The organism is Afifella sp. H1R (assembly GCF_021462425.1).
GTDB lineage: Bacteria > Pseudomonadota > Alphaproteobacteria > Rhizobiales > Afifellaceae > Afifella > Afifella aestuarii.
The window spans coordinates 337,462-504,503 of sequence record NZ_JAKEDY010000003.1; the positions used below are offsets into that span (position 1 = coordinate 337,462).

Annotated in this window: 157 protein-coding genes and 1 tRNA gene (1 of these 158 running past the window's edge); 86 read left to right on the forward strand and 72 right to left on the reverse strand. The window is 63.9% G+C overall.

Going from position 1 to position 167,042, the window contains the following annotated elements; translation table 11 throughout:
- From tkt to L0F51_RS18720, 14 genes are all read left to right on the forward strand, one after another.
- Window positions 1-1,305, forward strand: partial view of a transketolase gene (gene tkt, locus L0F51_RS18655; protein ID WP_255701528.1) — the 3' portion only. It extends 738 nt beyond the left edge of the window; 1,305 of the gene's 2,043 nt are visible here — the last part of the coding sequence; the start codon falls outside the window, past its left edge; its stop codon occupies window positions 1,303-1,305.
- Complete coding sequence (gene fba, locus L0F51_RS18660) at window positions 1,305-2,387, forward strand: class II fructose-bisphosphate aldolase (RefSeq protein ID WP_128292747.1); 1,083 nt, start codon at window positions 1,305-1,307, stop codon at window positions 2,385-2,387. The genes tkt and fba overlap by 1 nt, the downstream gene beginning before the upstream one ends.
- Before the next feature lie 35 nt (window positions 2,388-2,422).
- Window positions 2,423-3,880 (forward strand): form I ribulose bisphosphate carboxylase large subunit, encoded by a 1,458-nt coding sequence (locus L0F51_RS18665; RefSeq protein ID WP_128292749.1) that lies wholly within the window; start codon window positions 2,423-2,425, stop codon window positions 3,878-3,880.
- Window positions 3,881-3,913: 33 nt separating this feature from the next.
- Window positions 3,914-4,330, forward strand: coding sequence for a ribulose bisphosphate carboxylase small subunit (locus L0F51_RS18670; RefSeq protein ID WP_128292752.1), 417 nt, complete (start codon window positions 3,914-3,916; stop codon window positions 4,328-4,330).
- Between the two features lie 73 nt (window positions 4,331-4,403).
- The gene (gene cbbX, locus L0F51_RS18675) at window positions 4,404-5,363 is read left to right on the forward strand and encodes a CbbX protein (protein ID WP_234630664.1); all 960 of its coding nucleotides are present in this window, start codon (window positions 4,404-4,406) and stop codon (window positions 5,361-5,363) included.
- Between the two features lie 35 nt (window positions 5,364-5,398).
- Complete coding sequence (gene rpe / locus L0F51_RS18680; protein ID WP_234630665.1) at window positions 5,399-6,082, forward strand: ribulose-phosphate 3-epimerase; 684 nt, start codon at window positions 5,399-5,401, stop codon at window positions 6,080-6,082.
- Window positions 6,083-6,102: 20 nt separating this feature from the next.
- Complete coding sequence (locus L0F51_RS18685; RefSeq protein WP_234630666.1) at window positions 6,103-6,654, forward strand: thioredoxin family protein; 552 nt, start codon at window positions 6,103-6,105, stop codon at window positions 6,652-6,654.
- Window positions 6,654-7,337, forward strand: coding sequence for a phosphoglycolate phosphatase (gene gph, locus L0F51_RS18690; RefSeq protein ID WP_234630667.1), 684 nt, complete (start codon window positions 6,654-6,656; stop codon window positions 7,335-7,337). The genes L0F51_RS18685 and gph (L0F51_RS18690) overlap by 1 nt, the downstream gene beginning before the upstream one ends.
- Before the next feature lie 170 nt (window positions 7,338-7,507).
- Complete coding sequence (locus L0F51_RS18695; RefSeq protein ID WP_128292764.1) at window positions 7,508-7,819, forward strand: antibiotic biosynthesis monooxygenase; 312 nt, start codon at window positions 7,508-7,510, stop codon at window positions 7,817-7,819.
- Between the two features lie 73 nt (window positions 7,820-7,892).
- Window positions 7,893-8,630, forward strand: coding sequence for an amino acid racemase (locus tag L0F51_RS18700; protein ID WP_234630668.1), 738 nt, complete (start codon window positions 7,893-7,895; stop codon window positions 8,628-8,630).
- A gap of 129 nt (window positions 8,631-8,759) precedes the next feature.
- Window positions 8,760-10,085, forward strand: coding sequence for an isochorismate synthase MenF (locus L0F51_RS18705; RefSeq protein ID WP_234630669.1), 1,326 nt, complete (start codon window positions 8,760-8,762; stop codon window positions 10,083-10,085).
- A complete protein-coding gene (gene menD, locus L0F51_RS18710; protein WP_234630670.1) occupies window positions 10,082-11,776 on the forward strand; it encodes a 2-succinyl-5-enolpyruvyl-6-hydroxy-3-cyclohexene-1-carboxylic-acid synthase in 1,695 nt (564 codons plus the stop codon). The genes L0F51_RS18705 and menD overlap by 4 nt, the downstream gene beginning before the upstream one ends.
- Window positions 11,773-12,609 (forward strand): 1,4-dihydroxy-2-naphthoyl-CoA synthase, encoded by an 837-nt coding sequence (gene menB, locus L0F51_RS18715; protein ID WP_234630671.1) that lies wholly within the window; start codon window positions 11,773-11,775, stop codon window positions 12,607-12,609. Before menD ends, menB begins: the two co-directional genes overlap by 4 nt.
- 45 nt (window positions 12,610-12,654) lie before the next feature.
- Complete coding sequence (locus tag L0F51_RS18720) at window positions 12,655-13,746, forward strand: mandelate racemase/muconate lactonizing enzyme family protein (protein ID WP_234630672.1); 1,092 nt, start codon at window positions 12,655-12,657, stop codon at window positions 13,744-13,746.
- On the opposite strand, the gene L0F51_RS18725 is transcribed toward L0F51_RS18720, so the two are convergent.
- The gene (locus tag L0F51_RS18725; RefSeq protein ID WP_234630673.1) at window positions 13,675-15,051 is read right to left on the reverse strand and encodes a class I adenylate-forming enzyme family protein; all 1,377 of its coding nucleotides are present in this window, start codon (window positions 15,049-15,051) and stop codon (window positions 13,675-13,677) included. The genes L0F51_RS18720 and L0F51_RS18725 overlap by 72 nt on opposite strands.
- Window positions 15,052-15,257: 206 nt before the next feature.
- Between L0F51_RS18725 and L0F51_RS18730 the strand changes: the two genes are divergently transcribed.
- Complete coding sequence (locus tag L0F51_RS18730) at window positions 15,258-17,402, forward strand: hypothetical protein (RefSeq protein WP_234630674.1); 2,145 nt, start codon at window positions 15,258-15,260, stop codon at window positions 17,400-17,402.
- A gap of 102 nt (window positions 17,403-17,504) precedes the next feature.
- On the opposite strand, the gene L0F51_RS18735 is transcribed toward L0F51_RS18730, so the two are convergent.
- The 4 genes from L0F51_RS18735 to L0F51_RS18750 form a co-directional block, all read right to left on the reverse strand.
- Window positions 17,505-18,392 (reverse strand): ABC transporter permease, encoded by an 888-nt coding sequence (locus L0F51_RS18735; protein ID WP_234630675.1) that lies wholly within the window; start codon window positions 18,390-18,392, stop codon window positions 17,505-17,507.
- Window positions 18,393-18,408: 16 nt separating this feature from the next.
- Window positions 18,409-19,359 (reverse strand): ABC transporter permease, encoded by a 951-nt coding sequence (locus L0F51_RS18740; protein WP_234630676.1) that lies wholly within the window; start codon window positions 19,357-19,359, stop codon window positions 18,409-18,411.
- Window positions 19,360-19,430: 71 nt separating this feature from the next.
- Entirely contained in the window at window positions 19,431-21,089 is a 1,659-nt protein-coding gene (locus L0F51_RS18745; protein WP_234630677.1) for a peptide ABC transporter substrate-binding protein, read from the reverse strand.
- Between the two features lie 44 nt (window positions 21,090-21,133).
- Window positions 21,134-22,693: an ABC transporter ATP-binding protein gene (locus L0F51_RS18750; RefSeq protein ID WP_234630826.1), complete on the reverse strand. Its 1,560-nt coding sequence runs from the start codon at window positions 22,691-22,693 to the stop codon at window positions 21,134-21,136.
- A 377-nt stretch (window positions 22,694-23,070) separates the two neighbouring features.
- Between L0F51_RS18750 and L0F51_RS18755 the strand changes: the two genes are divergently transcribed.
- The 5 genes from L0F51_RS18755 to dusA all read left to right on the forward strand — a co-directional run bounded on the left by L0F51_RS18755 (window position 23,071) and on the right by dusA (window position 29,052).
- Window positions 23,071-23,676: a helix-turn-helix domain-containing protein gene (locus L0F51_RS18755; protein WP_234630678.1), complete on the forward strand. Its 606-nt coding sequence runs from the start codon at window positions 23,071-23,073 to the stop codon at window positions 23,674-23,676.
- A 23-nt stretch (window positions 23,677-23,699) separates the two neighbouring features.
- The gene (locus L0F51_RS18760; protein ID WP_234630679.1) at window positions 23,700-25,004 is read left to right on the forward strand and encodes an FAD-binding oxidoreductase; all 1,305 of its coding nucleotides are present in this window, start codon (window positions 23,700-23,702) and stop codon (window positions 25,002-25,004) included.
- 284 nt (window positions 25,005-25,288) lie between these two features.
- Entirely contained in the window at window positions 25,289-26,140 is an 852-nt protein-coding gene (locus L0F51_RS18765) for a GNAT family N-acetyltransferase (protein WP_234630680.1), read from the forward strand.
- Window positions 26,141-26,264: 124 nt separating this feature from the next.
- Window positions 26,265-27,728, forward strand: coding sequence for an aldehyde dehydrogenase (locus L0F51_RS18770; protein WP_234630681.1), 1,464 nt, complete (start codon window positions 26,265-26,267; stop codon window positions 27,726-27,728).
- 361 nt (window positions 27,729-28,089) lie between these two features.
- On the forward strand, window positions 28,090-29,052 hold the full coding sequence (gene dusA / locus L0F51_RS18775; protein WP_234630827.1) for a tRNA dihydrouridine(20/20a) synthase DusA: 963 nt from the start codon (window positions 28,090-28,092) through the stop codon (window positions 29,050-29,052).
- Between the two features lie 42 nt (window positions 29,053-29,094).
- On the opposite strand, the gene L0F51_RS18780 is transcribed toward dusA, so the two are convergent.
- Window positions 29,095-29,745 (reverse strand): TIGR02281 family clan AA aspartic protease, encoded by a 651-nt coding sequence (locus tag L0F51_RS18780; protein ID WP_128292819.1) that lies wholly within the window; start codon window positions 29,743-29,745, stop codon window positions 29,095-29,097.
- An 18-nt stretch (window positions 29,746-29,763) separates the two neighbouring features.
- Window positions 29,764-30,549 (reverse strand): adenosylcobinamide-GDP ribazoletransferase, encoded by a 786-nt coding sequence (gene cobS, locus L0F51_RS18785; protein WP_234630682.1) that lies wholly within the window; start codon window positions 30,547-30,549, stop codon window positions 29,764-29,766.
- Between the two features lie 167 nt (window positions 30,550-30,716).
- On the opposite strand from cobS, the gene cobT reads away from it, so the two are divergent.
- The gene (gene cobT, locus L0F51_RS18790) at window positions 30,717-31,763 is read left to right on the forward strand and encodes a nicotinate-nucleotide--dimethylbenzimidazole phosphoribosyltransferase (RefSeq protein ID WP_370642460.1); all 1,047 of its coding nucleotides are present in this window, start codon (window positions 30,717-30,719) and stop codon (window positions 31,761-31,763) included.
- Window positions 31,764-31,833: 70 nt separating this feature from the next.
- Here the strand turns inward: cobT and L0F51_RS18795 are convergent, their stop codons facing one another.
- Window positions 31,834-33,393, reverse strand: a complete 1,560-nt coding sequence (locus L0F51_RS18795; RefSeq protein ID WP_234630684.1) for a HAMP domain-containing sensor histidine kinase — start codon at window positions 33,391-33,393, stop codon at window positions 31,834-31,836.
- Between the two features lie 123 nt (window positions 33,394-33,516).
- Between L0F51_RS18795 and L0F51_RS18800 the strand changes: the two genes are divergently transcribed.
- From L0F51_RS18800 to L0F51_RS18810, 3 genes are all read left to right on the forward strand, one after another.
- A complete protein-coding gene (locus tag L0F51_RS18800) occupies window positions 33,517-34,125 on the forward strand; it encodes a glutathione S-transferase (RefSeq protein WP_234630685.1) in 609 nt (202 codons plus the stop codon).
- A gap of 4 nt (window positions 34,126-34,129) precedes the next feature.
- Entirely contained in the window at window positions 34,130-34,798 is a 669-nt protein-coding gene (locus tag L0F51_RS18805) for a uracil-DNA glycosylase family protein (RefSeq protein ID WP_234630686.1), read from the forward strand.
- 64 nt (window positions 34,799-34,862) lie between these two features.
- Window positions 34,863-35,351 carry an Lrp/AsnC family transcriptional regulator gene (locus tag L0F51_RS18810; protein ID WP_092809729.1) on the forward strand — a complete coding sequence of 163 codons (489 nt, stop codon included), beginning with the start codon at window positions 34,863-34,865 and terminating at the stop codon, window positions 35,349-35,351.
- On the opposite strand, the gene L0F51_RS18815 is transcribed toward L0F51_RS18810, so the two are convergent.
- The 3 genes from L0F51_RS18815 to L0F51_RS18825 all read right to left on the reverse strand — a co-directional run bounded on the left by L0F51_RS18815 (window position 35,314) and on the right by L0F51_RS18825 (window position 39,001).
- On the reverse strand, window positions 35,314-37,347 hold the full coding sequence (locus L0F51_RS18815) for a radical SAM protein (RefSeq protein WP_234630687.1): 2,034 nt from the start codon (window positions 37,345-37,347) through the stop codon (window positions 35,314-35,316). The two genes, L0F51_RS18810 and L0F51_RS18815, sit on opposite strands and share 38 nt — an antisense overlap.
- A gap of 81 nt (window positions 37,348-37,428) precedes the next feature.
- Window positions 37,429-37,797, reverse strand: coding sequence for a hypothetical protein (locus L0F51_RS18820; RefSeq protein WP_139163681.1), 369 nt, complete (start codon window positions 37,795-37,797; stop codon window positions 37,429-37,431).
- A gap of 301 nt (window positions 37,798-38,098) precedes the next feature.
- A complete protein-coding gene (locus L0F51_RS18825; protein WP_370642461.1) occupies window positions 38,099-39,001 on the reverse strand; it encodes an NAD(P)-dependent oxidoreductase in 903 nt (300 codons plus the stop codon).
- Window positions 39,002-39,150: 149 nt separating this feature from the next.
- On the opposite strand from L0F51_RS18825, the gene ade reads away from it, so the two are divergent.
- A complete protein-coding gene (gene ade / locus L0F51_RS18830) occupies window positions 39,151-40,947 on the forward strand; it encodes an adenine deaminase (protein ID WP_234630689.1) in 1,797 nt (598 codons plus the stop codon).
- 12 nt (window positions 40,948-40,959) lie between these two features.
- Here the strand turns inward: ade and L0F51_RS18835 are convergent, their stop codons facing one another.
- The 5 genes from L0F51_RS18835 to mobA all read right to left on the reverse strand — a co-directional run bounded on the left by L0F51_RS18835 (window position 40,960) and on the right by mobA (window position 44,814).
- Window positions 40,960-41,859 carry an ABC transporter permease gene (locus L0F51_RS18835; protein ID WP_234630690.1) on the reverse strand — a complete coding sequence of 300 codons (900 nt, stop codon included), beginning with the start codon at window positions 41,857-41,859 and terminating at the stop codon, window positions 40,960-40,962.
- Window positions 41,860-41,861: 2 nt separating this feature from the next.
- Complete coding sequence (locus L0F51_RS18840) at window positions 41,862-42,572, reverse strand: ABC transporter permease (RefSeq protein ID WP_370642462.1); 711 nt, start codon at window positions 42,570-42,572, stop codon at window positions 41,862-41,864.
- A 68-nt stretch (window positions 42,573-42,640) separates the two neighbouring features.
- Complete coding sequence (locus tag L0F51_RS18845; RefSeq protein ID WP_234630692.1) at window positions 42,641-43,414, reverse strand: ABC transporter substrate-binding protein; 774 nt, start codon at window positions 43,412-43,414, stop codon at window positions 42,641-42,643.
- 195 nt (window positions 43,415-43,609) lie between these two features.
- Window positions 43,610-44,125, reverse strand: a complete 516-nt coding sequence (gene mobB / locus L0F51_RS18850; RefSeq protein ID WP_234630693.1) for a molybdopterin-guanine dinucleotide biosynthesis protein B — start codon at window positions 44,123-44,125, stop codon at window positions 43,610-43,612.
- 11 nt (window positions 44,126-44,136) lie between these two features.
- The gene (gene mobA / locus L0F51_RS18855; protein WP_234630694.1) at window positions 44,137-44,814 is read right to left on the reverse strand and encodes a molybdenum cofactor guanylyltransferase MobA; all 678 of its coding nucleotides are present in this window, start codon (window positions 44,812-44,814) and stop codon (window positions 44,137-44,139) included.
- A 282-nt stretch (window positions 44,815-45,096) separates the two neighbouring features.
- Here mobA and apbC point away from each other — a divergent pair, with 282 nt between their 5' ends.
- Window positions 45,097-46,305 carry an iron-sulfur cluster carrier protein ApbC gene (gene apbC / locus L0F51_RS18860; protein WP_234630695.1) on the forward strand — a complete coding sequence of 403 codons (1,209 nt, stop codon included), beginning with the start codon at window positions 45,097-45,099 and terminating at the stop codon, window positions 46,303-46,305.
- Window positions 46,306-46,309: 4 nt separating this feature from the next.
- Here the strand turns inward: apbC and L0F51_RS18865 are convergent, their stop codons facing one another.
- The 3 genes from L0F51_RS18865 to moaA form a co-directional block, all read right to left on the reverse strand.
- Window positions 46,310-47,467 (reverse strand): multidrug effflux MFS transporter, encoded by a 1,158-nt coding sequence (locus tag L0F51_RS18865; RefSeq protein ID WP_234630696.1) that lies wholly within the window; start codon window positions 47,465-47,467, stop codon window positions 46,310-46,312.
- Between the two features lie 134 nt (window positions 47,468-47,601).
- Window positions 47,602-48,522: a DMT family transporter gene (locus L0F51_RS18870; RefSeq protein WP_234630697.1), complete on the reverse strand. Its 921-nt coding sequence runs from the start codon at window positions 48,520-48,522 to the stop codon at window positions 47,602-47,604.
- Window positions 48,523-48,591: 69 nt separating this feature from the next.
- Window positions 48,592-49,653 (reverse strand): GTP 3',8-cyclase MoaA, encoded by a 1,062-nt coding sequence (gene moaA, locus L0F51_RS18875; RefSeq protein ID WP_370642453.1) that lies wholly within the window; start codon window positions 49,651-49,653, stop codon window positions 48,592-48,594.
- Window positions 49,654-49,809: 156 nt separating this feature from the next.
- On the opposite strand from moaA, the gene L0F51_RS18880 reads away from it, so the two are divergent.
- A complete protein-coding gene (locus tag L0F51_RS18880) occupies window positions 49,810-50,166 on the forward strand; it encodes a gamma-butyrobetaine hydroxylase-like domain-containing protein (RefSeq protein ID WP_128292861.1) in 357 nt (118 codons plus the stop codon).
- A gap of 129 nt (window positions 50,167-50,295) precedes the next feature.
- On the opposite strand, the gene L0F51_RS18885 is transcribed toward L0F51_RS18880, so the two are convergent.
- A complete protein-coding gene (locus L0F51_RS18885; protein ID WP_128292863.1) occupies window positions 50,296-50,898 on the reverse strand; it encodes a L,D-transpeptidase in 603 nt (200 codons plus the stop codon).
- Window positions 50,899-51,144: 246 nt separating this feature from the next.
- On the opposite strand from L0F51_RS18885, the gene purU reads away from it, so the two are divergent.
- Window positions 51,145-52,002, forward strand: a complete 858-nt coding sequence (gene purU, locus L0F51_RS18890; protein WP_234630699.1) for a formyltetrahydrofolate deformylase — start codon at window positions 51,145-51,147, stop codon at window positions 52,000-52,002.
- Here the strand turns inward: purU and L0F51_RS18895 are convergent.
- From L0F51_RS18895 to gph (L0F51_RS18905), 3 genes are all read right to left on the reverse strand, one after another.
- Entirely contained in the window at window positions 51,999-52,619 is a 621-nt protein-coding gene (locus tag L0F51_RS18895; protein ID WP_234630700.1) for a hypothetical protein, read from the reverse strand. The two genes, purU and L0F51_RS18895, sit on opposite strands and share 4 nt — an antisense overlap.
- A gap of 156 nt (window positions 52,620-52,775) precedes the next feature.
- A tRNA-Val gene (locus L0F51_RS18900) sits at window positions 52,776-52,850 on the reverse strand.
- A 52-nt stretch (window positions 52,851-52,902) separates the two neighbouring features.
- Complete coding sequence (gene gph / locus L0F51_RS18905; RefSeq protein WP_234630701.1) at window positions 52,903-53,595, reverse strand: phosphoglycolate phosphatase; 693 nt, start codon at window positions 53,593-53,595, stop codon at window positions 52,903-52,905.
- A 243-nt stretch (window positions 53,596-53,838) separates the two neighbouring features.
- On the opposite strand from gph (L0F51_RS18905), the gene rpiA reads away from it, so the two are divergent.
- The 4 genes from rpiA (at window position 53,839) to L0F51_RS18925 (ending at window position 57,425) form a co-directional block, all read left to right on the forward strand.
- Entirely contained in the window at window positions 53,839-54,531 is a 693-nt protein-coding gene (rpiA, locus tag L0F51_RS18910; protein ID WP_234630702.1) for a ribose-5-phosphate isomerase RpiA, read from the forward strand.
- Window positions 54,532-54,604: 73 nt separating this feature from the next.
- Window positions 54,605-55,168, forward strand: a complete 564-nt coding sequence (locus tag L0F51_RS18915) for a DUF2059 domain-containing protein (RefSeq protein WP_234630703.1) — start codon at window positions 54,605-54,607, stop codon at window positions 55,166-55,168.
- 96 nt (window positions 55,169-55,264) lie between these two features.
- Complete coding sequence (gene gor, locus L0F51_RS18920) at window positions 55,265-56,668, forward strand: glutathione-disulfide reductase (RefSeq protein ID WP_234630704.1); 1,404 nt, start codon at window positions 55,265-55,267, stop codon at window positions 56,666-56,668.
- 163 nt (window positions 56,669-56,831) lie between these two features.
- Window positions 56,832-57,425 (forward strand): tyrosine-protein phosphatase, encoded by a 594-nt coding sequence (locus L0F51_RS18925; protein ID WP_234630705.1) that lies wholly within the window; start codon window positions 56,832-56,834, stop codon window positions 57,423-57,425.
- Between the two features lie 65 nt (window positions 57,426-57,490).
- Here the strand turns inward: L0F51_RS18925 and L0F51_RS18930 are convergent, their stop codons facing one another.
- The 4 genes from L0F51_RS18930 to L0F51_RS18945 form a co-directional block, all read right to left on the reverse strand.
- Window positions 57,491-58,120, reverse strand: coding sequence for a LysE family translocator (locus tag L0F51_RS18930; RefSeq protein ID WP_234630706.1), 630 nt, complete (start codon window positions 58,118-58,120; stop codon window positions 57,491-57,493).
- A 151-nt stretch (window positions 58,121-58,271) separates the two neighbouring features.
- Entirely contained in the window at window positions 58,272-59,486 is a 1,215-nt protein-coding gene (locus L0F51_RS18935) for an MFS transporter (protein WP_234630707.1), read from the reverse strand.
- 108 nt (window positions 59,487-59,594) lie between these two features.
- Window positions 59,595-59,927 (reverse strand): type II toxin-antitoxin system HicB family antitoxin, encoded by a 333-nt coding sequence (locus L0F51_RS18940; protein ID WP_234630708.1) that lies wholly within the window; start codon window positions 59,925-59,927, stop codon window positions 59,595-59,597.
- A complete protein-coding gene (locus tag L0F51_RS18945; protein WP_234630709.1) occupies window positions 59,924-60,184 on the reverse strand; it encodes a type II toxin-antitoxin system HicA family toxin in 261 nt (86 codons plus the stop codon). Before L0F51_RS18945 ends, L0F51_RS18940 begins: the two co-directional genes overlap by 4 nt.
- 200 nt (window positions 60,185-60,384) lie before the next feature.
- On the opposite strand from L0F51_RS18945, the gene L0F51_RS18950 reads away from it, so the two are divergent.
- A complete protein-coding gene (locus L0F51_RS18950) occupies window positions 60,385-60,969 on the forward strand; it encodes a gamma-glutamylcyclotransferase family protein (protein ID WP_234630710.1) in 585 nt (194 codons plus the stop codon).
- 104 nt (window positions 60,970-61,073) lie between these two features.
- Entirely contained in the window at window positions 61,074-61,421 is a 348-nt protein-coding gene (locus L0F51_RS18955; RefSeq protein ID WP_234630711.1) for a DUF4440 domain-containing protein, read from the forward strand.
- A gap of 141 nt (window positions 61,422-61,562) precedes the next feature.
- On the opposite strand, the gene L0F51_RS18960 is transcribed toward L0F51_RS18955, so the two are convergent.
- Window positions 61,563-62,759 carry a carboxylate-amine ligase gene (locus L0F51_RS18960; RefSeq protein ID WP_234630712.1) on the reverse strand — a complete coding sequence of 399 codons (1,197 nt, stop codon included), beginning with the start codon at window positions 62,757-62,759 and terminating at the stop codon, window positions 61,563-61,565.
- 192 nt (window positions 62,760-62,951) lie between these two features.
- Between L0F51_RS18960 and L0F51_RS18965 the strand changes: the two genes are divergently transcribed.
- The 4 genes from L0F51_RS18965 to L0F51_RS18980 all read left to right on the forward strand — a co-directional run bounded on the left by L0F51_RS18965 (window position 62,952) and on the right by L0F51_RS18980 (window position 66,993).
- Window positions 62,952-64,334 (forward strand): class II 3-deoxy-7-phosphoheptulonate synthase, encoded by a 1,383-nt coding sequence (locus L0F51_RS18965; RefSeq protein ID WP_234630713.1) that lies wholly within the window; start codon window positions 62,952-62,954, stop codon window positions 64,332-64,334.
- Window positions 64,335-64,727, forward strand: a complete 393-nt coding sequence (locus L0F51_RS18970; RefSeq protein ID WP_234630714.1) for a GFA family protein — start codon at window positions 64,335-64,337, stop codon at window positions 64,725-64,727. It abuts the gene before it with no gap.
- A 34-nt stretch (window positions 64,728-64,761) separates the two neighbouring features.
- Window positions 64,762-65,199 carry a diacylglycerol kinase gene (locus L0F51_RS18975; protein WP_234630715.1) on the forward strand — a complete coding sequence of 146 codons (438 nt, stop codon included), beginning with the start codon at window positions 64,762-64,764 and terminating at the stop codon, window positions 65,197-65,199.
- Between the two features lie 129 nt (window positions 65,200-65,328).
- The gene (locus L0F51_RS18980) at window positions 65,329-66,993 is read left to right on the forward strand and encodes an NAD+ synthase (RefSeq protein ID WP_234630716.1); all 1,665 of its coding nucleotides are present in this window, start codon (window positions 65,329-65,331) and stop codon (window positions 66,991-66,993) included.
- A gap of 14 nt (window positions 66,994-67,007) precedes the next feature.
- Here L0F51_RS18980 and L0F51_RS18985 read toward each other — a convergent pair whose 3' ends face one another.
- Window positions 67,008-67,457 (reverse strand): hypothetical protein, encoded by a 450-nt coding sequence (locus L0F51_RS18985; protein ID WP_234630717.1) that lies wholly within the window; start codon window positions 67,455-67,457, stop codon window positions 67,008-67,010.
- Between the two features lie 271 nt (window positions 67,458-67,728).
- Between L0F51_RS18985 and L0F51_RS18990 the strand changes: the two genes are divergently transcribed.
- Both L0F51_RS18990 and L0F51_RS18995 read left to right on the forward strand, forming a co-directional pair.
- The gene (locus L0F51_RS18990) at window positions 67,729-67,908 is read left to right on the forward strand and encodes a hypothetical protein (protein ID WP_128292923.1); all 180 of its coding nucleotides are present in this window, start codon (window positions 67,729-67,731) and stop codon (window positions 67,906-67,908) included.
- 78 nt (window positions 67,909-67,986) lie between these two features.
- Window positions 67,987-69,378 (forward strand): glutamate--tRNA ligase, encoded by a 1,392-nt coding sequence (locus tag L0F51_RS18995; protein ID WP_234630718.1) that lies wholly within the window; start codon window positions 67,987-67,989, stop codon window positions 69,376-69,378.
- On the opposite strand, the gene L0F51_RS19000 is transcribed toward L0F51_RS18995, so the two are convergent.
- Entirely contained in the window at window positions 69,278-70,507 is a 1,230-nt protein-coding gene (locus L0F51_RS19000; protein WP_234630719.1) for a DUF2865 domain-containing protein, read from the reverse strand. The two genes, L0F51_RS18995 and L0F51_RS19000, sit on opposite strands and share 101 nt — an antisense overlap.
- Before the next feature lie 301 nt (window positions 70,508-70,808).
- Between L0F51_RS19000 and L0F51_RS19005 the strand changes: the two genes are divergently transcribed.
- A complete protein-coding gene (locus tag L0F51_RS19005) occupies window positions 70,809-71,837 on the forward strand; it encodes a fumarylacetoacetate hydrolase family protein (RefSeq protein ID WP_234630720.1) in 1,029 nt (342 codons plus the stop codon).
- Window positions 71,834-72,187 (forward strand): hypothetical protein, encoded by a 354-nt coding sequence (locus tag L0F51_RS19010; RefSeq protein ID WP_234630721.1) that lies wholly within the window; start codon window positions 71,834-71,836, stop codon window positions 72,185-72,187. The genes L0F51_RS19005 and L0F51_RS19010 overlap by 4 nt, the downstream gene beginning before the upstream one ends.
- Window positions 72,188-72,238: 51 nt before the next feature.
- Here L0F51_RS19010 and cimA read toward each other — a convergent pair whose 3' ends face one another.
- The 4 genes from cimA to cysS are packed head-to-tail and all read right to left on the reverse strand — an operon-like array spanning window position 72,239 to window position 76,812.
- Complete coding sequence (gene cimA, locus L0F51_RS19015; RefSeq protein WP_234630722.1) at window positions 72,239-73,849, reverse strand: citramalate synthase; 1,611 nt, start codon at window positions 73,847-73,849, stop codon at window positions 72,239-72,241.
- Window positions 73,846-74,334: a GFA family protein gene (locus tag L0F51_RS19020; RefSeq protein WP_234630723.1), complete on the reverse strand. Its 489-nt coding sequence runs from the start codon at window positions 74,332-74,334 to the stop codon at window positions 73,846-73,848. Before L0F51_RS19020 ends, cimA begins: the two co-directional genes overlap by 4 nt.
- 31 nt (window positions 74,335-74,365) lie before the next feature.
- The gene (gene pip / locus L0F51_RS19025) at window positions 74,366-75,334 is read right to left on the reverse strand and encodes a prolyl aminopeptidase (protein WP_234630724.1); all 969 of its coding nucleotides are present in this window, start codon (window positions 75,332-75,334) and stop codon (window positions 74,366-74,368) included.
- Complete coding sequence (cysS, locus tag L0F51_RS19030) at window positions 75,331-76,812, reverse strand: cysteine--tRNA ligase (protein ID WP_234630725.1); 1,482 nt, start codon at window positions 76,810-76,812, stop codon at window positions 75,331-75,333. Before cysS ends, pip begins: the two co-directional genes overlap by 4 nt.
- Window positions 76,813-77,058: 246 nt before the next feature.
- Between cysS and L0F51_RS19035 the strand changes: the two genes are divergently transcribed.
- Window positions 77,059-77,742, forward strand: a complete 684-nt coding sequence (locus L0F51_RS19035; RefSeq protein WP_234630726.1) for a ceramidase domain-containing protein — start codon at window positions 77,059-77,061, stop codon at window positions 77,740-77,742.
- 71 nt (window positions 77,743-77,813) lie between these two features.
- Window positions 77,814-77,951 carry a hypothetical protein gene (locus L0F51_RS19040; protein WP_234630727.1) on the forward strand — a complete coding sequence of 46 codons (138 nt, stop codon included), beginning with the start codon at window positions 77,814-77,816 and terminating at the stop codon, window positions 77,949-77,951.
- Window positions 77,952-78,020: 69 nt separating this feature from the next.
- On the opposite strand, the gene L0F51_RS19045 is transcribed toward L0F51_RS19040, so the two are convergent.
- A complete protein-coding gene (locus L0F51_RS19045) occupies window positions 78,021-78,533 on the reverse strand; it encodes a CreA family protein (protein ID WP_234630728.1) in 513 nt (170 codons plus the stop codon).
- A 137-nt stretch (window positions 78,534-78,670) separates the two neighbouring features.
- On the reverse strand, window positions 78,671-79,282 hold the full coding sequence (locus L0F51_RS19050; protein WP_234630729.1) for a TIGR00730 family Rossman fold protein: 612 nt from the start codon (window positions 79,280-79,282) through the stop codon (window positions 78,671-78,673).
- A gap of 255 nt (window positions 79,283-79,537) precedes the next feature.
- Here L0F51_RS19050 and L0F51_RS19055 point away from each other — a divergent pair, with 255 nt between their 5' ends.
- The 4 genes from L0F51_RS19055 to pssA all read left to right on the forward strand — a co-directional run bounded on the left by L0F51_RS19055 (window position 79,538) and on the right by pssA (window position 84,669).
- Window positions 79,538-80,908 (forward strand): LysM peptidoglycan-binding domain-containing protein, encoded by a 1,371-nt coding sequence (locus L0F51_RS19055; RefSeq protein ID WP_234630730.1) that lies wholly within the window; start codon window positions 79,538-79,540, stop codon window positions 80,906-80,908.
- A 159-nt stretch (window positions 80,909-81,067) separates the two neighbouring features.
- Window positions 81,068-82,981, forward strand: coding sequence for an ABC transporter ATP-binding protein/permease (locus L0F51_RS19060; RefSeq protein ID WP_234630731.1), 1,914 nt, complete (start codon window positions 81,068-81,070; stop codon window positions 82,979-82,981).
- 93 nt (window positions 82,982-83,074) lie between these two features.
- Window positions 83,075-83,800 (forward strand): phosphatidylserine decarboxylase, encoded by a 726-nt coding sequence (locus L0F51_RS19065; RefSeq protein WP_234630732.1) that lies wholly within the window; start codon window positions 83,075-83,077, stop codon window positions 83,798-83,800.
- 80 nt (window positions 83,801-83,880) lie between these two features.
- On the forward strand, window positions 83,881-84,669 hold the full coding sequence (pssA, locus tag L0F51_RS19070; protein ID WP_234630733.1) for a CDP-diacylglycerol--serine O-phosphatidyltransferase: 789 nt from the start codon (window positions 83,881-83,883) through the stop codon (window positions 84,667-84,669).
- Between the two features lie 135 nt (window positions 84,670-84,804).
- On the opposite strand, the gene L0F51_RS19075 is transcribed toward pssA, so the two are convergent.
- The 3 genes from L0F51_RS19075 to L0F51_RS19085 are packed head-to-tail and all read right to left on the reverse strand — an operon-like array spanning window position 84,805 to window position 90,027.
- Entirely contained in the window at window positions 84,805-88,302 is a 3,498-nt protein-coding gene (locus L0F51_RS19075) for an efflux RND transporter permease subunit (RefSeq protein ID WP_234630734.1), read from the reverse strand.
- A complete protein-coding gene (locus L0F51_RS19080; protein WP_234630735.1) occupies window positions 88,299-89,438 on the reverse strand; it encodes an efflux RND transporter periplasmic adaptor subunit in 1,140 nt (379 codons plus the stop codon). The genes L0F51_RS19075 and L0F51_RS19080 overlap by 4 nt, the downstream gene beginning before the upstream one ends.
- A gap of 4 nt (window positions 89,439-89,442) precedes the next feature.
- Window positions 89,443-90,027, reverse strand: a complete 585-nt coding sequence (locus L0F51_RS19085) for a PadR family transcriptional regulator (RefSeq protein ID WP_234630736.1) — start codon at window positions 90,025-90,027, stop codon at window positions 89,443-89,445.
- Window positions 90,028-90,556: 529 nt separating this feature from the next.
- Here L0F51_RS19085 and L0F51_RS19090 point away from each other — a divergent pair.
- The 3 genes from L0F51_RS19090 (at window position 90,557) to L0F51_RS19100 (ending at window position 93,501) form a co-directional block, all read left to right on the forward strand.
- Window positions 90,557-91,585, forward strand: a complete 1,029-nt coding sequence (locus L0F51_RS19090) for a TRAP transporter substrate-binding protein (RefSeq protein ID WP_234630737.1) — start codon at window positions 90,557-90,559, stop codon at window positions 91,583-91,585.
- A 285-nt stretch (window positions 91,586-91,870) separates the two neighbouring features.
- On the forward strand, window positions 91,871-92,269 hold the full coding sequence (locus L0F51_RS19095) for a response regulator (protein WP_234630738.1): 399 nt from the start codon (window positions 91,871-91,873) through the stop codon (window positions 92,267-92,269).
- A 197-nt stretch (window positions 92,270-92,466) separates the two neighbouring features.
- The gene (locus L0F51_RS19100; RefSeq protein WP_234630739.1) at window positions 92,467-93,501 is read left to right on the forward strand and encodes an aldose epimerase family protein; all 1,035 of its coding nucleotides are present in this window, start codon (window positions 92,467-92,469) and stop codon (window positions 93,499-93,501) included.
- A 7-nt stretch (window positions 93,502-93,508) separates the two neighbouring features.
- Here the strand turns inward: L0F51_RS19100 and L0F51_RS19105 are convergent, their stop codons facing one another.
- Window positions 93,509-94,756 (reverse strand): FAD-binding oxidoreductase, encoded by a 1,248-nt coding sequence (locus L0F51_RS19105; protein WP_234630740.1) that lies wholly within the window; start codon window positions 94,754-94,756, stop codon window positions 93,509-93,511.
- A gap of 143 nt (window positions 94,757-94,899) precedes the next feature.
- On the opposite strand from L0F51_RS19105, the gene L0F51_RS19110 reads away from it, so the two are divergent.
- The gene (locus L0F51_RS19110) at window positions 94,900-95,214 is read left to right on the forward strand and encodes a polyhydroxyalkanoic acid system family protein (protein WP_092809856.1); all 315 of its coding nucleotides are present in this window, start codon (window positions 94,900-94,902) and stop codon (window positions 95,212-95,214) included.
- A gap of 50 nt (window positions 95,215-95,264) precedes the next feature.
- On the opposite strand, the gene L0F51_RS19115 is transcribed toward L0F51_RS19110, so the two are convergent.
- Window positions 95,265-96,158 carry a LysR family transcriptional regulator gene (locus L0F51_RS19115; protein ID WP_234630741.1) on the reverse strand — a complete coding sequence of 298 codons (894 nt, stop codon included), beginning with the start codon at window positions 96,156-96,158 and terminating at the stop codon, window positions 95,265-95,267.
- Between the two features lie 106 nt (window positions 96,159-96,264).
- Between L0F51_RS19115 and L0F51_RS19120 the strand changes: the two genes are divergently transcribed.
- The 5 genes from L0F51_RS19120 (at window position 96,265) to L0F51_RS19140 (ending at window position 100,040) form a co-directional block, all read left to right on the forward strand.
- On the forward strand, window positions 96,265-97,005 hold the full coding sequence (locus L0F51_RS19120; protein ID WP_234630742.1) for an SDR family oxidoreductase: 741 nt from the start codon (window positions 96,265-96,267) through the stop codon (window positions 97,003-97,005).
- A 71-nt stretch (window positions 97,006-97,076) separates the two neighbouring features.
- On the forward strand, window positions 97,077-97,292 hold the full coding sequence (locus L0F51_RS19125) for a 4-oxalocrotonate tautomerase family protein (RefSeq protein ID WP_234630743.1): 216 nt from the start codon (window positions 97,077-97,079) through the stop codon (window positions 97,290-97,292).
- A 138-nt stretch (window positions 97,293-97,430) separates the two neighbouring features.
- Window positions 97,431-98,435, forward strand: a complete 1,005-nt coding sequence (locus L0F51_RS19130; RefSeq protein ID WP_234630744.1) for a 2-hydroxyacid dehydrogenase — start codon at window positions 97,431-97,433, stop codon at window positions 98,433-98,435.
- A gap of 222 nt (window positions 98,436-98,657) precedes the next feature.
- Window positions 98,658-99,263 carry a DUF2087 domain-containing protein gene (locus tag L0F51_RS19135; protein ID WP_234630745.1) on the forward strand — a complete coding sequence of 202 codons (606 nt, stop codon included), beginning with the start codon at window positions 98,658-98,660 and terminating at the stop codon, window positions 99,261-99,263.
- A 105-nt stretch (window positions 99,264-99,368) separates the two neighbouring features.
- Window positions 99,369-100,040 carry an SDR family oxidoreductase gene (locus tag L0F51_RS19140; protein WP_234630746.1) on the forward strand — a complete coding sequence of 224 codons (672 nt, stop codon included), beginning with the start codon at window positions 99,369-99,371 and terminating at the stop codon, window positions 100,038-100,040.
- A 20-nt stretch (window positions 100,041-100,060) separates the two neighbouring features.
- Here L0F51_RS19140 and L0F51_RS19145 read toward each other — a convergent pair whose 3' ends face one another.
- Both L0F51_RS19145 and L0F51_RS19150 read right to left on the reverse strand, forming a co-directional pair.
- On the reverse strand, window positions 100,061-101,206 hold the full coding sequence (locus L0F51_RS19145; RefSeq protein ID WP_234630747.1) for an MFS transporter: 1,146 nt from the start codon (window positions 101,204-101,206) through the stop codon (window positions 100,061-100,063).
- A 117-nt stretch (window positions 101,207-101,323) separates the two neighbouring features.
- Window positions 101,324-101,644 (reverse strand): ArsR/SmtB family transcription factor, encoded by a 321-nt coding sequence (locus L0F51_RS19150; protein WP_370642454.1) that lies wholly within the window; start codon window positions 101,642-101,644, stop codon window positions 101,324-101,326.
- 173 nt (window positions 101,645-101,817) lie between these two features.
- Here L0F51_RS19150 and L0F51_RS19155 point away from each other — a divergent pair, with 173 nt between their 5' ends.
- The 11 genes from L0F51_RS19155 to L0F51_RS19205 all read left to right on the forward strand — a co-directional run bounded on the left by L0F51_RS19155 (window position 101,818) and on the right by L0F51_RS19205 (window position 114,762).
- Window positions 101,818-103,110, forward strand: coding sequence for an NAD(P)/FAD-dependent oxidoreductase (locus L0F51_RS19155; RefSeq protein WP_234630748.1), 1,293 nt, complete (start codon window positions 101,818-101,820; stop codon window positions 103,108-103,110).
- Between the two features lie 29 nt (window positions 103,111-103,139).
- Entirely contained in the window at window positions 103,140-103,343 is a 204-nt protein-coding gene (locus L0F51_RS19160) for a DUF2892 domain-containing protein (protein ID WP_234630749.1), read from the forward strand.
- Between the two features lie 64 nt (window positions 103,344-103,407).
- The gene (locus L0F51_RS19165) at window positions 103,408-104,487 is read left to right on the forward strand and encodes an efflux RND transporter periplasmic adaptor subunit (RefSeq protein ID WP_234630750.1); all 1,080 of its coding nucleotides are present in this window, start codon (window positions 103,408-103,410) and stop codon (window positions 104,485-104,487) included.
- Window positions 104,484-107,720, forward strand: a complete 3,237-nt coding sequence (locus tag L0F51_RS19170; RefSeq protein ID WP_234630751.1) for an efflux RND transporter permease subunit — start codon at window positions 104,484-104,486, stop codon at window positions 107,718-107,720. The genes L0F51_RS19165 and L0F51_RS19170 overlap by 4 nt, the downstream gene beginning before the upstream one ends.
- Window positions 107,721-108,000: 280 nt before the next feature.
- Window positions 108,001-108,489, forward strand: coding sequence for a hypothetical protein (locus tag L0F51_RS19175; RefSeq protein WP_234630752.1), 489 nt, complete (start codon window positions 108,001-108,003; stop codon window positions 108,487-108,489).
- Window positions 108,490-108,494: 5 nt separating this feature from the next.
- Entirely contained in the window at window positions 108,495-109,529 is a 1,035-nt protein-coding gene (locus L0F51_RS19180) for a MotA/TolQ/ExbB proton channel family protein (RefSeq protein WP_234630753.1), read from the forward strand.
- Entirely contained in the window at window positions 109,519-109,914 is a 396-nt protein-coding gene (locus L0F51_RS19185) for a biopolymer transporter ExbD (RefSeq protein ID WP_234630754.1), read from the forward strand. The genes L0F51_RS19180 and L0F51_RS19185 overlap by 11 nt, the downstream gene beginning before the upstream one ends.
- 11 nt (window positions 109,915-109,925) lie before the next feature.
- Entirely contained in the window at window positions 109,926-110,327 is a 402-nt protein-coding gene (locus L0F51_RS19190; RefSeq protein WP_234630755.1) for a biopolymer transporter ExbD, read from the forward strand.
- The gene (locus L0F51_RS20235) at window positions 110,324-111,352 is read left to right on the forward strand and encodes an energy transducer TonB (RefSeq protein WP_234630756.1); all 1,029 of its coding nucleotides are present in this window, start codon (window positions 110,324-110,326) and stop codon (window positions 111,350-111,352) included. Before L0F51_RS19190 ends, L0F51_RS20235 begins: the two co-directional genes overlap by 4 nt.
- Window positions 111,353-111,578: 226 nt before the next feature.
- The gene (gene deoC, locus L0F51_RS19200; protein ID WP_234630830.1) at window positions 111,579-112,505 is read left to right on the forward strand and encodes a deoxyribose-phosphate aldolase; all 927 of its coding nucleotides are present in this window, start codon (window positions 111,579-111,581) and stop codon (window positions 112,503-112,505) included.
- Between the two features lie 10 nt (window positions 112,506-112,515).
- The gene (locus tag L0F51_RS19205) at window positions 112,516-114,762 is read left to right on the forward strand and encodes an aldehyde dehydrogenase family protein (protein WP_234630757.1); all 2,247 of its coding nucleotides are present in this window, start codon (window positions 112,516-112,518) and stop codon (window positions 114,760-114,762) included.
- A 100-nt stretch (window positions 114,763-114,862) separates the two neighbouring features.
- Here L0F51_RS19205 and L0F51_RS19210 read toward each other — a convergent pair whose 3' ends face one another.
- The 3 genes from L0F51_RS19210 to L0F51_RS19220 form a co-directional block, all read right to left on the reverse strand.
- A complete protein-coding gene (locus L0F51_RS19210; protein WP_234630758.1) occupies window positions 114,863-115,939 on the reverse strand; it encodes a putative zinc-binding metallopeptidase in 1,077 nt (358 codons plus the stop codon).
- 151 nt (window positions 115,940-116,090) lie between these two features.
- Entirely contained in the window at window positions 116,091-117,635 is a 1,545-nt protein-coding gene (locus L0F51_RS19215; protein WP_234630759.1) for a GH3 auxin-responsive promoter family protein, read from the reverse strand.
- A gap of 181 nt (window positions 117,636-117,816) precedes the next feature.
- Window positions 117,817-118,197: a PRC-barrel domain-containing protein gene (locus L0F51_RS19220; RefSeq protein ID WP_234630760.1), complete on the reverse strand. Its 381-nt coding sequence runs from the start codon at window positions 118,195-118,197 to the stop codon at window positions 117,817-117,819.
- A gap of 279 nt (window positions 118,198-118,476) precedes the next feature.
- Between L0F51_RS19220 and L0F51_RS19225 the strand changes: the two genes are divergently transcribed.
- On the forward strand, window positions 118,477-119,649 hold the full coding sequence (locus L0F51_RS19225; protein WP_234630761.1) for an aminotransferase: 1,173 nt from the start codon (window positions 118,477-118,479) through the stop codon (window positions 119,647-119,649).
- A gap of 1 nt (window position 119,650) precedes the next feature.
- Here L0F51_RS19225 and folP read toward each other — a convergent pair whose 3' ends face one another.
- Window positions 119,651-120,550 carry a dihydropteroate synthase gene (gene folP / locus L0F51_RS19230; protein ID WP_234630762.1) on the reverse strand — a complete coding sequence of 300 codons (900 nt, stop codon included), beginning with the start codon at window positions 120,548-120,550 and terminating at the stop codon, window positions 119,651-119,653.
- A 114-nt stretch (window positions 120,551-120,664) separates the two neighbouring features.
- Window positions 120,665-121,753 carry a DUF2793 domain-containing protein gene (locus L0F51_RS19235; protein WP_234630763.1) on the reverse strand — a complete coding sequence of 363 codons (1,089 nt, stop codon included), beginning with the start codon at window positions 121,751-121,753 and terminating at the stop codon, window positions 120,665-120,667.
- 118 nt (window positions 121,754-121,871) lie between these two features.
- Here L0F51_RS19235 and L0F51_RS19240 point away from each other — a divergent pair, with 118 nt between their 5' ends.
- On the forward strand, window positions 121,872-122,732 hold the full coding sequence (locus L0F51_RS19240; protein WP_234630764.1) for a DUF1989 domain-containing protein: 861 nt from the start codon (window positions 121,872-121,874) through the stop codon (window positions 122,730-122,732).
- A 12-nt stretch (window positions 122,733-122,744) separates the two neighbouring features.
- Here the strand turns inward: L0F51_RS19240 and L0F51_RS19245 are convergent, their stop codons facing one another.
- Window positions 122,745-123,641, reverse strand: coding sequence for a LysR substrate-binding domain-containing protein (locus tag L0F51_RS19245; protein WP_234630765.1), 897 nt, complete (start codon window positions 123,639-123,641; stop codon window positions 122,745-122,747).
- A gap of 142 nt (window positions 123,642-123,783) precedes the next feature.
- On the opposite strand from L0F51_RS19245, the gene L0F51_RS19250 reads away from it, so the two are divergent.
- The 11 genes from L0F51_RS19250 (at window position 123,784) to L0F51_RS19300 (ending at window position 133,893) form a co-directional block, all read left to right on the forward strand.
- Window positions 123,784-124,458, forward strand: a complete 675-nt coding sequence (locus L0F51_RS19250; RefSeq protein WP_234630766.1) for an RraA family protein — start codon at window positions 123,784-123,786, stop codon at window positions 124,456-124,458.
- Window positions 124,459-124,484: 26 nt separating this feature from the next.
- Window positions 124,485-125,441 carry a tripartite tricarboxylate transporter substrate binding protein gene (locus L0F51_RS19255; protein WP_164879665.1) on the forward strand — a complete coding sequence of 319 codons (957 nt, stop codon included), beginning with the start codon at window positions 124,485-124,487 and terminating at the stop codon, window positions 125,439-125,441.
- 22 nt (window positions 125,442-125,463) lie between these two features.
- Window positions 125,464-125,925 carry a tripartite tricarboxylate transporter TctB family protein gene (locus tag L0F51_RS19260; protein WP_234630767.1) on the forward strand — a complete coding sequence of 154 codons (462 nt, stop codon included), beginning with the start codon at window positions 125,464-125,466 and terminating at the stop codon, window positions 125,923-125,925.
- 26 nt (window positions 125,926-125,951) lie between these two features.
- Window positions 125,952-127,448 carry a tripartite tricarboxylate transporter permease gene (locus tag L0F51_RS19265; protein WP_234630768.1) on the forward strand — a complete coding sequence of 499 codons (1,497 nt, stop codon included), beginning with the start codon at window positions 125,952-125,954 and terminating at the stop codon, window positions 127,446-127,448.
- A 43-nt stretch (window positions 127,449-127,491) separates the two neighbouring features.
- Window positions 127,492-128,694: a pyridoxal phosphate-dependent aminotransferase gene (locus tag L0F51_RS19270; RefSeq protein WP_234630769.1), complete on the forward strand. Its 1,203-nt coding sequence runs from the start codon at window positions 127,492-127,494 to the stop codon at window positions 128,692-128,694.
- A 447-nt stretch (window positions 128,695-129,141) separates the two neighbouring features.
- Window positions 129,142-129,873, forward strand: a complete 732-nt coding sequence (locus L0F51_RS19275; protein WP_234630770.1) for a M15 family metallopeptidase — start codon at window positions 129,142-129,144, stop codon at window positions 129,871-129,873.
- A gap of 224 nt (window positions 129,874-130,097) precedes the next feature.
- Entirely contained in the window at window positions 130,098-130,919 is an 822-nt protein-coding gene (locus tag L0F51_RS19280) for a transporter substrate-binding domain-containing protein (protein ID WP_234630771.1), read from the forward strand.
- 141 nt (window positions 130,920-131,060) lie between these two features.
- A complete protein-coding gene (locus tag L0F51_RS19285; RefSeq protein ID WP_234630772.1) occupies window positions 131,061-131,726 on the forward strand; it encodes an amino acid ABC transporter permease in 666 nt (221 codons plus the stop codon).
- Entirely contained in the window at window positions 131,726-132,385 is a 660-nt protein-coding gene (locus L0F51_RS19290) for an amino acid ABC transporter permease (protein WP_234630773.1), read from the forward strand. The genes L0F51_RS19285 and L0F51_RS19290 overlap by 1 nt, the downstream gene beginning before the upstream one ends.
- A 10-nt stretch (window positions 132,386-132,395) precedes the next feature.
- Window positions 132,396-133,214, forward strand: coding sequence for an amino acid ABC transporter ATP-binding protein (locus L0F51_RS19295; protein WP_234630774.1), 819 nt, complete (start codon window positions 132,396-132,398; stop codon window positions 133,212-133,214).
- Window positions 133,215-133,302: 88 nt separating this feature from the next.
- Window positions 133,303-133,893, forward strand: a complete 591-nt coding sequence (locus tag L0F51_RS19300) for a hypothetical protein (RefSeq protein WP_234630775.1) — start codon at window positions 133,303-133,305, stop codon at window positions 133,891-133,893.
- Window positions 133,894-133,906: 13 nt separating this feature from the next.
- On the opposite strand, the gene L0F51_RS19305 is transcribed toward L0F51_RS19300, so the two are convergent.
- From L0F51_RS19305 to L0F51_RS19335, 7 genes are read right to left on the reverse strand one after another with little or no spacing between them, the layout of a single operon-like run.
- The gene (locus L0F51_RS19305) at window positions 133,907-134,974 is read right to left on the reverse strand and encodes a low specificity L-threonine aldolase (protein ID WP_234630776.1); all 1,068 of its coding nucleotides are present in this window, start codon (window positions 134,972-134,974) and stop codon (window positions 133,907-133,909) included.
- Window positions 134,971-136,188: an aminotransferase class V-fold PLP-dependent enzyme gene (locus tag L0F51_RS19310; protein WP_234630777.1), complete on the reverse strand. Its 1,218-nt coding sequence runs from the start codon at window positions 136,186-136,188 to the stop codon at window positions 134,971-134,973. Before L0F51_RS19310 ends, L0F51_RS19305 begins: the two co-directional genes overlap by 4 nt.
- 7 nt (window positions 136,189-136,195) lie before the next feature.
- Window positions 136,196-136,948, reverse strand: a complete 753-nt coding sequence (locus L0F51_RS19315) for an amino acid ABC transporter ATP-binding protein (RefSeq protein WP_128293037.1) — start codon at window positions 136,946-136,948, stop codon at window positions 136,196-136,198.
- A 2-nt stretch (window positions 136,949-136,950) separates the two neighbouring features.
- Window positions 136,951-138,075, reverse strand: a complete 1,125-nt coding sequence (locus tag L0F51_RS19320; protein ID WP_234630778.1) for an amino acid ABC transporter permease — start codon at window positions 138,073-138,075, stop codon at window positions 136,951-136,953.
- Between the two features lies 1 nt (window position 138,076).
- Window positions 138,077-139,261, reverse strand: coding sequence for an amino acid ABC transporter permease (locus tag L0F51_RS19325; protein WP_234630779.1), 1,185 nt, complete (start codon window positions 139,259-139,261; stop codon window positions 138,077-138,079).
- 43 nt (window positions 139,262-139,304) lie between these two features.
- On the reverse strand, window positions 139,305-140,333 hold the full coding sequence (locus L0F51_RS19330; RefSeq protein WP_370642456.1) for an amino acid ABC transporter substrate-binding protein: 1,029 nt from the start codon (window positions 140,331-140,333) through the stop codon (window positions 139,305-139,307).
- The gene (locus L0F51_RS19335; protein WP_234630780.1) at window positions 140,330-141,028 is read right to left on the reverse strand and encodes a GntR family transcriptional regulator; all 699 of its coding nucleotides are present in this window, start codon (window positions 141,026-141,028) and stop codon (window positions 140,330-140,332) included. The genes L0F51_RS19330 and L0F51_RS19335 overlap by 4 nt, the downstream gene beginning before the upstream one ends.
- A gap of 361 nt (window positions 141,029-141,389) precedes the next feature.
- Here L0F51_RS19335 and ilvD point away from each other — a divergent pair, with 361 nt between their 5' ends.
- Complete coding sequence (gene ilvD, locus L0F51_RS19340; RefSeq protein WP_234630781.1) at window positions 141,390-143,225, forward strand: dihydroxy-acid dehydratase; 1,836 nt, start codon at window positions 141,390-141,392, stop codon at window positions 143,223-143,225.
- A 75-nt stretch (window positions 143,226-143,300) separates the two neighbouring features.
- On the opposite strand, the gene L0F51_RS19345 is transcribed toward ilvD, so the two are convergent.
- From L0F51_RS19345 to L0F51_RS19360, 4 genes are read right to left on the reverse strand one after another with little or no spacing between them, the layout of a single operon-like run.
- Complete coding sequence (locus L0F51_RS19345; protein ID WP_234630782.1) at window positions 143,301-144,170, reverse strand: metal ABC transporter permease; 870 nt, start codon at window positions 144,168-144,170, stop codon at window positions 143,301-143,303.
- Window positions 144,167-145,075: a metal ABC transporter permease gene (locus tag L0F51_RS19350; RefSeq protein WP_234630783.1), complete on the reverse strand. Its 909-nt coding sequence runs from the start codon at window positions 145,073-145,075 to the stop codon at window positions 144,167-144,169. Before L0F51_RS19350 ends, L0F51_RS19345 begins: the two co-directional genes overlap by 4 nt.
- Entirely contained in the window at window positions 145,072-145,977 is a 906-nt protein-coding gene (locus tag L0F51_RS19355) for a manganese/iron ABC transporter ATP-binding protein (RefSeq protein WP_370642463.1), read from the reverse strand. Before L0F51_RS19355 ends, L0F51_RS19350 begins: the two co-directional genes overlap by 4 nt.
- Window positions 145,977-146,891 carry a metal ABC transporter substrate-binding protein gene (locus tag L0F51_RS19360; protein WP_234630784.1) on the reverse strand — a complete coding sequence of 305 codons (915 nt, stop codon included), beginning with the start codon at window positions 146,889-146,891 and terminating at the stop codon, window positions 145,977-145,979. Before L0F51_RS19360 ends, L0F51_RS19355 begins: the two co-directional genes overlap by 1 nt.
- Before the next feature lie 226 nt (window positions 146,892-147,117).
- On the opposite strand from L0F51_RS19360, the gene L0F51_RS19365 reads away from it, so the two are divergent.
- The gene (locus tag L0F51_RS19365; protein ID WP_234630785.1) at window positions 147,118-147,552 is read left to right on the forward strand and encodes a Fur family transcriptional regulator; all 435 of its coding nucleotides are present in this window, start codon (window positions 147,118-147,120) and stop codon (window positions 147,550-147,552) included.
- Between the two features lie 3 nt (window positions 147,553-147,555).
- Here the strand turns inward: L0F51_RS19365 and hutH are convergent, their stop codons facing one another.
- The 5 genes from hutH to L0F51_RS19390 form a co-directional block, all read right to left on the reverse strand.
- Entirely contained in the window at window positions 147,556-149,043 is a 1,488-nt protein-coding gene (hutH, locus tag L0F51_RS19370; RefSeq protein WP_234630786.1) for a histidine ammonia-lyase, read from the reverse strand.
- A gap of 17 nt (window positions 149,044-149,060) precedes the next feature.
- Window positions 149,061-149,840 (reverse strand): ABC transporter ATP-binding protein, encoded by a 780-nt coding sequence (locus L0F51_RS19375; protein ID WP_234630787.1) that lies wholly within the window; start codon window positions 149,838-149,840, stop codon window positions 149,061-149,063.
- On the reverse strand, window positions 149,833-150,573 hold the full coding sequence (locus tag L0F51_RS19380; protein ID WP_234630788.1) for an ABC transporter permease: 741 nt from the start codon (window positions 150,571-150,573) through the stop codon (window positions 149,833-149,835). Before L0F51_RS19380 ends, L0F51_RS19375 begins: the two co-directional genes overlap by 8 nt.
- Before the next feature lie 4 nt (window positions 150,574-150,577).
- Entirely contained in the window at window positions 150,578-151,300 is a 723-nt protein-coding gene (locus L0F51_RS19385; RefSeq protein WP_234630789.1) for an ABC transporter permease, read from the reverse strand.
- A 195-nt stretch (window positions 151,301-151,495) separates the two neighbouring features.
- Window positions 151,496-152,338: a transporter substrate-binding domain-containing protein gene (locus L0F51_RS19390; RefSeq protein ID WP_234630790.1), complete on the reverse strand. Its 843-nt coding sequence runs from the start codon at window positions 152,336-152,338 to the stop codon at window positions 151,496-151,498.
- A 285-nt stretch (window positions 152,339-152,623) separates the two neighbouring features.
- On the opposite strand from L0F51_RS19390, the gene hutC reads away from it, so the two are divergent.
- Together hutC and L0F51_RS19400 are read left to right on the forward strand one after the other, a co-directional pair.
- On the forward strand, window positions 152,624-153,367 hold the full coding sequence (hutC, locus tag L0F51_RS19395; protein ID WP_234630791.1) for a histidine utilization repressor: 744 nt from the start codon (window positions 152,624-152,626) through the stop codon (window positions 153,365-153,367).
- An 86-nt stretch (window positions 153,368-153,453) separates the two neighbouring features.
- Window positions 153,454-154,782: an FAD-binding oxidoreductase gene (locus L0F51_RS19400; RefSeq protein ID WP_234630792.1), complete on the forward strand. Its 1,329-nt coding sequence runs from the start codon at window positions 153,454-153,456 to the stop codon at window positions 154,780-154,782.
- 141 nt (window positions 154,783-154,923) lie between these two features.
- Here L0F51_RS19400 and L0F51_RS19405 read toward each other — a convergent pair whose 3' ends face one another.
- The gene (locus tag L0F51_RS19405; RefSeq protein ID WP_234630793.1) at window positions 154,924-156,546 is read right to left on the reverse strand and encodes an FAD-binding protein; all 1,623 of its coding nucleotides are present in this window, start codon (window positions 156,544-156,546) and stop codon (window positions 154,924-154,926) included.
- Between the two features lie 250 nt (window positions 156,547-156,796).
- On the opposite strand from L0F51_RS19405, the gene L0F51_RS19410 reads away from it, so the two are divergent.
- On the forward strand, window positions 156,797-157,273 hold the full coding sequence (locus tag L0F51_RS19410; RefSeq protein ID WP_234630794.1) for a cytochrome c3 family protein: 477 nt from the start codon (window positions 156,797-156,799) through the stop codon (window positions 157,271-157,273).
- A gap of 65 nt (window positions 157,274-157,338) precedes the next feature.
- Here L0F51_RS19410 and L0F51_RS19415 read toward each other — a convergent pair whose 3' ends face one another.
- From L0F51_RS19415 to L0F51_RS19440, 6 genes are all read right to left on the reverse strand, one after another.
- Window positions 157,339-160,365 (reverse strand): hybrid sensor histidine kinase/response regulator, encoded by a 3,027-nt coding sequence (locus L0F51_RS19415; protein WP_234630795.1) that lies wholly within the window; start codon window positions 160,363-160,365, stop codon window positions 157,339-157,341.
- Window positions 160,359-161,309, reverse strand: coding sequence for a response regulator (locus tag L0F51_RS19420; RefSeq protein WP_234630796.1), 951 nt, complete (start codon window positions 161,307-161,309; stop codon window positions 160,359-160,361). The genes L0F51_RS19415 and L0F51_RS19420 overlap by 7 nt, the downstream gene beginning before the upstream one ends.
- Before the next feature lies 1 nt (window position 161,310).
- Window positions 161,311-162,666, reverse strand: coding sequence for an HlyD family type I secretion periplasmic adaptor subunit (locus L0F51_RS19425; protein WP_234630797.1), 1,356 nt, complete (start codon window positions 162,664-162,666; stop codon window positions 161,311-161,313).
- Entirely contained in the window at window positions 162,663-164,801 is a 2,139-nt protein-coding gene (locus L0F51_RS19430) for a peptidase domain-containing ABC transporter (protein WP_234630798.1), read from the reverse strand. The genes L0F51_RS19425 and L0F51_RS19430 overlap by 4 nt, the downstream gene beginning before the upstream one ends.
- A gap of 152 nt (window positions 164,802-164,953) precedes the next feature.
- Window positions 164,954-166,582, reverse strand: coding sequence for an ABC transporter transmembrane domain-containing protein (locus tag L0F51_RS19435; protein WP_234630799.1), 1,629 nt, complete (start codon window positions 166,580-166,582; stop codon window positions 164,954-164,956).
- Between the two features lie 72 nt (window positions 166,583-166,654).
- Window positions 166,655-167,042 (reverse strand): hypothetical protein (locus tag L0F51_RS19440; RefSeq protein ID WP_234630800.1); only part of this gene is annotated, 388 nt, incomplete at its 5' end.

The window sequence follows — 167,042 nt, forward strand, 5'->3', positions numbered from 1 at the left end:
ACCGATCGTCCGTCGCTGATCGCCTGCCGCACGATCATCGGCTGGGGCGCCCCCAACAAGCAGGGCACCCATGGCGTTCACGGTTCGCCGCTCGGAGCCGAAGAGGTTGCGGCGGTTCGCGAGGCGCTGGGCTGGACGCACGAGCCTTTCGTCATTCCCGACGAGGTTCTGAAGGATTGGCGCGAGACCGGAAAGCGCGGAACCGCGCTGCATGACGATTGGAAGAAGCGCCTGGCGGAGGCTCCGAAAGAGCGGCGCAAGGCGTTCCATGCCGCGCTCGAGCTCGACTTCACGGGCAACGAGTTGCGCGACGCGATCGAGACGATCAAGGAGCGCTTCTCTTCCGAGAAGCCGAAGCTCGCCACGCGGCAATCTTCTCAGAAGGTGCTGGAGGAACTGGTGCCGCTGTTGCCGTCGCTGATCGGCGGTTCGGCCGATCTCACCGGCTCCAACGGCACGCGCGTCGCGGCCCAGCAGCCGGTCACGCCCGACGATTTCAGCGGCAATTACATGCATTACGGCGTGCGCGAGCACGGCATGGCGGCCGCGATGAACGGCATGTCGCTGCATGGCGGTGTCATTCCCTTCGGCGGGACCTTCCTGGTTTTCGCCGATTATTCGCGCCCGGCGATCCGTCTCGCGGCGCTGATGGGCGTGCGCGTCATCCACGTGATGACCCACGATTCCATCGGCCTCGGCGAGGATGGCCCGACGCACCAGCCGGTCGAGCATCTGGAATCTCTGCGCGCCATGCCGAACCTCAACGTCTTCCGTCCGGCCGATGCCGTGGAAGCGGCGGAAGCCTGGCAGTGCGCCATCGAAAACGCCTCGGGTCCTTCGGTTTTGTGCCTGACGCGTCAGGGCCTGCCGACGCTGCGCACCGAGCACGTCTCGGAGAACCTTTCGGCGAAGGGCGCCTACGTGCTCCGTGAACCGGAGGGCGACCGCGACGTGACCCTGATCGCCACCGGCTCGGAAGTGACGATCGCGGTCGAAGCGGCGGAGAAGCTTGCGGCCGACGGCATCGCCGCGGCCGTCGTCTCAGCGCCCTGCTTCGATATCTTCAAGACCCAGGACCGGGCCTATCAGACCAAGGTTCTGGGCACGGCGCCGCGGATCGGCGTCGAAGCTGCGGTGCGCGATGGCTGGGACCGCTGGCTCGGCCCGGACGGTATCTTCATCGGCATGCAGGGCTTTGGCGCGAGCGGCCCCTATCAAGAGCTCTACGAGCATTTCGGCATCACCCCGGACGCCATCGTCGATGCGGCCCGGACCTTCATCAACCTTGGCAAGGAAAGCGAATAATGGCCCGCATCACGCTGCGTCAGCTTTTGGATCACGCTGCCGAGAACGGCTACGGCGTTCCCGCATTCAACATCAACAACATGGAACAGGCTCTGGCGATCCTGGAGGCGGCTTCGTCCGTCGACGCGCCGGTCATCATCCAGGCGAGCCGCGGTGCCCGCGCCTATGCCAACGACATCATGCTCGCGAAGATGATGGAAGCCCTGGTCGAGATCTATCCGAACATCCCGATCTGCATCCATCAGGACCACGGCAACAACGAGGGCACCTGCCTCACGGCCATCCAGCACGGCTTTACCTCCGTGATGATGGACGGCTCGCTCGAGGCCGATGCCAAGACGCCGGCCTCCTATGAGTACAATGTCGCCATCACGAGCCGCGTGGCGCAGATGGCGCATTGGGTCGGTGCCTCGGTGGAAGGCGAACTCGGCGTGCTCGGATCGCTCGAAACGGGCGAAGGCGAGGCCGAGGACGGTCATGGCGCGGAAGGCAAGCTCTCCCAGGAGCAGCTTCTGACCAATCCCGATCAGGCGGTGGAATTCGTCAAGGCAACGAAGGTGGATGCGCTGGCGATCGCCATGGGCACGAGCCACGGCGCCTACAAATTCACCCGCAAGCCGGATGGCGAGATTCTGGCGATGCATGTGATCGAGGAGATCAATCGCCGCCTGCCGAACACGCATCTCGTCATGCACGGCTCGTCGTCCGTGCCGCAGGAACTGCAGGACATCATCAACGCCTATGGCGGGGCGATGCCGCAGACCTATGGCGTGCCGGTGGAAGAGATCGAGCGCGGCATCCGCCACGGCGTCCGCAAGGTGAACATCGACACGGACTGCCGCATGGCGATGACCGGGCAGTACCGCAAGATCGCGCAGGAAAACCCGGCGGAATTCGATCCGCGCAAATTCAACAAGCCGGCAATGGAGGCCATGCGCGAGCTCTGCCGCGATCGTTTCGAACGGTTCGGCACCGCCGGAAACGCCTCCAAGATCAAGGTCATCCCGCTCGAGGAGATGGCCAAGCGCTACCAGAGCGGCGCGCTTGATCCGAAGACCGACATGGCCCTGGCTGCCGAGTAATCGGCCAGCTTCAACGAGAGAAAGCGAGGAGTGGGATGGATACGGAAGCCAAGACCGTCACCGGCAAGGACCGCTACAAGTCCGGCGTCATGGAATACAAGAAGATGGGCTATTGGGAGCCCGATTACGAGCCGAAGGACACCGACATCATCTGTGTCTTCCGGGTGATCCCGCAGGACGGTGTCGATCCGATCGAAGCTTCTGCAGCGGTTGCCGGTGAGAGCTCGACTGCGACCTGGACCGTGGTGTGGACCGACCGTCTGACGGCGGCGGAGAAGTACCGCGCCAAATGCTATCGCGTCGATCCGGTGCCGGGCGCCGAAGGCCAGTATTTTGCCTATATCGCCTATGATCTCGACCTCTTCGAGGGTGGCTCGATCGCCAACCTGACGGCCTCGATCATCGGCAACGTCTTCGGCTTCAAGCCCTTGAAGGGCCTGCGTCTGGAAGACATGCGGCTGCCGGTCGCCTATGTGAAGACCTTCCAGGGTCCGGCGACGGGTATCGTCGTGGAGCGTGAACGTCTCGACAAGTTCGGCCGTCCGCTGCTCGGTGCCACCGTGAAGCCGAAGCTCGGCCTCTCCGGCCGCAATTACGGCCGCGTTGTCTACGAGGCGCTGAAAGGCGGTCTCGATTTCACCAAGGACGACGAGAACATCAACTCGCAGCCCTTCATGCATTGGCGTGAGCGCTTCCTCTATTGCATGGAAGCGGTCAACAAGGCGCAGGCGGCGACCGGCGAAGTGAAGGGGACGTACCTCAACATCACCGCCGCCACCATGGAAGACATGTACGAGCGTGCCGAGTTCGCCAAGGATCTCGGCTCCTGCATCGTCATGATCGACCTCGTCATCGGCTATACGGCGATCCAGTCCATGGCCAAATGGGCGCGCAAGAACGACATGATCTTGCACCTGCATCGTGCCGGCCATTCGACCTATACGCGCCAGAAGACGCACGGCGTCTCCTTCCGCGTCATCGCCAAGTGGATGCGCCTTGCCGGCGTCGACCACATCCATGCCGGCACGGTCGTCGGCAAGCTCGAGGGCGATCCGGCGACGACGAAGGGCTATTACGACATCTGCCGCGAGGAGTTTAATCCGCAGGCGCTGCAGAACGGCATCTTCTTCGACCAGGATTGGGCCTCTCTCAACAAGCTGATGCCGGTTGCCTCCGGCGGCATTCATGCCGGCCAGATGCACCAGCTTCTCGACCTTCTCGGCGAGGATTGCGTGATGCAGTTCGGCGGCGGCACGATTGGCCATCCGATGGGTATCGCAGCCGGCGCGACGGCGAACCGCGTGGCGCTCGAAGCCATGGTGCTCGCCCGTAACGAAGGCCGTGACATCGTCAACGAAGGTCCGGAAATCCTGCAGACTGCGGCCAAGACCTGCCAGCCGCTGCAGCAGGCGCTCGAGACCTGGAAGGATGTCACCTTCAACTACGCCTCCACCGACACGCCGGACTTCGTGCCGACGGCGACCGCCGCCTAAAGCCCGAACCGAGACTATTTGGAGAACGCATCCATGCGCATTACCCAGGGCACCTTTTCGTTTCTGCCCGATTTGACCGACGAGCAGATCACCAAGCAGGTGCAGTACTGCATCGACAACGGCTGGGCGGTGAACATCGAGTTCACCGACGACCCGCATCCCCGCAACACCTATTGGGACATGTGGGGGCACCCGATGTTCGACATCGAGGATGCTGCGGCCGTGATGATGGAGCTCAATGACTGCCGCAAGGTCTACGGCGACCGTTACATCCGCCTGTCGGGCTTCGACGCTTCGCACGGTTGGGAATCGGTGAAGATCTCTTTCATCGTCAACCGGCCTGCCGAAGAGCCGGGCTTCCGCCTGGAGCGGCAGGAAGATGCAGGCCGTATGACGCGCTACACGACGAAGGCCTACGCGTCCGACAAGCCGGAAGGCGCACGCTACTAAGCGATCGTATGTTGAGAAATCGGCGTCGCGCCTTGGGCGCGGCGCCAACAGCGGTTTGAGAGCGGATGCTGCGATGAACGATCAGGTGAAACCCGAGAATGCCAATCCCGCTGAGGCGGAGACCGCCGCGCCGGTCACCTCGGTGGATCTGCAGCGCGAATTCGAGGAATCGGGCGTCGGCGACGTTCTGCGTGAGCTCGATGAGACCCTCGTGGGCCTCGCGCCCGTCAAAAAGCGCATTCGCGAAACGGCGGCTCTCCTCCTGGTGGAGCGCGCCCGCAAGCAACTCGGCCTCGCTTATGAGGCCCCGACGCTGCATATGAGCTTCACGGGCAATCCCGGCACCGGCAAGACGACGGTCGCGCTCAAAATGGCGAGCCTCCTTCACCGGCTCGGCTATATCCGCAAGGGCCATCTCGTCTCCGTCACGCGCGACGATCTCGTCGGCCAGTACATCGGCCACACCGCGCCGAAGACGAAGGAAGTGCTGAAAAAGGCGATGGGCGGCGTCCTCTTCATCGACGAAGCCTATTACCTCTACCGCCCCGAGAACGAGCGCGACTACGGTCAGGAATCGATCGAAATCCTCCTCCAGGTGATGGAGAACCAGCGCGAGGATCTGGTCGTCATTCTGGCCGGCTACGCCGACAAGATGGACAAGTTCTTCGAGAGCAATCCGGGCTTCCGCTCGCGCATCGCCCATCACATCGATTTTCCGGATTACAACAACGAGGAGCTCCTCAGGATCGCCGAGATGATGCTGAAGGAGCAAAACTACGAATTGTCGCCGGAGGCGCGCGAAACGCTCATCCGCTACATCGACCGGCGCCGCCAGCAGCCGCATTTCGCCAATGCCCGCTCGGTTCGAAACGCGCTCGACCGCGCTCGCCTGCGCCAGGCGAACCGTCTCTTCGAGGCCGCCAATGGCCCGGTGACGGCGGAAGACCTGAAGCTGATTTCACCCGAAGACATCAATGTCAGCCGGGTGTTTTCCATTCCAACCGATGCCGAACGCGCCGAAGAAAGGGCGTGAGCGAGACAACCCCGCACGGGACAGGGAGAGCCGCCATGAACGACATCCTGATCGCGCCGTCGATCCTTTCCGCCGATTTTGCCAGGCTCGGCGGGGAAGTGGCCGCCGTCGACCGCGCTGGTGCCGACTGGATCCATCTCGACGTGATGGACGGGCATTTCGTGCCCAACATCACCTTCGGCCCGCCGATCATCAAGGCGCTGCGCGGCTCGTCGCAGAAAGTCTTCGACTGCCATTTGATGATCGCGCCCGCCGATCCCTTCCTGCAGGCTTTTGCCGATGCAGGCTGCGATTACATCACCGTGCATCAGGAGGCGGGACCGCATCTCGACCGCTCGCTGCAGGCGATCCGCGGGCTCGGCAAGAAGGCCGGCGTTTCGCTCAATCCCTCGACGCCGGAAACGACGCTCGAATACGTCCTCGACCGGCTCGACCTCATTCTTCTGATGAGCGTCAATCCGGGCTTCGGCGGTCAGGCCTTCATCCCGGCGATCATCGAGAAGACGCGCCGCGTCAAAGAGATGATCGGCGACCGCGACATCCGTATCGAGATCGACGGCGGCGTGTCGCCGGAGACCGCGCCTGCGCTCGCCGCAGCCGGTGCCGATGTGCTTGTTGCGGGCTCCGCGGTCTTTAAAGGCGGCAGCGAAGAAACATATCGTCAGAATATCGCTGCCATCCGTACGGCAGCGGAAGGGGCGCTGAAGGCGGCCGCCTGAGACGAGACAAGGAGAGCTTCATGGCTGCAACCGCCGCGATCTGCGATTTCGGCTGGAAGGCGAAGGATTTCACCCTCAAGGGGACCGACGGCAAGACCCATTCGCTCGCCGATTGCGCGGGCGAGAACGGTACGCTCGTCGCCTTCATCTGCAATCACTGCCCCTATGTGAAGGCCGTGATCGACCGTTTCGTGCGCGACGCCAGGGAGCTTGAGGCCTATGGCATCAGGACGGTCGCCATCTGCTCCAACGATGCCGAGGCCTATCCCGACGATTCCTTCGAGAACATGCAGGGATTCGCCGAAGAGCACGGCTTTTTCTTTCCCTATCTGCATGACGAAGATCAGTCGGTGGCGCGCGCCTGGGAGGCCGTCTGCACGCCGGATTTTTTCGGCTTCAATAAGGACCTGGAGCTGCAGTTTCGCGGTCGGCTCGACGCGTCCCGGAAAGAGGCCGCGCCGGATGCGCCGCGCGAGCTTTTCGAGGCGATGAAAAAGGTGGCTCAGACCGGCGAAGGGCCGAGGGAACAGATCCCCTCGATGGGCTGCTCGATCAAATGGAAGGCCGCCTGATGGCCTCGTCCTGGCCGAAGGCCATCATCTTCGATCTCGACGGCACGCTCGTCGATTCCGTTCCCGATCTGACCGATGCCTTGAACGATCTCCTCGTCGAAGAGGGGCTTCCCGCCGTCAACGAGGACAATGTCCGCAAGATGGTGGGCGACGGCGTCGAAAAGCTCGTCGAGCGTGGGTTTGAGGCGCGTGGGCGGACGCTCGACAAAATCGAGCTCGAGAGCCTGGTCGCGCGTTTCCTGGCGCTTTACGAGCCGCGGGCGACCGAGAAGACGGTGCTTTTCCCGACCGCCGTGGAAACATTGGCGGGTCTTGAGGAAAGCGGCATCGCACTCGCCGTCGTCACCAACAAGCCCGGCGAGGCGACGCGTCTCATCCTGGAAGGTCTCGGCGTTGCCGAACGTTTCGGCGCCGTCATCGGCGGCGACAGCGGCCTGCCGAAGAAGCCGGAGCCGGCGGTTCTCCTGGCGGCGCTGCAGCAGCTTGGGATCAGCGCCGACGACGCGCTGATGGTCGGCGACAGTCCCGCCGATGTGGGGGCTGCGCGGGCCGCGGGCCTGCCGGTCCTCGTCATGAGCTACGGATACACCAAGCTGCCTCCGGAAGAACTCGGGGCCGATCAGGTCATCGATTCCCTCTCCGAGATCGTCGAAGCCATTCGCATGATGCGCACGGCTGCCTGAGCAAGGTATCTCGGCAAGGCTCGCCGACGGAGAGAGAATGGGGACGAAAACCGCCTTGTGATCGGCGCCGCCCCTGGCGCCACAACGGCTTTCCGCTATAAGATGAAAATAGTTCTCATCTTTTCGGTCGAGCCCGATCGGCCGGACCAATCCCATAGGAGCAGCGACAAATGTACATCGCCATGAACCGCTTCAAGGTGAAGCCGGAAGCGGCCGAGGATTTTGCCGAAGTCTGGCGCAGCCGCGATTCGCAGCTATCGAAGGTGCCGGGTTTCGTCGAGTTCCATCTCCTCAAGGGGCCACAGCGCGACGATCACGTGCTTTACGCCTCGCACACGGTCTGGCGCTCTTACGAGGATTTCGAGAATTGGACGAAGTCTGAGCATTTCCGCAATGCCCATGCGGGCGCCGGCGAACGCAAACCCCTCTACATCGAACATCCGCAGTTCGAAGGTTTCGAGGTCCTCGAAGACGTTCGCTGATTGCCGCATCGGGTGGGCGAGCCGCTCGGCCTCTGCTATGGCCTGACGCGACAGGCAAGACGGGGGACGCAGCGTGACGACACGACCGCTCGCTCAAAAGACGATCGGTGTTCTGGGCGGTTCCAGCAACATCGCCACCGGCCATTACTATCGCTTTCTCAACGAGATCGTGAATGCGCGTCTCGGCGGTTGGGACATCGCCGAGACGGTGATCGTCGGCATGAATTTCGGCAACATCGAAGCCTTTCTGCATGCCGACGATTGGGCCTCGCTGGAGGCCTATATGGCGAAGAAGGTGGATGCGCTGATCGCCGCGGGCGCTGACGTCATCGTCGGCGTCTCCAACACTTTGCATAAGCCGATGGAGGCGATCCTCGCCTCCCGCGACATCGATTACATCCACATCGTCGATCCGACGGGCGAGGCGATCCGCAAGGCCGGGCTGAAGCGCGTCGCCCTTTTCGGCACCAGGCCGATCATGGAGATGGATTACGCCCGCCGTCGCTACGAGGAAAAATTCGGGCTGGAGATCGTCGTCCCGAACGCAGACGAGCGCGCCGAGATCGATCGCATCATCTTCGACGAACTCGTCAAGGACGTGATCCACCCGCAATCGAAGGCCCGTTATCTGGAGATTGCCGAAAGGCTCGCGCGCGACGAGGGGGCACAGGGGCTGATCCTCGGCTGCACGGAGATCTTTCTTTTGATCGATCAGAAGGATCGCCCGGACTTTCCGATGTTCAATACGACGCGGCTGCATTGCGAGGCGGCCGTGGACTATGCGCTCACAAACGCGCTAGAGGCGGTGTGAACGGGAGAGGCTGAACAAGGGGGACGGCTGCAGGTCGATCGGCCGGGTCGGCAAGGTTCCGGCAAGGCGGTGCGTCTTTCTTGGCCTCTTCAGCACAAGAGCCCGACAGCGCCTGCGCAATCATCTCTCATGAACGCTAATCTCAACGGCATATCCGGTTTCCTGGAACGGGCGATCGCGGCCTCCGGCGAGACGCTGGCGACGCTTGCGCCGGGCGAACTTGTCAGCCTTGCGATCGCCTTGCCGGAAAGCGCCGAGGCGCGCTGTCAGGGGCTTTCGGGCGATTGTCGCTGGGTGTCTCCGCCGACGGGCCGGGCCTTCTATGCCGCCGGAAAAGCCGTCGAGGGCTCGCGTGACGAACTCGACCGCCTGTTGTCGGAAGAAGGTGTGTGGCGCCGCATCGGCGATGCCTCCGCATTGCCACTCGCTTTCTTCACGCTGCCGCCAGCGACGGCCACGCAGGACCTGTCCTTCTTTGTGCCGCGCGTTCTCTTCCGCCGTGAGGGAACGGCCTGGAACGTGGTCTTGTCCGCTGCCCATGACGGACGCGCGTTGCAGGAGATCGCCAGCGACTGGCTCGCGCTCGCGGCCGCCATCCTTTCTCAGGCCGAGCCGGTCGGCGAGGCCCGTATCGAACGCTCGCAGGCCTCGCCGGACGAGGCGACCTGGAAGACACGTGTCGCCGAAACGAGTGCTGCGATCCGCGACGGCCGCTTCGACAAGGCGGTTCTTGCCCGCCGTCTGGCGCTGAGGCTTGCCGAACCGGTCGATCCCAATCGGCTGGTCGACCGCCTCGCGGCCGCGAATGCGGGATCGAACGTCTTCTCGCTGCCGCATGGAGGCGGCCATGTCGTTGCCGCAAGCCCGGAACGCCTGGCCGTGAAGAAGGGCCGGGACATCTTGAGCGACGGGCTCGCCGGCACGGCCCGCCATGCCGGAGAGGCACCGGCCGATGATGCCGCCGAAGCGGCGCTTTTTGCTTCCGCCAAGGAGCGCAGCGAGCACGCCATCGTCGTCGATGCGATTGCAGCCGACCTTGAGGATTTCTGTGAGACGCTCGAGCGGCCGGCCGCTCCGGGCTTCATGCAACTGTCGCGCGTCACGCATCTTTGGACGCCCTTGTCGGGGCGGCTGAAGCCGGGCATCAGCCTTCTCGACGTCGCAGAACGGCTTCATCCGACCCCGGCGGTTTCGGGATTTCCTCGCGAAACCGCCCTTGCCTGGCTGAAGGAGCTGGGCGAGGAGCGCGACGGGCTTTATTCAGGCGTTGCCGGCTGGGTCGACGCGGATGGAGACGGGGAGGCGGCCGTCGTTTTGCGCACGGCTTTCTTCGCCGGGCGCGAGGCGAGCCTGTGGGCCGGTGCCGGCATCATGGCGCAGTCGGACCCGGCGGCGGAATGGATGGAGACGGAAATGAAGCTTGCCACCATGTTGGACCTCTTCGCAGACAAATGAACGGACCCGCCGAACAGACGTTTCACTGGGCTGCGGCCCTTGCATCCGGACTTGCTGCGGCCGGCGTGCGCCGGCTTGTCGCCTCTCCGGGCTCACGCTCGACGCCCCTGACGCTTGCCGCCCTGCGCCATCCCGAAATCGGCGTGCGCATGGTGGTCGATGAACGCTCGGCCGCCTTCTTCGCGCTCGGTCTCGCCAAGGCCTCCGGTGAACCGGTGGCGCTTGCGGCGACATCCGGTTCGGCGATCGCCAATTGGCTGCCGGCCGTCGTCGAGGCCGATATGGCCCGCGTGCCGCTCATCCTTCTCTCCTCCGATCGCCCGCCGGAACTGCAGGATTGCGGTGCCAATCAGACGATGGAGCAGGCTGGGCTCTTCAGCACGCATGTGCGCAAGTTTTTCCAGCTGCCGCCGGCTGAGGCCGAGACCGGCTGGCTCGCCAATTTCGTTGCGCGGATGGTGGCGGCGAGCCGTGGCCCGCTCCCGGGGCCTGTCCACATCAATGTGCCGTTGCGCGAACCGCTGGTCCCGTCAGCCTCGATCGGCCTGGAGGAAACGGCCGGAGCACCGATCCCGCTGACGCTTCCAGCGCATTTGCAGCCGACGGACGAAACCCTCAAGCGCATCTCCGGTATCATCGGCAAGGGGCGCGGCGCCATCGTCTGCGGGAGCGAAGCCTTGGGTGGTGCCGCGCGCCGCGCGATCCTCGACCTGGCGCGGCGGCTCGACGCGCCGGTTTTCGCCGACGTTCTTTCCGGTCTGCGCTTCGGTACGCAGGAACCGGAAATCCTCGCGCATCCCGATCAGGTGGCCCGCTCTGCGCCGGTGCCCGATTGGATCCTGCGTTTCGGCGGCACGCCCGTCTCCAAAGCCGTTTCCACCTGGATGGAGAAAGCGCACACGAAACCCCAGATCGTCGTCTCCGAGACGCCGCGGCTTGCAGATCCTGCAGGAACGGCGAGCCACGTCGTCACCGCTGATGTGGCGCTCGTCTGCGCGGGGCTCGACGCGCCCGCCGGACCGCCGGAATGGCGTGCCGACATCGTCGCCCTCGACAGCGAGGCCATGCGGGCGGCGGATGCCGTTTGCGACGGCGACCGCGTCTTCGAAGGTGCGCTGATGCGCCGGCTCGTGCGTGCTGTGCCGCCGTCGACCGCGATCTTCCTCGGCAATTCGCTCGCCGTGCGGGCCGCGGACTGGCTCGCCGGCCGCAGCTCCACGAAACTGCGGGTCTACGGCAATCGCGGCGTCAGCGGCATCGACGGCAATCTCTCGACCGCTTTCGGCATTTCCGCAATCTCCGAGAACTGCGTCGCGGTCGTCGGCGATCTCGCCTTCCTGCACGATCTCGGTGCGCTCGCGCTCGGACGCGACCTGCCACTTGCGATCCTGCTTCTCGACAATGGTGGCGGCGGTATCTTCGACCATCTTGCGCAGGCGGATCTGCCGGAATTCGAGACCGGCTGGCTGACGCCGCAATCGCTCGATCATGTGGCGGCCGCGCGCGCTTTCGGCCTTGCCGCTCAGGATGTCGATGGCCTCGACGAGGCGATGGCGGCCGTCAATGCGGCGCTCGACCGGCCCGGAACGACGGTGATCCGCGCCACCATCGTGCGCGAGAAGAGCCTCGCCCGTTTCAAGACTTTCTTCGCCGCCGCTGCGGCGCCCGTGACCCAAGGACAAACGCGATGAGTGACGCAAAGATCGCCTGGCAGAAGGTGCCGGGGCAGGATTTCACCGACATCCTTTTCGACAAGGCCGACGGGATCGCCAAGATCACCATCAACCGTCCGCATGTGCGCAACGCCTTTCGGCCGGAGACGCTGGAAGAGATCATGACGGCGCTGCATCTTGCGCGTCTCGATCAGGAAGTTGGCGTCATCATCCTGTGCGGCGCCGGGCCGGACGCCTTCTGCGCCGGCGGCGACCAGAAAATCCGCGGCGACGATGGCGGCTACAAGGATCAGGCGGGCGTCCACCATCTGAACGCTCTCGACCTGCAGCGCATGATCCGCACCTTGCCGAAGCCCGTGGTTGCCATGGTGGCGGGCTACGCGATCGGCGGCGGCAATGTTCTGCAGCTCGTCTGCGACCTGACGATCGCCGCCGACAATGCCCGCTTCGGCCAGACCGGCCCGCGCGTCGGCTCCTTCGATGCGGGTCTCGGCGCCGGGTTGATGGCACGCACGGTGGGGCTGAAGAAGGCCAAGGAGATCTGGTTCCTGTGCCGCCAATACGATGCGCAACAGGCCCTCGACATGGGCATGGTCAACACCGTCGTGCCGCTCGACCGGCTGGAGGAGGAGACCGTCTCCTGGTGTCGTGAGATGCTGCGCCTGTCGCCGACCGCGCTTCGTGTCCTGAAGGCCGGCTTCAACGCCGACACCGACGGGCTGTCGGGCGTGCAGGAGCTTGCCGGCAATGCGACCGCGCTCTTCTATATGACCGATGAAGGCCAGGAGGGACGCAACGCCTTCAACGAAAAGCGCGCCCCGGACTTTTCGCGCTTTCCGCCGCGCCCCTGAGGCGGCCGGATCGCCGCGCTTGAACCTCCCGCCGGACGTGTCCGAATGCGCATCGAGGAAGCCAGGTCCCGCGCCTATGCGCTGAGGCTCGCCCGGCCCTGGGTTGCGGCAAGCGCCACGATGACGACGCGGTATGGCCGCCTCGTCATGCTCGCCTCGGATCGCCTCGTCGGCTTTGGCGATTGTGCGCCGCTGCCGAGTTCGGGCGAGAGGGGCCATGCCGAGACCTTTCGCGCGCTCGACGAGGTTCTGCGGACGCTTCCGGGCGAGGATATCGACCCGCTCGCGGGTGATCTCGTCGCGCGCATCGCTCAGCCGCAGGTGCGCTGGGCCGTCGAGACCGCCTGTCTCGATCTCTGCGCAAAGACGCGCGGCCTGCCGTTGCACCGGCTTCTGCGCGAGACTTTGGCGGCTGACGTGCCCGTGAACGCCGCTCTCGGCCGCCTCGACGAAGGCTGCGCCGGCCGCGCGGTGAGAGCCGCCGAGGCGGGTTTTGCCGTCGCCAAGATCAAGCTCGGTGTCGATCCCGTAGAGTGTGAACTTACCGCCTTGAAAGAGGTGGTCGAGGCGAGCGGGAAGGCTCTGTCCTTCCGCTTCGACGCCAACCGTGCCTGGGAGAAGGCCGATGCGCGCCGGGTCCTGAATGCGCTCGCGGCGATGGACGGCCTGCGCGTCGATGGTGTCGAGGAGCCGCTTGCAGGGCCGACGCCGGAGGCGCTCGCATCCCTGCAGACGGAGCTGCCGTTTCCGCTTGCCGCCGATGAATCCGTGCCAGTGCTGGGGGTGGATGCGCTGCTTGAGGCGCGTGCCGTTCGCCGTCTCGTCGTCAAGCCGGCACGGATCGGCGGTATGGCCGCAACGCTTGATCTCGCGCGCCGCGCGCAACGGGCTGGTGTGGAGCTCGTTCTGACCTCCGTCGTCGATTCCGCCATCGGTGTCATGGCGGCAGCCCATCTCGCCGCCGCTCTGCCGGCGGGGCAGCGTCTCGCGCATGGTCTCGGCACGCTCGCCTGGCTTGCCGAAGACGTCGCTGCGCCGCCGCCGATCGAGAAGGGTGTGATCCGGCTACCGGAGCGTCCGGGGCTCGGCCTTACCCCGTTTGACGACCTGCCCGGCGGCGATCCGTTTCAGGGCTGAGCGGTCGGGCTTGCCGCTCGCAAGCAGCGGCAGCGCCTCGACCCGCACGGCTGCGCGCGGGCGCAGCGCCCCGTCGATATGATCGCGGCACCAGGCAAGCAGCGCCGCTTCGTCGCCCGGGCCGGCATAGATCACGGTGACGATCTCGCCCCAGACCGGGTCCGGCCGTCCGGTGACGGCCACGGTCTCAATCCCCGGAGTTTTGGCAAGCAGCACTTCCACGCTTTGTGGCATGACCTTCTTGCCTCCGGTGACGATGACGTCGTCGGCGCGCCCAAGGATGGTGATTGCACCCGTTTCGTCGATCTCGGCCAGATCGGCCGTGGTGAACCAGCCGTCCGAAAGCCCGTCGCCCGGAGTCAGCGTCGGATTGGCATAGCCCGCCATGACATTCGGCCCGCGCAGCTTGAGTTTTCCCGATGAATCGAGCGCGACCTCGGTTTCGCCCAGCGGTTTCCCGACGAAGCCGGCCCGCCAGGGACGCGGCAAAGCGGGGAGGGTGGCGAGCTGCGAGGCCGTCTCGCTCATCCCGTAGGTCGGCTGGATCGGCCAGCCGCGGGAGGCGGCCCGTTCGGCAAGCTCCGGCGACAGTGCCGCCCCGCCGATCAGCACATGCCGCAGGCTTGTCGGTGCATTCTCTTCGTCGGCATCGAGAAGACGCGCGAGCATCGCCGGCACCAGAGACAGATGCGTGACCGGCCTTTCGCGCAAAGCACCAAGGATGGCAGCCGCCTCGAATTTTTCCGCAATCAGCGCCTCCGCGTCGGCGAGTGCGGTGCGCACCAGGATGGAAAACCCGCCGATATGGAAAAGCGGCAGGCAGGCGAGCCAGAGGTCGCCCTTCTGAAGCGGCGCCATGGTCGCGCCGGCGCGCGCGGCGGCCTCCAGATTGGCGCCCGACAGCATCACGGCCTTCGGCCGGCCCGTGCTGCCGGAGGTGGCGACGAGAAGCGCGATGCCGGAAGGTGCTACCCATCGGCGGGAGGGTGAGGGCGCCGCGATCTGGGAAGCGGCCGGAAAGGCATCTGTCGAAAGACATGCCGTGCCTTCGATCGGCTGTTCCCCGACGACAAGCCCGGCCCCCGATTGGGCGATGAGATCGGCGACGACCGCCTGCGGCAGCGCCGGATCGATCGGAAAGAGCGGCGCCGGCAGATGCGGCGCGGCGAAGGCAAGCCGCGCCAGGATCTCAGCCGAGGCGGTCAGCGCCACGATCGGCCGCCCCGGCTCGGCGGCTGCCTCTCTCAAGAGACGGGCATCGCCCGGCGTAAAGGCCGAAAGCTCTGAGGCGAGAAAGAAGGACATGGCAGCCTTATGACAGCAATCGCGGCGCCAGAAGAAGAGGGATCGCCGGCGCGCATGGACGCAGCGATGCGGTTCCGGCTGAAGCCGCCTCTTTCGCTCGGTCGCGGATACACAGGCAGCTCATCTTTCCGTCTTTCTTTCGTCATCTGCCCCCGCCTAAGATCAAACCGCATCGATGACGTCAGTGGGGCATGAGGATGGGGCTGGTGTGGGAGACGGGAAATGAAACTTCGGTTTCTGCTGCGCTGACATCTTCGGCAGGAGACCTGTCCAAGGGCGCCGTCGATGTCCTGGGCGACGTCGTTCTGCTCAATCGTGCGATCTACGGAGGAGCCGACGCGCTTCCCGATGAATATCTCGCCGATTACAGCGCCAACCGAGATCCCGATGACGTCGGCTTGCGGTCGGACCTCAATGTTTATGACCGCTACGATCTTTATCTGGCGCAGTTCGGCTTCAAGACGCTGTCCTCCTCAGAACTCGGCTTCGATGCGGGTGACATCGGTGCCAGCGAAACGAGCGACGGCTACGACCAGAACTACACCTATGCCGGTGACCTCTATCGCAACAATTACCGCGTGGATGAGGACGGGGATGAAAGCGTCTTCACGCAGGCAGGGGCCGTTGCGCTCGCGGCGATCAAGGAAAACGATGCCGGCAACACGCTCTATCTGACATTCCGCGGCACCGATGCGGACGGCATCTTCGCCGATGGAGAGGCCGGTACCGGCATCGGTCAGGCGCGCTACTACGAGCAGCTGCGGGCGTTCATCGACCAGGCGCTGGAATATGTCGAGGATCCGGCCAACGACGTCACCAAAGTCGTGGTCTCGGGTCACAGCCTCGGCGGCACCGTGGCGGACCTCTTCACCATCTATGACGGGGCGCGCTTTGCCGCCGTCGATGGTGTGGAGCTTGAAGTCGTGGCGCTCGCCTCCGCAGGCGTCGATCCGGTCGCGCTCACCTTGATGGGTGATTACGACACGTCGATCGTCGATATCGACGGGGTTTCGGTCTCGTTCAATACGCCGGACTGGTATTCGCAGCTCGACCATTCGGAAGACATCGTGCGCAATCCGGGCGCCTATGATGCGGGTGAGCATCTGCTTCAGGATCCGACCCAGGCGCCGATCACCGCAGCGGCGGTCGCGACCCTCGGCGATCAGATCCACTTCGAGGGCAACCGCGTCCAGTTCGATGCGCCCCTGATCGACCAGTACGCGATCTCGAAATCCTTCGATACGAACTTTCTCGCCGAGCATTATGCGAGTTTCTATGAACTCGTCGAAGGCGAGTTCGCACTGGTGGCCGGCGTGGCGCCGACGCTCGATTACGACCGCTACATCACCTTGAATGGCACCAACGAACGCCTCGACGGCGTCTCCGACGACAATCAGGTGAACGGCTGGAACGTGCCGATCGACGACGAAGGCAATTACGCCTCCGCCACCGACGATATCTTCATCATGGGACTTGATGGCAGCGACACGATCACGACCGGCAGCGGCGACGATTTTCTCACCGGCGGTGCCGGTGATGATCGCCTCAACGCAGGCTCGGGTGACGATGTCGTCATGGGCGACGTGTCGGGATCGTCCGGTCGCGATATCATCGCCTCGGGCGCCGGCGACGATACGGTCTATGGCGGCGACGCGGACGACGATGTGAACGCCGAGGACGGGCTCGATCTCGTCTTCGGCGGGGGTGGCGACGACATCGTGGCGGGTGGCGCGGGCGCCGACACACTCTACGGCGGCACCGGCAGCGATCTCGTCTATGGCGGAACCGCCAATGATCAGCTCGGTGGCGGCGACGGGGACGACACCTTGTGGAGCGGCGGCGGCGACGACACCCTTTTCGGCGGCAGCGGGGCCGACGAGATCGGCGGCGGTTCGGGCAGGGATCTCGCCTTCGGCGGCCTCGGCGACGACAGCGTCTATGGCGGCGATGGTGACGACGAGATCTGGGCGGGCGCGGGCTCGGACAAGGCCTATGGCGGCGCCGGCAACGATGTCATCGGTGCGGGCGGGGGCAATGACCAGCTCGACGGGGGGGACAGCAACGACACGCTTTATGCGGGAGAGGGGGCCGACACGCTTACCGGCGGCGCCGGTGCCGATATCCTTTATGGAGGTTCGGGCAGCGACGTCTTCGTTTTTGGGGAGGGTAGCGGCGCCGATATCGTCGTCGACTTCGATCAGGACGAGGGCGACGCAGTCGATCTCGAGGGACAGACGGCGACTGCCTCGGAAAACGACGATGGCGATCTCATCCTCGCCTTGTCGGGCGGCGGCAGCATCGTCTTTGTCGGCCAGACGATGGAGACGTTCGACCTCGATCTCTACGTCTGAGGTCTCCGCCCATTCAGCAAAGGTCGGCCGCGCGTCGACAGTCCCGCGCGGCCCGTGCATCTCGAATCGGGGAAGCTGTGCAGCGGCATGGCCGCCTTCCCGTCATCCCCCCTCGGCACGCACGTCCAGCGCGTCGCGCAGCCCATCTCCGATGAAGTTGAAGCCGGTGACGGCCAGCGTGATCGCGATGCCGGGAACGATGGCGAGCCAGGGGGCCGTTTCCAGGTATTGCTGTGCGCCGTTCAGCATGTTGCCCCAGCTCGGCAGCGGCGGCTGGATGCCATAACCGAGAAAGCTGACATAAGCCTCCGTCAGGATCGCGCGGGCCACGGTCAGGGTCGCTGCGACGATGATTGGCCCCATGGCATTCGGCAGCACCTCGCGGAACATCATGTGGCTGCCGCTGAGGCCGAGCATCTTGCCCGCCAGGACGAACTCGCGTTCCCGGAGCGAGCGCACTTCGGCCTCGACGATGCGCGAGACTTCCATCCAGCTGGTGAGTGCAATGATCACCGTGATCACGGCGGGGCTGGGTTTGAGGACCGCGGCCAGGGCGAGCACGAGGAAGATCGAGGGGAACGCGAGGAAAGCGTCGACCAGGCGCATGAGCACAGAGCCGATCCACCCACCGCGATAGCCGGCGACCACGCCGACGAGAGCGCCGACGAAGGTGGACAGGAGCATCGCGAACAGGCCCACCAGAAGGGAGATTCGCCCGGCCTCCAGCAGACGCGCCGCAAGATCGCGCCCAAGGGGGTCGGTTCCGAGATAATGATTGCCGCTGAAGGGTGGAGAAAAGCGCGCGCGGATGTCGATCTGCAGTGAATCGTACGGCAGCAGCCAAGGCCCAAGTATGCAGGCCAGCGCGAGCGCCACGATGATCACCGCGCCCACCAGCGCCAGCTTGTGCTGCATGAAGCGCCTGGCGGTCCGGCTTCGCCACCAGCGTTCGCGTCGTCGGGAATGAGGGGGGGCCGAGAGTGCGGTCATGTCGCTCTCCTTTGGGTCAGGCAAGACGGATGCGCGGGTCGACCATCGACACGACGATATCGGCGATCAGATTGCCGAGCAGCGTCAGGATGGCCGACAGCATCAGCAGTCCCATCACGACCGGATAATCGCTGTAGCTCAGGCTATCGAGGAACAGCCGTCCCATCCCGGGCCAGGTGAAGACGGTCTCCGTCACCAGTGCGCCGCTCAGAAGCTGCGGCAGCTGCATTCCGGCGAGGGTGATCATCGGCAGCAGGGCATTGCCGACGACATGCTTCATCAGCACACGTTTTTCGCGGACGCCCTTGGCGCGGGCGGTCTTGACGAAGTCCTGGTGGATGACGTCGAGCGTCGCCGTCCGCATGTAGCGGCTCCACACGGCGACATGCACGAGCGACAGGACGAGGCTGGGCAGGATCAGATGATGCAGATAGCCGAGAACCGTCTCGTCGCCGATCGTGTACATGTTCCCGGCGGGAAACCAGCCGAGCTTCAAGGAGAAAATATAGATCGAGACCAGTCCGAACCAGAAGGTCGGGATCGACAGTGCCACCATGGCGCCGACCGTGGCCGTATAGTCGAAGAGGGAATATCGGTGTGTCGCCCCGCGGATCCCGATCCAGGTGCCGATGGCGATGGAAATGGCCATCGACGAACCCATCAGGATGAAGGTCGCGAAGATATGGCGCCCGATCACTTCGGTCACCGGCGCGCCGTCACGGTAGGACGTGCCCCAATCGCCGTGGAGCATCCGCCAGGCCCAGTCCAGATACTGGATCGGAAGCGGCCGGTTCAGTCCCATCTGCTCTTTGAGACGCTCCAGATCGGCAGCGGTCATGCCCGGATCAAGCGCGTACTGCGACAGCGGTCCCCCCGGGATGAGGTTGAGGATCGTGAAGCCGATGATCGACACGATGATCAGGAGAATAAGGCTTTGCCATAGGCGATTGAGCAGAAATGGGAGCATTCAGCGGTCTCGGAAATACGACGTGAGCGTCAAGCCCGTCGCCGCGAAGGCGGCGACGGGCGCCAGAAAGGTCAACTGACCCAATACCAGCTGGCGGCGTTCCAGGATTCCGTGCGGGTGTTGCCGTTGGGCTCGAAGCCTTCGATCCCGGACTTGCGCCCGTGGATGAAGTTCTCGGCAAAGAGCGGCAGGAACGGCAGCTCGTGACGGACGATCTTTTGCACCTCGTCGTAGATCACCTTGCGCTCGGCCGGGTCGAAGATGCGCGTGCCTTTTTCCAGAAGCTCGTCGATGCGGGCGTTCTTGATCTGCACGTTGTTTGAGCCGGAGCCGCCCTGTGCCGTGATCGCGCTCGAATGGAAGCGGTTGGTGACGTCCGGGTCCGAGCCGATCAGGTAGGTCGTGCCGACGACCGCCGTGTCGAAGCGCGACTGCATCCAGAAGTCGCCCCACATGACGGCAGCCGGCATGTTTTCAATCGTCATCTCGACGCCGACCTGTTGCAGCATTTGCTGGACGAATTGCTGCATCTGTTCGCGCAGATGGTTGCCGGACGTGGTGGAGTTCTTGAAGGAAAGCCGCACGCCATCCTTCTCGCGGATACCGCCCGCGCCGCGTTTCCAGCCGGCTTCGTCGAGAAGCGCATTGGCTTTGTCGGGCGAGTATTCGTGCAGCGGCAGGTCCGGATAATAGTAGTAGGAGTTGCGCGGCACATAGCTTTCGACCGGATCATGCACTCCGTAGTAGATCGCATCGATGATCGCTTGCTTGTCGATGGCCGCGTAAAGGGCCTCGCGCACCGCGAGTTCTTTGAATTGCGGACGCTCCAGGTTGAGCGCGATCGATTCAATCGACGGAGCCGGTTGCAGCACCAGCGTGCGATCGGGGAGGGTCTTGGCTTCTTCGTAATTGTCCGGCGTGATGTACATCCGGCCCAAAAGGTCGATGTCGCCGCTGCGGAACTGCGTGAAGTGAACGGTGATGTCCGGGATATACTTGAACACAAGCCGTTCGAGGTAGGGTCCTTCGCCGTGATAATCGGCATTGGCGAGCAGCTCGACCCGGTCGCCGGCGAGACGACGGTCCCATTTGAACGCGCCGGTGCCGATCGGGCTCTGGTTGAAGGGGGCGCTGTTGGGGTCCTCGACGCCTTCGAAGGCATGCTTGGGAACGATGAAGGTTTCCGTCAGGAAGGACAGGTAGGGCGAAAACGGCTCTTCCATCCGCCAGGTCAGCTCCGTCGGGGAGACCACGGTGATGTCACGCAAAAGCGAGTGCCCGGCCGTGCGCCAGGCGCGGAAATCCGGATTCACGATCAGCTCGAGCGTGAATTTCACATCTTCGGCCGTAAAAGGCTCGCCGTCGTGCCATTTCACGTCGTCGCGCAGCTTGATGCGCCATTCGGTGCCATCCTCGGAAATGCCGCCGTTGGCCTGGGTGGGCACCTCGGTTGCGAGATTGGGCACGACCTCGCCTTCAGGCGTGAAGCGGAACAAGGCGTCGAAGACCGAGAAGTGAACGCCGTCGTCGACTTCGATTTTGACCATCAACGGGTTGAAAACGGTGGGTTCCTGCACGAGGCCCACGATCACCCGGCCCTCCGGGGAGCCCTCGGTCTGCGCAAAGGCCGGCTTGCCGAGCAGATTGGGGGCCATCAGCGTGGCGCCGGCGGCGCCCATAAGTCCGAGCGCACCGCGCCGGGTCAAAGTTATATTTTTCTTCTCGGTCATCGACTCTTCCCTCTCGAAATGAACGGGTTGGTGGGTCGGCGGCTTCAGGCGGCCGCCTTTTCCCCTGGAATTGCTGCCACCAGCTCTCGCGTGTAGTCGCTCTGGGGATTGAGAAAGATCTGCGAAGGCGGTCCCATCTCGACGATGCGGCCCTTCTGCATCACGGCAATTTCGTCACTGATCTGCGAGGCGACGCGCAGGTCGTGGGTGATGAACACCATCGAGACGCCGGTCTCCCGCTGGATCCGGTCAAGCAGTTCGAGGATCTGTGCCTGGATGGACACGTCCAGTGCCGAGACCGATTCATCTGCGACGAGGAGGCGTGGTTTGAACATCAGCGCCCGGGCGATGCCGACACGTTGGCGCTGGCCCCCGGAGAATTCGTGCGGGTAGCGATCGAAAGCTCCGGGATCGAGACCGACCTCGGTGAGCAAGGCGAGGGCCTCGGCCTTTGCATCTGAAAACGACATGCCGTGCGCGCACGGACCGACGGTCAGGATCTGGCCGATGGTCGAGCGCGGGTTGAGGGAGGCGAAGGGATCCTGAAAGATCATCTGGATCCGCGGACGAAGCGGGCGGAACTCGGCCTCGGACATCGGAGCGATATCCGTGCCCTCGAAAAAGATCTCACCGCCGTCGCTTTCGGCCAGTTTGACCAGAAGGCGCCCCATCGAGGACTTGCCCGAACCGCTTTCTCCGACGACGCCAAGCGTGCGCCCCGGCAGCAGGTCGAAGCTCGCGCCCTGAACCGCCTTGACGACGCGTTCGGTGCCGAACATCCGGCTGCCGCTGCGATAGGTCTTGACGAGGTCGCGAACTTTCAGAATGGGCGTGTCGCTGCGGGCGACATGAGGCGTGCGGTCTTGCCCGATGATGTGCGGAACCGCGGCGATCAGGCGCTTGGTATAGGGATGGGAGGGCGTCTTGAGGACCGTATCCGCATCGCCCTGCTCGACGATCTTGCCCTTTTCCATCACCACCACGTTGTCGGCGATCTCGGCCACCACGCCGAAATCGTGGGTGATGAACACGACACTCATATTCTTGCGGTGCTGGATGTCTTTGATAAGCGCCAGGATTTGCGCCTGGGTGGTGACATCCAGCGCGGTCGTCGGTTCGTCCGCGATCAGGATGCCGGGCTCGAGCGCGAGCGCCATGGCGATCATGACGCGTTGCCGCTGACCGCCGGACAGCCGGAACGGGTATTGCCGGTACATCGTCTCCGGGTCGGGCAGTCCGACCTCTTTCAGAAGCGCGACGGCGCGGGATTTGCGTTCGGCCTTGGTGCCGACCCCGTGCGCGGACATGACTTCGACAATCTGATCGCCGACGGTCATCAGAGGATTGAGCGCCGAGAGCGGATCCTGGAAGATCATGGACACCTTCCGCCCGCGCATGTCGCGAAGCGCCGCAGGATTCATGGACTGAATCTCCGTGGTGCCCACGTAGATGCTGCCTTCACCGATGCGAATGCTGAAGGGAAGGAGCCCCATGATGGCGTTCGCGGTGATCGATTTTCCTGACCCCGACTCCCCGATGATGCAGAGAATCTTGCCCGGCACGAGATCAAACGAGATCTGCGAGACCGCGTAGGAGCGCTCCATCCCCTTGGGAAGGTTCAATGTCAGGTTTCTGACCGAAAGCGCGGCGTCCTGGCCGAGCGGGCGCGGGTTAGGCTCGATTGTCACGAAACGCTCCTCCTGCCATGCTTGACGCAGGTGAGCATATATTGAAATTAGCCGCAAGAATTTTGATGACTATCTACCGACAGATAGAGCCATTTGCGCGCAGGAACGCTATGCAAAAAATTGATTTATATAAGAAAAACGTATTTTGGCTATTTTTCGGGCGTCGGTGGAAATGAGGCATTTCCGATTGAAATTTCAAAATTTTGCGTGCACTGTTCGAGTTGCGAGAACGCCGTCAGGCATTGCTGGACCCGGCCTTCTGCTGACACACGCTTGCCGGAAGGGAGCCGTCTATGGATCAGAAGTCCAGCTTTAGCGTCGAGCATGCCGAAGAGCATGTTGGGGCCACTCTGCGCCTGTTGCGCAAGCAGAAGGGAATGTCTCTGAAGGCGCTCGCCGAGGCGTCGGGCGTTTCCGTAGGCATGATCAGCCAGGTCGAACGCGGCCTCGCCAATCCCTCGGTGCGCTTGCTCACATCTTTGCGGCGGGCGCTGAACGTCTCGTTTCAGGAGCTCTTCGCCAAGCCTGCATCCGAGACGGAGCATGCGGGAGATCCCGACTTTGTCAGGCGCGCGGACAATCGCCCGATCATAGACCTCGGGGATTTGCAGAAGGAATTGCTGACGCCGACGGATAAGCCGCACCTGCAGCTGATGATCATTCACATCGATGCCGGCGCGGAATCGGGTGGGTGGGCGCTCAGTTATCCTGCCGAAAAGGGCGGTCTCGTCCTCGACGGGGAAGTTATCCTGACTGTCGACGGCAAGAACGTCGCTCTTTCACATGGCGATAGTTTCGCCTTCGACGGGATGCTTCCTCACAGCTTGAGCAATGTGAGCTCCGAGCCGGCTGCAGTGCTCTGGATCATCGGCGCCGTTCAGTTCGATCGCCATTTGTAAAACCATCCTTCAGAGATAGGCCAATGTCGAAAACTGCTCAAATTCAGAACAGCCCTTATTGGTGGATTGCTGCTCCCGTGCGGCCGCTGCCTGTGCAGCCCCTGCCGCAAAAGACCGACGTGCTGATCGTCGGGGCCGGCTTTGCGGGGCTGACCGCCGCGGTGATCCTGGCCCGTGCAGGACGATCTGTCGTCGTCGTGGACAAGATGATGCCGGGCGAAGGTGCCTCGTCGCGCAACGGGGGCATTACGAGCGGCAACATTCGGCCGAGCTTCGACGAACTTTCTCGCCGCTTTGGCGGAGAGCGCGCACTTGCCATCGAGGCCGAAGGCAAGACGGCGCGGGAATTTCTCTACGACTTCATTCGCACCGAAAAGCTCGATTGCGATTTTCAGCCGGTGGGCAAGTTTGGTGGTGCCATCGGGAGGGAGCAATATGAAGCCGGTGCGCGCACTGCAGAGACGCTGCACAAGCGGCTGGGGATAGAAACCTTTGCCGTGCCGCAGGCCGAGCAATCCCGCTATATCGGCAGTGATTTCTATCGCGGTGGCCATGTGCGCATGGACATCGGCGGGGTGCACCCGGCGAAACTCGCCGCAGAGATTTTACGCCTCGCACTGGAGGCCGGTGCCGCCGTGCATTCCGGGACCGAGGTGAAGGGCGTTCGTCGCGACGGCGCCGAATTCTCCGTCGAGACCTCAGCGGGCACCGTCTCTGCCCGCCAGGTTCTCGTCTGCACCAACGGCTACACCGATGGCTCCGATCCGTGGTTGCGGCGTCGTCTGATCCCGGTTCGCAGCCGGATCATCGTGACAGATCCGCTGCCCACCGAGGTGATGGACCGGTTGATGCCGAGCCGGATGATGTACAGCGAAGGGCTGATTCTGGGGCACTATTTCCGGCCGACGCCGGACGGTACGCGCATTCTTCTGGGCGGGCGCGATGCCTCTACGGGCACTGACGAAACAGGGCCTACGGAGAATATCCGCCAGGGCTTGCTGCGGATCTTCCCGGAGCTGAAGAGTGTCGGCCTCAGTCACAGCTGGTATGGCCATGTCGCCATGAACTGGGACATGGTTCCGCGCCTTTTCGAGCGCGAGGGCGTGACCTATGCCACCGGTTTCTGTGGCTCTGGTGTCGTGTGGGCGCCCTGGCTTGGAACCCGCGCCGCGCACAAGCTGCTCGGAGACGATCAGGCCCGCACCGCCTTCGAGTTTCGCCCCCCGGCGGCCATACCCTTCTACAACGGCAAGCCTTATTTCCTTCCCGCTGTCATCCAGGGCTATCGCCTGCGTGATCGGCTGGCTCTGGCGCGCGCCACGCGCTGAAACGGGACAGGCGTTCCCTCTCGCTCCGTCGAGGTGACGAATTGCGGAACGACTGCCGTCACACACCTCCGTTCTGGAGGCCGCCGGCAGTCTTTCTGAATTGAAACGATCTCAGCCGATCGCGTGCGAACAACCGCCGAGGCTGTCGAGAGGCATTCGCTCGCACTTCGCAACGGCGCAGATCGCCGGAGGGTGAAGGAGCCGCGCTTCTCATCCTGCGGACTGACCGACGGCCGCGCCGCTCTCGTCGCGCGTGAGGCGTGGTCCGCAACAAGGAGATCCCAATGAATGCCACGGCTGGGGCCCGTGTCGAACTGATCGACCTGACGCCCGAACATATTCCCCACGCACACCGCCTTTCGGTGCAGGAAAACTGGCTGCATCGACCCGAAGACTGGGGGCACCTCCTGGAACTCGGCAAGGGCCGGGGCGCCGTGTTGAACGGGCAATTGGTCGGGACCGCCAACTTCGTTCCCTACGGGGAGGCGGCTGGTACCTGCAACATGATCATCGTCGATCCTTCGGTCCGCGGAATCGGGCTCGGCCGGCGGTTGATGCAGGCGGCGCTCGATGCGGCGGGGCACAGAGAATGTCGTCTGACCGCGACCGAGGCCGGCCGCCCGCTCTATGAAAAACTGGGCTTCGCCGCGACCGGTATGATCACCCAGTACGGCGGTACGGCCGTGAGGGTGGAGGCGCCCGACAGGGTCGAGAAGGCGGGTTCGGACGATCTGGACGTGCTGGCGGCTTTGGATCTGGAGGCGATCGGAATGAACCGTCGCGCGCTGCTTGCGCTGTTGCTGCGCGATGGGGACATATGGGTGCAGCGTGACGGGAGCGTGCGTCAGGGATATGTGGCGCTCCGCAAGTTTGGGCGCGGCATGCTGATCGGCCCGCTGGTGGCGCGCGACGATGCGACGGCTGAGGGGCTTCTTCGGGCCGGCATCGCGCGCACAGCTGGGACTTTTCTGCGGTTCGACCTGACCGCCGCGGGAGACCGCCTGGCTGCGATTGCGGCAGAAGCCGGCCTTGAGCGGGTCTCGACCGGGCTCGCCATGACGCGGCCGGGAGCCGCCCCGACCCGACAGACCGGTCCTGCCAACGTCTACGCCCTCGCAAGCCAGGCGCTCTGCTGAGGCTTGATGGCATGCCCGAGCGCACAGTCGACGCCAGAGGCGCGCCGGCGCGGCTCTCGGCGCTGCGCTGCCGCACACCTGATCAACGCCGCCGACCTTCTCTCAGTGAAACAGGAACGACCTCATGACACTCAGCTTCGATCCCGACACCCTCGAGCTGCCCCGGGGCCACTTCATCGACGGCGCCTATCTTCAGGGCCCGGACGCGATCGAGGTTTTTGCCCCCTCTGACGGGCGCAAGCTGGCCTCCGTCCCGCTCGCGGACGCGCAGACCGTGGACCGGGCCGTCGCCTCGGCGAAGGCGTCGCTGGAGAGCTCGGGATGGGCGGGCTGCGCACCGCGTGACCGGGTCCGTATTCTGCATGCCTGGGCGGACTTGATCGAGGCGGAGGCGACGACCCTGGCCCGGCTGGAAGCGGTCGCCTCATCGCGACCGATTGCCGAGGCGACGACGGGCGACGTGGTGGTGGCGGCCGAGCAGATCCGCTTCTTCGCTGAGTTCGCCGACAAGGAATGCGACGCGCTGGTGCCGACATCGGACGGGCAGATGGGCTTTATCGCATCTGAACCTTATGGCGTCGTCGGTGCCATCACGGCCTGGAATGTGCCGATCGCGCTCGCCGGATGGAAGCTCGGGCCGGCATTGGCGGCGGGCAATGCCGTGGTGCTCAAACCGTCTGAAATGACGCCGTTTTCGACGCTCTATCTGGCAGAGCTGGCGGTTCGGGCCGGGCTTCCGGCCGGGCTCTTCAATGTGGTGGTCGGCGATGGCGCAACCACCGGCGAGGCGCTGGTGGCGCATCCGGACATCGGCAAGGTCTCGTTCACGGGATCGACACGGGCAGGCGTCGCCGTGATGGAAAATGCGGCCCGCAACGGCATCAAGCCGGTGACGTTGGAGCTCGGCGGGAAATCGCCCCAGGTCGTCTTCGCCGATGCCGACATCGAGCTCGCGGCGCAGTGCATCACCCGTACAATCCTGAGCAATGCCGGGCAGGGCTGTGTCGCCGGCTCGCGCGTTCTGGCAGAGGCCTCGGTGGCTCAGGAACTTGGCGAGCGCATCGTCTCACTGATGAGTGCCGTTCGCCCCGGCCCGACATGGGACGAGATGACGACCTTCCCGCCGATCATCTCCGAAGGTCAGCTCTCGAGGATCAGCGGGATTCTGGACACCTCTCGCAAAGCCGGCGCGGAGATCGTCTGCGGCGGGGCGCGGTTCGATCGCGCGGGCAGCTTCTTTCAGCCGACCCTGGTGACGGATGCACCAGAAGAGTCCCCCGTGATGCGCGAGGAGGTGTTCGGGCCGGTCTTGTCGCTGCAGTCTTTCGGCAGCGAAGACGAAGCGGCAACGATGGCGCGTCACCCGACCTATGGTCTGAGTTCCGGGCTTTTCACCCGCGATCTGTCGCGGGCCCTGCGGATGACCCGGCGTCTCGAAGCCGGCACGGTCTGGGTCAACCGCTATGGCCGCTCCCGCGATCACATCCTGCCGACGGGCGGGTGGAAGGCCTCTGGCCTCGGCAAGGACCTGGGACGCGAGGCATTCCTCGCCAACCGGCGCACGAAATCGGTCCTGATCGATCTCTGAGATCCGCCTCTGATATCCGCGCGCATCCTTGAGCGTCCCCGTTTCGCCGCGGGGATGCCCGTTCGCGTGGAGATACTCATTCAACGGCCGCAACGGCGACCACTCGATCGATGCGCAGCGAACGATCTTTGCCACGACGCAGTCAGATCGGCTGCCGCCTCCCTTGCTGAATTCCGGCTTGGCATTGAAGAGAGCCAGAAAATCGTTTCATTGTGCTCTGCGGATGCTCGATCACCCAGGCGAGGTGATGGTCTCCCAAATCCTTGGATGGCGGCGTTCAGCGCCTGTCCGTCCAATCGCGGCGGGACTCTGTGTTGGAAATTAAGTGACTGAATATCTGCATAAATTCGCCGTTGCGCCGATGATCGACTGGACCGATCGGCACTGCCGCTATTTCCATCGTGGGCTGACGCGGCGGGCGCTTCTCTATACGGAGATGCTGACGGCCGATGCCCTCATTCACGGCGATCGCGACCGGCTGCTCGGTTTCGATGCCGAGGAACATCCCGTCGCCCTGCAGCTCGGCGGCAGCGATGCGGCGAAGCTCGCCGAGGCGGCCCGCATCGGCGCCGATTTCGGCTATGACGAAATCAATCTCAATGTCGGCTGTCCGTCCGACCGGGTGCAATCGGGCACGTTCGGCGCCTGTCTGATGCGCGAGCCGGAGGTCGTGGGGCGCGGCGTCGCGGCGATGAAGGCGGTCGTCGATCTGCCGGTCACCGTGAAATGCCGTCTCGGCGTCGACGATCAGGATATCGAGACGGCGCTCGATGCGCTCGCCGATCTGGCCTTTGCGGCGGGAGCCGACGCACTCTGGGTGCATGCGCGCAAGGCCTGGCTTCAGGGTTTGTCGCCGAAGGAAAATCGCGACGTGCCGCCGCTCGATTACGACCGCGTCTATCGGTTGAAGACGCGCTGGCCGGATCGTTTCATCGGCATCAACGGCGGCATCACGGACCTTGCGGCGGCAAAGGCGCATCTTGAGACGGTCGACGGCGTCATGCTCGGTCGCGCCGCCTATCAGGATCCGGGCCTTCTTGGCGGCGTCGACCGCGAGATTTATGGGGAGGAGGCGTCAGCGCCCGATCTCATCGCCGCAGCGCGGCGGATGTGCGCCTATGCGGAGGCGCATTGCGCTGCGGGCGGGCGCATGGCGGCGGTGACGAAGCCGATGATCGGCCTCTTTCACGGGCGTCCGGGCGCGCGCATCTGGCGGCGCATCCTGACGGTCGAAGGCGTGAAGGCGGGCGCCGGGCCGGAGGTCATCGAAAAGGCGCTCGCAGGTCTTGCGGAAGCTGGCGGGCTTGAAAGCCTCGCCGCCTGAGTGACGAGCCCGGGCGGAGCCCGATCAGCTCTGCGGCGTGATTCAGCTCTGCGGCGTGATGATGAGTTCGCCGTTCTCCACCCGCCATGAGGCAAAACGGTTGAGCACGTTCATGCCGAGAAGGTTGGAGAAGAGCTGGCCTTCCTGCGCCACGCCGGCCGGGACGTTGTTCAAGGTGAGGGGGCCAATCTTGAGCGTATGGATTTCGGCGCGTGCCTGCAGCGTGATGCCGTTCGCCGTCTCCACCATCCGGTCGAAACGCAGGGCCGTCACGTCGATGCCGGCCCGAGCAGCGTCCTCATAGGTCAGGACGAGGCTCGAAGCGCCTGTATCGACCAGGAAGTCGAGCTCATGACCGTCGACATCCGCGGTGAGCTTGAAATGCCCGTTGGAGCTGCGGCCGACATTGAGCACCTGTCGCCCGCTGTCGTCGACGCTCACCGTCATGCGCCCGGGCGCCAAAACATCGATCACCGGTCCGGCAAAGCGGGTCAAAGGCTCGCGATAAGCATAGACCACGACCAGCCCGACGACGAGGGCGACCCAGATGAGAGCGTGTTTCGCGGCCGTGCCGAGGCGCCCGCGATAGGCGGCGAGGCCGCCGACGACGAGGATCAGGACGCCAATGAGGTAGACGACGCGGGGCCATTCCGCGTCGCCGGAACCGAGGATGATGAACGATTGGTCGAGCATGGGCCCCAGATGGGGATCTCAGGCCCCGAGTGCCAGAGTTGCGAACAGGATTGTGGCTGCAATCTGTTCCGAGGCGCCGATCGTATCGCCGGTATGCCCGCCGATCAGCCGCCGCGCCATGGCGCTGAAGGCGAAGACGCCGAGTGTCGCCAGAATGATGGCGAGGAGGCCGGTGAACGGGAACATGACGATGAGAATGAGGATCGCGGGCACGCTCAGGAGAACCGCGAAGCCGAGATCGGCGGTCTTCGGCCATCCGGCCCAGCTCGCGACACCGTCCGTGCGGGCCGGCGGGAGGCTCGTCCAATGCGTGTAGGCGAGGGCGCGCGAAAGGGCCGCGACGCAGATGATGGAAAAGGCGCCGACGCCCACGCTCTGCGAGATCTCGCCAAGCGCGACCACCTTGATGATCACGGTGAAGAGGAGAGCGAGGAGCGCGTATGTGCCGATGCGGCTGTCATGCATGATCTCAAGCCGCTGTTCGCGCGTCTTGCCGCCGCCGAATCCGTCAGCCGTATCGCCGAGCCCATCTTCGTGCAGTCCGCCGGTGATCAGCGCCATCGCGCCGAGCGCCACGGCGGCGGCGAGCACCGCCGAGCCGCCGAAGGAGATGATGAGCGATAGGATGACCGCCGGGGTGAGCGCGATCAGCATCCCCGCGAGCGGCAGGCAGGCGGAGGAGACCGAAAGCGGGCGTTCTTCGCTCGGCTCGGGCTTGGCCCGGATCGGCAGGCGGGAGAGGAAGGCGAGGCAGGCGCGAAGGTCCTGCGGCAGGCGGGTGAAATGCTGGGCGAGCGAGCTCATGCGAGCCTCCGGCGCAATGAAACAGCGCTACCATTAGGCCGTCGAAGGGAAGGTTGAAACGGGGCGGGCTGACGCATTGCACTCCGCCAATCCTCCCTTTAAGCGATTGTGACGTAGGGGCTTTTCCCCCCGTTCTGCCCCCAAGAGAAGTGAGAATCCCATTGTCCATCCGTGATGCCGGCACACGTGCTGCGCCGTTCGACGATTTTCGTGACCTTGTGAAGAGCCTTCCGGCTCCGGATGCCGAGGCTCTTGCCGCGGCCCGCGCCCGCCAGGGGCGTTTGACGAAGCCTCCCGGAAGCCTTGGCCGCCTGGAGCAGATCGCCATCTGGCTCGCCGGCTGGCAGGGACAGGAAAAGCCCGTCATCGAGCGCCCGATGGTTGCCGTTTTCGCCGGCAATCACGGGGTTACGGCCCGCGGCGTCGCGCCCTATCCGGCCGATGTCACGCAGCAGATGGTGGCAAATTTCCGCGCCGGCGGCGCCTCGATCAACCAGCTCTGCACCTCCTTCAATGTCGGCCTCAAGGTCTTCGAGCTCGCGCTGGAATTGCCGACGGGCGATATCGCTGAGAAGGATGCGCTGAGCGAGCGCGACTGCGCGGCCACCATCGCCTATGGCATGGAGGCGATCGAGGGCATCGATCTTCTCTGCCTCGGAGAGATGGGCGTCGGCAATACCACGGTCGCTTCCGCGCTCTTCTGCGCGCTCTTCGGCGGCGAGCCGGAGGAATGGGTGGGCTACGGCTCCGGCTCGACGGGCGCGGTCCTGGAAGCGAAGATCGAGGCGGTCAGGCTCGCCTGCGAGAGAGTGAAGGGCGAAACCGATCCGCTCGTCATTCTGAAGCGCGTCGGCGGCCGCGAACTCGCCGCCATGGTGGGCGCCGTGCTGGCAGCCCGCATGCAGCGCATCCCGGTGGTGGTCGACGGCTTCGTCACGAGTGCAGCGGTTGCCGTGGTCCACAAGATGGCGCCGGGCGCCACCGATCACTGCATCTTCGCGCATCGCTCGGCAGAGAAGGCGCACCGTCAGGCCGTCGAAGCGATGGGCGGCGCGCCGCTTCTCGATCTCGGCATGCGGCTCGGCGAAGGCACGGGTGCGGCGATTGCCGCGGCCATCGTCCGCGCTGCCGCCTACACCCATTCCAACATGGCGACCTTCGACGAGGCCGGCGTGTCGGGGGAGGGCGTCAACGTCGATCGCGCCGGCGGCTGAGCTTCGTCATCTGAGATTTGAGAAAGGGCATCGCCGTCTCTGATGGCGATGCCCTTGCGCCGTTCGCCGTTCAGCTCGCCTTGCGCAGCTGCGCGGGTTTGCGTGCCCGCATCAAGGCCCAGGTGCGGTTGTCGTCGGTGAAGGCCGAGACGACCCGCTTCGCCGGCAGGATGGCGATGGCTTCCGTGCCGACGCCCACCTTGCTGCGCAGGACGAAGTGGCCCCCGTGGAGATGAATGAGCGCCTGGACGATGGGGATGCCGAGGCCGGTCCCCTGTTCGGCGTTCTTGATGGAGATCGAGCTCTGGCCGAAGGCTGAGAGGACGATCGGCAGCTCGTCGGCGGGAATGCCCGGGCCGTTGTCGCGCACCGAGATATACTGGCCACCGCCCTCGGTGCGGCCGACCTTGAGGGCCACCTCGCCGCCGGCCGGTGTGAATTTGAGGGCATTGGCAAGAAGGTTGAGCGTCACCTGCCGGATCGCCTGCTCGTCGACGACGATCTTCGGCATGTGCTCCTCGAACGCTTCCGACACCTTGATGTTCTTCTGCCGTGCCTTGAGGTCGAGCAGCCCCTTGGCATCCTGCGCGATGCTGACGAGAGACAGGAGTTCCTCACGCAATTCCCGCTTGCCCGCCTCGATGCGGGAGAGATCGAGGATCTCGTTGATCAGCTTCAGGAGATGCTGGCCGGAATTGTAGATGTCGTTGAGATAGTCCTTGTAGGCATCGTTCTCGATCGGGCCGAGCATCTCGTTGCGCATCACTTCGGAGAAGCCGAGAATGGCGTTGAGCGGCGTCCTGAGCTCGTGGCTCATCGTCGCCAGAAACTGCGATTTTGCCATATTGGCCGCTTCGGCCCGCCGCCTGGCCTCGTCGGAGACGGCCTTGCCCTGTTCGAGCTCGGCGAGAACGGCGTCCTTTTCCGCGCGAAACACCAGGCTCTGCGCATATTGCTCGTTGAGCTGGCCGGTCAGGTAGAGAAGCATCGCCTCCGCGCCGAGTGCGCAAAAGGCCACCATCATGTCGATGAGGCTCGGCGACACCATATGCGCCGCACCGAGGCCGATGGCGATCGGCAGCGTGCTGGCGACGGACGCCGCCGGCAACGGGGCCGCGACGAGAGCACTCAACGACATAAAGACGATGACGGTCGCAAAGCGCACCACGTCGATGCCGATCAGCGTGTCGGCAGCACCCGCCATCGGAAACAGGAAAGGAAACACCGCCCAGCCGAGACCATAGAGCGCTTCCACCACCACGAAGCGGTTCTTCCAGTCGACCAGCGAGCGCTGATTGGGGGCAAGTGCCGCATAGCGGCGGCAGACGACGGTCGCCGCAAGATGCAGGACGAGCACGCCCGCGCCCCAGGAGGCGGCCCATAGCGGGTTGCCGATGAAGCCCATCATCACGGTCAGGACGAGGATGAGGCCCAGCACGATCGGCGCGAAAGAGATGCGGTTCCTGGCGTATTGGTCCGCCATCTCTTGCTCGAAGTGGAAAAGCGCGTCGCTCGGCCCGCTCTCCGTCGTGACGTTGCGCACCAGCGCGCGGGTGATCATATTGCGGCGTGCGGCACGGGACTCGTCGGGCGAAGCCTGCAAAATCGTCGCCTGTGCCACATCCACCATGGGTTCTTCCCCAACTCTTTTCCCGCTTTTTCGTAGTGGAGCGCGGTTAAGATCGGGCGAGTGAAGATGGTTAAGAGGCCGTAAGGCCGTGGTCCGGGCAAATGGGCCGAAGCGGAGGTGAGAGTGAAGTTACTCGATGGCGGACGCGCGCCGAACCCACGCCGGGTGCGGATTTTCCTGGCCGAGAAGGGCCTCGAAATACCTCTCGAGCCCGTCGATATTGGCAAGAAGGAGCATTATTCGCTCGATTTTCTTCGCCTCAACCCGATGCGCCGCCTGCCGGTTCTTGTCCTCGACGACGGCACTGCGCTTTCGGAAACGATGGCGATCTGCCGCTATTTCGAGGCGCTGCATCCCGATCCGGCGCTTTTCGGAAAGACCGCTTTGGAACAGGCGCAGGTGGAAATGTGGAACCGCCGCATCGAGCTCGATCTCTATGCTCTCGTGGCCGCGATCTTTCGCCACTCACACCCCGCGATGGCGGAACTCGAAAACCAGGTGCCGGAATGGGCGGCGGCCTGCCGCGAGCGGCTGCCGGAGCTTTTCGCCTTCCTCGACCGCGAGATGCGGGGAAGGGAATTCATCGCCGGTGACAGCTTTTCCGTCGCCGATATCACCGCGCTTGTCACTTTCGACTTCATGAAGCCCGCGAAGGTGGACATTCCGGAAGATTTTGCCGCTCTGCGCGATTGGCATGCGCGTCTCAAAGCCCGTCCGAGCGCGTCTGCCTGAACGCGTGGCTGAAACGCCTTCCAAAGAGACGCCTGAAACGGCGGAGGCGCTCGCTGCGCGCATCCGCTTCTGCCGTATCTGTGTGGAGCGGCCGTTCGCGTCGCCCTTGCCGCACGAGCCGAATCCGATTTTGAGGATTTCCTCCACGGCGCGCTTGTGCATTGCGAGCCAGGCGGCGGGCACGCTCGCGCATGCCACGACGACGCCGTTCAACGATCCCTCCGGCGAGCGCCTGCGCGACTGGCTCGGCGTCACGCGCGACGAATTCTACGACGTGTCGAAGATCGCCATCGTGCCGATGGGGTTCTGTTTCCCGGGTCAGGACGCAAAGGGCGGCGACCTGCCGCCGCGGCGCGAATGTGCGCCCTCCTGGCGCGAGGCGGTTTTCAAATCCATGCCGCAGCTGGAACTCGTGCTCGCGATCGGGCAGTATGCCATCGCCTGGCATCTCGGCTCTCTGCGCCGCCGCACGCTGACGGAGACCGTCGCCGACTGGCGGGATGTCGTCGCGCAGTCGGGTCCGCCGCCCGTCCTGCCGCTCCCGCACCCTTCCTGGCGCAACAACGCCTGGCTGAAGCGTCATCCGTTCTTTCGCGAAGAGGTTCTGCCGTTTTTGCGGGGGCGCGTGCGCGAGCTTCTCGAGCCGCAGAGTGGAGAGAAGGACGGCAAGTGACGCAGCGCTTGCCTCGTGCGCGCCAACAATGGTCTAACGACGCAAAAATCTGCCCGAGGCCTGAATGGACCGCATTGACCGCATGATCCTCTCTGTCCTGCAGGAGGATGTGACGCTCCCCGTTGCCGAGATCGCCCGGCGTGTCGGCCTGTCGACGACGCCGGCCTGGCGGCGCATCCAGAAGATGGAAGAAGACGGCGTCATCAAGAAGCGGGTGGCGGTCCTCGACCCGAAATCGGTCAATGCGCATGTCACCGTCTTCGTCTTCGTGACCACCAATCAGCACAACGAAGACTGGCTTCTCCGCTTTGCCAAGATCATCTCGGACATGCCAGAAGTGGTGGAATTTTACCGCATGAGCGGGCAGGTCGACTACCTCATCAAGGTGGTCGTGCCGGACATCGCCGCCTATGACGCCTTCTACAAGCGCCTCGTCTCCAAGATCGACATCACCGACGTCTCCTCTGCCTTTGCCATGGAGAGGATCAAGGACACGACGGCCCTGCCGCTCAACTTCATGCAGCTCGACCCGCCGCAGAAGACGAAGGGGTAAGAGGTCCGAACGCCGGCTGTGAGACAGGCTCCGCTCGGTGCGTCAGCACGGGTGCGAGAGCCGGAAAGCTCTCCACGATCGTCTTGAGCGGCACATCCTGTGGCATGAACTCCAGGACGAGCACGGCGTCGCGGTTCGTTTCGAGGATCGTCCCGGCATGCGTGTTCACGACGAAAAAGCGCAGCTCCGACCCTGTCTCCTTCTGCAGCGCGAACCAGGCGATGTCCCTCCGCCAGCGGGCGTCTTCGTCAAGGCGGCTGTCGAGGTCGGCCAGCTTCGTGCGCAGGGCGTCACGCTCGTGCCGGGCGAGAAGGAGAAGAAGATGCTCCCTCGGAATCCAGCCGCCGTAGCGGTAGGCGCCTGTCTGTCGCTTCATCTCCGAAAAACGCTCGAGCATCCTGGTCGCGTCTGCTTGGGTGAGGCCGCTCTCCACCTCGTAATCGTAGTAAAGCTCGAGAATGCTATCGGTTTTCTCCACCACGCGGCTCACGCCGAAGGCCTCGGGTGATTTCGCGATCGGAGCATTGTGTTCGAAGGAAAACGTCCCCGTCCCCTCCGAGTGGATGATGGCGGAGTTGTCGATGAGGAAGTGCGCCGTCTCCATGGCTTCGGCTTCCGTTTCCGTCGGGAAGCCGAAGAAGTTGAAAGTGTGGTTCCAAATGCCGGCGGCATCGGCGTCCGTGAGATTGGCGCGCATGACGGCGCGCGTGTTGTTCTTCCGCATATGCCGTTGCACGCGCTCGCTGGCGCTTTCGAGACCGATGTAGAGAGAGCGGAAGCCCGCCTCGTACATGTCGCGATAATGCTCGGCCCGGAAGAAGCGCTCGAACTTGTAAAGGCCGGTGAAGAAGTAAGTGCGTCTCGGCAATGCTGCCGGCAGCGTCTTGAAGAGTTTTGGCGGGATCGCCTCGTCATTGAGGGCGAAATGCGTCACGCCGTGACGGGCGTTGAGGCGCTCGACGTCGGCAGCGATGGCTTTCGGATCGCGCACCCGGTAGCGGTCTCCGTAGATCATGCCATGGTAGCAGAAGGCGCACTTGTCCCAGTAACATCCTCGGGCGGAGAGGAGCGGTAGCACGATGTCCGGCGAGAAATATCGGCGGAGATCGAGGTCGCCGAAATCGGGTGTCGGGATTTCCTCCATGGGAAGCTGCGGAGCGAGATCGGTCATGACGATCCGGCCGTTTTCGTGAAAGGCGATCCCGGGGGTGCGTTCACCGCACGGATCGGTGGCCGACAGGAGACGATCGGCCGGAATTTCACCCTCGTAGCGCACCACGATATCGAAGAAGCGACCGAAGAGGGGTTGCAGGGCATCCTCCCGGTCGAGCAGGCGCGAGAATACACTGCCGCCAACGAGGATTGGAACGCCGGGGAAGCGCGCCTTCAAGGCGGCGCCGAGGGTGAGAGAGGGCAGGATCTGCTCGGTTCCGATCACCGAAATCCCGAAATAGCGCGGAACCTCGTCGATCTCTGCGATCTTCGAACGGAAGAACGGCAGGAACGGATTGTCCTCCTCGCTCTCGCAGAAGGCATCGACCGCGGCCGCGGAGCGGAGAACCCGCGCCGTCGACAGAGATGACGTGCCCACCTCCACCACCGGCTCGGCGACCGAGAATGCGTAGAGGAGCCGCTTCAGCGCGGTGACGCTCTCATAGAAATCTTCCACGCGATCGAGGCAGGCGGGTGAGCGCAGGCGGTCGACCGCGGAGCGCTTTGTCTCGTAGTTGCTGAGGATGCCGAGAGCGAGATAGGCCGAGTTGCGGTAGATCTCGTTCTCTTCCCGCAGCTCGCGTATGTAGCGCATCAGCCGAGCCGAGGCCTTCGCCAGCCTGCGGCGGTCGATGAAATACTCGTAGAACTCGACGTTCCAGTCGGACTGCCGGACACGATGGCCATGGCTCTCGAGGTAGGCCTTGAGCGAAGGCGTCGAGAGAAAGGGCTGGAAGGGCGACCATTGCGGCGGGAAGATGAGATGAAGGTCGGGTGCCGTCATGGGCAGCCTCCCTGTGCCGGCGTGCCGTGCAGCACGCCGGTCCCTTTGCTGGCGAAACGAGGGGTGAAAGCCTGGCCGCGCCTATTCCGGCTTGGCAATGCCGCGGACGTTGCCGCCCTGGTTCTGGTTCTGATTGTCCATGACTTCGTCGCCCGGCGCGAGCAGAACAGAACGCAGGCTCTGCAAGGCTTGCGGCTTCATGGCGATGAGATCTTCCAGCTTTCCCTGGTTCTGGTTCTGGTTGTCTTCGGCCGTCTCACCCATGCCGCGTCCGACGCCGATGCTGCGCAAAACTTCCGGCTTCATCTCCGCGAGAGCGGCCATGTCACCCTGGTTCTGGTTCTGGTTGTCGGCGAGCGCGAAATCATCAGGCAGGCCACCTTCGATTTGACGCATGAGTTCAGGGTGAAGCTTCTCCTTCAATTGGGTAATGAGTGCTGTCTTATCCACGACACACCTCCCTCTCTCCTGAAGTTCACAGAAGAACCTTCATTTCAGAAGCAAAAGGAGATTATCAACTTTAAAGGGAGGCTTCAATACGAAAAAGATGCTTCGAGCAGGCGAGATATTAAGAGGATTTTCTGAATAAATGGGGAGAAAGAGTTAGGCGGAAGATCCAAACACTTGATCTGAAATGGGTAAAAGCCATAATGCGGCTGCGCTAAATGCAACCTTAGGGTGCTTTTGCGGCAGAAGAATGGTTAACGGACGGCAATCGCGCCGTCCGTACGGCTCTTGGCAAAACTCAGCCTCACTTGAAGCGCTGCAGCCGCTTCATCAGGCTCGACGTATCCCAGCGCTTGCCGCCCATCGCCTGCACCTCGCCGTAAAACTGATCGACGAGCGCCGTCACCGGCAGAAGCGCGCCGTTGGTTTTCGCCTCATCGAGGCAGATGGCGAGGTCTTTGCGCATCCAATCGACCGCGAAACCGTGATCGTAATGATCCTCGGTCATCGTCTTCCAGCGGTTCTCCATCTGCCAGCTCTGTGCCGCGCCCTTGGAGATGACGTCGATCACCTTCTCCACGTCGAGGCCCGCCTTCTGCGCGAAATTGATGCCTTCGGAGAGCCCCTGGACGAGGCCGGCGATGCAGATCTGGTTGACCATCTTGGTGAGCTGACCCGAGCCGACTGGCCCCATCAGTCCGACCATCTTGGCGTAGCATTCGATGACCGGCCGGGCCTTCTCGAAGACTTTTGGCTCGCCGCCGACCATCACTGTCAGCTGACCTTTTTCGGCGCCGGCCTGGCCGCCGGAAACCGGCGCATCCAGGAAGCAGAAGCGGTGTGCATGCGCTTCATGCGCCAGCTCTCGGGCGATTTCCGCACTCGCCGTCGTGTTGTCGATGAAGATCGCGCCTGGCGCAATTCCCTTGAAAGCGCCGCCGCGGCCGAGCGTAACGGATCTGAGATCCTCGTCGTTGCCGACACAGCAGAAAACGAATTCCGCGCCCTCGGCGGCATGCTCGGGCGTCGGAGCATGCCGGCCACCGTGCTCGGCGACCCACTTCTCCGCTTTGTCCTGCGTGCGGTTGTAGACGGTAACCTTATGGCCTCGATGGGCGAGATGCCCGGCCATCGGGTATCCCATCACGCCGAGGCCGATGAATGCAACTTTCGCCATGTTCCGTTCCCTTTTGCTTTGCGCGGCGATTGCTCATGGTTCTAGACAATCAAAAAGGCCTTGTCAGGGGCAGAGCTTTTCCAACATGCCCTGGTGAGCGGCGTATCCCAAGTCTTTGACCGGGTGTTTGGTCGAGCTGTCGTCGGCTGTCGGCGCCATGCGGCCGTTTGGAGGTGACAATGACTGATCCTTTCCCGTCCTGGCAGAAGGTGGCGCCGCGCCTCGTCGATGTGGCCGCCGGGCGCACGCCGGCCGATCTCGTCATCCGCGGTGGCCGCTGGGTAAACGTGCATTCCGGGGAGATCGTCGAAAACACCGATCTCGCCATCACCGCAGGGCGCTTCGCCTATTGCGGGCCGGATGCCTCCCACACGATCGGTGAGGAGACCGAAGTGGTGGAGGCCAGGGGGCGCTATTTCGTGCCGGGCCTGTGCGATGCTCACATGCATGTCGAAAGCGGCATGGTGACGGTGACGGAATTCGTGCGTGCTGTCGTTCCCCACGGCACGACGTCGATGTTCGTCGATCCTCATGAGATCGCCAACGTGCTCGGTCTCGACGGGGTTCGTCTCATGCATGACGAAGCTCTGACGGCGCCGATCAACGTTTTTGTCGAAGTGCCGAGCTGCGTGCCTTCCGCGCCCGGCCTTGAGACGGCAGGCGCCGAGCTCGGACCGGAGGAGGTCGCCGAGGCGATGTCCTGGCCGGGCATCATCGGCCTTGGCGAGGTGATGAACTTTCCGGGCGTCGCTGCGGGTAACGAGCGGATGCTGGGCGAGATCATTGCGTCGGTGTCGGCCGGCAAGACCGTCGGCGGCCATTATGCGTCCCCCGATCTCGGAGTGGATTTTCATGCCTATGCGGCCGGCGGCCCCGCCGACGACCATGAAGGCACCCGCATGGAGGATGCGATTGCGCGCGTGCGGCAGGGTATGCGCGCGATGCTGCGCCTCGGCTCCGCCTGGTACGATGTCGCCGCTCAGATCAAGGCCGTCACCGAAAAGGGGCTCGACCCGCGCTTCTTCGTTCTGTGCACGGATGACTGCCATTCCGGAACGCTCGTGCATGATGGACATATGAACCGCGTCGTGCGGCACGCCATCGCCCAGGGGCTGAAGCCGGTCACGGCAATCCAGATGGCGACGCTCAACACGGCAGAGCATTTCGGCCTGGAACGCGAGCTCGGCTCCATCGCGCCGGGGCGCCGCGCCGATCTCCTTCTCGTGTCGGACCTGCCATCGCTCAAAATCGATGCCGTCTTTGGCCGCGGCCGGCTGCTCGCCGAGAAGGGGGCGCTCGTCGCCGACATCCCGCTCTACGGGTATCCGGAAGAGGCGAAAAACACGGTCCGCCTGGGCCGCGAGCTGACGGCGGACGATTTCGCCGTGCCCGCGCCAAAGGGAAAGGACCGTGTCGGCGTTCGCGTCGTCGGCGTTATCGAGAACCAGGCGCCGACGAAGGCTCTTCAGCGTGAGCTGAGCGTCGTCGATGGGTTGGTGGAAGCCGATATGACAAACGATGTCGCCCACCTTGCCCTGGTGGAGCGCCATCGTTGCACCGGGGCCGTCCAGAACGCGTTTGTCTCGGGCTTTGGCTACAACCGGCGCTGCGCCATCGCCTCCACCGTTGCCCATGACAGCCACCAGATGATCGTCGTCGGCACCGACCGGACCGATATGGCGATGGCGGCGAACCGACTGGGCGAAGTCGGCGGCGGTGTGGTGGTGATATCCGAAGGCGAGGAACTGGCGCTGGTCGAGCTCAGGATCGCGGGCCTCCTTTCGGAGGAGCGCGCGGAAGCTGTTGCCGCCAAGGCCGCACGCATGGGCGCCGCCATGCAAAGCTGCGGCTGCCGTCTCAATAACGCCTTCATGCAGCATTCGCTGCTCGCGCTCGTCGTCATCCCGGAGCTCAGGATCTCCGACAAGGGCCTGATCGATGTGACGAAGTTCGAAAAGACCGAGCTTTTCGTCTGAGGCTTTGGCGGCTCACGCGCCGATCTGTTCCGCCACCACCTGCTGGCCGGAGCTGTCCTGTGCCGGCTTGAGATGCCGCGTCAGCCGTCGTTCGGCCGCATCCCAGACGCGCCGGAGCGCTTCCACGACGACGAGATAGAGCCCCGCGGCCCAGAGATAGACCTGGAAATCGAAGGAGCGGGAAAAGGCAAGCCGCGTCTCGCCCAGGAGATCATAGACGGTGATGACCGAAGCGATCGCGGAGCCCTTGATCATAAAGATGATCTCGTTGCCGAGCGGCCGCAGAGCCGTGATCAGCGCCTGCGGGGCGACCACCTTGAAGAAGATGACGACAGGCGAGAGCCCGAGCGCGCGGGCTCCTTCCCATTGTCCAAGCGAGACGCCGCGAATGGCGCCAGCATAGATCTCGGCCTGGTAGGCAGCCGTGTTGAGCGTGAAGGTGAGGGCGGCGCAATTGAACGCGTCGCGAAAGAACCACCACATCCCGGCGGCGTCGAAAACCTCCCGGAATTGCCCGGCGCCATAATAGACGAGGAAGGTCTGGGCCAGGAGCGGCGTGCCCCGGAAGAAATACACATAGGCAAAGGCGAGACCGCGCGTCCACCGGTTCTTCGAGAGTCGGCCCGCCGCGACGATGCCGGCCAGAACCGCACCGATCGCGACCGACAGAACGACGAGCTCCACCGTGACGAGGAGGCCGTCGAGGAGCTTTGGCCCGTAGCGCGTCAGGAGTGCCGGATTCCAGGCGCTGATGAAGAAGACGATCAGCGCGAGGGCGATCGCGGCCCAAACCGTCATCAGAACAATGCCGGCGATACGTGCCTTGCTCCAATGCCGGACGGAAGCGGGCGGAGGCTCCGCCGGAAGAATCCGGTCGGAGACATAGACCTGATCGGCGCTCGTCTCGCTCATCGTCATTTCGTTGCCTCGCCGCGCCGTGCCCAGCGGTCGATGCCGTTGATGCCGAAAGACGAAATGATGGAAAGCACCAGATAGATCATGCAGGCGACGAAATAGAAGAAGAACGGTTGTTTGGTCACGCCAACGGCGACGTTGGTGTTGCGCAGAAGATCGTTGAGGGCGATGACGGAGACGAGGCTCGTATCCTTCAACAAGATCAGCCAGAGGTTCGAAAGCCCCGGCAAAGCGAGCCGGATGAGCTGTGGCAGGATGACGAGACGCATCGTCGTCGTCGGTCTCAGGCCGAGCGCATACGCCCCCTCATACTGGCCCTTCTGAATGCCGCGAAAGGCGGACAGAAAGACCTCGCTCGCGAAGGATGCGAAGACGAGCGACAGGGCGATCACGCCCGCCGTGAAAGACGAAAACTCGACATAGGTGTCGAAGAGAAGCCGGAAGAGCTTCTGCAGTGCGATCTGTCCGCCGTAATAGATGATGAACAGCGTCAGAAGCTCCGGCAGCCCGCGGAAGATCGTGGTGAAGATCGTCGCCGCCCGGATGAGGCCGGGATCGTCGCTGTCCTTGGCGAGCGCAAGCAGAAATCCGAGCACGAGCCCGATCGGCAGCGTCGTCAGCGCCAACGCGACCGTGACCGCAAGCCCGGCCGCAAGATCATCGCCCCAGCCGCCGCCTCCAAACGACAGGAGGTCCAAAAACTCCATCAGCCCGTCATCCCTGGCGCGGCAGAAGGATGGGGCTCAAAAGCCCCATCCGATGCATCATACACCCCGACTTATCCGCCATAGACGTCGAAGTCGAAGTACTTGTCGTTGATTTTCTTGTACGTGCCGTTCTCGCGGATCGCCTTGATGGCGGCGTTGAGCTTCTCGCGCAACTCGTCTTCGCCCTTGCGCACCGCGATGCCGATGCCCGGCCCGTAGATCTTCGGATCGCCCGGCAGCGTCGTCAGGATCTTGCAGCAGGAGCCGTCTTCGCTGTCGACCCACTCCGACAGAACGATCACATCGTCGAGGGCTGCATCGAGACGTCCGCTCGCCAGATCGAGCTTGTATTCGTCGGCCGAGGGATAGAGGCGGATGTCGGAATCCGGGAAGATCTGTTCCGCATATTGCGCGTGCGTCGTGGAGCTCTGGGCACCGACGCTTCTGTCCGCCATCGATTCGGCGGTCGCTTCCGTGATGTCGGAATCCTTCGGCACGACGATCGCCTGCGGCGTGTCGTAATATTTGTCGGTGAAGTCGACCTTCTCCTTGCGCTCCTCCGTGATCGACATGGAGGCGACGATGGCGTCGTACTTACCGGCGAGAAGGGCGGGAATGATGCCGTCCCAATCCTGCGCGATGAACTCGCACTTCACCTTCATCTCGTCGCAGAGCGCATTGGCGATGTCGATATCGAAGCCGACGAGCTTACCGTCAGCCGTGATTTCGCTGAACGGGGGGTAGGCGCCCTCCGTGCCGATGCGCAAGGTTTCCTGGGCCTGCGCCGCGCCGGTGGCGAAGACCGCGAGGACCGTTGCAGCCGCCAGTTTTTTGAACAAGCTCATGCTGTCTCCCGAATTTCTTGTTGGATGCGGCCGGGGAAGGCCGCTGGACCTATAATCGGCCCAAACTTTGAGCCTGTGCAACTCTTTAGCAAGCGCCGTGCCTGCGGCAAGGAGACTTGATCACAGGCAATGCAGGTTTGGCCGATTCTGCGCCTCCTGGCATAGGCGGGAGAGGCGCGAAAGGCGCAGACTGCCTCATTTGGCGGCATCGAGCGACAGATGCCCGGCGATGAAATCGGCAATTTGTGCAATTTCGTCGAGATGGAAGACCGGAAGCTCCGCGTTTGCCACTGGGTAATCGGCGGCGATTGCGAGGATCGACGGATCGCTGTCGCTGAGCGCCTGGCCGGGCCGTCCGTCGCGGCGGCGCACTTCGAGCTTCGGGTGAGACGCCTTCTTGTAGCCTTCGATGAGAATGAGGTCGCAGGGCGACAGGCGCGACAGCATCTCCTCGACGGGGGGCTCCGCCTCTTCGCCGAGCTCATGCATCAGCGCCCAACGGTGATCGGACACGAGGAGCACCTCGCGTGCGCCCGCCTCGCGATGTCGGAACGAATCGGTTCCGGGATGATCGATGTCGAAGGCGTGGTGGGCGTGCTTGACCGTGGAGACGATCAGGCCGCGCTCCGAGAACTCGCTGACGAGGTGGGCGACGAGCGTCGTCTTGCCGGAATTCTTCCAGCCGGTGATGCCGAAGACCGGGGGTCCCATCCGCGGGCGGGCTATTCGGCGGCCTGAGTTCGATTGAGCGCCTCGAGCATCGCCTGTGCCTCGGCCGCGTCCTCCGGCGTGTTGACGTTGAAGAACGGATCGATCTGGCGGCCGTCGGCTTCCAGATGGTCGAAGGGCACGTTGAGACGCACGTAATGGTCCGCGAAGTCGAGAACCTTGCTCGATTTCGCCTTCTTCAGCCATTCCTCGAGATCGTCGGCAAGCGCGATCGGCCACAATCCGAAGACGGGATGCACGCCGTTGAACGAGGCCGCGACGGCGATCGTCGTTTCGTCGTGGCCGCAGCCTTCGGACAGCCGCGTGACGAGATCACCGGGAAAGAAGGGCGTGTCGACGGCTGCGCTCGCCATGAAACGCGCCTGCGGACAGAAGACCTGGCTCCAGCGCATCCCGGCGAGAATACCGGCGAGAGGCCCCGGATTGCCGTCGATGCCGTCGGGAACGACAGGGAGAAGAAATTCACTGAAGCGCGACGCGTCGCCATTGGCGTTGATGACGAGTTCGTCGACCTGCGGGCGCAGACCATTCACCACGTAGGAAAGCAGCGGTCGGCCGGCAATCTCCACGAGCGGCTTGTCGTTGCCCATCCGGCGGGACAGGCCGCCAGCAAGAATAACCCCCGTGATCGGGCGCGGGGCAGGACGATCCTGGTCGGTCGTCTCGCTCACGAAACCCCGCAGAAACGCTTCGGCTGCGGACTCTTCCGCGCCGGTATCCCGGTGATGAAGGAGCGTCGTCTCGGCAACGGGCTTTCGGCCATCGGTTCGTTTCCTCTCAACCTATATACCTGTCGTGGCCCGGCAGGTGAAGCCGCCATCCGGCGTCTTCCTCAGCCGATCGCAGCGTGTGGCATTTGAACTTCGGGCGAGGGGGCAATATGTCAACGGCATGCCCGCCGGACGAAACCACCGGCTCAAAAGCACCACCGCTGACGCGGTTGAAGGATGGCAATGCCCGAGACCACTCCCACGATTACGAAAGATGTCGTCTTCGATGCGCTCCGCCGTGTCAAAGGCCCCGACCTCGAAAGTGATATCGTCACTCAGAAACTCGTTTCCGATCCCGTCATCTCGAACGGCAAGGTGATCGTGTCGATCACGGTGCCGGCGGAGGCCGCATCGCATCTGGAACCTCTGCGGCAGGCGGCCGAAAAGGTGCTCTCGGATCTGCCGGGGGTGGAGCGTGCCATGGTGGCCCTGACCGCCGAGAGACGGCCGGGGCAGGGCATGTCCCAGAATGCGATGCCGCAGAATACGGCCCCCCGCAGCGCTCCGCCACGGCCGCAACCCGCCCCGCAACCATCCGCCCCGCAGCGCGCGCCGGGCCAGGCGCCGCAGCAGCCTCAAAAAGCGGGAGTTCCTGGCGTCAAGGCGATCATCGCTGTCGCGTCCGGCAAGGGTGGCGTCGGCAAATCCACGACCGCCGTCAATCTCGCCCTCGGGCTCAAGGCGAACGGGCTCGATGTCGGCATCCTCGACGCCGACATTTACGGGCCGTCGTTGCCGCGTTTGATGGGCATCAAGGGACGGCCGGAATCGGTGTCGGAGCGCATCCTGAAGCCGATGGAAGGCTACGGTCTCAAGGTCATGTCGATGGGCTTCCTCGTGGAGGAAGAGACCCCGATGATCTGGCGCGGGCCGATGGTCATGTCCGCCTTGACCCAGATGCTGCGCGAGGTCGCCTGGGGCGAGCTCGACGTGCTCGTCGTCGATATGCCTCCCGGAACCGGCGACGCGCAGCTCACCATGGCTCAGCAGGTTCCGCTCGCCGGTGCCGTCATCGTCTCGACGCCGCAGGATCTCGCCCTCATCGATGCCCGCAAGGGCCTCAATATGTTTAACAAGGTGAACGTGCCGGTCCTCGGCATCGTGGAGAACATGAGCTATTTCCTGTGCCCGCATTGCGGCGAGCGCTCCGACATTTTCGGGCATGGCGGAGCCGAACACGAGGCGGAACGCATCGGCGTGCCCTTCCTCGGCGCTGTGCCGCTTCACATGGATATCCGCGAAACCTCCGATTCCGGCCGGCCGATCGTTGCCGGCGAACCGCAATCGGAGCATGCGCGCATCTATCGCCACATTGCCGATGCCGTCGTGAAGCGTCTCAACGTGGAAAAAGCCGCGGGAGTCCGCCAGGCGCCGAGGGTGGTGGTGGAATAGAGGGCTAGCGGACGATCCGAAACAGGATCACGGAGAAGGCGAATGCCGCGACGGCCCCTGTCAGCATGACGGCTGAGAGGGGCAGGGCCGACATGCCGCCGGCGAGCACGGCTCCTGCGATCGCCGAAGAGATCGCGCCCGAGCCGATCTGCGTCGCGCCCTGGAGCCCCGCGGCCGTGCCGGCGATTTCCGGGCGCACGCTGATGGCGCCGGCGATCGTGCTCGGCAGGACGAGGCCGTTGGAAATGCCACCCACGCACATCGGCAGGAAGAGGGCCGGTGCGCTCAGATGGCCGCTTGCGATGAGAGCGAGAAGCACGAGCTGGGCGATGAGGAGAAGGCTGGACCCGGCGAGCGTCATCCGCCGGACGCCGACCTTTTCGGCAAAACGGCCGGAGAGAAAATTGCCAAAAGCATAGCCGATCGACAGGACCGCAAACCAACTGCCATAGGCGATCGGAGACAGTCCGAGGATCGTGCCGGCCACATAGGCGCCGCCGCCCAGAAAGGCGAAGAAGACCGACGTCGCAAGGCTCGATACGGCGGTGTAGACGAGGAAGGCGGGTTCCTTGAGAAGGTAGCCGAAATCCCGAAACAAGGTGGCAAAGGCGATCCGCTCGGTGCGCGCGTGATGCGTCTCGCTGACGTCGCGCCAGGCAAGGGCCAGGACCAAGGCTCCGAACACCGTCAGCATGACGAACTGCGCCCGCCAGCCGAAATTCTGTTGCAGAAGACCACCGAAGAGCGGTGCCACCATCGGCGCCATGGCGAGCCCCATCGTGACATAGCCGATGACGCTTGCGGCTTTGCGCCGATCGTAGAGGTCGCGCACGATGGCGCGTGCCAGAACGATGCCGGTGCAGCCGCCGGCCGCCTGCAGAACGCGCAGTGCAAGCAGGCTTTCAATGTCGTTCGCAAAACTCGCCAGGGCGCTGGTGGCGGTGAAGATGCTGAGCCCGCAGAGAAGGACGGGCCGGCGCCCGAAACGGTCCGACAGCGGTCCAATCACGATCTGCGAAATCGCAACGGAGGCAAGAAACAGGGACAGGACGAGCTGCACGGTGGCAAAGCTCGCGTGGAAGTCCTTCTCCAGCGCCGGCATCGACGGCACGATGACGTTGATCGCGAACGGGCTGAGCGTCGAAATGACGACGAGGCTCAAGAGACTTGGCCGCCGCCCCTCAGGTGACAGGGCGGGGGCGTCGGATATTGAAGACGGCATTGGATCTCGGCGGAGGCGAGGGGAGGGGTGGATGACCCGATAGCATCCAACCGCGCCCGGCAGAAGGGGCGCGATCAGCGTGCCGGCGGTGCCGTCAGCGCTTTGCGGGCCTCCGAGGCTCCCACCTGGCGTTCCCGGTAGAAGGTGTAGATGCCGGTCGCAATCAAGATGCCGGTACCGATGAAAAGGAGCGGCCCCGGCCACTCGCCGAAGACGAGCACCTGCGCAAGCACGGCCCAGATCATGAAGGAATAGCGAAATGGCGCGACGACGGAGATGTCTCCCGTGCGCATCGCGGCGATGATCAGGGTGTAGCCCGCGACCGTGCACAGTCCGGACGCGAAGATGGTGGCGAGCACGGCCGCATCGGGCATCACGGGCTCTTCGAAGAGCATGAGAAAGCCACCGAAGAGACCGACGGAGATTGCGGCGGCCGTCGTGACGGCGAGCGTCGGCAGGCCTTTCGGCAATTGCTTGGAGGCGAGATCGCGCAGAACGACCGCGAAGACGCTGAGGAGCGCGACGAGCGACCAGATGTTGAAGCCGTCGAGACCTGGCTGGATGACGAGGAGCGCCCCGCTGAAGCCGACCGCGATCGCGGTCCAGCGCCTCCGTCCGACGGTCTCGCCGAGAAAGAGTGCAGCACCCGCCGTGGTGGCGAGCGGCACGACCTGCAGGATCGCCGAAGCGTTGGCGAGCGGCAGGCGGAACAGGGCAGAGAGGTAGAGCCCCGCTGCCACCACCTCGCCCAGGGTGCGCCAGATGAGCGTCTTATGGAAAAGCAGACTGCGATTGGCGAAGGCGCCGCGGCGCACCGCGAGCACGATGACGATCGGCGACACGATCAGACCGCGCAGAAAGATGATCTCGCCGGTCGGCAGATCGGCGCTCGCAACCTTCACCAGCGTATCGTTGACGATGAACGTCACCATCGCTGCGAGCATCAGGAGGATGCCGCGCTGGTTTTCGCTCGGCAGGGCAGGCACAGGCGGCATGGGGAAACGGGCTTCTGGCGGGTTGATCGAAGCTTATGCTTAGGCGGCTTCTTAAGCCGCGACCAGGGCTCAGCCGCCCGTCATGCTCATATGCCGTGCAACCGCCGGACGCCGGTGATGGCGATCGATGACGAAATCGTGCCCCTTCGGCTTGCGGGTGATCGCCTCGTCGATGGCCTGCGCGAGGAGCGCATTGCCTTCAGAGGCGCGCAATGGGGCCCGCAGATCGGCCGCATCTTCCTGCCCGAGACACATGAAGAGCGTGCCCGTGCACGTCACCCGCACGCGATTGCAGCTTTCGCAGAAATTATGCGTGAGCGGGGTGATGAAGCCGAGCCTGCCGCCGGTCTCCTTGACCTCGACGTACCGCGCCGGCCCGCCGGTCTTGTAAGGAATGTCGGCCATGGTGAAGCGCTCTGAAAGTCGCGCGCGAACGGTGGAAAGCGGCAGATATTGCTCGGTGCGGTCGCCTTCGATCTCGCCGAGCGGCATCGTCTCGATCAGCGTCAGATCCATGCCCTGACCGTTGGCAAAGCGGATCATCTCCGGGATTTCGTGTTCGTTCACGTCTTTCAACGCGACGACGTTGAGCTTCACCTGAAGTCCTGCGTCCTGCGCCGCCTTGAGGCCTGCCATCACGCGGCCGAGATCGCCCCAGCGCGTGATGGCCTTGAACTTGTCGTGATCGAGCGTGTCGAGGGAGACGTTGATCCGGCGCACGCCGAGTGCGGCGAGATCGTGCGCGTAACGTTCGAGCTGTGAGCCGTTCGTCGTCAGGGTCAGCTCCTCGAGCCGCCCGGTGGTGAGATGGCGCCCGAGCGCCTCGATCAGCCACATGATGTTGCGGCGCACGAGAGGCTCCCCGCCGGTGAGGCGCAGCTTGCGCACGCCTTTGTCGATAAAGGCGGTGCACAGGCGCTCCAATTCCTCGAGAGACAGAAGATCCCGCTTGGGCAGGAAGGTCATGTCCTCGGCCATGCAATAGACGCAGCGGAAATCGCAGCGGTCGGTCACTGAGACGCGCAGATAGGAGATCGACCGTCCGAACGGGTCGATCATCGGCGCTGTCTCCGACGCCGTGTCGATCGGCGTGACGGCCGCGATGTCGGATTTCTGCACGATGGAATTCACTGACGCCTCATTGTTCCGTTTGCCTGCCTCCCCTTCGCCTGTGATCGGCAAATGGTGCTGGCAAGCCGTTTCCCGCCCTTATAGGAGAAGAATGTAATGGCGCCGCCGTCCGCGTCAAATGGCAGCGCGGCGCCGCAGCCCCTTGAAGGAGACATGATGGCGGAACCCTGGCCGACCGAAATCCGTCTGAAGAAGGACCGGCACATGCTGGCCGTCAGTTTTGAGAGCGGCGAGACCTTCGAGCTGCCGGCGGAGTATCTGCGGGTCTTTTCCCCCTCCGCCGAGGTGCAGGGGCATTCGCCCTCCGAGCGCAAGCTCGTCTCGGGAAAAGCCGATGTGATGGTGATCGAAGTCGAACCGATCGGCAATTACGCCGTCCGTCTGCATTTCGACGATCTGCACAACAGCGGGATCTTCACCTGGTCCTATCTCTACCGGCTCGGACAGGACTTCGGCTCCCTGTGGGCGGGCTATCTGGAAGAGCTGGCCGAAAACGGTCTCTCCCGCCGCTGAACGGGGCAGGTGGGATTTCTCTCAGAGCTTGAAACGACAATGGCCAGCGCAGGCGCCGCCCCATGGAGCTTGAAACGAAAACGGCCGGCGCAAGGGCCGGCCGTCGATAAATCGTGTCGTCGAATCGCTCTAGCGGCGCACGACCACCTTCGTGCCGACATTGACCCGTTCGTAGAGGTCTGTGACGTCGTCGTTGGTCATGCGAATGCAGCCCGAGGAGACCGCCGTGCCGATCGTCCAGGGCTCGTTCGAACCGTGGATGCGGTAGTAGGTGTTGCCGATGTAGAGCGCGCGGGCACCGAGCGGATTGTTGGGGCCGCCCTCCATATGCGCCGGCAGGCCCGGCTGACGCTTGCGCATCGCCGGCGGCGGCGTCCAGCCCGGCCACTCCGCCTTGCGCGTCACGCGGTGCGTGCCGGCCCACTGGAAGCCCTCGCGGCCGACGCCGACGCCGTATTTCAGCGCCTTGCCGTCTTCCATGACGTAGTAGAGGCGGCGCTCGCCGGTATCCACGATGATCGTGTTCGGGCCGTAGGGGCCGGTGTAATCCACGACCTCACGCTGCACCGGCGACTTGCCATGGAGTCGGGAGCCCGGGCCGAAGCTCAGCCATTGCTTGGAAACGGGATCAAAAAATCTTGCCGTCGGCTGCGCCGAGGCGTTGGGAGCAAAAGAAACGGCGCTAACAAGCGCCACAGCGACCGCAGTCGCAAGTAATCCAAACTTTCTCATTACCGTCCCCGGAAAGGCTGGCGAGTTGATGTGTCACTTTAACCTCTGTGTCGAATCGCTCTCAAAAGGCAAGCACCGGGCGGCCCGCGGTGCGGCGCCGTGACGCTTTTGCAACCGTATGTGGCTCGCCTGCCACGCCCGGCCCCGGGCGTCGTCGGCAAGTCCTCCCATCGTGCCGCCGACAGCGCGTCTTGCGCTGCCGCATTTGATTGCTAAAGCAACCTCAGCTGAGCCAACGGACAGGTCATGGCCGATTTCATTCTCACCTTCTCCTGCCCCAATCGTCCGGGCATCGTCGCAGCCGTCGCCACCTCGCTCGTCTCCAGTGGCTACAACATCCTGGAGGCGCAGCAATTCGATGACGCTGAAACCGGTCACTTCTTCATGCGGGTTCTCTTCAATCCGGTGCTGGAAGGGGCCGACATTGAAGATTTTCGCGAGAAGCTCGCGGAGATCGGCGAGCGCTTCGAAATGGAGCTGACGCTGCGCGACCGCAGCGTGAAGCCGAAGGTCATGCTCCTCGTCTCGAAATTCGATCATTGCCTCGCCGATCTTCTCTACCGCTGGCGGATCGGCGAATTGCCGATGCAGATTACCGCCATCGTCTCCAACCATCCGCGCGAGGCGTTGCAGCTGCCGGAGCTCGATGAGGTGCCGTTTCATCATCTGCCGGTGACGGCCGCGACGAAGCCCGAACAGGAGGCGAAGCTCTGGGATCTGATCGAAGAGACGGAGACGGAGTTCGTCGTTCTCGCCCGCTACATGCAGGTCCTGTCAGACGAGCTGTCGACGAAGCTCGCCGGGCGCTGCATCAACATCCATCATTCGTTTCTGCCGGGCTTCAAGGGCGCCAAACCTTATCATCAGGCGCATGAGCGCGGTGTGAAGCTGATCGGGGCGACGGCGCATTTCGTCACGCCCGACCTCGACGAGGGGCCGATCATCGAGCAGGACGTGGAGCGCATCTCGCATCGCCATACGCCGGCCGATCTCATTGCCAAAGGCCGCGACATCGAACGTCGGGTGCTCGCACGCGCGCTGCACTATGTGCTCGACGACCGCGTCATCATCTCCGGACGAAAGACGGTGGTCTTCTACGATTAAAGGGAATCTTGCAGCAGCTTTCCGATCTTGCGCCGCTCCCGGCGCGAGCGGATCTGCTCGGAATCGCTGGTCGTCGGGCAGATCTGGATATCTCCGTCCTTGTGCCGGATCTCAAAGGTTCGGCGTGCCCCTGCGAGGAGATCGTCGGCACCGTAGACGATCACGGCGGTCAGCTCGAGAGATTGGACGGACGCGAGCCAGTCCTCGTTCGACCCGTGGCCCTCATTGTCGCCGATCGTCAAGATCAGGTCGTGGAACGTGCCGATATCGAGATATTCGCCGGCTTTCAGCGGCCCCTGCTTCATGCGCGAGCGCGGATCGGCATCGAGCCCGTCGCCGAGATCGCGGAGATCCGTCAGCTCCTGCCGGTAGGTGTTGTCGTTGGTGGTCACGAAGGCGATGAGGCTCGTCAGGTAGATCGCCTCCGAGCTCATATTGCTGATCAGGCAGCGCGCTTCCGTGCCAAGGCCCCCGCCGCGATTGATGAGGACGGTCGAGCGCCAGCGGCGCCTGTAGGCGACGAGCAGGAGCTGCAGGTAAACGAACCAGACGAGCAGCATGAGCAGGCTCGTAATGGCTGAGAAAGCGCCGGAATAGTGCTGGATCCAAGACCACATGCGCGCCGAAACTAGGCGGCACTTGCGACGCGTCTAGAGAGAGACGTCGGTTCTTCGTTTAGGCGCCATACTTTCCGCAGGAACGGGACCTCGGTGAGATCGTGCCCGAGGAGCCTGGGAAAGAAGAGCCTGGGAAAAGGTCATGAGCCGGAAAGATGGTGGGCGCGACAGGGATTGAACCTGTGACCCCTGCCGTGTGAAGGCAGTGCTCTCCCGCTGAGCTACGCGCCCGACTCGCAGCAGCGATTTGGCACGGAGCCGCGCCGCGGTCAAGCCGGCGCGCTCATTCCACGGCTGCCGATCCACCGCGCGTTTCAAGAAGCCTTGCGGCGAGCGCGGGTGTGAGCTGCGAATAGCTGTCGATGATGACGTCGGGACGAAGCTCGGCCATCGGTTTCGTCGTGTAGCCGAAAGGCACACCGATGACCGGGACGAAAGCCGCACGTGCCGCCGCGATATCGGCAGCCGAATCGCCGACCATCAAGGCAGCGTCGGGCTCTCCGCCCGCAGCTTCGATGGTTTCAAGAAGATGTGCCGGATCGGGTTTGCGCTTGGCGACCGAATCGGCGCCGAGCACGGCCTGAAATCGATTCAGAAGCCCGAGCTGATCGAGAAGCAGCTTCGACATGCCGACGCGCTTGTTGGTGCAGACGGCGAAACTCCAGCCTTGCGCTTCGAGCGTATCGAGCGCGCTCACAAGTCCCGGAAAGGGCCGGCTTTCGACGCAGATATGTTCCTCGTAATGAGCGAGGAAGACCTCCAGCAATCGGTCGAGTTCTTTCGGCGCCACCTTGCGCCCGGAGAGCTTCAGACCCTCTTCGATCATGGCGCGCGCACCACGCGAGATGCAGGGCATGATGCGTTCGCGCGGGGCAGGCGGCAGGCCGTGCCCGCCGAGGACATGGTCGAGGGTCGCCAGGAGATCGGGGGCGGTGTCGACGAGCGTGCCGTCGAGATCGAAGACGATGAGTGACATGGCGCCGGGCTAGCCGAGGCGCGAGGCGGGCGCAAGCCGGAGGTTTGCGCGCCCCGTGCCTTGAATGTGTCGTGGGGACGAGGAGGCTTGCGCCGCTGTGACGTCCTCGATCCCGGAGCGGATCTATCGAGGCGTCGGGTTGTCATCCGTCCCGCTCTGTCGCAAACGGGTTGCACGAAAGCGTATGATGATAGTGCGCGCAACCGGATGTGTTTCGCGGGATCAAGGCAGGCGGGGGCAAGGATGACGGATGATCTGAAACGCCAGGCGGCCGAGGCGGCTCTTGAGTTTGTCGAGGACGGCATGAAGCTCGGCCTCGGCACCGGGTCGACGGCGAGCTGGTTCGTGAAGCTTCTGGGCGAGAAGGTTCGCGCCGGCATGAATGTCGTCGGCGTCCCGACATCGGAGGCGACGGCCAGACTGGCGCAGGACGAGGGGATCGCGCTCACCTCTCTCGACGAGATCGACCGGCTAAATCTCACCGTCGACGGCGCCGACGAGATCGGCCCGGAGCTTGCCCTGATCAAGGGCGGCGGCGGGGCGCTGTTGCGCGAGAAGATCGTGGCTTCCGCTTCTGCGCGCATGCTCGTCATCGCCGATGCCGGCAAGCACGTCGAACATCTCGGGGCTTTTCCTCTGCCGATCGAGGTCGTGCGCTTCGGCAAGAAGGCGAGCGAACGCGCCATTGAAGAGCTGATTTCGAGGCTTGGCCTCCGTGCGGAACTCGCCTGGCGCACACGCGGCGGAGAGCTTTTTGCAACCGACGAAGGCCATGTCATCATCGATGCATCTTTTGGCCTCATTCCTGATCCAGAGGCGCTCGCGCGCGGCCTGTCGGAGATCCCCGGCGTCGTGGAGCACGGGCTCTTTCTCAACCTGGCCGAGACGGCGCTGATTGCCACGCCTGAGGGTGTGAAGAGGCTCACCCGCGCTTGATGCGGGCGTGACGTCGCCCGGCTTTTCCGTTATCGACGGCATCCAACGCGCCGTCACACATCAGGAGTTCTTCATGTTTCGGCTTTCCGCGCTTTGCCTGCTGCTGCTCGGGGCGGTGGTCCCGGTTTATCCCGCTGCAGCCCAGGACGCGAACCCGGCCCCGGCGACCGGCGCGCCGGCCGAACCTTCGGATGCGCAGATGGAGCTCGCCCGCAAGGTCCTGTCGGCCTCCGATCTGTCGCGCAGCTTCGATGAGATCCTTCCGGAAGTCGCAGACCAGGCGAAGATGACGCTCATCCGCTCCAATCCGCAGATGCAGCTCGGCATCATCGAGATCGTCGACCAGGTGGCCCTCGACATGGTCGACCGCCGCGCAGAGCTTGAAAAGCGGCTGGCGCGGATCTGGGCGATCAATTTCAGCGAAGGCGAACTCAACGATCTTCTCACCTTCTTTGAGACGGATACGGGTCAGAAATTCACCGGGACGCTCGTCGGCCTTTTGAGCGCGCAGGTTTCGGTGAGTCAGGCCTGGGCCAAGGAGATCGGCGACGAGATGCTGCGCCGTTCGACGCAGAAACTGCAGGAAATCTCCAAGAACGAAGCGAAGAGCCTGCAGGGCGAGACGAATCCGCAGTGAGCGGAGATGCATGAACCGACGCGCGTGCGCTGGCACGCGTGAGCGGATGCGGCGAGGGCGCTCGCCGAGCGACCAGGACGACAAACGGGATCTGCGATGACTGAGCGGCGCTACGACTACGACCTTTTCGTGATCGGGGCCGGTTCAGGCGGGGTCCGTGCGGCCCGCCGGGCGTCCGAAGCCGGCGCCCGGGTCGCTGTTGCCGAGGAAAGCCGTGTCGGCGGCACCTGTGTCATCCGGGGCTGCATCCCGAAAAAGTTCCTGGTCTACGCCTCGCAATTCGGCGAGGCCTTCGAAGACGCTGTCGGTTACGGCTGGTCTTACGAGAATGCGCGCTTCGACTGGCCGACGCTGATCGCCAACAAGGACCGCGAAATCGCTCGTCTTGAAGGCGTCTATCGCAGCAATCTTGAGAAATCGGGCGTCGAACTCATCAACGACCGCGCGGTTCTCGCCGGCGGTCATGAGATCGCGCTGAAACGCACCGGCACCACCGTCTCGGCTGAACGGATCTTGATCGCAACGGGCGGCAGGCCCAATCCGCACCGCGCGCTGCACGGACATGAGCTCTGCATCACTTCCGACGAGGCCTTTGAGCTTAAAAAGCTGCCGGAGAAGGTGGTGATCGCCGGCGGCGGCTACATCGCGGTTGAGTTTGCCGGGATATTTGCTGCCATGGGCGTGGAAACGACGATCCTCTATCGCGGCAAGGAGATCCTGCAGCGTTTCGACATGGATCTCCGGCGCCTCCTGCACGCCGAATACGAGAACAAGGGCATCCATATCCGCTGCCAGGACGTGCTCGGCCGCATCGAGAAAAAGAGCGATGGCTGGCTGCGCGGGACTTTTCTGGGGGGCGATTGTTATGACGCCGAGCAGATCATGCTCGCCGTCGGCCGCCTGCCCAACACCGAAGGGCTCGGGCTTGAAAAGCTCGGCATCCGCCAGGACAAGCGCGGCTCGATCTGCGTCGACGGGTATTCGAAGACCAATGTCGATCATGTCTGGGCGATCGGTGATGTGACCGACCGCATGCAATTGACGCCGGTCGCGATCCACGAGGCGATGTGTTTCGTCGATACGGTCTTCTGCGGGCGCCCGACCAAACCAGATTACGGCAGCGTGGCGACGGCCGTCTTCTCGCAGCCGGAGCTCGGCACCGTCGGCATGACGGAAGACCAGGCCCGCTGCGATATCGACAATCTGGCGATTTACAAGTCGGTCTTCAGGCCTCTGAAGAACACGCTGTCGGGCCGCTCCGAACGCATGCTGATGAAGCTCGTCGTCGATGCCGACACCGACAAGGTCCTGGGCGCGCATGTGCTCGGCCCGGATGCCGGCGAGATGGCGCAGCTTCTGGGTGTTTCCGTCAAGATGGGCGTGACGAAATCCGATTTCGACCGCACCATGGCCGTGCATCCGACCGCGGCGGAAGAACTCGTGACGATGTACAAGCCCTCCTACACGGTGCGCAAAGGCGAAGTGGTCGAGGCGGCGTGAAGGCAGGCCGATCCGTCCTACCGCCTCGTTCGCCGTAAGCTCCGCTTCAGGCAAGTGACATAAGACCGCCGTCGACATCGATGGACGGCAGCATGAAGCGGAAGATTGCGAACGGAACTGCTTGCATTGCGGTTGGCAGGGGGACGAAGGCGGGATGATGAGATTGCCGAAACTTCGCCTGAGGGGCGTCTGGGGGCGGCGCCTGGGGGTTTTCTGCCTTGGGCTTTCGGTCCTCCTTTTGGGAGGCGCAGGCAGTTACGCGGGCTACACCTATCTCAACGACAATTTCCACGTGGTGAAGGCCGGGAGCCTTTATCGCTCGGCGCAGCCTACACCGGAGCTGCTGGCCGACTGGAAGCAGCGCTATGGGCTGACGACCGTCGTGAACCTGCGCGGCGCCAATCCCGGCGCCCCGTGGTATGAGGCGGAAAAGGCGGCCGCAGCGCGCCTCGGGCTTCGCCTCATCGATTACAAGCTCTCGGCGAAGCGCGTCCTCTCGGGTGAAGAGACCTCGGGGCTCGTGTCGCTCCTCGCCGGGCTGGACGGACCGACGCTCGTCCATTGCATGAGCGGCGCCGACCGCAGCGGCATCGCCTCTGCCTATTATCTCGCAAGCGTCGCCAAGGCGGGCGAAGAGGAGGCCGAAAGCCAGCTGTCGCTCTGGTACGGCCATGTGCCGCTTTGGCTTTCGCCCTTCTACGCCATGGATATTTCCTTCGAGGCGGCGGAGCCGGGCTTCGGCTATCTCGATTCGTGAAGCTGGCGTCGGCGGATCGAAGAGGGCGCAAACCCAAGCAACTTCTTACTTTGTCAGTCTGCGACCTAGCTGTTCCTGGAGAGGGCGAGGCCAACGCCACTCGCCACAAACAGGCCGCCGGTCGTCTTGCGAATGCGGCTCATCACCTTCCTGGAGAGTTCGAGGCCCCGCACCCATGCTCCAACGCAGCCGTAAAACAGCGCAACGGAAAATGCGATGAACGCAACAACCGCGACCATTCCGCCAAGCTGCGCGAAGCTGTTCCCCTCAAGCGAAAGAAACTGAGGAAACAAGGCTGTGAAAAAGGCGATCGCCTTGGGATTGCTGATGGCCACGGTAAAGCCGCTCAGGAAGAGTTTCCGACGTGCCGTTTTGCACCGATCAACGTCGGCGTGAACCTGAAGCCGGCGGGATGCGGTGCGCCAGATCTGAACGCCGACATAGATGAGATAGGCCGCTCCCGCGTATTTGAGAGCGAGGAGGAGGCTGCCCGAGCTCGTAATCAGAAGTCCGAGCCCGACGGAGGCGGCGGTCGCCTGAAGCGTCGACGCCAGGGCGTTGCCGAAAGCCGTCGATATGGAGCGTAGCCACCCATGCGCCGCCCCGTGGGCAAACGCGATAAGTGTGCTCGGCCCCGGAACCAGGGAGACGCCCAGGACCGTAGCGGCGAAGATGATCCAGTAGTGCAAATCCATGGGAACCCCACCGCTCAGGGCTGTCGTCGCGGTCGATCATGCAGCGGGGCTGAATTTCCTTCAACTGGCGCGAAATGTCCTGGGTGCTCGAAAAGCACTGATGCGATCGTTGACGAGGGAGTCATGGCGAGTTGGCCCGCCGGTGATGTCTTCAGCCGCGCAGCCTGAGCCGCACCGCGCTCCAGGTGGCCAGGAGGCCGCCGAGGCCGAGAAGCGAGAAGGTGAGGCCCCAGGAGGTCGGCAGGGAGAGCGCCTGGCCGCGGGCCAGATCGAGCACGCTGCCGGCGGCCATCGGCGCAACGGCGCCCGCGCCGAAGCCGAGGAGCGAGCGAACGGCCAGCACCTTTCCGAGAACGCCGGGCGTCGTCGTCTCCGTCAGCGCGACGGTCAGCACCGGGGAATCTGCGATCGACGTCACCGCCTGCATCATGGCGAGCGTGATCAGGATTGCGAGCGGCGCGGCGACGAGCCAGCCGATGGAAAAGGAGAGCGCGGTCGACAGGGCCGCGATGCCGACGAGCACGCTCTTGCGGCCGAGACGGTCCGACAGCCCGCCCATGGAAAAGGTGGCGCCGGAGGCGAGGAGATGCATCGCCGCGATCAGGATGGCGCTCTGTCCGCTGGCGAGCCCGATGCCGTGGCCGGAGAGCGCAAAGGCGGCGGCGAGAAGCGCCGGCATCCACGCCCAGCCGCCGAGAAGCTCCCAGCAATGGAAGACGTAGCCGGCGGTCAAGAGCCTGGTGTCGCGCGCCCGCCAGATGGCGTCGAAGAGGCCTTCGCCCTTCGGCCGTTTGTGGATGGTGTTCGGCGTTTCTCGGAGAAGTAGGAGAATGAGGAGGGCGCCGATCGCCGGCGTCGCGCCGCAGACGACGAAGGCGGCCTGCCAGCCGCCGAGCGACAGCGCGGCCCCCGTCAGAGCGAGCGAGAAGGCATAACCGACGGATGTCGACCCGATGAGCCAGCCCATCGCGGTGCCGCGGCGGCGGTCCGTCGCCATCTCCGAAAACACCATGACGAGCGGCGTGTAGATGCCGCCCTGGGCGAGCCCGGTGAGGCCGTAGAGGACGATCGCGCTCGACCAGTCACGGGCAAAGAGGCCGAAGGCGAGCGAGGTGATGCCGGTTGCCACCGCTGAGACCTGCACCATGCGCTTGGCGCCGAAATAATCGGACGCCCAGGCGAAGAGGAAGAGCGAGACGGAATAGGAGAGCGTGAAAGCGGAGACGACGGCACCGGCGCGGGTCGCGGAGATTCCCCATGCGCTCTGCAGCACAGGGATCGAGGCGGCGCCGGTCATGAAGCTCGCATAGAGGAAGACGCGCGACAGGCAGACGAGGATCGTCCACCGTCCGACGGATTGGGCCATGAGGTGTCCTTCAGCGCCCGAGCGGCGCAGGCGAGCTATCGCTCAAAGACCGTGGGAGGTGGTGGCGTCAAGGGCGACAGGTGAGGTCAAGGTGAAAGCCTCGCCGGTTCACTCCGTGACGGCGCGTTCGAGGACGCTGGTGACGAGCTTGTTGAGGCTGACACCAGCACGCCTTGCCGCCGAAACGAGCTCGCGATGCAGGCGCGGCTCGGCGCGGACGACGAACTGCCCGGAATAGGGGCGTTCAGGCTCTTCCCCGCGCTCCCGGCAGAAGGCGAGGTAATCCTCCACAGACTCTTCGAGCGCCGTCTTGAGTTCATCGACGGAATTGCCCTGGAATGTGATCACGTCGCGCAGATTGACGACCTCGCCATGGAAGGTTTCGGCGTCTTCATCGAAGTTCACGACGGCCTCGTAGCCTTTGTAATGCATCACGTTCATGGCCGAACTCCCGCCTCGCTCAAAAAACGCCGAACCGAACGCAAGGCTCCCTTGTCAGTCTCCTTCTGCGGATGTGGTCTGTGAAAGACCGCACGAACGCCGTTGAGGGCGATCCGCACGCGCGAGCCTTGACCCTCGGTGATCTCCGCTCCGAGGGCACGCAGGGCTGCTTCGATGTCGCGCCACGCGAGCCCCGCTTGAAGAGGCTCCGCGAAGATTGCCTTGATCGTCACCCGGTGTCTTCGGCTAAGCTTCATATGATATCACATATCGGTATCGTTCAAGATGTTTCAGCGTTGCGGGGTTTTTTGGAGTTGGTTGAGGCTGGCGTCAGTCACGCTTTAAAGTTGAGTATTTTCACGCGAAAAGCCGGACGACAGACGGGATCGGCCCTACGTCTTTATGCTCCAGCGAGGGCTGGCGGCCCATGCGAGATCACCACCTGGAGGAGAGAACTGTGTTCACCTGTTTCGGCTACGGCTCGCTCGTCAATGCCGCGACGTTGATCCCGGATGTCGTCGCCGTGCCCGGCAAGCTCCGTGGCTGGCGACGGGCCTGGCGCCATTCCGGCGCCTCGAGCTATGGCGGCCGCTGCACGCTGACGGTGGTGCCGGATGCGGGCTGCGAGATCTGGGGTGCGATCGTGGCCTTGCCGCACGAGGAACGCCCGGCGCTCGACCGGCGCGAGGCGCAATATGACGTGGTGGCTCCCTCCGAAGAGGCCGTGACCTGGCTTGCAGGGCGTCCGGAAGGCTGGCCCGACCCGCATCTCTATGTCGGCCATGAAGAGTACGGGCGGCCAGGAGACGCGGACAATCCGATCATGCTGTCTTATCTCGACGTGGTGCTGTCGGGCTTTCACGCTGTCTATGGCGAGGCGGGGATTGCGCATTTTCTGGAGACGACGGCGGATTGGCATGTGCCGATCCTCGATGACCGCGCTGCCCCGCGTTATCCGCGCGCACTTGCTTTGGACGAGCGTCAACACGCGCGCGTCGACGAAGCCATTGCCGCCGCCGGTGCAACGAAGATCTCGCTTTAGTGTTATACACATAGAAGAACTTCTATGTTTGAAGGCTCTTCTGTATAAAAGACGATGCGGAGAGCTGGCCATAAGAGCCGGCCGAAACCTGGGAGGCATAGCCAATGATGGACGATGTGAAAGTCTGGTCTGGCGAGAAACGTTTCTGGCTGGAAGGATCTGAGGCCTTCGACGCTCTTATGGACGACGAATGCCTGATGGTGTTTCCGGGTATGGGCGTGATGCCGGCGATGGAAACACGCGATGCGCTGCGCCACGCGCCGCGCTGGTCATCGGTCGACTTTGCTGATTGCAAGATCGCCCGCCCCGACGCCGACACTCTGGTGCTCGCCTACAAGGCGGAGGGCCATCGTGACGGTGACACGCCGTACCGGGCCTATTGCAGCTCCACCTATCGCTGCCACGATCACAGGTGGAAGCTCGTGCAGCATCAGCAGACGCCATTGCGGTGACGGGCTGACACGCGTCTTGAAGAAGAGATCGCTTCCGATGCGAAACCTCTCGAGGAGGGGACATCGGAGGCGGTCTGATCAGAGGCCCGGAAGGCAAGAAAATCGGCCAGAGACGGTTGGAAACCGCCTATGCGGGGCCGGTCAGAGATGCGGCCGCGGCATGACCGACATTTCCGCTGTCTTGTCGCCCGGCCGCGCCGGGCGACAGCCGATGAGTGTTTCGGCAACGAGATGGTCGACGACGGCTTTGAGCGCCTCGTCTTCGCTGGCACCATCTTTCAGAGCTTTTTCGTAGGTGGCGATCTGCTTGTCGGCGCTGGTGCCGCCTGAGGCGATGGCGCGGATGCGCTCCACCTCCGACGTGCAGCCGAAATGGTCGGCGTCTTCCGCGATGAGATCGATCAATTCGCCGACGAGGTCGACGAACGGGACGACGGCGCCGCGGCCAAAGTCGATGAGGTTCCCGGCCGCGCCGTGGCGCTGCGCGATCCAGCGGTTTTCCGCAATGAGCGCCATCGGATAATGCCGCCAGCGCTGGTTCTTGCGCCTGAGGCGCCAGAGCATGCGGGCGAGACAGCGGAAAGTGGCGGCGATCGCGATCGCATCGTCGAGACGGGTGCACACATCGGTGATCCGCATCTCGATCGTCGGAAAGCGCACCGACGGGCGGAGGTCCCACCAGATCTTGGTCGCATCCTCGATGACGCCGGCGCCCGTCAGAACGGAGACGAAGCGCTCGAACTCGCCGAAGGACGAGAAACGCTCCGGCGGGCCGGAACGCGGCAAAGCATCGAAAACGGTGAGACGGAAGGATTTGAGCCCCGCCTTGCGCCCCTGCCAGAACGGCGAGGAGGTGGAGAGACACAGAAGATGCGGCAGGAAATATGCGAGCTGATTGTGCAGATCCATCCGCAGCTCGTCGTCCTCGACGCCCACATGCACATGCATGCCGCAGATGATGAGCCGCCGGCCGACCACCTGCAGGCTTTCGGCGATTTCCCGATAGCGCGGCTTGTCGGTGGCGCGCTGGTCCCGCCATTTGGCGAAGGGGTGCGTGGAGGCCGCCATCGGGGCGAGGCCGTATTTGTCGGCCTCTTCGGCGATCGTGCCACGAAGCTCGGCGAGGGCGGCTCGTGCAGCCGGAAGATCGGCGCAGACGGGCGTGCCGACTTCGATCTGGCAGCGCAGAAATTCCGGCGCCACCGAATTGCCGTGAGTTTCCTGGCAGGCGGCAAGAAGTTCGGCCGGCGGGTCGACGCACAAATCGCGACTCGTCTTGTCGACGAGGAGGTATTCCTCCTCGATACCGATGGTGAAGCGTGGTTCGTCGCGATCCATCCTTGGATTGTGCGGGCTCGCCGGTCTCGGCGCAAGCACAACCAAACCGTTATACCGCGTATCGGCGTCGCGGGTCGCGATCGCTTGGGTTGACGCTCAAGGCCTAAGGGGCGATAGCGTTGCGGCGAACTGCCGCCGGTCACGAGGATCGGGGTTCCGGCCATATGGGCCGTCTTTTTGAAAGTTGGTGCGATGGAAACGAAGTGGACGCCGTCGAGCTGGAGATCCCGGCCGATCGAGCAGGTGCCGGATTATCCAGATCCTGAGCTTCTCGCCAGTGTCGAGGGCCGCCTTGCCGCCTATCCGCCGCTCGTTTTTGCAGGCGAAGCCCGCAAGCTGAAGCGGCATCTCGGCGAAGTGGCCGAGGGGCGCGCTTTTCTCTTGCAGGGCGGCGATTGCGCCGAGAGCTTTGCCGAGCATGGCGCCGACAACATTCGCGATTTCTTCCGTGTCTTCCTGCAGATGGCCGTGGTTCTGACTTTTGCAGGCCGTTCGCCGGTGGTGAAGGTCGGCCGCATCGCCGGCCAGTTCGCCAAGCCGCGCTCCGCGCCGACGGAAAAGCAGGGCGATCTCGAGCTGCCGACCTATCGCGGCGACATCATCAACGGTATCGAGTTCGAGGATGCCGTGCGCCAGCCGGACCCGATGCGCCTTGAAATGGCGTACCGGCAGTCGGCCGCGACGCTCAATCTTCTGCGCGCCTTCGCCCAGGGCGGCTTCGCCAATCTGGAGCATGTGCACCAATGGATGCTGGGCTTCATCCAGGACAGCCCACAGGCCTCCCGCTATCAGGCGCTCGCTGATCAGATCAGCGAGACGCTCGGCTTCATGCACGCGATCGGGCTCGACGCCGAATCGACGCCTTCGCTGCGCCAGACGGATTTCTTCACCAGCCACGAGGCGCTGCTCTTGGGTTACGAGCAGGCGCTGACGCGGGTCGATTCCACCTCCGGAGACTGGTACGCGACGTCGGGTCATATGCTGTGGATCGGCGATCGCACGCGCCAGCCGGATCATGCGCATATCGAATTCTGCCGGGGCGTGAAGAACCCGATCGGTTTGAAATGCGGTCCCTCGCTCGATGCCGACGGGCTGTTGCGGCTCATCGATATCCTGAACCCGACGAACGAGGCGGGCCGGCTCACCCTCATCACCCGCTTCGGTTCGGAAGAGATCGGCAAGTATCTGCCGAAGCTCATCCGCAAGGTGGAGCGCGAGGGCCGCAAAGTCGTGTGGTCGTGCGACCCGATGCACGGCAACACGGTGAAGGCGGCGAACGGCTACAAGACGCGCCCTTTCAGCTCGATCCTCGGCGAGGTGGAGAGCTTCTTCGCCATCCACGCGGCGGAAGGAAGCCATGCCGGCGGCGTGCATATCGAGATGACCGGCAAGAACGTGACGGAATGCCTGGGTGGCGCGCGTCCGGTGGAGGTGGAGCATCTCTCCGACCGCTACCACACGCATTGCGATCCGCGCCTCAACGCCGATCAGGCGCTGGAGCTTGCTTTCCTGATTGCCGAATTGCTGCGTAAGGATCGGATGAGCCGCGAAGCGCGTCAGCGCGCTTCGGCCTGAATGACCGAACTTTCCGGCAGCTGCCTGTGCGGCGCGGTGCGCTTCTCCGTCTCCGGAGAAGTGCGCCAGGTCGTTTCCTGCCACTGCACCCAGTGCCGCAAGCAATCGGGGCATTTCTGGGCGACGAGTGCGGCCAGGAAGGCCGACATGGAAATCGTCGGCACGGAATATGTGCGCTGGTACCAGGCCACGGCGGAGGCCCGCCGTGGCTTCTGCGAATTATGCGGATCGCTTCTCTTCTTTGAAGGAAAAGGCCGTGAAGACGTGGCTTTTTCTGCCGGAGCACTCGACGGCGAGACGGGTCTTAAGACCGAAGCGCATGTTTTCGTGGCGGAGAAGGGCGACTATTACCAGATAGCTGCCGGGGAACCGCAGTTCGACGGTCGCGATTAAGCCGAGTAGTCGACATAGCCGAGGTGAGATGCCCGTGAACGAGACGCCGAGACAGGGCCGCGATTCCGTCGCGGGAAACCGCAAACGCCAGGCCGCCCTTCCCGGACAGGGCGGGCTGAAGCGGATCATGTCGGCGTCCTCGAATTCCATGCGCGGCTTGAAGAATGCGATTGGAACCGAAGCGGCCGTGCAGCAGGAGATGGCCGTGCTCGCGATCGGCGTGCCGCTCTCCTTCTTCATCGCCAGCAATCCGTGGATCTGGCTTGCCATGGTCGGCTCGCTCTTCTTCATCCTGACGGTCGAACTCCTCAACACGGCGATCGAGCGCCTGTGCAACCACGTGACGCCCGAGCATCACGAGGCGATCCGTGTGACCAAGGACATCGCATCCGCTGCCGTGTTTTTTGCACTCTCCCTTGGCGGGCTCATCTGGGCGGTTGCCGTCATCGAGCGCTTTGGCTGGCTGCACTGATCCGGCCGACCTCGGTCACGCTCCCGACCGGCCCCTCGTCTCGCGGGCTCCTGACCGTTCGACCGTTTCAGCCATTGCTGCTGAAGCGCCGCGGGATTAACTGACAGGGGTCAGAGGGAGAGGGGCTTCATGACCACCGACACTCTGCGCATCGCCCTTGCGCAGCTCAACCCGATCGTGGGTGACGTTTCCGGCAACCTGAAGAAGGCGCTGAAGGCGCACGGCGAGGCCGCGAAAGCGGGTGCCGATCTCATCGTCTACAGCGAGCTCTTCCTCTCCGGCTATCCGCCGGAGGATCTGGTGCTTCGACGCGCCTTCCAGGATGCCTGCCTGGAGGCTCTCGATGAACTCGTGGCGGCCACGGCGGACGGCGGCCCCGGAATTCTCATCGGGCTTCCCTATCGCGACAACGGCAACCTTCATAATTCCGTGGCGCTTGCCGATGGCGGCGAATTGATCGGTCTGCGCCATAAGGTCGACCTGCCCAACTATGCCGTCTTCGACGAAAAGCGGGTCTTCGATGCCGGCCCGCTGCCCGGCCCCATCGGCTTTCGCGGCGTGCGCCTTGGCATACCGATCTGCGAGGACATCTGGACCGACGAGGTGACGGAATGTCTGGCCGAGACGGGGGCTGAGCTTCTGATCGTGCCGAACGGGTCGCCCTACGAGCGCATCAAGCCGGACGTGCGCATGCAGGTGGCCCTGGAGCGCGTCGTCGAAACCGGCCTGCCGATGATCTATCTGAACCAGGTCGGCGGTCAGGACGAACTCGTCTTCGATGGCGGTTCGTTCGGCTTCGAGCGCGATCGTCGGCTCGCTTTCCAGATGCCGCAGTTCGAGGAATCCGTGGCGCTCACCCTCTGGGAGCGCAGCGACGCGGGCTGGACATGCCGTGAAGGCCCGATGGCGCGGCTGTCGGACCAGATGACGGCCGATTGGCGCGCCTCCGTTCTGGGGCTCAAGGATTACGTCAGCAAGAACCGCTTTCCGGGCGTCGTGCTGGGGCTTTCCGGCGGCATCGATTCTGCGATCTGTGCCGCGATTGCCGTCGATGCGCTGGGGCCGGAGCGCGTGCATTGCGTGATGATGCCCTACCGCTACACCTCGTCGGAGAGCCTCAAGGACGCCAAGGAATGCGCCGAGGCGCTCGGCGTGCGCTATGACATCGTGCCGATCGCCGAGGCGGTCGAGGGCTTCGACCGGATGCTGGAGGAGCTTTTTGCCGGCCATCCCTCGGACGTGACGGAAGAGAATATCCAGTCACGCGTCCGCGGGACGCTCTTGATGGCGATCTCCAACAAGTTCGGCTCCATGGTCGTGACGACCGGCAACAAGTCGGAAATGTCCGTCGGCTATGCGACCCTCTATGGCGACATGAACGGCGGCTTCAACCCGATCAAGGATCTCTACAAGACCGAGGTCTACCGTCTGTCGCACTGGCGCAATGACAACCGCCCCGACGGTCTCCTCGGGCCAGAGGGCGTCGTCATTCCGGAGAACATCATCGACAAGGCCCCGACGGCAGAGTTGCGGGAGGGGCAGAAGGATCAGGATTCGCTTCCCCCTTACGAGATCCTCGACGGCATCCTTCAGGGCCTGGTGGAGCGCGAGGAAAGCGCCGCCGAACTCATCGAAAAGGGCTACGAGGCCGATACGGTGAAGCGGGTGCAGAAGCTTCTTTATATCGCCGAATACAAACGGCGGCAGGCAGCGCCCGGCGTGAAAATCTCGTCCAAGAACTTCGGCCGCGACCGGCGCTATCCGATCGTCAACGGCTGGCGCGACGCGGTGTGAGGGCTCGCCTCGGGTCAGCCCGGCGGGTTGATCGTCTTGACGAGAATTTTTCCGTCGCTCTTGTCGAACCAGACTTCGCCATTGCCGATCATCGCGCCCTGATCGCGGATGAAGAGCGCGCCGTAGCTCGCATCTTCGATCGCCGAACGCACGCCGGGCGTGAAGATGTCGTCGAAGGCGGCGAGAAACGCGTCGCGATCGGCATAGCTCTGGGCACCGTCCGGCCCGTAGACATTCAGCGGGTAGCGCATCATGGCGGCAAGCGCGTCATGATCGTCTGAGCGCGTCGCCTCCTGCAAATGGCTCAGGAAGTCGCGCGCCTCGGCGGGATTGTCGATGCCGGCCATATCGAGACGCTCGTCGACCGGACAGGGGGCATTCGGGTCGGTGCACGCATCGGCGAAAGCGGCCGAAGCGGTGGCGGCGAGGAGGCCTGCGGCAAGATATAGGCTACGGCTCCACATCGTCTGATCTCCTCTCGCTCTCAAATGTCGTCGCGATAATGCTCGCGCAAGGAATACAACTCGCGCTATCTTGAATTGTTCAAAGTCAAAATGGGGCGTGGATAAAGCAAGATCGCTGTGGTTCCTCAGAGGTTGCTGCAAGCCTCGCGCAAGCTTCCCCGATTAGAGTGCAACGGCAGGATCAGATCTATCTTTTGCCTGCATCGTTTGCTTCGTCATCGCCCTTCCGCCCCAAGCTCGAGGGTCGGGGCGGCGTGACCAGGAGACGGAAATGTCGGGCGACATGAAGGTGACGGCCTCCAGGATCGACCGGGTCGAGCGGATCCGTGCGATGCTGGAAATCCGCGAACGTATGAAAGAGGCGCGCCGCCGCTCGAAGCATGACGACGAGACGGATGAAGACCGCCTCGCGATCGAAGGGCCGAAGCGTTCCTACGAGGATGCGGAATAGTCTTCCACGGCCTTTGCAGGTCAGAACAGCTCTCGTCGTGATTGCGCCTTGGCGGGCGAAAAGCTAAGTCCCCTCGCCATGGCTTCTCCGATCGTTCGTTTCGCGCCGTCGCCGACCGGCCGCATTCATGCCGGCAACGCCCGCACTGCGCTCTACAACTGGTTCTTCGCCCAGAAAGAGGGTGGAAAGTTCATCCTGCGCTTCGACGACACCGACGAGGCGCGCTCGACGCGCGAATTCGCCGATGCGATCGAGGAGGATCTCGCCTGGCTCGGGATTTCGCCGGACCGCATCGAGCGTCAGTCACTCAGGCTGGCATCGTATGAAGAGGCGGCCGAGGCGCTGAAGGCCGCCGGGCTGCTTTATCCCTGTTATGAGACGCCGGAAGAGCTGGAGCGGCAAAGGAAGCGCCGGCTCGGCCGCGGCCTGCCGCCGGTCTACGACCGCCGGGCGCTGAAGCTGACCGACGAAGAGCGGGCAGCATTCGAGGCGGAGGGAAGACAGCCGCATTGGCGGTTTCTTTTGCCGAATTTCTCCGACGACCCGTTCGCGACCGTGCGCACCGAGCGGAGCTGGGAAGACGTCTTCCGTGGCCCGCAATCCGTCGATCTTGCGTCTCTGTCCGATCCCGTGCTCGTGCGCGGCGACGGCACGTTTCTCTATACGCTGCCTTCCGTGGTCGATGATCGCGATATGGGCGTCACCCATGTCCTGCGCGGCGACGACCATGTGACCAATACCGGCGTGCAGCTTGCGCTTTTCGAGGCGCTTCAGGCGACGCCGCCGGCCTTCGGTCACCACAATCTGTTGCAGACGGAGGCGGGCGAGGGCTTTTCCAAGCGTTACGAATCTCTGTCTCTGGCGGCGCTCCGTCGCGATGGCATCGAAGCGGTGGCGCTTGCCGCCTATGCGAGCCTCATCGGCACCGGCCAGTCGGTGCAGCCGGTGAACGACCTTGCCGAGCTCGTGGCGCTTTTCGATCCGACGAAGGTGAACCGCGCCCCGGCGCGCTTCTCCGTCGGCGAGTTGAAGAACCTCAACTCACGCATTCTTGCGCATCTGCCCTATGAGGCCGTGTCGGAACGGCTGGAGGAGGCGGGCGTCAAGGGCGGCGAAACCTTCTGGCATGCCGTCCAGGGCAATATTGAGAAGCTCGCCGACGCCGCCTTCTGGTGGCGGGTCGTGCGCGATCCCATCGAGCCGGCGATCGAGCCGGAGGATGCGGACTTCCTGCGGCAAGCGGCTGAACTGCTGCCCGAGGAACCCTTCGACGAGACCACCTGGGGAACCTGGACGCAGGCCGTGAAAGAGAAGACCGGCCGGCGCGGCAAGGGGCTTTTCCTGCCGCTTCGCCGCGCGCTGACGGGCGTTACTTCTGGACCGGAGCTACGAGAACTCCTTCCTTTTTTGGGCCGCCCCAATACACTGGCCCGACTATGCGCACCTTGCTCCGGGACTGAGACCCCGTAGCCTCGTCGCTCTTGCCGGTTGCGGCCTTGCCGGAGCCTGAGCTGGAGAGGTCTTCGTCCGGTGTGGAAGTGGTCTTCGCGGCCGTCTCCTTCGTGTCGCCGTTTTCAGGCTCCGAGGCGCCGCTTCCCGCACTCTCTTCGTTCTCGGATGGCGTCTGCGCCGCCGTATCCGGTCCTGCCGGCGCGGTATCTTCCGTTGCCGTTGTGGGCGTGTCGTTGCCGTCCTCGGATGGCTCTTCCGCGGTGGGATTGGACGGGCCGCGCAAGGTCGCGATATCGGGGGCGTCCGGACGCGCCTGCGGCAGGCTCTCGGGCCGCGACATCTGCGGCTGCGCGCCAGGTGCCGCGTCGGGGCGCGGCGTCGCGAGGATGGAGAAATTGCTGTCGCCGTTTCGGCAGGAACAGGCGGCGCTCACTTCCTTGCGATAGTCGAGCGCATTGGGCAGGGCCGCGTAAGGCTCGCCCGACAAGGACATCATATTGGCCGGATTGTCGTCGCCGCTTGGCTGATAATAGAGCTCCGCATCGCCGCCCGGACACATGGACTGGCAGGCGGCCTCGTCCTGCGCGAAACGCTCGGCCGTCGTGGCGAAGCTGATCGGGAAATAATAGCCGTCGCAGCGGCGCACGCACAATGTGCGGTAGCTGCCCCCGAAAGACGGGGCGAAGGTCGGCTCGGGGATTCCAGGCGCGGGTTCTGGATAGACAGGCTCCCGCGCCATGAAGGGTTCAATGCCGCAACCGCGCCGGACGAGAAGCTCGCGCACGCGGTCGGCCCGGCGCAGATCCTGCGGGCGGTCATAGCGCATGGAAAGCGCCTCGAGCCTGTCGAGATTGGCGCGCATCCGTTGCATCTGCCCGATCATGTCGGCGCACTGGCGCGATGCCGGGCCTTCCGCGAAGGGAAATCCGCCCCCGAGGCAGCCGGCTGCCGCCGCCCGGTCTTCGGCCTGTTGCAGAACGGCCGCCTGCTCCTGCCAGGCCTCTCGATACTCCTGCGCGCGCGGATCGGGTGTCGCCGCCTGGCTTTCCAGCCGCGCAAGCTCCGCTTCGAGGCCCTCGCAGGTGAGCGCAGCGGCAGGTTGCGTCGCTGCGACGAGAACCGCGGCGGCAAAAGACGCCGTGATCAAACTGGCTGCTTTTCGCAATGCCTGTCTCCGACCTACCTAGGTACTTTATAATTCTCAAAGATTGGCCAAACTTAGCAGACGTCACCTGAACTGCGCGTGAATGGCCTAGGTGAGATGCGGGAAAAGGCCTGTTCGCGCCGACTCCGGAAGGAAAAGACGGCGAGAACGGGTGGTCGGCATGCCGAGTGAGATCGCGGGGTGAGGACTACCATGTGGGCGAAACGGTTGCGGCGCGAGCATTGACCTTGCGCGGCGATGACCTCGGTATCCGACTTGGCGCAGAGACGGGGGATAGCGCGCGATGAGGCTCGCCACGCTCAACGACGGCAGCCGGGATGGAAGCCTTGTCGTGGTCTCCGCCGACAACCGCCGCTACACGCCGGCTGGTGGTATCGCCGGGACGATGCAGGAAGCTTTCGATCGCTGGCAGGAGGCGGAGCCGCAATTGCGGGCGCTCGCCGTCAGGCTCGATATCGGCCAGATCGAGGGCCGGCCTCTAGTGGCGGCGAACTGCCTTGCGCCGCTGCCGCGCGCCTATCAATGGGCCGAGGCCTCCGTCTATACGCGCCACCTCGAACTCATGCATGGGGGCCGCGGGGAGGACATGCCGGCAAGCTTCTGGGTCGATCCCTTGATCTCGGAGGGCGCGTCCAGCCGTTTTCTGGCGCCGCGCGAACCGATTATGCTGCCGGAAAAGGCGCTGGAACTCGACGGCGGCTTCGGCCTCGATTTTGAGGCGAGCCTTGCCGTCATCACGGACGATGTGCCGACGGGGGTGAGTGCCTCGGAAGCTCTCCGCCACATCAAGCTGATCGCGCTCGTCAATTGCATCACCCTACGCCATCTCGTGCCCAGCGAGATCGCCAAAGGCTTCGGTTTTTTCAAATCGAAGCCGGCGGCGAGCTTTGCGCCGATCGCCGTCACGCCCGATGAATTCGGCCGCCAATGGCAGGGGGGCAAGCTGGCCGGCAGGCTTCTCGTCACCATCAACACGCGCCGGTTTGGCGACCTCAATCCGGCCCTCGATATGGCGTTTGATTATGGGCAGATCATCGCCCACGCGGCCTGCACGCGGCGCCTTCCTGCTGGATCGCTGATCAGCGCGGGCGCGGTGTCGAACGGCGATCCGGCGCGGGGACCAGGACGGCCGATTTCCTGGGGCGGCAACGGCTATGCCTGCATCGCCGAGATGCGCATGATGGAAACCGTCGATTATGGCCATCCCGATACGCGGTTTCTGACGGACGGAGATGTGGTCCATATCGAGATGGTGGATCCGCGCGGCCAGTCGTGCTTCGGGGCAATCGAACAGGAGGTGAAGCGGATATGAGTGAAACGGGCGAGCGACCGCCGTTGTTTGCGAATGCCGCCCAGTTGTGGCGCGGCTTTCTGATCCTCAATCTTCTGATCGTACCGGCGCTTGCGATCCTCGCGGGTCTTTACGGCGATTTCGCTGGCCCGGGGCTGCAGCTCTTCTTCGCCTATCTCGTCACGCTCGTCGGCGTGATCGGCAATTTCACCATCTGGCTGTCGGCGCGCCGGATGAAGCTCACCCAGCACTGGCTGATCTTGGTCTGGATCCTGTTGTGCCTAGCGACGGCGATCGTCATGGGCGCGGCCTCGCCCATCACCATGATGCTGCATCTGGTGCTGCCGGGTCCGGCTCCTGCAACGCCTTGATCGCAGACGAAAGGCCGTGGCGCGGCGGCATGGCCGCCGCGCCGGCGCTTGTTATTCTGCAGCCGCCTGCATTTCCGGCGTGGTCTTCACGAGTTTGAAGACGACGGCGTCGAGAAGCGCTTCGAAAGACGCGTCGATGATGTTGGGCGAGACGCCGACGGTGAACCAGCGATTGCCTTCCCCGTCTCGGCTTTCGATGAGAACCCGGGTCACGGCCTCCGTGCCGCCGTTGAGGATACGCACCTTGAAGTCGACGAGTTCGAGATCCTCGATGGCCGAGGAAAGATCGCCGAGATCCTTGCGAAGCGCCCGGTCGAGCGCGTTGACGGGGCCGTTGCCTTCCTCCACCGACATGCGCCGCTCGCCGTTGACCTTCACCTTGACGACGGCTTCCGACACGGTGACGAGATCGCCCACGGCGTTGTAGCGGCGCTCCACATCAACGCGAAAACCTTCCACTTCGAAGAAGGCCGGCACATGGCCGAGACGCCGGCGGGCGAGAAGCTCCAGCGAGGCATCGGCTGCCTCATAGGCGTAGCCCGCCGCCTCGCGCGCCTTGATGTCGGCGAGGAGACCGTCGAGGCGCGGATCTTTGCGGTCGACCTCGAGGCCGAACCGGGCGAGTTCGGCAAGAAGGTTCGAGCGACCGGCCTGGTCCGAAACCAGCACGCGGCGCCGATTGCCGATCTCTTCCGGCTTCACATGCTCGTAGGTCTCCGGCTCCTTGACGATCGCCGAGGCATGGATGCCCGCTTTGGTCGCGAAGGCCGACGCGCCGACATAGGGCGCCTGCCGGTCGGGCGTGCGGTTTAGGATCTCGTCGAAGGCGCGCGACACGTCGGTCAGCGTTGCGAGCGCCTCGCGCGTCACCCCGATCTGGAACCGCTCGTGATAGGCGGGCTTCAGCATCAGGGTCGGGATCAAGGTGGTGAGGCTCGCATTGCCGCAGCGCTCGCCGACGCCATTCAGCGTGCCCTGGATCTGGCGCACGCCCGCATCGACGGCCGCCAGCGAATTCGCCACCGCATTGCCGGTGTCGTTGTGCGCATGGATGCCGAGTTTATCGCCAGGCACCACCGAGGTCACGTCCCGGACGATCTCCGAGATTTCGTCAGGCAGCGTGCCGCCATTGGTGTCGCACAGCACGATCCAGCGCGCGCCGGCATCGAGCGCCGTCTTGGCGCAGGCGAGGGCGTAGTCGCGGTTCGCCTTAAAGCCGTCGAAGAAATGCTCGCAATCGAGCATTGCCTCGCGTCCGGAGGCTTTCGCCGCGGCGATGCTCTCGCGGATGCCTTGGAGGTTTTCCTCATTGGTGGCGCCGAGCGCGACGCGCACGTGATAGTCCCAGCTCTTCGCGACGAAGCAGATGGCAGCGGAATCCGCCTGCAAGAGAGCCTGCATGCCGGGATCGTTGTCGACCGAACGGCCGGCGCGCTTGGTCATGCCGAAGGCGGTGAAGACCGCACGATGCGTCCGCCGACGCTGGAAGAACTCCGTATCGGCCGGATTGGCGCCGGGATACCCACCCTCGACATAGTCGATGCCGAGCCGGTCGAGCATGGCCGCGACGGCCGCCTTCTCCTCCAGCGAAAAATCAATGCCCGGCGTCTGCTGGCCGTCCCTGAGGGTCGTGTCGAAAAGGTAGAGCCGTTCTTTGGTCATTGGTGCGCGCCTCCTTCCGGGGGCCAGCTGGTCGTGTCGTGATCGGGGTGTTGATAGGAAACGATGTCCGCGAGAAAGGCCGGAGCTTCGGGATCGTTTTCGGTGCGATGGCCGGGGAGGCCGGTAAGGTGATCGACGAAAGGAAGCTTCCCCTCGACGCCGAACTGCACTTTGGGCGGAATTTTCGCCGGCTCGTCGAAGGCGCCGATGGCGAGCGCGATGCCATCCGGGGCCTCGTAGGTGAGGGGCGTCCCGCAATCCTTGCAGAAGCCGCGCCGCACATGATTGGAGCTCTGAAAATAGGCCGGCGTCCCGCGCGTCCATTCAAGCGTGCCGGGCTTCACGGACACGAGCGGCGCATAGAAGGCGCCGAAGGCCTTCTGGCACATGCGGCAATGGCAGATTGAGCCGGCCCCGAGCGGTCCGGTCACGCGAAAACGCACCTTGCCGCACTGGCAGCCGCCGCTCATCGTTTCTCCGGGCATCTCTCTGCCTCCCTTATGGCGAAGTTGCTCATCACCTGAGCTTTCCTGCAAAGCGATCGTTCGCTTCGACGAGATGGTGAAGGATGCCAGGCTCCGAAAAAGCGTGGCCGGCTCCTTCGACGATCTTCAAATCCGCTTCCGGCCAGGCGCGATGCAGCTCCCAGGCGGTCTGCACGGGGCAGGCCATGTCGTAGCGGCCCTGCACGATGACGCCCGGAATATCCTTGAGCTTGTGCGCATCCCGGATCAGCTGGCCTTCCTCGAACCAGCCGAGATGGCTGAAATAATGGTTCTCGATGCGTGAAAAGGCGAGCGCGTAATCGGCCTGGTCGTGGCGCGAAATGCCGGCTTCGTCCGGCAGGAGCGTGATCGTGGAGCCTTCCCAAACACTCCAGGCCCGCGCCGCTTCGACCCGCACGGCACGATCTTCATGCGTCAGCCGGCGACGATAGGCGGCGACGAAGTCGTCGCGCTCGTCTTCCGGAATGGGCGCAACGAATTTCTCCCAGCGATCGGGAAAGATCAGCGACGCGCCCTTCTGGTAGTACCAGTCGATCTCGCTTTTGCGCATGGTGAAGATGCCGCGCAGCACGAGTTCGGTGACGCGTTCGGGATGCGTCTCCGCATAGGCGAGCGCGAGCGTCGACCCCCAGGAGCCGCCGAAGACAAGCCACTCTTCCACGCCCATCACGGCGCGCAAGCGCTCGATATCCTCCACGAGATGCCAGGTCGTGTTGGCTTCAAGCTCGGCATGGGGACGCGAGCGGCCGCAGCCGCGCTGATCGAAGAGGAGAACGCGGTAACGCTCCGGATCGAAGAGGCGGCGATGCGCCGGCGAGCAGCCTCCGCCTGGCCCGCCATGCAAGAACACGGCCGGCTTGCCCTCGGGATTGCCGGAGATCTCCCAGTAGACGGAATGCCCGTCGCCGACATCGAGCGTGCCCGACGCGTAAGGCGTGATCGGCGGATAGAGTGTTCTGAGCCCGCGCGGATCGTTCATCGCTTGATCTCCCAGCTGGTCACGAGTTCGCCGCTTGCGGGATCGCGCTGATCCTTGAGCTGGATGCCTTTGGCAGCGAGTTCGTCGCGGATTTCGTCGGCTTTCGCCCAGTTCTTGGCGGCTCTCGCGGCCGCGCGTGCGGCGATCCGCTCTTCGATCTCGTCTTCGCCGAGCGCCATCGCCTTCGGCCGCCAGCTCTTCCATTCGGTTTCGCTGAGCTGACCGAGCCCGAGAAGATTGAGCGCTGCCTTGAAGCGCGCCTTCTCCTCGCCCTCGTGATCATCGGCGACACCCTCGCCGATGCGGTGGAGGAGGGCGATCGCCTCCGGCGTGTTGAGGTCGTCTTTGAGAGCGGCGCCGACGGAGCCCTCGCCATCGAGAAGCGCATTGGCGCCGCCGGCATAGGCCTCGATGTCGCCGAGATACCCGTACCAGCGGTCGAGCGTGCGCTTTGCCGCGGAGAGCTTGTCGTGGGTGAAGTCGAGCGGCGCGCGGTAATGCGTCGTCAGCATCGCGAGCCGGATCGCCTCGCCCGGCCATTCGCTGACGGCGTCGCGGATGGTGATGAAATTGCCGAGCGATTTCGACATCTTCTCGCCTTCCACCTGCAGATAGCCGTTGTGCATCCAGTAGCGCGCCATCGCCGAGCTGCCATGGGCGCAGCGCGATTGCGCGATCTCGTTCTCATGATGCGGGAAGATGAGGTCGAGCCCGCCGCCATGGATGTCGAAGGTCGTGCCGAGATAGCGTGCCGACATGGCCGAGCACTCGATGTGCCAGCCGGGGCGCCCGGGCCGCTCGACACCGCCGGGGGAGGGCCAGGCGGGCTCGCCTTCGTCCGACGGCTTCCACAGAACGAAATCCATCGGGTCGCGCTTATAGGCTTCCACCTCGACGCGGGCACCGGCCCGCATTTCGTCGAGGCGCCGGTTCGACAAGGCGCCATAATCCGGCATCGAGGAAACGTCGAAGAGGACATGGTCCTCGGCCACATAAGCGTGGCCTTTGGCGATGAGCTCGTCGATCATCGTCTTCATTTCTTCGATGTTTTCCGTCGCCCGCGGCTCGTGCGTCGGCGGCAGGGCGCCAAGGGCCGCCGCGTCTTCGTGATACTGGCGCTCGGTGAGTTCCGTCACCTTGCGGATCGCCTCGTTCAAGGGAAGCTCGCCATATTCGGCCGCAGCGCGCGCGATGATCTTGTCGTCGACATCGGTGATGTTGCGCACATAGGTGACGTGGTCGGCGCCATAGAGATGGCGCAGAAGCCGGAATAAGACGTCGAAGACGAGAAGCGGCCGTGCATTGCCGATATGGGCGAAGTCGTAGACCGTCGGTCCGCAGACATAGAGGCGCACATTGTCGGGATCGAGAGGATAGAAATCCTCTTTCCTGCGCGTCAGCGTATTGTGCAGCTTGAGGCCGCGGAAGGCGCTGTCTTGGTTGAGCGTGTCGCCGTCAGCCATGTCGTGTTCAGCCATGAGTATCCCGTCCGGCTGGCCGGGCGTTACTCGTGGCGGAATTTTCAGACGAGAACGGCCTGACCAGCGATTGTCGCTAGTCGATAATAATCCCGCAGATGCAGATGGCGCTGAAGAGCGCGCGGTCGCCGTTCATGGCTGCGCTTATCGCGGAGGCGTGCGTTTTGGTCAAGAGTGGAGGTGTGGAAGGCTTAAGGTGATGCCAAACCCGTTTCGCGTCCGGTGCGGACCGACTAGCTTCGCGCCATGAACTGGACCGAGCCGATCGATATCTATTGCGAGCGCACCGACCCGAGTTTTTGGGCTGAGCCGCTCAATGCGATCTCCAACATCGCGTTTTTGATCGCGGCCCTCTGGGCCTTCCGTCGCTGGCAGCGCGCGGGCGGTGAGGATGGCCCGGCCCTCTCGCTGATTGTGCTCGTCGCGACCATCGGCATTGGCTCTTTTCTCTTCCACACCTTCGCCAATCGCTGGTCGGTGATGGCCGATGTCGTCCCGATCTCGGTCTTCATCTATGTCTATTTCGGTCTCGCTCTTCGCCGCTTTTTCGGGCTTTCCTGGCCTTGGACGATCGTGGCGCTCCTTGCCTTTGTCGCTTTCTCTTTCGTGGTCGAGCCGCTTCTGCGGCCCTTGTTCGGTGGCTCGGCCGGCTATGCGCCGGCGCTTCTCGCCATGCTCGGCGTCGGCCTCCTTCTATGGCGTGCGGGACACCCGGCGGCGCGCCTGATCCTCGCCGCGGCCGGCATCTTCGCCCTGTCGCTGTGCCTGCGCATGACCGATCAACCGATCTGCGCGACACTGCCGATCGGCACGCACTATTTCTGGCACGTCTTCAACGCAGTGACGCTCGCCATCCTGGTGGCGGCGGCGATCCGCGCGGGACCGCGACAAGAGCAGGTGCGGTCAGAAACGCTTCATCGATCTGAATAGTGGCTGAACGGCCGGATCAGGCCGGGTTCAAAGCCGTCCTGATACCTCTGGCTTCAACGCTGGAGGCAACGATGACGCGCATTCTTTTCTCACTCGCCTGTGTCGGCCTGATCTCGGCATCCGTCGTGACGGCACAGAGCATGCCTTCGAAGCCCGACCGCTTCGGCGGTGCCGTCGGCATCGTTCTGATCAGCTCGCTGCAGCGCTGAGCGCGCAATCGAGAAGCTCGGCGCAGTGCCGGGTTTCATAAGATATTGGGGAGCTGGTTTGAGGGAGCCTCAATCTTCCAGCCAGTCGCCGCATTTCGGTGCCGGGGAATTGCCCCAGGGCATGATCGGCACGGTGGAGGTGGAGTTCTTCGGGGAACCTTCGACGATCTTGTCGGAATAGACGAGATAGACGAGCACATTGCGCTTGGCGTCGCAGCCGCGGACGATGCGCATCTTTTTGAAGATCAGCGAGCGGCGCTGGCGAAACACTTCATCGCCCTGCTCGAATTTCTCCTTGAAGGTGATCGGTCCGACCTGTCGGCAGGCGAGCGACACGTCGGAGAGTTCTTCCACGACATTGAAGAGGCCGCCGATGCCGCCCTTTTCCGGCACGGTGTAATGGCAGGCCACACCCTCCACGACGGGGTCGTCGATGCCGTAGGTCGCAAGCGTATGATCGGGCGTCAAAAGCTTGAAGACGGTCGACTTCCTGAAAATGAGGTCCGGCTCTTCGGCGTTGGCGGCACGGAAGGTCGGGGCCGTCAGAGTGAGAGCGAAAAGGAAGACGAAAAGGGCGCGCATCAAAACCTCCGAAAAGTGGCGGCGATTACATAGGAGCGGCACTTCGTATTTACGAGGCGGTTTTCCCTGCGCCATCTCCCGTTCGGAGCGACGAAGGGACACGCTCGGAGCCCGAGGCGCATAAGCCCTTGGCGCGGTCACATCCGGCGCACGGTCTCCGCATGGGCGGCCTGCCGGTCGCCGTTTTCCGCTTCGCCGGCAAGCGCCGTGCGCAGGCTTGGCAGAATGTCCTCGACGCTTTCTGCCTCCAGGAAGCGGATGTCGGAGGTTTCCCGAATAAAGCCTTCGTCGCGCATATGGTCTAGAAGGTTGATGAGGGGCTGCCAGAAGCCGCCGAGATTGGCCACGAGGACGGGCTTGTGATGCTGGCCAAGTTGCGCCCAGGTCATCATCTCGACGACCTCTTCGAGGGTCCCGATCCCGCCCGGCAGGGCGACGAAGGCGTCGGCGCGCTCGAACATAGTGCGCTTGCGCTCGTGCATGTCCGTCGTGAGGATGAGTTCGGTGACGTCGGCAAAAAGCTGTTCCCGTTCCTCCAAGAACTGCGGAATGATGCCCGTGACGGCGCCTCCGCAATCGAGGACCGAGCGGGCGAGCGTGCCCATCAGCCCGACCGAGCCGCCCCCGTAGACGAGGCGGATGTTCTCTTCCGCCAGGATGCGCCCGAAGGCACGAGCGGCTTCCGCATGGGAAGGTTCGCGGCCGGGGGCCGAGCCGCAGTAAACGCAGACATTTTCGAGTTTGCTCATATGTCCCGCTTTGCACCGGCGGAGGAAACCGTCAAGCGCATCGCACCGTGGCTTGCGTTTCTCGCAAGACCGTTAGCTTGCAATTGGCGTCAGAGATGTCCGTGATCACGCTTCAAACACGCGCGTGATCGTCTTCGTCCCGGACAAGAAGCCGGCAACGTCTTGTTGACCATAGCTTTCCTCCGTAAGGATAAGCTTCGCCGAAGTGCGCCGCGGGGGGCGGCTGTGCTTTTGTGCGAAGCCGGGAACGCCGCCATGCCGTCACCGCATATCGTCCTTGCTGCCGTGCTCGCCGGCCTCATCGCGCTCGGCGCTGGCGCCTTGTTCGTGCATCAATCGCTTGAAGGCGCGCTCCCAGGCGAGGCGGGGCGGGCGACAGACGTGGCCCGGCAGGACACCAGCGAAGGCGCAGGGCTCCAAAATCATCCGGGTGACAAGGCGGACAAGGAAAGCGCCGTCGCATCGACCGGCGAAGGGGAGGCCACGTCTCCCTCAGCGGCTTCGCCGCTCGGTTTGACCGGAACCCTCTCGGGCAAAGCATCCGAGACGCAAGACGGCATTGGCTTCGATGTGGTGCGTGTCGAGCCGACGGGTGAGGCGGTGATCGCCGGCCGTGCGCATCCGAATGCACGTGTCGAAGTTCTTTCCAACGGCAAGGTCGTCGCCTCCGCGAAAGCCAATGCCGCAGGCTCCTTCGTTGCCGTTCCGGAAAGGCCGCTTGCACCCGGCAGCCACGATCTCAGCCTCCGCGTGACACAGGAAGAGGGCGGATCCACCGAAGAGGCGGAAGAGCGCGTTGCGATCGTGGTGCCCGAAACGCCGGAGGGCGATGTTCTGGTCGTCGCCGAGGCGCCCGGCCGGGCAAGCGAGGTTCTGGTGGCGCCCCGCCCGACGGCCGGTGGCGAAGCACCAGATAGAGACGAGCAAATCGCGTCCGCCTCTTTGGACGATACCGACAATCCTGTTGCGCGCGGCTCTTCCGAGACCGGAGATGCGGGTGCCCCAAAAGAGCATGGGCGCGACGAGCAGGGCGCACCCGCCGAGGCGAGACCTATCGCGCAAGAGGGCGGCGAGGCTGCCGCCACCGGACAGCAGGAGCTTGCGGTCGAGGCGGTCGAAACCGATTCCGGTACGATGTACGTAGCCGGCGCCGGCGAGCCCGGCACCACGGTGCGTGTCTATGTCGACAATGCGCCGCTCGCTGAGACGCAGGTCAATGAAGGCGGCCGCTGGGTGGTGCAGTCGCCGAAAGAACTGACTGAAGGCGAGGTCGCCGTGCGCGCCGATCAGCTGGCCCCGTCCGGCGCCGATGTGACGGCGCGCTCCGAAGTGGCGTTCACGCGGACCCTCGAAGATGGGGCTTTGGTTCCGGCGGCCGGAACCGCGAGCGGCGGGTCGGTTGCCGTGGACGGCGAGCTTGCCGCGCCGCGCTCCATCATCATCCGCCGCGGCGACAATCTATGGACGCTGTCGCGCCGCAATTACGGGCAGGGCATTCGCTACACGACGATCTATGCGGCGAACAAGGACCAGATCCGCAATCCCGATCTCATCTATCCAGGTCAGGTTTTCACTCTCCCGACGCGCGATAAGAGCTGGGACAGAGCGGCAGACGGCGCCGGCTAGTCTCTGGGAAGGACGAGGTCGGCGCACTGCGCGCGCGTAGCTGAGCAATCGCTGCCAAAGACGCGCCCCTGGTTGGACCTCTGCATGATCCGGCCTATATGAGCCGTCCTCAGAACGAACGCCGCCCGCCAATCGGCAGCGGCCCAACCCGATCACAAGATGTCCGACGCCAATACGCCTGCCGGCCAGCCGCGCATTTCGGCTGCGCGCGGCCATACCTTTCACACCCTGCGCAATCTCTGGCCCTATATGTGGCCGGCCGACCGCCCCGATCTGAAGAAGCGGGTGCTGTGGGCCGTGCTGGCGCTGCTCGCGGCCAAGGTCATCACCGTCCTCGTGCCCTATGCCTTCAAATGGGTGACGGATGCGCTGGCCGGCGAAGGCGGTGGGCCCGCCTATCTGCCGGCCTTTCTGGTGGCGCCAGTGATGCTCGTCGTCGCCTACAATTTCGGTCGTATCCTGACGGTCGCCTTCAACCAGATGCGCGATGCCTTGTTTGCGCGTGTCGGCCAGCATGCCGTCCGTCAGCTCGCCTGGAAGACCTTCCGGCATCTGCATCAGCTCTCGCTGCGCTTCCATCTGGCGCGTCGCACCGGCGGCCTGTCACGGGTGATCGAGCGCGGCACCAAGGGCATCGAGACGATCGTGCGCTTCACGATCCTGAATTCTGTGCCGACGGTGATCGAGTTCGCGCTGACGGCCGCGGTGATCTGGTACAATTTCTCCTGGGTCTATGTGGTGATCATCGCCGTGACGCTGTGGGCCTATGTGGTCTTCACGGTGCGGGCGAGCGACTGGCGCATCTCCATTCGCCGCGAGATGAACGATTCCGACACCGACGCCAATTCCAAGGCGATCGATTCGCTTCTCAACTTCGAGACCGTCAAATATTTCGGCAACGAAGCCATGGAGACGGAGCGTTTCGACGGCGCCATGAGCCGTTACGAAATGGCCGCGACCAAGACCTGGACGTCGCTCGCCTGGCTCAATTTCGGTCAAACGGTGATCTTTTCGATCGGCATGGCGGTTTCCATGATCCTGTCGGCGCGCGCCGTCATGGCGGGCACGCAGACGGTCGGCGACTTCGTCATGATCAACGCGCTGTTGATGCAGCTTTCCGTGCCGCTCAACTTCATCGGTTTCGTCTACCGTGAGATCAAGCAGGGTCTCGTCGACATCGAAGCGATGTTCCAGCTGCTCGACGTCGATCCGGAGATCCGTGACAAGAAGGACGCGCCGGCTCTTGGTGTGGAGGAGGGCGCGATCGCCTTCGAACACGTGTCTTTCGCCTACGACCCGGAACGCCCGATCCTGAAGAATGTCAGCTTCGAAGTCCCGGCGGGCGGCACGCTCGCGATCGTCGGGCCATCGGGCGCCGGCAAATCGACGATCTCGCGGCTTCTCTTTCGTTTCTACGATGTCACCGGCGGCCGCATCACGATCGACGGGCAGGATCTGCGCGACGTCGAGCAGGACAGCGTGCGCGCCGCGATCGGCATGGTTCCGCAGGACACGGTCCTCTTCAACGACACGATCGGCTACAACATCCGCTACGGGCGTTACGACGCCACCCGCGACGAGGTGAAGGACGCTGCGCGCATGGCGCAGATTGCCGGCTTCATCGAGAGCCTGCCCGAAGGATACGACACGCCGGTCGGCGAGCGCGGGCTGAAGCTTTCGGGCGGTGAAAAACAGCGTGTGGCGATTGCCCGCACCATCCTGAAAGGACCGCCGATCCTCATTCTGGACGAGGCGACCTCGGCACTCGACACGGCAACCGAGCAGGATATCCAGACGGCGCTCGACCGCGTTTCGCAGAACCGCACGACTTTGGTCATCGCGCACCGCCTGTCGACCGTCGTCTCGGCCGATCAGATTTTGGTGCTGCAGGCGGGCGAAGTGGTGGAGCGCGGCACCCATATCGAGCTCATGGAGCGCGGCGGCGTCTATGCCGATATGTGGGCGCGCCAGCGCGAGGCCGACGAGGCGGCGGAGCGCCTGCGCGAGAGCGGTGTCTCGGAAGAGGACTATCTTCCCAGCCTGCGTACCGATCCAGAGGCCGAGAGCCTGTGAGGTGTGGACAATCGGCCACCGCTACACACGACCGCATGGACAGCTTGCAATGCGGGCTTAACCATCCGGCCCGAATGACGTAAGGGGGTGGCCATGGAAATTTGGCGGACTATCAAGAAGTCGATCCCGGCCGTGAATTCGGCGGGCTATCCGTTTATTGGCAGCGCGCTTGTCATCGCGATCGTTGCCGGCCTGATCTCGAGCTTCCTGTTCTGGGCCTTTCTCGGCCTGACGATCTGGCTGGTGATCTTCTTCCGCGATCCCGAGCGCGTGCCGCCCGACGGGGAGGGCCTCGTCCTGTCCCCCGCCGATGGCCGTATCGAGCCGGTGACGCAGGCCGTCCCGCCGGCCGAGCTCGAAATGGGCACGGTTCCGATGACGCGGGTATCGGTGTTCCTGTCGATCTTCGATTGCCATGTGAACCGCACGCCGGTTTCCGGCAAGATCACGCGCATCGCCTACAAGCCCGGAAAATTCGTCAACGCCGACCTCAACAAGTCGAGCGAAGAGAACGAGCGCAACTCGCTTCTCGTCGATGCCGGTGGCCAGGATGTCGGTGTGGTGCAGATCGCGGGCCTTATCGCCCGGCGCATCGTCTGCTGGACGAACGAAGGCGTGGTGCTCAAGGCGGGTGACCGCATTGGCATGATCCGCTTCGGCTCGCGCCTCGATGTGTACCTGCCGGCCGGTGCAGAAGTCGTCTGCAAGCCGGGTCAGCGGGCCATCGCCGGTGAAACGGTGATTGCGCGCCTCGGCACAGCGATTGCCCGCGCCCCGGTCGAACCGGGTGTCGGCACAACGACGCCGCCGGCGGTATGAGGTTATTCCTGCCGGTCGACCCCGCCCGTCGTAGAAGGCGAAGGCGCCGGTTGAGGGCGCGCCCGGTCCCGTTCCGGGTCATGTTGCCCAGCATTGTCACGCTCCTCGCGCTTTGCGCGGGGTTGACGGCGATCAGGATGGGCGTCGAAGGCCGGTTTGAGCTGGCCATCGGCGCCATCATCCTGGCCGCCATTCTCGATGGGGTGGACGGCCGCGTGGCGCGGCTTTTGCGCTCGCAATCGGATTTCGGCTCGCAGCTCGATTCGCTCGCCGATTTCGTCAATTTCGGCGTCGCCCCGGCCATCATTCTCTATTCCTGGCGTATGGACGAGCTCGGCTCGCTCGGTTGGATCGCCGCACTCATCTTCGCCATTTGCGGGGCGCTGCGTCTGGCGCGCTTCAACGCGGCGCTCGTTGGAGAGCAGCCGCCCGCCTGGCATTCCGAGTTTTTTGTGGGCGTTCCGGCGCCAGCCGGTGCCGTCACGGTGCTCCTGCCTCTCACCTTGTGGAAGATTGGGCTGCCGGTTCCGGACGGCGCAGCCATTCTGGTGGCCATCTACACGGTGGCGATCGGGCTTTTGATGGTGAGCCGCCTCCCGACGCTGTCCGGCAAAAAGATCGGCACGGCGATCCCGCGTGAATCCGTCCTCCCGGTTCTCGTCGTCAGCGTCTTCGTGATCGCCCTCCTGGTGAGCTACACGTGGTCCGTTCTGGCGATCGGCGCGATCCTCTATCTCGCGCATCTGCCCTTCGCCTGGAAGCGCTTCGAGCAGCGCCGCCGCGCCTTCAGCGGCCATCACGGCGAGAACGGGTCTGTCGGGGGTGCTGAACGGCCGGCAGCGGGCGAGGGACAAAGCCCGAAAGACTAAAGAAGTCGCCCGTGAGATCGACGGCGAGCGATCTCCTGCGAGGCGGTCTGTTCCAGCCCGCCTCTTCAGCGTTTTTGCGGACCGTCGCCCGGGTCCCTCGCAAAATCCTTGCCGTCTCTATCCGTTGTTCATCTCTCATTCTGCCGCATCGGGGAGAGAATAGCTGCCCGTGTCTCCGGGCTTGCGCTTGCGCCTTGGCCGCGCCGGGGCGAGGGGAAGCTCTTCCTGCGCCGCGGGTGATCCCGTCGCCTCCGCCTCATTCCTTTTGAACAAGCGGGCGAGATTGATCGGCAGCGCAAGCAGCACCGGCACCAGGATCAAGGTGAGCACGGTGGAGAAGGCGAGGCCGGAGATGACGGCCGTCGACAATTGCACCCACCACACCGAGGTGATCGAGCCGACCGCGACGATGCGGTTGAAGAAGTCGAAATTCACCTGCGTCGCCATCGGTATGAGGCCGGCGATCGTGGTGATCGTGGTGAGCAGGATCGGCCTCAGGCGCTGCGCTGCCGTCTTCAGGATGGCTTCCTGCGGCTCGACCCCTTCTGAGCGCATGCGGTTGTAGGTGTCGATCAGGACGATGGCGTTGTTCACCACGATGCCGGCAAGCGCCATGATGCCCGTTCCCGTCATGATGACGGAGAGCTTCTGCCCGGTGATGACCATGCCGATAAGGGCACCCGCTGCCGCGAGGATGATGGTCAGGAGCGTGATGCCCGTCTGCCAGAACGAGTTGAACTGGGTGATGAGGATGAGCGCCATCAGAAACAGCGAAGCGGCAAACGCCTTGCCGAGAAAGGCCTCGGCCTCCGCCTGATCCTCGTCGGCGCCGCGGAAGCGGAAATGCACCCCGTCCGGCCAGGATTGCTTGTCGAGCCAGGCCTGGATCTCTCCGACCTTGCCGTCGACCGTGGCGCCGTCCGTCTTGTCGACCGCGGCCTTCACGCTCATGGCGTAAAGCCCGTCCTTGCGGGTGATGGAGGAGACTTTCGGCTTTGCTTCCCGGGTGACGAAATTGGCGATCGGCACCTGGCCGTTCGTCGTTCTGAGGCGCAGCTGGTCGAGGCGGTCGAGTGAGCGCTGATCCTCCGGCAGGCGCACGCGGATATCGAGCTCGTCGTCGGCGTCGTCGGGACGGTACTTGCCGATGAGAACGCCGTTGGTGACGAGCTGGATCATCGATCCGACGGAGGCGATGCCGGCGTTGAAACGGCCGGCCTCTTCACGGTCGATCGTCAATTCCCACTCGATGCCGGGAAGCGGCGTGTCGTCCTCCACGTCGAGGAGACCCGGAAACTGGTCGAATTCAGCGCGCACGTGCCTCGTTGTGGCGAGCACCTGGTCGTAATTCGGAGCGGTGATTTGGAGATTGATGTCCTTGCCGGTCGGCGGGCCGCCTTCAATGCGCCGCGGTTCGACCTTGATGCCCGGGATCGACGCGGTGCGCCGGCGCAGCTCTGCCTCCATTTCCTGCCAGGGGCGGCGCTCTGAGAAATCGAGAAGTTCAAGATTGAGCTCCCCGATGAGGTCCTCCGGCTTGTCGCTCACTCCGTCGAGGCTCTCGCCGCCGCCGCCACCGTTCGGATAGGCGTTGGTGACGACGCTTTCCACGCCCGGCAGATCGAGCACGACGGCCTCGACCTGCGAGACGAGCGCGAGCGCCTCGTTGGCGGAAAGATTGCCGCGCCCGGAGACGAGAACGGTCGTGACGTCCGGCTCCTCGTCGACAAAGAACTCCACGCCCTGGTTGTGGCGCGCAAAGCCGACGAAGATCGAAACGATCAGCCCGGCCATGACGAGGATGACGGCGACATTGCCGACGAGCGAGCCCGTGAGCCCGTGCAGGAAGCGCACATAGGCGCCCGTGAAACCCGGGACTTTCTCCGGATCGAGATCGGCTTCGGCGGAAAGGTGAGCCGCGGTGCTGGGATGAGAGTGCGCGCGGCGAAAGCGCACGATGCGGCGGGCAAGGCCGCGCGAAGCCCAGAAGACGAAACCACCGAGGACGAGCGCGAACAGAAGACCGAGCGCCGTCACGGCCATCTGTGGCATGCCGGACAGAGCGGCTGCGAGCGGCTGCGATATGAGGAGAAGGGTGATGACGGCGGCGGCAAGGCCCGCAGTGGCGGCGAGCAGGCCCGCGGCGCGTGGCGCCATCCAATCGGCGACGCCTGCCACGAAGCCGCCGGTCGCCGGCATGAAAATCATCGCCGTCACCAGCGAGGCGGACAGCACGATGATCACCATGATCGGCAGATAGCTCATGAATTCGCCGGAGACGCCGGGCCACAGAAGCATCGGCAGGAAGGCTGCGAGCGTCGTCGCGGTCGACGAGACGATCGGCCAGAACATGAGCTTGGCGGCCCGGATATAGGCCTCCTGCTTGTCCATGCCCTCTTCGATCTTCCGGTCGGCGTATTCGACGATGATGATCGCCCCGTCGACGAGCATGCCGACGGTGAGGACGAGGCCGAACATCACCATCATGTTCACCGTCATGCCGACGAGGCCGACGATCAGAAAGCCGATCATGAAGGAGGTCGGGATGGCGAGGCCGACGAGGAGAGCGGAGCGGAGGCCGAGGGTCGCCAGCACCACGATCATGACGAGAAGGATCGCCGTCATGATGGACGATTGCAGCGAGCCCAGCACCTCGTAGATGAAGCTCGACTGGTCGAGCAGGTAGTGGATCTGGACGCTCTTGGGCCAGTCTTTGGTCGCCGCGGCGACGACCTCTCGGACGCTGTCGTTGTTCTCGATGACGTTGGTGCCGAGACGTTTGACGACGTTGATGGCGATAGCCGGCTCGCCGTCGACGCGGGTGAAATTGGTGGCGTCCTTGAAGGTGCGCTTGATCGTGGCGACGTCGCCCAGCGTGACGACGCCTTCGTCCTTCTGCTTGATCGGCAGCGAATAGACGTCGGCCGCCGATTCGATCAGTCCCGGCACTTTGACGGAGAAGCGGCCACGGCCCGTATCGAGGAAGCCCGCCGGGATCAGCTGGTTGTTGGCGCTGAGCGCGTTGAGAAGCTCTTCCTGCGTGATGTCGTAGGATTGCAGCTTCGCCATGTCGATGACGACCTCGAGCACTTCCTCGCGGTTGCCGTTGATGTCGGCGCGCAGAACCGTCGAGATGCTCTCGATCTCGTCTTGCAGCTTTTCGGCGAGTTTGACGAGCGTTCGCTCCGGCACGTTGCCGGAGATCGCCACGGTGATCGTGGGAACGAGCGCGAAATTGGTCTCGACGATGAGAGGCTCTTCGGCCTCGGAGGGCAGATCCGCCTGCGCCTGATCGACCTTGGCGCGAATATCGGCGAGCGCCCTGTCCTTGTCGAAATCGACGTTGAATTCGAGAACGACGGCGGCATGGCCTTCGGAGGCGATGGCCGTCAGCTCTTTGAGGCCGTCGAGGCCGCGCAATTGCTTTTCGAGCGGGCGCACCAGAAGCCGTTCGGCATCCTCCGGCGAGACGCCCTGCTGCACGACGGACACATAGAAGACCGGGATGTCGATGTCGGGATTGGCATCCTTCGGCACCGCCTGATAGGCGGCGATGCCGGCAAGAAGCGACACGAGCATCAAGGTGATGACGGTGCGCGGCCGCCTCAGGATGCCCTCGAGAAGAGAGATCATCGAAGGGCCCCTGCGGCACTCGCCGTGTCGGATGTGGAGGGTTTCATGGCCGCACTCTTCGGCCCCATCGCCTCCACCTTCTGCCCGCCGACGACGTATTCCTGGCCGACCGTGATGATGTCGACCTCGTCGGGAAGGCCGCTCACCCAGACGCCTTCATCCGCCGGCGCGATGATTTCCACCGGCAGAAAATGCACGACACTGTCGGCGTCGACGGTGCGGACGCCGACTTCGCCGGCATCGTTCAAGGTGAGATAAGACGGCGACAGGAGCTGTGCCCGGCCTTCGCCGAGCGGAATCGAGGCACGCGCCGTCAGCCCGTCACGGACCGAACGATCGGCATTGGCCATCGTCATCTCGATGCGGAAGGTGCGCGTCTCCTCGTCGGCTGACGGTGCAATGTAGCTGACCTTGCCTTCGCGGGTTTCTCCGGAAATGAGCGTGATGTCGGCCCTCTGCCCGACCTTCACATGGCCGATCTCCTGCTCGGCGACCTGGCCGATGACCTTCATCGGGTCGGCATCTATGATGGTGGCGCAGGTGCCGCCGAGGGCCACGACATCGCCGACATTGGCGATCGGGTCCTGGATGACACCGCCGATCGGGGCGCGCACTTCCGTGCGTTGCAGCTCCAGTTCGGCCTCTTCGACGCGCGCCTGGGCGGCATCGACGGAGGCCTTGAGGGCCGGAATCTGGTTTTTCGCCGTATAGCCTTTGCCGGCCAGAGCCTCCTGCGCTTCGAGATCGACCTTCGCCTGTTCCAGTTGCGCGCGCGCCTGGGCGAGCTGGGCGCGTCTGGCCCCTCGCTCGATGACGCAGAGAAGGTCGCCCGGCTTGACGCTCTTGCCCTTCTCGATGGGGCGCTCTTCGACGATGCCGCCGGTCTGGGCTTTCACCTCGACGAGGTGGTCGGCGGATGTGCGCCCGCGAATTTCGAGGCGCGACGTGCGCTCCTGGGCGACGTGCCGTTCCACCTGGACTTTGACGAGTTCGGAAGCACCGGCCTTTTCCCTCTCGGCGATGCTGTCGGGCGGATCTTTGGGTTCACCGCCGACGATGATCGTGCCGCTCAGCATGTAGACCGAGATGCCGACGGCGAGCGCGGTGGCGAGGACGTAGGAGAAGCGGATGCGCATTTATCTACTCCGCCGCGATGCGCGCGGCATGCCGCGAGGTGCTGGGCTGCGAGGGATCGGACGCCGTGCCGAGATCGGAACAGTTTTCAAGCTGATCGCGATGGGCATGCAGATAGGCGAGGGCGTGTTCCATGCAGTCTAGGCCGTAATCGATCGCCCATTGCGGGCCGCCGCTGTGATTGCCTTGCGCGATCTGCCGCAATTTCGCGATGTCGGCTTCGATCTGCTCGATGCGATTGTCGATTGCGCGGCGCATGACAGGCTTTGGGAGAATGTCGGCGTGCATGACGACGAGGAGAAACTCCGAACGAAAGACGTCGGGCGCAGGAAGGTCGAAGAGGCTGTCGACGAAGTGGGCCCGCCCTGCATCCGTAATGGCATAGACCTTTCGTGACGGTTTCCCTGGCTCATCCTCTTTGCGGCAGGTGACGAAGCCTTCGCGCTCCAGCCGGTCGAGAGCGGGGTAGATCGAGCCGAAGCTCGCATCGACGAAATAGGCGTATTCGCCCTCGGTGGAGAGCTTCTTGATTTCGTAGCCTGTGGCTTCCCCGGCGAAGAGAATTGCCAGGCACAAAGTTCTGACGTTCACGCGCGACCTATTCTCGTTCGATACATGCTCGGGCGCGATATAATCGAACGGACGGCTGATACAAGCGCGATTTCGGGGCGGCCGAGATTGGCAAACCGGCGGCGCGGGTCGGGCGACACTCCACCGGGCGTTGCCTTCTGCGCAAAGAGCTTCGGATGTCTGAGCGATGGTGTGGGGAGGCTGGATTGTCCGAAATCTGCTTTCCGGCTGCAGCCAGACATCGGCCAAAAAAATGCCGCCAGGGGGGATCTGGCGGCAAGGGGCTCGGAACAGATCGACGGGAGGAGGGATCGAATAGATCGACGCTACCAACCAAAGATCGATTCCCTTATGCCAAAAAACGGCCAGAATTTCAACAAGGAGTTGTGGCGCGCTTTATCCCGCCCCAATTGGCGGACCTCGTTTTAATTCAGTTTTTCGGCGTTACCCTGTTTTCAGCGGCCAAATCCGGTTGCCATTCAGGGCGCGATGCGATCCTTTCGGCCCCGTCCGGCGTCGCTGGAAGGAAAGAAGAAAACGGGAGGACGACATGCTTCGCGCTGTGTGTTTGGGGCTTGCTGTGGCGCTGGGGTTTTCGGCATCCGCCGCGGCGCAGGAGGTCACCCTCAAGATCCATCAGTTCTTGCCGGCGCAGGCCTCGATCCCGGCCGATTTCATCAAGCCGTGGGCGGACAAGGTGACGAAGGAGTCGGATGGCAGGATCGCCTTTGAGCTTTATCCGTCGATGCAGCTCGGCGGCAAACCTCCCGCCTTGATCGACCAGGCGCGCGACGGTGTCGTCGACATCATCTGGACGCTCTCGGGCTACACGCCCGGCCGCTTTCCGAAGACGGAGGCCTTCGAGCTTCCCTTCCTTCCGGTCGACGGTGAGACGACGTCCCGCGCCTTCTACGATTTCTACGAGAAGCACCTTCAGGACGAGTACAAGGACTTCAAGGTCATCACCGTGCACGTGCACAGCCCGGGCCTCCTGCATCTCAAGGGGAAGGGCGTGCACAAGCTGGAGGACATGCAGGGGCTGAAGCTGCGTGGGTCGACACGCATGGTCACCAAGCTTTTGGAAACGCTGGGTTCCGTTCCGGTCGGCATGCCGGTTCCGGTGGTGCCGGAGGCACTTTCTCGTGGCGTTTTGGACGGCGCGGCGCTCCCCTGGGAGGTCACGGGACCCCTCAAAATCGCCGAGCTCGTCGACAGCCATACGACCTTTGCGGGCGACCACGCACTCTATACCGCGACCTGCGTCTTCCTTATGAACAAGGCGGCCTATGAGGCCCTGCCGGACGATTTGAAGAAGGTGATCGACGACAATTCCGGACGCGAGGTGGCCGCCTGGGCCGGGCGCGTCATGGACGCTGCCGACGCTCCGGGCCGCAAGGCGGCGGAAGCGGCCGGCAACGAAATCGTCGTCCTCGACGAGGCCGAGACCGAGCGGTGGAAGACCAAGGCGAAGGACGTGGAGACGTCGTGGATCGCGGACATGACGCAGAGAGGTTTCGACGGCAAGGCGCTCGTGGAAGATGCGAAGTCGCTCGTCGAAAAATACGCCAGCAAACAATGACAGCCGGTCTCTAGGCCGTTCTAGAGCGAGGTCCGGCCATCGAATTTTGGCGAGTTTTATCGAGTTTTGCCGCAGCGAAGTGAGCTCTGCCTTTGCGTTTTCCGACCTCTGGCAGGACTTCACTTTGGTGTGATTATAAATTCGCGGCCGGTGAAAGCGGCGTTTGCTGCATTTCCCCGGGATCGCGAAAATATTGTCGCGGGCGGCGTTGTTCGAGTACCATGCCTCTCAAGCACCGGTTGTCTCATCGGAGGATGGCCGGATAATCGATAAGGGAGGCCCAGGATGCTGGGCGTGCAGGCAGGCGCGCGGAAACTGCGCGTTCTCGTGCTCGACGATGAGGCGATGATCGCCGGTACGATGAAGCTCTTGTTGGAAGATGCGGGCCACGAAGTCGTCGGTCCCGCCGCCTCGCTCGACGACGCCATGCGCCTCGCCGACACCGAGACGATCGATGTCGCCATCCTCGACGCGAATGTGGAGCACAGGCTGAGCACCTCGGTCGCCGCGCGGCTGAGCGCCCGCCGCATCCCCTATTGCATCTGCTCCGGTGACGAATTGGACGACGTGCGCAGCGATTTCGGCGAGGTCGATCATCTGTCCAAGCCGTTTGGCGAGAACGATCTTCTGACGATCGTCGAGCATCTGACGTCGACGACACGCCGGTCCGCCATTCCCGCCTGAGCGGACGGACGCCGCAGCATCGTCTCTGTCGGCGGCAACCGGATGCACCCGAGCCCCGCTAGGCGGCGCGTTCGTTCCTCGAGCCTTTAGGACGTGATTGGATCGGGAAAGGGATGCTTCCTCCCGGCACCTTGAACCGATGCTTTCGGACTGTCATAGCCGGCGAGGGAGAAACGCCAGCAGAAAGAAGACGCGCCATGGAAGCCGCCGGGACGAGACGGGTTTTCGGAACGACGCCAGAGGGGCAGACCATCGAGGCGGTGACGATCGCCGCGGGCGAATTGTCGGCCGACATCATCACCTATGGCGCGATCTTGCGCGATCTCAGATTGCTGCACATGCCGCATCCGCTTGTGCTCGGCTTCTGCGACCTCGACGGGTATCTGAACACGAACGCCTTTCTGGGTGCGACGGCGGGGCGCGTCGGCAACCGCATTGCCGGCGGACGTTTCACCCTCGACGGGCGCGAGATCGAGCTCGACGTCAATGATCCGCCCAATCACCTGCATGGCGGCAAGGCGAGTTTTGGACGTCGTCCCTGGCGCATCATGAGCCATGACGAGACGAGCGTCATTCTCGGTCTCGTCTCGCGCGCCGGGGAATCCGGCTATCCGGGGACGGTCGAGGTCACCTGCCGCTTCGAGCTTTTGCCGCCGGCGACGCTGCGCATCACTTATCTCGGCCGCACCGACGAGCCGACGCTTCTGAACCTTCTGCACCATTCTTATTTCAACCTCTCCGGCGCAGACGACATTTTGAATCACGCTCTGATGATCCCGGCCCAAGCCTATCTGCCGGCGAACGAAAACGAGATCCCGACGGGCGAGGTGCGTGGTGTCGAGGGGACGCCCTACGATTTCAGAAAGCGGGCGACGATCGCCGAGCGGCGCGGTTCGGAGAAGACGGTTTACGATGCCAATTTCTGTCTGGCCGAGCACCGCCACGAGGATCCGCGCCATGCCGCCAGCGTCTGGAACGACAACGGCGAACTGGAGATGCAGGTGTGGACGACAGAGCCGGGCATCCAGCTCTATGACGGATACAAGCTCGATCTGCCGGTGAAGGGCCTCGAAGGTCGTCCTTACGGCGCGCATGCCGGGCTTTGTCTGGAGCCGCAGCTTTGGCCGGACGCGCCGAACCACGAGGGCTTTCCGAGCGCCGTTTTGCGGCCGGGAGAGACCTATCGCCAGGTCACGGAATTCCACTTCCGCCACGACCCCGTCGCCGAGTGAGCGCGCCTCAGGGCCGGTCGGGCTGGTAAGGCGTGAGGTCGATATTGGGTGCGGGGCCGGCGATGAGATCGGCGATGAGACGCCCGGTCTTCGCCGAGCCCGTCAGGCCGAGATGGTGGTGGCCGAAGGCGGCGTAGACGCCGCGCGCGGCCGGAAACTCGCCGATCAAGGGAATGGAATCGGCCGGTGCCGGGCGGTGGCCCATCCACTGCCCGCTCTCGCGCCAGGGGAGATCCGGCAAAGCCGCCTTTCCGACCCGGCGGATGAAATCGAAGATCTTCTCGTCCGGCGGTGCCTCGAGCCCGCCGAATTCGACCACGCCCGCAAGCCGGATGCGCCCCGTCATCGGTGTCGCGACGAACTGGCCGGCGGCGATCATCACCGGGCCTTTGAGCGTCTCGTCTGGCGCTTCGATCTCGATGTGGTAGCCGCGCTCGCTCTCCATCGGCACACGCATGCCGAGCGATCTGCCAAGCGGCCCGGACCAGATGCCGGCCGCCAGCACGCAAGCATCGCAGGCGAACATGTCGCCACCGGCGCGCACGCCCGCGACGCGACCGTTTTCGCGCACGATGTCGGTGACGTCCGCCGTGACGATGCGCCCGCCGGAGGCCACAAAATAGGCTGCGAGCGCCTCCACGTAACGGCCGGGATCCCGGATATAGCCGTGGTTCGGAAAGGCGACGCCGAAGGTGATGTCAGGCGCGAGCAGTGTTTCGCGGCCGTGGAGTTCGGCGTTGTCGAGCTCACGCCAGGTGAAACCATGCTTGCGGCGGAGCTCGAAGCTGAAGGCGGAGGCTTCGAAATCACCGCGGCTCTTATAGGCGTAGAGATATTCGCACGGCACGACGAAATCCTCCGCGCCGGTTCCCTCGGCGAGCGCCTGATGCTGCTCCAGGCTGTCGGAAATGATCCCGGCCAGGGCCGCTGCAATCTCTTCGGTCTTCTGCTGCGTGCACATCCGAAGCGTGCGGAGGAAGAAGGGCATGGCCTTCGGCAGATGCGGCCAGCGCAGGAAGACGGGCTTGTCCGGGTTCAAGATCATGCCCGGCATTTTGAGGGGCAGGCCGGGCTCCGTGACGGGCACGACGGCCGACGAGGCGAGGAGACCCGCATTGCCGAAGGAGGCGCCGGCCGCGGGGCCTTCGCGGTCGATGAGGAGGACGTCGAGACCGCGGCGTTGCAGCCAGATCGCGGCGGCGACGCCCACAACGCCCGCGCCGACGACGATGGCGGTCTTCTTTTCAGACTGCATGCTTCCGTCCTCTATCCCCGCATCCTCTTCCAGGCTCGCCCGAGAGGGGCGGGCTGTGACGATTTCGGCGGTTGCTCGCACGCCAAGTTGTCTTCCAGTCCACGAGCCACCACATCCAGGCGAAATTCCTTCGAGGAGAGAAGATGTCCACGCCCGTCACCGTCAATATTCCGCATAAGCTCGGCCGCGAAGAGGCCAAACGTCGCTTGGAAAAAGGCTTCGATCGTGTGCGCGACGATATGGGGATCGGCCGCGTCTTGCAGTTCGAGGAACGCTGGGAGGGCGAGAGGCTCTATTTCGATGCGGCGACGATGGGTCAGAAGATTTCCGGCCGCGTCGATGTCTTCGAAGAGGTGGTGCGCATCGAGGTCGATCTGCCCTGGTTCCTGGCGGCGATCGCCGACAAGGTGCAGGGCCGGCTGAAGAAGACGGGCACGCTCCTCCTGGAAAAGAAATAGGCCGGTTGTAACCGTCCGCTCGGCGGTCGGTCGCAGGATCCGTGCTCGTTTCAGACTTGGATCTTTGCGAAGGCCTCGCTCACCCAATCGAGAAAGACGCGCAGGCGCGGTGCCATTTGCCGGTTGTGCGGATAGAGCGCGGAGATCGGCGTCGACGATGGGGGTGTCTCCGCCAGCACCTCCACGAGCCGGCCTGTGACGAGATCCTCGGCGAAGCGATAGCGTGGCGCTTGAATCAGACCGAGGCCGAGGCGTGCGAGCTCCGCCATCGTATCGGAATTGTTGCAGGTCACGCGGGCCGGCAGGGTTTTGTGAACGAGCCGGCCTTCGACCATGAATTCGAGCGGCAGAATTTCGCGGGTGCGCGACGAGACGAAGCCGACCACGAGATGGCCATCGAGCTGAGCGGGGGAAGTTGGCACGCCATGCCGCTCGAGATATCCGGGACTTGCGACGGTGATCTCGTCGAGCGTGGCGAGACGCCGCGCGATCAGGCCGCTGTCCGGCAATTCGCCTGCTCGGATGGCGCAATCCACCCCCTCACGCACAAGGTCGACCAGTCGGTCGCTTTGTCCAAGATGAATGTCGATCAGCGGATAGCGCGCGAGAAACTCCGGAAGTCGTGGCAGGATGAAGGTGCGCGTGAGCCTTGGATGGGCGTCGATGCGGAGCGTTCCGCGTGGCCTCGTATCGCGCAGGAGCCCCTCGGCTTCCTCGATATCGGCGAGAATGGCGACACAGCGGCGGTAATAATCCTCTCCGTCGAGCGTCGGCGCAACGTGGCGCGTGCTGCGCTCGAGAAGGCGTGCTCCGAGCGCGGCCTCGAGCTGCTTGATGGCTGACGTCGCGGTCGAGCGCGGAATTTCGAGATCCGCCGCTGCGGCGGTGAAGCTTCCACGCTCCACCACGCGGACGAAGAGGCGCATACTGTCGAAGCGGTCCATGCCTATTGTTCGCCATAAATGAATTCTGATGGCAAGATAGGGGCGATTATTCCCGCCGACAGAAAGCTTATCTCCGTCGCGACAATGAAATGCGAAGGAGACAGCAATGACCGACCACAAGCCGCGTGTGGCCATCGTGACCGGTGCCTCGAAAGGAATCGGCGCGGCGATCGCGCGAAGGCTCGCCTCGGACGGCGCAGCCGTGATCGTGAACTACGCCCACAGCCGCGCGTCGGCGGAGCGTCTTGTCGGCGACATCGAGGGGGCCGGAGGCAAGGCCCTTGCCGTGCAGGCGGATGTCGCCTCGGCGGAGGGGCTTCAAAGCCTCTTCGACGCCGCCGAACAGGCATTTGGACAGGCCGATATTCTCGTGAACAACGCCGGCATCATGGAGCTGGCACCGATCGCCGACGTCAGCGATGAAGCCTTCGAACGTCAGATTGCGATCAATCTCGGTGGTGTCGTCAGAGGCATGCGGGAGGGCGCCCGGCGGCTGCGCGATGGCGGCCGGATCATCAGCTTCTCGTCGAGCGTCGTCGGCCTCTATCAGCCGAGCTACGGCATCTACGCGGCGACCAAGGCTGCGACGGAAGCGCTGACCCATATTCTCGCCAAGGAGCTCGGACAGCGGGCCATTACCGTCAATGCGGTGGCGCCGGGCCCCGTCGAGACGGAGCTTTTTACCAGGGGCAAGAGCGACGACCAGATCGCAGCGATCGCGCGGATGAACCCCCTCGGCCGGCTCGGGCGGCCTGAGGATATTGCGGACGTCGTTTCCTTCCTTGCAGGGCCCGACAGCGGCTGGGTGAACGGCCAGGTGATCCGCGCCAATGGCGGCGTGATCTAGGCTCCGATTTGCCGACGGCGACACCGCTATCCGCTCCCTCCCACGCAGGCCCGAACACGACGGAGAAAATCATGCCTTTTGCCAATTACAAACTCCCTCAAGCGGCGCTTACACGCGCGCAGAAGGAAGAGCTTATCCACCGCACGATGGACCTCTTGGCCGAGTATTTCGGTGAAGCCGCGCGTCCCCATACGATGGTGTTGATCGAGGAGGTGCCGGACGGCGGCTACGGCCGTGCCGATGTCGTCTTCATGGTCCCGGAGGAATATCGGGCCAGCACCGACTGACAGCGGAGCCGGGCCGCTATATCGCAGGCGTGCTCGGCTCCTCATTCGTGCAGACCAGCCATCGCTTGGAATTGCCCCCGATCCTTCCCAATTGCAGCCTGACACCGACAGGACGAACCCCAAGGAGGTGAAGGGCCCATGAAAGTCGCCGTCTTCAGCACGAAGAACTATGATCGCAGCTTCATCGAGAAGGCCGGCGAGGGCTCCGGCCACGAATTCCACTTCTTCGAACCGCATCTGACGCGTGAGACGGCGCCGCTGGCACGCGGCGCCGATGCCGTCTGCATCTTCGTCAACGACAGCGCCGATGCGGAGACGCTGGCGGCGGTGAAGGAGGAGGGCGTTCGCTTCGTCGCCCTGCGCTGTGCGGGTTTCAACAATGTCGATCTTGCCGCCGCCCACCGGCTCGGCATGTCGGTGGCGCGCGTGCCAGCCTATTCGCCACATGCGGTCGCCGAATATACGATCGGGCTCATCCTGGCGCTCAACCGCAAGCTCTGCCGCGCCCATAACCGCGTGCGCGAGGGCAACTTCTCGCTCGAAGGCCTGCTCGGCTTCGACCTGAAGGGCAAGACGGCGGGTGTCGTCGGCACGGGTGCCATCGGCGCCGTGGTCGTGAAGATCCTCCGCGGCTTCGGAATGAACGTCCTCACCTATGATTTGCGCGAGAACCCCGACTGCCTGGCCGACGGTGCGCGTTACGTCTCGCTCGACGAACTCTTTGCCGAAAGCGATGTCATCACGCTGCACTGCCCGTTGACGCCCGGCACGCGCCATCTCGTCGACGCAGACCGCATCGCGTCCTTGAAGCCGGGCTGCATGCTGATCAACACGAGCCGCGGTGCGCTCGTCGATGCGCCTGCTTTGATCGAGGGTCTGAAGAGCGGGCAGATCGGCTCGCTCGGCCTCGACGTCTATGAAGAAGAGGCGGATCTGTTTTTCGAGGATCTCTCAAACTATATGTTGCAGGACGACGTCTTCGCCAGGCTTCTCACCTTCCCCAACGTCCTCATCACCGGCCACCAGGCCTTCTTCACCGAGGAGGCGTTGAGCGCGATCGCCGAAACGACGATCGCCAACCTGACCGGTTTCGAGAAGCAGGGTCGACCCGAATACGAAGTCTCCGTCGAAGCGATCGGGTGAGGGCCGGTGACAACCCGAGATGCCAATCCAGGGGCAGCGCCTCTTGCAAAGCGCGGGTGGCTGGAGCATAGGGTGGCGAGGGTCCGCAGTTCACCCAGGCGTCACCGTCCCGCGAGGGAAGCTAAACCTGCCAGAGAATAAAGCTCGACACCAAGCCTCGTGCCGCGTCGCAAGCCGGTGACCCTCGACCCCATTCTGGAACGGCACGCTTGAGGGTTGGTCATGTCCAGGACTCCCATTCCACTCGCCACGCGCGACATGTCGACGTTTGCGAAGTCGCTCCGCCGACAGCTCGCAGATCATGAGGCTCCACCGAGCCATCTCGAGCTGCTCAATATGCTTGCCCGCTCGGCCGGGCACCGCAACTTTCAACAGTTGCGGGCGAACATGTTGGGCGAGGAGCTGCCCGGCGAGCAGGTCGCGTCTGGCGATCCGTCGGCGGATCATCTTGAAATCGATCGTGCGGCGGACAATCCGCCTGCCGACGAGCGGCGATTGAAGCGGGTGCTGCGCCAGTTCGACCAAAATGCCGTGCTCCTGCGCTGGCCGAAGCGGCAAAGCGACCGCAATCTCTGCCTCTGGCTCATCTGGTCGCTCTTTCCGGCTGGTGAAAGCTTCACCGAAGCGGAGGTCAACGCCTTCCTTGTGGCGCGGCACGCCTTTGGCGACCCTGCGCTCTTGCGCCGTGCGCTTGTCGATCTCGGCCTTGTCTGGCGCACGCGCAGCGGCAGCGAATATCGTCGGGTGGAGCTTGAACCTCCGGCGGAGGCGCTCGCCTTGATCCGTCGGCTCGGCGTACGGCCCGAACCGGCGAGATCGGCGCGGTGAACCTTTGGGTCCGGCTATCGCCCCCGGCGATTGCCGCCTTAGGTTGGGGTGAAGCGCTCTTTGGAGCGCGCCCCTTCCTGACGTCAAATGCTCCGGGAGCAATGCATGAAGACCTTTCTCATCACCGGCGCCTCGACCGGTATCGGCGCGGCGACGGCGCGCGCGGCCGTTGAGGCCGGCTACAACGTGGCGCTCGCCGCGCGCTCCAAGGACAAGCTCGAAGGCCTCGTCGCCGAGCTCGGCAAGGAGCGGGCGATTGCGATCTCCTGCGACGTGACGAGCCTGGAAGACCAGCAGGCGATGGTCGCCAAGACGCTTGAGGCTTTTGGGCGCATCGACGTCGTCTTCGCCAATGCCGGCGTCGGCTCCAAGGGCTCCGGGACGGAGGGCGGCGATCCGGACAATTTCCGCGAGATGATTTTGACCAACGTTCTGGGCGTGGTGCTCACCGCCAAGGTGACGCTGGCGGAGATCAAGAAGAACCGCGGCCACATCCTCATCACGAGCTCACGCGCCGGGCGCATGACCATGCGCGGATCGGTTTACGGCGCCACCAAATGGGCGGTGACCGGCTACGGCCAGAATCTGCGCGAGGAGCTTGAAGGCACCGGCGCGCGCGTGACCCTGATCGAGCCCGGCATGGTCGACACGCCATTCTTCGACGAGCGGAAGCCCGATGCCTTGAAGGCGGAGGATGTCGTGGCGGCGGTGATGTACGCGGTCTCGCAGCCGGAACACGTCAATGTCGGCGAGATTCTTGTGACCCCCGTGCGATAGGGCCGCTCCAAGCGCTTTCTTTAAACCGGTTGTGTCGCCCGCCGTGAGCAGGCGGCCACCACCGTGACCATTGCGGCCAGCATTCCGAAGGCGATGGAGAGCCCGAAGGCCTTGCCGACGAAGCCGACGAGGGCGGGGCCGAGAAGCACGCCCGCATAGCCGAACATCGACATGGCGGCGATGGCGAGCCCCGCGGGCATCACCTTCTGGCGGCCGGCCTGGGTGAAAAGCAGCGGCACGATGTTGGCCGCCCCGAGGCCGACGAAGAGGAAGCCGATCAAAGACAAGGGCGCCGGCATCAAAATGATCTTGAGGAGCCCGATCGTGGCGAGCGTAGCGCCGATAAGCAGCATGTTGCGCGCGCCGACGAGCCGCGTGAAGCGGTCGCCGGTGAAGCGGCCGATCGTCATCGCGCCGGCGAAAAGGGCATAACCGATCCCCGCCTGCGAAGCCGGAAAATCCTTGTTCTCGGTGAGGAAGACGGCGCCCCAATCGAGCATCGCCCCTTCCGTCAGAAACATGACGAAGGCGAGAAGGCCGATCAGAAGCACGATGCCGCGCGGGCGCACGAACAAGGGCGTATGATCCTCGGCCCGCGTGCGCAGCAGCCGCGGCGAGGCGACGACGATCGCAAGGGCCAGAATGAAGGCGGCGGCGAGAGACGCGACGGAGGGAGCAAGCCCGGCCGACAGGGCGCCCGTCATGCCGGCTGCTCCGATCAGGCCGCCGACGCTGTAAAGCCCGTGGAAGTTCGACATGAGGGGTATGCCGGCCGCCTCCTGCACCTCGACGGCATGGACATTGGCGCCGACATCGACAGCGCCGATGGAGGCGCCGAAGGCGAAGAGCACGATGGCGATCGCTGCACTCGTCGGTGCGACGGCGAGAAGCGGCAGGGTGACGGCAAGTCCGAGTGACCCGGCGAGAACGACGGCACGCGCCCCGATCCGCCCGGAAAGGGCGCCGGCCGCCGGCATGGTCAACACCGAACCGACGCCGAGGCACAAGAGCAGCAGGCCAAGCCCGGCCTCGTCGACGCCGAGGCGCGTTTTCACATAAGGCACGAGCGGGGCCCAGCAGGCCGTGCCGAAGCCGGCAATGAAGAAGGCGAGCCGCGTCGCAAGGCGAGTGCCGGGCGTGTCGCCGGACGGAATGGATATGGTCATCGGGGAACGCTGCCGCAGGGGTGGGGAGCCTCGGCCGTCCTAACTTTCGCCCGACAGGCGGTCAATCGCGCATCGGGCTTTCACGCCATCAACACAAAACGGTGAAGACGGGGCGACCTAGTCCTCCGCCGCCACGGGCGGGGTGCAATAGGCGCCATGCAAGGTCTCGATGACGACGAGAACTTCAGGGCGGGCAATGCGGTAAAAGACGTTCGTGCCCTTGCGCCTGGAGAGCACGAGGCCATCCGCCCTCAGCCGCATAAGGTGTTGTGACATAGGCACTTGGTCGATGCCACCGAGCTCTTTGCGCAGCTGGCTGACCGATTTTTCTTCCCGCCCCAACGCGCACAAAACGAGCAGCCTCTGCGGATGCGAGAGGCTGCGCATGAGGTCGGCTGCGCGCTCCGATGCGGGGATCATATCCGTTACATTCATCATCTTGAAATTAGAATGTTTGAATGTTAAACGCAAGACAGATGGGGCGGATGACACCGAAAAATCGGGAGCCGTCTCACCTCGCGCCGGACCGCTTTGCGGCCGGTGGCGGTGGCCGCGCCGGCTTTGCCGCTTGCGAGGCAGCACAGGCCGCAGGGCCGGAGAGGGAGGGTTTAATGGCGAAGATTGTGGTGATGGGAGCCGGGCTCGGCGGCATCGTGATGGCCTACGAGATGAAGGCGAAGCTCAGTCGGGAAGACGAACTGACCGTCGTGCATCTCGGCGGCACATATTCCTTCGTGCCGTCCAATCCGTGGGTGGCGGTGGGCTGGCGTCAGCCGTCCGAGATCACGGTCGAAGTGGGGCCGGTTCTGGCGCGCAAGGGGATCGGCTTCCGGCCGGAAGGTGCGCGTCGCGTGCACCCTGAGGAAAACCGCGTCGAGCTCAACGACGGGACGTTCCTCGATTACGATTACCTCATCATCGCGACAGGCCCGGACCTCGCCTTCGACGAAATCGAAGGAATGGGGCCCGAGGCGGGGACGCAATCGATCTGCCAGATCGAGCACGCCGTGCAGGCGAAGGCGGCCTTCGACGAATTGGTGAAGAAGCCGGGGCCGGTCGTCGTCGGTGCCGTCCAGGGTGCCTCCTGTTTCGGTCCGGCCTATGAATTCGCCTTTGTGCTCGATACCGCGCTCCGCCGTGCCAAGAAGCGCGACCAGGTGCCGATGACTTTCGTCACGCCGGAACCCTATATCGGCCATCTCGGCCTCGATGGCGTCGGCGACACCAAGGGCCTTCTGGAGAGCGCGCTGCGCGAACACCACATCAAGTGGATCACCAATGCGCGCACGGTGAAGGCGGAAGATGGCACGATGGTCGTGGAGGAGCTCCACGACGACGGTGCGCTGAAGGCGACGCACGAGCTGCCTTTCACCTTTTCCATGATGCTGCCGGCCTTCCGCGGCGTGCCCGCGGTCTATGGCATCGAAGGCCTGACCAATCCGCGCGGCTTCGTCACCATCGACCGCCACCAGCGCAACGAGACCTATCCGAATGTCTTTGCGATCGGTGTGTGCGTGGCGATCCCGCCGGTCAGCAAGACGGCTTTGCCGGTGGGCGTCCCCAAGACCGGCTTCATGATCGAATCCATGGTGACGGCGACGGCGGAGAACATTTCCGCCCTCCTGAAAGGCCAGGAGCCGCATGCCGTCGCCTCCTGGAATGCCGTCTGTCTCGCCGATTTCGGCGATGACGGCATCGCCTTCATCGCTCAACCCCAGATCCCGCCGCGCAACGTCAATTGGTCTTCGCAGGGGCGGTGGGTGCACGCCGCGAAGATCGGCTTCGAGCGCTACTTCCTGCGCAAGATCCGCCAGGGGCAGAGCGCGAGTTTCCTCGAAAACGTCGTGCTCGATGCTCTCGGCATCAAGAAGCTCAAGGAAATCCACATGGAGGCCGCTGAATAGATCGGCGGCCCAACGAAGGAGAAAGTGAAATGACAGTCGACCGTGCCGTTCTCGCCTTTGCTGGCTGCATGATCCTTTTGTCCCTGCTTTTGGGCTATGCGACCTCGCCGTACTGGTACCTTCTGACGGCGTTCGTTGGCCTCAACCTGCTGCAGGCATCCTTTACGGGCTTCTGCCCGGCGGCCTTCATCTTCAAGAAGATGGGGATGCAGCCCGGCGTCGCTTTCTCGTAAGCCGTCATTCAAGTGAGCCGCCGGCTCGAGCCGGCGGCTTTAACCCTCCCTCTTTGAGACCGTCATGCTGAAAGTTGCCCGGCAGAGCTCTGCCGCTGCGAAAGTCTTTGCCACGATCCTCCTCGCTCTGGTCGCCATGCCTCTGGCGGCCTTGCACGCGGCCTCTGCCGAGATGACCGTGATGCCGCGCGTCGTGCCGGAGACCAAGGCCGTGTTCGGCCAGGTCAAAAGCCGCGATGTCGTCGCGGCGCGCGCACGCATCGGCGGAACGATCGAAAAGATTTCCGTCGATGAGGGAAGCGAGGTCGAGAAGGGTGAGGTGATTGCCGTCATCATCGACGACAAGATCCCGATCCAGAAGCGGGCGGCCGACGCGAAGATCGAAGTCCTGCGTTCGCAGCTCGCCAATGCCAATACGGATCTGGAGCGCGCCCAACAGCTGCGCACCACCGGTGCCGTTTCGCAATCGCGTCTCGATGAGGCTTCGACCCAGGTCCAGGTCTACACCAATCAGCTTGCGGCCGCCGAAGCCGAACGCGCCGTGATCGAACAGAATGCCCGCGAAGGCGAAGTGCTGGCTCCCGCCTCGGGGCGCGTGCTCGAAGTGCCGGTGACGCCGGGCTCCGTCGTCATGGCCGGCGATCAGATCGCGACCGTCGCCGGCGGCGGTTATTTCCTGAGATTGTCGCTACCGGAGCGCCATGCGGCGGAGATCGTCGAGGGTGACATGGTGAAGGTCGGCGACCGGGTGTTGAGCGCTGACGGTTCGGCCCGGAACGTCGAGCCGCGCACCGGCCGCCTCGTTAAGGTCTATCCGGAGATCGAGGACGGCAAAGTGAAGGCCGATGTCGAGGTTGAAGGCCTCGGCGATTATTTTGTCGGCGAGCGCACACTCGTCTGGATTCCGGTTGCGACGCGGGAGGTTCTCGCCGTGCCGCGCCAGGCGGTGACGACCCGCCACGGGATCGATTACGTCACGCTTCAGACGCAAGAGGGGCCCGTCGAAGTCGCCGTGGTTCTCGGCCGGACTTTTGAGCCGCAGGCGAAAGATGAGGCCGCCGATACGAGTGCCTCAGACGCCGACGCCGAAACGGTCGAAATCCTGAGCGGCCTCGATGCGGGCGACCGGGTGATCCTGCCATGAAGCTCGGCCTTGCCGGCGGCCTGACGAAATCCTTCATTTCATCGCCGCTCACACCGCTTCTGCTGCTCGCTTCCTTCGCGCTCGGCCTTGTGGCCCTCGTCACCCTGCCGCGCGAAGAGGAACCGCAGATTTCCGTGCCGATGGTCGACATCCATGTGCGGGCCGACGGGCTGAAGGCGGAAGATGCCGTCAAGCTCGTGACGGAACCCTTGGAGACGATCGTCAAAAGCATCGACGGTGTCGAACACGTCTATTCGCAGACCGGCGACGACGCTGCGATGGTGACGGCGCGTTTTGAAGTCGGCACGTCTTCGGATGCGGCCATCCTGCGCGTTCACGAAAAAATCCGGGCCAATATGGATGAGATCCCGACCGGGATCCCCGAGCCGTTGATCGTCGGCCGCGGCATCGACGATGTGGCGATCGTCGTCGTCACGCTGTCGCCCGAGCCGGATGCGGCCGGGCGCTGGTCTGAAAACGATCTGACGCGGATCGCGCGCGAATTGCAGGTGGAGATCGCCAAGCTCCCCGATATCGGCCTCACCTATATCGTCGGCGAGCAGCCGGAAGAGATCCGCATCGAACCGGACCCGGAAAAGCTGTCGCTCTACGGCATTACGCTGGAACAGCTTGCCGGCAAGCTCAAGGGCGCCAACCGTTCGTTCGAAGCCGGAACCGTGCGTGCAGATGGCGGACAGCGGGTTCTCGTCGGGGGCCAGACGCTGCAGACATTGCCGGAGATCGGCAATCTGCTTTTGACGGCGCGCGACGGCCGCCCCGTCTATGTGCGCGACGTCGCCGACATCACGCTCGCGACCGATCCGAACGAGACGCGTGTCGCCAATATCGCCAAGACCGATGCCGGCCTGACGCGGGTGCCGGCCGTGTCGCTCGCAATCGCCAAGCGCCACGGCACCAATGCCGTCGTCATCGCCGATGAGATCGTCCATCGCCTGCATCAGGTGAAGGGCGAGATCTTCCCCGAAGACATCGCCATGACCATCACCCGCAATTACGGGGAGACGGCGAACGAGAAGGCGAACGAGCTTCTCTTCCATCTGGGCCTGGCGACGATTTCGATCGTCGTTCTGGTGGCGATCGCGATCGGCTGGCGCGAGGCGATGGTCGTCGCCGTCGTCATTCCGACGACGATCCTTCTGACGCTCTTCGCCTCTCGCCTGATGGGTTACACGCTCAACCGCGTCAGTCTCTTTGCGCTGATTTTTTCGATCGGCATCCTGGTCGACGACGCGATCGTCGTCATCGAGAACATCGCCCGTCATTGGGCGATGCGTGACGGCCGCTCGAAACGTCAGGCTGCGATCGAAGCGGTGGCGGAGGTTGGAAATCCGACGATCGTGGCGACCTTGACGGTGGTCGCAGCCCTTCTGCCGATGCTCTTCGTGTCGGGCATGATGGGCCCCTATATGAGCCCGATCCCGGCGAATGCGTCGGGTGCGATGCTCTTCTCGTTCTTCGTCGCGGTGACGCTGACGCCGTGGCTGATGATGAAGCTCGGGCGCCGCGACGAGGGGGCGGCAAGCGCCCATGCCGGCCACCAGATCGGCCTTCTCGGCCGCTTCTATATCGCCGTGGCGCGGCCGATCCTGGAGACCCGTGCGGGCGCCTGGGTTTTCCTGATCGTCGTCGGCATTGCAACGCTCGCCTCGTTGTCGCTCTTCTATACGAAGCATGTGACGGTGAAGCTCCTGCCGTTCGACAACAAGACCGAGCTTCAAGTGGTCGTCGATCTGCCGGAAGGGTCCTCCGTCGAGGCGACCGACCGGGCGCTGCAGAAGATCGTCGCGAGGCTTGCCGACATTCCGGAAGTGGTCTCCTTCCAGACCTATGCGGGAACGGCGGCCCCCTTCAATTTCAACGGGCTCGTGCGCCATTATTATATTCGCGCCAATCCCGAGCAGGGCGACGTGGAGGTCAATCTTCTCGGCAAGGACGAGCGCGACCGCTCGAGCCACGACATTGCGCTTGCCATGCGCGAGGCCCTTGTCGGTCTCGATCTGCCGCAAGGCACCGCACTCAAGGTGGTCGAACCGCCGCCGGGTCCGCCGGTCCTCTCCACGCTTCTGGCTGAGATCTACGGGCCGGACGGCGAGACCCGTCGTGCGGTGGCGCGAAAAGTCCGTCAGATTTTCGAGGACGTGCCCTTCATCGTCGATGTCGACGACAGTTTCGGCAATCCGGCTGAGCGCAGCCGCATCGCCATCGATCAGGACAATCTGGAATATTACCGGGTGGAGCAGGGCGACGTGTACGACACGATCAGCGCGCTCTATTCGGGTTCCACGCTCGGCTATTCGCATCGCGGCGGCGGCCGGCATCCGATCCCGATCGTCATGCGCCTGTCGAAGGGGGACAAGGTGCTCGACGAGCGTGCCCTGTCGACGCCGGTGGCTGCCGATGCTCTGCCCGGCAACCGCTCGATCGTGGAACTCGGCGATGTGGTCAACGTCACCGAGGAGCAGGCCTCCTATCCGATCTTTCGCCACAACGGCCGCGCGACGGTGATGGTGCAGGCGGAGCTCGCCGGCGAATATGAAGCGCCGATCTACGGCATGCTCGCCGTCGACAAGAAAATCGACGAGACCGATTGGGGCGACCTGCCGAAGCCGACGGTCAAATTGCATGGCCAGCCGCAGGACGAAGGCCATCCGACGCTTCTATGGGACGGCGAATGGGAGGTGACCTGGGTGACCTTCCGTGACATGGGCGCGGCCTTCGGCGTCGCCATTCTGGGCATCTACATTCTGGTCGTGGCGCAGTTCGGGTCCTTCAAGCTGCCGCTCGTCATCCTGACGCCGATCCCCTTGACGTTCATCGGCATCATGCTCGGCCACTGGCTCTTCCATGCGCCGTTCACGGCGACCTCGATGATCGGCTTCATCGCGCTCGCTGGCATCATCGTCAGAAACTCGATCCTGCTCACGGACTTCATCCGCCATGCCCAGACGGCAGACCCTGAGAGGCCGCTCCTCGACGTGCTTCTGGAGGCGGGCGCGATCCGCTTCAAGCCGATCCTTCTGACGGCGCTCGCCGCCATGATCGGGGCCGCCGTGATCCTCGCCGATCCGATCTTCCAGGGGCTGGCGATCTCGCTTCTTTTCGGTCTCGCCTCCTCGACGGCGCTTACCGTCCTCGTCATTCCGGCGATCTATGTGGCACTCAAAGGCCACAAACGTCGGCCGAGACGGGAGATTGCTTCACAGGACGCTTGAAGGATCTGAATCGGCGTGTGAAGCCCATGAATCGAATCCTGAGCTGCGGCGTTTAAGTCTCGGCCGGGATTCGGCTTTGGGTGCCCGGGCGAACAAGACCGGGCGTCGCGAAGCCCGCGACTGTCTTTTTGCGATGACCTTTGGATGAGCGATCCCTGCCGTGGCCGAAAGGTCCTGTCTGCAAATTGTTGACCTTTATAGTCAACTTATGTAGCGCCTGGGGCTAAGCGGTCTGGGTCGCGCCTCGATCGGCCCGCGAGACGTTCTTGGAGAATTGCCGGTGTCGAAAACCACATGGTCGGGAACGCGGGTTGCGCTCGGTGCGGCTCTCATCTCTTTCGGGCTCGCCGGTTCGGCGTCCGCCGCCGACGGCGAGATCGGAGTGGAGCTCAATCGGCTGCAGCAGATGGAGGCGACCTGCCGCCTGTCGCTCGTCTTCACCAATCGCCTCGACGTGACGATCGACCAGCTCGAACTCGAAACCGTGCTGTTTGATCCGGACGGGGGCGCCATGCGCTTTCTCGTCCTGAAATCGCAGCCGCTCATCCCCGGCAAGATCCGCGTTTCGCAATATGATCTCGCTGACACGCAATGCAGCGGTGTCGGCTCGGTGCTGATCAACGACGTGGTCGGCTGCAAGGGCGAGGGGCTGGAGCCGGCCACCTGCCTTGCCAGGCTCGCGCCGTCGAGCCGCACGGATGCCGCATTGATCCTGACGGTTACCGATCAAGACAAGACCGCCACAGGCACGGCGGAGGCAACACAGTGAATGCGATGACGAAGCCCGCAGATTTCGAAACCCCGATGCGCCTTGCTCAGGCGAATCCGGACAAGGCCGCGTCGCCCGATGCAATGGCACCGTCCGGCGCGACGCCCGACGTGATGCCACCGGCCGCTCAGGGGGTCGACGGCGGCGGGGCCGGCACCGAAGCGGCCTCTCCGGATATGCCGGCGCCAGATGCGGCCGCGCCGTCTGGAACCCCGGATGGCGCGAGCCCCGATGGGTTCAGTGCAGATCCCGGGACAGCGGCGGCGCCGATGGGGGCACCCGATGGTGCTCTGCCGGCGGATATGACGGGCGCCGGCGGCCATCATATTCTGGGCTTCGACCTCGACCGCGCGCTCGGCTTCCTCGATCTCGGCGGTCCGGTGGTGGCCATCCTGATCGTCCTGTCGATCGTGGCGCTCGCCATCATCATTCGTAAGCTCTTCGACATTCTGCCCTTGGCCGGCGGCCGGCGCGGCCGCGTTGCGGGTGCCGTGCGCGACTGGCGGCAGGGCGAGCGGCGCGAGGCCCTCGCCAAAGTTCGGAACCTCAACGGGCCGACGGCCACGGTGGTCGCAACGGCGATGGCGCTGTCGATGAAGCGGGTTGCGCCCTCCGTCCTGCGCGAAGAGGTGGAGAGGGTGGCGAACGAGGAGCTCTACCGTCTGCGCCGGCATCTGCGCGGGCTCGAGGCGATCGCGCAGGTGGCGCCGCTGCTCGGTCTCTTCGGCACCATTCTCGGCATGATCGAGGCCTTTCAGACGCTGCAGGGAGCTGGCTCCAATGTCGATCCGGCAATGCTCGCCGGCGGCATCTGGGTGGCGCTTCTGACGACGGCTGTCGGCCTTGCCGTCGCCATTCCGTGCAACCTCGCGCTCCATTGGTTCGAGGGCCGCATCGATCGGGAACGGCAGGCGATCGAGAACCTCGCCACCTCCGTTCTGACGACGGCGGAGGCACGTCTGCATCTGGGTGAACGGGTGGGCGAGGAAGAGGATGGGGCATTTTCCGCGCATCTGACGGAGCCCGTCCATGCACATTAGCGCTCGCGCGCCCCGCCATCGCGCCATGAGCATGACGCCTCTGATCGACGTCGTCTTTCTGCTACTCCTGTTCTTCATGCTGGCCTCGACCTTCGCCCGCTTCGGCTCGGTCGATGTCACCCTGGCGCGCGAAACGGGCGCCACGTCGCGCCAGGCGGTGCCGATGCGCAATGTCCTGATCTCGGTCCGCGAAGACGGTTTTTACGCCGTCGATGGAGCACCGGTGGAGCTGGCGGCTCTCGGCGAGCGGCTGAAGGAGAAGGGCGGCGAGGACGAAGCGCGGGTGATCGTGCGTGCCTCTACCGGTGCCGTCGCGCAGGACATCGTTTCGGCCGTCGATGCGGCGCGGCGGGCGGCGATCGGCCCGGTCCTTCTGGTGCATTGAGCGGGGCGGCGATGCGGCTCACCCAACCACGCAAATCCGCACCGGGCGACGACCTCGTCCCGCTCATCAATGTCGTCTTCCTGCTTCTGATCTTCTTCCTGCTCGCTGGGACGCTGATGCCGGCACCCTCCGCGCCAGTGGATTATGTGAGGGCGGGTGCCGAGCCGACGCCGTCGATCCCGGCCAATGCCGTCTATGTCGATGCGGACGGTCTCACCTATTTCGACGGCGAGCAGCTGACGGGCGAGGCCCTGCGCCAGCGGCTTGCAGCTGCCGAGCTCGGTGCCGGCAAGATCCCGCTGGTGCTCGATCGCAGCGTGACCATGGAGAGGCTGAAGCCTGTCTTCGATGATCTGACCGCGGCGGGGCTCGCGAAGGTCGAACTGATGACGGTGCGAGGGAGCGCCCGGTGACGAAGGACCGGGTGGCCTGGATCGTCGCCGCTGTCGCCGCCGTCGCATTGCATGCGGCGGTTCTGGTCACGTTCACGGCCATGCCGGATTCTGCTCTCGATGGCGGGGCCGGCCAGCCCGAAGCGGTTGCCGGCATCGCCGAGGCGGACTTCTTCCAGATGATGAGCGACGTGAGCGCCAACGACGCGGAAAGCCCGAGCGACGTTGCCGACACGGGCGAACCGCTCGATCCGGTGGAGGAGACGGAGGTCGTCGAAGCCGTTGCGCCGGAGACGCTGGAGGAGGTTGCCCCCGAAGAGGTGCCGGAGCCTCAAGACGAGGAACCGGCCGAGCCGCCCGCGCCGGACGAGGCGGAGCAGGTGCCTCCAGAACAGGCTGTGCCGAGTGAGCCTGAGGAGGTCGCGGAAGCGCTCCCGGCGGAGGAGGTGGAGCCGGTCGAAGAGGTGCTGCAGCCGGTCGAGGAGGTGACGGAGATGGCTGCGCTATCGCCGGAACCCGATGTGGCGATGCCGCAGGCGCGGCCCGACAGCGTGCCGCAGGAAGTGCTGGAAGTCTATCGCGCCGAAAAGCAGGCCGAACGCGAAGCCGCCGAACGGCGTGAACGTGAGCGCGCCGAGGCGGCAGCGCGCCGCCGTGCGGAGGCGCAAGAGGCTGCACGCCGGGATGCCGCTAGCCGTCGTCCGGCCCCGAGTGCGGGAGCGCGTGCCGGTGGCGGCGGCAGTCAGGCGCAGGGGCCAAGCCGACGCGCGGTGGCGACCTACAACAGCCGCATCTACGCCCATCTGGCGCGCTACAAGCGCTATCCTTCCGGCGGACGCAGCAACGGCACGGTGACCGTGCGCTTCACGATCTCCGCCTCGGGTGCGGCCGGCGGTGTGCGCCTCACGGGCTCCTCCGGCGACGCCGCGCTCGATCAGGCGGCCGTTGCCATGGTCAATCGGGCCTCACCCTTCCCGCGCATCCCGCCCGAGTTCGGGCGCAGCTCCATGACCTTTACCGTTCCCGTCAGCTATACGCGCCGCTAAGGTCGTCCGAGAATGATCAAGGCTGGCGAGGGCTGATGGAGGCTCGGCGCAGGCTCGATCCGCCTTATGTGGGCGCGTAACGCGGCTGTGCCCGCGCAACCGGGAGCGAGAAATGTCTGAAGAGCGCGTCTTTCCGTTCGGCGCCCCTTTCGCCATCGGGCGCGTGCCCGCAGCGGATGGTGCCGAAGAGGTCGCGCCGGCCCGGGATCATGCGCGCAATTCGGGCATGCCGCTCAAGAAAGACTGGTTCGAGGAGATGCGCATCAATGCCTCGGCCGTGGAGCGGCGAGCCGGTACGCTGGCGGGGCGTCGGGGGCTGAAAAAGGAATGGCGGGCGGCCTGGCTTTTGAAGGCGCTGATGGCGATCGATCTCACCACGTTGGCGGGGGACGACACGCCGGCGCGTGTGCGCCGTCTCTGCGCCAAGGCGCGGCGGCCGTTGCGGAGCGATCTCGTCGATGCGCTCGGGCTTGCCGACATGCCGACCGTCGCTGCCGTCTGTGTTTATCCGACCATGGTCGGCCCGGCCGTGAAGGCGTTGGAGGGCTCCGGCATTCCTGTCGCGTCCGTCGCCACAGGCTTTCCCTCCGGGCTGATGCCGCTGCCGCTCAGGCTTGAGGAAATCCGCTACGCCGTCTCGGAAGGCGCGAGCGAGATCGATATCGTGATCACCCGCGCCCATGTCTTCGCGCAGGATTGGCAGGCGCTCTACGACGAGGTGGCGGCGATGCGCGAGGCCTGCGGCGCCGCCCATATGAAGGCGATCCTGGCGACCGGCGATCTGAAGACGTTTCAGAATGTCTACAGCGCCTCCATGGTGGCGATGATGGCCGGTGCCGATTTCATCAAGACCTCGACGGGCAAGGAGGATGTGAACGCCACCCTGCCGGTCTCGCTCGTCATGGTGCGGGCGATCCGCGATTACCTGGAGCGCACGGGGGTGAAAATCGGCTTCAAGCCGGCGGGCGGGCTGAAGACGGCGAAGGACGCGCTCGCCTGGCAGGTCCTGATGAAGGAAGAGCTCGGGCGGGACTGGCTCGAACGCGATCTCTTCCGCATCGGCGCGAGCTCGCTTCTGGGCGACATCGAGCGGCAGATCGAACAATTCGTCACCGGGCGCCCTTCCTCTGCGACGCGCCATGCGGTGGGATGAGGAGACGAGGATGGCAGCGGTGACCGACATCCTGGAGACGATGGATTACGGCCCGGCGCGCGAGAGCGACGTGGCCGTGCGTGACTGGCTCGCTCGCCATGAAAACGCGTTTGGGCCGTTGATCGATGGTAGCGTTCACGCAGCCGCGGACAGCGAGCGCCTGACCGTGCGCAATCCCGCGACCGGCGAGGTGCTGGCGCAGGTGGCAGCCGGAGGGGCGGCGGAGATCGCAGCTGCGGTCGGCGCGGCCAAAACCGCCTTCGAGGCCTGGTCGGCGCTGCCCGGTCATCGGCGCGCCCGCCATCTTTACGCGCTGGCACGGAGTCTTGAGAAGCGGGCGGCCTTCTTCGCGGTGCTCATCTCGCTCGAGACGGGACGGCCGCTCCGCGACAGCCGCGATATCGATCTGCCGCTCGCGATGCAGCATTTCGAGCATGCTGCGGGATGGGCGGAACTCGTCGAAAGCGAGTTTGCTGGCTATCGCCCTCTCGGGGTCTGTGGCGAGATCAGCACCCGCGTGGGCGGGCTCTCGGTGCTTGCGGGGAAAATCGCGTCGGCACTCGCCGTCGGAAACAGCCTCGTCGTTGTCCCGCCTGAGCGCATGCCGCTCTCCGCGCTCCCCCTCGCCGAGGTCGTGGCAGAGGCCGGACTTCCGAGTGGTGTCGTCAACATCGTCGTGGGTGAGGCGGCCGGCGCGGCATTGGTTGCCCACGAGAATATCGCGCGGATCGGTTTTACCGGGCCGGTGGCGCGCGGCCGCGAGATCCGCAAGGCGCTGGCCGGCACCGGCAAGGAACTCGCCCTGGACCTTGGTACGACGACACCCTTCCTCGTCTTCGCGGACGCCGATCTCGATGCCGCCGTGGAAAGCCTCGTCGACGGGAGTTTTCTGAGCGAGGGGCAAAGCTGCTGTGCCGGCATGCGGCTTCTCGTCCAGGAAGGCGTGGCCGAGCGGCTTCAGGCGAAGCTGAAGCGACGCATGGCGAAACTGCAAATGGGTGACCCGCTGGAGACATCGACCGATTGCGGACCGCTCGCCGACGATGCCGATCTCACCCGTCTGACCGGGCTGGTGGCGATGGCGGGGGCCGAGGGCGCGGAGGTCTGGCAGGCGGACGCCGACATCCCGGGAGAAGGCCGCTTTTTCCCGCCGACGCTCGTGAGCGATGTGGCACCGGCCATGGGCGTGGCGGAGGCGGAGATCGCAGGCCCGATCATCCGCTCCACCACCTTCCGCACGCCGGATGAGGCGCTGAAGCTCGCCAACCATTCCCGCTATGGCCGCGTCGCGACGGTCTTCTCCGAGAATGCCGGCCTGGCGCTCGAGATGGCGACGAAGCTTCAGGCGGGCGTCGTCTGGGTGAATGGAACGAACTTTTTCGATGCGGCCGTCGGTGTCGGTGGCGTCAAGGAAAGCGGCTTCGGTCGTGATGGCGGTCGCGAAGGGTTTTCGGGCTATTTGAAACCGGCATGGCCGAGGGGGAGTGTCCCCGCCGACTTGCCCAAGACCGATTTGTCCGCCGTTTCTAAAACCAAGGATATCAACGGCGCTGTCGATGCCGCGGCCAAAGCCGCTGGCTGGGCGGCGATGAGCGGCCATCAGCGGGGGCAGCGGCTCTATCGCCTTGCCGAAACGCTGGAAGCGCGTGCGAGCGAGCTTGCGGCACGGCCGGGCGCCGCGAACGGCGGAAGCGCCGAGGCCGTTGCGGAGGAGGTGGCGCTTTCGGCCGCGCGCATCGCCTATTACGCGGCGTGGGCCGATAGATTTGACGGCGCGGTGCATTCCACGCGGGCGCGTCACCTGACAATCGCTATCCAAGAGCCGCTGGGCGTGATGGGTATTTTGTGCCCGCCGCAGGCGCCGCTCTTGGGGCTCGTCTCGCTGGTGGCACCGGCGATCGCGATGGGCAATCGCGTCGTCGTCGTTCCCTCGGAGGCGGCACCGCTCGCAGCGCTGGATTTTTCGCAAGCGCTTGCGGCGAGCGGCGTGCCGGCAGGCGTCGTCAACGTCGTCACGGGCGATCCTCTTGAGATTTCGGCAACACTTGGCGGGCATGATGATGTGGCCGCATGCTGGCACTTTGCAGGCCCCGACGGACTTGCCGATTTCGAGCGCGAGGCCGCGGGCAATCTCAAGGTGATCTGGTCTGTCGACGGTCGCCGGATCGACTGGCGCGATGCCGGGGAGGGCCAGGGACGCGACTATCTCGTCCATGCGACGCAGGTGAAAAATATCTGGATGCCTTACGGGGCCTAGCGTCGGCTCTTGAATCAGTTTGTTAAGAAAGCGCGACGCGCCTCACGATCTTGACTCAAGATCTGCAAATCTCCCGTTAACCTTCTGATAACCATGAGGTTTATCGGGCGGCCTCTCCAGCCCGCCCATGCACGAGATCGTGGATGAAGCCGAGCTTGCCGATGACCGTGGGCGACAGCACGAACGGGTAGAGATCCTGCAGACCCATCGCCCGGTTGAAGGCGTTGAGAGCCGCGGTAACGGCATGGCCGGCCCCCATGATTGCGCCGATGCCGACATCATCGGCGAAGACGTCGAGATCGACCTTGACCGTCAGATGTCCGTCGACGTCGACTGAGGGCGCCGTCGATATCCCCCAATTATGGGCGGTCTCGACCGTGTCGACGAGATGGAAATAATGCGCCCAGGTCTCGGCGAAATCCTCCCAGGGATGGGCGCCCGCATAGGCGGAAACGAACTCGTCCTGCCAGCCCGGGCGCGGCCCGCTCGCGTAATGTGCCTTGAGCGCGTCGCCGTAGTCGGCACGGTCATCGCCGAAGATCGCGCGACAGGCCTCGAGCGCCTGGCCGTCGCGCACCAGCCGATCCCAGTACCAGTGCCCGACCTCATGGCGGAAATGGCCGAGAAGCGTGCGATAGGGCTCGCCCATGGTGATGCGCCGGCGTTCGCGCTCGGCATCGTCGGCCTCGGCGAGCGCGATGGTGATCTCGCCATTGTCGTGGCCGGTCATCACCGGAGCACCGGCCTGCGGCGCATCGGCGAGGAAGGCGAAGCCGAGACCTTCGGGATGCTCGCTGCGCGTCAGAAGCGGCAGGCGAAGGCGCATCGCCGTATAGATCATGCGGTGCTTGGCGGCCTCCATACGTCGCCACAGTGCCCGATTTTCCGGTGCCGAAAGATCAGGGACGGTGAGATTGTGGCGGCAGGCGGCGCAAAATGCCTCGCCGCTGTCGGCGGGGATGAGCCAGTTGCAGACGTCGAAAGCGGCGTTGGCGCAGTAAGTCCAGCGTCCCTGTGGCGCGCTGTCCCCGATCGCCTCGAAATGCCCGCCGCGGTCATCGAGCGCCAGCATGGCGTTGGAATGAGCTTCGTAGCCGAGGATGGAACGGCAACGCTCGCAGATGGTGTTTTCGAAGAAGAGGATCTGCGAACAGACGGGGCAGGAAAAGAGCTTCATCGTCAATGACCTGGGTTGCGGGCACGCGCGGCCACCGCGGGTCGCAAACGGGCGCCCGGCGCGCTTTGGAGGTTGGTTCGCAATGAATGCCCGGCTCGCCATGAATGGACGAGCGCCGCTGTGGTTCCCGTTCGGCGGATCTGCGAGCCGCTCAGCGCCGGTGGGCGACCTTGCTCTCGCGGGCGAGCCCGACGAGGCTCGTCAGGATCTCCGGGTCGTTGATGATGCGCGGCACCTTGTTCTGGCCGCCGAGCCTGCCGCGGCGGCGCATCCATTCCGCGAAGGTGCCGGGGGCGACCGCGATCACCTCCGGCGCGTCCATGCCGAACCCGCCCTGGCGGTGTGAATCGTAATCGTCGTTGTTCAAAATGAGCGTGTAATCGAACTCGGCCGCAAAGCTCTCAAGCTCGGTCTCGGACGGCTGGCGGCCGCGGAATTCGATCACGTAGACGTGGCGGCCGCGCGAGGCATTGCCGCGTGAGGGGAAAACCGGACCGACGGAATAATCGCTGATCTGCAATCCGGCATTGGCCGCGGCGCCGAGGAGGGCCTTGGCAATTTCTTCGGGCGTCAGATGCTCGCCGAAGGCCGACAGATATTCCGAAATACGCCCCGTGACCTTGATGCGCGGCGGATCGAGCGAGACGAGGCGAACCGTATCGCCGAGGATATAGGCCCAAAGCCCCGCATTGTTGGAAAGAACGAGCGCATAATTGCGCCCGATCTCGGCGTTCCCGATCCAGTGCCGTGTGGGATCGGGTCGCCCGAGCTCCTCCACCGGCAAGAACTCGAAGAAGAGACCGTTGTCGAGGAAGAGGCGCAGACCATCCTCCGGTGCTTCGTCGGAAAGCGCGATAAAACCTTCGCTTGCCGGATAGACCTCGCGCAACTCCGCATGGCTGCCCTCCATCCATTCGGCAAAGGCTTCCCGGTAAGGCGCAAAGTCCACGCCGCCATGGCTGACGAGTTCGAGGTCGGGATAGATCTCGACGAGCCGCCTCTTGCCGGTGATCTTGGCGAGCTCCTCAAAGAAGAGAAGCATCCAGCTCGGGATGCTGGCGATGCTGCGGATCGGCTCCGACAGCGAAGCGCGCGCCATCGCCTCGGCCTTGTGCGCCCAGTCGGTTTCGCGTGCCAATTCCGGATCGGGAAAGACGAAGCCTGCCAGAAGCGGCGGCACTTCGAGGCGGGCGATGCCGGAGAGATCGCCGCTCACGACACCGCTGCCATGATCTTTGAGGGCCGTCGTGCCGCCAAGCACGAAATTCTTGCCGGCCATGACGCGGCTCTGCGGCCGGTGGGCGACGTGATGGACGAGAAGATCGACGGCGGCGCGATTGTTGGAGCGCGCCATCTGGTGGCTGATCGGGATATATTTGACGCGCCCCGTCGACGTTCCGGACGTCACGGCGAGGTTTGCGATCTGGTCGGGCCAGGTCAGGCCTTTGAGAACGGGGAAGGCGGCCTGCCAGTATTCGGCCCAAAAGTCCTCGTAGCGGCGGAGCGGCACGCGGGCTTGAAAATCTTCAACCGACCGGATCTCGTCAAAGCTGTGGGCCTGACCGAAACGCGTCTCGCGGGCATGGCGTGTGAGCGCGAGCAATTGCCGGCTCTGGACCTCGTGCGGGTGTTGCCGCGAAAGCTGAGAAAGACGGTGGCGCGCATAGATGCGCAAAAGGGGAGTGGCGTCGAGCATTGCTGCGCGCTGCTTACAGCCGGCCGCCGCCAGAGTGTACCCGAAATTTGCCTGGGCGCGGCCTTCGCCGAGACATATGCCCGCTTTCTCGTCCGCTCACGCGTCGATTGGGAGCAGCGGGCCTGCTGCTCCGCGGCGGACCCATCGCCGCCGCGGAGCCAGTTCATGGCCTATTGCAGGCTTATTTGGACCATTCGTCGAGCGACTCGATCTGGTCCTTCGTCATGTTGATGATGATCTTGTCGTTGTGGATGCGGGCATCAGTGAGCGGGATGACGACATTGCGCTCGCCTATCCCGAGGAAGCCGCCGACATCGGTGACGACTGCCATGGAGGATCCGTCGCCGGAGGCGAGAATCTCATCCACGTCGCCGATCTCCTCGCCGTCCTGGCCCACGATCTCCATGTCGTCGAGATCGCCGACCGTGTAGGTCGGGGGATCGACCGGGATGTTGACGGCCATATCTTCGTCGTCGACCTCGACCCAGGCGCCTTGCGCGAAAGCGATGCCCGTCGCCAGCAAGACGGCGGCAGAGGACATGGCGGCGAGTTTGATTCTCATGAATGGTTCTCCACGGGTGTCGGGCTTTGCCCTTCGAATGATACTGGGACGAACGGTCGGGACGCGCTTTTGTTCAATGCCAGGAGCGCGGATCTCTGCGGCTGAGGGGCGCATCCCGGTTATGGAACGGCTCAGCCTCTGATCGAGCGGCCCGCATCCCCTCGCGCCAAAAGTGCGGCGCGGGCGCTCTTTCTTGATCAGCCTCAGGCAATTAGAAGGAGCGATGCGCTGCCGGCGGGGATCCCGTCGTCTTCTCCTTTGCAGCCAGGCGGACAATCAATGGCAAATTCCATCTTCGGTGGGCTCGACACCACCATCTTCGAAACCATGTCGCGCATGGCGGCCGAGGCCGGCGCGATCAATCTCGGTCAGGGATTCCCGGAAGGGCTTGAGCCGGAGGAGGTGGTCGAGGCTGCAATCGCCGCCCTGCGCTCAGGTCCGCACCAATATCCACCGATGGCGGGCCTGCCGGCGTTGCGCCAGGCCGTGGCGGAAAATGCCAAGCGCTTTCTCGGCCTCGACGTCGACTGGGAAAAGGAGGTTCTCGTCACCTCCGGTGCGACGGAGGCACTGGCCGACGCCTTCTTCGGGCTTCTGGAGCCGGGCGACGAGGTGATCGTCTTCGAGCCCGCCTATGACAGCTATCAGCCGATCATCCGCCGGGCCGGTGCGGTGCCCGTGCCGGTGCGCATCGCCCCGCCCGATTGGGGTCTGCCGTTTGAGCGCCTCGAAGCGGCGATCACGCCGAAGACGCGCGCCTTCATTCTCAACACTCCGTGGAATCCGATCGGCCGGATCCTGGGTGAGGAGGAGTTGCGCTTCCTCGCCGATCTCATGCTGAAGCACGATCTCGTGGCGATCTGCGACGAGGTCTACGAGCATCTCGTCTTCGACGGCCGGCAGCACCGCACGCTCTTTGCCCTGCCGGAGGTGCGTGACCGCGTGGTGCGCATCGGCTCCGCCGGCAAAACGTTTTCGGTCACGGGCTGGAAAGTCGGCTACATCACCGCCTGCGAAACGCTGTTGAAGCCGATCATGCGGGCGCATCAATTCATGACGTTTACGACGCCGCCGGCGCTGCAGGCCGCCGTTACCTTCGGGCTCAATCTGCCGGACGCCTATTTCGACGGGCTGCGTGCCGATCTTCAGGGGCGCCGCGATCTCCTGGTCGGCGGTCTGCGCGAGGCGGGGTTCGTGGTGGAAGATGTCGAGGCGACCTATTTCGCCATTGCGGCGACCGGCGAGGCGGAGCCCGACGATGTCGCCTTCTGTCGGGCGATGACCTTCGAGGCGGGTGTGACGGCGGTGCCGCTCTCCGCCTTCTACGGCAAGGGCGACATGCGCTCGCATATCCGTTTCTGCTTCGCCAAGCGCGAGGAAACCTTGCGCGCGGCCGTCGAACGGATCGTCGCCTGGCGGGAGAAGCGGGAGAGGCTGGCCGCCGTCGGCTAGGTCATTTGCTGGTGTCGGCTCCGCGAATGGCGGCGGCGATGCGCATCGCCGCCGCATGCTCCGCCACATCGTGAACGCGCACGATCGCAGCACCCGCGAGCGCCGCCAAGACATTTGTGGCAAGCGTTCCGGCGAGGCGGTCAGTCTCGTCGGCACCCGCGACTTTGGCGATGAAGGATTTGCGCGACGTTCCGGCAAGCAGCGGCAGACCCAGCGTCTGCAATTCGCCGAAGCGTGCGAGAAGCTGAAGGTTCTGCTCTGGCGATTTGCCGAAGCCGAATCCCGGATCGAGAACGAGTCGGTCTTCGGCGACGCCTGCCTCGTGAGCCACGTCCAGGGCACGCCGGAAGAAGGCGATACAGCCCGCGACCGGATCGATCTCCATCGGCTTGGCCGAGCCGAACACTCCCTGATTGTGCATGGCAATGACGCCGGCGCCGGTGCGTGCGGCGACTGCAGCCATCTCCGGATCGCCGAGAAGGCCGCGCACATCGTTGAGGATTTGCGCGCCGGCCGAGACTGCGGCTTTGGCGACTTCGGCCTTCATGGTGTCGACGGAAACGAGAATGCCGTTTGCGGTCAGGGCTTCGATGACGGGGAGGATGCGTCGGATCTCTTCGTCGGCCGCGACCGGCTCGGCATTGGCGCGGGTCGATTCCCCGCCGACGTCGAGAATCGCTGCGCCTTCGTCATGAAGTCGGAGCCCGTGCTCGATCGCGGCTTCGGTGCGAAAAAACTGCCCGCCGTCGGAGAAGGAATCGGGCGTCACGTTGACGATGCCCATGACGATCGGCACACGCGCATCCCCCGCCTCGCGCCAGGATCTGAGGAGGCTCGCAAAGCCGGCCCCGACACCATCGGTGAAGGGCTGGGCGCGCGCGGACGAGGCAGAGTGTGTCATTTGTGTGATGGTACACTCAGCCGGCGTGCAGGCAAGACATCGTGTCGCGGGTCTTGGCGATTTCCCCGCGCCAGCGAGCTTCCTCGGGGGAGGTTCTCCCCGCTGCGTGGCGGTTCAGGGGAGCCGCGTTCCCCAGAAGAAATTCTCGTTGGCGAGGATACGTCCGGCTGCGCCGGTCGGAAAAATCTTCGGGCTGACCATATCGCCGACGGCAAGCTTGAGGAGGGCGGTCACCTGCACCTGGGTTTCGCCGGAGACGAGGGCGGCATCGCCCGTCGTGCCGATCGTGTCGGCGGCCGGTGACGTGCCGTTGACGGAGAGCCCGACCTGCAGCTTCGAGGGGGTGCCGGCACCCGCCTCAAAAGTGCCTGCGAGCCCGAAAAGATAAATCCCGTCGCTCGGAGCCGTGAAGGTCAGGACGTTGCTCGCGATGATGGCGGCGAGCTGATCGTTGTGGCGGAAATTGTTGAAGAGCATGTCCCGCCAGGCGCCCGCCGCATAATTCTGGCCGTAGTTCAGGTACGCGCTGAAACGGGCATTCGCCGGCATGGTGACGGCGCCGCTTTCGCGATCGAGGACGAGGCCGGTGTGATAGGTCGACCCGTCAGGTGAGACTTTGAGGGTGAAATCGTCTGAGCCCAAAAGACCGAAGAGGGCCCGGGCCGAATAATCGCTCTGGAAGGTGAAGCCGGCATCGCCCCCTGCAGTCGCCTTGTTGAGGGCAACGCGCATGTCGCCGCTGCCCGGGGTCACATCGTCGTGGCTGAAGAGAACGGCATCGGATTTGACGGCGAGGCGGTTGCTTGTCTCCGAACCCGTATTGATGCCGAGACAGGGCAGGGTCTCCGGCGGTTCGGCAGTGAGCGTCACCCAGGCAACGCCATCGAAGACGAGCGGCAGCATCTCGTCGATCGACAGCGCGAGGAAGCCAGGCTTCGGCGTGTAGAATGTCCACGCGCCATCCTGGAACGCGGCGATGTCGTTGTCGTGGCCGGACCAGTCGCCACCTGCCGATCCGGCTCCCGGCGCCGCAACGATAAAGCGAGCGCCGGGAGCCGGATCGGCCGGCGGGGCGGTGAGGTCGCGGCGCGTGATGGCGAGCTGCACCAGCGTATCGAGCATCCGGAGCGCTTCGTTGTGCGTGACATGCTTCTGCGCCTGTGCGGAAAGGATCGTCGGAAGGGAGAGATTTTCTGTGTCCATCGTCGCCATCCTGGGTTGGCCTGAAACCGAAGGACGTCCAAGCTAATCGCGGTGGATGCGACGGGGATAAGTCGACAAACTCGGAGCGCGGCATGAGCCCTCTGAGGATGAGGATGCAATGAAGCTGAACGAGCCAGAACATGACGCGCCGGCCGATGCCGTGGCGCGCCGGGATATCGAACCGGTCGTCTGCTATCCGACGGCGACGTTGCCGCCTGTCGATCTCACGGCCTATCGCGCCGCGCGGGATGGCTGGACAAAAATCGCAGAAACGCTGGTGCCGCCGCGCGATGCCCGCACATTCACCGTCCCGGCGGGGCATTTCTTCCGCATCGTTTCGGTGGAAGGCCCGCAGGTCGGCGATCTCAATCTCTGGCACGAGGCGGATCTCACCGAGCGTTTCTATTCCGGCAAGACGCGCGCACTCCACGGCACGCATCTGTCGACCGGAGATCGGCTGTGGTCATGCCTGCCGTTTCTGCGGCCGATGGCGACGATCACCGACGACACGCTCGACTGGTATGGCTTCGACCGCTTCGGCGGGTCCGTCCATGATGTCATCGGCACGCGCTGTGATCCTTATACCAACCGGCTTTTGTCCGGCGGCGACTACCATTTCTGCTGCCATTCCAATCTCATCCGTGCGCTCGCGCAAGCGGCAGGGATCGATCTGGACGAGGCGGAGCGGCATGTGCACGACGTCCTCAACGTCTTCATGTGCACGGGTTTTGCGCGCGACACCGGGCAGTATTTCATGAAGGCGACGCCGGTCCGGCCGGGCGATTATCTGGAGTTTTTCGCCGAGATCGACCTGCTGGGTGCGCTTTCTGCCTGTCCGGGCGGCGATTGTTCGAGTGAGCATTCGAGCGATGCCGCGACCTGCCATCCGCTTCTTGTCGAAGTCTACGAACCCGCGAACGAGCCGCAGGGATGGCGGCCAGCTGAGCCGAACGCCTACAGCCGACGTCACGGCATGTGAGGCGATGCCGCCTCACAAGTTCCCGGGTGCATGGGTCTGGAGCGAACGGCGCAGCGTCTGCACGAATTCGATGGCGAGCTTCGAGCGGATGCGGTGCCTCGGCCATAGCGTCCAGACATTGAGATAGACCGGCGGCGTGAGCGGGCGTGCCACGACTGCATCGCCGAAAGCGAGCGGGGTGAACGGATCGACGATGGTGGTGCCGAGCCCGTTGGCGACGAAGGCGCAGGCGCTGTCGGAATGGCGTGTTTCGATCTGGTCGTGACGCCCGACGCCGAGATCTGAAAACATCTTTTCGATGGCGAGGCGCTCCGGATCGAAAGCGTCGAGCGAGATGAAGGGTTCGTTGCGCAGATCGTAGAGACGGATGCGCTCCGCCGAGGCGAGGCGATGACCGGCCGGAACCACGCAGACCCGTTCAAGGCGGTGGAGATGTTCCGTTTCGATCGCGGCATCGTCGGATTGCAGGATCGAGATGCCGACATCGATTTGCTGCGCCGCCGCGGCGAGAATCACCTGGCGCGACGCGGTTCCCTGCAGCGAGAGTTTCACGCCCCCGCGATCATGCAGAAAGCTCGACAGAACCCGCGGCAGATAGCGGGAGGCGAGCGCCGGAAAGGAGGCGATCGCCAGATGGCCCGCCACCCGATCGCGGATATTCGACGAAGCGCGCTTGATCTCGTCGATGCCGACAAAGACGCGCTCGGTGGTCTGATGCAGCTGGCGGGCTTCCGGTGTCGGCGTGATGCGCCCGGCGCTGCGGGTGAAGAGGGGATAGCCGCAGGAGGCTTCCAGGGCCGCGATCGTCTTCGTGACGCCCGGCTGTGAGATGTTGAGCGCCGCCGCAGCCCCGGTCATCGAACCGGCCTCGATCACCGCACGGAAGACCTCGATCTGCCGAAAGTTCATGAATGCATCCAATAACTACAGGTTATCGGAGCATGGCAAGACGATATTTGCAAGCTGCCCAAACACTATTTCAGGATGGAATTACGCTAATAATGAGGAGCAAAGACGCTCCCATGACGATGTGAGAGGCGATAACCGGAAAATGACGGAAAGCAGCTGGACCGAAGTGGAAATCCTAGAGCGCCTGCGCAGTGTCGAGTCGGGCGCGGTGACCGATGCCCTCGTGCGTCTCGGCCTGAGCGGCTGGATGGACGGCGTCCTCCCGCTCGGCGAGGCGAACCGGCTGGTCGGGCGGGCCCGCACCGTCAAATACGCTCCGAAGACCGGCGCGACCAAAGCCAAGACCAACATCTATTCCGCCATCCGCAGCACGCCTGAGGGACGTATTCTCGTGCTCGATACAGGTTGCGCCAACACCTGGATCCTGGGCGAGAACGTGGCTCATGCAGCCTTCTTCCAGGGGCTCGGCGGCATCGTTTCCGATTCTCTGGCGCGTGACGCGGCCCTCATCCGTGAAATGGATTTCCCGGTCTTCACGCGCGGTATCTCGGCCCGCCCCCCGGCCATCGTTCTCGTCGATGTCGACGTTCCGGTGGAATGTGCCGGCGCGCGCGTCTGCCCCGGTGATTATCTCGTCGCCGATGCCGACGGCGTCGTCGTCATTCCGCAGGATTTCATCGACGCCGTTCTCGTCGAGATCGCGGATATCGAGCAGCTCGAGCGCGATCAGGAAGCTGCGCTCGCCTCCCAGGCCCCGCTGGAAGTGATCGAAGATCTCCTCCGGCGCAAAAAGATCCGCAAAAGCGGTCGTCCATGAGCATATTCAAGAGGAAAGGAACTCTTATGCACCTCAAGTCCAGTCTGGCGGCTTTGGCCCTCGCGGCCTCCTCGCTCGCCATTTTCGCCTCTCCGTCCTATGCGGAATATCCTGAGAAGCCGGTCGAGATGATCGTGCCTTACGGCGCGGGCGGCAGCACCGACGTTCTCGCGCGTCTCATCGCCGAGTATGGCGAAAAGTATCTCGGCCAGCCGATGGTGGTCGTGAACCGGCCGGGCGCCGGCGGCCAGATCGGCTTTGCCGCGATCGCCAGCGCCAAGCCCGACGGCTACACGATCGGCTGGATCAATTCCGGCATTCTGACGAGCCCGATCGTGCGTCCTGATGTGACCTTCAACATCGACACCTTCGATTACGTCGCCAATATCGTGACCGATCCGGGTGTGCTCGCGGTGGCCGGCACCTCCGATTACGCCTCCCTCGAGGACTTCCTTGCGGCGGCGAAGGAAAAGACGCTCACCGTCAGCCACGAAGGCGTCGGCGGCGGCGATCATCTGGCGGTTCTGCAGCTGGAAAGTGAAGCCGACGTCGAATTCAATCTGGTTGCCTTCAACGGCGATGCCGAAGCCAAAGCCGCGCTTATGGGCGGCCATATCGATGCCATCGAAGGCAACGTCTCCGAGCAGGTGGAACTCGTCGAGGACGGTCAGCTGAAGCCGCTCGTCGTGTGGGATTCAAAGCGCAATGCGGATCTGCCGGATACCCCGACCGGCAAGGAACTCGGCTACAACATCGTCGCCTCTTCCTCGCGTGGCCTCGGCGCACCGAAGGGCATGGACGAGGATGCGCTCACCAAGCTGCGGGATGCGATGGTCAAGGTGACCGAAGATCCTGATTTTCAGGCCGACCTGAAGAAGCTCAACATGCCTCTCGACGTCCTGGTGGGTGACGATTATCGCGCCTTCATGCAGGAGCAGGACGAGGGCTATAAGAAGCTCTGGGCCGAAAGCCCGTGGCAGTAAGCTTCTGGCAATTTCAGGCGCAATGAAACGCGATACATGGATAGCGATCGCCGTCATGGCGATCGCAGCCTTCGCCGCCTGGGACGTCTACGGCCTCAAGCGGGGCGCGGCGCTCTTTCCTCTGTTGATGAGCGCTGCGCTCTTTCTGGGCGGTGCCGTTCTCTTCGTCTCGAGCCTGCGTCCGCGCAAGGTGACGGGCGAGGTTACAGAGGAAGGCTCTGAAACCGACGAAGCGCCGAAGCGCGTCTGGTTGCCGCTCGTGGAAGTGGTGGTCCTGACGGGAGTGTTCGCCGTCGCGATGCCGTGGATCGGCTTTTATCCGGCGACCTTTGTCTATCTCGCCGTCTTCTTCGCGCTTCGCTCGGAGTTGAGCCGACCGGTGGGACTAGCCGTGGCCGTTGCCATGACCGGGCTGATCTACGTCATCTTCTCGCTGCTTCTCGCGGTTCCGACGCCGGTCGGTCCGCTCGCCGCTTATTTTTAATCCCTGATCCCGACGGAACTGAGCGTATGGAAGCGATCCTCGCGGCAGCCGCCAATATTTTCGACCCTTCGACCCTGCTGGTCCTGGCGATCGGCACCGTGGTCGGGCTGTTCGTAGGCGCGTTGCCGGGCCTGTCCTCCACGATGGGCGTCGCGCTCTGCATTCCTATCACCTTCGGGATGGATCCGGCGAACGCGCTCGTGCTCCTTGGAGCGATCTATACGAGCTCGGTCTTCGGCGGTTCGATCACCGCCATTTTGTTGCGCACGCCCGGCACCGACGCCTCCATCGCCACGACCTTCGACGGTTATCCGATGGCCCAGCGCGGGGAGGGAGCGCAGGCGATCGGCATGGCGCTGGTGGCCTCCCTCATCGGCGGCGTATTCTCCGTCTGCGTCCTTCTCTTCGTGGCACCGCCGCTGTCGCGTCTGGCGCTCCTCTTCGGGCCGCAGGAATACGTCTATCTGACGATCTTCGGGATGATCTCGATCCTCGGCGTCTCGGGTGGCAATCCCACGAAAGCCTTCATCAGCGCCGCTTTGGGGCTGTTGCTGGCGACGGTCGGCTTCGATCTTTTCACCGGATATCCGCGGCTCACCTTCGGCCAGGACGAACTCTTCGAAGGCGTGCCGCTGCTTCCGGCCCTCATTGGCATCTTCTCCGTCTCGCAGGCGATCTCGCTGTGCACGGGCGAGGCCGATATCGGCGCCGGCAATATGATCAAGACGAAGGGCCGGACGCTGCCCGCCTGGTCGGTCATCCGGCGCTGCGGACGCACGCTCTTCAAATCCTCCCTCATCGGCTCCGCGATCGGCATTCTCCCGGGAGCCGGCACCAGCGTCGCCGCCTTCATCAGCTACGACGAGGCGCGCCGGCGCTCCAAGACGCCGGAAGCCTTCGGCAAGGGTGAAATCGAGGGCGTCGCGGCGCCCGAGGCAGCCAACAACGCCGTGACCGGCGGCTCGCTCGTGCCGGCGCTCACGCTCGGCATTCCGGGCAACGCCGTCACCGCGGTCTTCATCGGCGGATTGACCATCCATGGTCTCGTGCCGGGGCCGCGGCTTTTCACCGATCACGCAGAGATCGTCTACACCCTGATCTTGTCGCTCTTCCTGGCGAACCTCGCCTTCGCGGCCTTGGGCTTGTTCGCGGCGCCCTGGGTGGCGCGCGTCGTCAAGGTGCCGAGCGCCGTGCTCGGACCGACGATCATCGTCTTCAGCGTCATCGGCTCCTATGCGCTGCGCAACAGCCTCTTCGACGTCTGGCTGGTGCTCGGCTTCGGCGTCCTCGGCTATTTCATGGAGCGCTGGCGTATTCCCGGCGCGCCGCTCGTCATCGCGCTCGTGCTCGGTCCGATCCTGGAGACCAACCTTCGCCGTTCGCTGCAGATCTCCGGCGGCGACTGGATGATCTTTTTCACGAGCCCACTCTCCTACGCGATCATGGCGCTGATCGTCTTGACGCTCGCCTATCCGATCTTCGCGCGCAGACAGCAGAAAAAGCGCGAGCAGGCTGCAAGCTAGCCGTGCGCGCATCGCTCCTTCCTCAAGCATCCAGAGAGAATTCATGAACAAGATTTCTTCTCGTATGGCCGCTGTTCTGCCTTCGGCGAGCAGCGCCGCCTCCGCCCGTGCGCGTGAGCTCAAGGCGGCCGGCCGCGACATCATCAATCTGTCGGTGGGTGAGCCGGATTTCGATACGCCCGAGCATATCGTCCGCGCGGCGAGCGCGGCGATGGCCGCCGGCAAGACGCGTTACACGAATGTCGATGGCACGCCGGAGCTGAAGGCCGCCGTCATCCGCAAGTTCAAGGACGAGAACGGGCTCGATTTCGCGGCCAATCAGATCGTTGTCGGGACCGGCGCCAAGCAGGTGATCTTCAACGTGCTTCTGGCGACGCTCGATGCCGGTGACGAGGTCATCATCCCGGCGCCGCATTGGGTCTCTTATCCCGACATGGTCCGGATCGCAGAAGGCACGCCCGTCGTCGTCGAATGTCGGGCGGAAGACGGCTTCAAGCTGTCCGCCGAAACGCTAAAAGCCGCGATCACCGAAAAGACCCGCTGGCTCGTTCTCAACTCGCCCTGCAACCCGACCGGCGCGGTCTATGGCGAGGCCGATCTGCGAGCGCTCGCCGATGTGCTTCTGGACCATCCGCATGTCGGCGTTTTGAGCGACGACATCTACGAGCACATCGTTTTCGGCGAGACGTCGTTCCGTTCGATCGCTGCGGTGGAGCCGCGGCTTCTGGAGCGCACGGTCGCCGTCAACGGCGTTTCCAAGGCCTATTGCATGACCGGCTGGCGGCTCGGCTATGGCGGGGGCCCGGCCGAGGTGATGCGCGAAGTGCGCAAGCTGCAGTCGCAAAGCACCTCCTGCGCCTCTTCGATCAGTCAGGCTGGAGCGCTCGCGGCGCTCGAAGGCCCGCAAGATCATCTCGAGAGCCACCGCGCCGTCTATCGCCGGCGCCGCGACCTCGTTCTGCCGAAACTGGTCGAAGCCGGCCTCACCTGCGAGGCGCCCGACGGTGCGTTTTATATTCTCGCCGGATGCCAGAAATTCCTCGGCATGACCTCTGCGGCTGGCACGAAGATCGAGACCGATGCCGACTTCACCCGCGTCATCCTGGAAGAGGGTGAGGTGGCGATGGTTCCGGGCTCGGCCTTTGGGGCGCCTGGTTATGTGCGGCTGAGCTTTGCCGTTGACGACGACAGGCTGATGGAAGCAGCGAGCCGTATTGCCCGCACCTGCACAGCGCTTCGCGCCTGAAGCAAGGTCCTGCGAAGATGTCGGAGGGGCCTCTTTTCGTCCTCTCCGGTGTGCTAAGAGGTTGGCGCGGGTTGGTTCGTCGAGACGAGCGGTGTTGCCCCCACAGACGCCCTGTCCCGACATGGCCCGCGCCGACGCCGGGGCATTAGGTGGAGGGCTGCCTGCCTGCCTGCTTTCGCTTCCTCCGCGCCCTATTGCTGTCGACGAGCTGCCCAGATCGAGGCGCGAGCTCGCCAGGCCCGCTGGGCGGCACGCATTTACGTCACCTGCCTCCAGTGACTGGACAGGATCAGCGCGGGCTGATTAGTCTATACAAAAGAGCGCCGGCCGATCGGCGCTGCGTCTCGGCACCGACTGCTCTTGGGATGGCCGCCTGGATCGTCTTCGGCCGTTGCAGGCCTGTGCGGGAGACGGGCCGTGCCATGCACCTGACGGAGTGATTGTGAGATGTCCGAGAATACTGCCTTATATGCTGCGCTTGAGAACCAGTTCCTGACGTATGAAGAGCTCGCCGCCGTGCCCGTCGAGGACAATGGTGAGGCGATGGTCGCCATCGGAGATGGCTTTTCCGGGAAGGTCTTCATTACCGACAGGCGCATGACGGCCTATACCGGCGAAAACATCTACGTGCGGTCAGGCCTCGTGCCGATGTTGGAGCGGGCGCAGCAGGAGCTGAAGAGCATTCTGCCCGGCTGTTCTCTGGAGGTGGTTTACGGCTATCGCCATCTCGACATCCAGCATGCCAAATTCGAAGCGCATAAGGAACGTCTGCTCAAAGAGGATCCGACGCTCTCCGGAACCGCATTGAAGGAGGCGGTTCACCGCTTTTCTGCGGTACCCGAGGTGGCTGGCCATCCGACGGGCGGTGCGGTCGACGTCCGGATCAAGGATTCGAGCGTCGAAAAGCTGCCGATGGGTACCGAAGTCGCCGAATACGCGATGGACACCTATACGTTTTCGCCCTTCATCGCCAAGGAGGCTTGGCGCAACCGTCAGCTTCTCAGGTGTTGCATGCTGCGCGCCGGCTTCGCCCCCTTCGATGGTGAATGGTGGCATTTTTCGTTCGGCGATCGCGAATGGGCGAAATATTACAATCAGCCCAAGGCAATTTACTCGCAGCTTCGTTTCACATCGGAAGATGCGACGGGTGAGGCTCTTACGGGCGCTGCGGCGGCCTGACACGGAGCTGAATTTCCCCGGAATGGCCGCCCTCTGGGCGGCCATTGGCTTGTCTGAAAGAGATGCCCGCCTGATTTGGCTCTGACGGGGTGGACGGGACGTCGCATGGTGAACGAGTCGCCTGTTTTTTGGGCGTAGGTTTGCACACCATTCGCGCTTGACCGACCAACGTCATCTAAATTGTATAGACAATATAAAAGCCAATTCAGCCTTGGGGAAGATTGATGTTCCGCTCGTTAGCCTCGGCAGGCATTTCTGCTCTGCTCTTCGCCTTCACGGCCGTGGGTGCGGCCAATGCTCAAGACGCTCTGGAGAGAGCCAAGGCAGCCGGTGTGTTGCAAGTGGCGACGGAAGAGCAGTTTCCGCCCTATGACTTCATCAAAGGCGGCGAGCATGTTGGCTACAACGTCGATATCTTTGCCGAGCTTGGCAAGGAACTCGGCCTTGAGATCGCTTATACCGACCTGCCTTGGTCGAGCGTGCTGCCGGGGCTCGAAGCGGGCAAATATGACGTCGTCGCCGGTCCCGCCGCCATCACGGCCGAGCGGCAGAAGCGCTTTCGCTTTCTCATCCCGATCGATCAGAGCCAGACCTCGATCATGAAGCGGAAGGGCACGGAAAAGATCATGAAGTCCGCCGATATCGCGGGCCTGACGATCGGCGCCCAGCGCGCGGCCAATCCGATGACCGACCTCAAGGCTTATGCCGAAACGCTCGATCCGGCGCCGACGATTAAAGAATATGTCGACTACAGCCAGGCCTACGCTGACCTCGCGGCCGGGCGTCTCGACGGTGTCGCCAACGGCTCTACGAACGTCCTTTATACCGCCGCGCAGCGTCCGGGCGTCTTCGAAGTCGTGCTGCCGGGCTTTGGCGAACTTCACTACTCAAGTTTCCTCGGACGCAAGGATGAGGATTCCAAGACACTTCTCGACGCGCTCGATGAGGCGCTGCTGACGATCGAGAAGGACGGCCGCATGGCGACAATACAGACGAAATGGTTTGGTCAGCCGGTCGAGCTCCCGACGGAAGTCCCGACCCCGTAACGGCCTGAAGGGACGCTTCGGTGCGAACTGCCGCGGCTCGCTGGCAAATGGCCGTGGGCCGCAGGCGCGCTGGAGCGAGGGAGGCTGCAGTGACTTCAGGCTTTTCCCTCGTCCGACCTTTCAGCCGACCCGGATCCGCTCATGCCTGATTTCGTGCCGCCGATCGTGGTTGAGGCGTTGCCGGTGCTTATCCGGGGCGCCGAAGCGACGATTTTCTACGCCGCCGGGTCTGTCGCGATCGGCTTCGTCATTGCCGTCGGCGTGTGCGCGATGCGGCTATCGAAGTCGCCGCTTCTGTTTGCTGCCGGCACCTTTTATGTCAGCCTCCTGCGCGGCATCCCGCTTCTCGTTCAGCTCCTCATCTCCTATTACTGCCTGCCGCTTGTCGGAGTGAACATTTCGCCGATGCTGTCGGCGCTTCTGACACTTGCGGTGTGCACCGCAGCCTATATGGCGGAGATCCTGCGCGGCGGCTTTCTCGGCATTTCACCGGGCCAGGTGGAGGCCGCCCAGATGGCAGGCCTCAGGGGCTGGCAGATCCTTCTCTATATCGAAGTGCCGCAGGCCGTGCGCCTGACTCTGCCCTCGCTCCTCAATGAAGTCGTCAACATGGTGAAAGCGTCGTCGCTCATCTCCGTCGTTGGCGTGCTCGATCTGACTCGCGCGGCGCAGAACGTCGCCTCCAGCACCTACCAACCGTTGCCCGTCTATCTGATGGCCGGTGCCATGTATTTCGTCATCACCTTTTCGGTGGCGCGGCTCGGCGGTGTGTTGGAGCGTCGGCTGAGCCTGCAGGGGCGACGCTGATGTTCGACTTTTCCGTCCTCACTGATCATGCAGTCGAAATACGCAACGGCATTGTTCTGACGCTCGAACTGTGGGTTGCCGGCTCGGTGATGGGCTTCGTGCTCGGTCTCACTCTCGCGGTCCTTCAGGTCTATGCCGGCCGCCCTGCCTATCGGCTCGTCGCCGCCTATGTCGCCATCTTCCGCGGCACGCCGTTCCTCATACAGCTCTTCCTGCTCTATTACGGCGGCCCGTCGATCGGCCTCATGCTGAGCCCGATCCAGGCCGGGGCGATCGGGCTCACGCTTTACGGCAGTGCCCAGTTCGTCGAGATCTTTCGGGCGGGCTTCCAGTCCGTGCCGCATGGCCAGATCGAGGCCGCGCGCATGTCGGGGCTCTCGCATCTCCAGATCGTCCAGCACATTCAATTGCCGCAGATGATGCTGATCATCCTGCCCTCGATCGTGAACCTCCTCGTCATCCTGACCAAGGAGACGGCGCTTCTCTCAGTCATCTCGATCCCGGACGTGACGGCGGTTCTGCAAGGCATCGGCTCATCGACCTACGCCTTCAGCGAGACATTGTTCGCGCTCGCTGCCTTCTACTGGATCCTCCTGGAATGCGTGACCACGCTCGGACGTTGGGCGGAACGTCGGGCGGGGCGCTATCTGGCGCGATGAAAGGAACCTCATGACACGCGACACGGCCCCATCCGCCGGCACACCGATCATCAAGGTCTCGGGTCTCACGAAGAAGTTTGGTGAGCTTGAGGTGTTGAAGGGCGTGTCCCTGGCGCTCCGGCGTTCCGAGGTGACCTGCATCATCGGCCCCTCCGGATCGGGAAAGAGCACGCTGTTGCGCTGCATGGCTTTCCTTGAAAGCTACGATTGCGGCCGGGTGGAAATCGAAGGGCGCCTTCTAGGCTATGTCGAAAAGGGGGAGAAACGCCTTCCGGCGAACAACCGCCAGATCGCCGAGGTGCGCAGGAATGTCGGCTTCGTGTTCCAGCATTTCAATCTGTGGCCGCATATGACGGCGCTGCAGAATGTGGCGAAGCCTTTGACGCTTGCAGCCGGCCTCGGCCGCAAGGAGGCGCGCGAGCGCGCGGCGGCGGCGCTGGAAAAGGTCGGGCTCGGCGCGAAGCTCGACGAATATCCCGCCCAGCTCTCCGGCGGCCAGCAACAGCGCGTCGGCATCGCCCGCACGCTCGCCAAGGAGCCGCACATCATCCTCTTCGACGAGCCGACCTCGGCGCTCGACCCGGAGATTGTCGGCGAGGTTCTGCAGGTGATGCGCGATCTCGCAGACGAAGGCATGACCATGGCCGTGGTCACGCACGAAATGGGCTTTGCCGCGCAGGTTGCCGACCGCATTGCTTTCATAGACGAGGGTGTGATCGCGGCCGAAGGCCCGCCGCGTGAGGTTCTGCTGAGCCAGGACAATCCGCGCCTCATGCGCTTCTTGAAGAATTTCTTCGACCGCAACGTCTTCTGGGACCAGCCTGCGTAGATCCTCCCTCCCATGGCGACGCTACGACCGAGTGAGGCCGCGACACGCGCGTGCTATGCCTGCCGTCAGAGATGGAGGTTTGATGCACATGCACGATCTTGCGAAGAGGCCGAGCCTGCGGCTGGCAGGCCGGTTCGCGCTCGCGGCTCTGGCGCTCGCCGGACTGATCGGCACCGCGCAGGCGCAATCGGCGGAGGCGACGGTGGAATTCTTGCTGGCCGGTGTGCGGCCGGGCGGCGAGGCGAAGCGTGTTGTCGATGAGGATGAGGCGGTGCGCACCGTCACGCCGACGACCAAGGAAGGCGTCTGGCGCTTCCAATACACACGCTCCTTTGGGCCCGACAAGACCTATGAGATGTCGCTCGATTACGAGCTCAAACAGGTCACGGCCTGCCGCTACGACCTTAAGATTCGCGGCAACGGCACGGTCGTGACGATGAAATACGATTTTTCCGGCGCGCACGATCTTGAGGTCCGCCATGACGAGAACCCGACGCCGCCGGGAATGATCTCGATCGATGTCGTCGGCGCGGATGTGGAGCGCTGCGAGCCGCAGAAGGGCCATGCCTGCGAACATTTCGACGGCAACCGCTTCGGATATGTCGCGGCGAGCGAAGACGAAATCCGCCAGGCATTCGCCCATTTCCAGGAGAATTACTGCCCGAAAAGCCCGTTCTGAGCGCCTCTTGCGCTCAGCCGAGCATCGTCCGCACGATCTCCCCAAACGCCTGGCCGGCGCGCTCGACACCGTCGCGCGTCACGTCGAGATGCGTGACGACGCGCATGCGGCGCGGACCTTCGACGCCGATGCGGATTCCACGCTCCTTCAGCCATGCCGCGATGTCGCCGGCATCGAGCCTCTCATCGAGCTCCAGAAACAGGATATTGGTGACGACATTCTCCGGGGAGAGGGTCACGCCATCGAGGCCGCGCACGATGTCGGCGAAGAGCCTTGCATTGGCATGGTCTTCGGCGAGGCGATCGACATTGTGGTCGAGGGCGTAGAGCCCGGCCGCGGCGAGGATTCCGGACTGGCGCATGGCGCCGCCGAGCCGGTGCTTCCAATGCCAGGCTTCGGCGATGAAGTCTTTCGAGCCGGCGAGGACGCCGCCCACCGGACAACCGAGGCCTTTGGACAGATCGATCCAGGCGCTGTCGAAGCCGGCGGTGAAAGCCTTCGCAGGCGTGTTGGCGGCGACGACGGCGTTGAAGAGGCGCGCGCCATCCATATGCACGGCAAGCGAATGCTCGCGGGCGAGCGCGACGATGGCGGCAAGCTCGTCGACGGACCAGACCGCACCGCCGCCACGGTTTGTCGTCTGTTCGACCGCGACAACCCGGCTGCGCGGACGGCGCATCCGCGGCGCGCGAATATGCGCCGCCACGGCGGCCGCATCGAAGATGCCGTTCGGCGTGGCGATGGTGTGGAATTGCGCGCCAGCAAGCGCGGAAGCGCCGGCCCCTTCAGAGCCGAAGACATGGGCGTTCTCGGCTGCGATGATCTCGTCGCCCGGCCGGCAATGGACGAGGAAGGCGATCTGGTTGCACATCGTCCCCGATGGCAGAAAGAGCGCGTCGTCCATGCCGAGAAGGTCGGCGATCCGTTCGCAAAGCTGAAGAACCGTCGGATCCTCGCCGCGCTGCTCGTCTCCCGTTTCAGCCGCCATCATCCGGGCAAGCATGTCGCGGCTCGGGCGGGTGGACGTGTCGGAGACGAGGTCGATGGCGATCGCGGATGTCGCGGAGGTCGCAGAAGTCATTGTCTGGCTTTGCTCAAATGGTGCTGGAGGCGGTCGAACAGGCGCGCGACGTCCTCCTCGTTGTTGTAGAAATGCGCAGCGGCGCGCAGATGCCCGTCTTTCGCGGCAACGCGGATACCTTCCGCGGCAAGTTCCGTCTCCATCGCGTCGGCGGAAACGCCCCCGAGATCGAGGCTGACGATCCCGGCGCGTTCATGCCAGGGCCGGGGCGTGCGCACTTCGACGCCGATGCGGTCGGCCCCCTCAATGACGAGGTCGGTGAGCGTGTGCACCCGCTCTTCGATCGCGTGGAGGCCGATGGCGGCGATGAATTCCGCCGAACGGCGCTGAATGGCGAGCCCGAGAAAGTTCGGATTGCCATATTCGAAGCGATGCGCATCCGGCGCGTAGGCCGGATCGGCGACCGTGCGGTCGAGCGTGTCGAAAGAGTATTTCGCGGCAAAGGGAGGCTGGAAACGTTTGAGCGCCCGCGGCGCCACATACATGAGCCCGGCACCGGTGACGCTCATCTGCGCCTTGTGACCGCCGGCGGCGACGACATCCGCACCGAAATCGTCGAGCCGTCGGTCGAGGACGCCGAGCCCCTGGATCGCATCGACGACGAAGAGGATGTCCTGCGCCCGGCAGAATGCCGACAAGGCGTCGAGGTCGGCGCGCTGGCCGAGACCGTAGGCCACCCACGCGACCGAAAGGATGCGGGTGCGTGCATCGACGGCGGCCGTGAGGGCTTCCGTCGTCACCATGCCGGAGGGGTCGGCCGGGACGACGCGCACCTCGATGCCGCGATGGGCAAGCGGGCGCCAGGGAAAGGTGTTGTTCTCGTGTTCCGCCTCGGAGATGACGAGATTGTCGCCGTCGCGCCAGTCGAAGCCCTGCGCCACGATATTGATCGCTTCGGAGGTGTTTTTGACGAGTGCGATCGTCTCGGGGGCGGCCCCGAAGGTCGCTGCGACCTGGCGACGGGTCGCCTCCACACCGTCCATGGAAAAGGAATGGCGGCCGGCCTCGGAGGAGGCGATGTCGGCGAACCATTCATACGCAGCCTCTTCCGCCAAAGCCGGCAGCAGGGCTTTGCGGGCGATGTCGAGGTAGGCGATCTTCTCCGTCGCCGGGAAGAGCCCACGGATTTTCCGCCAGTTCGGCGTGCCGTCGGCAAGAAGAAGGGGCGAGGGGTGTTCGCCGACGAGGCCGGCTTCGGCATTCGGATCGTTCATTGAAGTCCTAGGTCGCGTGGGAGATCTGGCCGAGGAAACCGCGAGCGCGGTCGGTGGCGGGGGCGGAGAAAAAGGTCTCTGGCGGGGCCGCTTCGACGATTTCGCCTTGATCCATGAAGACGACGAGATCGGAGACGCGACGGGCAAAACCCATCTCGTGCGTGACGACGATCATCGACTGACCGGATTGTGCGAGCTCCTCCATGACGTCGAGAACCTCGTGCACCATTTCAGGGTCGAGCGCCGATGTCGGCTCGTCGAAGAGCATCACTTCCGGCTCCAGCATGAGAGCGCGGGCGATCGCCACGCGCTGACGCTGGCCGCCGGAAAGCTGGCCGGGATATTTCCACGTCTGCGAGGTCAGCTGGACGCGCTCGAGCAGCCCCTTGGCTCGCTCGGTCGCCGCATCTTCCGGCTCGCCGCGCGCATAGATCGCGCCGAGCGTGAGATTGTCCATGATGGAGAGGTGGGGAAAGAGATTGAAGTTCTGGAACACCATGCCGGTGTGCCGGCGCACCTCTGCGAGCCGTTCCGGTGTGCCGTCGAGCGTCGAGCCGCAAACGGTGAGCGTGCCTTCCTGAAAACTCTCAAGCCCGTTGATGCAGCGGATCAGCGTCGATTTGCCGGAGCCCGACGGTCCGCACAGGACGATGCGCTCGCCGCTCGCGAGCCCAATCGAGACATCGCGCAGCACGTGGTGCTTGCCGAACCATTTGTTGACCGCCTGCATGGTGACGACCAGGTTTTTTTGAGCCGTCATCGTTAGCGTTCCACCTTGCGGCCGCGCCGGGCGTTGGCCTGTTCCAGGGACCGGCCGTAAAGCGACATGCCGGAGCAGATGAGGAAGTAGAGCAGGAAGACGAAGAGATAGCCTTCGAGCCCGTAGCGTACCCAGTTCGGATCTTGCAGGGCGGCCTTGGTCGCGCCGAGCACGTCGAAGAGGCCGAGGATGGAGAAGAAGGTCGTGTTCTTGAAGGCGCGGATGATGTCGTTGAAGAGTGCCGGAATGGAGATCGCGAGCGCCTGCGGCAGCACGATCTTGCGCATGCGCTGCCAGTAGCGGAGGCCCAGCGCCTTGGCGGCTTCCTCCTGTCCGTCCGGCAGGGCCTGCAGGCCGCCGCGGACAACCTCTGCGGCATAGGCCGCGAAGAAGATGATCATGCCAATCTCTGCCCGCACGAGCTTATCGACATTGAGCTGGTCGGGCAGAAAAAGTGGCAGGATGAGCGCGGCGAAGAACAGGACGACGAGAAGCGGGATCCCACGCACGCATTCGATGGTGGCGACCGACAGGAAGCGGATCGCGGGCAGCTGCGAGCGGCGTCCGAGTGCGAGCAGGATGGCAAGCGGCAGTCCGCCGGCGACGGTGCCGCCGAAGATCAGGAAGGTGAGGGGAAGCCCACCCCAGAGATCCGTTCCGACATGCGGCATGCCGAAGATGCCGCCCTGCAGGAGTGCGATCGTGGCTATGAAGACGACGAGCCAGCCGAGAAGGCGCAGCGACACGGCGAAGAGGTTGGTCGCCGTCAAGACGCCCCAGACGAGCCAAAGGGCGATGATGACGCCGCCCCGCCATTGCTCCGCGTACGGGAAGGCGCCGAAGAGCATGACACGATATTTTTCGGCAATCACCGCCCAGCAGGCCCCGGCCGCATCGCGGCAGGCGGCGCCCTCCGGCGCGTACCAGACGGCGTCCCAGATGGCCCAGCGGAAGAGGCCGGTGAGCGCCCAGACGGTGATCGCGGCAAGCACGACCGTCACGACGCTCATCAAGGGCGATGCGAAATAGCGCTTGTGCAGGCGGGCGAGAAAACCCGTGCTGCCCAGGGGCGGCAGACGCGCCGGCGCGCCGCCGATCTTTGCGTAGGAGGCTGGTGCTTCCGTCATCTCAGCGCTCCGGGATCTGTACGAAGCCGTTGACGAAGTTCGCGACCGCGCCGATCGCCAGCGACAAGGCGAGATAGACGGCCGCCATGATGCACAGGACCTCGATGGTGCGGCCGGAATAGGTGAGCATGGTGTTGGAGACGGAGAAGAGATCCGGGTAGCCGACGGCCACGCCGAGCGAGGAGTTCTTCAAGAGGCTCACATATTGCGCCGCGAGCGGCGGGATGATGACGCGCAGCGCCTGTGGCGCGACCACGCGGCGATAAAGGTCGATGCGGGTGAGGCCGATGGCGTTGGCCGCCTCGATCTGTCCGGAATCGACGCTGAGGAGACCGCCGCGGACGATCTCGGCGATGAACGCGGCGATATAGAAGGAGAGGCCGAAATAGATGGCGAGGAATTCCGGCGACAGCGTTATGCCGCCGGCGAAATTGAAGCCTTTCAGTTCCGGGATCGACCAGGCGAGCGGCATCCCGAAGGCGAGCCAGACGAGGAGCGCAGGCACGAAGATGGTGGCGAGAAGGACCGGCTTTGCGGACTTCCATTTCTGCCCGGTGCGCCGGCGGCGACGGTCGGCGAGATGCGCCACCCGCCAGGCAAGAGCGCAGCCGGCGAGGAAGGCTGCCGCGACCGCGGTGAATGCCGTCATGTTCTCCGGCGCCGGGATGGTGAGCCCCCGGTTGGAGGCAAAGACGAAGTCGAAGAAGGACCAGGACAGGCGTGCGGCCGGAAACAGCGTGAAGAAGGTGTACCAGAAGACGATCTGGACGAGCTGCGGCGTGTTGCGGAAGGCGTAGACATAGGCACGCGCAAGGCTGCTTGCGAGCGCGTTCGGCGAAAGCCGTGCGAAGCCGACGATCGCGCCGATGACGCTGGCCGTGAGGATGCTGACGGCCGACAGCAACACCGTGTTGCCGAGGCCGACGGCGAAGGCCTTCAGATAGGTGTCACCCGAAGTGAAGCTGAAGAAGGCTTCGCCGAGTGCGAACTGCGTCTCGTCGAAGAGAAAGCCGAGACCAGAGGTCATGCCACGGTCGATCAGCGCCTGGCGCGCGTTGAGCACGAGCCAGATGCCGAGGGCGGCAAGCGCCGCGAGAAGCAGCGCCTGCCAGGCGATGGCGCGAGAGCGCGGCTGGCGCCAGAAAGGCACCGCGCTCTCTCCAGTTGTCGAGGGAATGTGGGTCATGACCTCGGTCGCATCGATCTCACAAGCGATCTCACACGTGAGCTCACAGGGGCGGCGAGTAGATGAGGCCGCCGTCGGTGTAGAGGGCGTTGAGGCCGCGATCGAGCTTCAAGGGAGAGCCCTTGCCGACGTTGCGGTCAAAGACTTCGCCGTAATTGCCGACCTGCTTGATGACGTTGTAGGCCCAGTCCGGCTCAAGGCCGAGCCCGTCGCCTCCGGCCTTGTCGACGCCCAACAGCCTGCGCACGGCCGCGTCGTCGCTGCTTTCCTTCATCTCATCGACGTTTTCGGAGGTGACGCCACTCTCTTCGGCCTGGAAGAGCGTGAAGACGGTCCACTGCACGATGTCGCGCCATTGCGGATCGTCCTGCCGCACGACCGGTCCCATCGGGTCCTTGCCGAAGAGCTCGGGCAGGATGACGTAATCGTCCGGATTGGGGGCGACGGCAGCACGCGTTGAGGAGAGGCCGGAGGAGGACTGCACGGCAACGTCGCAGCGTCCGCCGAAGAAGGCCGTGTTGATCTCCTTCTGATCCTCGATCACCACGAGCTGCAGGGAGATGCCGTACTTCTTCTGGATGTCGGAGACGACGCGCTCGGAGGTGGAGCCAGGGCGCACGCACACGCTCGCTCCGTCGAGTTCGGGAACGCTGGTGACGCCGAGTTCCTTCGGCACCATCAGGCCCTGGCCGTCATAGAAAGTCGGCGAGACGAAATCGAGGCCGAGATCGGTGTCACGGCCGCGCGTCCAGGTGGTGTTGGCGACGGTGACGTCGACTTCGCCGGTTTGGAGGGCGGTGAGACGCGTCTGATTGTTGGTCTTGAGGAGCTTGACCTTGCTCGCATCGCCGAGGGTGGCGGCGGCGATGGCGCGGCAGGTGTCGACGTCGAGACCCTGCCAGGCGCCCTGGCTGTCGACGGAGGAAAAGCCCGGCCGGCTGCCGTTGACGGCGCACGTGACGACGCCGTTGGCCTTCACGTCGTCGAGGGTGCCGGCGATGGCCGGCGTCTGAAGGCCGGCGGCGGAGATGGCGCCGACGAGAAGCCCGCCGGCAAATAGGTGCTTCATCATATGTTCTCTGTGCCTCTTGTCTTGTCTTTGGTTGTGTCTGTTCCGGGTGCCCGATCGAGCTCCAGGCGGATCTCGAGGCCACGCTTCAGATGTCTGCGCATCAGTTCGGCGGCTTCCTCGGGCTGGCGGTTCACGATCGCTTCGAAGATCGTGATGTGCTCGACCAGGATTTCCTGGACGAGAGCGTGTGCGAAGTACCGCGGCAGGTGGAATGCCAGGCGGAATCGCATGCGCATCAGGCGCACCATCTCGGCAAGAGGGGCGCTGGCGGAAGACTGGATGAGCGCGTCGTGGAAGTCGGTGCCGACGTCGTCGATCTCGCGCGAGGTGAAGGCGGAGGGATCGCGCGCCATGATGCGCATCTTTTTTCCGCATGAGGTCAAAGCGAGGCTCGGCCCGCGCTCGGCCGCCCGGCGTGTGGCGAGACATTCGAGCGCCTCGCGCAGCTCGTAGATGTCGCTGATGTCGGCCGCCGAGAGTTTGCGGATGAAGGTTCCGCGCGCCGGCTTCACCTCCACGACGCCTTCCTGCTCGAGCTGGCGCAACGCGTCGCGCACCGGCATACGGCCGATCCCGAGCTGCTGGGCGAGCTTACGCTCCGACAAAGGGTGATCCGCCTCGAAGCTGCCCCCGAAGATCAAATCGACGAGGCGGCTATAGGCGCGATCACGCTCGAACTCGAAGGAAACTGCCATGAGCTTCAGACTGGCTGACTGGTATACCAGTTGCAAGCCTAAAAATTCGGCGCGGTGCAATTCTGGTCTGAATGCGTGCGAGCTTGTGGAATTCGCTGCGCGGCGAGGTGCACGAAGATGACGGGCAGGGGCGCCTGTTCGTGCGAATGCGGCGCGAGCGACCGAGTGGGGCCGCAAGCCTCTATGCTGCCCCGAGTTTGTCCTTTTGCGCTCAGGGCGTTGCCGAGCCGGGCGGGGACGCTTATTAGCTGGACCGGTCCGCCTTTCGCGGATCCGTGCCGTGGCGCGACGGGCCGATCCGGCCTTGCCCATTGTTGTCGTGCCACCGGCCTCACAAGGCCAGAAGGAATACCAAAAACCAATGCCCTCTTATCGCTCACGCACAACCACCCATGGACGAAACATGGCCGGCGCGCGCGGCCTCTGGCGCGCCACCGGCATGAAGGACAACGATTTTGGCAAGCCGATTATTGCCGTCGTGAATTCCTTCACGCAGTTCGTACCGGGCCATGTGCACCTCAAAGATCTCGGCCAGCTCGTGGCCCGCGAGATCGAGGCGGCGGGGGGCGTTGCCAAGGAATTCAACACGATCGCCGTCGATGACGGCATCGCCATGGGCCATGACGGCATGCTCTATTCGCTGCCGTCGCGCGAGCTTATCGCCGATGCCGTGGAATATATGGTCAATGCGCATTGCGCCGATGCGATGGTGTGCATCTCCAATTGCGACAAGATCACCCCCGGCATGCTGATGGCGTCGATGCGCCTCAACGTTCCGACCGTCTTCGTCTCTGGCGGCCCGATGGAAGCCGGCAAGGTGGTGCTCGACGGCAAGTCGCAATCGCTTGATTTGATCGACGCGATGGTGGCGGCGGCCGACGACCGCGTCAGCGAAGAGGATGTGCAGGTCATCGAGCGCTCCGCTTGCCCGACCTGCGGGTCGTGCTCGGGTATGTTCACGGCCAACTCCATGAACTGCCTGACGGAAGCCCTGGGCCTGTCCCTGCCCGGCAACGGTACGACACTTGCGACCCATGCCGATCGCCGCCGGCTCTTCGTCGAGGCGGGGCATCTGATCGTCGACCTCGCGCAGCGCTGCTACGAGCAGGACGACGAGAGCGTCCTGCCGCGCAACATCGCCACCAAGGCGTCGTTCGAGAACGCCATGGCGCTCGACATCGCCATGGGCGGTTCCACCAACACCGTCCTGCACATCCTGGCGGCCGCCCAGGAAGGCGAGGTCGACTTCACCATGGACGACATCGACCGCCTGTCGCGGCATGTGCCGGTCCTGTGCAAGGTGGCGCCCGCCAAGAACGACGTGCATGTCGAAGACGTCCACCGCGCTGGCGGCATCATGGCGATCCTGAGCGAGCTTGACCGGGCGGGGCTGATCAACCGCGACGTGGCGACCGTCCATGCGGAGACGCTCGGCGATGCGATCGAGCGCTGGGATGTGCGGCGTGCAGCCTCAGAAACCGTCACGGAATTCTACCGTGCCGCGCCCGGTGGCGTGCCGAGCCAGGAAGCCTTCAGTCAGGACAATCGCTGGAAGGAGCTCGACCTAGACCGAGAGGCGGGCGTCATCCGCGATGCCGAGCATCCCTTCTCCAAGGATGGCGGTCTTGCCGTCTTGAAGGGCAACATCGCGCTCAACGGCTGCATTGTGAAGACGGCGGGTGTTGACGAATCGATCCTGAAATTCTCAGGCCCGGCGCGGGTCTTCGAAAGCCAGGACGAGAGCGTGCATGCGATCCTGTCGAACAAGGTTGCCGCCGGCGATGTCGTGGTCATCCGCTACGAGGGACCGCGCGGCGGACCCGGCATGCAGGAGATGCTCTATCCGACGAGCTATCTGAAGTCGAAAGGCCTCGGCAAAGCCTGCGCGCTGGTCACCGACGGGCGTTTTTCCGGCGGTACGTCGGGCCTGTCGATCGGCCATGCCTCGCCCGAAGCTGCGGAGGGCGGCGCGATCGGCCTCGTGCGCGACGGTGATACGATCGAGATCGACATTCCGAACCGCACCATCAATCTGATGGTGGACGATGCGGAGCTCGCAAGCCGGCGCGCCGAGCAGGACAAGGCGGGCTGGAAGCCGGCAAAGCCGCGCAAGCGCCAGGTGACGACGGCGCTCAAGGCCTATGCAGCGTTGACGACGAGCGCCGACAAGGGCGCCGTGCGCCGCATTCCTGAATGAGCTAACATTTTCGGGCGGCTCTTGCGCTTCGCGATGGGGCGCTGGCGCCGCCCGAATTCGTTCGGGTCCTGCCGATCAGGCGGGATTGTGCGGCTCGGTGCGGGTGCTGGCGCTCGCGCTGTGCAATCGCGACGACAACGTCGTCGCTAGAAAAACCACGACGAAACAGGCGGCGAGCAGGAGCACGATCGTCGGCGCCGGGGCGCTGTCGATGAAGAAGCTCGCATAGACGCCGAGGAATGCGGAGACGACCGACAGCGACACAGCCACCAGCATCATCGGCCCGAAACGGCGCGTGACGAGGAAGGCGATGGCGCCGGGCGCGATCAAAAGCGCGATCGTCAGAATGATGCCTGTTGCTTTGAGCGCGCCGACGATCGTCAAGGACAGGATGGCGAGAAGCCCGTAATGCATGAGCCCCACGGGGAGCCCGATGGCGCGGGCATGCTGCGGATCGAAGGCGTGCAGGAGAAGGTCGCGCCATTTGGCGGCGATGATGGCGACGGTGAGAAGAGCGATCGCCGCGCTCTGCCACAGATCGAAGGGCAGCACGCCCAGAATGTTGCCGAACAGAATATGGTCGAGATGCACCTCGCTCTGGATCTTCGTGTAGAGGACGAGGCCGAAGCCGAACATGCCGGAAAACACGATGCCCATGATCGTGTCCTGCTTGATGCGGGAATTCTGGCTGAGATAGCCGGTGGCGATGGCGCAAGTCATGCCGGCGGCGAAGGCGCCGACGACGAGCGGCAGGCCGGCGAGATAGGCGAGCACGACGCCCGGAAAAATGGCATGCGAGATGGCGTCGCCCATCAGCGACCAGCCCTTGAGCACCAGAAAACACGACAACAGCGCCGAGGGGACCGCGACGAGAACCGCAATCAGCATCGCCTCGCGCATGAAGGGCAGGGCGAAGGGTAGGACGGCGAGATCGAGCGCGTTCATGCCGGGTCTCCCGGCTGCAGTTCCGCCAGAGCATGCGGCTCGCACGTCTCGGCATCTTCCCGGAGCGCCTCGCGAGCCCGGCGCTTTGCAGCGAGAAGCCCGTGCTTGGGCGCCACGACGAAGGCGATGAGGAAGATCAGCGTCTGCAGAACGATGATGATGCCGCCGGTGGCGCCGTTCAAAAAATAGCTCGCATAGGCGCCGACGAAACTCGTCGTGGCCCCGATCGCGACGCTGAGTGCGATGAGGCGGGGGAAGCGGTCGGTCAGAAGATAGGCCGTGGCGCCCGGCGTCACCACCATGGCGATGACCAGGAAGGCGCCGACTGTCTGCAGCGCAGCGACGGTGGAAGCGCTCAGCAGCGTGAAGAAGACGAGCCGCATCAGTCCCGGATTGATGCCGATCGAGCGGGCATGGTTCTCGTCGAAGAACACCACCATCAGATCCTTCCATTTGGTGATGAGGATGGTGAGCGACACCGCGGCGATGATGACGAGCTGCATCGTGTCGGCGGGCGTGATCGCCAGAATGTTGCCGAGCACGATCGTCTGGATGTCGACGGAAGCCGGCGACAGCGACACCATGAAGAGGCCGAGCCCGAAGAAGGACGTGAAGATGAGGCCGATGATGGCGTCTTCGCGCAGCTTGGTGCGGTGATTGAGGAAGAGCATGGCGCCGGCCGCGAGCCCGCCGGAGAGAAAGGCGCCGAAGGAGAAGGGCAGGCCCAGCATATAGGCGCCGGCGACGCCCGGAACAATGGAATGGGAGAGCGCGTCGCCGATGAGCGACCAGCCCTTCAACATGAGATAGGCGGAGAGGAAGGCGCAGGTGGCGCCGACGAGCGCGCTCACCCACATGGCATTGACCATGTACTGATAGGCGAAGGGTTCCAGAAGCTGGCTCATGGCCGCTCCGCATCCTTCGTCGGCGGCGAGGCCTCGTCGCGCTCGCCATAGACGAGGAAGGGTTTCTCGTCGTCGGAGATCATCCCGATCGGTCGGCCCTGATCGGTGGCGGCGAGATCGAAATGGCGCAGGACGCCGCCAAAAGTGCGTTCCAGATTGGCGCGCGTGAAGATCTCGCCCGTCGGCCCGGAGGCGAGCACTGTGCCTTTGACGAGGACGGCCCGATCGCAGAATTCCGGCACCGAACCGAGATCATGGGTGGAGACGAGCATCACCCGTCCCTCCGTGCGCAGATCGCGCAGGAGCGCGATGATGGCGTCCTCCGTCTTGACGTCGACGCCCGTAAACGGCTCGTCGAGGAGGATGACGCGCCCGTCCTGAGCGAGCGCGCGGGCGAGGAAGACCCGCTTCTTCTGGCCGCCGGATAGTTCGCCGATCTGGCGCTTGCGGAAATCGCTCATGCCGACGCGCGCAAGCGCGGACGCAACCGCGTCGTGATCGGCGCGCTTCGGCCGGCGCAGAAAATTCATGCGTCCGTAGCGGCCCATCATGACGACGTCTTCGACGAGAACGGGAAAATTCCAGTCCACCTCTTCGCTCTGCGGCACATAGGCGACGAGGTTCTTTTTCAGTGCCGCCTCGACGCTGCCGCCAAGCACGGAAATCGAGCCGCCGGCGACCGGCACGAAGCCCATGATCGCCTTGAAGAGGGTGGATTTTCCGCTGCCATTGACGCCGACGAGGGCTGTGATGGTGCCGGTCGGGATCTCGAAGCTCGCGTCGCGCAAGGCGGTGTGGCCGTTGCGATAGGTGACGGTGGCATGGCGGACAGCGATGCCCGAAGGGTCGTCCGGCGCCGGCGCGGGGTCTGGGCGCGGATTGAGCGGGTCGGACGACATCATCATGGGACGAGGCACTTTGCGATCGTGTCGGAGGTGACGCGCAGAAGGTCGAGATAGGTCGGCACCGGCCCGTTCTCGTCGCTCAAGGAATCGACGTAGAGCACGCCGCCATAGGTGGCACCGGTCTCGCGCGCGACCTGCTCGGCCGGCTTGGCGGAGACGGTGCTTTCGCTGAAGATGCAGGCGATGTCGTGCTCATTGATGGCGTCGATGACGGCGCGCACCTGCTGCGGCGTGCCCTGCTGGTCGGCGTTGATCGGCCAGAGATAGAGTTCTTTGAGGCCGAAATCGCGAGCGAGATAGCTGAACGCGCCCTCGCTGGTGACGAGCCAGCGCTTGTCGTCGGGAATTTTTTCAAGCTCGGCCTGGATCGGCGCGATCACCGCCTGGATCTTCTCTTTGTAGGCCGCGGCATTCGCTTCGTAGGTCGCGGCATTGTCCGGATCTGCGGCCACGAAGGCGTCGCGGATATTGTCGACATAGACGAGGGCGCTCGTCGGCGACATCCAGGCATGCGGGTTTGGCTTGCCGTTATAGGGCCCCTGCGAAATGCTCATCGGCTCCACGCCGTCGGAGACGACGACGTTGGTGACGTCGCCGAGATTGGCGAGGAAGCGTTCAAACCAGAGTTCCAGATTGAGCCCGTTGCGCAGAACGAGGTCGGCATCGCGCCCGCGCAGAAGATCGCGCGGTGTCGGCTGATAATTATGGATCTCCGCGCCGGGCTTGGTGATCGATTGAACCTCCGCTGCATCGCCAGCGACGTTCTGCGCCATGTCGGCGATGATCGTGAAGGTGGTGACGGCCTTCAGCTCTGCCGCCGCGGGGGCAGCAGGAAGCGCCCCGGCCAGAAAGATGGCGAGGGCGCCTGGCACGGCAAGCAATCGAGATCCCTTCACGAGGGCGTCCTCCATCAATAGGCGCTCTGGCCGCCGAAGCGGCTCTGCCGCCGGATAGCTCTTGTCCCACGGCCGCTCTGATTTGTAAATGAAATTGCAAATCATTTGCAAATATATGATGCTTTGGGCAAAGGTTCGGTCCTGTGCCTCGACGGGCGCGACCGGATCCAGATTGCCGGCGCACGACTTTGCCGGCCGCCTCGGCCTTTGCAGCCGCCCTGTCAGGCGCTAGAGGGGGACAATGGGTGAAGCCAAGAACCGCCGCGATTACGAGAAAGAGCTGCGCGATGCGGGAATCCGGATCACGCGCGCACGCAAGACGATCCTGAAGATCCTGGAAGAGGGCGAAAAGCACCCGGACGCGTTGGAAATCTTCCGGCGCGCCTCAGAGATTGACGCAAGTGTCTCGCTCTCCACAGTCTACCGGACGATGAAGATCCTGGAAGACCGCGGTGCCATTCAGCGTCATGTCTTCGAGGGCGGGCCGTCGCGGTTCGAGCCGGCCGGCGGCACCCATCACGACCACCTGATCGATACGGATACGGGCGAGGTGGTGGAGTTCCGATCCGATAAGATCGAGGCTCTGCAGGAAGAGATCGCCCGCTCGCTCGGCTACGAGATCGTCTCGCACCGGCTGGAGCTTTATGTGCGCAAGATCGGCCGGCGCCGCGGCTGAGGCTTAGCGCGTAGCGGGTTGTTCCGACGAGAGAAACTGGAACGCCGTCTCCATATCCTGCGAGAGCGGCCGGTCGTCGGCATAAAAGGCGATCAAGCTACGCAGTTGGGCGAAAAGCCGATCGGTCGCGGGCGCACGTGCCTCGGTCTGAAAGGCGTAGGCCTGGCCGGCAGCAAGCCATTCGATCGCAAGGAGGCGGGTGGCGTTCTCTACGATCGCAAGCGCTTTCAGTGCGGCCGGCGTCGGATGCGAAAGGTGATCTTCCTGCAATGCCGAGGTGATGCCGCCGTCGAGACTTGCCGGCGCGGCGAGGCGGCGGTTTTCGTTGACGAGCGAGACGGCCGCATATTGCGCGATCATGAAGCCGGAGGCCGCGCCGCCTTCGGCCGCGAGAAAGGCTGGAAGTCCGCTCACCATCGGATTGAGAAGCCGATCGAGACGCCGCTCCGACATCGCCGCCACTTCGGCGATGGCCGTTGCCAGGCCGTCGAGGGCAAGCCCTAATCCCGCGCCCACGGCATGGGCTTGCGAATGCACTTGCGGTGCCTCGGGGGTGCCGGTGACGAGCGGATTGTCGGTGACGGAGGCGAGCTCACGGTCGACCACGGCGGCTGCGTCCGTAAGCAAATCGCAGGCAGCCCCATGCACATGCGGCACGGCGCGCAGTGACAGGGCATCCTGCGTGTGCTTGCCGATGGCGGCGGCGACGATGCCGCTTCCCTCAAGGTACGCCCGCAGTCGGGCTCCGACCTCTTGCAGGCCGTCGGAGCGGCGCAGCGCCAGCGCCTCGGGGGCGAAAGCGGCCGGGTTGGTGCCAAGATTTTCCATCGTCATGGCGGCAACCGCATCCGCCCAGGAGAGAAGGCGGGTCACACGCGCGAGCGCGAGACAGGCCAGACCCGTGGCGCAGGGTGTGCCGTTGACGAGTGACAGCCCTTCCTTGGCGTGAAGCTGGAGCGGTTCAAGGCCCGCCTTGGCCAGTGCCTCGGCCGCGGAGAGGATGCGGTCGCCGTCCCGCACCGAGCCAGTTCCGACGAGCACGAGCGCGATATGCGCCATATGGCTCAAATAGCCGACCGAGCCGCGCGCCGGCACGAGGGGTGTGAGCCCGGCATTCAAGAGGGCCGCAAGAGCTTGCGGAATCTCGCGGCGGACGCCGGAATGGCCGTGTGCGTAATTGTTGATCGCCGCAGCCATGATGGCGCGCGTCTCGACGCCCGGAAGCGGTGTGCCGATGCCGGTCGCGTGGCTCATCAGGATGTTGTGCGAGAGCTGCTGTTGCAGCGGCCGCTCCACCACGACATCGCAGAGCGCGCCGACGCCGGTGTTGACGCCATAGGCGCGGATGCCGCGCTCGACGATCGCTTGCACGATGGCGGCAGCATTATCGATGCGCGAGAGTGCGGCTTGTGTGAGATCGAGAGGCGCCCCCTCTGCGACCTCGGCAACCTCCTGCCAGGTGAGGGAGCGATCGAGCGACACGCGGGGCATTCTGGCTCTCCGGGGCTTCAGCCTCTGAAGCCGGTGATGAACTGGTTGAAGCGTTCCGAGGAGGATTCGGTGAAGATCTCTTCCGGCGGTCCTTCGGCCTCCACCTGACCCTGATGCAGGAAAATCACCTTGTCGGACACATTGCGCGCGAATGACATTTCGTGGGTGACGACGAGCATGGTGCGGCCCTCGTCGGCGAGACTGCGCATCACCTTCAGGACTTCGCCCACGAGCTCAGGGTCGAGCGCTGAGGTCGGCTCGTCGAAGAGAAGCGCCTTGGGCCGCATGGCGAGCGCACGGGCGATCGCGGCGCGCTGCTGTTGGCCGCCGGAGAGATGCGCGGGATAGAAGTCGCGGCGTTCCGCGAGGCCGACTTTTTCCAGGAGCGCTTCGGCTTCCTCGATAGCTTCCGCCTTCGGCCGCTTCTGCACGTGCACCGGACCCTCGATCAGGTTCTGCAAAACGGTCATGTGAGACCAGAGATTGAAGCTCTGAAACACCATGGCGAGCTCGGCGCGGATGCGGTCGACCTGGCGGCGGTCCTTCGGCATCAGTCGGCCCTGGCGATCGCGACGCATGTTAATCGTCTCTCCGGCGACCGTGATCTCACCTTCATCCGGTGTTTCGAGAAGGTTGATGCATCTGAGAAAAGTGCTCTTGCCCGACCCCGAGGCGCCGAGGATCGAAATGACGTCGCCGTCCTGCGCTTCGAGCGAAATCCCTTTCAAGACCTCGATGCTCGCAAAGGATTTGTGGATGTTCTTGACCGAGATGGCCGGGACCGGGGCTTCAGTCATGGGAGGTCTCCAGCGATGTCACCGTGCGGCCTTCGCCGGAGATGCGCGGCCGCTCGCGGAGATGCGGCGACAACCGGTGCTCCAAAAGGGCGATCAGGCGGACGATGACGAAATTGATGACGAGATAGATGAGTGTCGCGACCAGGAAGACTTCCATGGTGCGATAGGTCTGCGAAATGAGGCGCTGTGCCGTGCCGGTGACTTCCCAGACGGTGACGAGCGAGGCGAGAGCCGTCGACTTCACCATCAGGATGATTTCCGTCGAATAGGCGGGGAGCATGGCGCGCAAGGTGATCGGGGCGATGATCCGGCGCACGAGGAGGAAACCCGACATGCCGACCGAGCGCGCCGCCTCGATCTCGCGCGGCGGCACCGCCTGCAGCCCGCCCCGGATGATTTCCGCCTGATAGCCGGCGGTGCAGAAGGCAAGCGCCAGAACCGCACACCAATAAGGCTCGCGCAGCACCGGCCAGGCAAAACTGTCGCGAATGACCGCGAACTGGCCGAGCCCGTAATAGATGAGGAACATCTGGATGAGCAGCGGCGAGCCGCGGAAGATGAAGACGTAGACGCGGGAGAAAGCCGACAGGATCGGACCGCCCACCGTGCGCATGACGACGAGGACGATTGCAAGCAAGGCGCCGAGGACGACGGAGGCGCCGAAGAGCGCCAAAGTCGTCGGCACTGCCTTGACCAGCGTCACGAAGGTTGAGGCGAGGAACTCGAGATCCATCGGCTCAGCTCCGCCCGAGGCCGTGCGAGAAGCTGACGGCGACGCGTCGCTCGGCGGCTGCGAAGAGCTGGCCGGAGATCGTGGTGAGCACCAGATAGAGGATGCCGCCGACGATGAAGAAGAGGAAATACTGGCGCGTGGAGCCCGCGGCGAGCTGCGAGGTGCGCATCAGTTCGGCGAGGCCGGTGACGGAAATCAGCGCCGAATCCTTGAGACTCAGCTGCCAGACATTGCCGAGGCCCGGCAGCGAGAAGCGCAGGATCTGCGGGACGATGATCCGGCGAAAGCGCAGCGCCCGGCCCATGCCGATGGAGCGTGCGGCCTCGATCTCGCCCTTGGCGATGGCGTGAAAGGCTCCGCGGTAGACCTCCGCCTGATAGGCGCCGGAGATCATGCCGACAGCAAGTGCGCCGGCAAGAAACGAGGGCAGGCCGAGGAAGCCCTCATATTGGAAGAGACGGCCGATGGCGCTCACCGCCTGAGAGCCGCCGAAATAGACGAGATAGATGACGAGGAGTTCCGGCGCGCCGCGAAGGATCGTCGTATAGGCGTCGCCGATGATGCGCGCGGGCCGTGACGAGGAGAGCTTGGCGGCCGCCACGCCCGCCCCGAAGACGGCGCCGATGACGAGCGAGGCGGCTGTCACCGACAACGTCATCAAAGTTGCCCATAAAAGCAGGCCGCCGCGGCCGTTGGGTCCGAATCCGATCAGGTCGATCCAGGACATCGCGTCTCTCTTGTTGCTGCTGCGGCGGTGCGCATCGCCGGTCGGCGCGAGGTGCCGTCGGGTGGGATGGCGGGCGGGCGAGCTTGTGGCCGTCCGCCTGCCGCGAACCGCATGCCGGCCAGGGAGGGCGTGCCCGAGTGAGGAGGCTTTTGCGGCATCCTCACCTGCGGGCGCGCCGGGCCGGCGCCGATTGGATTAAGGCGTGACGTCGACCTTCAGCCACTTTTCGCTGAGCGTCTTGACCGTGCCGTCGGCGACAGCCGCCTTGATGGCATCGTCGAACTTCGCCTTGAGATCGGTGTCGGACTTGCGCAGGCCGAGGCCTTCGCCTTCGCCCCAGATCTGGCCGCCGATCTCCGGACCGGTGAAGGCGAGATTGTTGTTCTCGGAAGCTTCGAAGGTGCCGAGCAGATAGGTGGCGTCCTCAAAGCCGGCATCGATGCGACCGACTGACAGGTCGAGGTCGCGCTCGGCGGCGGTCTTGTATTCCTTGATCGTCGCCACGTCGCCGAAATTCTCATAGACGAAATTGGCATAGACGGTGGAGCTCTGAATGCCGATCGTCTTGCCCTTCATCGCCTCGCGCAAGGGGGCGATCGCGTCGGCCTGGTCGTGCACGTCTTCGAGCTTGATGACCGTGCCGGTCCCAGGAAGGTCGGCGAGTTCGCTGTCCTTCGGAGCTGCGAAGACGGCGGGCGTCGCCGCATAGGGAACGGTGAAGTCGATCACCTTCTGACGCTCCGGCGTGATCGACAAAGCGTCCATGATGACGTCGAACTTGCCGGCATTGAGGGCGGTGATCATGCCGTCCCAATCCTGCGAGATCATCGTGCATTCAAGGTCTGCATGCTCGCACAGCACCTTGAGGAGGTCGGGCTCGAAGCCGACGATCTGGCCGCTCGCATCGGTGAGGTTCCACGGCGCATAGCCGCCCTCGAGCGCCACGGTGACCTTCTTCCAGTCCTTCGCCGAAGCGGCGGCAGGCGCCAGAATGACCGCTGCAAGTGCACCGGCCAGCGCAATTGTCTTGAAACTCATCCCGTTCTCCTCTGTGCGGAGCGTAGCCGCCCCTCCCTTTGCTGACGCACACCCTGGAGAGCTGCATGGGCGGTGGCGCGACGCCGCGAAGATGGGGTCTTCGCGGGCCAGGCGAGGGACGGAAAAGGCTGCGAAATCGCCCTATTCGTCCTTGCCGCGCTTTTCGTTTGCCATCGCGGCCAGCAGCGCTCTAGCTTGTACATACAAGTGACTGTATCCAAAATCGCAACGCTCGCAAGCCGAAATCCGACATCAAATTGTGCACACGCGAAAAGGGCCTAAGAAATGGGCATCGAGGCCGGCAAGACCGGTGCTGGCGCTGAGACGCCCCGTTATGCCGCGGTAAAGCGCATGATTGTCGAGCGGATCGCCGCGGGCGACTGGCCGCCGCGTCACCGCGTGCCGTCGGAAAACGAGCTCTCCGCCAAGCTTGGCCTGAGCCGCATGACCGTGAACCGGGCGTTGCGCGAACTCGCGGGCGAGGGGGTGCTGACGCGGGTGAAAGGGCTCGGCACCTTCGTCTCGGAGGGCAAGGGTCAGACCTCCGTCTTCGCCGTGCGCAACATCGCCGACGAGATTGCCGAACGTGGCCACAGCTATGCCGCCCAGGTCGTTCTGCTCGAGACGCTGGAGGCGAGCCGGGAGATTGCCGAGGATCTCGCAGTCGAGCCTGGCATCTCGGTGTTCCACAGCCTGGTCGTCCATCGCGAGGATGGAATCCCGGTCCAGCTCGAAGACCGGCTGGTCAATCCGAGGCTGGCGCCGGACTATCTCATGCAGGATTTCACCGCCCGCACGCCCAACGACTATCTGAACGCTGTCATTGCGTGGACGGAGGCGGAGCATACCGTCGAGGCCGTCCTGCCGGCGGCGTGGGAGGCGCGACTTCTGGCGATCGGGCGTGCCGATCCGTGCCTGTCGATCCGCCGACGCACATTTGCGGGGGAGAAGGTCGTCACCGCAGTCAGGCTCGTCGTTCCGGGCGGCCGCTACAAGATCAAAAGCCGGCATCAGGCCAATGCTGTTTGAGTTTTCCTTCCGTCTGAGGCATGGCCTCGCCCTCTATCCGGGGCAGGGCGGTGCCGTCTGGCGCCATCCCTAAAGAGGAGAGTTTTATGGGACCGCAGGTCGATCCGGTCGTCTCCGATCGGGCATTTCCTGAAAAGGCCGATGTCGTCGTCATCGGCGGCGGCATCATCGGTGTCAGTTCGGCCCTGTTCATGGCCGAGCGCGGCATGGATGTCGTGGTGGTCGAAAAGGGCCACATCGCCGGCGAACAATCGAGCCGCAACTGGGGCTGGGTGCGCCAGCTCTATCGCGATCCGCGCGAATTCGATCTGATCCGCGAGGCGCTCGGCCTGTGGCGGGGGCTCGATCAGCGCATCGGCGGCGAGACCGGCTTCACCCAATGCGGCATTCTCTATGGCGCGCGCAACGACAAGGACGTGGAAGCCTATCGCGCCTGGGCTGAAAAGGCGGCCGCTTCCGGCATCGCGACGGAGCTTCTTTCCGGCAGCGAGATGGAGAAACACCTGCCGGGCGATCGCGACCTGCCGAAGGCCATCCTTCTGTGTCCGGGTGACGGGCGTGCGGAGCCCCAGAAGGCGGCGCCCGCAATTGCACTCGGCGCCCGGGCCCGCGGCGCCCGCATCTTCACCGATTGCGCCGCGCGCGGGATCGAGACGGCGGGAGGTGAGGTCGCCGGCGTCGTCACGGAGCGCGGCCGCATCGCGACAAAGAACGTTGTCGTCGCGGGCGGTGCCTGGAGCCGGCGCATCCTGAGTGATCTCGATGTCGTCCTGCCGCAGCTCAAGGTGCGTGCGAGCGTTGCCCGCACCTCGCCGGTCGAGGGTGGGCCGGAGGTCTCCATCTGGGACGACGTTCTGGGTCTCAGGAAGCGCGCCGATGGCGGCTACACGCTGGCGAACGGGCTTTCCAACGCGGCACCTCTGACACCCGACAGTTTCCGCTTCTTCTTCGATTTCCTGCCGGTTCTGGCCATGGACTGGCGCCATGTCGGCTTGCGTCTCGACGAGCGCTTCTTCAGCGAATGGCGCGAGCGCAAGCCGGTGCCCTACGATCAGCCGTCGCCTTATGAGGCTTGCCGCGTCCTCGATCCGAAGCCGGACCTTGGCTATGTGCGCAAGTGTTTTGAGGAAGCGAAACGGCGTTTCCCGGTCTTCAACGATGCGCGCCTCGTGCAGACCTGGGCGGGCTTCATCGATACGACGCCGGACGTCGTGCCGGTGATCTCGCCGGTCGAAAGCTGCTCGGGCCTCATCGTCGCCACGGGGTTTTCAGGCCACGGTTTCGGCATCGGTCCGGGGGCGGGGCATCTCGTCGCCGATCTCGTGACCGGCGAAAAGCCGATCGCCGATCCGCATGCCTTCCGCCTGTCGCGCTTCAGCGACGGCAGTCGCCCGCGGCCGATGACCAGTCTGTAGCTGGCCTGCGTAGGCCCGCTGACGGCCGGCGTCGGCCCTGGGATCTTTTCATGCAGCGCCCTTAGGACTGCATGCAGCCTGTCTGGTCCGATGGTGCGGCGGCCTTCATCGAAGGCCGCCGTCGTCTGAGTTTTGAAGGGTTCAGACGTCTTCGCCCGCGGCATTGCGGCCGGCGATGCGTCCGAAGGCGAGGATCTCGGCGATGTTGCCGCCACCTGCCGGATAGCGTTCGCCGTACATCGAGCCGAGTTCGCCCGCTTTGTAGAGCCTTGGGATCGGCTTGCCGAAGGCGTCGATCACCCGGCCTTTCGGGTCATAGCGCGGGCCGCCTTGCGTGTTGGGGCCGACCGGCCAGATCTCGGTCGCATAGAAAGGCGGCGTTGCGAGTGGCTCCATTTTCTTCGCCGGCCGCGAAAACTCCTTGTCTTCACCGGCTTCGGCGTAGCCGTTGTAGGTTGCTACCGTCGCTGCCAGCACGGCCGGGTCCATTTTGATGGTGCTTTCATAATCGACGAAATCGTTCGGTCCCTGACGCGCGCGGATCGCCTCGGCGAGCTCCTCGATCGTGTCGGCCTTCATGATCCAGCCCTTGTCGATCTCCGCGCTCTGGTCGTCGCTCCAGAAATAGCCGTGTTTGGCCGTCTTGGCGGAGACGAGGCCGCCCGTCAGCGTGTTGGCGGACAGCGGCGAGCCCATGGTGCGAACGCTCTCGTCGAAGATGAGATAGGACGGGATGCGCGGATAGACGCCTGCCAGAGGATCGAAATAGATGAGGTAGGCGTATGACGAATGGCCGTTGTAGCTGTCGTCGAAGAAGCGGCGGCCCGTCTGGTCCACGACCAGGAAGCTGTGCTTGGAAAACGAAAAATCCCAGACATTGAACGCGACCGGGAAGTCTTTGTAGTGGAAACCCCAATGCTGGGAGGTCCAGTTCATGTGCCACAGGCCGGCCCCGGCCGCGAGCGCCATCGCCACGCCGTCGCCGGTGTTGGATTCAGGTCCATAGAAGAAGCGCGGATTGCCGTAGAAGGCGTTGAGCTTCATCTCTTCGTTGTATTCGAAGCCGCCTGAGGAAAGCACGGTGGCTCGCCGGCTTTTGACGGCAATCTCCTCGCCCTCGCGCTCGGCGATCACGCCGAGAATCGCGCCGTCCTCCCCCTTGATGAGCTTCTTGCCCGGAGAGGCATAGGCGATGCGGATGTTTTTTCGCGCATGTACGCATTTGTCGAGGATTTCGAAGATCTTGGCCCCTGGGCCGGACATCAGGCTCCACATCTCGACGGCCTCGGCGCCGGGCAGATCCGGGAACTCGGCGCCGCCGAAGCGGATCATTTTTGAAGGTTCGCCGACACTGTCGGCAAGGCGCGCAAGATAATCCTTGTTGTCGCCCGTCGCCTGCGCCCAGGCGCGGCACATCTCATCGTCGACCGTGTCGCCGACGCAGGCCTTGATGTACTGAAATGCCTTCTCCTCGTCCTTGGTGCTGATGAACAGGCCGCCGGAGACGTTGGTGTTGTTGAAATGCGCATCCGACGGGTTCTTCTCGAGGATGAGGACGTCTGCGCCCTGATCTGCCGCCTCGATGGCGGCAACGGCCCCGCCGCCGCCATAGCCCACGATGACGACATCGGCCTCTTCGTCCCATTTCTCAGGCGGTGCAGCGAGTGCCTTGTCTGCAGCGAAGCCGGACAGCGAAATCGCGGCAGCACCTCCCGTGGCGGCCTTCAAGAAATCACGGCGATTGGCAACGGATGTGCCGGACATATCTGAGCCCTCCTTGCGCATGGGACGCACGGCCCTCGTCCGTCGCGCCCGGCAAATCCGGGCGGGGAGGACCGCACCTTTCTTCCCCCTGCACACTTTGATGTGGGGGGCGGAAGGCGCGCTTACGCTGCGGCAAAGGGCAACATCTCTTTAGATGGGCGAGAAGTTCGGACCCTCCCCACATAAAGCGGGCAGGGGGAAGACCGCGAAGCGGGCGGTCGGCTCATGCCCCCTGCAAGCGGGGGAAATCATGCGGAAAAGAACCGCGGTCTGGCTTTGCGCGCTCGCCTTCCTCGCGACGTGCTCGTCTCTCTTGGGTGGCTTGATGCCCGGAGAGGCGATTTTCGCCGGCTCTCTTGTGGCGTCGTCGCAGACGCCGCAGGAGCGCCTCGCGATCCTCGTTCCTCCGCGCTCAAACGCGCGCCTCTTGGCGCCCGTCGAGGTCGCCTTTTTGGATGCCTTGCATCAGCAAAAGGGTGTCACCTGCGAAAACTGCCATGGCGCGCAGGCGCCCACCTCGCCGGCGACGGATGTCGCCTGCCGCGCCTGCCACGGGAGTTACGCGGACCTTGCCGCCCGAACGAGTGTCAGCCCCAACCCGCACGCCTCACATTTGGGCGAGATCGACTGCACGGAGTGCCACAAGGCGCATTCGCCCTCGACGCTCTTTTGCAGCGTTTGTCACCAATTCCCGACCCTCGTCATGCCGTCGGCAAACACCGATTGACCTCTCGCCTTCCGGGCGTGCGCAGCCCATCCCGGAGATGCTGGTGCTGGTCGGCGGGTGCCGGCTTATGCGGCCTTTGATTTGTCGTCGTTTTCCATGAGCGCCTTGATGCGCTCGATGGTGAGCAGGAAGATGCGCTCCATATGCACGCGCAAGGCGATCAACTGCTTCTCCTGATCGGCGCCGCCGGTGCGGGCGCGTTTCTCGAAATCCTCGGCAAGATGCGCAAGGCCCATCGCACCGATCACGCGGCTGGAGCTCTTGATGGTGTGCGCCGGCAGGACCGTGTCTTCGATCCGCCCCATCGTGAGCGCTTCGCGGATATTGCGCAGATATTCGGCCGTATCGGTCGAATAGAACGAAATGAGCGTATTGAACTTGCTGATCGAGGCGCGTGTCTGCCTGAAGGCGACGACGTCGATCAGCGGGATTTTGGGCCGCTCCCCGGACACGGGAAGAGCCTGCGGCGCATTCTGCGGCGTGGCTGGAGCCTGCGCCGGCGCCGCCGCTTGAGCGGGCGATGCGTTGCCGGCGGGGGCGGGTGAGGGTGCGCTGTTTTCGGAAGAATAGGTCATGGTCTTCTTTCCGTTTCGGGTTTCGTCGAGACGTGTCGGTGGCGACGCTTTGACGGCCTGCGCTCGGTTGTCGGAAAGGCCCTCCAAAGTTCCAAGGAGCGCTTCGAGATCGCTCATATTGATCGGCTTTGAGACGAAGGCGTCCATGCCTGCCTGGAGGCAGCGTTCGCGGTCGCCTTTGAGAGCATTTGCTGTGACGGCGACGATCGGGATCCGGCGGATGGATCCCTCGTCCATCATTTTGCGCAGGAGGCCTGTCGCCTCGTAGCCGTCCATCACCGGCATCTGGCAGTCCATGAAGATGACGTCGAAATCGTCGGAATGGGCGGCAGCGACGGCTTTGGAGCCGTCGGTCGCCGTTTCGACGTCGAAGCCGAAGCCGCTCAAGACCTCGGCGCCGAAGAGGAGATTGACGTTGTTGTCGTCGGCGAGCAGGGCGCGATATCCATGGAAGCGAGGCGCGGCGTCGGCGTCTGCTCCCGTCGCGGCCACAGTCTCGTCGGTCCGGGTCTCGGAGCTGAGAAGATGCTGGACGTTACGGGCGAGGAGGCACGCGTCGATCGGCTTGATCGAGGCTCTGTCGAAGGTCTGATACTTCGGATGGGCCATCTGTGTGCCGAGGACGAGGCAGCGCAGGCCTTGCAGGGCCGGTTGCATCATGACGATGCGCCGCAACTCGATGGCTTCGTCGATATGCTTGCCCTGGTCGATGATCAGGACATCGAAACTCTCCCCCTCATAGGAAGCGCGCGCGATCTCTTCGCCGATCTTGCTCGAGGGAACGAAGCTCTGACAGTGAATGCCGTAGGCTTCGAGGCCTCGGGAGAGAATGCGGATCTGCGATGCAGAGGAGGAGACGAGCGCCGCCTTGAGGCCCGTGTCGACCGGACGGGTGCTTCCTTCCAGCACTTCGAGCGTGAGCGAGAACGTGAAGACGGAGCCTTTCCCGGGCCTGCTCTCGGCGCGGATCGTGCCGCCCATGAGCTCGCAAATCTCCTTGCAGATCGAGAGGCCAAGACCGGTGCCACCATAAAGGCGGGTCGTGCTGTCTTCCGCCTGGCTGAAGCGGGAGAAGAGCTTCGGCATCTTGTCGGCAGCGATGCCGATTCCGGTGTCGCGGACCGAGAACTCGATCGTACAGACCTCTTGCTTTCCGTCGAAGTTCATGGCTTTCGCGGAGACGATGACTTCGCCGACATTGGTGAATTTGAGGGCGTTCGAGACGAGGTTGCTGAGAATTTGCCGCAGCCGCATCGGGTCGACCTCGACCTGCTGTGGCAGGTCGGGATCGATGTCGAGCAGGAGTTCGACACGCTTGTGCAGGGCCGTTCCCGCGTAGAAAGACACCGTATCGCGAAGGAGCGGGCGAAGCCGCGTGCGCACGGGGTCGATGGCGAGCTGACCGCTCTCGATCTTGGAAATATCGAGGATGTCATTGAGGATCGCCAGGAGAACGCTGCCGGAGGATTTGATCTGATCCGCATAGCGCCGCTGGTCCCCGGTCAGTTCGGTGCGCGACAGAAGCTCCGCCATGCCGAGCACGCCGTTCAAAGGGGTGCGGATCTCATGGCTCATATTGGCGAGGAAGGTCGATTTTGCCTCGCTCGCGAGTTTCGTGTCGGCAAGAGCCTGCAGGAGCCGGCTCTGCGATTTCCGCTGGCTGCGAATGAAGACGAGCGCCAGACTGCAGGCAATCGCTCCAATGAGAAACAATCCCCCGACCATGATCGCTAGAGAGTACAGGCCAGCGGGAGATTGCTGAATTTCGGCGGTAAGCTGAGACGTGCCTGTGATCGACGTGTCCGTTCTGGTCGTGTCGGAAAAGAAGCGTGAAAGGAAATTCTTCTTTGGAGGTGGGAATGCATACGAAATAGACCCTCCGCTGACATCAAATTTCGCATAAGTGATTTTTCCGTGTGTCAGTGAATTGGACACATCGTTTATCATCGGTTTAATATCGACGACTGAATAGACGATAATGCTGTCGGAGCTATCTCGATTTTTCTGCAACGCTTGTGCAAATACAAGTGAGCTCGCTTTTCGCGAAGGGAAGAGATCAGGGAATTCGACCGGCGAAACGGCGTATACGAGTCCTTCTTTCTCCAAGAGAGTTTCGGCCAGGCGCCTGACTTGCTCAGGCTTGCCCTGCAGCAAGGGCTGACCGAAGAAGGATCGGACATTGGTCGGATTTGCCGTCGAGAGATAACCGAGATCCGACATGTAGGCAGACTTTCGCGAGGCGACCTTCAGCTTGGCCTCGACCTTTTCAACGGCGTCGGCTGCGACGAAGGCTGCCGCATCCTTGACGCGCACGATGATGGCATCGGCCTCGACGCGGATGAATTTCTGAACGAGCTGCGTCTCCTGCTGGAAGAGAGCATTCTGCTCCGCGTAGTAGAGCTTCGAGTACCATGCGATCAGGCCCGCGATCAGGAATACGAGGACCGCGATGACGAGATGCGGAAGGTTTGTTCGCACCCGCTGGATGAAGGTCGGAGTGGTGGATGCGTCTACCATTTCACTCTCGGCTTATTGGCTGTAAAGGCAACGGCTTGGTTGCCGCTCTTGTCGTAGGTCAGTCGGTCGAAAGCGAAGTTGGCCGCACGTGAAATGCCGCGACCGCACGGTGCTGCCGATCGGCTCGGGTCGGTCGTGAGAAAGCTGCGCCAGTTGAAGCCCGGGCCGTTGTCCTTGACGCTGACATAGACGCCGTCGTCACGGCGCATCGCCGTCGCCTCGACCCAGCCGTTCTGGTAGAGAGGCTCGTGGGCACGCTCTGCCAGCGTTTCTTCCCAGCGTCCTTCCTTCAGAAGTGCCGCCTTGGCCTCGAAGCCGAACCGCAGAACCCCGTGCTCCACGGCATTCTGGACGAGTTCGAAAATGCCCTGAATGGTTCGGTCGGGTGCGTCCTGCATGCTGGCGAGCATGCTGACGACCGGCTCCACCTCTTCCGGCAGGCGCAGTCTGAATTTCACCGCCTGCATGGTCTTGAAAGCGGCCTGGTGGCCCATCAGGTCGTTGCGGAGCTTCCGCTGCCGGTGAACCTCCTGGAAGGCGGAGTGCAGCACCGAGGCAACGAGCTTCTGCGTCGTCGGTTTGGTCAGATAGTAGAAGGCCCCGGCCTCGATACCGAGACTGACGTCTTCGACCTCGGATGCGCCGGTCAGCAGGATGGCCGGAATGTCCTTGGTTTCCCGCTCCCGTTTCAGCCGACGGATGAAGCCGAGCCCGTCGAGGATGGGCATCATCCTGTCCGTCATGACGATATCGGCGCAGGAGGGATCCTCCCGCAACATCGTGAAGGCTTCGGCGCCGTTGCTGGCGGTGAGCACTGCATAGCCGAGACACTCGATCTGCTCGCCGGTCGTCAGAAGGGCGCTGCGATCGTCGTCGACGAGGAGGATCGTGGCCTTCGTCGTGGTCTCGGTGGGGGCGGATGGGAGGCTGAGAACGTCGGTCATTTCATCGCTCGGCGAAGGCGGTGTTCAGCGCCTTGCGGATGGGGCTGAGGAAATAGGCGAGAAGCGTCTTGTCGCCGGTGATGATGTCGGCGGAGACGGCCATGCCGGGCGTCAATCGGGCGTCCGGCGCAAACGGCAGATATTCCGTGTCCAGCTCGATGCGGACTTTGTAGTAGGGGGCGGTCCCGTCTTGCGTGAAAGAGGCGGGGGAGATGTCTGCGACGCGGCCCTCAATCCACCCGAAGCGCGTGAAATCGAAGGCGGAAACCTTGACGCGGGCCGGCAGTCCGATGCGGACATAGCCGATCTCGCTCACGGGGAGGCGTGTCTCGGCGTGAAGCTTCTCTCCATCCGGCACGATGGTGGCGAGTGACTGGCCCGATGCCACGATACCCCCGATCGTGGTGATGTCGAGAGACTTCACGGTGCCGCGCACCGGGGAGGTGACCGTCAGCCGATCTTGACGGCGGCCTTCCTTGCTGATGTCTCCCTCGAGCGTCGTAAGAGCCTCTCGGAGATCTTGGATTTCTCTGGCGATTTCCGACTGGATTGCTGTCTCGAAGGCGGCGAGGTTGTTCTGCGCCTCCACCAGTCGTTCGGTGGCCTCATCCTTGCGTTGCTGCGTAATCTGCGTCCGGTTGACCACATCCTGGCGCGCTTTGCGCCGATCGGCGAGCTGCGTGCGCGTGGAATAGCCTTTGTTCGCAAGCCCTTCGACGCGGGCGTAATTGTCTTCGGCAAAGGCGAGGTCGTCGTCGAGTGCCGCAAGCTGCGCATCGTAGGTGGAGACGAGGAGACGCGCCTGCTCGATCTGGCTTTTCAGGAGAATGCGCTGATCCCTCTGCGCTTCGCGTCGCGCCGCAAAAGCCGAGGCCGACGCGAGCACCGTCTCGTCGCTGCCGAACTGAAGAAAATCGGGCTCACGGTTGTCTGCCAGGGCCTTGAGGCCCTCGATCTGGGCGAGAAGATTTTGCTTGCGCCGACCCGCAACATCGACGTTTTCCGCAGTCGTCGCATCGTTGAGGAGGAAGAGCGGCGCGCCCGCGTTGACCTGGTCGCCTGGTCTAACCAGGATCTCGTCGATTACGCCGCCTTCGTAATGCTGGACCACGCGTTCGTAGCCCGCGGGAACGATCAGCCCCTGAGCCTGGGAAACCTCGTGAATGCTGGTGAAGCCCGACCAGATGATGAAGGCGAGGATGCCGATGGCGATCAGGACGCAGGCATGCCGGATGAAGCGTTGCGGCGCCGTCTCCTCGATGATGAGAGGATGCGACATGACGAGACGGGGAGGTGAGGCGCTGAGCCCGCCCTCCATGCGCTCCGGCAGACGCGAATCGATGCGAACGAGACTCATGCGACCCTCGCAAACAGCGCGTCGGGCGACGAAACCAACGGCACCTTGCCGTAGCGCAGGGCAACCACGCGATCGGCGAGAAGAAGGAAGTCCGAGCGGTGCGACACGAGGAAGAGTGTCCCGCGACGGCGGTAGGAGAGTGCAAGGCTGCGAATGAGCTCACCAATCTCTCCATCGAGGAGCATGTTCGGGATCTCGTCGATGAGCAGGATCGCACTCTCGGTGAGAATGGCCTGAGCGATCGCGAACTTGAAAAGGAATTCCGAGGAGAAGTCGGCACCCTCGGAATCTTTCACGCGAAATTGGATCCCCCCGTCCAGCTGAGCGAGGTGGGAGGAGAGCCCCACCTTTTGAAGCACGGCACGGACCTTTTCTTCGCTTGCGAATGGATTGGCGAAAAGCAGGTTGTCGCGCAGCGTGCCTGGAAAGAGCTTGGGGTTCTGAGGCACGTAGGCGATGCGACGGCGCAGCTCTTCCTGTGGCAATTGCCGCAGATCGACACCGTCGATGCGGATCGCCCCGATCGAAAGATCGGCCATGCCCTGGATGAGCTTCAGAATCGTGGTCTTGCCGGTCCCGTTCGCGCCGGTGATGGCGATGATGGAGCCGGGATTGACCTCAAGATCGAGGCCCACGAAGACTGGTCTCGTATCACCGGCACGGAACCCGGTGTTGAGGAAGCTGACGGCTCCTTCGATCGGACGCATGCGCGCATATTCGCGCGTTTCGTCCCGCTCCGGCTGGATCTCCATCAGCCCGTTGAGCTGGTTGATGCTGTTGCGCAGCTGTTCGAAGCGCTGCACGGAAAGGCAGAGCACATGTGAGGGGGCAAGCGCCCTGAGGCCGAGGATGGTTGCCGCCAGAAGGCCGCCTGTGCCAAGCGTGCCCGCCCAGACCGCTTCGACGCCCGAGGCGAGAAGCAGAATGGTGGCGACGGTGAGAATGAACGTCGAGAAGGCCTCGCCCATGGCGCCGACGAGGCGCAGGGACATTTGAGCGGTCTGCTGCCTGCGTGCGCCGCGAACGAGGCGTTGCGACCAGAGATGTTGCAGGCCCGCCTGGCAGATCGCATCGCGCTTCTCCAGCATTTCGATGGTGATGCGCTGCATCTCCGTCGATTCCTCCGCCGCGATGCTCGTCATCACACGAGCCCTGCGCCGGAGCAGGAGAAACAATCCGAGATGCATGCAGATGCCGATGAACGGGATGAGCGCGAGCCAGCCAGCAAGCAGCGCAATGATGGCGAGAGACGCAAAGCTCGCCAGGACTTCGAGCAGCGACGTTGCTGCCGGCCCGGTAATGAATTCCCGAACGTTTTCGAGCGTGCGCAGGCGGGCTGCCTGATCCGTCACCGCCGCACGTTCCGATATCGTGGGGCGAACTTTGAGAAGACGTTCGAAAGACGCCGTGCTGACGAGAAACTCCAGCCGGTTCGCGATCCAGGCAAGAATGCGCGTGCGCTGGGCCAGAAGAAGCGCCTCGAGCACGATGGCGAGCATCATGCCGAGCACGAAATACGGCAGCGGCGTGAGCGAGCCGAGGCTGATCACATGGACGTAAATCTGAATGGTGAAGAGCGGCAGCAGGACGCTCGTTCCAGCCACGGCGAGGCTCGTGATCAGGAGCCCGAGACCGATCCGGTCGAACTTGCTGGTGAGGGCCCGGAACCAGCTGTGCCCGGTATGACCGCGCCGTATTTTCGACAGCGGATCCGTCTCATCTTCCCGAGAGAATCGCCAGAATGTGCCGCCTTTGAACGAACGCCAGCTGTCGACGTCTTCGATCTCCCCCTCACCCGAGATCTTCTTCAATCGGCCCGAATCCGGGCAGGAGAAGATCAGGACGGCTTCTCCGTTAGGCGCGACGAAAAGGGCCGGGCCGGCGCCCTCCGGAAGCGAAGCGTGCCCTCGTTGCCGGAAGGCGTGGAAGCCGAGGCGGCCAAGGGCGCTCAGCAGGCCGTCCGCATCGAGAGCGATTTCGTTCGCGGGCAGGGCCGCCAGGATCTGGCGCAGCGGAAAATCGGCGGCCGACAGAACGCAGACGGTGCAGAACAAGCGCTCCAGCCCTGCCTCGCCCGCAACTCCAATGCGGCTGCGTCTGACGAGCGCTTCCAGACGTTCGATCGCGGCGCGCATGCGCACAAGCCAGATTCCGTCAAAGCCGTGTGCATCCGCGTCCGAATGTTTTGGTGGCATCAAGAGCGCGGGCGTGCGGGGCTGAGGCACGCCGGCCCCGCCCTCTCCAGACGTAAGGGCTGCGATGTCGCCCACATGTTTGAAGTGAGCGCTCATATCTTGAGGTCCCGATAAGACTTGCGCTCGGTGACCTGAAATCCCTCGAGAGGCCGGATGCCGTCGCGTTCGAGGACGAGCCGCTTGCTCGCATAGCTCAAGAGATTGGCGTCATCGGAGACGATGATGAAGGACGCCTGACCGTGGATCTTGCCGATGAACCGGTTGAGCTTGGCGTAGCCGTCGCGATCCAAGCCTCGATCTGCGTTATCGAGAAGGATAAGGCGTGGCCGCGTCGCCAGCGCGCGCAGGATGGCGAGTTGCTGCCGCAGTCCCGGCGGTATCGTGTCGCTCGCCGAGCCGAGGACTTCGGTATCGAGGCCGTTGGGCAGAGCATTGATGAGGCTGTCGATTTCAAGAACGTGCGCGACGTCCATCGCCTCGTCGACGCTGACTTCGCCAAAACGGGTGATGTTGTCGCGAATGGTCCCGCGAAAGAGCACGCCCGCCGACGAGACGTAGCCGACGCAGCGGTTGAGGAGCGCGCGTGGGTATTTCGTCGGAGCAACGCCGTTCAGAAGCACTTCCCCGGTAGCCGGATTGTGGATTCCTGCGATGATCTGCAGGAATGCCGATTTCGCCTGCTCCGAGGTGCCGGAGAGGGCGGCGGTGACCCCTGGCTGCAATGCAAAATGCACGTTTTCGAACAGGGGAGACCCGGTCACCGGCCAGCACGCGAGATTATCGGCTGAAACGCGACCCTCGTTGACCACCTTTAAATCATCGGTCGGCGTGGAAATCGCGGGCTGAGCGAAGAGCGCCTCGACCTTCGTCTCGGCTTCATCGATGTCGCGCATCTGGACGAGGATGAAGATTGCGCGCTGTAAGGGCCCCATCACACGGCTGCTCAAAAGTACGAGCGCAGAGACACCGCCCATCGTCAGATGACCCTGTCCGACGGCGATCGCGCCGAAGGTCAACATGGCGGCGATCAGAACCTGGCTGGCGATCGGGGTGCTGTTGAGAAGCCGGCCTGTGACGATGGCGAGTTCGTGATTGTTGGCGGCAATCTTTTCCTGTGCGGCTTCATAGCGGCGCAGGATATTGTCCTCGATCCCCATCGCCTTGATGCCGTGCATCGCGCTCAGCATGGCGAAGAGAAAGTCGTAGCGCTCTTCGCTGTCGACGATGTTGCGCGCCACGATGGCCTTCATGCGCCGTGCCTCACGGATGTTGCGCAGCGCGAAGATGGCGACGCAGACGATGACGCAGGCACCGGCCGTCCAAGAGATGAACAGAATGACCGAAATGATGATGGGCAGGAAGAAAAGCTCGCCGATGCTGACGACGAGCTGGCCGTTGTACTTTTCTTTGAGCTTCTGAACTGCGCTCAGATATTCGACGCTGCGCGAGGAGGCGAGACGGCGATCGGCCGGCTCGCTGATGAGAATGTGGGAGAGGAGGCGCTGAGTGACGACGCCGGCGAAATTTGCCCCCGCCCGTGCCACGACCATGGCCCGACCGAAGCGCAGGAGTGCTTCGAGTGCGGCGAGGATGCACACCCCGATGACGAGAATGGGCAGCGTCGCGCTCGATGGGTTGGGGACGATCCGCCCGAAGATCTGGGCCGCAGCGACGGGAATCGTCAGGCCCAGAATGTTGAGCGCGAACGTCAGCGTCAGCAACACCAGTATCGGTTGCCTAAAGCCCTGATCGCCGATCAGATTTGTAGCTGCACGTATCCCCATGCAGTCAAACTACAGGTAGAAGCTTGTCCCAAGCTTAAAACTTAAACCTGTTCCGAGTTGAACGCTGAGGCTTCCGGAGCTGTCGCTGTCCGTGGAGGTTTCCGTGAGCGAGACCTCGCTGCCACTCAAGAGACCGTCGTCGGACAGCACGGGATCGCTCACCACGCCGACGAGGTCGTTCAACGACATGTCCGCGTCGATGTCAGACGGCTCGGTGAAGAGATCGACAAGCGCGCCGTCTTCGCCATCCGTCCCCGTGGTGGCGTCGCTCTCGAGGCTTGCCGCGATGTCGGCATCGAGCTCATCGAAGAGCGCGATCGCTGCCTCGGCATCGGCCTCGAGATCGATCGGCTCGGAAGCCGGCTCACTCTGGAGAAGCGATCCGTCGGTCTGAATG

Coding starts and splice junctions, on each gene's coding strand:
- deoC (WP_234630830.1), top strand. CDS start 111,579: ATGCCGCTCAAGAAAGACTGGTTCGAGGAGATGCGCATCAATGCCTCG.
- L0F51_RS19210 (WP_234630758.1), bottom strand. CDS start 115,939: ATGAAGCTCTTTTCCTGCCCCGTCTGTTCGCAGATCCTCTTCTTCGAA.
- L0F51_RS19425 (WP_234630797.1), bottom strand. CDS start 162,666: ATGAGTCTCGTTCGCATCGATTCGCGTCTGCCGGAGCGCATGGAGGGC.
- L0F51_RS18755 (WP_234630678.1), top strand. CDS start 23,071: ATGGATCAGAAGTCCAGCTTTAGCGTCGAGCATGCCGAAGAGCATGTT.
- L0F51_RS19115 (WP_234630741.1), bottom strand. CDS start 96,158: ATGGACCGCTTCGACAGTATGCGCCTCTTCGTCCGCGTGGTGGAGCGT.
- L0F51_RS19040 (WP_234630727.1), top strand. CDS start 77,814: ATGACGCGCATTCTTTTCTCACTCGCCTGTGTCGGCCTGATCTCGGCA.
- L0F51_RS18735 (WP_234630675.1), bottom strand. CDS start 18,392: ATGACCGCACTCTCGGCCCCCCCTCATTCCCGACGACGCGAACGCTGG.
- L0F51_RS19225 (WP_234630761.1), top strand. CDS start 118,477: ATGGCAAATTCCATCTTCGGTGGGCTCGACACCACCATCTTCGAAACC.
- L0F51_RS19265 (WP_234630768.1), top strand. CDS start 125,952: ATGGAAGCGATCCTCGCGGCAGCCGCCAATATTTTCGACCCTTCGACC.
- L0F51_RS18970 (WP_234630714.1), top strand. CDS start 64,335: ATGACCGAACTTTCCGGCAGCTGCCTGTGCGGCGCGGTGCGCTTCTCC.
- L0F51_RS18870 (WP_234630697.1), bottom strand. CDS start 48,522: ATGCCGCCTGTGCCTGCCCTGCCGAGCGAAAACCAGCGCGGCATCCTC.
- L0F51_RS19010 (WP_234630721.1), top strand. CDS start 71,834: ATGAGTGAAACGGGCGAGCGACCGCCGTTGTTTGCGAATGCCGCCCAG.
- L0F51_RS19290 (WP_234630773.1), top strand. CDS start 131,726: ATGTTCGACTTTTCCGTCCTCACTGATCATGCAGTCGAAATACGCAAC.
- L0F51_RS19285 (WP_234630772.1), top strand. CDS start 131,061: ATGCCTGATTTCGTGCCGCCGATCGTGGTTGAGGCGTTGCCGGTGCTT.
- menD (WP_234630670.1), top strand. CDS start 10,082: ATGAACGGACCCGCCGAACAGACGTTTCACTGGGCTGCGGCCCTTGCA.
- L0F51_RS19315 (WP_128293037.1), bottom strand. CDS start 136,948: ATGACGGCTCAAAAAAACCTGGTCGTCACCATGCAGGCGGTCAACAAA.
- L0F51_RS19430 (WP_234630798.1), bottom strand. CDS start 164,801: ATGCGCGCCGCGATCGAACGTCTGGAAGCGCTCGTCAGACGCAGCCGC.
- L0F51_RS19130 (WP_234630744.1), top strand. CDS start 97,431: ATGAAAGTCGCCGTCTTCAGCACGAAGAACTATGATCGCAGCTTCATC.
- L0F51_RS18665 (WP_128292749.1), top strand. CDS start 2,423: ATGGATACGGAAGCCAAGACCGTCACCGGCAAGGACCGCTACAAGTCC.
- L0F51_RS18795 (WP_234630684.1), bottom strand. CDS start 33,393: ATGGTGGATGTGGCACAGGCGACGATTTTGCAGGCTTCGCCCGACGAG.
- L0F51_RS19245 (WP_234630765.1), bottom strand. CDS start 123,641: ATGAACTTTCGGCAGATCGAGGTCTTCCGTGCGGTGATCGAGGCCGGT.
- apbC (WP_234630695.1), top strand. CDS start 45,097: ATGCCCGAGACCACTCCCACGATTACGAAAGATGTCGTCTTCGATGCG.
- pssA (WP_234630733.1), top strand. CDS start 83,881: ATGTTGCCCAGCATTGTCACGCTCCTCGCGCTTTGCGCGGGGTTGACG.
- L0F51_RS19095 (WP_234630738.1), top strand. CDS start 91,871: ATGCTGGGCGTGCAGGCAGGCGCGCGGAAACTGCGCGTTCTCGTGCTC.
- L0F51_RS18885 (WP_128292863.1), bottom strand. CDS start 50,898: ATGAGAAAGTTTGGATTACTTGCGACTGCGGTCGCTGTGGCGCTTGTT.
- fba (WP_128292747.1), top strand. CDS start 1,305: ATGGCCCGCATCACGCTGCGTCAGCTTTTGGATCACGCTGCCGAGAAC.
- L0F51_RS19090 (WP_234630737.1), top strand. CDS start 90,557: ATGCTTCGCGCTGTGTGTTTGGGGCTTGCTGTGGCGCTGGGGTTTTCG.
- L0F51_RS18780 (WP_128292819.1), bottom strand. CDS start 29,745: ATGCTCGACCAATCGTTCATCATCCTCGGTTCCGGCGACGCGGAATGG.
- L0F51_RS19135 (WP_234630745.1), top strand. CDS start 98,658: ATGTCCAGGACTCCCATTCCACTCGCCACGCGCGACATGTCGACGTTT.
- L0F51_RS19415 (WP_234630795.1), bottom strand. CDS start 160,365: ATGGTAGACGCATCCACCACTCCGACCTTCATCCAGCGGGTGCGAACA.
- L0F51_RS19255 (WP_164879665.1), top strand. CDS start 124,485: ATGCACCTCAAGTCCAGTCTGGCGGCTTTGGCCCTCGCGGCCTCCTCG.
- L0F51_RS19045 (WP_234630728.1), bottom strand. CDS start 78,533: ATGCGCGCCCTTTTCGTCTTCCTTTTCGCTCTCACTCTGACGGCCCCG.
- L0F51_RS19250 (WP_234630766.1), top strand. CDS start 123,784: ATGACGGAAAGCAGCTGGACCGAAGTGGAAATCCTAGAGCGCCTGCGC.
- L0F51_RS18705 (WP_234630669.1), top strand. CDS start 8,760: ATGAACGCTAATCTCAACGGCATATCCGGTTTCCTGGAACGGGCGATC.
- L0F51_RS19075 (WP_234630734.1), bottom strand. CDS start 88,302: ATGATCTCTCTTCTCGAGGGCATCCTGAGGCGGCCGCGCACCGTCATC.
- L0F51_RS19235 (WP_234630763.1), bottom strand. CDS start 121,753: ATGGACACAGAAAATCTCTCCCTTCCGACGATCCTTTCCGCACAGGCG.
- L0F51_RS19110 (WP_092809856.1), top strand. CDS start 94,900: ATGTCCACGCCCGTCACCGTCAATATTCCGCATAAGCTCGGCCGCGAA.
- L0F51_RS19295 (WP_234630774.1), top strand. CDS start 132,396: ATGACACGCGACACGGCCCCATCCGCCGGCACACCGATCATCAAGGTC.
- L0F51_RS19055 (WP_234630730.1), top strand. CDS start 79,538: ATGCCGTCACCGCATATCGTCCTTGCTGCCGTGCTCGCCGGCCTCATC.
- gph (WP_234630701.1), bottom strand. CDS start 53,595: ATGTCACTCATCGTCTTCGATCTCGACGGCACGCTCGTCGACACCGCC.
- L0F51_RS18960 (WP_234630712.1), bottom strand. CDS start 62,759: ATGGATCGCGACGAACCACGCTTCACCATCGGTATCGAGGAGGAATAC.
- L0F51_RS18995 (WP_234630718.1), top strand. CDS start 67,987: ATGGCTTCTCCGATCGTTCGTTTCGCGCCGTCGCCGACCGGCCGCATT.
- L0F51_RS19300 (WP_234630775.1), top strand. CDS start 133,303: ATGCACGATCTTGCGAAGAGGCCGAGCCTGCGGCTGGCAGGCCGGTTC.
- L0F51_RS19240 (WP_234630764.1), top strand. CDS start 121,872: ATGAAGCTGAACGAGCCAGAACATGACGCGCCGGCCGATGCCGTGGCG.
- L0F51_RS19355 (WP_370642463.1), bottom strand. CDS start 145,977: ATGATGTCGTCCGACCCGCTCAATCCGCGCCCAGACCCCGCGCCGGCG.
- L0F51_RS19375 (WP_234630787.1), bottom strand. CDS start 149,840: ATGACTGAAGCCCCGGTCCCGGCCATCTCGGTCAAGAACATCCACAAA.
- L0F51_RS19005 (WP_234630720.1), top strand. CDS start 70,809: ATGAGGCTCGCCACGCTCAACGACGGCAGCCGGGATGGAAGCCTTGTC.
- L0F51_RS19140 (WP_234630746.1), top strand. CDS start 99,369: ATGAAGACCTTTCTCATCACCGGCGCCTCGACCGGTATCGGCGCGGCG.
- L0F51_RS19390 (WP_234630790.1), bottom strand. CDS start 152,338: ATGAGTTTCAAGACAATTGCGCTGGCCGGTGCACTTGCAGCGGTCATT.
- L0F51_RS19125 (WP_234630743.1), top strand. CDS start 97,077: ATGCCTTTTGCCAATTACAAACTCCCTCAAGCGGCGCTTACACGCGCG.
- L0F51_RS18985 (WP_234630717.1), bottom strand. CDS start 67,457: ATGTGGAGCCGTAGCCTATATCTTGCCGCAGGCCTCCTCGCCGCCACC.
- L0F51_RS19360 (WP_234630784.1), bottom strand. CDS start 146,891: ATGGAGGACGCCCTCGTGAAGGGATCTCGATTGCTTGCCGTGCCAGGC.
- L0F51_RS19205 (WP_234630757.1), top strand. CDS start 112,516: ATGGCAGCGGTGACCGACATCCTGGAGACGATGGATTACGGCCCGGCG.
- L0F51_RS19065 (WP_234630732.1), top strand. CDS start 83,075: ATGGAAATTTGGCGGACTATCAAGAAGTCGATCCCGGCCGTGAATTCG.
- gor (WP_234630704.1), top strand. CDS start 55,265: ATGACTGAGCGGCGCTACGACTACGACCTTTTCGTGATCGGGGCCGGT.
- cimA (WP_234630722.1), bottom strand. CDS start 73,849: ATGACCAAAGAACGGCTCTACCTTTTCGACACGACCCTCAGGGACGGC.
- L0F51_RS19410 (WP_234630794.1), top strand. CDS start 156,797: ATGCGGAAAAGAACCGCGGTCTGGCTTTGCGCGCTCGCCTTCCTCGCG.
- L0F51_RS18810 (WP_092809729.1), top strand. CDS start 34,863: ATGGACCGCATTGACCGCATGATCCTCTCTGTCCTGCAGGAGGATGTG.
- L0F51_RS19190 (WP_234630755.1), top strand. CDS start 109,926: ATGCGGCTCACCCAACCACGCAAATCCGCACCGGGCGACGACCTCGTC.
- hutH (WP_234630786.1), bottom strand. CDS start 149,043: ATGCCCCGCGTGTCGCTCGATCGCTCCCTCACCTGGCAGGAGGTTGCC.
- L0F51_RS19345 (WP_234630782.1), bottom strand. CDS start 144,170: ATGAACGCGCTCGATCTCGCCGTCCTACCCTTCGCCCTGCCCTTCATG.
- L0F51_RS19145 (WP_234630747.1), bottom strand. CDS start 101,206: ATGACCATATCCATTCCGTCCGGCGACACGCCCGGCACTCGCCTTGCG.
- L0F51_RS19275 (WP_234630770.1), top strand. CDS start 129,142: ATGTCCGAGAATACTGCCTTATATGCTGCGCTTGAGAACCAGTTCCTG.
- L0F51_RS18760 (WP_234630679.1), top strand. CDS start 23,700: ATGTCGAAAACTGCTCAAATTCAGAACAGCCCTTATTGGTGGATTGCT.
- L0F51_RS18915 (WP_234630703.1), top strand. CDS start 54,605: ATGTTTCGGCTTTCCGCGCTTTGCCTGCTGCTGCTCGGGGCGGTGGTC.
- L0F51_RS19330 (WP_370642456.1), bottom strand. CDS start 140,333: ATGATGAAGCACCTATTTGCCGGCGGGCTTCTCGTCGGCGCCATCTCC.
- cobS (WP_234630682.1), bottom strand. CDS start 30,549: ATGAGCTCGCTCGCCCAGCATTTCACCCGCCTGCCGCAGGACCTTCGC.
- L0F51_RS18895 (WP_234630700.1), bottom strand. CDS start 52,619: ATGTGGTCTTGGATCCAGCACTATTCCGGCGCTTTCTCAGCCATTACG.
- L0F51_RS19400 (WP_234630792.1), top strand. CDS start 153,454: ATGGGACCGCAGGTCGATCCGGTCGTCTCCGATCGGGCATTTCCTGAA.
- dusA (WP_234630827.1), top strand. CDS start 28,090: ATGATCGACTGGACCGATCGGCACTGCCGCTATTTCCATCGTGGGCTG.
- L0F51_RS18695 (WP_128292764.1), top strand. CDS start 7,508: ATGTACATCGCCATGAACCGCTTCAAGGTGAAGCCGGAAGCGGCCGAG.
- pip (WP_234630724.1), bottom strand. CDS start 75,334: ATGAACGATCCGCGCGGGCTCAGAACACTCTATCCGCCGATCACGCCT.
- menB (WP_234630671.1), top strand. CDS start 11,773: ATGAGTGACGCAAAGATCGCCTGGCAGAAGGTGCCGGGGCAGGATTTC.
- L0F51_RS19420 (WP_234630796.1), bottom strand. CDS start 161,309: ATGACCGACGTTCTCAGCCTCCCATCCGCCCCCACCGAGACCACGACG.
- L0F51_RS19365 (WP_234630785.1), top strand. CDS start 147,118: ATGGGTGAAGCCAAGAACCGCCGCGATTACGAGAAAGAGCTGCGCGAT.
- L0F51_RS18955 (WP_234630711.1), top strand. CDS start 61,074: ATGATGGACGATGTGAAAGTCTGGTCTGGCGAGAAACGTTTCTGGCTG.
- L0F51_RS18980 (WP_234630716.1), top strand. CDS start 65,329: ATGACCACCGACACTCTGCGCATCGCCCTTGCGCAGCTCAACCCGATC.
- L0F51_RS19350 (WP_234630783.1), bottom strand. CDS start 145,075: ATGAGCCAGCTTCTGGAACCCTTCGCCTATCAGTACATGGTCAATGCC.
- purU (WP_234630699.1), top strand. CDS start 51,145: ATGGCCGATTTCATTCTCACCTTCTCCTGCCCCAATCGTCCGGGCATC.
- L0F51_RS18880 (WP_128292861.1), top strand. CDS start 49,810: ATGGCGGAACCCTGGCCGACCGAAATCCGTCTGAAGAAGGACCGGCAC.
- ilvD (WP_234630781.1), top strand. CDS start 141,390: ATGCCCTCTTATCGCTCACGCACAACCACCCATGGACGAAACATGGCC.
- L0F51_RS18720 (WP_234630672.1), top strand. CDS start 12,655: ATGCGCATCGAGGAAGCCAGGTCCCGCGCCTATGCGCTGAGGCTCGCC.
- L0F51_RS18745 (WP_234630677.1), bottom strand. CDS start 21,089: ATGACCGAGAAGAAAAATATAACTTTGACCCGGCGCGGTGCGCTCGGA.
- L0F51_RS19120 (WP_234630742.1), top strand. CDS start 96,265: ATGACCGACCACAAGCCGCGTGTGGCCATCGTGACCGGTGCCTCGAAA.
- folP (WP_234630762.1), bottom strand. CDS start 120,550: ATGACACACTCTGCCTCGTCCGCGCGCGCCCAGCCCTTCACCGATGGT.
- L0F51_RS19035 (WP_234630726.1), top strand. CDS start 77,059: ATGAACTGGACCGAGCCGATCGATATCTATTGCGAGCGCACCGACCCG.
- L0F51_RS18750 (WP_234630826.1), bottom strand. CDS start 22,693: ATGGAGCGCTCCTACGCGGTCTCGCAGATCTCGTTTGATCTCGTGCCG.
- L0F51_RS19150 (WP_370642454.1), bottom strand. CDS start 101,644: ATGATGAATGTAACGGATATGATCCCCGCATCGGAGCGCGCAGCCGAC.
- L0F51_RS19165 (WP_234630750.1), top strand. CDS start 103,408: ATGCTGAAAGTTGCCCGGCAGAGCTCTGCCGCTGCGAAAGTCTTTGCC.
- L0F51_RS19310 (WP_234630777.1), bottom strand. CDS start 136,188: ATGAACGATCCGAATGCCGAAGCCGGCCTCGTCGGCGAACACCCCTCG.
- L0F51_RS19020 (WP_234630723.1), bottom strand. CDS start 74,334: ATGCCCGGAGAAACGATGAGCGGCGGCTGCCAGTGCGGCAAGGTGCGT.
- L0F51_RS18990 (WP_128292923.1), top strand. CDS start 67,729: ATGTCGGGCGACATGAAGGTGACGGCCTCCAGGATCGACCGGGTCGAG.
- ade (WP_234630689.1), top strand. CDS start 39,151: ATGACTGATCCTTTCCCGTCCTGGCAGAAGGTGGCGCCGCGCCTCGTC.
- L0F51_RS19220 (WP_234630760.1), bottom strand. CDS start 118,197: ATGAGAATCAAACTCGCCGCCATGTCCTCTGCCGCCGTCTTGCTGGCG.
- L0F51_RS19080 (WP_234630735.1), bottom strand. CDS start 89,438: ATGCGCATCCGCTTCTCCTACGTCCTCGCCACCGCGCTCGCCGTCGGC.
- L0F51_RS19320 (WP_234630778.1), bottom strand. CDS start 138,075: ATGACGGAAGCACCAGCCTCCTACGCAAAGATCGGCGGCGCGCCGGCG.
- L0F51_RS18965 (WP_234630713.1), top strand. CDS start 62,952: ATGGAAACGAAGTGGACGCCGTCGAGCTGGAGATCCCGGCCGATCGAG.
- L0F51_RS18945 (WP_234630709.1), bottom strand. CDS start 60,184: ATGAAGCTTAGCCGAAGACACCGGGTGACGATCAAGGCAATCTTCGCG.
- L0F51_RS19405 (WP_234630793.1), bottom strand. CDS start 156,546: ATGTCCGGCACATCCGTTGCCAATCGCCGTGATTTCTTGAAGGCCGCC.
- L0F51_RS18765 (WP_234630680.1), top strand. CDS start 25,289: ATGAATGCCACGGCTGGGGCCCGTGTCGAACTGATCGACCTGACGCCC.
- L0F51_RS18845 (WP_234630692.1), bottom strand. CDS start 43,414: ATGAGCTTGTTCAAAAAACTGGCGGCTGCAACGGTCCTCGCGGTCTTC.
- L0F51_RS19385 (WP_234630789.1), bottom strand. CDS start 151,300: ATGTCCTGGATCGACCTGATCGGATTCGGACCCAACGGCCGCGGCGGC.
- L0F51_RS18740 (WP_234630676.1), bottom strand. CDS start 19,359: ATGCTCCCATTTCTGCTCAATCGCCTATGGCAAAGCCTTATTCTCCTG.
- gph (WP_234630667.1), top strand. CDS start 6,654: ATGGCCTCGTCCTGGCCGAAGGCCATCATCTTCGATCTCGACGGCACG.
- L0F51_RS19380 (WP_234630788.1), bottom strand. CDS start 150,573: ATGGATCTCGAGTTCCTCGCCTCAACCTTCGTGACGCTGGTCAAGGCA.
- L0F51_RS19260 (WP_234630767.1), top strand. CDS start 125,464: ATGAAACGCGATACATGGATAGCGATCGCCGTCATGGCGATCGCAGCC.
- rpiA (WP_234630702.1), top strand. CDS start 53,839: ATGACGGATGATCTGAAACGCCAGGCGGCCGAGGCGGCTCTTGAGTTT.
- L0F51_RS18770 (WP_234630681.1), top strand. CDS start 26,265: ATGACACTCAGCTTCGATCCCGACACCCTCGAGCTGCCCCGGGGCCAC.
- L0F51_RS18935 (WP_234630707.1), bottom strand. CDS start 59,486: ATGGCCCAATCCGTCGGACGGTGGACGATCCTCGTCTGCCTGTCGCGC.
- L0F51_RS19335 (WP_234630780.1), bottom strand. CDS start 141,028: ATGGCAGTTTCCTTCGAGTTCGAGCGTGATCGCGCCTATAGCCGCCTC.
- L0F51_RS18725 (WP_234630673.1), bottom strand. CDS start 15,051: ATGTCCTTCTTTCTCGCCTCAGAGCTTTCGGCCTTTACGCCGGGCGAT.
- L0F51_RS19280 (WP_234630771.1), top strand. CDS start 130,098: ATGTTCCGCTCGTTAGCCTCGGCAGGCATTTCTGCTCTGCTCTTCGCC.
- L0F51_RS19160 (WP_234630749.1), top strand. CDS start 103,140: ATGACAGTCGACCGTGCCGTTCTCGCCTTTGCTGGCTGCATGATCCTT.
- L0F51_RS19170 (WP_234630751.1), top strand. CDS start 104,484: ATGAAGCTCGGCCTTGCCGGCGGCCTGACGAAATCCTTCATTTCATCG.
- L0F51_RS18930 (WP_234630706.1), bottom strand. CDS start 58,120: ATGGATTTGCACTACTGGATCATCTTCGCCGCTACGGTCCTGGGCGTC.
- L0F51_RS19105 (WP_234630740.1), bottom strand. CDS start 94,756: ATGCAGTCTGAAAAGAAGACCGCCATCGTCGTCGGCGCGGGCGTTGTG.
- L0F51_RS19325 (WP_234630779.1), bottom strand. CDS start 139,261: ATGACCCACATTCCCTCGACAACTGGAGAGAGCGCGGTGCCTTTCTGG.
- L0F51_RS19155 (WP_234630748.1), top strand. CDS start 101,818: ATGGCGAAGATTGTGGTGATGGGAGCCGGGCTCGGCGGCATCGTGATG.
- L0F51_RS19305 (WP_234630776.1), bottom strand. CDS start 134,974: ATGACTTCTGCGACCTCCGCGACATCCGCGATCGCCATCGACCTCGTC.
- L0F51_RS19100 (WP_234630739.1), top strand. CDS start 92,467: ATGGAAGCCGCCGGGACGAGACGGGTTTTCGGAACGACGCCAGAGGGG.
- L0F51_RS18835 (WP_234630690.1), bottom strand. CDS start 41,859: ATGAGCGAGACGAGCGCCGATCAGGTCTATGTCTCCGACCGGATTCTT.
- mobB (WP_234630693.1), bottom strand. CDS start 44,125: ATGGGACCCCCGGTCTTCGGCATCACCGGCTGGAAGAATTCCGGCAAG.
- rpe (WP_234630665.1), top strand. CDS start 5,399: ATGAACGACATCCTGATCGCGCCGTCGATCCTTTCCGCCGATTTTGCC.
- cbbX (WP_234630664.1), top strand. CDS start 4,404: ATGAACGATCAGGTGAAACCCGAGAATGCCAATCCCGCTGAGGCGGAG.
- L0F51_RS19180 (WP_234630753.1), top strand. CDS start 108,495: ATGACGAAGCCCGCAGATTTCGAAACCCCGATGCGCCTTGCTCAGGCG.
- L0F51_RS19215 (WP_234630759.1), bottom strand. CDS start 117,635: ATGCTCGACGCCACTCCCCTTTTGCGCATCTATGCGCGCCACCGTCTT.
- L0F51_RS18685 (WP_234630666.1), top strand. CDS start 6,103: ATGGCTGCAACCGCCGCGATCTGCGATTTCGGCTGGAAGGCGAAGGAT.
- L0F51_RS19060 (WP_234630731.1), top strand. CDS start 81,068: ATGTCCGACGCCAATACGCCTGCCGGCCAGCCGCGCATTTCGGCTGCG.
- L0F51_RS18815 (WP_234630687.1), bottom strand. CDS start 37,347: ATGACGGCACCCGACCTTCATCTCATCTTCCCGCCGCAATGGTCGCCC.
- L0F51_RS19185 (WP_234630754.1), top strand. CDS start 109,519: ATGCACATTAGCGCTCGCGCGCCCCGCCATCGCGCCATGAGCATGACG.
- L0F51_RS19270 (WP_234630769.1), top strand. CDS start 127,492: ATGAACAAGATTTCTTCTCGTATGGCCGCTGTTCTGCCTTCGGCGAGC.
- L0F51_RS19050 (WP_234630729.1), bottom strand. CDS start 79,282: ATGAGCAAACTCGAAAATGTCTGCGTTTACTGCGGCTCGGCCCCCGGC.
- cysS (WP_234630725.1), bottom strand. CDS start 76,812: ATGGCTGAACACGACATGGCTGACGGCGACACGCTCAACCAAGACAGC.
- hutC (WP_234630791.1), top strand. CDS start 152,624: ATGGGCATCGAGGCCGGCAAGACCGGTGCTGGCGCTGAGACGCCCCGT.
- L0F51_RS18670 (WP_128292752.1), top strand. CDS start 3,914: ATGCGCATTACCCAGGGCACCTTTTCGTTTCTGCCCGATTTGACCGAC.
- L0F51_RS18940 (WP_234630708.1), bottom strand. CDS start 59,927: ATGAACGTGATGCATTACAAAGGCTACGAGGCCGTCGTGAACTTCGAT.